Source organism: Azospirillum sp. B21, assembly GCF_008364825.1.
Classification (GTDB): domain Bacteria; phylum Pseudomonadota; class Alphaproteobacteria; order Azospirillales; family Azospirillaceae; genus Azospirillum.
In genome coordinates this window covers 339,741-565,400 of sequence record NZ_VTTO01000003.1, presented here as the reverse complement: position 1 = coordinate 565,400, position 225,660 = coordinate 339,741, and the positions used below count along the sequence as shown (strand labels likewise).

The window sequence follows — 225,660 nt, the reverse complement described above, 5'->3', positions numbered from 1 at the left end:
GGCTGCGTCCGTGCCATGGGCCTGCCGGCCCGCTATGTGTCGGGATACCTGCGCACCCTGCCCCCGCCGGGCCGGCCGCGGCTGGTGGGCGCGGACGTCAGCCATGCCTGGGCATCGGTGTGGTGCGGGGCAGCCGCCGGCTGGCTGGATATCTGCCCGACCAACGCCTGCGTCGCCAACAGAGACTTCATCACCATCGCCTGGGGCCGCGATTACGACGACGTCAGCCCGGCCCGCGGCGTTCTGGTCGGCGGCGCCGGCCACGGCCTGTCCGTCAGCGTCGACGTCGAACCGCTGGAAGACTGAGCCGCGCCGCCGGTCACCGCCGTCCTGCCTTAAGCCTCCAGCGGCAGGCCGAGCATGCGGTGCAGCGTCTCGCAGATGATGCGCGGGTTCACCGGCTTGCTGAGGATCTCCAGCGGCTTCCAGCGCTCATGCTTCAGGTCGCTGTCCTCCGTCAGATAGCCGGTCATCACCACCACCGGCAATGCAGCATCCCGGTCGCGGATTTCGCGAATCAGGGTCTGGCCGTCCATGCGCGGCATGCGCAGGTCGGTCACCAGCGCATGCACCTGCTCACGGCCGTAGCGTTCCAGCGCTTCCGCCCCGTTGGCGGCGACGGTCACGCGGAAGCCCTTGAGCGACAGGAAATCCTCCAGCGCCATTGCGGCGAGAACCTCGTCCTCCGCGATCAGGATGTGTAACGGATCAGGCATGCGACAGCTCCCTGTCGGAGGAGGAAACCGGCTGGCTGGGCAAGGTTATGGTAAAGCGGACGCCACGGCGCCCCCCCTCCAGATCGACGTTGCGGGCATCGATGCGGCCGCCCATGCCGTCGATGATGCCGTAGCCGATCGACAGGCCAAGTCCCGACCCCTTGCCGACCTCCTTGGTCGTAAAGAAGGGGTCGAAGATCTGGGGCAGAACCGACGGATCGATGCCGCCGCCGTCGTCGGTCACCTGTATGGCGACGTTCTGACCATCCCGGTCGTCGCTGACAGCCACCATGATGCGTCCCGCCTCCCGGTCCGTTGCACGAAGCGCGATGATAGCATCGCGAGCGTTCGAGAAAAGGTTGAGAATCACCTGTTCCAATTCAAGTGGACGCCCGGTTACCGGTAGTTGCGCCGACGTGGCACTCTCTATGATCTCGATATCCTCCAACGCATACTGGTGGCGCACCAGTTCCACGGCACTCTGAACGCAACGGGCGGGGGTGAAGGCCTGCATGCCGCCGCCGTCCCGACGGCCGAAGGTGCGGACATGGTCGATCAGCTTGGCCATGCGGTCGGTCTGCTCGATCACCAGAGTCAGCGACCGTTCGGCACGCTGGGGCTCCAGCAGATTGTCGCGCAGGCGGGACAGCATGTTCTCCGTCCACAACCGGATGACGTTCAGCGGCTGGCTCATCTCATGCGCCATGCCGGCGGCCAACGTGCCCAAGGTCGCCAGCTTGGATGTCTGGACCACCTCCGCCTGCAGGCGCTTGCGCTCGGTCACGTCGCGGCCGCTGCCAAGGATCTGAACGACGCGGCCGGCGGCATCCTTCACCGGAACCAGCATGGTATGGAAGACCCGCTGACCCACCGGCAGGTCCAGAGTCTCTTCGTAATCGATGCTCTCGCCGCCGTCCCGGCAGGCCACATAGCGGGAGATGACAGAAGCCGCGGCCTCCGGCGCCAGCGCGTCGCGGACGCGGCGGTCGCGCAGCCGTTCCGGATCCAGGCCGGTGGCCCGTGCCAGCGCCGGGTTGATCGCCTCATAGGCGAAGTCGCCGTCGGGCAGGACCTGGACGATGAACAATGCCTCGGCCAGATTGTTGAAAAAGCTGGAATATCGCATCTCCATCTGGCGACGGATGGTGATCTCCTGCTCCAGCGCCCGGTTGGTCGCCTCCAGCTGCTTGGGGCTCGGCAGAGCCAGAAGGCGCGGCATCAGCCACCATAGCGCCGCCGCGGTCCCCAGCGACGCCAGGGCGGTGACCGCCTTGACCAGCCCCTCCAGCACGTAATCGGGGCTCCAAAGGGTCCATACCATCAGGAAATGGGTGCTCCCGCAGGCGATGATGAACAGGGCGAACAGAAGCGCCATCCACCCGAATTCGACGTCGCGCCGGCGCATGACGAAATAGGTCAGCGCCACCGGGATGGAGAAATAGGACAGGCCGATCAGCATGTCCGAAGCGACATGCAGCGCCAGAATGTCGGGCCGCCACAGCAGGCAGACGCCATGCGGAACAAAGCCGCTGGTGTCCAGAAGTTCGTCTAATCCCAACGCCATGACCGCCTCATTTCCGACCCTGTCCGTCCGACGGAGGCCATTGATTACGTGTCGAAACTGTTAAGCGCACCCGCACACGTTCCGACACCGGACCGACGCCGTCAAGCGGTCCGTCCAGCTGGGAAGTCCGGTACGTATTTCAGTGGGTAAAAGGGAGCCCGCCCCAGGGTTCAACCAAGGGCGGGCGACAGGAAAAGCGTGCTGTCCGTCAGGCCGCGGTATGGACCTTGCGGTTCTGTTCGCGCGTCTTCAGGAACCGCAGGGCCGGGAAATCCTCCTGCGCGCGGTTCAGGTGCCAGGCATTGCGGGCCAGGAACACCAGGGCGCCGTCATGGTCCTCCGCCAGCGCCGAGCGGTTCAGCTCGATGAATTTTTCCAGCTGGACCTTGTCGTCGGTCTCGACCCAGCGGGCGGCGTCAAGCCCGGCGCCCTCGAAACGGGCGGCGATGCCGTATTCCGCCTCGATGCGCGAGGCCAGCACCTCGAACTGCAGCTGGCCGACGACGCCGACGACCCAGTCGGCGCCGGTCAGCGGCTTGAACACCTGGGAGGCACCCTCCTCGGCGAAATGCTCCAGCGCCTTTCGCAGGTGCTTCACCCGCATCGGATCGTCCGGACGGACGCGCTGCAGCAGTTCGGGCGCGAAGCTGGGCACGCCGGTGAAGCGCAGATCCTCGCCCTCCGTCAGCGTGTCGCCGATGCGAAGGCTGCCGTGGTTGGGAATGCCCATGATGTCGCCCGGCCATGCCTCTTCCGCCACCTCGCGGTCGCGGGCCAGGAACAGCACGGCGTTGTTCACCGCCATCAGCTTGCCCGACCGGATGTGCTTCAGCTTGGCTCCACGCTTGTAGCGGCCGGAGCAGAGGCGGACGAAGGCGATGCGGTCGCGGTGGTTCGGGTCCATGTTCGCCTGGACCTTGAACACGAAGCCGGTGACCTTCTCCTCGTCCGGCTGGACAGTGCGCGGATCGGCCGGCTGCGGACGCGGCGGCGGAGCGTTCTCCGCCAGACCGGACAGCAGCTCGCGCACGCCGAAATTGTTGATGGCGGAGCCGAAATAGATCGGCGTCAGATGGCCGGCGCGATAGGCCTCCAGGTCGAAGGCCGGCATCAGGCCGCGCGCCATCTCCACCTCTTCGCGCAGCTTGGCGACGGCGTGGGCCGGCAGCAGCTCGTCCAGGCGGGGATCGTCGAGGCCGTTGCACTCGATGCCCTCGTCGATCTCGTCGCCCTTGCTGCGGTCCATCAGGATCAGCCGGTCACGGATCAGGTCGTAGCAGCCGAGGAAGTCGCGGCCCATGCCGATCGGCCAGCTGGCCGGCGTGACTTCCAGCGCCAGTGCGCTCTCGATCTCCGAGATCAGGTCGAAGGGATCGCGTGCCTCGCGGTCCATCTTGTTGCAGAAGGTCATGATCGGCACGTCGCGCAGACGGCAGACCTCGAACAGCTTCAGCGTCTGCGCCTCGATGCCCTTGGCGCCGTCGATCACCATCACCGCACTGTCGACCGCGGTCAGCGTGCGGTAGGTGTCCTCCGAAAAGTCCTCGTGGCCCGGCGTGTCGAGCAGGTTGAAGGTGCGCCCGTCGAAATCGAAGGTCATGACGGAGGCGGTCACCGAGATGCCGCGCTCGCGCTCCACCTTCATCCAGTCCGACTTGGCGCGCCGCTGCTCGCCGCGCGCCTTGACGGCGCCGGCCATCTGGATGGCGCCGCCGAACAGCAGCAGCTTTTCCGTGAGCGTGGTCTTACCGGCGTCGGGGTGCGCGATGATGGCGAAGGTCCGACGGCGGGAGACGGCGTCCTGAAGTTCGGACATGCGCAAAGTCCCGTGACAAGAGAAGGTGATCTTACGAACGGCCCGAGGGCCGACAGGCGAACGGAGAAAGGGCCGACAGGCGAAACACGCCCATCGGCCCCCGTCGCATTACATAGCAGTGCCGGCCCTGGGATTCCAGAGCCTTGGGTTTCTGCTTACAAAGCCAGCTCCGCGATCTGCACGGCGTTCAGGGCGGCGCCCTTCAGCAGCTGGTCGCCGCAGACGAACAGGTCGAGGCCATGGTCGCCGAACACCAGGTTGCTGCGGATGCGGCCGACCTCGACGTCATACTGGCCGGTGGCGTTCAGCGGCATCGGATAGGCGCCGTTGGCCGGATCGTCCACCACCTTCACGCCGGCGGCATCGGCCAGCACGGCGCGGGCGGCGTCGGGCGTGACCGGCTGGATGGTCTCCAGCGTGATGGCCTCGGAGTGGGCGCGGTAGGTCGGGATGCGGACGGCGGTGCAGCTGACCAGCAGGTCCGGGACCTCCATGATCTTCCGCGTCTCCCACGTCACCTTCATCTCCTCCTTCGTGTAGCCGTTCTCCTGGAAGGCGTCGATCTGGGGGATCAGGTTGAAGGGGATCGGGTGGCGGAACACGCTGTTGGTGACCGGCTTGCCCTCCAGCTGGTTGCGCGTCTGCTCCTCCAGCTCGGCCATGCCTTCGGCGCCGGCGCCGCTGGTGGCCTGATAGGTGGAGACGATGGCGCGCTTGATGCCGAAGGCCTTGTGCAGCGGACCCAGCGCCACGACGGCGATGGCCGTGGTGCAGTTCGGGTTGGCGATCAGGCGGGAACCGTTGGCGTACGCCTCGCGGAAGACGTGGGCGTTGATTTCCGGAACGATCAGCGGGATGTCGGCGTCGTAGCGGAAGGCCGAGCTGTTGTCGATCACCAGCGCACCGGCCGAGGCCAGATCCTTGGCGTGCGCCTTGGCGAAGTCGCCCGACACCGCCAGCAGGACGACGTCATAGCCCTTCACCACCGCGGCGTCGAAGGCCTTCAGGGTCAGGGCACCGTAGGGGGTCTCCTGCACCTTGCCGGCGGAGCGCTCGGAGGCGAACAGGCCGAGTTCGGCGACCGGGAAATTGCGGTCGTGCAGGACCTTGACCATCTCGCGGCCGACGGCGCCGGTGGCGCCGACCACGGCGACGCGGAGGGACTTGGAAGAGGCGGAGGCGATGTTGCTGCTCATGTCGGGGTTCCGTCCTGTCTGTCGCACTGTTGATCGGACCGGCCTATCGGTCGTTCGGACAGCGGACCCCGGATACGACGAGGCCCCGTCCGTTGTCCGGCGGGGCCTGCCTCGTGGAAGAAACGCTGGTCGATCCGATCAGCACGCACCACGACGCTGCCCGCCGAAGCGAGTCGCTTTTTTAGTCGTAGTGGTGGTGATGGCCGTGCGGTTCATGCTGGTTGTCATAGCCCAATGGAGGGGGCTTGTAAAGCGCCGGCTGTGCGGTTGCGTGGGTGGCTACGAATTGCCCCCACCCTGACCCTCCCCCGCTGGGCGGGGGAGGGGACAAGCGCTTGTTCGAAAAAGCTGCGGCAGTCCCTCCCCCGCCCGGCGGGGGAGGATAGGTGGGGGTCTAACTTCGCACCCTTACCGGAACCCCTCGCCGTCATGGTTGGGATGCACCGGGTGTACGTCCCAGATCTCCCCGGCATACTCGTTGACCGTACGGTCGGACGAGAACCAGCCCATGTTGGCGGTGTTCAGGATGGCCTTGCGGGTCCATTCCTCCGGATCGCGGTACAGCTCCATCGCCGCATCCTGGGCTTGGCAGTAGTCGGCGAAGTCCGCCGTCACCAGGAAATGGTCGCCGCCGTCGGTCAGCGCCTGGACGATGGGGTGGTAGCGGTTGCGGTCGTCCGGCGAGAAGGCGCCAGTGGAGATCATGTCGAGCGCCCGCTTGAGGCTGGGGTTCGACGCGATCACCTCGCGCGGGTTGAAGCCGCCGCTGGCGCGCAGGTCGTTCACCTCGTCGGCGGTCATGCCGAAGATGAAGATGTTGTCCGCCCCCACATGCTCGCGGATCTCGACATTGGCACCGTCCAGCGTGCCGATGGTGAGCGCGCCGTTCAGCGCCAGCTTCATGTTGCCTGTGCCAGACGCCTCCATGCCGGCGGTGGAAATCTGCTCCGACAGGTCGGCGGCCGGGATGATGATCTCGGCGGCGGTGACGTTGTAGTTCGGCAGCAGCACGACCTTCAGGTTGTCATGCACCGACGGGTCGTGGTTCACCACCTTGGCCACGTCGTTGATCAGTTTGATGATCAGCTTGGCCATATGGTAGGACGGCGCCGCCTTGCCGGCGAACACCTTGGTCACCGGGACCCAGCTGACCGTCGGGTTGTCGCGCATCTCGTTGTACAGCGCGATGGTGTGGAGCACGTTCAGCAGCTGGCGCTTGTACTCGTGCATGCGCTTGACCTGCACGTCGAAGATGCTGTCGACCAACACCTCCTCGCCGGTCTGGCGGGCGATGTAGGCGGCGAGGCGCTTCTTGTTCTTGCGCTTGGCCCGGCGGAACTCCTCACGGAACACCACGTCGTCGGCCTTCTCGCGCAGGGCCGAGATCTGCGACAGGTCGGAGATCCAGCCCTCGCCGATGCGGGTGGTGATGAGTTCGGACAGGGCCGGGTTGGCCTGCTTCAGCCAGCGGCGCGGGGTGATGCCGTTGGTCTTGTTGTTGATGCGGTCCGGGAATTCCTCGTGGAAGTCGGCGAACACCGTCTGCTTCATCAGTTCGGTGTGCAGGGCCGACACGCCGTTGACCTTGTGCGAGCCGAGGAAGGCCAGGTTGCCCATGCGCACGCGGCGCTCGCCGCGCTCGTCGATCAGCGACAGGCGCGACAGCTTGGCATTGTCGCCGTCCGCCCGCGCCTTGGTGCGGTTCAGGAACTTGGCGTTGATCTCGTAGATGATCTGCATGTGGCGCGGCAGCACCCGCTCGATCATCCGCACCGGCCAGGCTTCCAGCGCCTCGGGCAGCAGGGTGTGGTTGGTGTAGGCGAAGGTGGCGCGCGTGATGTCCCACGCATCGTCCCAGCGCAGGGCGTGCTGGTCGACTAGCAGGCGCATCAACTCGGCGATGCCGATCGCCGGATGGGTGTCGTTCAGCTGGATCGCCGCCTTGTTGGGCAGGTTCTCGAAGCTGGAATGATGCTGCAGATAGCGGCGCAGGATGTCCTGCAGCGAGGCGGAGGTGAAGAAATACTCCTGCTTCAGCCGCAGTTCCTTACCGGTCTCCGTCGCGTCGTTGGGGTAGAGAACGCGGCTGAGATTCTCCGACAGGATCTTCTGCTCGACCGCCTTCATATAGGCGCCGTCGTTGAAGTGGCCGAAGTTGAAGTCGCGGGTGGCGCGGGCCGACCACAGGCGCAGCGTGTTGATCGTCTCGCCGCCGAAGCCGACGACGGGCGTGTCATAGGCCATCGCCAGCACGCGGTCGGCATCGACCCAGCGATAGGCGCGCTCGCCCACGCTGTCGCGGAACTCCTCGACGCGGCCATAGAACTGGACCGGGTACAGCACCTCCGGCCGGGCGAATTCCCACGGGTTGCCGAACTGCAGCCACTGTTCCGGATACTCGACCTGCCAGCCGTTCTCGAAGCGCTGCTCGAACAGGCCGAACTCATAGCGGATGCCATAGCCGTAGCCGGGCAGCGCCTGCGAGGCCATGCTGTCCAGGAAGCAGGCGGCCAGACGGCCGAGGCCGCCGTTGCCGAGCGCCGCGTCCGGCTCCGCATCGACCACGTCCTCCATCGACAGGCCGAGGCGGTCGAGAGCCTGACGGCATTCGTCCATGATGCCCAGATTCGACAGGCTGTTGGTCAGCAGACGCCCGATCAGGAACTCCAGGGACAGGTAATAAACGCGCTTGGCGTCTTCCTGGTAGTAGCTGCGCGTCGTGTCCATCCAGCGGTCGACGACGCGGTCGCGCACGGCCAGCGCCACGGTGTGGAACCAGTCGCGGCGGGTGGCGGCGCGGGCATCCTTGCCGACCGAATAGACAAGCCATTCCAGGAACGACCGTTTCAGGCCGTCGACATCCAGGCTGCGGCGTTCGATGTCGCGAGATTTAAACCGAGCGTCCATGTCCTGACTTTCTGCTTGAAAGGCCAATAGGAGCGGGCGGCTGGAAGGACAGCGCTCCAACAGGGGGCCAACATGGGGAGGAGTGTCGGCGCTGTTGGTTAAACAAAGCTTTCCCCACGCGGACCATACCGTCGTTTCACTGTGGTAAAAGGGAGTAGAGTGGCATCCCATCCCCTTTTTCCCGTTAACGATGCGTCACGAAATCGATCCTGTCCACTGCGATGCAACATGCATCGTCATCCGCCGTGCCACAGCGGCCGACATACCCGCGCTGCTGGCGATCGAGGAGCGGAGCTTCGCGACCGACCGGATGACGCAGCGCAACTTCCGCTACGCGATCCTGAAAGCAAAAGGTGTGGTCCTTGTGGCCGACTGCCAAGTGGGTCGCCGGTCGGACGACCGGTTGGGCGACTGGCCGTCCGACATAGGGAGCTGGCCGGTCGCCTACGGTGTCCTGGGCTTCCACGCGGGAACACCCCTCGCCCGCCTCACGTCTTTCGCCGTGGAACCGGGCTGCCGGGGCCGGGGCATCGCCCGCCGCCTGCTGTCGGCGCTGGAGGATGCCGCGGCGGCGCATGGCTGTAGCGGACTGCGGCTGGAAGTGCGGGCGGACAACATTGCGGCGATTGCGCTCTACACCGCCGCCGGCTACTGCCGCTTCGCTGTCTATCCCTCCTATTACGAGGACGATATGGCGGCGCTACGCCTGGAAAAGCCGCTCGCGGCGCGCTCCCCGGCCACCTCCTGACTGTTGCGTTCCGGCACCGCAAGGCGCGTTCGGTGGTGGTAAGCCCGGCAAGCGGAACCGCGACCGGAATCTCCGCGATCTGCCACCGAAGTCACTCTTTCCGAATCCGGCGGTGGAACATCCGCGGCGGACGGCGCGTTTAGCTCCCGACACGATCAACGACGGGCAACAACGGGACCGCCTCAATGACGCCACCGCCGACCGGATCGTTCCGCGATATCCCGCCGGGATCGCCCGAGGGATTGTCCAAGAGATTGCCGGCCAAAGTCCGATGACAGGCTGGCAGATGGCATCCCACCGGGCCGCCTGACGCCGCAAGACTTTAAACAGCTTCGATCCTCAGCCTTTCGAACCGGCAGCGCCCCGCTCGCGCGCCGGAACACCAAACGCCGTCCCTGCTTTGCGCCCCGCCGGAAGGGTGCCGCCGCTCAACCGGCCGGCCGGGGCGAACAGACCGTGGAGGAAGGAAAGACCATGGCGTACTCGTTCGAAAACGAACTGATCCGCTGCATGCCGAACCTGCAGCGCTATGCCTGCAAACTGACCCGCGACGCCAATGCCGCAGAGGACCTGCTGCAGGACTGCCTGGCCCGAGCCCTGTCTCGCCAGCATCGTTTCGAACCCGGCACGAATATGCAGGCGTGGTTGACCACCATGCTGAAGAACCTGCATTTCAACAACCTGCAGCGCGACCGCCATGTGACGAAGGTGGAACTGTGGGACGGCGCCATGTCCGTCGATGCGGCGCAGATGTCGCGTCTGGTCTTCCGCGATGTCGATCGCGCCTTCTCCTCCCTCACCCCCAGCCAGCGCAAGGTGGTCAAGCTGGTCGCCATTGAAGGCCGCCCCTATCAGGAGGCGGCGGAAACGCTGAATGTCTCCATCGGCACCATCCGGTCCCGCCTGTGTCGCGCGCGGGAACGGCTGAACAACCTGATGACCGCCTGATCCCATTTTCCTCTGCGGTCGGTCCCGTCCGGCAGCGCCATGCACCCTCCGCAACCTGTTGCGGGGGGTGCATGCATTCGGGCATAGCGTCACACGTTCAGGCGAGAAATGGCTGCCATGCATTTACGCAATAGTTGATACAGATCACTGCCCCTTACCCAACAAAATAATATTTTCGTAAAACTGGAGAACTTTTTTAGCTACCTAAGAAGCCGAGATAATATTCCCGAAAATCGCCTAATTGCTGCGGCGTTAACCCATTGTTCATATGACGTTGACCTATGCTTACGCTGAATGCGAGTCGATCGGTGCTTGCATCGATCGTATCCAGAACACCAGTTCGCTTAAGTGTGGGTGAAAATCATGAATCCGTTGTCGCGAATCGGGATCGGCCCGAAAATCTATTTTGTCGTATTTCTTCTCAGCGTGGTGGCAGCCGGCTTGGCCACCTTCATGGCCAACACCCTGAATCGCGTGGATGGGAACTATTCCAATCTGATCATGATCGACATCGAATTCGCCCAGAAACTTGAACGGATGCGTGGTGACGTCGCGAATCTGGGCCGCGAGATGAACAACGTCCTGCTTCTTCAGGATCCGGCCGGACTTCCCACGCTGGCCAAGTCGCTGAACGAAATCCAGGCTGCGATCGCGGCGTCCAATACAGTCGTCACCCGTCTCGCCAAGCCGGAAACGACGGCGACCGTCGGCCGGATGACCGACATGCTGGCCTCGATCAAGCGCGCCTTGCCCGAGGTGATGGCGCTGAAGGAGAAAGGTGACCAAGCCGGTGCCGCCGCCCTTTACGCCAAGGAATGCCGCCCGCTGGTGGTGGAGACCTTCAGCATCGCCGCAAAGCTGGCGGACGAAGTGAATGCCAGCGTGCAGCGGTCCTCCGCCCAACTGAGCGACGAGACCGACGCCGTCATCGCCTGGGCCATCGGCGGAATGATCGCCGCGATCTTCCTTGCCGCCGCCACCTCGGTCGTCATCGCCGTCTTCGGCATCCGCCGCCCGATCACGGTGCTGAACGACGTGATGGAGCAACTGGCCAAGGGCGACGCGGCGGTGACGGTCACCGGCGCCGATCGTGGGGATGAAGTCGGGTCGATGGCCCGCACGGTGGAGGTCTTCAAGCAGAACCTCCTCAACAATCGTCGCATGGAGCAGGAGGCCAAGGACGCCGAAGCCCGCGCCGCGGCGGAAAAGACCCGGACGATGAACGCTCTGGCCGACAGCTTCGAGGCGAGCGTCCAGAGCGTGGTCGGTGCGGTGTCGTCCGCAGCCACCCAACTGCAGAGCAATGCGGAAAGCATGTCCTCCACTGCGGAGGAGACCACCCGTCAGGCCGCCTCCGTCGCCGCGGCCAGCGACCAGACGCTCAGCAATGTACAGACGGTGGCTTCCGCCGCCGAAGAGCTGGCGAGCTCCATCAGCGAAATCGCCCGGCAGCTGGAATCCGCCACCCGCATGAGCCGGTCCGCGGTGGACGAGGCGCAGCGGACCAACGACACCGTGGAAAGCCTGGCCCAGGCGGCGGAACGGATCGGCAGCGTCGTGCAGTTGATCCAGGAGATCGCCAGCCAGACCAACCTGTTGGCTCTGAACGCCACCATCGAAGCGGCGCGCGCCGGTGAGGCCGGCAAGGGCTTCGCCGTCGTCGCCAGCGAGGTGAAGAGCCTCGCCAACCAGACCGCACGGGCAACCGAGGAAATCTCCGGCCAGATCCAGGCGATCCAGAAGGAGACCCATGGGGCCGTCGGCGCCATCCGCGGCATCGCCGACACGGTCCAGCAGGTCAACCAGATCGCCACCTCCATTGCCTCCGCTGTGGAAGAGCAGACCGCCGCCACCGGCGAGATCTCCCGCAATGTCCAGCAGGCGGCCCAGGGCACGGCGGAGGTGTCGCGCAGCATCATGGGCGTCAACGACGCCTCGCAGGAGGCCGGCCGCTCGGCGGCCGAAGTGCTGCAAGCCGCCGGCAGCCTCGGCAACCAGGCGCAGAGCCTGCGCGAGTCGGTCGACGCCTTCGTCGCCCGCATCCGCAAGGCCTGACGACATCGCTCCGAAAAAGCCCCGCTGCGCCGGGATCGATGCAGCGGGGCCTTTGCGTCCGGCCGGTGCGCGTCAGCCGTTGACCACCGTTCCGCCGTTCGGGTGCAGGACCTGACCAGACATATAAGAAGAATCGTCCGACGCCAGGAAGACGAAGGACGGCGCAACCTCGTCCGGCTGGCCGGCGCGCTTCATCGGCACGTTGCCGCCGAAATTCTCCACCTTCTCCTCGTCGAAGGTCGAAGGGATCAGCGGGGTCCAGATCGGCCCCGGAGCGACCGCGTTGACGCGAATCCCGCGGTCGGCCAGCGCCATCGACAGCGACCGGGTGAAGGCGACGATGGCGCCCTTGGTCGCCGAATAGTCCAGCAATTCCGGACTGCCCTTGTAGGCGGTGACCGAGGTGGTGTTGATGATGCAGGCGCCCTCGTGCATGTGCGGCAGGGCGGCCTTCACCATGAAGAACTGGCCGAAGATGTTGGTGCGGAAGGTCCGCTCCAGCTGTTCGGCGGTGATGTCCTCGATCGACTTCTGCGGGTGCTGTTCGGCCGCGTTGTTGATCAGGATGTCGATGCGCCCATGCTCGCCGATCATGCTTTCCACCGCCTTGCGGCAGGTTTCCTCCTGACCGACATCTCCGCTCAGGATCTTGCAGGGCTGGCCCTCCGCCTCGACCAGCCGGCGGGTCTCGCGGGCGTCCTCATCCTCGTTCAGGTACAGGATGCCGACCTTTGCGCCCTCGCGGGCATACAGCACGGCGATGGCGCGGCCGATGCCGCTGTCGCCGCCGGTGATCAGCGCCACCTTGTCGCGCAGCTTGCCGCTGCCGCGGTAGCCGGGCCGGGTTTCCGAGGGCTGGGGATCCATCGGCGCCTGATGGCCGGGCCGGCTGTCCTGGTGCTGGGGCGGCTGCCTGCTCTCCTGCTGAGCCACGGCCATTTCTCCTTTCACTGTACCCCTGACGGGGCGCGGATGGGATGCGTTGCACGATCACAACAGCCCCGATTGCGTCGCGTTCCGCCCCGTCACCGGCTGGAACAATCAGCAACATCGTCCTGTTACTTGGCCGGGCGACGCGAAAGAGGATGGCGGTGCCGGATTGCTCGCCTCGAAAGGGAGCAGTGATCGCGCCGTTTGTCGGACTGGTATGGCCGAGGATCATGCCCATAAGATTGGGTAGGCGTCCTTTCGGCCGATCTTTCCGGAAACGGCGGAGCCACCGGACGTGTCACGGTTGATCGTGTCCCAGGGGAAAAACCCCGGCGACCCTTCCGGGAACGACAGAGATGAAGCGTGTGACGATGACCGATATCAACGCCTATCTGGACGGCGCCCTCGACGAACGGGAGCGCGCGGCATTCGAAAGCGTGGTCGAGAGCGATCCCGACGCAAAGGCGCTGCTCGCCCAGCATCGCCAGCATGTGGAGGAACTTCATCGCCTGTATGACCCGGTCCTGAACGAACAGGTCCCGCCCCGCATGCTGGAGTTGCTGCGCAAGCGGAAAGGCTGAGCCCTCGCGATTTTCCTCTCCGTTCCGCGGCGCCATGCGCTATGGGATGCGGTGATGCCCCTTTTTTTGGGGCGCGGGTTCGGACGGATGAGGCATGGCGCGCAGACGAGCGGAGCCGAGCATCCTGCTCGGCCCCATCCTGTATTTCCGCGGTGAACAGCGCGACCGATGGTGGCTGTCGGCGCTGTTCGTTTTGGACGGGGAGGTCGAACCCGACGACCTGCGGGTGGACGGCGTCACCCTGCCGGTTCCCCCACGCCACCTGACGGTCTGGCGCCGCCGCCACGTCTGGCGCTTCGACTTCGCTGTTCCCCGCGGCATGCGCGACACCAATGTCGCCTATGGCTTCCCCGATGGACCCCGCTGGATGGTGGTCGTTCCGGGTCGTCAATCACTCCCACGCATGGCTATTCTGTACGGAAGCGGAACGACCGACGCGACGAACGGCGCGGAGCCTCCGGATGGTGGTGCGCCGCCGTCGTCCCCGGCACTATGGCGCGATCTTCTCGCCGCGCATTCCGCCGACCGCTATCACCTGCTGATCCAGGCCGGCGGACAGGTCGATGGCGATGCCGTGCTGGCCGCCGCCCCGCAGGCAGCCTCTCTGCTGGGCGACGCCTCCCGCCGGCTCGGTCCGCCTCTGCCCGGCGTGGCGGAGGAACTGATGTCCGCCGGCTTCGACCGGATGCTGCGAGGGTGGAGCGGAGCCGCGGCGGCGGCCGTGCTGGCCTCGATTCCATCGGTGATGATGTGGGATGGCTCCGACCTCGGCCGGCTGCTGGCCGGCGCCTGGGGCGGCCGGGAGGACGGCGATGCCGCTTCGCGCAGCCTGCGCCCGCTGCTGGTGGCGACGCGCCGGCAGGCACAGCTGTTTCAAACCGGCTCCGTCGCCGATTCTCCGCCGGATTGCCTGTGGGGGGCTGCCTGCGGAACCCTGGCACAGGGCTTCGTCATGGGAGAGGCCGGGTTGCTGGCGCTCGACCTGTGGACCGACCGCAATGCCCGCCGCATCCTGTCGGAGCGTGACTGGAGCCTGTTGCCGGACTGGCTCGATCGCTTCGCCGCTTGCCGGCACCTGATCCTGGTGAGTGGCGCTCCGCTGCTGGTTCCCGCCGCCGCCGCGCTCGACCGCCTGGGTGCGGTGCTGCCGGCTCCCCTGCAGCGCCGGTTGGCGCGTGGGCTGGGCGATCATTGGACCGCGCCGGGTCGCCATGCCGAGTGGGAACGGATGCTCCGCACGCTCGGCGATTTCTCCCGGCGGACCGGCTGCCGCATCACCGTCGCGTCGCGTGGCCTGTCGGGTGCCGCCGGCCGGGGGGTGCTGCGCGGCGGCGGGCTGGAGATGTGGCAGCTTTATGCCCCCCGTTTCGCCGCCTCTCCCTCTGCTGCCCGGCCGGGCTGGCGCACCCGGCTGGCGGAGCCGCTCGCCACCCGGCCGGATCACCCCCTGCCCGCCCACAGGTTCGAGTTGCCGCCATTCACCGACGGTGGCCGACGGCTGCTGCACGGTTCCGGATGGATCGCCTGCAGCTTCGACGGCAAGGGGCAGCTCCATGCCCGCTGGTGCCTGCCGGCCGACGCCGGCCGTTACGCACAGGCCATTTAGCGCGACATCGCAACCAATCGGCCCTGCTTTCCGCCCCTTCTCCGCGCCTGACGTGCATATCCGGTTGAAAATCCTGGTTCTGCGCGTCTAGGCTGCCGCTCCCACCCTTTGCCGCAGGCCACCATGACCCGCCGTTTCGCCCTGACCTGGCCGCTGTCCGAGATCCATGGATGGGGGTTGGTCGGTGTCCATACCGCTCTGTACCTGGCTGCACAGGGCATGCGCCCGCTTCTGCTCGACGCCCCCATGATGGACAGCCTGCGGCCGGAAAACAGGGCGGCGCTGCAGCCCCTGGAGGACGAGCATCGCCGCTACATGGAGGCCGCCGCCCCTTACGGCGACAGCACCATCGTCATCCCGGATGCCGACGTCCTGCATGCGCTGGGCAACGGGTTCGTGACCGGGGAGCCTTCCCGCCGCTTCCGCGGGCATCGCAACATCGGCGTCATCGCCTTCGAGGATACGAACTTCAATGCCGAGGTGCTGGCACGCGCCCGCGCCTTCGACCGCATCGTGGTGCATTCCACCTACAACCGCGACCTTCTGCTGGAGCAGGGCTTCGACACTGTCGGCCTCGCCTTCCAGGGCGTCGACCCGACGGAGATCCGTCCTCTGCCGCCGTCCGGGCGCTTCGGCGACCGGTTCGTGGTGTTTTCAGGTGGGAAGCTGGAATACCGCAAGGGGCAGGACATCGTGCTGATGGCCTTCCGCGCCTTCCAGCAGCGCCATCCGGAGGCCCTGCTCGTCACCGCCTGGCAAAGCCCCTGGCCGGAGGTCGCCTTCACCATCGCCGACTCGCAGTTGACCCGCACCCCGCCGGACATCGGGCCGGACGGGCGGCTGCAGGTGGTGGAATGGGCTGCGCGCTACGGCCTGCCCGCCGGATCGGTGGTCGACCTCGGTCTCGTCGGCCGCGCCGACATCGCCGCCGTGATGGCCGATTGCCACGCTGCGGTCTTCCCCAACCGGTGCGAAGGAGCGACCAACCTCGTCGCCATGGAGGCGATGGGCTGCGGCGTGCCGGTGGTGCTGTCGGCCAACACGGGTCATCTCGACCTGATCGGTCCGGCCGACGAACCGCGCTGCTGGCCGCTGACGAAGCAGACCCAGCTGTTCCACAAGGGCGACCGCAAGGGGTGGAAGGAGTCCTCGGTCAACGAACTCGTCGCCCATCTGGAGGCGATCCACGCCGACCGGGAGGAGGCGAAGCGCCGTGCCGACCGCGCCCTCGCCTTCATCCAGGGCGAACGGACCTGGACGCACTTCGCCAAGTCCTTCGTCGAGGCCTGCGGCGCCTGACGGCGCCAGCCTGTCACCGGGCGGCGCGTTCCACCACGAACAGCAGCCCGGCGACCGGCACGCCCTTCTCGCGACGCGGCGCGCAGGGCTCCATCAGGCGCACGGCGAAGCCGGCCTCCTCCGCACTGCGGCGGACATATGCTTCGGCGTGGGCGTAGCGGCGGGTTGCGCCGAGGGCGAACTCCTGCGCCGACTCGGCCGGCAGGCTCTCCACCGTGGCGGCGAAATGGCCACCCGGCGGCAGGGCGCAGGCCGCCGCCACAAAGACCGGAGCAAGCTCGCCGATATAGACCAGCACGTCGGCCGCGACCAGCAGGTCCCAGCCGCTTGGGGAGCGCTCCATCGCCTCCACCACGTCACCAACGCTGAGTTCGTCGTAAAGTTCGCGCTGCCGCGCCTTTTCCACCATCCGCGGCGACAGGTCGACGCCGGCCAGATGCGCCGCCAGCGGCTTGAAGGTGACGCCCGCCAGCCCGGTGCCGCAGCCGAGATCCAGGATCCGCAGGCCCGCCGCCGCCGGAACCACGCGGTCCACCGCCGCCCGCAGCAGGTCGGGCGCCGCATAGCCGAGCTTGCCGACGAGATCCTGGTCGAATCGGTCGGCATAGCGGTCGAACAGGGCGCGGACATAGGCGGCCGACAGGTCGGCGCCCTCCCCGGCCTCCAGCGCCGCGATCAGCCGTTCCATCGGCGCGGCCTCGTCCCCCTCGGCGACATCGCGCGCATGGCGGAGCGCGGACAGCGCCTTCGCCGGTTCGCGCAACGCAAGCCAGCAGCGACCCAGCGCATGGTGGACCGCCGCATCATCCTCATACCGCCGGCCGAGCGGCTGCAGCAGTTCCACCGCCGCCAGTGCGTCACCCGCCATGCCCAGCGCCTCGGCCAGCGCCAGCACGGCGGCGCGGTCGTTCGGGCGCAGGGCCACGGCCTCACGGAACTCCTCCAGCGCCTCTTCATGCCGGACCAGCGCGGACAAGCAATGGGCGAGCCCGAGTCGCACTGGGGCCGAATCGCTCCGTTCGCCTGCCAGCACCCCATATAGAGCATGCGCAGCAGCGATTTCGCCGCACTGCCGCAGGGCGTCGGCCAGCATCAGCCGCCATGTCCAGTTAGCGGGATCCAGCATCACGGAGCGCCGGTAGCAGGCCGCCGTCCGCTCCGTCAGCCCCGCCCCGCCACAGGCGTCGGCCAGAGCCGCCCACGCCTCACCATTCGCGGGATCGACGGCGGCGGCCATCCGGAATCCACGGACTGCTTCGGTAAAATCCCCGGCATAGAGCCGGTCGTAACCGAAGCGGAACAGTTGATCGAGATCGGGAGCGGGCGACGCTCCGCCGAAGGACGGGTCCGCGGACAAGGGGCTGGGATCCTCTGAGGTCGGGTCTGCACGACCGGGATGCCCCGGCCCGTGAGGCTCGGCATCCGCCTGCCGCGATCCAGTGGCGATCAGCCCATGGCGGCACCCTCGAACCCGACCCGCCCGAGTCCAGGGAAACAAGGCGGCGGAGTTTACTGCCCCAACATGCTGCGCCGCGCAAGGGGGTCGCGAAAATCATCTGGAAGTGTGATTCCGGCGACACGCGGTCGCAGTAGCCCCTTTTTCATCCCCTGTACGGAAGGCAGACTCCGCCTATCGGGACACCCCTTTCGATTTCGCCGGCAAATGTGGCGCTTCAAAGGCTTATGCCTGCATCCGAAGGGTCTAGGCCGTCAGCCCGGCGCCTCTGCGTGACATCTGACGGACGAAAGCTGTGGTATTACCAGGGAGCAAGGCGGTTGACGATGGATCAAATTTTTGGAAGTGTGGCCGCGGCGCCCGATTGGGAGGCGTCGAACATCTGGGTAGGAGGCGGTCGCCGTAAGCGACTCGGTGACCGGAACAACGGCCCCGCGCGGGGGGTCAAACAGCCGCCGTAGAACACGGGGCGACATCAGAAGGAGGTTTGGGATGCGGGGACGAAATCAGCGCGTATGCGCCACAGCGGGTGGACGCTTCGCACTGGCTGCGGGACTGCTGACGGCCCCCCTGGTGGCGCTGATGATGGCAACTCCCGCCCAGGCCCAGACCGCGACCCCGTCGCTTGCCAAGGAAAGCTGCGTCACCCACGCGGTGGAAGCCGAACAGAAGCTTGGCATTCCCTCGGGCATGCTGGTGGCGATCGCGCTGGTTGAAAGCGGCCAGGACGGTGCGCCGCATCCCTTCGCGATGAGCGTGCAGGGCCGTCCCTACTACGCCCGCAACGTCAACGATGCCGCCCGGCACCTGCGCGACCATCGCGGGCAGCTTCGCTCCAACACCTATGTCGGCTGCATGCAACTGTCCGTCGCCTCGCACCGCGGCGAGTTCCAGCCGCTGGAAAAGATCGTGGAGCCGCGCGACAACGTGTTCTACGCCGGCCAGCTTCTGGTCCGCTTCCATGGCGAGGAAGGCAACTGGAAGACCGCGCTGGCCCGCTACAACGGCGGTTCGGGACGCCGTGCCCAGGCCTATGTCTGCAAGATCTGGCAGAGCCTGTCCGAACTGGATACGCAGAGCGCGAAGCTGCTCGCCTCCTCCCGTTGTGAAGACACCGATCCGGTCAGCGTTGCCCCCGGCACCCGCCGCAGCTTCCGCAATGCCCAGCAGGTCGCCGCGATCAACTGATCTCCGGCCCGAATCGCGCGTTCAAATCCCGCATCCACACCCGCATCGACGATGGCGCCGGCATGACCGCTGGCGCGAAGCCTCATGATCGGGTAAACCCCGGCGCATGAACTATCGCCACATCTTCCACGCCGGCAACCCGGCCGACGTGATGAAGCACGCCGTCCTGGCGCTGATCCTGGATCATCTGCGCGCCAAACCGGCGCCTTTCTGCGTGCTCGACACCCATGCCGGGATCGGGCGCTACGACCTGACCTCCGAACCGGCCCGCAAGACCGCGGAAAGCGACGACGGCATCGGCCGCCTGTGGGGAAAGCCGGCACCCCATCCGGGGCTGGCGCCCTATCTGGACACCGTACAGGCCTTGAACCCGGACGGCTCGTTGCGCTGGTATCCCGGTTCTCCCCGTATTGCTCGTGCCGCCTTGCGCCCGCAGGACCGCATGGTCCTGGTGGAACTGCATCCCGACGATGCCCACAGCCTCAAGGCGGAGTTCGCAGGCGACCGCGCCGTCTCCGTCCACCAATCGGACGCCTACACCGCGCTGAAGGCCCATCTGCCGCCCAAGGAGAAGCGCGGACTCGTCCTGATTGATCCGCCGTTCGAACAGCCGGACGAGTTCGCCCGCATGGCCGAAGGGCTGGCCTTGGCTCACCGCCGCTGGTCCACCGGCATTTTCGCCCTGTGGTATCCCATCAAGGAACGGGCGGCGGTCTGGCGGTTCCAGGACGCGGTGGAGAAGACCGGCATCCCCAAGGTGCTGATCGCCGAACTGACGTGGCATCCCGAAGACACCCACCTGCGCCTGAACGGCTCCGGCCTGCTGATCGTCAACCCGCCCTGGAAGCTGGACGAGACGCTGCGCGATATGCTGCCGGCCCTGCACGACGCCCTGCCCACCACCGGCGGCGGCGCGTCGGTGAATTGGCTGACGCCGGAGGCGCCGTAATCAGGGCATCCAGTGCAGAAAAAACCCCGGTCCTTGCGGGCCGGGGTTCAGGTCAGGATGGAGACCGTTCCTTTTCGGATTGGTGGATGCCTAGAAGCGGCGTTCCGTCTGCTGGGCCGCCCCTTCGAGGCGGGCGTTCAGCTTGCCGATGGCGGTGCTGGCGGTGTTCGCCGACAGCTCGGAAATCTTGACACTGCGGCTCAGCATCAGCTGCATGTTGTCCTTCAGCATCCGGCTCTGCGTCGCGTAGAAATCCGGGACCGTGCGGCTGCGCATCAGCGCGTTCATGCCTTCGGCATTGCGGCTTGCGACTTCCTGGGCCAGGCCCATCCATTCGCGCCAGGCATTCTGCCAGCCGTCAGCCAGCACGCTTCCGCACTGAACCATGACGTCCATGGTCTCGCGCGTCTGGCTGGCGACCTCGCCCTGGGCTTCCTTGGACAGGCCGAGAGCGCGCTGCAACTGCTCCGACGTGCGGCCCGCGACATCGCTGGCCGTCCCCATGACCGTGCGGGCGGTGTCGGCAGTGCGGCGGGTCATGTCGGCACCGGCGCCCATGGCCTTCTGGCCGGCTTCCGCGCCGGCATCGGCGGCATGACGACCGGTTTCGGCCGCCTCTTCGCCCATCGACCGGGCGGCGTCGGCGGCGCGTCGGGTGGTCGCTTCTCCGGCGCGGGTCATGTCTTCCACCGTACCCTTCGCACGGTTGGCCGTGTCACGCGTGGTGGTCGTGGTGTCTTTGTCCATGGCCATGCGAGATGCTCCTCGAAAACGTTCGTCCGGGCGGACGCCTCTTCCCAAAACTCGCGTCGGTCATTTTGCTGCACCGCCGCACGCGTTGAGTCGTATAACACCCGACAAGCAAAACGTTCCATGGCGCAAAATAATAATCCTGCACCCATTATTTCGAGGTATGAGGTATCTTGAAACCGTAGCGTCTTTCTTTCGAAACATTCCTTACTTCACCTACCACTCTCGCCCAACATATTTTCAGATTCAGTGCTTCTTCCCCAGCCTCGCCTGGATTTCTCCGGCTATGCCTCGACGGAAGACCAGAACGCAGACGACGAAGATGCAGCCGATCACCACCGGCACCGGCAGGCTGGTCGCCGCCAGATAGTTTTCCAACGTCACCACCAGCGCTGCACCGATCACCGGGCCGGACAGCGTTCCCATGCCGCCCAGCAGCGTCATCAGCACCACCTCGCCCGACATCTGCCATGTCACGTCGGTCAGGCTGGCGAGTTGGAAGACAATGGCCTTGGTCCCGCCAGCCAGACCCGCCAGCGTCGCCGACAGCACGAAGGCAACCAGTTTGTAGCGGTCGGTGCGGTAGCCGAGAGACACGGCGCGCGGCTCGTTCTCGCGGATCGCCTTCAGCACCTGTCCGAAGGGCGAATGGACCGCTCGCCAGATGATGGCGAAGCCGATCAGGAACACGGCCAGCACGGTGTAATACATCTCCATCGGATTGTTCAGGTCGAACATCCCGAACAGCACGCCGCGCGGCACGCCCTGGATGCCGTCCTCGCCATGGGTGAAGGGAAGCTGCAGCGCCAGGAAAAACACCATCTGCGACAGCGCAAGCGTGATCATGGCGAAATAGATGCCCTGCCGCCGGATGGCGATGCCGCCGAACACCAGCCCCAAAAAGGCCGAGGCCGCAGTGCCCAGCAAAATGCCGAGTTCCGGCGGCAGCCCCCAGACCTTCACTGCATGGGCGGTGACATAGGCGGCACTGCCGAAGAAGGCTGCGTGGCCGAAGCTGAGCAGGCCGCCGAAGCCGATCAGCAGGTTGAAGGCGCAGGCGAACAGCGCAAAGCACAGCACCTTCATCAAAAAGACGGGATAGAGCAGGAAGGGTGCCGCCAGCAGGCCGGCGAGCACCACCAGTGCGCCGATCCTCGCCGGCGTCAGGCCCTTGTCGGGGACGGACACCCGTGCGGCGGTACGGGGAGCCTTGGCGGACGCCCGGCCGCCGCTTTGCGAATGAAGGCTCATGCGCTCACCTTTCCCGTCCGAACAGGCCGGCGGGCTTGATCATCAGCACCACCGCCATGATGACGAAGACCACGATGTTCGAGGCCTCCGGATAGAAGACCTTGGTCAGACCTTCCAACAGGCCCAGACCATAGCCGGTCAACACCGCCCCCAGAATCGACCCCATGCCGCCGATCACCACCACCGCGAACACTACGATGATCAGGTTCGATCCCATCAGCGGCGATACCTGGTAGATAGGTGCCGCCAGCACACCGGCCAGCCCGGCCAGCGCGACGCCGAAGGCATAGGTCAGCGTCACCATGCGCGGCACATTGATGCCGAAGGCCTGGACCAGCACCGGGTTCTCCGTCGCCGCGCGCAGGTATGCTCCCAGCTTCGTCTTTTCGATGGCGATCCAGGTGCTGAGGCAGACGACCAGCGATGCCACCACGACCCAGCCGCGATAGTTGGGCAGGAACATGAAGCCCAGATTCTGGCCGCCCTTCAGCGCGTCGGGAATGGGATAGGGCTGGCCCGACACGCCGTACTGGTGGCGGAAGGCCCCCTCCACGATCAGCGCGAGGCCGAAGGTCAGCAGCAGTCCATAGAGGTGGTCCAGCTTGTACAGCCGCGACAGCAGCGTCTTTTCCAGCACCACCCCGAACAGCCCGACGATCAGCGGCGCCAGCAGCAGCGCCCACCAATAGCCGATGCCGAGCTTGGTCAGCAGCAGCCAGGACACGAAAGCGCCCATCATGTACAGCGCGCCGTGGGCGAAGTTGATGACGTTCAGCATGCCGAAGATCACCGCCAGCCCAAGGCTGAGCAGCGCGTAAAAAGACCCGTTGATCAGCCCCAGCAGAAGCTGTCCGAACAGCGCCTGGGGCGGAATGCCGAAAATCGTCCCCATCATGAGCGTCGCTCTCCCCTGCCGCCTCCGCCGCTGCGCCGGCCTACGACCGATGCGGCGGCGGGGGTGCCATTCCGTCACGTCACGCTTTTGCTCACGTCACGCTTTTACTTGGGCAGCTTGCAGCCGCTCTCTTCGAAGGTGGCGAAAGCCTCCTTGCCGGGGATGGTGCGCAGGATTTCGTAATAGTCCCACGGCCCCTTTGATTCCGACGGCTTCTTCACCCGCGCCAGATACATGTCGTGGACCATGCGTCCGTTGGGCAGGATGCTGCCGTTCTGGGCGAACATGTCGTTGACCGGCATTTCCTTCATCTTGGCGGCGACGGTCGGCCCGTCGTCCGTGCCGGCGGCCTCGATGGCCTTCAGGTAATGCCGGACGGCGGAATAGCTGCCGGCCTGCACCATGGTCGGCATCTTGCCGTGGCGATCGAAGAACTTCTTGGACCAGGCCCGGGTCTCGTCGTTGCGATCCCAATAGAAGCCGGTGGTCAGCACCAGATCCTGGGCGACCTGCAGCCCCAGCGCATGCACGTCGGACAGGAAGATCAGCAGGCCGGCCAGCTTCTGCTGCCCGCTCTGCGTCAGGCCGAATTCCGACGCCTGCTTGATCGAGGTGATGGTGTCGCCGCCGGCATTGGCGAGCCCGACGATCTTGGCGCCAGACGCCTGTGCCTGCAGCAGGAAGGAGGAGAAGTCGGCGGTGTTCAGCGGCGCCTTGACCGAGCCAACCACCTTTCCGCCGGCCTTCTTCACCTGGGCCGAGGTGTCCGCCTCCAACTGGTGTCCGAAGGCATAGTCGGCGGTAATGAAGAACCAGCTGTCGCCGCCCTCCTTCACGATGGCCTGACCGGTGCCGACCGCCAGCGCGCGGGTGTCGTAGGGCCAATGAAAGCCGGTGGGGGAGCAGGCGTCGCCGGTCAGGCGCGACGTCGCCGGGCCTTCCATCAGGAAGATCGTCTTCTTTTCCCTCGTCACTTCCTGGACAGCCAGGGCGACGCCGGAGTTCGGCACGTCGACGATCACGTCGACCCCGTCCTGGTCGATCCACTGGCGGGCGAGATTGGAACCGATGTCGGGCTTGTTCTGGTGGTCGGCGGTGATGATCTGGATCGGCTTGCCCAAAATCTTGTTGCCGAACTCCTCCGCAGCCATGCGCGCGGCGACCGCCGATCCCTCGCCGCCGAGATCGGCATAGAGGCCGGAGCGGTCGTTCAGCACACCGACTTTGACCATGTCGCCGGACAGCTTGCCCTGCTGGGCATTGGCCGGTCCCGTGGCACCGATCGTCAGGGCGGCCAGGGCGGCACCGGCCAAAAGACGTGCGATCATGCGTGAATTCCTCCCCCTCAGCGTTGCGTTGCGCGTGGTTTCTGGAGACTTGCCGGACCGGTTCGTCAGGCGGCCTCCCCGCGCGGTCGCGCCGGCCGATCCGCCCGGTTTTCCGGAACCGTCCTGCCATCCGCGCCGCCGCTTCCCAACCACTATGCAGGGGCATCACGTTGTAAGCGAAGCGGAATTTCAGCCTCACAAACAATTTTCATCAAGGGTCGGGCGAAACACCCGCTTTTTCCATTCGGGGGTGTATGGCGGCGACCGGGGGCGGCTCCAGGCCCTGCCGGCGCCGGTCGATCCGCCGCATGATCGGCGTCACCGTCGTGCCGTGGACGAGAATCGAGAGAAGCACGATCAGCCCGGTCACCGCCCACAATGCGTTCGGGACGTCGAACTCTGCGGTGTTCAAGGCGTAGGCGACGTAATAGATGCTGCCCATGCCGCGGATGCCGAAGAAGCCGATGGCCAGCTTCTCCCCCAACGGCATCGGCACGCCGGCCAGCCCGGCCATCCCCGCCACCGGTCGCACCAGGAACAGGATCACCACGGCCGCACCGACCGCGCTCCAGGACAGCGCGTCGATCAGCCCATGGGCGAGCGTGCCGCCGAACAGCACGAGCATCAGCATCATCATCAGCCGCTCGGTCTGCTCGACGAAGTCATGCAGCCGCTCGTGATACTCGCTGTCCCGCTCGGCATCGCGCAGAGCCACCGCTGCGACGAACACGGCGACGAAGCCATAGCCGCTGGCCAGTTCGGTCACCCCATAGGCGATCAGCGTGATGCCGAGCGATACGAAGCCGTCGCCGGTCCGCGACAGGTTGGCGCGATTCGGCACCCTGAAGGTGACATAGCCGAGGAACCGCCCGACCAGCCAGCCGACGCCGACTCCGGCGGCCAGCCGCCAAAGGACGTCAAGCAATGCCCAATGCGTCAGCATGTCCCAGGGCGGGTTGTTGTTGAGCAGGGCGACGCCGATGGCGAGATAGACGAAGGGAAAGGCCAGCCCGTCATTCAGCCCGGCTTCCGACGTGAGGCTGAAGCGGATCTCGTCCTCCTCCCCCGATTGGGGCGGGCCGACCTGGATGTCGGAGGCGAGAACCGGATCGGTGGGGGCCAGCGCCGCCCCCAGCAGGATGGACGCCGCTAGCGGGAAATCCAGCCAGTACCAGCCGATCAAGGAGATCATCAGGATCGACAGCGGCATGGTGATGCCCAGCAGCCGCCATGTGATGATCCAGCGCCGCCAGCCGATGCGGCGGTCCAGCTTCAGCCCTGCGCCCATCAGCGAGATGATGACGATCAGTTCCGTCAGCCTCTCCGTCGCCTCCGGGAAGGCCAGCGGCTCCGGATTGTCCAGCCGCAGAAGACTGAAGACCGCAAATCCCAGCGCCACGCAGATGATCGGCAGCGACAGCGGCAGTTCCTTCAGCACCATCGGCAGCCAGGCCACCAAGAGGATCAGGAAACCGAGCCCAACCATGAGGACGATGTAGGACATGCGCCGCCTGTTCCAGTAAATGCCCCCGACACGGTCTGCTGTCGGGACATCGTCCGGGCGTGCAGGAACCGAATCCCGTCAACGCGAAAAGACGTTGAAGGGTTCAGCGACAAAAATGGAACACTGCGGAAAGATTGCGAAGATGCCGGCTCGTTCGGCTTTGCTTCCCTGACTTCGTCCTGTCGGTTTTCTACCGAGAGCGCCCTAATCCACGCAGGAGCGCACAGGAATGGGAAGCGTGCCTGGATGCCGCCCGCGGGAGCCGGAACCGCGGGGGCCGTCGCAAATCCGGGCTTTTCTCAGGCCGCAGACGTCATCGGAAAGCCGCTGTAGTCGAGCGAGGCCGACCAGAAGCGTTCCAGCTTGCGCAGCGTCTCGTTCGCCTTGGTCAGTTCCTCGTCGCTGAAACCGGCCTTTTCCAGGGCGGCCAGATGACGTTCGAACATGACGCTGATCTTCTCGCGCAGGTCCAGGCCCTTTTCCGACAGGCGGACGCGGACGGACCGGCGGTCGTGCGGAGAGCGTTCCTGTCCGAGATAGCCATTCTCGACCATCTTCTTGACGTTGTAGGAGACGTTGGAACCCAGGTAATAGCCGCGCGCGGTCAGTTCGCCGACCGTCATCTCGTCTTCACCGATATTGTAGAGGATCAGGCTCTGGACGTTGTTGATGTCCTGGATTCCAAGCCGGTCGAGTTCGGTCTTGAGCACTTCGAGAAAGTGGCGGTGAAGCCGCTCGATCAACAGAATGCTCTCGTAATAGGGTTTGCGCACCGCGGTCTCCTTTGGCTCTAACCGGCCGTTCCCCGCGCAAGGACGATACCGGGACCTTAAAGCGAGATTAACCGATCATTCGTCGGCAATCATCCTAATAATTCCGGAAAAAGTCTGGCACAACCAGTCTGTACAGGCCCCTTTCGCCGGGTGCCCTCATCCGAATGTTTTCGACCGGGTGGAGGCTCCGGCATAACCGGAACGGAGTGGCCCCGAAGTCCGCGCCGGGGCCGCTCCCACAGCCATTGCGTCAGTCGCGGAACACGAGATCGCCGCCCGCGGGTTCGGCGAAATGACGCTCCACGTCGGACGGTCCGACATCGACCAGATCGGCCGGTTTCCATTTCGGATTCTTGTCCTTGTCGACCAGGACCGCGCGGATGCCTTCGTAGAAGTCGTCCCCGGCAAGGCAGGCGAGGCTGAGGCGGAGTTCCTGCACCATGCAGGCTTCGAAATCCAGCTTGGCTCCGCGGCGCAGGGCGGCCAGCGTGACCTTCAGGCTGGTCGGAGACACCCGGCGCAACGTGGCGACCTGCCCGGCCGCCCATTCGGTCCCCTCGGCCTCCAGGGCCTTGATGATCGCCTCGACACTGTCGAAGCCGTAGCAGCGGTCGACCGCGGCGCGAATCGCGGCAACGGACGCCTCTCCGGCCTCGCCGCGACGGGCGGCGACCGCCTCGTCCGCCGGGACGCCGGCCGCCAGATCGTCGACCAGCGCGTCGATCTGGCCGCTCGGCACGAAGGCGTCGGCGGCGCCGATCGCCAGCATGTCGGCGGCCTTCAGCCGGTCGCCGGTCAGGCCCAGCCAAATGCCGACCTGCCCCGGCAGCCGCGGCAGGAAATAGGTGCCGCCGACATCGGGATAGAGGCCGATGCCCGTCTCGGGCATGGCGAACAGGGTGCGCTCGCTGACGATGCGGTGGCTGCCATGCACCGACAGGCCGACGCCACCGCCCATGGAGATGCCGTCGATCAGCGCGACATAGGGCTTGGACAGCCGCTTGATCAGCCGGTTCAGCACATATTCCTCGCTGAAGAAGGCGCGGACCGGTGCCGTGTCGCCGCGTCCCTCCTTCGCGGCCTTGCCGGCCTCGTACAGGCTGACGACGTCGCCACCGGCGCAGAAGGCCTTCTCTCCCGCGCCGCGGATCACGACGGCCTTGACCTCCGGGTCGGCATTCCAGGCCCGCAACTGCGGATCGAACAGCCTGATCATGCCCAGCGTCAGGGCGTTCAGGGCCTTCGGCCGGTTGAGCGTGACGAGGCCGATCGCGCCCCGGCGTTCGAACAGAATCTCAGCAGCGTCGCTCATCGTCTTGTATTTTCTCGATTATCGTTGGAAATCGGGCGGTGGCGGGCCACCTGCTCCGTCACCCCCTGATGCATCGGGCGAAGCTTGCGGCCGCCGCAGATGATACGGGAGCCTGCGCCCCTGTCAAATCGGCCATACGGTGCCGGATGTTCATAGGCGCCGCCGCGCAACCGAATAAGGAACTTCGCCCCCCTTGGACCGTTGCGCTCACGCTCTCATCTGTTCTGCACCGCCCCGAGACGCAGATCCACAGAAGGTTCGACGCTATGCCGCTTCACAATCCGGCCGGTCAGCCATGAAGGTCGGTATCATCCTGAACCAGCAGGCCGGCTCGCTGGTCGACCGCCCCTTGGACGGTGCCAAGCAGGCGATCCGCGCCGCTTTCGAACGGCGTGGCGCCGAGGTGGACCTGCACAGCGTCGACGGCGCCCAATGCACGGAGACGATCCAGCGTGTGCTGGACTCGGACGCCGAGATTGTTGTGGTCGGCGGCGGCGACGGTACGCTGCACAGCGCGGTGAAGCTGGCGCTGCCCACTGGCAAAACGCTCGGGGTAATTCCACTGGGCACTCTCAATCTCTTGGCACGCGATCTTCACATGCCGCTTGAACTGGAAGCGGCGGCCGAGGCACTGGCCGCCGGCCGGGTTCGCGTCATCGACATCGCCGAGGTGAATGGCGAGCCCTACACAAACAGCTCCATTCTGGGCTTTTATCCCCAGGTGGTGCAGGAGCGGGAACGCCAGCGCAAGCAGCACCGGCTGCTGAAATGGCCGGGTGCCGCGCTGGCCCTGGCAAAGACGCTGTACAAGCTGCCGCTGCTGGACGTACGCCTGGATTGGGGCGAAGGGCCGAAGCGGATGCGCACGCCGATCCTGGTCGTCTCCAACAATGTCTACGATGACGGCTTCGGTCTGGTCCTGACGCGCCAATCGCTGGATGCCGGAAAACTCGGGGTCTACGTCGCCCGCGAACGGAACGCCTTCGCGATGCTTCGGTTGATGGGACGGCTGGTCGCCGGATCCTGGAAGCAGGACGAGGCGCTCGACACCTATGCGGTCACCAGCCTGACGGTCCACAGCCGCCGCCATCGCCTGAAGATGGTCAACGACGGCGAGATCCGGAAGCTGCGCGCACCGCTTCACTACCGGATTCGCCCAGGAGCCCTGAAGGTTCTGGCCCCCGGCTGAGAGAAAGGATGAAGCTGGCGTGAAACGGCTCGCTCACATTTCCGACCTGCATTTCGGGCGAATCGACCCCCGTGTGGTCGACGGCCTGCTGGCCGATCTGACGGCCCAGGCACCCGACCTCATCGTCATCTCCGGCGATTTCGTGCAGCGGGCGAAAGCACGCCACTTCGAGGAGGCACGAGCCTTCCTGCAGAAATTGCCCTTTCCCTACATGGCCGTACCGGGGAACCATGACATCCCGGTCTATAATGTGTTCAAGCGCTTCACCGACCCGTTCGGCCATTACCGGCGCTACATCACCAGCGATTTCAGCCCGCTGCATATCGATAACGAGATAGCCGTTCTGGGCATCAACACCGCCCGTCCGGTCATCATGGATTTCTCCGAAGGGCGGATGAACCGCCACCAGATCGCCCGCGTGCGCGAGGTGTTCTGCGGCATGCCCGATACCGTGTTCAAGGTGCTGTTCACCCACCACCCCTTCCTGCCGCCGCCGGACCTGCCGAAGACCCAACTGGTCGGACGGCACAAGCTGGCCCTGCCGGCGCTGGAGAGCTGTGGCGTCGACCTGCTGCTGGCAGGCCATCTGCACAAAGCCTATTCCGGCGACATCATGAGCTTCCACACCCAGATCGCCCGCTCGATCCTGGTGGCCCAGGCCTCCACCGCGACCTCCACCCGGCTGCGGAACGAGACCAACGCCTACAACCTGATCACCGTCGAACAGCCGACCGTGACCTTCGAAGTGCGGTCGTGGGAGGGCGCGGCCTTCACCGGCGGATTGGTGTCCACCTACCGCAAGCAGGGACACCGCTGGACTCTGCAGGCACAGGACACCGGATTCCGTCCCGTGACCGGCGACCCGGTCGCCGCAGCCTGGGAGACGGCCGACCGCCTTTCAAGAGGACACGAACGGGACAGGGCATGAGGCCTGCGCAAGGCTGCCGGCCCATCCCAAAGGACCGCGGGCGCCCCCACGGCTTGAGTTCACTATGCGGGAAGGCGTAGGATCGCCGCACTCGTTCTAAGTGCATGGTCTTCCCGATGCCGATCTCCCTCCCCGCCGCCTTCCCGCGCACCCGTCTGCGCCGCAACCGCGCCGACGCCTGGACCCGCCGTCTGGTCGCCGAGAACACGCTGACCGTCGACGACCTGATCTGGCCGGTCTTCGTGATCGAGGGCGAGAATCGTCGGGAGCCCGTCGCCTCCATGCCGGGCGTGGAGCGCCTGACGATCGACCTGCTGTGCGAAGCGGTGGCGTCCGCCGGCTCGCTCGGCATTCCCTGCATCGCCCTGTTCCCGGTCGTCGGCTCGGATGGCAAGTCGGAGGACGCGGCGGAGGCCTACAACCCGGACAACCTGATGAACCGCGCCATCCGCGCGGTCAAGGCGGCGGCGCCGGAAGTCGGCATCCTGGGCGACGTGGCGCTGGACCCCTACACCAGCCACGGCCATGACGGCCTCCTGCGCGACGGCTACATCCAGAATGACGAGACCGTCGACGTCCTGATCCGCCAAGCCCTGTCGCAGGCGGAGGCCGGCGTCGACATCGTCGCCCCGTCCGACATGATGGACGGCCGCATCGGCGCCATCCGCGATGCGCTCGACCGGGACGGCTACCATCTGACCCGCGTCTGCTCCTATGCGGCGAAATATGCCTCGGCCTTCTACGGCCCCTTCCGCGACGCGGTGAACTCCGGCGGCTTCCTGAAGGGCGACAAGACCACCTATCAGATGAACCCCGCCAACACCGACGAGGCCCTGCGCGAGGTCGCCTGCGACCTGCAGGAAGGGGCGGACATGGTGATGGTGAAGCCGGGCCTGCCCTATCTCGACATCATCCGCCGGGTGAAGGACCAGTTCGCGGTTCCGACCTTCGCCTATCACGTGTCGGGCGAATACGCGATGCTGCGCGCCGCATCGGCCAACGGCTGGCTGAACTACGACAAGGCCCTGCTGGAGACGCTGATGGGCTTCAAGCGCGCCGGCTGCGACGCGATCCTGACCTATGGCGCGGTGGACGCCGCGAAGCTGCTCAAGCAAGGCTGAGCAGTTCGGGGCCATCTTTGAGCCGACCGGGGCCGCGGGGCGATCCGCGGCCCTTTATCGTCGGGGGCATCGCACCCAGCGGAGATGCCCCGATGACCCCGACCGCCTTCTTCCGTCCGGCCATGCTGGCCGCCCTGCTGCTGACCGCCGCGCCGGTCGCCGCCTTCGAGTTGCAAAGCCCCGACTTCACCGACGCGTCGCCGATCCCGGAGCGCAACGTCTTCGCCGGATTCGGCTGCAGCGGCGGCAACCGGTCACCGGCCTTGAGCTGGAGCGAACCGCCGGCCGGCACCCGGAGCCTCGCCGTCACCATCTATGATCCCGACGCCCCGACAGGCAGCGGCTGGTGGCACTGGGTGCTGTTCAACCTGCCGGCCGCCACCCGCAGCCTGCCCGCCGGCGCCGGCGATCCGGCCAAGCCGATGCTGCCTGCCGGCGCGGTACAGAGCCGCACGGACTTCGGCACCACGGGCTATGGCGGACCCTGCCCGCCGCAGGGCGACACGCCCCATCGCTATGTCGTCACCGTTCATGCGCTGAAGGTGGACAGCCTGCCCCTGCCGGCCGATGCATCGGGCGCCATGGTCGGCTTCAACCTGAACGCCGCCACGCTGACGAAGGCGACGCTGACCGCCCGCTACGGCCGTTGATCGACTGCCGGCCGCCGCCATAGGATGGTGCCATGGGTCCAGACCTCCTCGCCCGCCTGTCCCGCTTCGTCGCCCGTGACCAACGTCCCGGAGCGGGCGACCGTCCGCACCGGCCGGAGCTGTGGGCCTTCGTCGCCCATGACTGCGAGAGGCTGGCGGAGGTGCGGATCGAGCGCACCGCCTTGATCGCCGTGCTGGAGGGCGTCAAGGAACTGACGGATGCCTCCGGCACGACCCGCAACTTTCCCGCCGGCACGGCCATGCTGCTGCCGCCGGGCTGGTGCGGGTCGGTGGTGAACGATCCCGGCACCGCCGGCCGCTACCGCGCCCTGGTGCTGGAGTTCCCGGCGGAGATGGTCCGGCGCCTGCTGCGCGCCCATGGCACGGAGGGGCTGACCCAGCGCGCCCGGCCGGGCGACTGGCATGTCACCCTGACGCCGGCCCTGACCGACGCCATCCACCACGCCGCCGCCGGCCTGACCGCCGACCCTCCGCTGCCGCCGAAGCTGGCCGAGCATCGCTGCATGGAGGTGCTTCTGGCGCTGCTGGAAGATGGCGTCTGGTGGCTGGGTCCGGTCGCACCGACCGGCACCACCGATGCGGTCCGCCAACTGCTGCGCACCCGGCCGGATACCGCCTGGACGGCGGACAGCGTCGCCGGAGCGCTCAACCTAAGCACCGGCACGCTGCGCCGCCGGCTGTCGGAGGAGGGCTGCTCGGTCCGCAGCATCCTGGTCGAGGAACGCGTCGCCCATGCCCGCGATCTTCTGGAACGCGAGGGGCTGAGCGTGCAGGAGGCGGCGGAGGCCTGCGGCTATTCCAACCGGTCGCACTTCGCCCGGCGCATCCGCACCGCTGTCGGCCTCAACCCGTCGGACCTTCGCGACCGCTGACCGGCGCCGTGCCGTAGGCCCGCACCAGCGCCGCCACCGACTCGGCGATCACCCGCTCCGGATCAGCGGTGACCGGCAGTCCCAGCATGGTCGGCCAGAACAGCACCTCCTTCAGCCCGCCCATCAACTGGGTCGCCGCCACATGCGGATCGGGGGCGTTCAGCCGCCCGCGCGCATGCTGGGCGGCGATATAGTCGTCGAGCAGCGCATAGGCCTGCCCCTTCCCACCCTCTAGGTAAATCTGCGACAGCTCGGGAAAGCGCTGATGCTCGGCGATGACGAGGCGCAGCAGCCCGCGCACCACCGGGCGGCCCATATGCACCAGCAGCGACCGGAGGAAGGCGGGAAGCGCCTGCTCCGGCGGCTGGTCGTGGCGAAGGGTCTGGTCGCCGTCACTGTGGAACCCCTCATACAGGCCGGAGACGACGGCCTGGAACAGCTCGCGCTTGCCTGGGAAATGATTGTAGACGGTGCGCTTGGACACGTTGGCGTCGGCGGCGATTGCGTCCATCGAAGACGCCTCGTACCCATGGGTCAGGAAGGCACGGGTCGCCGCCTCCACCACCGCATCCCGCTTCGCCGAACCGCGCACAGCATCCCCTCCCGAGACATTGACATTCACCGGTCACCAAGTACACTGCACCGTGTAGTGTATTTGCTGCCGCAGGCTCCCAGGGTAATCCGCCCGGCCGCGGCACGGGAGGGGTAAAGCGATGAAACAGCGCAACATCGGCAGCATTCTCTCGGTTTCCGAAATCGGCCTGGGCTGCATGGGCATGTCGGAGTTCTACGGACCGACCGACGACGCCCAGTCGCTCGCCACGCTGGAGCGGGCGTTCGAGCTTGGCGTCACCCATTACGACACCGCCGACATGTACGGCGGCGGCCACAACGAGTCGCTTCTGGCCCGCTTCCTGGCCGGCAAGCGCGACCGGGTGGTGATTGCCACGAAGTTCGGCATCGTCCGCCAACCCGGCGAATACGCCCGCCGCATCGACACCAGCCCGGCCTATGTGGCGCAGGCCTGCGACGCTTCGCTGAAGCGGCTGGGGGTTGAGGCCATCGACCTCTATTACGCCCACCGCCTGAACCCGGACATCCCGGTGGAGGAGACGGTCGGCGCCATGGCCGATCTCGTGAAGGCCGGCAAGGTCCGCGCGCTCGGCCTGTCGGAGGTGTCGGCCGCCACCCTGCGCCGTGCTCATACCGTCCACCCGATCGCCGCCGTACAGAGCGAGTACTCGCTGTGGACCCGCGACATGGAGGATGCGGTTCTGCCGGCCTGCCGGGAGTTGGGCATCTCGCTGGTCGCCTATGCCCCGCTGGGCCGCGGCATGCTGACCGGTGCCGTCAGCAGCCCCGATCAGTTCGCCGAAAACGACTTCCGCCGAATCGCACCGCGGTTCGCCGGGGATAACTTCGACCGCAATCTGGCCCTGGTCGAGCAGGTGAAGGCCCTGGCGGCGCAGAAGGGCTGCACGCCGGGGCAAGTGGCGCTGGCGTGGCTGCTGGCACAGGGACCGGAGATCCTGCCGATCCCGGGGACCAAGCGGATCAAGTATCTGGAGGAGAATGTCGGCGCCGCCGCGGTGACGTTGACCGATGCGGAGGTGAAGGCGCTGAGTGATGCTCTGCCGCCGGGCGTGGCGGCAGGCGACCGCTATACGGCGGAGGGGATGCGGGGGGTGAATGTGTAGCACACGTCTAACGCGGAGTTAGACCCCCCACCTTAATCCTCTCCGCCAGTCGGGGGAGGAGACTGCCGCCATACGCCGACAAAGCTTCAATCCCTCCCCTGCGATCGGACCGGCCTTTGGCCGGCCGAGGGCTTGGGTGGGATGGGGGTCTAACGCCTTCCTTACGCCCTCTCCGCCACCGCCAGTAGCCCGTCCACATCCACCACGCTCTCCAGCCGATCCGCGACCGCGTCGAGTGCCCGCTCCACGGCCACCCCATAGGCCAGCTCCGACCCGCCGCCCATCGCCTGCAGATACGCCGCGCGAAAGCCGTCGCCGCCGAAAAGCCCGTGCAGGTAGCAGCCGGCGACGCGCCCGTCGGCCGACTCCGCGCCGTCCGTCACGCCGCCCGCAAGCTCCAGCATCGGCCGTGCCCGGTCCGGTCCTTCGGTCCGGCCCATGTGCATCTCGTAGCCCGCCACCGCCGCGCCGGTGCGGCGCTCACGCCCGCGGGCTTCCTCCAGCACCTTCGGGCCTTTCAGCACCGTCTCGACATCCAGCAGGCCAAGCCCCGCGGCCTCGCCCGGCGGGCCTTCGATGCCGTCCGGATCGGCGATCCGCCGCCCCAGCATCTGATAGCCGCCGCAGATCCCCAGCACGCGGCCGCCGCGCCGCCAATGGGCCAGAAGGTCGATGTCCCAGCCCTGCGCCCGCAGGAAGGCAAGATCGGCGATGGTCGCCTTGGTGCCGGGCAGGATCACCAGATCGGCATCGCCCGGCAGCGGCTGGCCCGGGCGTACCATGGCCAGGGCGACGCCGGGCTCCTGCGCCAGCGGATCGAAATCGTCGAAGTTGGCGATCCGCGACAGCATCGGCACGGCCACGCGCAACGCTCCATCACCCGCAGCCCGCGGCCGGTCGAGCGCAACGGCATCCTCCGCCGGCAGGGTCGCCGCCTCCTTCAGCCAGGGCACCACGCCGAACCCGCGCCAGCCCGTGTGGCTTTCGATGATCCGCAGCCCTTCATCGAACAGGCGAACATCGCCGCGGAACTTGTTGATGAGAAAGCCCTTGATCCGCTCCTGCTCAGATTTCGGTAGAAGTGCGTGGGTGCCCACCAGACTGGCGATCACCCCACCGCGGTCTATGTCGCCGACCAGCAGAACCGGCACGTCGGCGGCGGTGGCGAAGCCCATGTTGGCGATGTCGCCAGCCCGAAGATTGACCTCTGCCGGGCTGCCGGCGCCCTCCACCACCACGATGTCGGCCTCGGCGCGGAGCCGCTCGAAGCTGTCCAGGACGGTGCCCAGCAGTTCGCGCTTGCGCGCCTGATAGTCGGCGGCGCGTGCGGTGCCCACCACCACGCCGCGCACCACCACCTGGGAGCCGATGTCCGACTGCGGCTTCAGCAGCACCGGGTTCATGTGGACGCTGGGCGCCACGCCGCAGGCCCGCGCCTGCAGCGCCTGCGCCCGTCCGATTTCGCCGCCGTCGGCCGTCACCGCGGCGTTGTTGGACATGTTCTGCGGCTTGAACGGCCGGACGGTCAGCCCGCGCCGCACCAGCGCCCGGCACAGTCCCGCCACCAGCAGCGACTTGCCGACGTCGGAGCCGGTGCCCTGCAGCATGATCGCGCGCGATGGCATGGCTTTAGAACTCGATGCCGGCCTGGGCCTTCACCCCGGCCTCGAACGGGTGCTTGACCAGCGTCATCTCGGTGACGAGGTCGGCGGCGGCGATCAGTTCCGGCTTGGCGTTGCGGCCGGTGATGCAGACATGCAGATCCGGCCGCCGGGCGGCCAGGGTCGCCAGCACCTCCTCCAGCGGCAGATAATCCATGCGCAGCACGATGTTCAGCTCGTCCAGCACGATCAGGCGATAGCGCGGGTCGGCCATCAGTTCCTTCGCCTTGGCCCAGGCGGCCTCGGCGGCGGCGATGTCGCGGGCGCGGTCCTGGGTGTCCCAGGTGAAGCCCTCGCCCATCGTGTGGAAATCGACCAGATCCTCGAAACGTTCAAGCGCCACCGTCTCGCCGGTGGACCAGGCGCCCTTGACGAACTGCACCATGCCCACGCGCATGCCGTGGCCGACGGCGCGCATCATCAGGCCGAAGGCGGCGGTCGACTTGCCCTTGCCCTTGCCGGTGTGGACCATCAGCAGTCCCTTCTCCACCGTCTTGGAGGCGAGCGCCCGCTCCTGCAGCGCCTTGCGCCGCTTCATCTTTTCGGCATGGCGGCGGTTCAGGTCATCGGTATCGACAGTGTTGTCGGTCATGCGGGGGTTCCCTTCACGAACATCGGCAGACCGGCGACGGTCAGCACGACGCGCGGCGCCACGGCCGCGATTGATTGGTGCAGGCGGCCGGCATGGTCGCGGAAGCGGCGCGCCAGCGCGTTGTCAGGCACGATGCCGAGCCCGACCTCGTTGGAGACCAGGACCACCCGGCCCGGCAGAGCTGGCAGCATGTCCACCAGCGCCGCGGACTCCGCCCCGATGTCGGCCTCCGCCATCATCAGGTTGGTCAGCCACAGGGTCAGGCAATCGACCAGCACGCCGGTGCCGTCGGCAGCGTGGCGGCGGAGCGCACCGGTCAGGTCCCGCGGCTCCTCCACCGTCGTCCAGTCCGGGCCGCGGTCGTCGCGATGCTTGGCCACCCGCTCCTCCATCTCCTCGTCCCAGATTTGCGAGGTGGCGATGTAGACGCGCGGACCGCCCAGCGCGGTCACCAGCCCCTCGGCATAGCGGCTCTTGCCGGAGCGGGCGCCGCCAAGCACGAGGGTCAGGTCCAAACTCAGGCCGGCGGCCGTCATTCCCAAGGCGTCCCGTCGCGGTGGTGATAGGCGCCGTCGCGCCAGACCATGTCCTCGTCGGAATAGTCGATCTCATCGCCGCCGCTGCGGTCGCCGACTTCCAGGTAGCTTGCCGGCCGGCTGCTGCGGTTGATCAGGCGATGCCCATCGGCGACGCCATGCGGGAAACCGGCGCACATGCCGGCGGTCAACACGGTCTCGCCCGCGCCGGTGACCAGGGTCAGCTCGCCCTCCACCACATAGACGAACTCGTCCTGACGGCTGTGCCAGTGGCGCAGAGCCGACGACGCGCCGGGTTCCAGCCGGGTCAGGTTGACGCCGAAATTGGTGAGCCCCAGCGGATCGCCAAGCGCAACCCGGTGCCGCCCGGCCACCTGCGCCCGGAAGGGCTGCGGGTAGTCGGTAGCGCCGGTTTCGGCGGTCAGAGTGGCTGGATCGATGACCGGCGGATTCGGCACGGGCGGTCTCCGGATTGGCTTTGCGGGTCCGGACTGTCGCAAACCGAACCGGCGCCGTCAAACTGTGCAAGTCCCCTGACGGATCAGGGGTGCGGATCAGGGTTGAAGGGGCCGCGGCTGGACAGGCGCCCCCTCGCCCACCATGCTTATCGCACTGCGAAATCACAACCTGCGATCCGATGCCCAGCCTGGAAATCATCAGCCGCCGTCCCACCGGAACGCCTAAGGCGCCGCCGCTCCTGTTCGTCCATGGTGCCTTCAGCGGCGCCTGGATCTGGGATGCCAAGTTCCTGCCCTGGTTCGCCGCGCGCGGGTGGGAGGCGCATGCCGTCTCCCTGCGCGGCCATGGCAACAGCGAGGGGCGCGACCGTCTGCATGAGTTCGGCATCGCCGATTATGTGGACGACGTGCTGCAGGCGGCGGACGGCCTGTCGTCGCCGCCGGTGCTGATCGGCCATTCCATGGGCGGCATGGTGGTGCAGCGCGCGTTGGCCAAGCGCCGCTTTGCCGGCGGCGTGCTGATGGCTTCCGCCCCGCCCTATGGCCTGTGGTCCTCGACCATGGGGCTGGCTTGGCGGTCGCCTTATGTGTTCCAGCAGATGGCGATGCTGACCACCTTCGGCGAGAAGGCCATCGATCCGGACGCAATCCGCCGGGCCATGTTCTCCGACAAGATGCCGCGCGACGAGGCCGCCAAGTACGAGGCGTTCCTGCAGGAGGAATCGCGCCGGGTCCTGCTGGACATCGGCGGCTGGATCCCCTTCCCCGTGCTGCCGCCGCGCGAAACGCCGGTGATGGTGATGGGTGCGGAGGAGGATCTGCTGTTCCCGCGCGCGGAGGTGATCGCCACCGCCATGGCGCTATGCACCCAGCCGGTCTTCATGCCGGGAATGGGGCACGCGATGATGCTGGAACAGGACTGGCAGTCGGTCGCCGAGCGGGTCGAGCAATGGGTCTCGGCGACGGTGACGGCGGAGGTGGATTGAGGGGGCAAGTGCGCCCCCTCACGTCCTTCACGCCGCCCTTCAAGCCGTTGTCGGGTTCGGCATGCCTGGCATCGGCTCGTCGGCCGGCGGCGGGATTTCCGGCAGCACGTCGGGGTTGTCGGGCACCGGATAGGGATCGGGTGTGGTCGGCCGGTCCGGCTGCGGCGGGTTCGGGTTGGAGGGCGGCGGAATTTCGCCGGGGGTGGACGGCTTCTGCTGATCGCTCATACGAAAACTCCTGGGTCGGGGATGGCTCTGGGGACGGCCGTGGGATAACGCCTCAATCGACCGTCCGTTCAATCGCCCGGCCTCCGGCCTGCACATCCTGCCCGGCGCCTTCCACCGTGTTGCAGCCGGTCAGCATTGCCGCCAGCACCATCAGGAAGGTCAGGATCACCAGTTCACGCGCGGGGAACGGGATGGCGCGGGCGGTGGCGCGCTGCCGGCGGTTCTTGGCGTGGTGCATGGCGTCTCTCCGGTGTGAAGGGGGGATGAGTGGTTGTCCGGGCGTCGTTCGTCTCTGTTTCTGACAACGGGGCTACGGCGGCTTGGTTCCGCGGAAGCCCCTCCGGCCATGCAGGGAATGCAACGGTCCTTTCGAGGCGCCCGAAAGTCTTGACGCGGTACGCCCACCGGGCAAGATGACCGGCTTTTGCGCAGCCTGCCCGCTTTCCGGCCAGCCACTACGGTCCGGCGGCGCGGCCATGGCCGTATCCCTCAATGCCCGACACAGGTCCCGTCATGAGCACCGCCACCCTGCCCACGCCCGAGCCGTTGCGCGCGCGCCTCGCCGCCCACATCGGCGAGCTGCTGCGGCTGGCGGCACCGGTCATCGTCTCCCGCGCCGGGCTGATGGTGATGATGGCGGTCGACACCGCCATCGTCGGCCGCTATTCGGCGCAGGAGTTGGCCTATTACGGGCTGGCGCATCTGCCGGGCAACATCATGGTCGGCACCGGCGTCGGCCTGCTGATGGGCACGGTGATGATCACCGCCCACGCCTTCGGCGCCGGCAACGATGCGGAGTGCGGGCGGGCATGGCGCCGGTCCGTTCCCTACGCGCTGCTTCTGGGCGTGCTGTTCGCGCTGGTCTCCCTGCTGGGCGATCCGCTGTTTCGGGCGGGTGGCCAAACGCGGGACATGGCGGCGGGCGGCGCACATGTTCTGGCGGTGCTCGGCCTCGGGGCACCCGGCATGATGCTGTACATCACCACCGGCTTCTTCCTGGAGGGCGTCAAGCGGCCGCTGCCTGGCATGGTCGCCATGGTGATCGGCAACATCGTCAACGCCGCGCTGGCCTGGGCGCTCGTTTGGGGGCATGTCGGGCTGGAGCCCTTGGGCGCCGTCGGCTCCGCCTGGGCCACCACCATCGTGCGCTGGGGCATGGGGCTCGGGCTGGTCGCCTATGTCTGGTGGATGCGCGACCATGACCGCTGGCAGGTCCGCCTGCCGGTGTCCGACTGGTGGAGCGGCGCGGCGCGCCAGCGCCATCTCGGCTATGCCGCCGGGCTCAGCATCGGGGTTGAAAGCGGCGCCTTCGCGGCGCTCGGCCTGTTCGCCGGCATGATCTCCCCCCTGGCGCTGGCCGCCTACACGGTGGGTCTGAACCTGACCGCCCTGCCCTTCATGGCAGCGGTCGGGCTGGCGTCGGCGACGGCGGTGCGGGTGGGCGTGGCCTATGGCCGCGGCGACCGCAGCGACATGGTGCTGGCGGGCTGGACCGGCCTCGGCGTCACCAGCGCCATCCTGGCCTGCGTCGGCATCCTCTACCGCAGCCTGCCCGAGGCGCTGGGGGCCATCTACACCAACGACCCCGAACTGCTGGAGGCGGTGGTGCCGCTGATCGCCTTCGCCGCCTGGATCCTGATCGCCGACGGCGGGCAGACGGTGATGGCGAACGCGCTGCGCGGCCGGCATGACGCCTGGGTCCCGACCGCGCTGCATTTCTTCTCCTACGCGGTGGTGATGATTCCGGTGTCGGCCTTCCTCGTTTTCGGTCTCGGCCACGGCGCCCATGGGCTTTTCGAGGGAATCCTGATCGCCAGCCTGGTATCGGTGACGATCCTGTCGCTGCGATTCGCGCGTTTGAGCCGGCGTTGAGCCGGCTTTTCGGCCCCGAATCGTTGTGTGCAATTGCGAGAGTTGCTATATTTCCAGGGCAAAACCTTCGGCCCGCAAGGCCAGTGACTGCCGCGGATTCCTAAAGCGGCGGCGCATTCGAAGAATGAGTGTCCTGCTTGAGCAATACGCCCCTTCCTCCCGCCTCCGACATCGCGCCGATCAACATCGAAGACGAGATGCGGAAATCGTATCTCGACTACGCGATGAGCGTGATCGTGAGCCGTGCCCTGCCCGACGTCCGCGACGGGCTGAAGCCGGTGCACCGGCGCATCCTCTACGCGATGAAGGAGGGCGGGTACGACTCGACCAAGCCCTATAAGAAGTCGGCGCGCATCGTCGGCGACGTGATGGGTAAATACCACCCGCACGGCGACAGCGCGATCTACGATGCCATGGTCCGCATGGCGCAGGATTTCTCCATGCGCCTGCCGCTGATCGACGGTCAGGGCAATTTCGGTTCGATGGACGGCGACCCGCCCGCGGCCATGCGCTACACCGAGGCGCGGCTTGCCAAGGCGGCGGAAGCGCTGCTGGACGACATCGACAAGGACACCATCGACTTCCAGGCCAGCTACGACGATTCGGGCCGCGAGCCCACCGTCGTGCCGGCCCGCTTCCCGAACCTTCTGGTGAACGGCGCCGGCGGCATCGCCGTCGGCATGGCGACCAACATCCCGACCCACAATCTGGGCGAGGTGATCGATGCCTGCTGCGCCTACATCGACAATCCCGACATTACGCTCGACGAACTGATGGAGCATGTGCCCGGCCCCGATTTCCCGACGGGCGGCCTGATCCTCGGCCGGTCGGGCAGCCGGGCGGCGCTGCAGACCGGGCGCGGCTCGGTCATCCTGCGCGCCAAGACCCATTTCGAGGAGGTGCGCAAGGACCGCACCGCCATCGTCGCGACCGAGATCCCCTATCAGGTCAACAAGGCCAAGCTGATGGAACGCATCGGCGAGGTCGTGAATGACAAGATCATCGAGGGCATCTCCGACCTGCGCGACGAATCGGACCGCGACGGCGTGCGCGTGGTGATCGAGCTGAAGCGCGACGCGGTGCCGGACGTGGTGCTGGCGCAGCTGTTCCGCCACACCCAGCTCCAGACCTCCTTCGGCGTCAACATGCTGGCGCTGAATGGCGGTCGTCCGGAGCTGATGAATCTGCTTCAGATCATCGCCGCCTTCATCCGCTTCCGCGAGCAGGTCATCACCCGCCGGACCGAGTTCCTGCTGGGCAAGGCGCGCGAGCGGGCGCACACCTTGGTCGGCTTGGCGGTCGCCGTCGCCAACCTCGACGCGATGATCCAGCTGATCCGCAGCGCCCCCGATCCGGTCTGGGCGCGCGAGGAGATCATGAACCGCGAATGGCCGGTTCATGACGTCGGTCCGCTGATCGAACTGATCGACGAGCCGGGCCGCGGCGTCAGCGAACAGGGTACCTACCGCCTGTCGGAGGTCCAGGCCCGCGCCATCCTCGACCTGCGTCTGCACCGCCTGACCGGGCTGGAGCGCGACAAGATCGGCGCCGAGCTGACCGATGTCACCGACCAGATCGCCGATTTCCTCGCCACGCTCGCCAACCGGCCGAAGCTGATGGGGATCCTGCGCGAAGAGCTGGTCGAGATGAAGGAACGGTTCGGCAATCCACGCCGCACCGAAATCCAGGATCTGGAGTTCGAGGCCGACATCGAGGACCTGATCCAGCGCGAGGACATGGTCGTCACCGTCAGCCAGTCCGGCTATGTGAAGCGGGTGCCGCTGTCGACCTACCGGGCGCAGAAGCGCGGCGGCAAGGGCCGCGCCGGCATGTCGATGAAGGCGGAGGACGCGGTCAGCGACCTGTTCGTCGCCAACACCCACACGCCGCTGCTGCTCTTCTCGAACCGCGGCATGGTCTACAAGCTGAAGGTCTACCGCCTGCCGCTGGGCAACCCGCAGGCGCGCGGCAAGGCCTTCGTCAACCTGCTGCCGCTGATCGACGGGGAGACCATCACCACCGTCCTGCCGTTGCCGGAGGACGAGGCCGCCTGGGCCGATCTGCACGTCGTCTTCGCCACGTCGAAGGGCAATGTGCGCCGCAACCGCATGTCGGACTTCGCCAACATCCGCTCCAACGGCCTGATCGCCATGAAGCTGGAGGAGGAAGGCGAGCGGCTGATCGGCGTTCACACCTGCTCCGAGGCCGAACACGACGTCCTGCTGGCGACGCGCGGCGGCAAGTGCATCCGCTTCCCCGTGGACGACGTGCGCGTCTTCGCCGGCCGCACCTCCACCGGCGTTCGCGGCATCAAGCTGGCCGACGGGGACGAGGTGGTTTCGCTGTCGATCCTGACCCATGTCGACGCCACGCCCGAGGAGCGCGCCGCCTTTTTCAAGATGAAGCGCGACGAAGGGCTGGAGATGGAGGGCGAGGCGGCGCCGGAAGCCGATGAGGTCCCGGCGGACAGCGTCACCCTGACGCAGGAGCGGTACGAGGAACTGAAACAGAAGGAGCAGTATATTCTGACCGTCTCCGACCGCGGCTATGGCAAGCGCAGCTCGTCCTACGAGTATCGCACCGCCGGTCGCGGGGGCCAGGGCATCTGGAACATGGAGATGGGCGAGCGCAACGGGTCCATCGTCGCCGCCTTCCCGGTCGAATCAAACCATCAGGTGATGATGGTGACCAACGGCGGCCAGGTGATCCGCATGCCCCTGCACGACGTGCGGGTGGCGGGCCGGAAGACGCTGGGCGTCACGCTGTTCCGCGTGGGGGCGGAAGAGCGCGTGGTCTCCGTCGCCACCATCGCCGAGGAAGACGGCGAGAATGGTGTGGGCGAGAACGGCGCCGGGGAGACTGGTGTCGACACGGGCGTTGAGACCGGCGGTGACGCCAACGGTTCGGACGGTTCAGTCGGCGATGCCGGCAGCGCCGCCGCGCCGAACGAATAACGGACGGGCCTAAAGGGGAACCCATGGCGACCAGCCAGACCGAGACCAGCCAGGGTCGTCGAATCGGTGTCTATCCCGGCACCTTCGATCCGATCACCAACGGTCACATGGACATCATCCAGCGCGCCGCCCGTCAGGTCGACCACCTGATCATCGGTGTCGCCCGGAATGCCGGCAAAGGGCCGCTCTACTCCACGGACGAGCGGGTCGCCATGGTTCGCGAGGACGTGGCCGCGCTGAACGCCGGCGGGGCCAGCATCGAGGTGCGGGCGTTCGACAATCTGCTGATGCATTTCGCCATCGAGATGAACGCCAGAGTCATCATCCGCGGCCTGCGCGCCGTCTCGGACTTCGAATACGAATTCCAGATGGCGGGCATGAACGCGCGGCTGAACCCGAAGGTCGAGACGATCTTCCTGATGTCGTCGGAGAAGCACCAGTTCATCTCCTCCCGCTTCGTGAAGGAGATCGGGCGTCTGGGCGGCGACATCCGCCACTTCGTCTCGCCCCGCGTCGCCGAACGGCTGGCCGAACGTTTCGCGCTGGAGGCCGGCAACGGCACCCCCCCGACGACCAACCAGACCTGATCCTGAAACCATGGACTTGATGGGCGGGCTTGATGGCAAAATCCTGCATTCGCCATCAAGCCCATGGTTGACCTTTCGGGCGCGTCTTTCTATGGTGCGCCCACTTCCGGCGGGGGCCAGTTTCCCACCGCCGCGCTGGATGATCCGGTAGCTCAGTCGGTAGAGCACGTGACTTTTAATCATGTGGCCGTGGGTTCGAATCCCACCCGGATCACCACCCTTTTCAAAACCTTGCCAAGCGAAATCCACTGCGGCACATAGATCGCAGCAGACGACAGATCGGAGTCGGTAAGGGGCAGCCCCTATTTAATCTTCCATCAATCCTATTAAGAGTCCGAACCAGTGAAAACTGGGGGTGACTATGGATTGGTTGAGGAACGCATCTGTTCGTACGAAGGTGATTGCGACTTTTTCCGTGCTCGTAATCGGAATTGCACTGCTGGGCCTGTTTGCGATTAATCGTTTGTCGTCCGTCAATGACGAAGCGGCGGAGATCCGCGACAACTGGCTTCCTTCGGTCACCGCCGTTTCCGACCTGTATGCGACCTTCTACTTCTACCGCTCCGTCGAAGGTGCCTTGATCGCAGTTCAGGACGAGGGCCGAATCCGCGCGGAGGAAGAAAGCCTCGACCAAACCATGCGTTCCCTCGAGGAGAAACGCGCGGTCTATGAACCGCTGCTGACCGCAGGTTGGGAGACGGAGACCTACCGGAAACTCGTCGACTCGCTCAACCGGTACATGGCAATCAGTCGGGACAAGATTCGTCCGCTCGCCCGCAAGAACGAAACCTCGGCACTCTCCGAGCTGTTCGTTGGTGAGTCGCGTCAGGAATTCCGCAACGCGAAAGCGCTGCTGGAAGAGCTGGTGCAGTACAATCGGTCCGAGGGTGTCAAGGCCGCCAACCGCGGAGCCGAGATCTATATTTCATCCCGCAACTGGATCATCGGCTCCATCCTGGTGGCGATGATGGTGGGCGTCGGCGCGGCACTGCTGATCCTCGGGGCCGTGGTCCGGCCCATGCACGGTCTGACCGGTATCATGGCGCGGCTGGCCAACCGGGAACTGACGATTGCGGTGGACGGCACGGAGCGCAAGGACGAGCTGGGCGCCATGGCGCGTGCCGTTCAGGTGTTCAAGGACGGGCTGATCGAGGCCAACCGCCTCGCCGCCGCCGAGGCCGCCGAGCAGCAGGCAAAGGCACGCCGGGCGCAAGCCATCGATCGGCTGCTCGGCGGATTCGAGAGTTCGTCCAGCACGGCCCTGCGCACCGTCGCCGCCGCGGCGTCGGAACTGGATACCACCGCCCACAGCATGTCGGCGATGGCCCAGCAGACCAGCACCCAGGCGACCATCGTCGCGTCGGCCGCCGAGCAGACCAGCGCCAACGTCCAGACCGTCGCCACCGCGACCGAGGAGATGGCCAGTTCCATCCGCGAGATCGGGTCTCAGATCTCCCGCTCCGCCGATGTCGCGGGCAAGGCGGTGAATGAGGCGACCCAGACCAGCGAAGCGGTCCGCAGCCTTGCCGATGCCGCGCAGAAGATCGGCGAGGTGGTCGGCCTGATCACCGACATCGCCAGTCAAACCAACCTCCTGGCCCTGAACGCCACCATCGAGGCGGCGCGTGCCGGTGAGGCCGGCAAGGGATTCGCCGTCGTCGCCAGCGAGGTAAAGAGCTTGGCCGGACAGACTGCCAAGGCGACGGAGGAGATTGCCAGCCAGATCGGTGCCATTCAGCAGACGACGCAGGGCGTGGTGACGGCAATCACCGGCATCGGCGGCACCATCGGCAGCATCAACGACATCACCACCGCCATCGCCGCCGCCATTGAAGAGCAGAGTGCCGCGACAAACGAGATCTCCCGCAACGTCCAGCAGGCTGCCGCCGGCACGCAGGAGGTCACGGGCAGCATCTTCCAGGTTACCCAGGCCGCAGGCGAAGCCGGCAACGCCGCCGGGCAGGTTCTGACCGCCGCCGGTGAACTGTCCCGTCAAGCCGAACTGATGCGCAAGGACGTCGAAACCTTCCTGAGCGACATCAAGGCGGCCTGACCGGCTGGGGGCGGACGAAGCCCCCAACCCTCGCAAGACGCATGCAAAGAAAAAGCCCCGCCGAAGCGGGGCTTTTTCTTAGAAACGTCACATACCGAGATGGCGACCCCAGCTGGATTCGAACCAGCGACCTGCCGCTTAGAAGGCGGCTGCTCTATCCAACTGAGCTATGGGGCCTTATCCCGGCTTCGCCGACCGCGGTCAGAAGCGCGGACGGTCGGTGCGGAAATTGTCGGCGTAGTTGCGCGGACGGATGCGGCGGACCGGGGCTTCCTGCACGGTGTAGTTCCAGCCCTCCCGCTCCGCGAACGCAATGGCCTCTTCCTTCGTCTCGAAGGACAGGCGCACCTGGTTCAGCGTGTCGCCGGAGCTGGTCCAGCCCATCAGCGGCTCCGGACGGCGCGGCGTCTCGATCTCGTAATCCAGCATCCAGCGGTGAGTCTTGGCCCGGCCGGACTGCATGGCCGTCTTGCTCGGCTGATAGATCCGGACGTTCATGGCTCGCTCGTCTCCCCAAATGCTGCGGTTGCGTCCTGGCGCTTACAGCTTGGACGCGGTTTTGTCCCTCGGCGATGGTCGGGGCGCCCGGATTCGAACCGGGGGCCTCCAGTACCCAAAACTGGCGCGCTGACCAGACTGCGCTACGCCCCGTCGCCGCGATGTGAGATACACGAACGCCACGCCTACGGCAAGCGAAGGGCGCACCGCTTTCGCGGTCTTTCTCCATCCTGCCTGCCGCGCCGGGCATCCGGTGCGGCGTTCGGTCGCTGAACTCCATTCCTTCAACAAATTTCCGGGTCCATTCGTTGCCGTCGCTCACCCCTGCCCCGCTCGTCATCGCCCTCTTCCTGCCCGACCTGCGCGACCGGCCGGACCGGCAGGCGGCGGTCGAACTCGCCCATCGCCTGCTGCGCGCCGGTGCAGCGGTGGATGTCGTGGCACCAATGGGCGGCGGTCCCTTGCGCGCTGCCCTCGATCCCGCCATCGGCCAGATCGACCTCGCCAAGCGGCACGCCGCAACCTCCGTCCTGGCGCTGGCTCGAATGGTGGCGGAACGACGGCCGGGACTGCTCGCCGCACCGCGGGAGGCCGCTTGGATCGCACGCGCGGCGCTGTGGCTGGCGCGCAGCGATGCACGGATGGTAGCCTTGGCTGGCGACGCGGCGGCCGACTTCGCGGCTATTCGTGCCGCAGCGCCTCGATGGGATTGAGAAGCGCCGCCCGCCGGGCCGGGTAGAGTCCGAAGAAGACGCCGATCAATCCGCTGACCATCACGGCCAGCACGACGGAGTCGATCCGGATCAAGGTCGGCCAGCCGGCAAGGGCGGCCACCCCCATCGCGGTCGCGATCCCCAGCGCCACCCCCACCGCAGCGCCGATCAGCGACAGGGTGGTCGATTCGATCAGGAACTGCACCAGAATGTCGCGCCGCCGCGCCCCGATGGCGAGCCGTAGCCCTATCTCCCGCGTGCGCTCTGTCACCGACACCAGCATGATGTTCATGATGCCGATCCCTCCGACCAGAAGCGACACGGCGGCCACTGCGGCCAGCAGGAAGGACAGGGCCCGCGAGGAGGCATCGCGGGTCGCCGACACCTCCGACAGGTCGCGCATCCAGAAATCGTCGTCCTGGCCGGGGATCAGCCGGTGGCGCTGGCGTAGCAGGTCGCGGATCTGGGCCTGCGCCTCCGTCATGTCGGCGCCGTCCCGCATCTTCACCACCATGGTGTGGATGAAGCGCGGATTGCTCTTCGCCATGCCCGGAATGTTGCGCTTGGCGGTCGACAGCGGAACGAAGATGACGTCGTCCTGATCCTGCCCCTGGGTGTTCTGGCCCTTCTCCGCCAGCACGCCGACGACGGTCAGGGGCGTGGAGAAGACGCGGACCGGCTCGCCGATGGGATCGCCGCCGCCGAACAGGTTGCGCACGACCGTCTGGCCCAGCACGACCACCTTGTTGGCCTGGGCCACATCCTCGTCCGACAAACCCCGGCCGGTCGCCACGGTCCAGTCGCGGGCGTCCATGTAGTCGGGCGTGATGCCGAACAGCACTGTGCCCCAATTCTGGTTGCCGGCGACGATCTGCAACCCCCAGCGCACCGATGGTGCCGTCACCACCACGCCGGGAATCTCGGTCAGAACCGCAAGCGCATCATCCTCCGTCAGTGTCGATGCGGTGCCGGCGCCCAGCTTCACCCCGCTGCGGACGATGCTGCCCTGCCCAACCATGATCAGGTTGGTGCCGAGGCTGGCGATCTGGCGCAGCACTTGGTCCCGCGCACCGGCTCCGACCGCGACCATGGCGATCACCGCGGCGACACCGATGACGATGCCCAGCATGGTCAGTGCGCTGCGCAGAGGATTGGCCCTCAGCGAATCGAGCGCCGCGCGCAGGGCGTCCCACGCCGTCATGCCGCCACCTCTGCATCCTGACGCAGGTCGTCGATCAGCCGGCCGTCGCGGAACTGCAGGACACGGGCGGCGAAGCGCGCCACCTCCGGTTCGTGGGTCACCAGCACCACGGTGATGCCGCGGCGGTTCAGCCGCTGGAACAGGGCGATGATCTCCAGGCTGGTGGCGGTGTCGAGCGCGCCCGTCGGCTCGTCGGCCAGAAGCAGGAGCGGGTCGTTGACCAGGGCGCGGGCGATGGCGACCCGCTGCTGCTGACCGCCGGAAAGCTGGGTCGGCCGATGCCCTGCCCGCTCCCGCAAACCCACCGCGTCGAGTGCGGCCAGTGCCCGCTCCACCCGCTCGGCATGACCAATTCCGGCATAGACCATCGGCAGCATGACATTGGCGAGCGCCGTCTGGCGCGGCAGCAGGTTGAAGGACTGGAAGACGAAGCCGATGCTGCGGTTCCGCACCGCCGCCAGCGCATCGGAGGAGAGGCCGGCGACTTCCCGCCCGTCCAGGCGGTAACGGCCCGCATCGGGACGGTCCAGACAGCCCAGCAGGTTCATGAAAGTGGATTTGCCGGATCCGGAGGGTCCCATAACGGCTACGAACTCGCCGCGGTTGATGGTGACGGTGACGTCGTCCAGCGCATGGACGGTCTGCGGTCCCATCCGGTAATGGCGTGAGAGATTCTCGACGGCGATCAGCGGCGGCGGAAGATCAGAAGCCAAGGCGCGGTCCCCGGCGGGTATCGCGGTCGGGGGACAGGATGCCGGTGATGACCTCCTGCCCGGCGCGCAGATCGCCGGATACCACCTCCGTAAAGCTGCCATCGCCGATGCCGAGCCGGACCGGCACGCCGACAGGACTGCCGTTGCCGGCGCCGGGAACCCAGACCGTACGCGTGGCCTCCGCCGACCGGCCGGGCTCCACCAGCGCATCGAAGCGGTCGCGCTGGGCAGGCTCCAGCAGAGCGGCCATCCTTTCCAGGGTCGCTGTGCGGATGCTGTTTGCCTCGATCCGGCGGCGTTCGGGATCGCCGCCTTCGGCGTCCAGCGCGGTGAAGCGCTCGCGCGCCTCGGCGACCAGAGCGGCGATATCGCGGCGCTTGCCCTCGTCCAGCTTCAGCCCGTCCACCACCCGCTTGGCTGCGGCCTCCAGCGCCGCAGCACCGCGGCCTCCGTTCGGACCGCCGGTGGTGGGGGCCGGCGCATCGCCCGCCATCTCCACGCCCGGCGGGCGGAAGCGCAGGGCGGCATTGGGCAGCTTCACCGCCGACGGGCGTTCGTCCACCGTGATGCGCAGATTGGCGGTCATGCCCGGCAGCAGCCGCAGTTCCGGATTCTCAACCGTGATGACGACGATGTAGGTGACGACGGTCAGATCCTCCTTCGGCGCCAGCCGCACCTGAGCCACCCGGCCGGTGAAGCTGTCGCCCGGGAAGGCGTTCACGGTGAAGCGCACCGGCATGCCTTCGCGCACCCGGCCGATGTCGGCCTCGTCGATGTTGGCCAGTACCTCCATCTGCCGCAGATCCTGGGCGATGGTGAACAGGGTGGGAGCGGACAGGCTGGCCGCAACCGTCTGGCCGGTGCTGACCGCGCGGTTCACCACCACCCCGTCGATGGGAGAGCGGATGACGGAACGGTTCAGGTCGACCCGGACCAACTGCAGGGCGGCCTCGCGCTGGGCCACCTGGGCGCGGGCGACCTCCACCTGGGCGGCGGCGACGGCCAGCGAGGCTTGCGCGGAGGATTCCGCCGCCTCCGCCTGCCGCTTCTGGGCGCGGCCGGCGACCAGCTGCGCCTGGGCGCTGTGAGCGGCGGTCTCCGCCTTTTCGAGGTCTGCGGCGGCCACCACCCCGCGGCCCTGCAGGTCGCGCCGGCGTCGCAGGTCGCGCTCGGCATCGCGCAGGGTAAGGTCGGCGCGCAGAATCTGGGCATCGGCATTGGCGACGCTGGCCTTGGCACTGGCAAGATCTGCCCGCGCCTTGTCCTGCAGGGCCTGTTGCTGGATCAGGGTCGCCTTGGCGGAATCGACGTCGGCGCCGGCTTGCGCCAGTCTTGCGGCCAACTGGTCTCCGTTCAGCCGGGCGAGGATCTGGCCGCTGGTGACGCGGCTGTTGAAGTCGGCAAAGAGCTCCGCGATCTGGCCGGAAAGCTGGGAACTGACCTCCACCGTCACCAGGGCGCTCATGGTTCCGGTGGCGGTGATCGCGCTGACCAGGGGACCTTGCTCGACCTTCGCCAGCCGGTAGGATGGCCCAGGCTCGGCGCGCGCCAGCACGACATAGGCGGACAGGCCGGCCGCGGCGCTGAGCGCCACCCCGATCATGATCGCCGCCCGCCTGCCTGCGCCCCTCGCCATGCCTGCCCTCCGCGCCGCACCCCGCGCGATCAATCTGGGGGAGTTTAAGCGAAAGTCATGGGCGGGGGATCGTCTTTCCGCTTACGGCTTCGTGATGTCGGGCGACACCACGCGGTCGCCGGGGCGGATGCCCAGCCGTGACGCCATGCCGCCGTTCAATTCCAGGATGGCCTTCACCGGGCCGTCGGAACTGACGGAATCCAGCGATTCCGGCACCGCGCGCTCGTGGATGTTCACGATGCGGCCGTCGGCGGCGATGAACAGCATGTCCAGCGGGATCAGGGTGTTCTTCATCCAGAAGCTGGCCGGCTGCACCTGGTCGTAGACGAACAGCATTCCGGCATCGGCCGGCATCGACTGGCGGTACATCAGGCCCTGCGCCTGCTGGCCGGGAGTCAACGCCAGCTCGACATTGAAGCGGAACTTGCCGCCGCCCGCCGTCTCCACGGTCAGCTTGGACTTCTGAAAGCTCTCCAGCGCCGCCGCCGGGAAGGCGACCACCAGCAGGAGGAGCGCCATCACGGCACCCCGAAAACCCCGACCGAACATCATGCTCGCCCCCGAACGGCTGAAGCGGAAGAGGCGCCAGTCAAGCACGGCGCCACTTGCCTGCCAAATTAAGCGTTTTTAGGACTTGGCCAGACGGTCGAAGGCCTGCAGCTTCGCCAGCAGGGCCGGCATGTCCGTCAGCGGGACCATGTTGGGGCCGTCGCTGGGGGCGCAATCCGGGTTCTCATGCGTTTCCATGAAGACGGCGGCGACGCCGACTGCGATGGCCGCACGGGCCAGCACCGGTACGAATTCCCGCTGCCCGCCCGAGGTCGTGCCCTGCCCGCCCGGCTGCTGGACGGAGTGGGTGGCGTCGAACACCACCGGGAACCCGGTCTCCGCCATGATCGGCAGAGACCGCATGTCCGACACCAGCGTGTTGTAGCCGAAGCTGGCGCCGCGCTCACACAGCAGCACGCGCTCGTTGCCCGAGGCGACCAGCTTGGCGGCGACGTTCTTCATGTCCCACGGCGCCAGGAACTGGCCCTTCTTGACGTTCACGGCCCGACCGGTCTGGGCGGCGGCGATCAGCAGGTCGGTCTGGCGGCAGAGGAAGGCCGGGATCTGCAGCACGTCCACCGCCTCGGCGACCGGCGCGCACTGGCTGGACTCATGCACATCGGTGATGACCGGGCAGCCGAAGCGTTCGCGGATTTCCGCGAAAATCGGCAGCGCCTTGTCCATGCCCAGCCCGCGCGCGGTGGTGATGGAGGTTCGGTTGGCCTTGTCGAAGCTGGACTTGTAGATCAGCCCCATGCCCAGCGCCTTGGTCATCTCCACCAGCGCGGACGCGGTCTCCAGCGCATGGTCGCGGCTTTCCATTTGACAGGGGCCGGCGATCAGGACGAAGGGACGGTCGTTGGCAATGGTCAGGTCGCCGATCTGAACGGCGCGCGGCGTGGTCATCGGAGTGCTCCAAAACGAAAACGGGCGAGAGGGCGCCCGTGGACCTTTGCATCCCATTAAATGGGGGGGATGGTCAATCGCAGTCATCGCCCTCTCTCCCCCGGGGAGAGGGAGGGGACCCGCGCCGCAGGCGTGGGGAGGGTGAGGGGGATGCACCGCGTGCCTTTGCGGCAATCCTCGCCACGCATCCCCCTTCACCCTGACCCTCTCCCCGGGGGGGAGAGGGGATGGAGGCTCACCCCAGATGCGTCCGGAAGAACTCCACCGTCAGCCGGTTCGCCTCGTCGGCGGCATCCCGGTCGTAATGCTCGCCGCCCGGCCGGGCGAAGGCGTGGTCCATGCCGGGATAGACCTTGGCGGTCACCCACTTGTTGCCCTTCACCCCGGCCAGCAGGGCGTCGCGCTTATCAGGGCTGGAGAACTTGTCGTTCTCCGCGATGTGCAGCAGCAGCGGCTTGGCGATCTTGCCGGCCTCGCCCAGCAGCCCTTCCAGTCCGACGCCGTAATAGCCGACATTGGCGTCCGCATCCGACCGCGTCGCCATCATGAAGGCCAGCCGGCCGCCCAGACAGTAGCCGACGCTGCCGGCCTTGCCGGTGCAGCCCTCCTGCCCCCGGACCCAGGCGAGGGCGGCCTTCAGGTCCTCCACCGCCTTGTCCTGGTCCATGCCGTTCATCAGGGCGAAGGCCTGGTTCCACTCCGCCTCGGTCTTGTCGGTCAGCTGCACGCCCGGCTGCTGGCGCCAGAACAGGTCGGGGCACACCGCGAGAAAGCCTTGCGAGGCGTACCAGTCGCACAGCTCGCGCATCACCGCGTTAACTCCGAAGATCTCCTGGATCACCACCAGACCGCCGGCCAGCCTGCCGGCCGAAGTCACCGTGGGTTCGGCGACATAAGCCGAAAAACGGCCGCCGTCGGCTGCATCGATCATCACCTCTGACATGGCGTTCTTATCCTCCCGTTGGCAAATCCGCCCCTGATATGGAGCGGACTTGGCCCCGGTCACCCCGCCTTTGGTCAGAACCCAACGTTGAGCCCGATGAAGCCGCCGTAGTCGCGGCGGTCCTCGTCACCCAACCGGGCATTCAGGCCGAGCGTGCCGGTCACCGACGCCGCCAGCCGGAAGGAAGCCCCGGCCGTCAGATCGACGTAGCTACGATCCGGCTTCGCCACAGCCACCTCGTAGGCCAGCGTGGAGATGCTGCGGCTTTCCACCGTGATGCTGCGCTGGTCGTCCTTGAACTCGCGGTTCAGCGTCACCTTGGCATAGGGCAGGACGCTGCCGAAATCATAGGCCGCCTGATACCCGACGCTGCCGACCAGCGAGTTGCGGGTCTGCGACCGGTAGGTGAAGCCGAACAGGCTGCTGTCCTCGCCGAAGCCCTCCACCTCCACATGCTGGTAGCGCAGGCCAAGCACCGGACCGTGGGTCAGGCCGCCCATGGTGAAGTCGTAGCCGCCCTCGACACCGATGGAGGCGTTGATGCCCTCAGTGTTGCCGCCGGTCGAATGATCGGTGCCGTTGATGGTGACACCGCGGCGCAGGTCGTAATCGGTGAAGCCAAAGGACCCGACGCCGTTCACAAAGGCGCCGCCCATGCGGTAGACGCCGTAGCCGCTCAGCACATAGTCGCGCTGCTTGTAATCGCCGCCTGTGGAAAAGCTGCCGCGATAATGGGACAGCGTGCCGGCCACGCCCAGCAGCAGATTTTCTCCGAAGCGCTTGTCGATGCCCACGCTGACCGACAGCGGCGTGCCGCGCACCTCCGCCTGACCGCCGGCACCGGGATCGCCGGTGTGGTCGCTGGTCAAGCGCCCTGCCCCGCCGCTGATCCAGGCGCCCGTCTCGCCGGGCTTGCGGCTCCACAGACTGGTCGCCGCCTGGGCGAGGATCGTCGCGGTCACCCGGTCGCGCGTGCGCAGCGGCGATTCGGCGAGCTGGGCGACGTTGCCGGGCGCCGTAAGTGCATTCAGCACGAAGTCGGACACGGCGCGATGTCCGGCGGTCGTCGGATGGACACCATCGGCGAACAGATAGCTCTCCGCCGCGTTCGGCGCCACGAGGGTAGCGGAGGTGCAGAGCAGCGAACTGCTGGTGGTGCAGGCGGTTCCCGTCACGTTGGTGAAGCCGAAGGATGCCGGATTCGCCACTGCGGCCCGCAGCAGGGAATAGGTGTCGATCGGGATGACCGAGACGCCGGCATTCGCCAGCCCCAACGTGACCAGCTGGTTATAGCCGCCGACCAATTGCGAGATCTGCCCGGCCGCGGCGGCGCCCTGCGCCTGTCCGAACGGTGTCGAGCCGATGTCCGGCACGGTGGGAACCAGGATGGTGCGCGCACCGGCGGCGCGCAGCCGTGCGACCTGCGTCACCAGATCGGACGCCGCCTGGGTCACCGTCGCTTGGGCGGTGGCCGGGTTGCTCAGCGAGGCAAGGATGTCGTTGGCGCCGCCCCAGACGGTGTAGAGCGCATTCGGATCGGCCCGCCCGCCGGTGGAGGCGAGATAGCCGGAGATCTGCGTCGCCACGCTGGGCGCCAGAGCCGTCGGACCGGTCGCCGGCACGCCGACCGAGGTGTTCACCCGCGCCCCGCCGACCGCATAGTCGGTGCCGCCCCGAACCGCCGTGACCGCGGTGGTGCCGAGCGCGCCGGCGAGGCTCTCCGCCCACACTGGGCCGGGATTGGTGGTGAACTTGCCGCCGAACGGCAGCAGCGGCTGGAACGCTCCGCTGTCGGTCAGGCTGTCGCCGAAGAAGATGGTGGAGGAGTAGTCCGCCGCCGAGATCGGGACTGCGGCGAGTGCGGTCAGGCAGGTGGCGAGTGCGGCGATCCTGGCGCGGTTCATGGTCCTTCCCCCCGATCCGATTGTTCGCTTACGCGATTTTCAGAGGATCGTCGCACAGGGGAGTCGGGGGTGCAAGGAAGGTGACGTATAGGGAAGGTGGCGGGCACGAAAAAGCCCCGCTTTTGGGGGCGGAGCTTTTTCATGTCTAGGTGACTCCTGGGGTCTAACGTCGCTCCCCCCAGCCCTCAAACCAACCGGCTCTGATCGATCGCCGCCTTGATGAAGGCGGTGAACAGCGGGTGCGGCTCGAACGGCTTGGACTTCAGTTCCGGGTGGAACTGCACGCCGATGAACCAGGGATGATCGGGGATCTCGACGATCTCCGGCAGTTCCCCGTCCGGCGACAGGCCGCTGAACTTCATGCCGCAGCGCTCCAGACGCTCCTTGTAGTACACGTTCACCTCATAGCGGTGACGGTGCCGTTCGGAGATGTCGGTGGTGCCGTAGATCTCGGCGACCTTGCTGCCCTCCAGCAGCTTGGCCGGATAGGCGCCCAGCCGCATGGTGCCGCCCAGGTCGCCGACCTCGGCCCGGCGCTCCAACGTGTTGCCGCGCATCCACTCCGTCATCAGGCCGACGACCGGGTTGCCCGGCTTGCCCAGCTCGGTGGAGCCGGCATCCTCGATCTTCGCCATGTTGCGGGCGGCTTCGATCACCGCCATCTGCATGCCGAAGCAGATGCCGAAATAGGGCACCTTGCGCTCGCGGGCGAATTTGGCCGCGCGGATCTTGCCTTCCGTCCCGCGGGAGCCGAAACCGCCCGGCACCAGGATGCCGTGAACGTTCTCCAGCCGCTTCACCGCCGCGTCGTCATCCTCGAAGATCTCCGAATCGATCCAGTCGAGGTTGACCTTGACGTTGTTGGCGATGCCGCCGTGGGTCAGCGCCTCGGCCAGCGACTTGTAGCTGTCGAGCAGGCTGATGTACTTGCCGACCACCGCGATGGTGACTTCGCCCTGCGGCTTGCGCACCCGCTCCATGATGCGGGTCCAGCGCGACAGGTCCGGCTCCTTGTCGACCGGCAGGCCGAAATAGCTCAGGACCTGGGTGTCGAAGCCTTCCTCGTGGTAGCTGATCGGCACCTGATAGATCGAATCGACGTCCAGCGCCGCGATCACCCGCTCCGGACGGATGTTGCAGAACAGCGCGATCTTCTTGCGCTCGTTCTCCGGAATCGGGCGGTCGGCGCGGCACAGCAGGATGTTGGCCTGGATGCCGACGCTCAGCAGCTCCTTCACCGAATGCTGGGTCGGCTTGGTCTTCAGCTCGCCGGCGGTCGGGATGTAGGGCAGCAGGGTCAGGTGGATGTAGAGGACATTCTCCTGCCCGACCTCGTTGCCGAACTGGCGAATCGCCTCCAGGAAGGGCAGCGACTCGATGTCGCCCACCGTGCCGCCGATCTCGATCAGGACGAAGTCCTCGTCGGTGGCATCGGCGCGGATGAATTCCTTGATCTCGTCGGTGATGTGCGGAATGACCTGGACGGTGCCGCCCAGGTAATCGCCGCGACGTTCCTTCGCGATCACGGTGGAATAGATGCGGCCGGTGGTGATGTTGTCGCCCTTGCGGGCCGACACGCCGGTGAACCGCTCGTAATGGCCGAGGTCAAGGTCCGTCTCAGCCCCGTCGTCGGTCACGAAGACCTCGCCGTGCTGGTAGGGGCTCATCGTTCCGGGGTCGACGTTCAGGTACGGGTCCAGCTTGCGCAGACGCACCTTGTAGCCGCGCGCCTGGAGAAGCGCCCCAAGCGCCGCCGACGCCAGACCTTTGCCCAGCGAAGAAACGACGCCACCGGTGATGAAGATGTAGCGAGTCATGTCCGTCCGAAGAGCTTGAGAGCTGTTCCATGTCCCCGTGGGGGGACGGATGGCTGATGTCCCCATAGGGGACGGAGTTGTCCTTCTCCCCAGAGGGGATGGATCGTCCTTCTCCCGGGAGGGGAGAGATGTTCAACGTCCCCCGAAGGGTCGCCGCCGAGACATGGCGTCGCGAACGTCGGCCCTCAAAAGAAAGAGGCGGCTTCGGGGAGGCCGCCTCGCTGTTCGCTCGTACCCGTGCGCTGCTGGGGTGATCCCTTTACTGGGCCACCGGCGGCGCGGGTTGGGCCGGAGCGGCAGGCTGCGCCGGGGCCGCCGGAGCGGTCGACTGCGAAGGCGCCGCCGGCAGGCTGTCGATGATCGACGCCGGGCGGGAATGCCCGCCGGCAAGGATCGCCAGCACGATGCTGGTGGCGAAGAAGCAGGCCGCCAGGATGCCGGTGGTCCGCGTCAGCAGATTGGCCGTTCCGCGGGTGCTCATCATGCCGCCCATGGTGCCGCCGCCGATGCCGAGCCCGCCGCCTTCCGACCGCTGGATCAGGATCACGCCGACCAGCCCAACGGCGATCAGCAGGTGAATAACCAGAATCACCGATTCCATGCGATGCTCACCCCACACCCATCCCAAAAATCGAATAGCGCGCCACAGGCCGTCTTAAGGGCCCGTGGCGCGCGCCCATTGTTTGTACCGCGGAGCCGCGCGATATGCCAGCGCCAAAATACCTATGCCGTATCCGTTGGCGGCATGGCTGGCACCGCACTTCGGTATCAGCGGCAGGCGGTGGCGATGCCCCAGAAGTCTTCGGCCTTCAGCGACGCACCGCCGACCAGCGCGCCGTCCACATTGTCCACCGCCATCAGCTCCGCCGCGTTGCCCGGCTTGACCGAGCCGCCGTAGAGGATGCGCACCTTGTCCGGATCGGCGATCTTGCCGGCCAGTTCGGCGCGGATATGGGCGTGCATCGCCTTCACGTCGTCCGGAGTCGCGGTCTTGCCGGTGCCGATCGCCCAGACCGGCTCATAGGCGATGACGGTGTTCTCCGGATTCGCACCGGCGGGAATCGAGCCGGCAAGCTGGCCCGACACCACGGCGTTCGCCTGACCGGCATCGCGCTGCGCCTCGGTCTCACCGACGCAGATGATGGCGACCAGACCCTCCTTATGGGCGGCGACGGCCTTGGCATTGACCGCGGCGTCGCTCTCGCCATGGTCGGCGCGGCGCTCCGAATGGCCGAGGATGACGAAGCGGCAGCCGGCGTCCCTCAGCATGGTCGGGGCCACGTCGCCGGTATGGGCGCCGGAGGTCTTGGGCGCGCAATCCTGGCCGCCCAGCGCCAGCGGGCTGTCGGCGATCGCCTCCCCCACCGGGAACAGCAGCGGGAAGGGCGGGCAGACCAGCATGTCGAAAGCGACCGGTCCGGCGCCCTTCAGCCGCCCGGCGAGGTCGGAGGCGAGATCCAGCCCGTCGGCCTTCAACCCGTTCATCTTCCAGTTTCCGGCGATCAGCTTCCGGCGTGCGGTCATGGTCGTTTCCTTCTTGTCTCGGCTTTATATGGGAACTTGCGGAACGTTCTTTGCCTCTCGTGACCACAGCCCATACCAAGCCCGACGCCGAATTTCCACTCACCCGACCGGCGCATCCGCACGTGCTGGCCTTAAGGGACATCGTGTAGCACCCCGCCTATGCCGTCGCCGGCACGGGGCGGCCATATCGGCCGAACCGCCAAGTTGAAGATGTCCATATTCGGAATAGGTTCATTCACGACGCACCATTCACATGCGGTGAAGGCCTGACCCCATGAAGAACTTCTCGGAGCTGACCGAAAAGGAGCTGTTGGCGCTCGCCATCGCGCTGGAGGAGGAAGACAGCCGCATCTATGACGAGTTCGCCCACGGTCTGACCGAAAACTATCCGGACACGGCCCGCATGTTCAGCGCCATGGCCGCGGAGGAGAACGGTCACCGGCACCGGCTGCTGGACCTCTTCCGCACGCGATTCGGCGACCACATCCCGCTGATCCGCCGCCAGGACGTGAAGGGCTTCGTGGAGCGCAAGCCGGTCTGGCTGACGCGCCCGTTGGGACTCGACACCGTTCGCCGGCAGGCGGAACTGATGGAGGCCGAGACCAAGCGATTTTATACCCGCGCAGCCCAGCGGTCCCAGGACGCAGCCATTCGCCAGCTGCTGGGCGATCTGGCCGAGGAGGAGCGGCGGCACGAGGCGAAGGCCGAACGGCTGGAGGCGAAATACGTCTCTCCCAAAGTGCGGGAGCAGGAACACGAATCGGAGCGCCGGCTGTTCGTGCTGCAGATCATCCAGCCGGGGCTGGCCGGGCTGATGGACGGATCGGTGTCGACGCTGGCGCCGCTGTTCGCCGCCGCCTTCGCCACGCAGGACAGCCACGAGACCTTCCTGGTCGGTCTGGCCGCTTCCATCGGCGCCGGCATCTCCATGGGCTTTGCCGAGGCGCTGTCCGACAACGGGTCGCTGACCGGACGCGGCAGCCCTTGGCTGCGCGGGCTGGTGTGCGGCGCGATGACCACGCTGGGCGGGTTGGGCCACGCCCTGCCCTATCTGATCCCGCATTTCTGGACGGCGACCGCCATCGCCATCGCCGTGGTGGTGGTCGAACTGGCCATCATCGCCTGGATCCGCAACCGCTACATGGACACGCCGCTGCTGTCGGCCGCCTTCCAGGTGGTGGTCGGCGGACTGCTGGTCTTCGCCACGGGAATCCTGATCGGCAGCGCCTGAGCGGCGGAGGAAAAGCCGCCTCATTGAACGAGCTTGTTCTTGTAACCGGACGCACGATTGTTTATGTCTGAGCCGCTGTCCTAATTAGAATAAATCGAACCAACCGCGTCGCCATGGCTGACCTGAAAGCGGGCGTGAACCAGCTCTTCCTCCGCGAGGAGGAACTCCGGACCGGAATGGAGCTGCTTTTCTACGCCTATCGCGAATTCACCGCCGAACCGGACGAAATTCTGGCGGAGATCGGCTTCGGCCGCGCGCACCACCGCGTGATCTATTTCGTCGGCCGCTATCCCAAGATCACCGTTTCGGAACTGCTGGCGATCCTGAAGATCACCAAGCAGAGTCTGTCGCGCGTGCTGGGCGAACTGGTGCGCCAGGGTTTCATCGACCAGCAGACGGGCGCCCGCGACCGGCGGCAGCGTCTGCTGGAACTGACGGAAAAGGGCGTTGAGCTGGAGCGCCAGCTGTCCGAGACTCAGCGCCAGCGCATCGCCCGCGCCTACCGCATGGCCGGTGCGGAGGCGGTGGAGGGATTCCGCAAGGTGATGATGGGCATGCTGGACGAGGGGGACCGCGCGAAATTCGCACCGCCCGTTCCCCCTGCCCGTCTTGCCGCGAAACGCTGAAAACGAAACGCTGCAACCGCCTCAGCCGGTGCTAGGCTCCGTCTTCGTCTCCGGCGCCGCCGGCCCGGCATCCTTGGAGCCGGCCTCTGCCGTGTTGGTGTCCGCCGGCTTGTCGGCCGCGGCCTTCGTGTCGTTGGGGGTGCGGCGGCGGAAGCCGCCCTTGCGGTACACCACGTTTTCCGAAGCGCCCGGCGGACATTGAACGATGTTGCCGCCCTTCGCCAGGAAGTTGCGGGTCATTTCGGCGAGGTCTTGGGCGTCCAGGTCCCGGGGGTCGTTGGACCTGTGGTCGTAGGCCATCGTGATCGCTCCTGTGTCTCTCGGCCCTCTGAGGAGGGCATATGGAGGGTAACACGGAACGAGGGCGAAACGGCCAACCGCTTACACGACTGCCCGCCATGCGCACCCATGATGCGTCGCGCATGGTGCCACTATGTCGATTGCGGGGACACGCGTTATAGTCGCGCCATGACCGAAGATCAGCCTCATATCCTGGTCGTCGACGACGACACCCGCCTGCGTGAGCTTCTGCGCAAGTACCTCGCCGGCAACGGCTTTCTGGTCAGCACCGCGCGTGACGCCGCGGATGCCCGCGCGCAGCTGAGCGGGCTGGCCTTCGACCTGCTGGTGCTCGACATCATGATGCCGGGCGAATCCGGGCTGTCGCTGACCGAGTCGCTGCGGCGCGAGCGCGACTTGCCGATCCTGCTGCTGACCGCCCGCGACGAGCCGGACGACCGCATCGCCGGGCTGGAGGCCGGGGCTGACGACTATCTCGCCAAGCCCTTCAACCCGCGCGAGCTTCTGCTGCGTATCAACTCCATCCTGCGCCGGCAGGCCGCGCGTCCACCGGAACCGGCGGCTCCGCCTGCGGTGCCCGTGCGGCTCGGCCCCCTGACCTATCTGCCCGACCGGGACGAACTGCGCCATGGCGACGAGGTGATCCGCCTGACCACGGCGGAGGCGAGCCTGCTGCGCATCCTCGCCGCGTCCCCCGGCGTCACCTTCACGCGCGAGGAGTTGACGGAGCGCAGCAAGGTCGCCGGAAACGCCCGCACCGTGGATGTGCAGGTCACCCGCCTGCGCCGCAAGATCGAGGCCGACCCGCGCGAGCCGCGCTACCTCCACACCGTCCGCGGCGAGGGGTATGTGCTGAGGCCCGATCCTTGACGGCGGCATCGGACCGCAGCGTCGCGGCCCGGCGGGCCGAACGGCGGCGGCGCACGCCGTTCCTCAAGCGGTTCCTGCCGCGCACCCTGTTCGGCCGGACGCTGCTGATCATCGTCACGCCGGTGATCCTGGCGCAGGCGGTGGCGACCTGGATCTTCTACGACCGGCACTGGGACACGGTGACCAACCGGCTGGCCTATGCCGTGGCCGGCGACATCGCCACCGTGATCGCCATGATCGAACACGATCCCTCGCAGGAGGGGCGCGACTGGACGCTGGCCACCGTCGCCCGCACCACCGACCTGATCGTCACGCTGGAGCCGGGGCAGACCCTGCCGGATCAGCGCCGCCGGCTGAGCGGCCTGCTGGAGCGCACGCTCGGCAAGGCGCTGGACGAACGGATCGGGCGGCCCTTCGCCATCAACACCCGCGTCGCGCGGGAATGGTACGAGATTCGGGTGCAGATGGCCGACGGTGTGCTGTCGGTGATGTCGCCGGAGCGGCGCCTGTTCACGCCGACCAGCTACATCTTCATCCTGTGGATGGTCGGGTCGGCCGTGGTGCTGTTCGCCGTGGCGATCCTGTTCATGCGCAACCAGATCCGCCCGATCAAGCGGCTGGCCATCGCCGCCGACGCGCTGGGCAAGGGCCGCGACGTCTCCAACTTCAAGATGGAGGGGGCGACGGAGGTGCGGCAGGCGGCCTCCGCCTTCCTGCTGATGCGCGAGCGCATCCAGCGCCAGATGAACCAGCGGACGGAGATGCTGGCCGGCGTCAGCCACGACCTGCGCACCCCGCTGACCCGGATGAAGCTGGCGCTGGACATGATCGAGCATCCCGACCTCGACCCCGAGGTGGAGGAGCTGAAGGCCGACGTCGCCGAAATGGAGCAGATGATCGAAGGCTATCTCGCCTTCGCCCGCGGCGAAGGGACGGAAGCGGTGCAGCCGACCGACCTGACCCGGCTTCTGAACGAGGTCGCCTCCGGTGCGCGGCGCGACGGGACGGAGGTGACGCTGACGGCGCCCGAGGGGCTGGTCCTGCCGCTGCGTCCCAACGCGGTCCGCCGCTGCATCGCCAACCTGCTGGTCAATGCCGGCCGCCATGCCGGCACCGCCTGGGTTAAGGCCGAACCGAAGGAGGGCGTGATCGAGATCACCGTCGACGACGACGGCCCCGGCATCCCCGCCTATTTGCGCGAGGACGTGTTCAAGCCCTTCTTCCGCGTCGACAGCAGCCGCAATCTGGACACCGGCGGCTCGGGCCTGGGGTTGACCATCGCCCGCGACGTGGCGCGCAGCCATGGCGGCGATATCACGCTGGACGACAGCCCCTATGGCGGCCTGCGCGCGGTGATCCGACTGCCGGTGTAACGGCGTGCAGCCGGGGGAGCGGGCGGCGGCGCGCTCTCCCGGCGGACACGATCTTCAAGCGGCCTCCTCCCTCTCCGGCAGCCTGCCGCCGCGCGTCGCCAGCGTCGCCATCACCGTGTCGATCAGCGCCAGCCCATGGCCACCGTCGAGCGTCAGGATCGATTCCGGGTGGAACTGCACGGCGGCCAGCGGCAGCGACCGGTGCTCGATCGCCATCACCGTTCCGTCCTCCGTCTCCGCCGTCACCCGCAGTTCCGGCGGCAGGCTGTCGCGCCTTGCAACCAGCGAATGGTAGCGGCCGACGCGCATCCCCTGGGGCAGCCCCTCGAACAGCCCGCAGCCCTGGTGGATCAGGGGAGATGCCTTGCCATGCATCGGCTCCGGCAACCGGTCGAGCGTCGCGCCGAAGCTCTCGGCCATCCCCTGCAGCCCCAGACAGACGCCGAACACCGGCACGCCGAGTTCCAGCGCCGCCTGCACGCTGCCGCCGACGTCGAAGTCCTCAGGACGTCCGGGCCCAGGCGACAGCACCAGCAGGTCGGGCGGCTCGTCGCGCAGCGCCGCCCGCGCATGGATGTGGCGCAGCGTCGTCACCGTCGCGCCGGTCCGGCGGAAATAGTCGGCCAGCGTGTGGACGAAGCTGTCGTCATGATCGACCAGCAGCACCCGCCGCCCCTCCCCGCTCCGCCGGGCGGCGGACGATGCCTCGGTGGCAACCAGCGCCAGCCGCGGCGACGCTCCCTCCCCCCGTACCGCGTCGAGGAAGGCGGAGGCCTTCAGGCGGCATTCGGCATCTTCCGCCTCCGGGTCGCTGTCGGACAGCAGGGTCGCGCCGGCACGGACGAAGGCGACCCCGTCCTTCATGCGGATGGTGCGCAGGGTCAGGCCGGTATCCATCCCGCCATCGAAGCCGATTCGTCCGAAGGCTCCGCCATACCAGCGGCGCGGCGACCGTTCGGTGTCCTCCAGGAACTGCATGGCCCAGCGCTTCGGCGCGCCAGTCACCGTGACCGCCCAGCTGTGGGTGAGGAAAGCGTCCAGTGCGTCGAAGCCGTCGCGCAGCCGCCCCTCCACATGGTCCACCGTGTGGATCAGGCGGGAGTACAGCTCGATCATCCGCCGACCGACGACGCGGACCGAACCGGGCTCGCACACCCGCGCCTTGTCGTTGCGGTCGACGTCGGTGCACATGGTCAGCTCCGCCGCGTCCTTGGCGGAGTTCAGCAGCGTCAGGATCTGCGCGGCATCGCCCAGCGCATCGATGCCACGCGCCACCGTGCCGGAGATCGGGCAGGTTTCCACCCGCGCCGCCGTTGGGCCGGTGCCGACGCGGACATACATCTCGGGGCTGGCGGCGACCAGGAACTCGCCGTCACCCAGGTTTATCAACGCCTCGTAGGGGGCCGGATTGGCGGCGCGCAGGCGGCGGAAGATGGTGGAGGGGCTGTCGGTGCAGGGCTCGGCAAAGGTCTGGCCGGGCACCACCTCGAACAGGTCGCCACGGCGGAAAGCTTCCTTCGCCGCCCGCACCACCTGCTGGTACTCGCCGGGCGCATGGTCGCACTCCGCGGCGGCATTGGTGTCCGGGCGGTAGGCCTGAATCCGGCCACCTCCGGCGACTCCCTCGGTGGAAGCGCCATTCACGACGAACTCGTAGGCGAAACGGCGGGCCACCCCGGCGCCATGGTCGACCACCAGCAGCCGGTCGGGCAGATACAGCACGAGGTCGCGCTGATCGTCCGGCCGCTCCAGCCGGCGCCGGATCGGCTCGAACTGGAAGGCGAGGTCGTAGCCGAAGGCGCCGTAAAGGCCGAGGAACGGCTCGTCCGGGCAGGCGAACAGCGCCATCAGCACCCGCAGCACGCTGAAGACCGACGGCTGGCGGCTGCGCTCCTCCTCCGCGAAGACGCCGGTCGGGCGGCGGACCAGCGCGGTAACGCGGCCGGCCGTCACCTCCAGCCCGACCAGCGCCTCATGCCCGTCGAGTGCGCCGGCAATGGCGGGAAGCAGAAGGCGGCCGCGCGGATTCAGCGCGTCGATGCGCACCGTCCGGCCGCGTGCCGTCACACACAGGGGCGGATCGACGAAGCCCATGGCTTGGCGACGGTAACGGCCGGGTGCCTCCACACCGCCCGCCAGCAGCAGGCCGCGCCGCTCGTCCAGCGCGACGGCGAGCGTGTCGAGCGCTTCGGCGACCCCCACCGGCTCGGCGGTGCGGCGCAGCCCAAGCCCACCGCCGGTGATGGCGGAGAACGGGTCGAGCAATGCGGGATCGGCCAGGAAGATGTGGGAGGGATACAGATGGGAGGGCGTCATGGCGGCGGGGCTCCGGTTCGGGCGTCTTGTCGGTGACGCCGCACGGTGCTTCCGCCTGTCCGTCTTTCCCTTGGGTGACCCGCTGACAGGTCAGGAAAAAGGCCGCTCCGGATGCACCGGGCGGCCTTTTGTCGTCAATCCACGTTCACACGCGTCGCCAGGCCGGCCCGTTGGAGACGGGCCACCACCAATGCTGCGACAGGAGGGGCGAGGACATGTTCATGCCGACAACGGCACCACATGCCACCGCCGGCTGTCAAGCCCCGGCGTTCACGCACCCTCGCGCGGCGGAGCGACGGCGTAGCTGCTGAGGTCCTCCTTGCGGCGCTCGTCCGACGGCAGGCGGCCCTTGACCAGGAAGCTGATGTTCTCCGCGACGTTGGTGGCGTGGTCGCCGATGCGCTCGATCGACTTGGCGGCGAACAGCAGATGGGTGCAGCCGGTGATCTGGGCCGGCGTTTCCATCATGTAGGTCAAAAATTCGCGGAACAGCGCGGTATAGGCCGCATCGACCTCGCCGTCGCAGTCGCGGACCGAAGCGGCCAGATCGGCGTCCTGTTCGGTGTAGGCGCGGCGCATGTCACCGATCATCGCCTGCACCATGCGGCCCATCCGGACCAGCGAGGCGACCGGCGGCGCGACCGGCAGGGTGGCCAGCGTGACCGCCCGCTTGGCGACGGAGCCGGCGAAATCGCCCATCCGCTCCAGGTTGGAGGCGATCTTCAGCGCCGCGACGATCTCCCGCAGGTCCTTGGCCATCGGCTGGCGCAGAGCCAGCAGGCGGACGGTCATCGCCTCCACCTCCATCTCCAGCCGGTCGATCTCTGCGTCGCCCTTCAGCACCTCGCCCGCGATATCGGCGTCCGGACCGGCCAGCGAATCGAGCGCGAGCCCGACCTGCCGTTCCACCAGCTCGCCCATGCGGTCGATGGCAGTGCGCAGCGCCGCCAGTTCGGTGTCGAACGCCGCAAGCGTGTGTCCACCCGACATGATCCCCAACTCCTTGCTGTGACAGGCGGTCCGGTGCCCGACGCCCCGGAGATGGGGGGCGGACACCACCGCGCCAAGCCGCCGATGCACTGGAAGCGGCCTTAACCTTTGGCATAGATTATTTCGGGACACTGGTCTATCGATGGACCACGCAACCAGACAGACCGGACAGGACCGATGACACCGCACGAGTTGGTTGCCGTGCTGGAAAAGCACGAGCGCTGGCTGAAGAACAAGTCGGGCGGTTCGCGCGCCAACCTGACCATGGCGAACATGGAAGGCTCGAACCTGTCCGGGGTGAATCTGGCGCAGGGCAAGCTGTCCGGCGCCAACCTGTCCCATTGCGACCTGTCCAACGCCAATCTCAGCACCGCGGACCTGTTCGCCGCCCACCTGACCAAGGCCGACCTGTCCGGCTGCAACCTGTATCGCGCCGACCTGCGCGGCGCCCACATGCGCGGCGCCAAGATGAAGCGCGCCATCCTGAAGGAGGCCGACCTGCGCGGCGGCGCCCTGCTCTATGGCGGGCAGGGCGGCGGCAAGGGGGGCAAGGGGCTGGATTTCGTCCGTTCCGATCTGGCCGGCAGCGATTTCGACGATGCGTCGCTGACCAACGCCAATCTGTCGGGTGCCGATCTGACCGACGTGTCGATGAACGGCGCCGATTGCGAGGGCGCGCTGCTGACCGGCGCCACGCTGATGCGCGCCAGCATGAAGAGCTGCAATCTCGCCCGCGCCGACCTGCGCGGCAGCAACCTGTCGGGCGTGAATCTGCAGGGAGCCGTGCTGCGCGACGCCAACCTGACCGGCGCGATGCTGGCCGGCGCCAACCTGCGCAATGCCGACCTGCAGGGTGCCAAGCTGGAAGGTGCCGATCTGGCCGGTGCCGACACCACCGGCGCCAATCTGGCCCGGTCGGCCGACAATTTCTCGGTCCAGATCCAGCAGGCCCTGCACAGCCATTACACCTGGATCAACACCAACGGCTCGATGGGCGCGCGGGCCGACCTGACCGGCGCCGACCTCAGCCACATCGACCTGTCCGGCGTGAACCTGTCCGGCGCCAATCTGAAGCGCGCCAACCTCAGCGGCGCCAAGCTGCGCGAGGCGCTGCTGATCATGTGCGACATCTCCGAAGCGGTGCTGGCCGGCGCCGACCTCGGCGGGGCGATCCTGGATGGCGCCACCTTGCGCGGCGCCAACATGGACGGGGTGCGGCTGGACGGGGCCGGCATCGGCTGGGTCGACATCAAGGGGCCGGACGGCCAGCCGACCGGCCGGCTGTGGGCGGCGAACTTGACCGGCGCGCGGCTGACCAACGCGTCCTGCATCCGCACCAATCTGCGCGGAGCCAACCTGTCGGGCTGCGATTTCGCCAACGCCAACTTGACCGGTGCGATCCTGAGCGATGCGAATATCCGCGACGCCAAATTCACCGGAGCAAACCTGACCGGCGCCAGCCTGCCGCCGCCGCCCGACCCGGATGACGATTGAGGTTGCCTGAGGTTCGGGGAGATTGACGTCCGGGAAGATGGGCGGCGGGAGACCGCCCGGTTCACTCCTCCTCGCCGTCGCGGGCGGACGCCGCGGCGGCATTGAGGTTGGCACCGACGCGGCGCAGCACGTCCAGCGTCAGGTCCAGTTCGTCCGGCGTGATGCCCTGAATGGCGAGTTGGGCGATTTCCGACGCGCTGGGCATCATCGAATCGCGGAGCGCCCGGCCCTTGTCGGTCAGGAAGATGTTCATCTTGCGGCGGTCGTGGCTGTTGCGCACCCGCTGGACCAGCCCCTGCGCCTCCATCACATTGACGGCGGTCACGGTGGTCGGCTCCATCATGCCGACGCGGTGGCTGAGTTCGCGTTGGGTCAGACCGTCTTCCTCCCATAGGGCGCGCAGGAAGAACCATTGCCCCATGCTGACGCCCGACCGCGCGATGCGCGTCTGCAGAGCGCGGGCGAAGGCGCGGTTCACGTCACGGACGACGAACGATAACGCACCGTCGGCCGAACCAGCCGCATCCTCTGAACCGTCGGGGCGCTCCGGCTCCCACCCCTTGACAGACGCCTCCATACCGACAATCTCTCTGCCGTCGTTACCGATCCAACAACCATTCCCGCCCACCGGGTGCAAGCGCCGGGCGGTTGCCCTTTAGGGTACCTGGCGACATAGCGTCGGTCGGATCCATGTCTTCCTGGTGATACCACCTTGACACGAATGGTCCTGGCTGCGTCATCCAATCATAACGTGCTGTGTGCAAAGCGCAAATCAATTGCGCAGCCGTCGATCGCGGGCATGCAATGATATGTCGGTCAAAGGATCGGCAAATTTCGTCCAACTTAAGCAGAACGGCGGCTCGGATACGGTGCATGGCCGCTTGGTGTGCAATCGATCTTTTCAGATCAGGCGTGGGTTGCCATATCCCCATATGATGAAGGACGCGAAGATTATCTTTTGGATCGGTTTTATTTGGCAGATCGTGTCGCCGGATCGGTGAAATGTGAACATTTCGCTAAAATCCCGCAGAGTCCCGTACTGCCGCTTGTATCCGACGCGACCTTTGGTCACACAGACGTCAATCGCCACAGTCACTCGCCGCAACAGGAGCCAGCGACCGCAATGACCGCTTCGCCGACCGTCCACTCGTCCCGTACCGTCACCGTCGCCGCCACCCAGATGGCCTGCAGTTGGGACCGTGCCGCCAACGTCGACGGCGTCGAATCGCTGATTCGCGAGGCGGCTGCAAAGGGCGCGCAAATTATCCTGCCGCAGGAACTGTTCGAGACCCCCTATTTCTGCAAGGACCAGAAGCAGTCGCTGTTCGAACTCGCCGCCCCGGCCGAAGGCCATCCGGTGATCGAGCGCATGCGGTCTCTGGCGCGCGAGCTGTCGGTGGTGATCCCCGTCAGCTTCTTCGAAAAGGCGCGCAACGCCTATTACAACTCCATGGCCATGGTCGATGCGGACGGCAGCCTGCTGGGCATCTACCGCAAATCCCACATTCCCGACGGACCGGGCTATCAGGAGAAGTTCTATTTCAGCCCCGGCGACACCGGCATCCCGGTGTTCAAGACCCGCTACGCCACCGTCGGCTGCGCCATCTGCTGGGACCAGTGGTTCCCGGAAACCGCCCGCGTCATGGCGTTGAAGGGGGCGGAAATCCTTCTCTACCCGACCGCCATCGGGTCGGAGCCGCAGGACTCCTCCATCGACAGCCAGGGCCATTGGACCCGGGTGATGCAGGGTCATGCCGGCGCCAACCTAATGCCGCTCGTCGCGTCCAACCGCGTCGGGGTCGAGCCGGGGGAAAGCTGCGCGCTGACCTTCTACGGCTCGTCCTTCATCGCCGGGCCGCAGGGCGAGATCGTGGCACAGGCCGACCGCGAAAGCCGCACGGTGCTGACCGCGAGCTTCGATCTCGACCGAATCGCCGCCCAGCGCGCCTCCTGGGGGGTCTTCCGCGACCGCCGTCCGGAACTGTACGGCGCCTTGCTGACGCTGGATGGAGAGACCACGCCGAGGCGCTGAGCATCACGGGCGGAGCGTCGCGGCGGCCTCATTGGCGCACCGGTTCAGACCGTCAGCCCCTTTCCTGCCTGGCCATAACCCAGGGACTGCGCCGCCCCATAGGCCGCGGCGGCGCGTCCGGCCGCAGCGTCCCCGCCCTGCCGGCGCTGCTCAGCCTGCGCCTGCAGCTTCGCCGCATCGGCTTGGGCGGCGACGCGCATGTCCTGCGGCGACGGATCGGCGGGAGCGAGGGCGGCGGCCTTCACCTGCTCCATCTTTGCGACGGTGTCGGCCGGATCCGATTCGGCGCTGACGTCGATCGGCACCTCGCCGGCGGTGGCGTAATTCTTACCGTCCGGCCCGCGCGTGTAGGTAAAGGACGCGCCGCCGGCATGGCTGCCGCCGGCTGCCTGATGCGCCGCCTCATGCTGGCGGACGTTCGCATCGGCCTGCTTGAGCTTCTGGACTTGCTGCTGCGCCGCGTCGGACAGAGTGACCGTATCGGTGGACCCGGCCGACCCGCTGTCCCTGGCGCTGGACGCACCCCTCCCTTCCCCCCGCATAGGCTGGTTGCGCAGGGTGGCGTGGGTCCCGATGGACAGGCTGGAGATGGAAAGGTCGGCGGCCACCGTCCACATCCTCAAGAAGGGTCCGGTTCTCCGTTCAATTTAGGACGAATCGGCCGCACCGGCAACGGCAAGGCCGGTTCGTCCCCGCCGGTTCCGCTCAACCCTGCTCGAAGCCGATCAGTACATTGGCGACGTTCACGCCCAGATCGTCGACGGCATAGCCGCCCTCCATCACGAACAGCGTCGGCAGGCCGATCCCGGCGATAGCGGACCCCATGCACAGGAAATCCTCCGACAACAACCGGAAACGGGAGATCGGGTCGCCGCCATAGGTGTCCGCACCCAGCGACAGGACGAGGGCGTCCGCCCCGAACTCCCGGATTCGCGCCGCGGCGGCCGCCAGCGCCCGGGCGTATCCGGTCCAGTCGGTGCCCCAGGGCAGTGTGATGTTCAGGTTCGCCCCCTCGCCCGCCCCGGCGCCGGTCTCGTCGGCATGACCGCAGAAATACGGGAACTCGTCGATCGGATCGGCATGGATCGACACGAACAGCACATCGCCACGTTCCCAGAAGATCTCCTGCGTGCCGTTGCCGTGATGGTAATCGACGTCCAGCACCGCCACCCGCGCGGCCCCGCCGTCGCGCAAGCACTGCGCCGCGATGGCCGCATTGTTCAGGAAGCAGTAGCCGCCGTAGAAGGCATGTCCGGCATGGTGGCCCGGCGGCCGGCAGAGGGCGAATGCGCTGCGGTCGCCGGCCCGCAGCCGGTCGGCGCCGGTAAGCGCGCTGTCGGCCGCTGCGGTCGCCGCCCTCCAGGTGCCGGCGGTGATCGGCGTCCCGGCATCGAAGGAATAGAAGCCGAGTCGCCCGTCGATGGACCGCGGCACCCGCCGCCGCGACATGCCCGGCGCCACCCAGTTGAGCGGCAGCGCGTCGATGTCGGCGCCATGCTCCTTCACCCACTCGTCCCAGGCGGTTTGGAGGAAGCCGAGGTAGTCGGCGTCATGCACCCGCTCCAACGGGGCGAGGCCGTGACGGGTGGGTTCGACGATGGGCCCGAGCCCCACCACTTCGATCCGCGCCCGCACGATGTCGGCACGCGCCGGTTTCTCGTAGCAGGGGACGAGTTGGCCGTCGTTGAGTTCGGACCGGCCGGCCTGAAGCCGGTGCTCTTCGCTGTGGATGACGATCACGCCACTGGCATCCTTGTGTTTTCCGGCAATCTGCCGGTGCTTTGCCGCTCCACGGTTTCGCCGCGGCAGCGCGACTGACGGACGGCTCATCATATCCCCACCCGCAAGCGCGCGGATGCCGCCCTTTTGCATGGCGCCCTGGATGCAGGGCATTGCCTTCCGGTTGATTACATCCAATAGTGTTCGGCGGTTTTTGCTCGCTTGGTGCGGGTGAATAACGGGATATTTGACATCGATGCTGGCTGCTGCGTGCAGGATATTCTCCCGGTTGGCACCGGGGGCGGTGCCTTTGCTGTGGGCGTGCGCCGTGTTGGCCGCCGGGCCGACGCGAAGCGATGCTCTTTTGCCGCCTTCCGCCTCACCTCTGGAAGCCGCCTTTTCCGCCCGCGCCGCCGAACCGCTGCGTCAGTTCGGCTACGACCTGTTCGCTCCGGCACGAGAGTCGGCAGCGACCGGCGAGAGCGCACCCGGTGCCGTTCAGGGCGACTATGTACTGAACACCGGCGATGCAGTGACGGTGACACTCCGCGGACAGAAGTCTTTCACCAAGCGATTCGCCATCGATCGCAACGGTCAGCTCGTGGTGGACGACCTGCGTCCGGTCACCGCCGCAGGCCTGTCGCTGGATGCCCTCCGGCGGGAGCTTGCCGCTGCGGTCGCCGCGACCTGGCCCAACACTGAGGCCTTCGCCACCCTGGCGGAGGTGCGGCGGATCGGCGTGGTGGTCACCGGTGCCGTGCAGCGTCCCGGACGGCAGGAGGTCAGCGCTTTCGCCACCGCTCTCGACGCCTTGTCGGCGGCCGGCGGTGTGGAGCGGAGCGGCAGCTTGCGTGCCATCCGCCTCATGCGCGCAGGCGGCAGCATCGCCATTGACCTGTATGCCCTGCAGCTGGCCGGGAACGCGGGCAATGCCGATCAGCCGCTGCGCGACGGTGATCGCCTGTTCGTTCCGCCGCTGGGCGCCACGGTCGGTGTCGCCGGACCGGTCAAGCGGCCCGGCATCTATGAGTTGCCGCCCGGCAGCGGTCCGTTGTCGGCAGCCGAATTACGCGATCTGGCCGGCGGCGCGTTGCGACCCGGCCGTGCCCGGCTGCTGCGATTCGGCATCGGCCCGTCGGGCGAGGAGACGACCGAGGAGATCGCGGACGCCAATGCGCGCCGGTTCGACGACGGCGACCTGCTGCTGCTCGCCCCGCTACGCGAGGACCGCCGGGATGACGTGCGGCTGGAGGGACATGTCCTGCGCCCCGGACCGCGCGCGCTTCCGCAGGGCGGGACCATCGGCGGACTGCTCTCCCGCAGCGATCTGCGGCCTACCCCCTATCTGCCTTTCGCGGGACTTGAAACCAGCGATTCCGCCACGGGATCGCGAATCCTCCACCCGATCGATCTCTCCGCCGTCCTGAACGGGCGAGACCGCCGCCGGGTGGCGGAGGGCGACATCCTTTATGTGCTGGGGTCGGGCGACATCGATTTCCTGACAGCGGAGCCGGTGCTGGCCCTGCTTCGCGGGGAGCGGCAGCCGCCGGAGGGCGCCTGCCCCGGTCTTGTCGCGCTGGCCCGCAACCTTGCCGCAGAACCCGATGGGCCGCTCGCCACGGGTCCTCAGGCGCGCGCCGCCGCCGGGCTGGCCGGCTCACGCACATCTTGCCCGCCGCTGTTTACCGCGGTGCCCGACCTGCTTCCCCTGGCGCTCCGCCATGCCGTGCTTCGGCTATCCGGCGTCTCTCGCCCCGGCTTCTATCCGGTCGTGGGCGCCACCAGCGAGGCAAGCACCGGTGCCCGCGAGACCATCGTCGAATCGGACGCACCGCAATATGAGCTGATCGGCCATGTCCGCCGCCCGGGCACTCGCCGTCTGACCGCCGGGATCACGCTGCGGAGTGCATTGGCGGAGGGGAAAGCCCTGAAACGCGACGTTTATCCGTTGCTGGGGATCGTGGAACGCTATGACCGGCGCAGCCTGACCCGGGCCTATCTGCCCTTCTCCCCGCAGGAGGTGGCCGCCGGGCGTGCCGACCGTGGACTTGTCGACGGCGACCGCATCCACCTGTTCGCCACCGACGACATCCGCAGTCTAGTGAAGCCCACCGACGCCGGCACAAATGCCAAATCCGCCGACCCGGCCGGGGGAGAGGCGGCGGACGAACCGCCGATGCTTGCCGCATTGCTCGATCCCGCCATCGTCGCGCTGATCGGCGAGCGGTCGGTGCAGGTGCGCGGCGCCGTCCGCGATCCCGGCGGCTATCCAATCGCCGACCGCACGCCGCTGTCCGCACTGGTCGCTGTCGCGGGTGGGCTGTCGGCCGACGCCGACCCGGCTGCGGCGGAGTTGACGGCAACGACCGGCAGCCGCAGCATCGTCGATCTCGGCCGCGACGGAGCGCGCATGGCAGGTCCCGGCGATGCGTTGCGGATCAACCCGCGGCCGCAGGCGCTGGAGTCGCGCGCCGTTGCCATCGATGGGGCGGTGCGCCGTCCCGGCCGGTACGATATCGGCCGCAATGAGACGCTGTCCTCCCTGATCGCAAGGGCCGGCGGCCTGCAGGAGGATGCCTATCCGGCCGGAGCCGTCCTGACCCGCGAGAGCGAGCGCCGCCGTGAAAAGGATCAGTTCCAGCGTCAGGCGCGGGAACTGGAACGCACGCTGGCGCTGGAGGTGGAGAAGGGCGAGCCGGTAAAGGCGGAGAATGTCGCGCTGGCCCGGCAGCTCGCCGCCCAGCTTCGCGGTGCGGAACCGCTCGGCCGTGTGGTGGTGGAAGCGGATCCCGCGGTCCTGCGCACACGGCCCGAGTTGGATCCGCTGTTGGAGCCCGACGACCGCATCGTGATCCCCAAGCGGCCGCTGACCGTCGCTGTCGCAGGCGAGGTCCTGCACCCCACCGCCGCACAATTTGTCAGCGGCAAGAGCGCGGAGGATTACCTGAGCGAGGCCGGAGGACCGACCCGTGATGCCGATACAGGCCGCAGCTTCCTGGTTCTGCCCGACGGCCGGGCGCGTCCGCTGGCCTTGTCCTCCTGGAACCATCGGGTCGAGACCATTCCGCCCGGCTCCATTCTGGTGGTGCCGCGCGACCCGCGGCCCTTCGATGGGCTCGACGTCGCCAAGACCTTCGGCAACATCCTGAGCCAGCTTGCCATCACCGCCGCTTCCGTGTCGGTGATCGCGCGATGACCACGGCTCCCCCTCTCCGCCTCGCGATTCTGACGGTGGTCCGCAACGACCGCGCCGGCTTGATCGACACCCATGACAGCCTGCAGGGGCAGTTGGGACCGCAGGTCGCCTGGCTGGTCGCCGACGGCGGGTCCGCCGACGGCACCGCGGAATGGCTGGCGGACCACGCCGATCTGCCGGTCTGGTGGCGGTCCGCCCCGGATCGGGGGCTCTATGAGGCGATGAACGATGGGCTCGATGCCGCCCGACGGCTCGGCTTCAGCCATGTGCTGTTCCTGAACGCCGGCGACCGGCTGGCCGCTGCGGACACCTCCATCCGGTTGCTGCAGGCCGCCGGCCGTCATCCTGGTGCCGTTCTTTTTTATGGCGATGCGCTGGAGCGGCAGAGTGACGGACGTATCCTGTTGAAGCGCGCGCGGTCCCACCGCTGGGCGCCCTTCGGCATGTTCACGCACCATCAGGCTATGATCTACAGCGTTCCGGCGCTCTCGGGTGTTCGTTTCGATCCCGCTTTCAGGATCGCGGCCGACTATGCCTTCACGCTTGCCGCCTTGGGTCGCGGACCGGCGGTCCGGCTGCGGTGGCCCGTATGCCTGTTCGCCCCCGGCGGCCTGTCGCAGCGCGATGCCGCCACGGGCCGGTCTGAGCAGGAGGCGATTCGACGCATGCAGCTGGGGCAGAGTCCGGTGCGCGCGACGGCAGTTTCCGCACTGCAGCGAGTCGCGCTGGCAGTGCGTCATCATTTTCCCACGGCTTACGCGAAATTACGTTTCCGATGCCCGGAAACTTAATGTCTTTCGTGCATGACTTCCCGCTTCCACCCAAACGGACCGTTGATGCGCACAAATGGTTGCATAGAATTTACTTTCTGAACTAAGCATTCTCGCGGCGCCTTCCCTCCGGCTTTCCCTTCGAGGTACGACTTATGAGCGCGACCAAGACCAAACTCGCCCCCGCCCACACCCTGTCGCGCCGCGGCGAAGGTCCCAACCCCATCGACATTCATGTCGGTGCCCGCCTGCGGCTTCGCCGCACCCTGCTCGGCCTGAGCCAGGAGAAGCTGGGCGAGGCGGTCGGGATCACCTTCCAGCAGCTGCAGAAATACGAGCGCGGGTCGAACCGCATCAGCGCGAGCCGCCTTTACAACCTCTCCCAGGTTCTGGGCGTGCCGGTCAGCTACTTCTTCGACGACATGCCGTCTCCCGACCAGATCGCCGCCGAGGCGCCGGCCGAAAGCGCGAGCGAGACCGACGAATTCGAATCGATGGCCCGCCGTGAAACGCTGGAGCTGGTCCGTGCCTATTACCGGATCGAGGATCCGGGCGTGCGCAAGCGCACCTTCGATCTGCTGAAGGCGCTGGGCGGCGACCGCATCGCGCTGGTCGAGGAATAAGGGTTCGACGAAGGGGAGCAGCCAGACGGAAGGCGCGCGGCGGAAGCCTGCGCCTGCACGGCAGCCCGCATCTTGAGCCCGATCTGCCAGTAGTAGAACGCGCGTCCCAACGCGTGGTCGAGCCCCGCTGTGCCGTCGAGGACGCCCAGGCGCAGCACATAGGCATGCAGGAAGGCCCAAAGCGGACGGCCGGGCAGGCGCTGAAACAATCGCTTCAGCGTCCGCCGGCACAGGACTCCGCCATCGCCCGGCTCACCGTCGATCAACCGGTCCATCCGGCCGTCGGCACGCAAGGCCGCCTCCCAGTCGGAATAGCGGTTGTGCCGGTCGAACCAGGCGGACGGCGGCTTGGCGTCGCAATGGTCCATCGGGTGCCGCAGCCGTCCTGTCGTGCCGGCGACCAGCGGCTGGTAGTGCCCCTCCACCTCCCACATTGCGGCGACATCCAGGTCCGGCTGATCGGGAAACCGAACATGGCGGCGGTCGAGCAGGGCCAGCTTGCGGTTCCAGCAGCCAAAGCGCAGCGCGCGACCGCACAGGACCGGGCGGCCATCGACCCAATAGGCGGAATGGCGCGGACCGCCCGCCATCAGACCGGCGATCTCATCCACCAGCGCCGCGGTCGGCCTTTCGTCCGCATCGACGAACAGCACCCAGTCATGGGCCAGCGGCAGACTGTCCAGGCACCACTGCTTCTTCTTGGGATAGCGGCCGTTCCAGCTGAAGGCCACCACCCGTGCGCCGAGGCATCGGGCGACCTCCGGCGTGCCGTCATCGCTGCCGCTGTCGACGACCAAGCATTCGGCAAAGCGGGTCAGCGCCGCAAGGCAGGGAACGATGTTCGCAACCTCGTTGCGGGTCATCACAACGACGGAGACGGGGATCGGAGTCATCGCGCCGCCTCCCCCGCCCGCCCATCCCGGAGGGCGTGGCTGGCGGAGAGGCAGAAGCAGGCTGCGATCAATCCGGCCACCCCCGCCAGCGGCACCACCACCGCCGGGTTCGGCCAGTCCGGCAGGGCCGCGGCAGTGGGCGGCTGGATCATGTCGGAGGCAAAGGGCAGATCGACCCCGATCATCATCGCCACGCGCTCCTGATCCAGCAGCAGGTCGCTCAGAGCCTGCCGGTGCTCGGCCACGGTGACGGCACCCAGCCGATCCTTGATGTGGGCGATCTGGGCGGCGCTACGCCGTGCCGCCTCCGCCCGCAAATGGGCGTCTGTGGCCGCAGCGACTCGGCCCAGCAGGTCGAGCGCCGTCGCACGGTCGGAATGGCGCAACGTGATCCGCCGCATCGGACCCGACCGCAGCATGTCGATCACCAGCCGGTCGCGCAGGGCTCGCGCCACCCGTTCCCCGTCCGGTTCCACCCAATCCTGCCGGCCGACCAGCGCCAGCAGCGCACGCTTCACCGCCGGAACCATTCCGGAGGGCGGGCGCCAGCGCTGCGTCTCCGCATCCCAGCGGTCCGGGAACAGGGCCTGCAGCAGCCTGGAATCGCGCGCCAGCTGTTCCGCCACCGGGCCGGAACCGAACAGCTCCAGATAGCGGGCGAAGTCCGACAGCGATTCGTCGCCCGCCCCAGGTTCGGCCATCGCGGCGGAATCGCGTCCGCTGAGCATGGGCACGCGCGCGCCCATGGCGGCCGAACCGACCCGGGCCGTCGGCCCGATCACCATCGCCGCCGTATAGGCCGGAGTAACCAGCCACAGGGCGCAGACCGCAAGCGCGATGCCACCGAACCCACCGGCCAGGAGCCAGCGCCAGCCCTGCCGCAGCAGGCGAACAAAGCGGCGGAGATCGCCCTCCCCACCCGTCGCGGGGAGCCGTAGCGTCATGGCATCGGGTTGGGCCAGCGCGCCGTCAGGCATGGGGCAGCGGCCTTGCCATCGTTGGCCCGGAGATCACTGGCCCGGAGCTCAATGGTCGGGAGCTCCGCCGCGCCGGCAGAAGGCCTTCGGCGACCGAGGCGAAAGTGGTGGCGGCTCGATCGGCCGTCCAGACCGCGGATTGGCTGGCGGCGTGTGCGCCTTCCACCGCGCAACGCACCGGATCGGCGGCATAGGACCGGACCGTCTCGGCGATGGCGGCACCGTCGAACGGATCGATGACCAGTCCGCAGCCGGCAACCCGCGCGGCGGCCTCGCTGCCCCGCGGACCGAGGAACAGGCAGGGGCGGCCTGCCGCCTGGACGCCGGCCAGCTTGCTCGGCACCAGCATCCCTTCCGCCGCCGGGTGCATCGTGACGAGATGCAGATCGGCGGCCGACAGGCTCTCGGCCAGCCGGTCGGCCGGCTGCCAGGGCAGGCGCCGCAGGTTGCGCAGGCCACGGCGCCGCGCCTTCTCCTCCACCGCCCCAAATCCCCGCCCTTCCCCGGTCAGCAGGAACAGAACACCAGGGTCGCTGTCCTGCAGCCGCGTCGCCGCCTCCAGCACCCCGTCCATCGGATGGGCAAGGCCGAGCGTGCCGGAATAGGCGACCAGAAAGCGGCTTTCCCCTTCCTCCACCCCCAGCGAACTGCGGAACCCGTTCCCCTCCTTGGGCAGAGGGCGAATGGCGGGATCGGGCCAGTTGGGCAGAAGGCATAACCGCTCCCCCTTCACGCCCATGGCTGCGATCCGGTCGCGCATGCAGCGTCCGATCGCGATCACACCGTCGTGACGGCGGAGGGACCGGGCCATGCCCCATTCGGCAAGGCGGCAGAGCATCGACGGCATCCGCACCCCCAGCACCGGCAGCAGATCCGGATAGAGATCCTGGCACCAATGCAGCGATGCCGCACCATGGCGTGCCGCCAGCATCGGCCCGGCAAGCGCCAGCATCGGCGGGTCGGTCATCGTCACCACCACGTCGTGGCGCGGCAGGCACAGGGCGAGTCCGGTCAGACGGCACAGCGACTCGATATACGCACGGGCGTCCGGCCGCTCCCCCTCCGGGACACTGCCGCCGGTCCGGTGGAGCGCGATGCCGGCCGGCGCATCGGCCCGCGACTCCGGGCCGTCCGCGACCACCGTGACCCGCCAGCCAGCATCCGCCATGCGGGTTGCCAGATCACGGAGACAACGCCCGGTCGCCCCGCGGTCCGGCGGGAACACCCGGTTGATGAACAGGATGGAAGGTCTGTCGAGCTTCACAGCGCACCAAAGCCTAAATTACACGCGAAAGTATGCTTGTGCTCTAGAGCTCGGACAACCCTTTCCTGAGTTCGGATGCCAAAAGCGTGAGCGAGAGGATGACGCCGGTGTCGAGATACTTGAAACTGGTATGGAGGCAGAGCGCCATGAGCAGCGGCGGCACCACCGCCATGGCCAGCGGCGGATCCTCCGCCAGCAGGCGGCGCCAGGGACGAAACAGGGCGCACAGATAGGCTCCAAGCGCCATCATGCCCAGAAGCCCGGTCTTCAACAGGCTGTAGCTGACCAGCGTGTGGGTGTAGCTGACCCGCCATCCGCCGACGGCCGGATTCGCGATCCGCGCTCCCCACCCATCGCCGAACAGCAGGGCCCAGGGCGACGAGACGGCATGGTCGATCACCGCCGCCGCTTCCTCCCAGCGTGTGTTGGCCCCGGTCAGCCGGGTCTTTTCCGCCACCTGTTGCCAGGCGCCGACCAGCGCATCCCCGGCAGGCAGGACGACAAAGCCGGCCGCCAGCAGCAGCGGCACCGCCAGCCAGGGACGGCGGCGCACCCACCACAGGGCCACCATCGTCAGAGACAGCGCCGCCAATCCCAGGGCGGTGCGGTGGACCGCTCCCGCCAGTGCGCCCAGGCAGAGCGCTCCCCCGGCGGCGCAGGCGAACGCCGCGATCCAGCGCCTGAACGATCCCCCGACCGCTACAAGCGAAAGCGCCAACGCCGGCAACGCCACCGCGGCGAACAGAACCGATGGGGCATTCAGCAGATAGGCGCCGCCGTCCGCCATCGCCCGCGTGCCGACCGCACCGAAGCCCCAGTCCGCCTGCTTCCACCAGCGCAAGGCCAGCAGAATCCCGGCAAGCGCCAGCCCGCCGGCCAGAAGGCGCACACCCCTGGCTCCGGCGCGCCGCAATGCGGGAACCAGCAGCACGGGCAGGAACAGATAGAGCAGCGGCACCACGTCACGCAGGATGTCCGCCGCTTCCCAGCCCAGTGTCGCCCCGCGCAGCAGCGGCACCCACAGCAGCCAGCCCAGCGCCGCGACGGCAACCGCCATCCAGGCCGCATCACCCGAGTCGCGCAGGGCGTGCCCGGTCGCCACCATCAAGGGCCGCCTCCAGCCGATGGACAGGAGGATCAGCAGGCCGATCGTGGCCTCGCCCCAGCGCAGGGACGGCGGCGCCGGAACGCTGACGCCGCCATACAGCAGCAGCGCCGCCGCCATGGTCGACGCCGAAGCCAAGCGCATCCCGGTCGCGGCGGTCACCGCCGCACCGGCGATGACGCGTCGATGCCGGTCAGGCCCAGCGCTGTTCGGCGCGATCCAACCGGTAGAAAAGCCCTTCCTGCGGACGCAGGCGCAGGGTTCCGGTGAGAGTTACCGGCTCCCGCGTGGCGGACAGCGCGATGGAGGAGTGGACATGCATCATGCCGGCCGGCCCGGGGCTTTCGCAGGCGGGACAGCCCATGGGGTTGGCGGACAGGATGAAGCGGTTGTGGGTGGTGCCACCGGTCAACGGAACCATGAAGCCGCGGACGGTGACGGTACGGCCGTCCAGGGCAGACACCTTGACCGGAAACTGCGGATCGCCGGCAAGCCCCCCCAACCGGACCGCGCCGAGGTCGCGCCACAACGCCGTGGTTTCGTCCAGCGGCAGGTGGAAGGGACCGGCGGGGTGGCTGGGCGCATCGGCCGTGCCGGCGGCCCATACCGCCCAGCCGGCGACGGGTGCCAACGCAAGCGGCAACAAGATTTGGCGCCGGCCGGGCATGGCCGCGCCAAGACGGGTGGCGGTGTTCATGGTCGCTTCTCCCCTGCTGCGTTGCTTCGTCACCGGGGCTGCGAAATCGGGGCGCCGTGTGTTTTGGAAGTCTTCGGTCCGGTCGCCGGGGGACAGCTTGATCCGGTGCTGGGCGCCGCCTTCTGCCGGGCGGTCGCCGATTGCGCGGGAGTGTCCGGCAAGTCGGGCCTCCGGTCAACGGCCAATTCGGTGTGCCGTTGTAGGGAATGCGGTCCGGAAGGACAGGGTGTCCTTGTGCGGATTCCATAGGTGCGGCATCACTCTGTGCGGCATCACTGCAAGTTTCAAAAAAACGCAATGTGTTTGACGGAATACGGCAGTGGGCTCCATAGTCCACCGGCTGTCCCTGCCGCACTGCACACAGCCCTGAGCCAGCCGTTCCCGTAACGAGACGAGCCATGGAAACCTTCCGATTCCAGCCAGGCGAAACGCCGGTCCTGCTCAGCATTCCGCATGTCGGGACCATGATTCCGCCGGACATCGCCGCGACGATGACGGAACACGGCTTGGCACAGCCCGACGTCGACCGGCACCTTGACCGGTTGTATCATTTCGCCCCGGCACTCGGAATCGGTTTTCTTACGGCGCTCTGTTCGCGCTACGTGGTGGATCTGAACCGCGATCCCGACGGTCTCGTCGCCCAGCCCGGGCTCGACCCAACGGAGATCTGTCCGCTCACCACCTTCGATTACGCACCCATCTACCAAGCCGGGCAGGAGCCCGACCGGGCGGAGATCGGCCGGCGGGTCGGCGCCTACTGGCGCCCCTATCACGACCAGCTGCACAGCGAACTGCGGGCTCTGCGCGACCGCTTTGGGGTCGCGGTGCTGTTCGACGCCCATTCCGTGCGCAGCCGGCTTCCGCGCTTCTTCGACGGCACCCTGCCCGACTTCAACCTCGGCACCGGCGACGGCAGCAGTGCCGCCCAGCCACTGGTCGCGCGTCTGATGAATGTCCTTTCGGCGTCGGAACGTTACTCCGCCGCATTGAACGGCCGCATGCGCGGCGGCTTCATCATCCGCAGCTACGGCAAGCCGGAGGAGAACATCCACGCCATCCAGTTGGAGCTGACCCAGTCCACCTATATGGACGAGGACGCTCCCTACCGCTTCCGCCCCGATCTGGCGGCCGAGGTGAAGCCCGGGCTGGAGCGGCTGATGAGCGCGGTCGTCGAATGGTCGTGGCAGAAGGCCACAGGCCAACGCCGCGCCGCGTATCTGTAACGGGGCTCCCCTGATAAAGAGTGGCCCTCCCCCGTCGCCGGGGAAGGGCCGAAGGACGGCCTGATCGGGGATGGATCAGATCTGGCCGCGCTCGCTCGCCTGACGCATCAGGACGTACTGGCGCATCATCTGATTGCGGAAGCGGTAGCGTTCCAGGCCCGGCTCCACCACCGGGGCCAGCACGCCGCCATGGTCCTCGCGGGTCAGGCGTTTCAGCAGGTCCAGCGTCGCGGCACTCGGCAACTGGCCGCTGTCGCCCGCCAGATCGTTGGGGTCGAACACGCCATAGGCATCGGCCGGGCACAGTGCGGCGGCCAGCAGCGCGTCCTCCAGCTCCACACGGCGGTCCGCAGCCAATGCGCGGGCATAGCTCTCGACGATGCCGCGTTCGGCCTCCTGCAGGCAGCGAGCGACGGCATAGGCCAGATCCGGCCGCTCCACCAGCTTGCTGCCGCGGCTGACGGCACTGCGCGCCGCGTGCAGGCCGAGAAGCTGTGCATAGTAGGGAAGCCCGCGCACGAATTCGGCGATCCGCCGCACCACATCCGGCGCGAACTCGATCGCGGCATTCTGGGCACCGGCCTGGATCAGCCGGCCGATCTCCTGGTCGGTCATCAGCGGCAGATGCACCGGCACCAGCGACCGCTGGATCGACGGATGCTTGCCCAGCAGCTGGTCCAGATTCTCGGCGACGCCGACCACCAGCAGCGTGACGGGGATCGAGCTGTCGGTGAGGTTCTTGAACAGCTCCGCCAGCTTGTTGCGGAAATCCTCGTCGAGGACGCGGTCGTACTCGTCCAGGATCAGCAGCACATGGGTGGCGTGGATGCCCGACAGCACCTCGTTCAGTTCGGTGACGCTGAAGGTGCCGTCCGGCAGCAGCTCGTTCAGGCTGGCGAAGTTGCGCCGGGCGGCGAACGGGTTGTCGAGTGCGGAGCGGTAATAGGTGGAGGGGATCTTCTTCAGGAAGTGCCTGAAGATGTCCTCGAAGCTCAGTTCGCCGCTGCAGGTCAGCTTCAGCGACAGATAGCCGGCCTGCCCGGCGATCTTCTCGATCGCATTGGCGACGGAGGTCTTGCCGCGGCCGCGATCGCCGTAAAGGATGACGTGTGCCCGCTCCTCCTCGATCGCCGAGATGATGCGGCGCAAGGTATCGTTGCGGCCGATGAACAGGCCGTTCAGCTGCTGCTTCGGCCGCGTCGGGGTGAAGGCTTCGCGCAGCAGGCCGTTCAGCTCGGGCGTCAGGCCCTTCAGCATGGCCGGCGCGTTGGCGCCCATGCCCCCGCGATAGCCGCCGTTGACCGACATGGTGAAGCGCGGCAGGTCGTGCTCGCTCTCCGCCTCGCGCCCGCCGGGCTGCGGGAACATGTGGCCGCGGCGGTCGCCGGTGGCGTCGTTGTCGATGATGTCGGGCTGACGCGGTGCTGCGGGACCGCGCATTGCCTCGAACCCGCTCCGACCTTGCCCCCCATCGACCGGACGCAGGAGCGTCCCACCGGGCCGGGAGAATCCGGGTGCATTGGGGAAGTTGCCGGCGGCAGATCCCGGGCCTGAGATCCCCGGCCCCGACATACCCGGTCCGGTCATGCCCATTCCATTGCCCGTGAGGCCATTGCCAGCAAGGCCGCCACCGGTCAGGCCGCCGCCAAGTCCGCTGCCGCCGAGACCCGCACCGCCAGCCGCCGGCATCCGTTCGGCCGCCACAGCGGCCGAACGACGCTTCCGAAAGAAATTCCGCATCCGTCCCAATCCCCACGCGTTGTCGGCGTTCGCGGAACCGTCCCTCTTTCGGCTTCTCTGTCGGGCCAGGAACGGTTCCGCGTGTTCACGATGTAAGCGCTGTGCCGGCCGGGGTGGGCTGGGATTTCGGATATAATACCGACGCGGCATCCCTCGTTCGGGGACCTCTTCCGAAGGGGCCGACACCCCGACGCCATAGGCCCGCTCAGCCGATCAGAATCGGCCCGACCGTAGCCCAGCCATAGAGAACGGCGAGGAACAGGGCGAGGGTCATGCATTCACGCAGGAAAGCCAGAACCGACATGGCAACCTCCATTGTTCGTGTCTTGTTCCGGTATAGCTACCAGAACGGACACGGAACAGCAACCGCACAGTTCTCCCTACGTTCCTGTTATGGGCGCGGGTGTTCCCTCCCGGACACAGATCGAACGGGTAGGTGGGTATAAGATTACGTGTCGGACGTTCGAAAATTTCGGGCCGAAACTCAGGCTGAATCGGCGTCGTCGTAGCGGATCAGGTCGGTCCAGGCGCGCTCCAGCCGCCGTAGCGTGCGGTAGGTGGTTTCGAAATCGGCGCCGTCGCTGTCGCTGCGCAGCAGGCTGTCGGCCCGTGCCGTTTCCAACCTCTTCAGCGCTTCGCAGGTCGCCAGCCCCTGTTCGGACAGCTTGAGCCGCGCGGCCCGCCGGTCGCGCAGGGACGGGCTGCGGTCGACATAGCCGGCTTCCACCAGGTGCTTCAGATTGTAGGAGGCGTTGGAGCCAAGGTAATAGCCACGCTCCAGCAGATCGCGGACCGACAGTTCCTCGGTGCCGATGTGCAGCAGCATCAAGGCCTGGGTCGGGCTGAGGTCGGTCACGCCGATCCGGGCCAGTTCCATCCGAAGCACGTCGAGGAAGCGCCGGGTGATGCTTTCCATGACGCGGCCAAGGTCGGTGTAGACCGCGGGGGCCGCCACGCTCTGCTGCATGCTCATCGTTCCTGTGCCAGTGGCTTTTCAGCCGTTGTCCGGTCGCCGCGACACCGCCGCGCTTGCGAACCGGCGGACCGGGGAAGCGGTGCCGAAGCCCCCTTCCCGCGGTCGTTTCTTAATGGCCTGTGACGATGGGCGGATTTTGATGCGAATTGGAGGGACAAACTTGAGACGTGGGGGCTTTCCCGCCCCTCGACGGCCCCACTACATGGTGCCCGGGTAGGCTCCGCCGTCCAGAAGGATGTTCTGGCCGGTCATGAAACCGGAACTCGCAGCGCAGAGGAAGGCGCAGGCGGCCCCGAATTCATCAGGATCCCCGAATCGGCCAGCGGGGTTTCCCTTGCGGCGGAGTTCCATCTCTTCGTCGATGCTGCGACCGGCGGCCTTGGCTCCGCCTTCCATGGTCTTGCGCAGGCGGTCGGTCTCGAACGGGCCGGGCAGCAGATTGTTGATGGTGACGTTGTGTTTCACCGTCTGGCGCGACAGTCCGGCGACGAATCCGGTCAGGCCGCTGCGCGCACCGTTCGACAGACCAAGAATCGGGATCGGTGCCCGCACCGCGGCCGAGGTGATGTTGACGATCCGGCCGAACCGGCGGTCGATCATCCCGTCGACCGTCGCCTTGATGAGGAAGATGGGCGCCAGCATGTTGGCGTCCAGCGCGCGGATCCAATCCTCGCGGTCCCAGTCGTGGAAATCGCCGGGGGGCGGCCCGCCGGCATTGTTGATCAGGATGTCCGGCTCCGGACAGGCGGCGAGTGCCGCGGCCCGTCCCTCTTCCGTCGTGATGTCGCCGGGGGCGGTGGCGACGGTGGCGCCGGTCGCCCTGCGGATCTCCTCCGCCGTCGCCTCCAGCGCGTCGGCGCTGCGGGCAGTCAGGGTGACATGCACGCCCTCGCGGGCCAGCGCGAAGGCGCAGGCACGGCCCAGACCCTTGCTGGCGGCGCAGACGATGGCGCGGCGGCCGGCGATACCCAAATCCATGCTCGTCCCTTCCTTATGTTCTCAGCGGGTGGTTTTGGAACCGGATCGTTGCGGTTCCGTCCGTTGCAGTTCCGAAAGGACCTCGCGCGCCAGCGGCACGGTCACCCCGCGATGGGCGGCGAGCGATGCGTGGTCCAGTGCCGCCACCAGCCGGCGGGCGAAGTCGAGTGACCGCTCCATCCGTGCCAGCAGATAGGTGATGACCTCCAGCCCCGGCCGCAATTGCCGGTCGGCGAACAGCTTCACCAGCACGGCGGCCAGCAGCGCGTCGTCGGGCGGGCGAACCTCGACCGCCGGCGCCCCCTTGATGCGGGACCGCAGATCGGCCAACCGCGTGCGCCAGCGTGACGGCGCTTTGCGCGACAGCAGCAGAAGATGGCCTTGCTGCTCGCGGGCGAGATTGTAGAGGTGGAACAGCGCCTCTTCCCGCTCGGGCCTGCCGGACACCGCATCGGCATCCTCGACCACCACCGCGTTGGCTGGCGCCAGCAGCGCCGGCACCACGCCCGAGTCGAGCATATCGCCCCTGGTGACGACGGCATGGCTGCGGGCACGCCAGACCTGAGACAGGTGGGTCTTGCCGCAGCCGGCCGGTCCGAACACGGTCAGCGCCGGAGCCGGCCAGGACGGCCAGCGGTCGAGCCACGCCACCGCGTCGGCATTGCTGGACGCCACGAGGAAGTCCTCGCAGCCCATCGCCGTCCGATGCCCAAGGTCGAGCGGTATCTGCGCCGGCAAGCTCATGCGGACACACCCATCAGCGTTCCGCGTCGGTGCCGCGGTAGTACGGGCTTGAGAGATACTGTCGCAATGCGAAGCGGGTCAACACGCCGATCACCGCAGCCACCGGAACCGCCAGCAGCACGCCGACGAATCCGAACAGGCTGCCGCCGGCCAACAAGGCGAACATCACCCAGACCGCATGCAGCCCGACCTTGTCGCCGACCAGCTTCGGCGTCAGGACATTGCCTTCCACCGCCTGTCCGAACAGGAAGATGCCGACAACGACGGCGACCCGCCAGAGCTCGTCGAACTGCAGCAGGGCAAGGCCGGTGCTGGCGACGAAGCCGAACAGGCTGCCGACATAGGGGATGAAGGACAGAATCCCGGCCATCAGCCCGATCACCAGCCCGAAATCCAGCCCGGCCGCCGACAGGGCCAGCGCATAGAAGACGCCCAGCACGAGGCAGACCATTGCCTGCCCGCGCACGAAGCCGGACAGGGTCACATTCACCTCGCGCGCCTGCTCGCGCACGGTATCGGCATGCTGGCGCGGCAGCCACGAATCGACCTTCCCCACCATCACGTCCCAGTCGCGCATCAGATAGAAGGCGACGATGGGCGTGATGAACATCAGGGTCACGATGTCGAACAGCGCGAGGCCGCCTGACAGGATCCGGCTGACGAGGCGGCCAACGATCCCAGCCACCTCCCCGGCATAATTGCCGGCGGCGGCGCGCAGCCGCTCCACATCGTCAGCCGGAAGCCGGTGGATGAAGCGGTCGAGCGCCGGGATCAGCCGCTCCTTCACCAGGGTGGCATAGGTCGGCAACACCTCAAGCAGGTGGGAGATCTGCCCCTGCACCAACGGCACGAGAAGCAGCGACATCAGCACCAGGACCAGCAGGAATCCCAGCAGCACCAGCGTGGTGCCGAGCCAGCGCGGCAGCCGCGCCCGCTCCAGCCGGTCGACCAGCGGATCGAGCAGATAGGCGATGGCCAGCCCGACCACGAAGGGCAGTAGCATGTCGGCCAGCAGCCACAGCGCAAGGACGAACAGTCCGAGCCCGATCAGCCAGAAGCGGAGCTGCTTGGCCGACGTCACGGAACGCCGCCGAGCCGGTTGAACAGCAGGGCACCGCGCCGCGCGTACAGCAGGCCGGACAGCACGGTGGTCACCGTGCAGGCGTACACCAGCACATCGACCAGCTCCCACCCGTACAGATGGATTTCCGGCAGGCCCAGTGCCGGTGGGGCCAGCACCGCGGCGGCAAGCGCGATCTGCACCACCGTGTTCACCTTGCTGATGTAGAGCGGCTGCATCGCCAGCGTCTCCTTCAGCGTGAACAGCAGGATGACGCCGCCGATGATCATGATGTCGCGGAAGATCACCATCATCGCCAGCCAGAGCGGGATCGACCCGACCCAGGCCAGCGCCACGTACACGCCGACGATCAGCGCCTTGTCGGCAAGCGGATCGAGGTAGCCGCCCAGCACCGTACGCGCCCTGAACATGCGGGCGATGGCGCCGTCCAGCGCATCGGACAGGCCGGCGGCGACGAAGAGGGCAAAGGCCCACTCCATCTTGCCGGTCAGGATCATGTACATCGCGGCCGGAACCGCCACGATGCGCAGGAAGGTGATGATGTTCGGAACGCTCACGGCGCGCTCTTGGCCGGCAGCGTTCCCAGATTGCGCGGCGGAGCGCCCAGCGTGCCGCCGGCATCGAGCGGCGCCGATGGTGCCAGCGACATCGGCGAGGCCTGGATCGGGGAAGCTGCCGGCGAAGCGGAGGACGGAACGGCCCCGGCCGACGCGGCGCCCGACCCGCGCGGCAGCAGCGTCAGCTGCCAGTCGGCGGAGGGAACCGGCAGCGGCGCACCGGGATAGGCGGCGGGAGCGGCCGCGGCCGTGCGTGCAAGGCCCAGATCCTGGCGGGCAAGCGCCTGGGTCAGCTGGTCCGGATCGCCGCGATGGGTCAGGGTGATCAGCGCCTCGCTGCGGCTGATCGACATGAGGTTGGTCCGCGTCACCGCATTGACGGAGGAAAGGCGCTTGCGCGTCTCCACCCAGTCGTTCACCGCCGACAGCGGAATGCGGACCAGAGTGTTATGCTCCGGACCGGTCGCCGTGGTGTGCTCGCGCCGCCAGGACTCGTCCAGCTGGGTGCCGACCGCGGCGACCGCGCGGTTCAGCACGTCGTCGGCGCTGCTGCCGCCCTTCACCTGCACGACCTGATTGTCGCGCGTGCCGTCCAGCCCATAGCGCGTGAGATCGACCGTCATGCCGCGCGCCGGATCCGGGCCGTTGGCCGGCAGATCGGTGCGGGCGACCACGACTCCGCCGGCCTTGTAGGCCTGGGCGATGCGGGCGAGCGCCTCGGCATTGCCGGCGACGGCGTCCTCGCCGCTGATCGCCTGGGCGTCGGTCAACTCACCGTCCGGCACCACCAGCGGCACCAGGGATGCGGCGGGTTGCCGCGCCTCCCACGCCGCACGCCAGGGGGTGCGGTCCTGCCACAGGATGGTGCGCCCTTCGGTCTGGGTCACCGGCAGGATGACGAAGGGACGCGACGGCGGCTCGACATACTGGGTGGCGCCGCCGCTCTGGCCGAGTGCGTCGCGCACCGCATTGGGGCGGAACCGCACGGTGATGGCGCCGACATAGCGGCTGGCCGACACCTTTTCCTCATCGATCTCGAAGCCCTGAACCATCCTGGCGATCTCATTGTCCGACAGGCGCGGCGGGGTGCCGCCGGGGACGAGGCGGCGGTACAGCTCCGCCCAGGCCTTGGCCTGCGCCTCGCGGATCGCCTGGTCGCGGACCGTGGTCGGGTTGCTGCCGTTGATGTCGACCCGGACGCCCGACACCGCGAAGGGATCCGCGGCGGACGGCATGGCGGCAGAAGTGGCGGCGGCCGGCGGCGGGGAGCCGGTCTGCGCACCCGCCGGCCCGGTCATGGTCAGGACCAGAGCGGTGGACATGGCAGCAAGACCGGCGAGGAGCGGCGCGCGGCGGCGGTGGAGCATTGCAAAGCCTTCCGATTCGAGTATGTTCGGCCCGAGCCCAAGGCCCGGTATATAGCTCAGCCCAAGCGAGGATACCATCAGCACCCAGTCCTATAACATGTCCGACGCCTACAAGCAGGCCGGTGTGGACATCGATGCGGGCAACGCGCTTGTCGAAGCGATCAAGCCCCTTGCCCGCTCCACCGCGCGTTCCGGCTCCGACGCGGGCCTGGGCGGCTTCGGCGCCCTGTTCGACCTGCGCGCCGCCGGCTACCAGGATCCGCTCCTGGTCGCGACGACCGACGGCGTCGGCACCAAGCTGAAGGTGGCGATTCTCGCCAACCGTCACGACACCGTCGGTATCGATCTCGTCGCCATGTGCGTCAACGATCTGGTGGTCCAGGGCGCCGAGCCGCTTCTGTTCCTGGATTACTACGCCACCGGCAAGCTCGACGTGGCCGCCGGCCGCGACATCGTCGCCGGCATTGCGGAAGGCTGCCGTCAGGCCGGCTGCGCGCTGGTCGGCGGCGAGACCGCCGAGATGCCGGGCATGTATTCCGAAGGTGATTACGACCTCGCAGGATTCTCCGTCGGTGCTGTTGAACGCCAGCACGCCCTGACCGGTTCCGCCGTCCAGGCGGGCGACGTTGTTCTCGGTCTCGCGTCCACCGGTGTGCATTCCAACGGCTATTCGCTGGTGCGCAAGCTGGTGGAGAAATCCGGGCTCGGCTATGATGCCGCCTGCCCGTGGGACGAGTCGAAGTCGCTCGGCGAGGCCCTGCTGACGCCGACCCGCATCTATGTAAAGAGCACGTTGAAGGCGGTGCGCGCCGGCACGGTCCGTGCCATGGCCCACATCACCGGCGGCGGCCTGATCGAGAACATTCCGCGCGTCCTCCCCGACGGACTGGGTGTCGTGCTCGACGCCTCGACCTGGACCCTGCCCCCCGTCTTCTCCTGGCTGATGAAGACCGGCGGCATCGCTCCGTACGAGATGGCGCGCACCTTCAACGTCGGCCTCGGCATGGTCGTCGTGGTTCCCGCCGACAAGGCGAACGAGGCCATCGACATCCTGCGCGAGGGCGGCGAGACGGTCTACACCGTCGGCACCGTCACCGCCCTGAAGGACGGCGACGCCCGCGTGACCGTCAACGGCATGGACGCGGCCTGGACCGCGTAAGGAACGCCCCCGGGAATCGTTCCCAAGGATAGTTCGATGAGCAAGTTGAAGCTCGGCGTCCTGATCTCGGGGCGCGGCAGCAATCTGCAGGCGTTGATCGACGCCTGCGCCGCGCCGGATTTCCCGGCCGAGATCGCGCTGGTGCTGTCCAACAAGGCCGATGCCTTCGGCCTGGAACGGGCCTCCGCGGCTGGGATCGCCACCGCGGTGGTCAGCCACCGCGACTATCCCGGCGACAAGCCGGCCTTCGAGGCGGCAATGGATGCCCGGCTGCGGGAGGCCGGCGTCGAGCTGGTCTGTCTCGCCGGCTTCATGCGGCTGCTGTCGCCCTGGTTCGTCGGGCGCTGGCAGGATGCGCTCATCAACATCCACCCGTCCCTTCTGCCCTCCTTCAAGGGGCTGGACACCCATGAACGGGCGCTGGCCACCGGCGTCCGTTTCCATGGCTGCACCGTCCATCATGTCCGCCCTGCGATGGACGATGGTCCGATCATCGCGCAGGCCGCCGTTCCGGTTCTGCCCGGCGATGATGCCCAGCGTCTGGCCGATCGGGTGCTGGAGGCGGAGCACAAGCTTTATCCCCATGCCGTCCGCCTGATCGCTGAGGGTCGCGCCCGCGTCGACGGCGATCTGGTGCGGATCGACGGTCCGGTGCCTGAACTGCCGACGATTCTCAACCCGCCGCTTTAGGCGGGTTCTCCCTTCCGGCTCCTACCCTTCCGGCATAGTTGACGGTTCCACTCGGAATCTGTTGCGTTTCCGTACGCCTGCGTCAGAATTGCGGGCAAAAGAAACTGTTGGAGGGTTGATCGATATGGCGGCCGTAAGTCCCAATCCGGTCAGTGAAGAGACCGTACGTACCCATCAGGCGACCTGGATCGCCTTCACCAAATTCATGAAGTACAGCATCGCGGGCGTGATCGCGGTGCTGGTTCTGCTGGCGATCTTCACCCTGTAAAGGCGGCAGGTCGGAACGCGCCTTCATTTCCATCCGCCCTTCCCCGCCCGGCGTCTGCCGGCCACGGGGAAGGATCGGGAGGAAGGTCCTGGGACGCCAAGTAGGGGCCGGTTACTGCGCCAGAACCAGTTCGCCGTGCTTCGTGCAGGCGGCTTCGGCCAGTTCCACGAATCGCTCGGTCACCTGTTCCGGCTGGGTGATCTTCTTCGGATCCTCGCCGGGGAAGGCCTGGGTGCGCAGCTTGGTCGCGACCACGCCCGGATCGATCAGGTTGACGCGCACGCTGGAGCCGGCGACTTCCATCGCATAGGTCTTCACGATCATCTCCAGCGCCGCCTTGCTGGCGCCGTAGGGCATCCAATAATGTTGCGGGGCCTTGGCGGCGGCCGAGGTGACGAAGATGGCGCGCCCCGTACCGGATGCGCGCAGCAGCGGATCCATCGAGCGGATCAGGCGATAGTTCGCCGTCACGTTCAGGTCCATCACCCGCGACCACAGCTTCGGGTCGTACTGTGCGACGGGGCCGAGAGCCTCCAGCGCGCCGGCATTGCCGACGACCACGTCCAGCTTGCCGAATCGCTCATACAGCGCGTGGCCAAGCTGGTCGATCTTGTCGTAGTCGCGCAGGTCCATCGGCACCAGGGTCGCCGACTGGCCGGAGATCTTCTGGATGGCGTCGTCGGTCTCCTCCAGCCCGCCGACGGTGCGGGCGACCAGGACCAGATGGGCGCCTTCGGCGGCAAAGCGCTTGGCGACGGCGGCGCCGATGCCGCGCGATGCGCCGGTGACGAGGGCGATGCGGCCGGAAAGACGGGACATGGTGGAGACTCGTTTCCTGGGTTTATTGTTCGTTCACATACGAAAAACCCTCCCCCGTTGCGGGAGGAGGGTTTTGGGATCAGGCGCGGACGGCGACGTTCGCCTCGACGGGCGGATTTTCCAGCGCGTCGGTCAGCGGGATCGGGTAATCGCCGGTGAAGCAGGCATCGCAGTAGCCGAGGTTGGCCGGATCGCGCTTCTCCTCGCCCATCGCCCGATAGAGGCCGTCGAGCGAGATGAAAGCGAGGCTGTCGGCCTGGATGAAGTCGCGCATCTGCTCCACCGTCATGCGGTGGGCCAGCAGCTTTCCCTGTTCCGGCGTGTCGATGCCGTAGAAGCATGGGTGCGAGGTCGGCGGGCTGGAGATGCGCATGTGCACCTCGGCGGCACCGGCGGCACGCACCATCTCGACGATCTTCTTCGACGTGGTGCCGCGGACGATCGAGTCGTCCACCAGCACGACGCGCTTGCCTTCGATCATCGCGCGGTTGGCGTTGTGCTTCAGCTTCACGCCCAGATGGCGGATCTGGTCGGTCGGCTCGATGAAGGTGCGGCCAACATAATGGTTGCGGATGATGCCGAGATCGAATGGCACGCCGGCTTCCTGGGCATAGCCCAGCGCCGCGGGCACGCCGCTGTCGGGCACCGGCACGATCACGTCGGCGGGAACGCCGGCCTCGCGGGCCAGCTCACGGCCGATGCGCTGGCGCGCCTCGTAGACGGAGGTGCCTTCCATCACACTGTCGGGACGGGCGAAGTAGATGTATTCGAAGATGCACAGGCGGCGCTGCTGCGGCTGGAACGGGCGCAGGCTGTGCACGCCACCGGCGTCGATGACGATCATCTCGCCCGGCTCGACGTCGCGGACATATTCGGCACCGACGATGTCGAAGGCGCAGGTCTCGCTCGCCAGGATGTGGGTGTCGCCCAGCCGGCCCAGCACCAGCGGACGAACGCCGAGAGCGTCACGCACGCCGATCACCTCCTTGGAGGTCAGCGCCACCAGGGAGAAGGCGCCTTCGACCTGCCGGACCGCCTCGATCAGGCGATCCACCGGCGAGCCGCCGCGGGCGGTCGCCATCAGGTGGACGATCACCTCGGTGTCGGTGGAGGACTGGAACAGGCAGCCGCGGCGGACCAGCTGGCGGCGCAGGGTCTGCGCGTTGGTCAGGTTGCCGTTGTGGGCCAGCGCAAAGCCGCCGAACTCGAAATCGGCATAGAGCGGCTGGACGTTGCGGATCGAGGTGTCGCCGGTGGTGGCGTAGCGCACATGGCCGATGGCGCTGGCGCCCTTCAGCTTGGCGATGATCGCCTCGGAGCTGAAATGGTCGCCGACCAGGCCCAGCGTGTGCTGCAGGTGGAAGCGGCCGCCGTCGAAGCTGACGATGCCCGCCGCCTCCTGCCCGCGGTGCTGCAGGGCATGCAGGCCCAGCGCCGTGATGGCGCCCGCCTGCGGGTTGCCGTAGATGCCGAACACGCCGCACTCTTCGCGCAGCTTGTCGTCGTCGAACGGATGCGTCGTCAGCATCACCAGAAGTCCTTCGTCCAAGAGGCGCCGTCGGCGCGCGTCAGCACATGCAACGAGAAAACGGTCCACAAACGTCGAAAGCGCCGAAACCGAGCGGTCAAGCTCAGCGGGCGTTGTTCTGCATCAGCCTTTCAAGGTCGGCGCGGTCGCGGTCCTTATAACCGGTATCGGGTGCCGGTGCACCCCCGGTCTTCGCGGGGCTGGGTACCGGCGTCGACAGGCGGTCGAGCGCCTGCTTGGCCTCCATCGCCTGACGTGCGCGGTCGCGCGCCATGTCCATCTGGCCGAGCCCTTCCTTTCGCAGATTCTCCGGAACGAAGCCGTAGAGCGTCTCCGCCCCCATCGTCAGGAACGGGCGGGTCTTCGCCTCCTGCAGCCAGGCCGGCTGTTCCGCCGGATTGGGCACCAGCCACAGGAAGAACAGGTAGGCGATCGACACCAGTACCCCGCCCTTCACCAGGCCGAAGACGAAGCCCAGCGTGCGGTCCAGCGCCGACAGGGCCGAAGCCTGCACCCCGCGCGACAGGCTGCGGCCCAGCAGGGACAGCACGATCAGCGCGATGATGAACACCCCGACCGCGGAAGCGGCGTAGGCCAGCATCTCGAACCGGATATAGATCTGTGCATAGGGAAGGACATGGGGCAGCGCGTAGAGCGTGATCACCGCAGCGCCGGCCCAGGCGGCGACCGACACCACTTCGGCCACCATGCCGCGGCTGAAGGCGAGCAGCGCCGACAGAAGCAGGACGGCGATGACGACGATGTCCACCGGATTGACGGGAAGGTTGTCCATTGCCCTGTGCCGATAATGAGAGTGCGGTCAGATGAATTCGTCGTCGCGCCAGCGGCGCGTGTCGTTGTCGTCGTGTGGTCGGCGGGAGGGCGGCCTGCCGGAGGAGCCCTGCGCCTGGAACAGCGGCATCAACTCGCCCAACTGCTGGAGTTCGACCGTCTTGAGGCCGTTGTCGCCGCGGCTGCCCTTCTTGCCGGTCCGTCGCGCCGGGAAGATGGCGGAGGAGAAGCCGAGCTTCGCCGCCTCCTTCAGACGCGTGTCGCTCTGGCCGACGGCGCGGACCTCGCCGGACAGGCCGATCTCCCCGAACACCACCGCGTCGGCCGGAACCGGCTCCCCGGTCAGCGACGAGACGAGTGCGGCGGCAACCGCGAGGTCGGCGGCCGGTTCGGTGATGCGAAGTCCGCCGGCCACATTCAGATAAACGTCGTTGGCGCCGATCTGCACGCCGCAACGCGCCTCCAGCACCGCCAGCACCATGGCGAGCCGCGCCGAGTCCCAGCCGACCACCGCGCGGCGCGGCGTGCCGAGCGGCGACGGGGCGACCAGCGCCTGGACCTCGACCAGGACGGGGCGCGTGCCCTCCATCCCGGCGAAGACCGCGGCGCCCGACACGTCGCCGCGCCGTTCGGCCAGGAACAGGGCGGACGGGTTGGCGACCTCACCGAGACCGCCGTCGCCCATCTCGAACACGCCGATCTCGTCGGTCGGGCCGAAGCGGTTCTTCACCGCGCGCAGGATGCGGAACTGGTGACCGCGCTCGCCTTCGAAATAGAGCACCGTGTCCACCATGTGCTCCAGCACGCGGGGACCGGCGATCATGCCTTCCTTGGTCACATGGCCGACCAGCAGAAGGACGACGCCGCGCCGCTTGGCGACGCGGATCAGCTCCTGCGCGCTGGCGCGGACCTGGGCGACGGTGCCGGGGGCGCTGTCCAGATTGTCCATATACATGGTCTGGATCGAATCGATGACGATCACCTCCGGACCCTTGGCGTCGTCCAGCGAGGCGACGATGTCGCGCACGCTGGTGGCAGATGCCAGATCCACCGGAGCCGACGCGCAACCCAGACGCTGGGCGCGCAGCCGCACTTGGTCCACCGCCTCCTCGCCGGAGACATAGGCGCAGCGGTGGTCCTGCGACAGCCGGGCCATGGCCTGGAGCAGAAGGGTCGATTTGCCGATGCCGGGATCGCCGCCGATCAGAATGGCCGAGCCGGGAACCAGCCCGCCGCCGCACACGCGGTCGAACTCGGCAATGCCGGTCATGCGCCGCGGCGGTGCCTCGCTGCTGCCCTGAAGGCCGACGAAGTCGATGCGGCGACCGCGGGCCGATCCCAGCCCCTTGGGCGCGCTGTCGGGCGCCGCCTCTTCGACGAGGCTGTTCCATTCGCCGCAAGCGTCGCACTTGCCCGCCCATTTGGGGAAGGAGGCGCCGCAAGCCTGGCAGACAAATCGGGTGGTGGGCTTCGCCAAAGGTCTGGTAGTCCGATGGGGATAAGGCCCGCCACATATAGCAAGCCGTTCCGCTGAATCCTACGTTTGCAGGGGTGGAATGCAGGGGCTTTTTTCAGACCGGGGGCATGATAGCTTGTTGCGCGGTTTTGAGCAGGTCCATCTCCCAGGGCGGGAGAGGGGTTTCGAAGAGGAAAAGAGGATTTAAGTGACGGATGACGGTCTGATGGACAAGGAAGGCAAGCGAATCGTCCTGCATGGCCCGGAAGGCTTTGCGGCGCTGCGAAAGGCCGGACGGCTGGCTGCGGAGACGCTGGATTACATCACGCCCTTCGTGGTGCCGGGCGTCAGCACCGGCCGGCTCGACAAGCTGATCGAGGAGTTCCAGCGCGACCGGGGCGGCATTCCGGCGACGCTCGGCTATCATGGCTATCCGGCATGCAGCTGCATCTCGCCCAACCATGTCGTCAACCATGGCATCCCCAGCGACGACAAAAAGCTGGTCGAAGGCGACATCGTCAACATCGACGTCACCGTGATCCTGGACGGCTGGTACGGCGACAGCAGCCGCATGTATTTCGTCGGCGAGAAGATCGGCGTCAAGGCGCGCAAACTGGTCGACCTGACCTGGCGCTGCATGATGGCCGGCATCGCCCAGGCCAAGCCCGGCAACCATCTGGGCGACATCGGCCATGCCATCCAGACCATGGCGGAGGCCGCGCGCTGTTCCGTCGTCCGCGACTTCGGCGGGCACGGCATCGGGCAGGTCTTCCACGACGCGCCGCATGTGGACCATTTCGGCAAGCCCGGCACCGGCGTGGAACTGCGGCCCGGCATGGTCTTCACGGTTGAGCCGATGATCAACGCCGGCCGGCACGAGGTGAAGATCCTGTCCGACGGCTGGACCACGGTCACCCGCGACCGCTCGCTGTCGGCCCAGTTCGAGCACCAGATCGGCATCACCGAGGACGGCTGCGAGATCTTCACCCTCTCCCCCGCCGGCTTCACCCAGCCGCCCTACGGAAATGCCGCATGAGCGACGAGCTTGAGCCCTGGACGGTGCTGGACAGCCGCGACCTGCTCGACGCCAGCCCCTATCTGAAGGTGCGGGCGGAGACGGTGCAGTTGCCGGATGGGCGGACGGTGGAGAATTTCTACCAGCTGGACCAGCCCGATTTCGCGCTGATGTATGTCGAGACCAAGGACGGCAAGGTCGTGATGCTGCGCACCTACAAGCATGGGGCGCGGCGCGTCAGCCTGACCTTCCCGGCCGGCGCCATCGATCCCGGTGAAGACCCGCTGGCCGCCGCCAAGCGCGAGCTTCTGGAGGAGACCGGCTATGCCGCCGACGACTGGACGGCGCTGGGCGGTTTCGTGGTCGGCGCCAATTCGAAGGGCAGCACCTGCCACATGTTCCACGCCAAGGGCGCCCGCAAGGTGGCGGAACCCGACCATGGCGATTTGGAGGACATGCGGATCGAACTGCACAGCACCCGCGACCTGATCGACGCGGCGGCCCGCGGCGACTATGCGGTGCTGCCGGTGATCGCCATGCTGGGAGCGATGCTGATGCCGGAACTGCGCGAGGGGTTGGGCATGGCGGCACGGAGCGTCCGATGACCGGCCGCGCGTTGACGGCAGAGCGGCTGATCGACCTGCTGGGGCTGCAGCCGCATCCGGAGGGGGGCTATTACATCGAGACCTACCGGGCGCCGTCGGATGGCGAACGTGGGGCGGTTACGGCGATCTACTTTCTGCTGCGGGCGGGCGAGCGGTCGCACTGGCACAGGGTGGATGCCGTGGAAATCTGGCTCTGGCATGGCGGGGCGCCACTGGAGCTGTCGATTTTTGAAGAAGGCGGTGCGGTCGAGCGCTGCCGGCTGGGGATGGACATAGAAGGCGGCGAGCGGCCGCAGGCGGTGGTGCCGGTCGGCGCGTGGCAGGCGGCGCGGAGCTTGGCGGAGGGGCCGGAAGGCTGGTCGCTGGTGAGTTGCACCGTGGCGCCGGCCTTCGAGTTCTCCGGCTTCAGGATGGCGCCGGAGGGGTGGGAGCCGGAGGCGGGGTGAGGCCTTTGCGAGGTTTCGCCCCCTCGCGGACTTTTGCCCCCTCCCTAACCCTCCCCCGCTCTCGGCCGGCCTAAGGCCGGTCCGATCGCGGGAGAGGGGACTGTCGCCGCCGCATTTCTAATCTACCCTCTCCCGCGAAGCGGGGGAGGGAGGGACCCACGCGCGAGCGTGGGAGGGAGGGGGCACGACGCCCCCCTCAATCCTCCGCGTACGGGTTCTTGCCCTTGCGCAGCAGCAGCCGCACCGGCACGCCGGGCATGTCGAAGCTCTCGCGCAGGTGGGTTGTCAGATAGCGCTGGTAGCTTTCCGGCAAGTCCAACGGCTTGTTGACGAACAGGGCGAAGGTCGGCGGGCGGGTCTTCACCTGGGTAACATAGCGGATCTTGACCCGGCGGCCTTCCACCAGGGGTGGCGGATGGTGTTCCAGGACGCCCTCGATCCAGCGATTCAGCTGCGCGGTCGGGATTCGGCGGTTCCAGACGGTGTAGGTTTCCAGCACCCCGTCCAGCAACGTGTCGAGCTTGTGGCCTTTCAGCGCCGAAATGGTGACGACCTTCACGCCCTTGATGTAGCCGAGCGAGGCCTGGAGCTTGTCCTCGACCTGACGCAGCGCCATGGCGCGGTCATCCACCGTGTCCCATTTGTTGACGGCAATCACCAGGGCGCGGCCCTCGGAAATGACCAGTCGGGCGATGGTCAGGTCCTGCTTGTCCAGGATGGCGCCGGCATCGACCACCAGCACCACGACATTCGCCATGCGGATGACGCGGAGGCTGTCCGCAACCGCCAGCTTTTCGACCTTCTCGTCGACGCGGGCGCGGCGGCGCATGCCGGCGGTGTCGACCAGCTTGAAGCGGCGGTCGCGCCATTCCCAATCGACGGCGATGGCGTCGCGGGTCATGCCGGCCTCCGGGCCGGTCAGCACGCGTTCTTCACCGAGCAGGCTGTTCAGCAGCGTCGACTTGCCGACGTTCGGACGGCCAACGATGGCGATCTGGATCGGCTTGCTGCGATCCTCCTCCGGCTCCGGCTGGTCGCCGATGGGGATGCTGGGATCGAAGCCATCGTCGGTCTCCTCCGCCTCTCCCCCGTCGTCGGGCGGGGCGTAGGGAAGCAGCGCCTCGACCAGGTCGGCCATGCCCTCGCCATGCTCCGCGGAGAGCGGAATCGGATCGCCCAGGCCAAGTTCGTAGGACTCGAACATGCCGGGCTGGCTGGCCTTGCCCTCGGTCTTGTTGGCGACCAGCAGCACCGGGGTCTTGCCCCGGCGCAGCAGGTTCGCGAAATGGCGGTCCAGCGGCGTGATGCCCGCGCGGGCGTCGATGATGAACAGCGCGACATCGGCGCGGGCAAGCGCCTGCTCGGTCTGGCGGCGCATCCGCGCCTCCAGGCTGTCGTCGGTCACATCTTCCAAGCCGGCGGTATCGACCACCGTGAAGGACAAGCCGCCGACATGGGCCGGGGCCGAGCGCCAGTCACGGGTGACGCCCGGCGTATCGTCCACCAGGGCCAGCTTCTTGCCGGCCAGACGGTTGAAGAGAGTCGACTTGCCGACATTCGGCCGACCGACGAGGACCACGGTGAACGACATGGGGCCAAAGGCCTTTCACAACAGACGGAGGAAATCCGCGATCAGCGGAACGCGACGAGCGTTCCGTTGTCGCACAGCACATAAAGAGTGTTGTTGGCAACGATCGGAGACAAGTAGGAACCGGTGGGCAGCGACCGCGTCACCTCCACCTTGCCATCCGAAGGCGACAGGCCCAGCAGCTGGCCGTTCGAGCCGGCGACCCACAGGCGGCTGCCCGCCATCACCGGGCCGGACCAGACGATCGGGCCGGTCTTGTCCTCGGGATCCTTGAAGCGGGCGAGCGGCGCCACCCAGCGGACCTTGCCGTTCTGGCGCGCCACCGCGACGACCTCCTGGTCGTTGGTGACGGTGTACAGGTAATCGCCGGCCAGCCACGGAGTGTTGACGCCGCCGATCTCCGTTTCCCAGATGCGGGCGCCGATGCGCTCGTCGATGGCGACCATGCGGCCGGAATGTCCGATGGCATAGACGGCGCCGCGGTCGACCACCGGCAGGCCGCGGATGTCGGCCAGATTGCTGAGCGCGCCGGTGCGGCGGATGGCGGCCAGGCTGTCCTGCCAGGCGACGCGGCCGTTTTCCGGGCGCAGCCCGAACAGCTCGCCCGAGGAATAGGGGGCGACGACCAGTGTGCCGGTGATGGCCGGGCTGGCGGCGCCGAGCAGGCCGGCGGTCTCCAGGATGCCCTGGTGCGACCATTGGACCGAACCGTCGTCGGTGGACAGCGCGATGGTCTGGTTGTCGAGCGTGATGACCATCACCCGGCCGCCGGCGACGGTCGGGGCCCCGCGAACCGGGCCGGCAATGCGCTTGCGCCACAGAACCTTGCCGCTGCCGGCATCGAGCGACAGCACTTCCGCAAAGCCGGTGGCGGCATAGACGCGGCCATCGGCATAGGCGACGCCGCCGCCGGTGGCACCGCCGCGCTCGTTCTCCGGCCGGGTGTCGACGCGCCACAGCGACTGGCCGCTGCGCTCGTTCAGGGCGGAGACATGCGAATCGGCATCCATGGCGAAGATTCGCCCATCACCGATCACCGGCGTGCCAAGCAGCGCGCGCGAGCTGCTGGAGCCCGAACCGATGTCGGCGCGCCAGGCGTCGGACGGGTTGGCCGACAAGGCGAGGTTGCCGACGACATGATCCGGCGTGCCGCCCGGCTGCGCCCAGGCGGCATTGGCGACTGCCGGCGGCACAGTGACGGCGACGGCGGCCAGCTGGGCGTCCGGCTCCACCTTGCGCTCGCGCTGCAGGACGGCGACGCGCTTGCCGGGCAGCGGCGGATCCGGCGTCTTGCCCATCCAGCTGTCCAGCGTGTCGCACCCGCCGAGGAACACGGCGAGCAGCGACGCGGACAGCAGCGCTGTGTGGCGAATGTTGCGGGACTTGGTGCCCGCCGTCTTGCGGAGAATCGCCTGTTGGGTCGTCATGGCCTTGGGTCAGCCCTTGCCGTAGAGGGTGGCGAGATCGGCGGCGCGGCTGCGCACGCCCGACGGCGCCTGTTGGTCGTCCGCCAGCTGCTTGAAGAGCGTGCGGGCCTTTTCCGTGTCGCCGGCGCGCACCGCCAGCACCGCCGTCAGTTCGCGCGCCGTGAAGCGCCACGGGCTGCCGTCGGCGGTCAGCGGCTGCAGCTTCGCGGTCAGCTGCGCCGGGTCGCCGCCGTCCGTGCGCTGCATCACCGCCAGCAGGGTGGCGAGGTCGCGGTATTCGGCGGGGACCGAGCCGTTGCCGGCGATGCCGTCATAGACGGTCGCGGCCTCCGCCGGCTTGCCCTGGCGGATCATCAAGGCGGCGGCATTGAACTGGGCGATGGCGGCGAGGCTGGGGTTGGCCGATCCGGCGAAGGCGGCCAGCGCCTCCACCCCCTTCTCCGGCCCCTGCGCGCTCTGCGCGATGGCGGTGACCAGGGCCGCGGTCTGCTCTTCCTTCTTCTGCGCCTGCCAGTGGCGCCAGAAGCTGTAGCCGCCGGTGCCAGCGACGATCAGGACGACGGCGGCGATCATGGCGCCGCCATACTTCTTGAAAAGGTGCTCCGCGCGGTCCCGGCGCAGATCCTCGTCGACTTCGCGGAAAATATCGCTCATGGCGCTGCGGTGGCGTCCTTGCGGTGGCGGCTTCGCGCACGGCCCGGATGGCGGCGCGGGTCGAGCGGAGCCTTGCCGGCCGGTTACCCGGACGGATGGCTCCGCAAGATCAAGAGGGGCGGATAGCATCGGGCAACCCGTCGGGTCAAGAGCCTCCCTCTCCCGCAAGGGGGAGAAGACTTGAACGCCGAAAGAAATACGGGCCGCGGAGGCGATCCCCCGCGGCCCGGTTCCGCAACCCGTATTGTTCTCCGGATCGGCAGAAGCCGTCCGATTCCTTAAGCCGACCTTGCTCTTACGCCGACATGGCGGCAGCGGCGATGACCGCCTGGGTCCGATTCTTGACGCCCAGCGACTTGAAGATCGCGGTGACGTGAATCTTCACGGTGCCTTCCGACAGACCCAGTTCATAAGCGATCTGCTTGTTCGACTTGCCGAGGCGCAGGCATTCCAGCACTTCGCGCTGACGCTGGGTCAGGCCGTAGCCGGCGCTGCGGTCGGCGACCTCCACCGTGCGGCGGCGCGGTGCGGCGTCCATGCTGGCGGTAAGCGCGCCCGGCGGCAAATAGATGCCACCCGAGAACACGAGGTTCAGGGCGCCCATCATGACCTTCACGCTGCTCGACTTCGGGATGTAGCCGGTCGCGCCGTGGTCGAGCGCGCCGCGGATGTCACCCAGCGCTTCCGATGCGGAAATCACCACCACCGGTACGCCCGGCTGCAGAGCCTGGATTTCGCGCAGTCCGTCGAAACCCGGCCAGTTCGGCATGTGCAGGTCCATCAGGATGATGTCGAAGGTGCTGCCCGCGCGGCACTGGTCCAACACCTCGTCGAAGGTCCCGGCCTCGACGAAGCTGGCATCGCCCTGCAACTGCTCGAGCAACCGCCGCAGGCCTTCACGGAACAGCAGATGGTCATCCCCGATCAGAATCTTCATGGTCCCCGTCATCCTCGCTCGCCGGCCCCAGCCCGGCCGGTGACGGCCGGCTCACGCCTGGGCTGTTGTCGATTTTGTCCGATGCGCCCCCGCGGCACCCGGATCACCCCATTCACATCACGTCGCCGACTTGGTGGTCGATCGTGCTCGCGGTCTCTTACCGGTATCGACCGGAAGGCCGTCTGCCGTTGTTGGCTTGTTTTCGCTTTGTTGGGTATCTGATACCACGATCGGAAGAGCCCCTGTATCCGGACAAGGGCCATAGGTCATTCGAGGCTGCCACCCCCGTTCGAGGGGCCATAGGTCATGCCCGACCAAAACAACGCTTCCGACGAAGGTCATAGTGTCTGCTACGGCTGCGAATGTCGTTATCGCGCAGGCTCATCCGCATCACTTGTCCCTATTGGCACTACTCGGAATGAGATCTGTTATCTCCATTAGCGACGGGAATTTTTCTGGAACCTTGCCATCTTTGCGGCGTTCGTGTGTCAGGCGGTCGGTTAACACCGATTCGGCTGCGCAAGAGAGGAAGGAAAACCGCAGCCAAACCGAACGGGTAGTCCTTAAGGATGCCTGTACCAACGCGCATTCCCGTGTGACCCGGCCAGCACACATCATTCCATAGGTGTTACCGTTTCGAAACCTGAGCCGACCAACAAGGAGACGAAAAGCGATCTTGGCTGATCATCCATCGCCTGATTTACGCGGAGCTCAGTTCATTTCTAAATCACGCGGTGCGATCAGGATTTCCCTCGCGGGAATGACCGACGGATTGCGGGCAACGCAGAAATACTTGGCAGGGAAATTTCCCATAACCGCTTTGATCTTGACCGAAGACGTGCCTGGGCCAACCGGCCGGACTCCGTTTCAACCCTTAGACGCAGGCGGCGACGCCCCGAGCCGGGCCGGCCGTGGATGCCTCCTCCAGACAGAGCTGACCCATGCACACACACCATGAGTACGCCCATGAGAAAGCATCTCACCAGACCCGCAACGCGGTGACTCCCATGCATGTCTGCCTGATCCTCGACAACAACGCGCTGACCGAGACCGTGGTGCAGCAGCTCGACCGCGGCGGACGCCACCGCGTGACGGTTCTGCACGACATCGGGGAACTGACCCAGAGCGCGCTGACGCCGGATGCGATCCTGATCGGCCTGCAGCAGTTCACCGCGCTTCGCGAAAACGAACCGATGGTCTATCTCCGGCTGTCCCGCCGGTCGCGGATCGTCGTGGTGCTGTCCTCGCGCGAGTTGCTGGACGCCGCCCATATCCTGGCCTTCGCCGATGCCTGGGTGTTCGAGGATCTGAACGTCGACCGCATCAACGAATTGCTGGACCTCGGTCTGGAAGGGCATTGCCTGATGCCCAAGCAGTTCCTGTCGCGGTTGGGCGTGGACGAAATCCGCCTGACGCTGCTGCCGCGACTCTCCGACCCGGAATTCGAGACCCTACGCCTGCTGGGCGAAGGCATGAACAACCGGACCATCGCCAACGCGCTGGACCTGTCGGAGGCGGTGATCAAGTCGATGGTGCGCAGCGTGCTGTCGAAGCTCCACTTCCGCAACCGGACGGAAGCCGGCGTCTTCGCCGCACGGCAGCAGGGCGCCCTGGAGCAGGCACGGTCCGGTATGACCCCGCCGCACATGCACGCCGCGGCAACCCGGCGCGCCGGGGCCTGAGCCCCGGCCTCACCGTTGGGGCCGCCCCCGGTAGTGACCTCCTCGGCGGCCCATGCACCACCGCTCAGCCAGCCGGACGTCAGGCAGCCAGACGCCGCCCAGCCATCGCTTCCTCGAAGCGGTCGAAGCGGGTGTCGAAGGACTGCCGGTCGATCTCGGCAAGCCGGAAGCGGACACGCACCACCCCCTCCTCGCGGATAAAGGCTTCGAAGGGCAGCGCCACGCCCAGGCTGTCGAACAGCAGCGTGCCGCGGCTGCCGACCGCGTCGGCGTCGGCCAACGCGGCGCCGTGGCGGGAGATGTCGAGCAACCGCACGGTCAGCCGGCCTTCCGGCGCCTCGACCGTGCAGGGGGCATCGACCCGGTAACGCGGCAGGCTGCGGCGGTCGACATCCTCCGTCGCCGTGCGCACCGCCCGAACCAGCACATGCATCAACTCGTCGATGCTGTGGGTGACCTCCGATGCGCCGGCCCGCAGCAGGTCGGCGCGCTCCTCCGTCACTTTTGCCTCGCGCGACACCTCGTCGATGCGTATCGACACGTCTGTGGCTGCGCTGGCGGTCTGCCCGACATTGCGCGAGATTTCCTGGGTCGCGGCCGCCTGCTGTTCGACCGCCGCGGCAACCGTACCGGAGATGGCGTCGATCTCGCCGATTGTGCGGCTGATGTTACGCACCTCCTCCACGCTGCGGGCGGTAACGGACTGAATCTCCGTGATCAGGCGCGAGATCTCCTCGGTGGAACGCGAGGTTTGGTTGGCCAGATTCTTCACCTCGTTGGCGACGACGGCGAAACCCTTGCCCGCTTCCCCTGCCCGCGCCGCCTCGATGGTCGCGTTCAGCGCCAGCAGATTCGTCTGCGCCGCGATCCCCTGGATCAGTTCCGCCACGTCGCCGATGCGGCCAACGGCGGAGGACAGTGATTCGATGGTGCTCTCGGTCTGGTCGCTGGCGGCGACGGCGGCACGGGTGACGCTGGCGGCATGGCCGACCTGATTCCCGATCTCCTCGATCGAGACCGTCAGCTGCGCCGCGGCCGATGCGACCGCCTGGGCGTTGCTGAGGGCCTGGGCCGCGGCGGCGGCGACGTTCTGGGCGTTGGAGCCGACCAACCCGGCCGAATTCGCCATGGCGCCGGCGTTGCGGTCCATCTCCTGGGTGCGGCCGGCGACCCGCTCGACCGCGCCGCGGCTTTCCTGCTCCACCGTATCCGCCATCGACTGCAGGGCCTTGCGCTTCTGCGCCTCTCCCTGGATCCGCTGATGCTCCTGCTCGGCGCGCAGGCGCTCCGCCTCGGCCATGCCATCGCGGAAGACCAGGACGGAGCGCGACATCGCACCGATCTCGTCTAGCCGCTTCGCACCCGCCACCTCGGCGGTCAAGTCCCCGGAGGACAGCGCCGTCATCACTTGGCTGAGCTGGCCCAGCGGACGCAGCAGCCGACGCGACACCAGATAGCCCGGCACGGCCAGCACGACGGCACACAGCACGACCAGCATCGTCGCGAAGCGCATGCTGTCGTCAAAGGTCTTGAACACCTCGGCCTTCTTAATGCCGACATAGAGGATGCCGACCGGCTTGCCGGCCTTGTCCTTGATCGGGTCATAGGCGGCGTAATAGGGCTCGCCGAGAATATCGACCATGCCGCGGAAGGGAGCGCCCTGGCGCAGCACCGATTCGTAGGCGGGACCCTGGGCCAGCGTGGTGCCGACGGCGCGGCTGCCGTCGGCGTTCATCACGTTGGTGGCGATTCGGCGGTCACCCAGGAACAGGGTCGCGGTCCCCCCGGTGATGCGCTTGATCTTGTCGACCACGACGTTGTTGTCGTTCATGACGACACCATCGAGCAGCAGCTTGCCATCGGCGACGGCGAAGTTGCCGCCACGCTCGTTCAGCGACGACCAGGCGATGTCCATGCTGAGGCGCTGCATCTCGATCGCCTGCCGTTCCAGGTCGCGGACGATCACCTGCCCGATCGCGAACAGGATCGCCGTGCTGAGGATCAACATTCCGAAGAGGTTCAACACCGTGACTTTCGTGGAAATCGAAAGCCGGCCGACAAAGGCGCGCAGGGCGTCCATGAGTGCCATCCACCAGGAAACAGTTTGCAAGTGCGAGTTCACAGTCGCGCGCACTATGCCATCCTGGTTTAGACTGCATTCATTTAAAATACATACGAGCCCTGCGACCACTTGTCGCGATAATCACCAATAACTCTTGCAACCCCGAAGGGTTTCTTTTGGACCTCCAGGGTTTTTGAATCTGTCGCCGTCAGAACAGGCGGGCACCATCCGGCACCGCACGGTCAGGACCCACCAGCACCACCGCACCCTCGGCATCGGGCAGACCAAGGCACAGCACCTCGCTGGTGAAGGGGCCGATACTTTTGGGCGGGAAATTCACCACCGCCAACACTTGGCGGCCAACCAGCGCATCGGCAGCGTAATGGCTGGTGATCTGCGCGGAACTGCGCTTGGTCCCGATGTCGCCACCGAAATCGACGGTCAGCTTGTAGGCGGACTTGCGCGCCTCCGGGAAGGGATCGACCGCAAGGATGGTGCCGACGCGGATGTCGACCTTGGCGAAATCGTCGTAGGTGATGGTCATGACTGTACCGATCCTGTGGAGTAGCGACGCCAAGGTAGCGCGCCCGCTCCAATCACGGAACCGGGAAGCAGGAACCAGCAAGCCTGGGGCCGAAAATGGAAAAGGGGCCGCCGATGGCGACCCCTCTTCGCAGAACCCGGCTCCTCGCAGAGCCCAGCGGACCGGAGGCTGGATCAGCCCTTCGTCTTGGCGATGGCGGCCTTGACCTCGTCCAGGCTGTCCGACACGCGCTTGGTCAGGATCTCGGCGGCCTCGGTGTTCGACTTGGCGATCATCTCGCTCAGCTCGCGGATGTTGGCCAGCGACTTCTCGAAGGCGACCTTGACCAGATCGGCCTGCTTGGCAGCCTTCTCCTCCGGCGTGCCGGCGGCGGTCAGCTCACCGACGGCGCGGTTCACGTCCTCGGTCACGGTGCGCAGCACTTCGGCCTGACGGCGGACGATGGCCTGGAAGCCTTCATAGGCCAGCTGGTTGGCGGCGGTCACCGCCTCGATGTTCTTGCGCTGGCTGGCGATGATGGTCTCGATATCGACGCCCGGAACCTTAAGGTCGCCGATCAGCTTGGACGGATCGAATTCGAGGAAGGGGTTACCGCTCATCTTGGCCATGTTTCTCATCCCAGCATCAGTGTTTGCTGCCCGCATCGGAATACGGGCATGTTGCGACGCAACATTGATAGGCCGACTATGCAGAGTGCCGAAAAGTTAGTCAATGCGGATTTTGCGGCGCAGCATAACCTTGGCGGGTAAAAATACCATACCGCCCTACCCTCCGCATGACCAACATAGTCTAAACCGTTGATGCCATGGAATCCGGCCCGGCTCCCCGGCCAAGCGGCCCCCTGCGGCCGGTCCAGCGGCAGAACGTCGCGCCCCAGCGCTCCGCCCCGCGCAACGCATTGTCCAAGGCCGCCATGGTGCGCGACAGGTCGGCAGTGTCGTCGTTCAGGAAGACCCGCATCACCCGCGCATGCACGGTGCCGAGTCCGGCGACGAGGGCCGCCCCGCCACGCTGGTCGGGATCGATCCCGGCGGCGCGCAGCATCCAGGCCATGGAGCGGCCGAAGGCGCAGGAAAAAGCCAGCGCGGTCGCCGGATCGGCCGGCAGGTCGCGCACCACGGCGCGCAAGCCGTCCCGGAAGGGGCGCAGCGCGTCGAACCGGCGCATCATCACGTCGAACAGCTGGTCGCGCGCCGGCTCGGTCGGATCGGCGGCGACATCCCCGGCCAGCACCGTGGCGTCTGCAACGCGCGACACCGCCGCCAGCACGTCGGCGCGCCCGCGATAGCGGTGATGGAACCGGGACAGCGGGATGCCGGCGGCATGCGCAACCTCCAGCAGCCCTACGCGGCGCCACCCCTTCTCGGCAGCCAGCCTCATCGCCGCCGCGGCTACGGAACGATCGAGGGAGTCCGGGTCGGTGGGATCGGAGCGGAAGCTGTTGTCTTCAGGCTTGTCGGACGACATGTCGGACATGGCACCACCTCCAGGCGACAGGGATCGCATCATAAGGTGGTGCGCGGACGGCCAAACGTCACCCGTCCCCCGAAATCGTCACGCCTTGCGCACCGTCTCCACCCGTCCGCCGGTCATGCTGACCAGATCGGCGGGGGTCAGTCGGAAGACGGCGTTGGGCGTTCCGGCGGCGGCCCAGATAGTCTCCAGCCGCAACAGGTCGTCGTCGATCAGCACCAGAGGCGGCACCGCATGGCCGATGGGCGGAACGCCGCCGATGGCGAAGCCGGTCGACTCGCGGACGAATTCCGGATCGGCGCGCTCGATCTTCTCGCCGATCAGCCGGCCGACCGCCTTCTCGTCCACCCGGTTGGCGCCGCTGGCGACCACCAGGACCGGGCGCCCGGTCTCCTTGGTGCGGAAGATCAGCGACTTGGCGATCTGCGCCACCTCGCAGCCGACGGAGTTGGCGGCGTCTTCAGAGGTGCGAGTGCTGCCTTCATGCTCAATCACGCGATGGTCGAGGCCGATGCTGTCCAACAGGGCCTGGACGCGGGCGGCGGAGGGGCTGAGCGCTGTCTCCATGTCCGTCCCCGTCAGCCGGCCAGTTCGCGCGACCGCCGGGCGGCGGCATCGATGGCGGCGGTCATCACCGGCTGCATTCCGTCCTGCGCCATCAGCACCTCCAGCGCAGCCTGGGTGGTGCCGTTGGGGCTGGTCACCGCCTTGCGCAGGTCAGCGGCCTCCTGCGGCGACGCATCGAGCAGGGCGCCGGCGCCCGACACGGTGGCGCGGGCAAGCCGCATCGCCAGATCGGCCGGCAGCCCGGCGGCCTCGCCGGCCCTGGCCATCGCCTCTACCATGAAGAAGACATAGGCCGGGCCGCTGCCGGACACGGCAGTGACCGGATCCAGCAGCCCTTCGTCCTCGACCCATGCGACATCGCCGACAGCGCGGAGCAGCCGGTCGGACAGGTCGCGCTGGGCGGCACTGACAAGGGCATTGGGAACGGCCACGGTCATGCCGCGGCCGATGGCGGCCGGCGTGTTGGGCATGGAGCGGACGACGACGGCCCCCTCGCCCAGCAGCCGTTCGAAATAGGCGATGGTCTTTCCGGCGGCAATCGACAGGAAGACGGTACCGGGACGGACCAGCGCGCGGTAGGCAGGCAGCGCCTCTTCCATCACCTGCGGCTTGACCGCCAGCACCACGACGTCGGGAACGAACCCGTCCGGCAGACTGTCCGCGCCGGACGCCGGCGAGACGCGTGCGTCACCAGCAAGCCGCTCCGGCAGACCGGCACGGTCGACCACCACGACGCGCGACGCGGTTCCGGCGGCAAGCCAGCCGTCCAGCATCGCCCCGCCCATCTTCCCGCAACCGACCAGCAGCAGCGACGCACCCGTTTCCGCCGTCATGACCCCGTCGTCCCCCTGTTCGTGCCGATGCTCGGGCTTACGCTTCGCCCATGGTGTCGAGAATGGCGGCGGACACCGCCTCCGGCGCGGACTTGCCGCCCCAAATCACGAACTGGAAGGCCGGGTAGAAGCGCTCGCATTCCGACAGGGCGATTTCCACCAGATCCTCCAGCTGTTCCACCGCGGCACCGCGCGATCCGCGCAGCAGCATGGTCTGGCGGAACATCGGAGTATGCTCCTCCGAGCAGACGTCGAAATGACCCAGCCACATGCGGCCGTTCACCTCGGCCAGCAGTTCGGCGACGGCGGTGCGGCGGGCGGCCTGGACCTTCATGTCGAATTGGCAGGAGAACTGCATCGCGCTGACATCGGGCTGCCAGACGAAATAGAGCCGGTAGTCGCACCAGCGGCCGCCGATCTCGACGACGAGTTCATCCTCGGTGGCGCGATCGAAGGGCCACTCGTTGGCGGTTACGATCTCCTCGACCACGTCGAGCGGGTTATGGGCGGGAGTGGTGGTTTCGACGGCTACTGCCGACATGTCAGCGTCCTCCTGTGAAGGCGCAATGGGCGGTACCGTTCACCCGGACCAGAAGACGCGCCTGTCGAATTGCGCGGGTCCGGGCCAATACCCCGAAGGTGATGAAAAGTTGAGCATCGGCACGCAGCGTCCGCCCACATCGGCGCCTGGTCAGCGTTCGGACCGGTCGACGTTCGGGTCGTCAACCGGCCAATACCCGGCCAAGCCGCCGATGGCGACACAATCCGGAACGATGACGTGAGGGGCGCCGGGTGGTGCGGATGCTCAGGACGCCGTGGGCCCTGTGCCGGTGGCATCCGCGGCGGGTTTGGGCGCCACCGGGGACGCTGCCGCGGCCGGCGCAGGCGTCACCGGATCGGTGTCGACCACCGCCGGAACGCCGGCCGGCTCGACCACGACCGGCAGCGGGGCATGCCCGGCGGTCAGCGTCGCGACGGTGGCCTCCAGCGCGGCAAGCCGCTCGGCCATCGCCTCCTGCTCCTCGCGGGCCTTGGCGGCCATGGCGCGCACGGCCTCGTATTCCTCGCGGCTGACCACGTCCATCCGCGACAGAACACGTTCGAGCTGAGCGCGCAGCTGACCTTCGGCCTCTTCGCGCAAGGACGAGAAGGCGCCGAGAGCGCCACCCGCCACACGGGCGAGATCGTCCAAAATCCTATTGTCCACCTGCATCGGCTCTGACTTCCGGTTACCGTTCGTTCATTATGGACGCCGCGCGCCGCGACTTCAACGCCCTTGGCCCATCACACGCACACCACGGCGCGCAGCCGTGGCATGCGGCGGATCTCACGGCCGGACCGCGGGGTCGGCCGGGGACGCCGCGTTGAAGCGGTCACGCAGAGCCTTCAGGTCCAGTGTCTGGGTCGGCGCGTCCCAGGGGCCGGCGATGCGCAGGGTCAGCGGCGGCAGGTCGCCGTCGGCCTTCACCTTAAGGGTCAACCCCAAATCCACCCGCCCGTCGGGCAGCGAGACCGTACCGGCCAGCGTGCCGTCGGCGGGAGCGGTGGTCAGGCGGGCGTCGTCGGCGCGAATCACCCCCTGCTCGATGTCGAAGCGGACGTCCAGCCTTTCCAGTTTGGTCTCCCCACCCTGCAGGGCACCGGCGACGGCACCGAGCACCTCCTGCGTACGCTCGACCCCGGCCAACCGGCTGCGCAGCGCGGCGAGATCGACCCCGCGCAGCACACCGCCCGACGCCACCGCCCGGCCGCGGCCGGCCAGGCTGCGCAGAAGCGCGTCGCTACGGCCGCTGCCGGAAAGGGTCATGTCCAGATCCATGGCCCCGCCGCCGAGCCCCAGCCCGCCGAATCCGGACAGCGCGGTCCCGAGGTCGGCCTTGATGACGGTGATGTCGGCGTCGAGCTTCGGCTCCTGCCCCGGAACGGCGGCGACACGGCCGCTGACGCCGATCTGGCCGCCCTGCCACTCGCCGTCCAGCTGCTCCAGGGTCGCGGTCCCGCCGGAGAGCGTCGCCCTCAGCGCCGGCTGCACGATGCGCTGTCCGCCCAGCGTCAGCGAGGTGGAGGTCAGGGCAAGGCGGCCGTCCGTCGATTGCATCCAGTCGAGATCCGCCAGCGGATCGGCAGGCGGAACGGCAGCCGCATCGCCGGCGGATGCCCCCGCATTGCGGCCGGCACCATCGCCCACCAGCGGCGCGTTGCGCAGGCGGTCGAGGTCGAGGTCACCGGTCTGCAGGTCGGCCTGGAAACCGGTCCGCGCCGTCTTGCGGTCGAGGACCAGTTTGCCGCGCACCGGGACGCCGGCGACCAGCCCCTGCATGTTGTTCAGAACCGGAGAGGTCGCGTTCCCCGTCAGTTCGCCGTAGAGGTCAAGCGGGCCGAGAGCGCGGGCCAGTCCACGGTCGGCGAACAGCGCCGCGATGCGCCCCATTTCCGGATGGGTCACGCGCAGCTTCAGGTCGGCGCTGGGCGTGCGGTCGAGCCCCAGGACGGCACCGCCGGCTTCCAGCGTGCCGCCCAGCATGCCGGCGGACGCCTCGACCGCCAGCCGCTCCCCGTCGCCGGCCAGCCGGGCCTTCGCGCTGACGGCGCCCAGCCGTTCCGGTGCCGGCAAACCGGGCGGCCAAGCGACGGCGCTGGGCAGTCCGCCGAGCGATTTGGCCTCCGCCGCGAGGGCGAGGTTCACGCCGCGCAACGGCATCAGGCTGGCGACTTGCCCGTCCACCCGCGCCGTCAGGCCGGCGATGTTGTCCACCTTGGCTTCGCGCACCGTCAGCGCGCCGGAAGCGACCGTCGCATCCAGATGAAGCCCCTGGACCGGCAAGCCGCCCATGGTCAACTGCCCGATCCGCAGGTCGAGGTTGGCGTCGGCGAGTCCGAGAATCCGCTGAGGCGTCGGCGCCGAGCCGGTGGAGCCGGCCCGCGGTCCGAGTGCGCGCGGCGCTGCCGGCTGGGCCGAGTTCGGAGCGGCCGGCTGGGGTTCGGCCGGCAGATAGCCGTCCAGGTAAAGGCGGTCGAGTTCGAGGCGGGCGCCGAAGGCCGGGCGGCCACGGTCGACATAGGCGACCGCACCGCTCAGCCGGCTGCTGTCGAAGCGGAAATCGATGCCCGACATCTCGAAGCGGTCGGCATGGCCCTGCAGCCGGGCGGCCAGGGAAGCGCGGCGCAACCGGTCGGCAGGAACGGACCGGACATCCAGCTTCGCCCACTCCAGCAGGGCGCGCAGGTTGTCGGCATTCGCCTCCATCCGCATGTCGAGCGTCGGCAGGCCACCCGGCGTGGTCACCTCTCCCGCCGCGACGAAATCCGACCCGCCGGGCAGCAGGGCGCTGACCCGGTCGATGTTCAGCCGGCCGTCGGTCAGGCTCGCCTCGACCCGGCCCTGTCGCACCACCCCGCCATTGTAGCTCATCGCATCGACGGCCACGTCCAGCTTGGCCTCCACCCCGATCGGCAGGGCGAAGGACAGGCCCGACTGCTTGGCGCCGCCGGCCGCGGAGTTCGTCGGAGCAGTGGTGGCGGATCCGCCCGCCGTGCCGCCCTGCCCGCCTCGCGCCAGCCAGGAATCCAGGTCAAGCCGATTAACGGCGAGCGTGAGTTCGGTGCGCGGCGCCTCGCGCTTGGCAGGGTCGCCGGCCCGCAGGGTGGCATTTCCGGTGGCGCGGGTATCGCCGAGCTGGGCTTCCAGGCTGGAGAAGGTCGCGAGGCTGGTCCCCGCCTCCACCGTCGCGCGCAGGTTGAAGGGTTGGGCGAGCGCCGCAGGCCGGCGCGCGTCCACCAGCTTGGCGAAGTCGCTGCCCTCCGCGCGGAGGTCGCCCTGCACCTTCGATCCGCCGCCGCCGGTCAGGATGCCGGCGAAGCGGAGGGTCGCATCGGTATGGGGCATCGACAGGGTCGCCCGCACCGGCACCGCCGCCCCTTCGGTAAAGCGGCCGGCGGTCGCCTCGCCATGAAGGGGCAGGCCGCGGAAACGGAAATCGCCCTGGATCTGGAAGGGACCGTTCAGACTGCCGGCGGCGATGCGGGCGCTCAACCCATCCACCCGCTCGGTCCGGCCATTGCGGTCGTCGCGGTAGATCACGGTGCCGTTGTCGATCAGCACCTGATCGAAGCTGACGGCCGACACCAGCCCTTCGGCGGCGCCCAGCCCGTCGCCGGGCCTGCTGCCGGTGGTGGACAGATCCCAGTTGATCCGGCCGTCCATCAGGACTTCCACCACGAAGGTCGGCTCGACCAACGTGATGCTCTCCACCTGGATGCGGCCGCTCAGCAGGGGGCCGAGCGCGACGCGGGCATCCAGCTTCTTCAGCCGCACCATGTCGGGTTCGGCGGCACCGGATGCGTTGGCGAGCCGGGCGTCGCGCACCGTCAGCGCCGGCGACGGCAGCAGGGTGAAGCCGACGTCGCCCCGCAATTCCACCCGGCGCCCGGTTGCCTGCGACACACGCTCTGCGATGGTGCCCTTGTAGGCGTTCCAATCGATCAGGCTCGGCGCTGCCAACAGGATGCCGGCCAGAACCACCAGTCCGGCCAGTGCAGCGATCAGGATCTTCTTCACCGGGTGTCCGCCTTCCCTGCGCCGGCCTTATCCTCGGCCGTGCCCCTTTGCCACGTCATTGTTACCACGTCGCCGCCATCGACCGGCACCAGCCCGTCCCCGCATTGGGATACGAACCGACGCGTGCTTGCCTTCGCTGTCCCTCACCCTCCGCGCCGGTCGGGACCCGATGGCGGCTTCCGATGAGGACAGTCCTTCGGTAAGCTAGCGCCCGCAGAAGAAACAAGCAATTTGGGCAATCCCACGGCCAAGTTGGGGCCTGTCCGATTTTTTCCCCAGGAATTCTCCGCGCGCCGCCGGCCCGTCCGGCCGCGCCGGACCCGAAACCCCAGATTCAGCCACCGGAGACCGTGCCATGGGCGACGTGGTCAACCTCAACCGCTTCCGCAAAACCCGCGAACGGGCCGAACGCGCGAAGGAAGCCGAAGCGAATCGGACCCGATTCGGACGCACCAAGGCCGAGAAGGAGCGCGACCGCAAGGACGCCGAGCGACGTACTCAGACTTTGGACGGACATAGGATTGAAGAGGAAACCTGACCTCCACGTCCATAAGTACGGTAAAGACCAAGCTTTTCAGTAGGAATAACCCCAGCGCTTCTGTTACTATTGGATATACCGATAGTTCCCTATTGCGACTATCAGGCCGATCATGTGACAGTGCCTGCCAAGGGCGCCGACGGGCGCGCTCCTTGGCTGTTGGGGAGGGCCGTCATCATGGTCGACATGACGTCGTTTCGCGGATCCGTTCAAACGCCTCAAACCCACAACCCGACCCCCAATTCGGCTTGGCTGCCGCCGATCCGGTCGGTGGACATCGACCGCCCCTGGGTCTGGCTGGCGTCGGCCTGGCAGGACATGATGGCGGCCCCCGCCATCAGCTTCGCCTATGGCGCGCTGGCGGTGATCTCCAGCTTCGTCCTCGTGGTCGGATTGGCCCTGCTGGACATGGAATACCTGCTGTTGCCGCTGGGGGCCGGTTTCATGCTGGTCGGCCCGCTCCTGGCGGTCGGGCTGTACGAGACCAGCCGGCTGCTGGAGCTTGGCGAACGGCCGACCTTCGGCAAGGTTGCCGCCGTCTATCGCCGCAACGGGGTGCAGATCGCCGGGATCGGGCTGGTCCTGATGCTGGCCATGCTGGCCTGGATTCGCATCGCCTTCCTGATCTTCGCCCTGTTCTTCTCGGGCGAGCCGCCGGCGCTGGACCAGCTGGTCGACCGCATCTTCTTCTCGGCCGACACCATTCCTTTCCTGTTGACCGGCACGCTGTTCGGAGGGGTCATCGCAACCGCGGTCTTCTCCGTCGCCGTGGTGTCGATCCCGATGCTGCTGGATCGCGACACCGACGTCTTCACCGCCATGGCAACCAGCATTGCCGTGGTGCGGGCGAACATTCGGCCGATGATCGCCTGGGGTTTCCTGATCGCCCTGTTCATGAGCGCCGGAATGGTCACCGCCTTCCTCGGTCTGGCGATCGCGCTACCGGTGATCGGTCATGCCTCCTGGCACTGCTACCGCGATCTTGTCGGCCCGGGGCGGTGAAGCGCCGACATTTCTAAAAAAAGCCCTCTCCCGCCCGCGGGGGAGGGCTTTTTCCGTCAGCCCTTCTTGAAGAATGCCTCGGCCGCCGATTTCTGCGCCTGCTTCGCCGCGATGGCGGCGCGGGCACGCTCGACCTCCGCCTGCAGCGTGGCGATGTAGGCCTCGAGTTCGGCCACGCCCATCACGGTCAGGTCCTTTGGCGTCGGCTTGGCCTTTCGCGGTTCCAGATCCTCGAAACGGTCGTCGATGGCCATGGCTTGGTTCCCTTCCCTGCCGCGTGTTTCGCCTTCGCCTTGTCAGGCCGGTCGGTCAAATCTACCTTTCGAGCCGGACAATTCCAATGCACCGGTGCCGGCAAACGCCTGCCCGACCACGGAAATGAAGGGAAGAACGCCATGGGCCTCGCTTTGCCCGACAGCATGCGCTGCGTCGAGATCACCGAGCCCGGAGGGCCGGAGGTGCTGCGCCCCACCCGCCGCCCCGCCCCGGTGCCGGGCCCCGGCGAGATCCTGGTGGAGGTCGCCGCCGCCGGCGTGAACCGTCCCGACACCCTGCAGCGCCAGGGCCGCTACGACCCGCCGCCGGGCGCCTCCGACCTGCCGGGGCTGGAGCTGTCCGGTACGGTCATCGCCATCGGCGAGGGTGTGGAGACCTGGGCCAGCGGCGACCGCGTCTGCGCGCTGGTGGCCGGCGGCGGCTATGCCGAGTATTGCGTGGTGCCGGCGGTGCAGGCGCTGCCGGTGCCCGGACCGCTGTCGATGGTCGAAGCGGCGGCGGTGCCGGAGACCTTCTTCACCGTCTGGACCAACGTGTTCGAGCGCGGCGCCCTGAAGCGCGGCGAGACGCTGCTGATCCATGGCGGGTCCAGCGGCATCGGCACCACGGCGATCCAGCTGGCGAAGGCCTTCGGCGCCACCGTCTTCACCACCGCCGGCAGCGACGACAAGTGCCGCGCCTGCGAGCAGCTCGGCGCCGACCGGGCAATCAACTACAAGACCGAGGATTTCGTCGCCGTGATCCGCGAGACGACCGGCGGGCGCGGCGTCGACGTGGTGCTGGACATGGTCGGCGGCGACTACATCGCCCGTGACATCGACATCATGGCGGTCGACGGCCGCCACGTCTCCATCGCCTTCCTGCAAGGGGCCAAGGTGTCGCTGAACATGGCGCCGGTGATGACGAAGCGGCTGACGCTGACCGGGTCGACGCTGCGCGCCCGCCCGGTGCCGGAGAAGGGCCGCATCGCCGCCGCCCTGCGTGAGCACGTCTGGCCGCTGCTCGAGTCCGGCAGCATCAAGCCGCAGATCCATTGCACCTTCCCGCTGGAGGAGGCGGCCGAGGCCCATCGCCTGATGGAAAGCAGCACCCATATCGGCAAGATCGTGCTGACGGTCGGGCCGGACGCCGCCTGAGCGGCCGGCCGGAGCAGCCGGCCGGGGCGGTCCGGGACGAAAAACTGACCGCATTTTGCGCTTTCTTCGTCGACGCGGCGCCGTCGGGCTTGCCTTGGGCTGCCAAGACGGGTTAGCAGAAGCGAGCGGGCGGCCGGGATTTCCCGGTGCGCCTGCGCAAGCATGCTTACGCGGACCGGTATTCGCCCTATATCGTGGTGACGAGAATGGGGCAACCGCCCCCGGGTCGCGGAACCGCTCCGGCGCCGCATAACGAATTCGAACGGCCGGCCGCACCACACGCCAGCGGGTGCGGCCGGTGAAGAGTTGTCAGGAGGGATGATGGCACTGCCCTTGATGCCGAAAGCGACGGCCGTTTGGCTGGTCGAGAACACGTCCTTGTCCTTCGAGCAGATCGCCGCCTTCTGCGGCATGCATTCGCTGGAAGTCCAGGCCATCGCCGACGGCGAGGTCGCGGTCGGGATGGTGGGGCTCGACCCCATCGCCAACGGCCAACTGACCAAGCAGGAGATCGAGCGCTGCGAGAAGAACCAGGATCTGCGCCTGAAGCTGCTGGTCGCCGACCTGCCGCAGGTCGCCTCCCGGTCCAAGGGTCCGCGCTATACCCCGATCACCAAGCGCGGCGACAAGCCCGACGCCATCGCCTGGCTGCTGAAGCATCATCCGGAGCTGTCGGACGCCCAGGTCTGCCGCCTGATCGGCACCACCAAGCCGACCATCGCCGCGGTCCGCGACCGCACCCACTGGAACGTCGCCAACATCAAGCCGCGCAGCCCGGTCATGCTGGGCCTCTGCTCCGGCCGTGAGTTGGAAGAGGCGCTGGCGCTGGCCATCCGCCGCGGCGGCGTGCCCCGCGCGCCGGAGGATGCCGCCGAGGACTTCTACGGCGAAGGCCGCGACGACGACCGTTATTCCGAACAGGAAGACGCCCACTGATGTCATCCCTCTCCCCCGTGCGCGGGAGAGGGCATGAAAGCCTGCGATGACCGACCGCAACACACCTCCGCCCCGGCTCGTCGTCGGCATCAGCGGCGCGTCGGGGGTGATCTACGGTATCCGCATGCTGCAGACGCTGCGGCGGATCAACGTCGAATCGCATCTGGTCGTCAGCCGGTCTGCCGAAGTGACGCTGGCGCATGAGTCCAGCATGAAGGTCGCGGAGCTGCGGGCGCTGGCCGACGTCAGCTATTCCGCTGCCGATATCGGGGCGGCGATCTCCAGCGGCAGCTTCCGCACGCTGGGCATGGTGGTCGCCCCCTGTTCGGTCCGCACGATGAGCGAGATCGCCAGCGGGGTCACCTCCACCCTGCTGACCCGCGCGGCGGACGTGGTGCTGAAGGAGCGGCGGCGGCTGGTTCTGATGGTGCGGGAAACGCCGCTGCATCTCGGCCATCTGCGCACCATGACCGCGCTGGCCGAGATGGGCGCGGTGATTGCGCCGCCGGTGCCCGCCTTCTACGCCCGGCCGGAGGGCATCGACGATCTGGTGGACCATTCGGTGGGACGGGTGCTGGACCTGTTCGGGCTGGACGCCGGCAATCTGCGCCGGTGGGGTGAGCGTCCGGCGGAGGGCTGACCCGCGCTGCGATGCCGCAACAGGCGGCTTGGACCACGGGCGCAATGCCGTTATACCGCTGTCAATGCGAAATGATGCGGAGCCGGCGCCGCCGCCGGCCGACAGTAACGGGGACAAGCCGATCATGCCCTTCAGCAGTCAACCGAGCGAGCCCATCCGCCAGCTTTTGGCCGGCATCAGAGCGTTCCGCGCCCGCTATTACGAACGCCGACCCGACAGCATGCGCCAGCTGGCGACCGAAGGTCAGCATCCGGAAGTTCTGCTGATCGGCTGTTCCGACAGCCGGGTCGACCCCGCCCTGCTGACGATGGCCGAGCCCGGCGAGCTGTTCGTCGTGCGCAACGTCGCCAACCTCGTCCCGCCCTATCAGCCCGACGGCGCCTATCACGGCACTTCGGCCGCCATCGAATATGCGGTCAAGTCGCTGAAGGTGTCGGAGATCATCGTGCTGGGCCACGCCCAGTGCGGCGGCATCCAGGGCCTGATCCGGCTCCGCGCCGGCCAGAAGTCGGAGGATGATTTCGTGTCCCCCTGGGTGTCGATCGCCGGTTCCGCGCTCGACCCCTATGTCGGGCCGGAAGGCTCCGAACAGGCACGGGCCGATGCGGAGAAGCTGCAGAACACCCCGGCAATCATTGAACGGGCGGCGGTTCGCGCGTCGGTCGACAATCTGATGACCTTCCCCTTCGTGCGTGAACGGGTGGAAGCCGGGACGCTGAACATCCATGGCTGGTGGTTCGACATCCAGTCGGGCGAGATGTGGGCGATCAACCCCGCCACCCGCCTGTTCCAGCCGGTGGATTAAGAAAGCCGCGCAAACGCCGTACCCAACTGCGGGCACGGGAATTTCCGGGCGCCCTACCCTGTTGTGAGCGAAGGAAAGAGGTTTTCTTCACTCCGACAAGAGGTAGGGAACGCCATGAAGACTGCACTTCCACTTGTGATCCTGGTCGCGGCTCCCCTTGCGCTGGCCGCCTGCAACCAGACGGGCAACAGCGGCAGCAGCGGCGGCGGGCTGTTCGGCGGCAGCGGCGGCGGCCTGTTCGGGTCGGGCAGCTCCGACTCGCGCTATGCGCGCAACGGCCGCTGCGACGACCCGCGCTACAACACCTCCAACGGAGGGCAGGCGGAGGCCGGGACCGACGATTACGACTGCTCGCGCTATGGCGACGGCTTGAAGCGCTGAACCAGCGCCGCAAGTTCGGCGGCCATACGCCCGGCGACTGAACGCCAGTCGCCGGGCGTCGGCTGCCGGAACAGGCGGGCGGTCGGATACCATGGGCTGTCGTCGCGGTCCGCCATCCAGCGCCAGTCCGCGGAAAAGGGCAGCGCCAGCCAAAGCGGCACGCCGAGCGCGCCGGCCAGATGCGCCGGTCCGGTGCAGGACGAAACCACCAAATCCAGATTCGCCATGATCGCCGCCGTATCGGCGAAATCGGCGATCTCCGGCGCCAGATCGCTGAAGCCGTCCGGCAAAGCCGCTTGCGTGAGATCGGCGCGCCCCGGTCCCATCTGTAACCCATGGAAACGGCAGCCCGGCACATCAAGGAGCCCGCGCAAGCCGGCCAGCCGCGGAGAGCGCTGGTCGTCGCCGGGAAAACGCGGGTTGCCCGCCCAGACGAGGCCGACCCGCAGCCCCTCTCCTGCCGCAAGGCGCTCGCGCCAGACTGCGACGCGCGCCGGATCGGCCCGCAGATAGGGAACGGTCGCCGGCACGTCGTCCACCACCGTGCCGAAGGCGCGCGGCAAGCTCATCAGCGGGCATTCCAGATCGAAGGAAGGCAGCGGATCACCGCGCGCGATCACCTGCGCCGGCCCGACCACCCCGGCCATCAGCGGCAGCAGGGACGGCTGAACCTCCAGAACCACACGGCCGCCGCGGGCTGCCACCAGCGGGACATAGCGCAGGAACTGCAGCGTGTCGCCTAAACCTTGTTCCGCATAGAGCAGGATGGTCCGGCCCTCCAACGCCTCCCCCCGCCATGTCGGTTGGGAGAAGCGACGCCAGGGCGGTTCGGCACGGTCGTCGTGGCGGCGCCAGTCGAACTCCGGCCAGCCGCCGGCATAATCACCGGCCATCAGCCGGGCGAACCCGAGGTTCCAGTGCAGCCCGGCATCCTGCGGCCGGTCGGTCAGCGCGCGCTCGAAATCGGCGGCGGCCTCATCCGGTCGGGCCATGGCGATCAGCGCGGTGCCGCGGGCCGCCCACAACGATGGGCCGGGCCGCAGCCGCGCAGCGTTGGCGAAGGCGTCCAGAGATTCGGGGAAGTGCCCGAGCTTCGCCAGCACCGCGCCCAACACCTCCCATGCCTCGCCGAGGTTGCGGTCGGCCGCCAGCGAGTCGCGGGCAGCAGCCTCGGCCTCGCCCCAGCGGCGTTGCGCGGCGAGAGCGGCGGCCAGGGTTGCGTGAGCCACGGCTGACCGTCCGTTCAGGCGCAACGACCGGCGGGCGCAAAGTTCGGCCGCCAGGGACTCGCCGTGCGACAGAAGCGCTGCCGCCCGGTTGGCAAGCGCGTCGGCATGATCCGGCACCAGACACAACGCCTGACCGGCAGCCGCCAGCGCCGCATCGTGCCGGCCAAGCCTGCGCAAAGCCGCGGACCGGCTGGCATGGGCATCGGCCAACTCCGGCATCAGGCGCAGCGCCCGGCCATAAAGACGTACGGCCCGCGCCACGGCGCCCGCCGACTGCTCGGCCCCGGCAAGATTGGACCAGCCGCCGGCGGAGTCGGGGCGCAACGCCACCGCAAGGCGAAGCCGCCGCACCGCCGCTTCCATTTGCCCTGTCTGTGCAGCCAGGACGCCCAGAAGCTGCATGGCATCGGCATATTCCGGGTCGGCGCCAAGGATGCGGCGGTAGATATCCTCCGCCTCCGCCACCCGGCCTGCCTGATGGTGGTCGAGTGCGATCAGCAGGGCCTGCGACAAAGTGACCATCGGAACTCTTGCGGGTTGGCGGGGGTCGGCGGTGTTTCGGATCATGCGCCGCGGCGCCAGCGACAGTCCAGTCGGGCACCGTCGCCATTCGTCGCAAACGGTCACAGAATCGGGATTTTCCCTGGATTGTCATGAGACTGACGCATCGCTATTGTCCGCGCCGTTTTCCAAAGGAGCGGATCATGACCTCGCGCCCAGCCCGGGCCTTTTCCAGACACGGCGCCTGCCGGACAGGCATTCTTGCCGCCGCGGTCCTCATGCTCCCGCTGTCCGTGGGAACGGCACCTGCAATCGCCAGCGAAGGCGCGAAGCCGAACGGCTGCCCGTGGGCGCAGGACATCACGCTGGAAATCAACGGCAAGACCCTGACCCTGAAGCAGGAGGCCTTCACCGCCGTGACCTCCGAGCCGATCGAGATCGATCAGTTCAAGGTCTTTCCGCTGATCGACCAGCTTAAACTGCGCATCATCGGCCCCAAGGGCCGCGAGTGGGAGGCGGCATTGACCCGCCTGGTCAGCGGCAAACGCTGCAGCGCCTTCTACGCCGGCAAACCCGCTCTGGTGTCGGACACGGTGCGCGATCCGAACGAGCTGATCCTGAACCGGTAGGACGCCGGGGCAGCCGCTCAGCGGCCGGCCAGCACCCCCGCCAGCTCGTCCAGTGCCGGATCGCCGCCCGGCACCAGCAGCGCCATGTTCCGGGCGGCCAGCTCCGCACTGCCACCCGGCCTCGTCATGAACCCGGCGGCGGCGAACAGCCGGTCCTGCTGGACACGCTCGGCTTCCAGTTCCGCGGCCTTCATGCGGCGGTAGAATGCGTCGTCCTCATCCTTGGCGCGGCGCCGCAAGGCGCGCAAGGGGCGAACGACCTCCTCCCGCCAGCCGGAAACTGCCGAATCGACGCGGGCAAGCTCGGCCTCGGACAGCCGGACGCCGCACTCCAGCCCCGCCCAGGCGGCGAACAGCAGCACATTGACGTCCACCCCACGCCGGTCCTGCAACGACAGGCAAAGGGCCGGAACCCCCGGCCGCCCGTAGACGGCCAGGGAGAAGTCCCAGAACGGGTTCACCGTCCCACTCAATCGCCGAAGCTGATGTTCAGGCCGCGGGCGGTCTTGACCAACGCCCCGTCCAATTCGACGCAGGAGTAATGCTCGATCGCCTCGGTGATCGGCACGTCGATGACGCTGCGGTTCGACCAGGCGACCATGCGGTTAAACTTGCCCTCCGCGATCAGGTCGACGGCGTGGACGCCGAAGGCGGACGCGATCAGCCGGTCGCGCGGACTCGGCATGCTGCCTCGCTGGACATGGCCCAGAACGGTAACGCGGGTCTCGGCCCCGGTGGCGTCGGCGATCTTCTCGCCGATATAGTCGCCGATGCCGCCATAGCGCTTCTCGCCGCCCTGCAGCACCTTTTTGACGCCGGTGCCCTCCAGCGTCTTCACCGCCTCCGACACCACGACCAGGGCGAAGTTCCGGCCGGTATTGCGGACATCCTGGATCTTGGCCGCGATGCTCTCGATGGAATAGGCGATTTCCGGGATCAGGATCACGTCGGCCCCGCCGGCGATGCCGGCCGCCAGCGCGATATGGCCGGCGTCGCGGCCCATCACCTCCAGCACCATGACGCGGTGGTGGCTGGCCGCCGTGGGCTGCAGGCGGTCGAGCGCCTCCACCGCCACGGCGACGGCGGTGTCGTAGCCGACCGACACCTCGGTCTTGCCCAGGTCGTTGTCGATGGTCTTGGGCACGCCCACCATCGGGAAGCCGCCCTTCTGCGCCAGCTTGTGCAGGATGGCGAAGCTGCCGTCGCCGCCGATGCCGATCAGGGCATCCAGGCCGAGTTCGCGGTAGCCGCCGATGATCTCGTCCGACCGGTCCTTCAGCGTGCCGTCGGGCATCGGATAGGCGAAGGGGTCGCCGCGGTTGGTCGTGCCCAGGATGGTGCCGCCCTGACGCATCATGTGCCCGTCGACGGAGCCGAGGTCGAGCGTCTGGTACTGCACCGGCCGCTGCAGCAGGCCCTGGGTGCCTTCCTTGATGCCCAGCACCTGCCAGCCATAGCCGGTGGCGCGGTGGACCACCGCACGGATGACGGCGTTCAGCCCGGCGCAGTCGCCGCCGCTGGTCAGGATGCCGATGCGCTTGCCGGCTTTCTTTGGGGCAGTCATTGAGGGGTTCCCGTCCCGTTCGCCTGTTTGTTGAAATGAACCACCATGTTACCGGAACAGGCATTTCCCGCAATCGTTGCCCGCATCCGCAAAGGTGGAATGCCGACGCCGGAGGATCGCCGCGCTCCTCATGGCCAGAGGACGAAACCGGTGGTTTGACGGTGCCGTCCCGCCGGATATCTGGTATAGTGCGGCCCGCCCAGCCAAAGGGCCACCCGCAAGAGCACCCCCGAACCATCCGGGGCAACGGCCACTTCCTACGGGCGCGATGAACGAGCAAGAGATTTTGAAGGAAAAGCTGGCGAGCTTGCGCAGCGAGCACCGCGACCTGGACGACGTCATCGCCCGGCTCGCCGAACGCGCGCCCTATGATCAGTTGCAGATGCAGCGATTGAAAAAGCGCAAGCTGATGCTGAAGGACCAGATCATGGTCCTGGAAAGCCGGCTCCTGCCGGATATCATTGCATAGGCATGCCCTCTCCAACCGCGGAAGAGGGCATCGACGCCGTGGTCAGCCCTTCTTCGGCACCGTGAAGAACTGGATGCCCATCTGGAAGCTGCGGGCGATGTTTTCCGCCTTGCCGATCAGGAAGGCGGCGCCGTCGGGTGGGAAGAGTTCGTGGGCGGTCTCGCGGAACAAGCCCAGCCAGCGCTCGAAATGCTGCGGCTCCAGCCCCAGCGAGATGTGGACCGGCATCGGGCGCCCGTCATAGCGCTGGGTCAGCAGGGCGATGGACGACCAGAAATCCATCATCTTGCGCAGATGCGGCTCCCAATCGGTGATGGCCCGGCCGAAGATGGGGCCAAGCACGTCATCCTCCATGATCTTGCCGTAGAAGGTGCGGACGAGCCTTTCGATCGACGACTCGTCGATGCCGACGGTGGCCATCCGTTCTTCCGCCATGGCGGTGCGGATGTCGCGGCGCTCGTTGCGCTGGTCGTCGCTGGGAACGGTGTCGGTCATGCGATGGGTCCGGTCCGGAATTGCCTAGGGTCTATCCTGTTCATATAGGACGGCACCATAAGTGGAACCATGTTCCACCGGAAGGGCCGGGATGTCGCAGTGGAGGGGACGGATTCGCCCGGCGGCGGCCCGCAGGCCGGCGCCGGCTCTGGACAGCGGCCCGACTCCACCTATAATGCGCCGCTTTCCGGACCTTGAGGAAAGCGCCAAGCCGTGTCCGCCGAACACTCCCCGAACAGCGCCGTTCCGGCCAACGACATCGCGGCCGAAGGCGTTCAGCCGCTGGTCGGCATCATCATGGGCAGCCAGTCGGACTGGACCACCATGAAGCACGCCGCCGATACCCTCGCCGCGCTGGGCATCCCGCACGAGGTCCGCATCGTTTCCGCCCATCGCACGCCTCATCGGCTGGTGGAGTACGCCACCACCGCCAAGGCGCGCGGGTTGAAGGTGGTGATCGCCGGGGCCGGCGGCGCCGCCCACCTGCCGGGCATGGCCGCGTCCATGACGCCGCTGCCTGTCTTCGGCGTTCCCGTGGAAAGCCACGCGCTGAAGGGCATGGACAGCCTCCTCTCGATCGTCCAGATGCCGGGCGGCGTCCCGGTCGGCACGCTGGCCATCGGCAAGGCCGGCGCCATCAATGCCGCGCTGCTCGCCGGCTCGGTCATCGCGCTGATGGATCCGGCGGTGGCCGAGGCGCTGGATGGCTGGCGCGCGCGCCAGACCGCGGCGGTGGCCGAGGCGCCCGTCGACGACCCGACCTGACTGCGAGAAGGCCCTACCGCCATGACCGGCAATCAAAGGGGCGCCGCCCTGCCCCGTCTCGCCCCCGGTTCCACCATCGGCATGCTGGGTGCCGGGCAACTCGGCCGGATGACGGCGCTGGCTGCAGCCCGGCTGGGCTACAAGACCCATGTCTATGCCCCCGATGCGGCGGACAGCCCTGCGGCGCAGGTCAGCGCCGCGGCGACCGTCGCCGGTTGGGACGACCTGGACGCGCTGGAACGCTTCGCCCGCTCCGTCGACGTGGTGACTCTGGAGTGGGAAAATGTCCCCGTGGCGACGGCGGAGCATCTGCGCCGCTTCACCAACCTGCATCCCGGCCCCAACGTGCTGTCGGTTGCACAGGACCGCATCGCGGAAAAGAGCTTCGTCAACCGGCTGGGCATCGCGACGGCGCCCTGGCGCGCCGCGAACGGCGCCGACGGGGTCGCCCACGCGGTGACGGAGATCGGACCGCGCTGCGTCCTGAAATCCACCCGCCTCGGCTATGACGGCAAGGGACAGGCGCGGCTGGAGGCTGGCAGCGACCCGGCGGCGGCGTGGAGCGCCATCGGCGGCGGAAAGCCCGGCGTCGAGGGCATCGTCGAGGGCTTCGTCACCTTCGCCTGCGAGGTGTCGGTGATCGTCGCCCGCGGTGCCGATGGCGCTATGGTCGCCTATCCGGCGGTGGAGAACCGCCACAAGGACGGCATTCTCGACGTCACCATCGCCCCCGCCACTCCGGACAAGGTTTCGGCGGCGACGGCGGCGGAAGCCGACCGCATCGCCCGGCGCATCGCCGAAGCGCTGGACCTCGTCGGCGTCCTGGCGGTGGAGATGTTCGTCACCGCGGACGGCGGCGTCCTGGTCAACGAGATCGCGCCGCGCCCGCACAATTCCGGTCACTGGACCATGGACGCCTGCGCCACCTGCCAGTTCGAACAGCTGGTGCGCGCAGTCTGTGGTCTGCCGCTGGGGTCGGTGGAGCGCGTCGCCGATGCCGAGATGACCAACCTGATCGGCGACGACGTGCTGCGCTGGCCGGAGCTGCTGGCTGAACCCGGTGCCCGCCTGCACCTGTACGGCAAGGCGGAAGCCCGACCCGGCCGCAAGATGGGCCATGTCAACCGGCTGTTCCCGCGCCGCTGAGTCCCACCTCCACCGCATCAAGCTCAAGGCCCCGCGACCCCACGGTCGACGGGGCCTTTTTGTTTGCTTGTCCGCCGCCCCTTATCGACGGCGTTCATTCATTGCGCGTCCGAAATGATCGGCGGGTGTCTGAACAGGAAATAACTCTCATGTCGAAGGGAAGGGAAATGGCCGCACCGGTCGGTTGGTATTTACGGCACGGCTGTCACAAATTGTCGCGTATCCATGTGCCGAAGGTCATCCGCCACCGAGAGGCTTTTAACCTATGTCGACATTGGTTACTCTATGTCACATTCCAGTCGAAACTCTCTAAACTTTGATGCAATTTGTAGCCGCATGACGATGCCCCTGGCGCAGGACAATGCAGGACGCTCCACCTCGGTGATCGGCCCGGTCGTGACCCCGGTGGCCGGTCCGCTTGGACCGCGTCGGCCTCAGTCCGGCCGCGACCGGGACCGTTTCGTCGGCTTTGCCTTCGCCGCCGCCGATCTGCTGATCGAGACGGATGCGCAAGGCAACATCCTGTTTTCCGCCGGCGCCCGCTGCCGCCTGACCAAGGGCGAGGTTGGTGGGCTGGTGGGCACCAACCTGATGGAGGTCGTGGCCTCCGGCGACCGCAAATATGTCCATGTCCTGTTCGAGCGCATCCGGGAGAAGGCGCGGATCAAGCCGTCGCGCGTTCTGTTCCAGGCCTTCGACGGGCATCAGTTCCCGGCCCTCCTGGGCGGCTGCCGGCTCGATTCCTGTCCGGGGTCGCTGTTCCTGACCATACTGCTGACCGTGCCGCCGCGAACCGGCTCCGCCGGACCTGCGGTGCAGGGTGAACTGCTCGACCAGTCCGGCTTCGCCGGCATCCTTGAGGAGCGGCTCCTCGCAGCCCGCGAGAAGGGGATGGACCAGGGACTGACGCTGCTGCTGGTCGAAGGGCTGCAGGCGATGGTCGACGCCATGCCGGAGGGGGCGGCGGCCGAGGTGCGCGACGGAATCGACGCCTATCTGCGCGGCATCTCCGCCGATGGGGACAGCGCAGGCCAGTTGGGTGGCGACCGCTATGGCATCGTCCATGCCGCGGACATCGACGGGCACGAGGTGCAGGGCCACATCGCCCGGATCATCGAGGCGGCAGGGGGTGCCCTGCCCGGCGGCATCCGGTCCTGGACCCTGGACATGACCGACGACCGGCTGGACCCCGCCGACGCCGCCCGCGCCTTGGTTTATACCGTGCAGGCCTTCGCCTCCGCCCAGGGCGGGGAGTTCACCATCTCCAGCCTGGAGGACGGCGCCAACCGCCTGATGGCGGGCGCGGTGGAACGGATCGGACAGCTGCGCGCCACCATCGACAACCGCGATTTCATCGTCGTCTATCAGCCCATCGTCGATATCGCCACCGGCGCCGTCCACCACCTGGAGGCGCTGACCCGCGTGGAGGGAACGAGTTCTCCGGCCGACTTCATCACCTTCGCCGAGGATGTCGGGCTGATCTATGATTTTGACCTGCTGCTGACCCAGACGGTGCTCGACACGCTGAAGGAATTCCGCAAGGAACCGAAGCTGCCGGACGTGGCGATCAACCTGTCGGCCAAGACGCTGATGAGCCCGATCTTCCTCAAGCAGTTCCAGTCGGTCGTCGCCCCTTATGGCGATCTGGCCGCAAAACTGCTGATCGAGGTGACGGAAACCGTGGTCGTCACCGATATCGCCAAGCTGAACGACGTTTTGCAGAAGCTGCGCCAAGTTGGGTTCCGCATCTGCCTGGACGATGTCGGGGCGGGATCGACCAGCTTCCAATCGCTCTACGGCATCCAGGCCGACTACGCCAAGATCGACGGCAAGTTCGTCCGCGGCGCGGTCAACAGCCCGCGCGACATGGCGATGCTGCGCTCCATGGTGGACGTCTGCCGCCAATTGGGATTGGAACTGATCGGCGAGCAGGTGGAGGAACTGGTGCATGCAGACCTGCTGACCAACCTCGGCGTATCGCTCGCCCAGGGTTTTCTGTTCAGCCGGCCATCGCGCGACTTCGCCTATTTCGCCAAGGATTGGTCCAAAGTGCGCAACGGCGGAAAGGTCCTGCTGAAAGGGTGACGCCAGCAGTCGCTGACGATGACCGCTGGTGTCTTCCGCTGGCCGCGCCGGCCGGCCAAGCGGCGTCTCAGGCCGGCAGCGGAACCCGGCAGCTGTCCCGGATGTCCAAGGCGTCCATTCCCGCGATGCTGTGAACCTGTTCGAGACGGCGGCGGGCGGCGTCCAGAAGTTCCCGATTGCGGGCGAGCATATCGTTGCCGGAATAGCCCTCGCGCAGCCGCATGCGGCGCAGCAGATCCTCCGCCTGATCCAGCGATTCCATGATGCTCATTGCGGTATTGGCGTCCATCGTCGCCCTCATCTTCCTCTTCACCGCCCCGGCGTTCGCGGCGCGATCCGTCACATGGCGGTAACACTAACCACCGCAACTCGCCGTCAGGTAGAGGATATTTGGTCGCACGCCGCCAAAACAGGGTGGCTTTTTATTTGTTATTATCAATTGATTGAATCGTTTCTCTTCAACCAGTCGGTTTGAATGCGGATCACCTTCTCCGTGGCGGAAAATGCCTGACGGCGGGTAAGAACCAGAATGACGCCGCTGCTGGCCGCTATCAGGGGAATCGGCCCGATGATCCAGGCGAGCGCCGCCAGCGCGAAGTAATAGGCACGCATGCCGCCGTTCAGCGCGGTGATGGCCAGGGTCAACGCCTCGCCGATGGTCTCGGCAATGGCCTTGCGGTCCTCGGGGCGAACCGGCGGCATTGGGGCCGAGCCGATCAGGGCGCAGCAGTAATTGTACTGGCGCAGCGCCCAGGTGAACTTGAAGAATCCGAAGGTGAAGATCACCACCATCAGCAGCATCTTGATCTCGAACAGCTGGTGCGAGGTCTGGACGGTGAAGGACAGGTTCGACACCAGTTGCTGCGCCCGCTCCGCCGCACCGAAGGACCCGATCAGGCCGGCCAGCACCAGCATGTTGGTGGAGGCGAAGAAGGTGCAGCTGTGCATGGTGTGGCCGACCAGCTGCGAATCCATGATGCGGTTCTCGCGTTCCAGCATCCGCTCGATCCAGTGACGGCGTACGATCTTCAGATGCTGGTTCACCACGTTGCGACCGGACAGAAGATGATCCTGGATGACGGTGAATCCGACCCAGGAGCCGACGAACCAGACGAAGGCGATGATGTCGAGCGTGGAGGCATCGGGCGGCATGATGGCTGCATCGTGTCAGGTGGCGGAAAAGCCCGCACCGTGTACGCCCGCCGCGGACGGGTGTCCATTGGAGGATGCAGGGCATCTTGGCGCCTGCGTCATCCCTCCCCCGGCCCACGCCCCTGCACCGCTTTCAGCACATGGACGCGGATGGCGCTGGACAGGTTGCCGGTGCGCGTCTGGTCGATTTCCTCGATCAGGGCATTCACCGACAGGCCGCGCGCCTGCGCCACCGACTTCAGGGCGTCCCAGAACTCTTCTTCAAGGGAAACGCTGGTGGGATGGCCGGCAATCAGTACCGAACGCTTCTTCATGGTCACGCACGCATCGGTTTGCAGGATGGGGGTGGTCAGAGGAAGGCCGGAACGGCCGGGATGGACACCCCCACCCTAACCCCAAGCTTAGCCGGGACCAACCATCCGTTCGGGGCGAACCCATTGATCGAATTGCTCATCCGTCAGGAGTCCGAGTTCCCGCCCGGCCTCCTTTAGGCTTGTCCCTTCCTTGTGGGCCTTCTTGGCGATCCTGGCCGCGGCGTCATAGCCGATGTGCGGGTTCAGCGCGGTGACCAGCATCAGGCTCTCGGACACCAGCTTGGCGATGCGGTCGCGGTTGGCTTCGATGCCGACGACGCAGTTGTCGGTGAAGCTCATCGCCGCGTCGGTCAGCAGGCGGATCGATTGCAGGACGTTGTAGGCGATCACCGGCTTGAACACGTTCAGTTCGAAATGGCCGGTGGCGCCGGCCACGGTGACCGTGGTGTGGTTGCCCATCACCTGGGCGCAGACCATGGTCATCGCCTCCGACTGGGTCGGGTTGACCTTGCCGGGCATGATGGAGGAGCCGGGCTCGTTCTCCGGCAGCGACAACTCGCCGATGCCCGACCGCGGGCCGGAGCCAAGCAGCCGGATGTCGTTGGCGATCTTCATCAGCGATACCGCTAGCGTGTTCAGGTGGCCGTGAACGTCGACCAGCGAGTCATGGGTCGCCAGCGCCTCGAACTTGTTTTCCGCCGTGACGAAGGGAAGGCCGGTGAAGGCCGCCACCTCCTCCGCGAAGGCTTCGGCGAAGCCCGGCTTGGCGTTCAGCCCGGTACCGACCGCCGTGCCGCCCTGGGCCAGCCGGTAGAGCTGCGGCAGCGATCCCTTCACCCGGCCGATGCCGTAGGACACCTGCGCCGCATAGCCGGAGAATTCCTGCCCCAGCGTCAGCGGCGTCGCGTCCTGCAGATGGGTGCGGCCGATCTTGACGATGTCCTGGAAGGCGTCGGCCTTGGCGTCCAGCGCGGTGCGCAGATGCTCCAGCGCGGGGATCAGGCTGCGGACGATCTCGTCGGCCGCCGCGATGTGCATGGCGGTGGGGAAGCTGTCGTTCGACGACTGCCCCATGTTGACGTGATCGTTGGGGTGGATCGGCGTCTTCGACCCCATGGTGCCGCCCAACTGCTCGATGGCGCGGTTGGCGATCACCTCGTTGGCGTTCATGTTGGTCTGGGTGCCGGAGCCGGTCTGCCAGACCACCAGCGGGAAGTGATCGGCAAGCCGGCCGTCGATCACCTCGTCGGCCGCAGCCATGATGGCGGCGCCCAGCTTCGGGTCGAGAATGCCAAGTTTCATGTTGGCAGCCGCGGCGGCGCGCTTCTGGATGCCCAGCGCGCGGACCAGTGGGGCCGGCATGCGCTCACCGCCGATGCGGAAATTTTGGAGGGAACGCTGGGTCTGCGCGCCCCAGTAACGGTCGGCCGGAACTTCGATGGGGCCGAAGCTGTCGGTTTCGGTGCGGACGCCACTCATGGCTGGACCTTTCCTGATCGCCGCTTTTGGTCACGGGTGGGACGGGTTGCAATCGCCGCCGCCCCGCCTGATCTTTGAGGCGATGGCCGCGTCGGCAAGGGACGCCGAGGGCATAGCAAGCATGAGCGTGAGCGACTCGGCAGAAATCCTCGCTCTTTCCCCTAATTTGTTCTTGTTGCGTTCGTATTTCTTCCGTACGCTTTTCTGGTGAACCGAAGGGCCGGCGTAAAACTGGCCATCAAAGCGATTGGGGGACGGAATGGACGATCTTGCACCGGACCATGTCCGCGCGTTCATTGCCCGGACGCGCGTTGCGGAGATGAAGAGCCGCGGCTGGCGCGTTCTCGGTCCGGGGGAGGAAGGTTCCATCCTGATGGAAGGACCGATGCTCGCCAGCCGGACAGAGGTGCTCGACGCGCCGATCGGGGGAGTTTTCGATGATCTGATCGCTCGCGCGATGGAACGTGCCGACGCTCGCGACCGGATGGATGCCCGGCGGGCGGCCTGAGCCCGTCCGTTCAGGTCGGAATTTCTGGTTACCCATTGATCCGGCTGCGGATTTTTGGATTTCTCCGCAGTCGGAATATAGCGGATCCAAGCTGGCCTTGGCTTGTGGACCATCTCCCGATGATGCCACCGGCAGCGGAAGTTTCAGCATTTTCAGAGGGTTGTTCCTATCCTATCAGGTTGCGGGGAATGCACCCTTTGGTAGTTCCTCCCTCCAAATCCCCGAGCGCTCTGAGAAACCGGACATGGCGTTGCGTGTTGTCATGGGACACGGCACGCGCCGGGACACCGAGCAGGGATCGAAAGCCGCAGGTTCCAAGTCGTTTCCTTGAACTGTCGGAGTAACTCATTGGGATGGTCGTAGCACCATTACCAAAGATCGGAATTACCCCGGAAGATACGACCTGCCGCATAGACCTGTTAGGAAGTCCTTAACCGGCCCGATGGCCTTATAAGTCTATCGGGAACGCTCAGGCCAAGGGAGATTTACATGATCGGCGCCGTCAACTCGAAGAAGATCAACGCATCCTCTGCGGCTCACATTGCGCTTCTCGATCAGTTCATTCGGTTGACCCAAGACACCATCGTGGAACAGGACGATGCGTTCGTCCGCGATAGTCTTGTCGATCTTCTGTCCAACCTGCGCAATGAGCGCGCCGACTATGCCGAGATCATCGGCGCGTCCGCACTGAACCGCGCCGCCTGATCCCTGGTCATTCCGGACGGCCCTTCCCGTCCGGTCGGTCAGGCGTCAGCGTCCCCTTCTGCCGCCAGCGCCGACAGCGCGTCGCCGGTCAGCCGGTAGGGAAGCCATTCCTTCATCTGGCGGAAGCCCACCCGGTCGTAGAATCCACGCGCCGGGTTCCAGTCCAGGACACTCAGGTCCACACGACGGTAGCCGCGCTCCACCGCGCGTTGGGCAACCGCGGCCAACAGCTTGCGGCCGACGCCATAGCGGCGGGCATCCGGCGTGACGTAGAGGTCCTCGACATACAGGCCGGGCCGCCCTTCCCAGGTGGAGAAATTCCGGAAGGTCAGGGCGAACCCGACCGGCGCACCGTCCAGTTCGGCGATCAGCGCCTCGAACACCGGCTGCTCCCCCCAGCCGTCCCGGCGGAAATCCTCCTCCGTGGCCTTGACCGCGTCGGCCTCGCGCTCGAACTCGGCCAGTTCACGGACGAACCGCAGGATGGTGGCGCAATCGGCCTCGACGGCGGGGCGGATGGTGACGGTCGGCATCGGCGGCAGTTTCCCCGGTTGGGACAAAGAAAGGGAGAGGACCATAGCCCGCTCCCCGTCTTTCCGCATCCCCATAGCTGCTGCTCCGTGGCCGCGACTTGGCAGGTCAGTCGTCGCCGCCGCCCTTCAGGTCCAGGATGCTGCGCAGCTCCTGCACCCGCCGTTCGGCGCTGTGTTCGGCCAGCACCCGCTTGCGTGCCCGCCGGCCCAGGTCGGTCAGGTGGTTGCGCGGCAGCATCATCGCCGTGGTCACGTCGTCGGTCTGGGCGGCGACCAGGATCTCCCGGCCGGGCTCGAAGAAGCTGTCCAGCCCCTCCCACTGGTCGGCGACGATGGCGGCACCGCAGGCGGCGGCCAGGAACAGACGGTCGGACGGGCACCAGCCGATCCTGCGCTCGTCATCGCGCGCCAGCGTCAGCGCCAGACTGGCGGAAGCCAGGACATTGGCATGCTCTGCCGGATCGAGGTCCGGGAAGGTCAGGACGTTGGAGGCGCGCGGCACCCCATCCGGCAGGTCGGTGCCCACCAGCACGAAGCGCCGCCGGGTCAGCCGTTGCGCCGGATCGATGAAGAAGTTGCCCAACCCCTCGCGAATGCCGTCGGGGCCGGCGACGATGCAGCAGAGGTCGCCCAGATAGTCCCGCTTGAAGTCGCCGGGCTTGTCCGCCTCCGGCACGATCCAGGGATAGAGCGGCGCCACCGCCTCCGCACCCGCCTTGGCCCGATAGCGCTCAAGCGCCGGCCCGCCGCAGGAGGCGAGGACCATGTCGAAGCCGCCCAGCCCGTCCGCCGGCAGATGGTCCACCGTCTCCCCGGCCTCCAGCGCCGTCAGGCTGACCGGAGCCTCCGGATCGTAGAGCGCGCGGCGCACGGCCTTGGAGTTGCGGACGAGATTGGCGGCGGCGCGGGCGTCCGGCCCGTGCGCCACCACCAACGCCACGCCGGCATCGTCGGCCTGTGCCGCCGCGTCCACCGCCACTGCATCCCAATCGGCATAGGACAGCACGTCGCCGCCCGGAATCGTCCAGGGCGTCGCCGCGGCAGGGCCAGTTCGTTCGACCGCGACCACGCGATGGCCGCGGATCGCCAGCGCCTGGATCAGCGCTCGCCAGCGCACCATGTGGCCGCCGTCGTGGCGATACCCGTTGGTCAGGCCGAAGATCACGATTTTCATGGCGTCGGCACCTTTGGCGTTCCGTGGCAGAAGGCGGCCCCTTCATGGAAGCGGCAGCTAATCAACGCGGCTGATCGGGGCGGGTTCCGGCATGTGCTCCGGGTGCCGCTTCCCAAAGCGAAAGCGGTCCCAAAGGACGAAGACCCGCCGGGCGAGGGCCACGAAGCTGTGAGTACGAAAAGAGATATGGACCGCGCCGCTCCCCGTGCAAGCAGGCCCGCGGACAGGCTGCGATGCAAACCGCGGCATCGACGCTGGCGACGGTGAATTGGCGGTTGAGCGGCGGGGCCGGGCGTCCTAGGGTCACGCTCCGCCTTTCCCTTCCGATCACGGTCGAGCGCATGCGACTTCCGTTCCGTCATCCCGCCCGCCTCCTTCTCGCCACCCTGCTGATGGCCGGATGCCAGGGCACCGGCGCCACCGCCCCGGTTGCGGGCGGCCCGGCCGCCATCGGAGCCTCGGCACCGCCTGCCGTCCAGGCGCAGGCCACCGTCCAGCAGTCCGTCTCCTTCGCCGAATGGCTGGCGGCGTTGCGCGCCGAGGCGCTGTCGCAGGGCATCCGTCCACAGACCTTCGACCGCGCCTTCCAGCGTGTGAAGCTGTCCGACCGCGTCGTGGAGCTCGATTCGTCCCAGCCCGAATTCACCCGGCAAGTGTGGCAGTATTTGGACAGCGCCGTGAATGAAAAGCGCGTCCAGGACGGCCGGCGGAGGTTGCAGGAGCATGCGGCGTTGCTTTCCCGCATCACCCGCCGCACCGGCGTTCCGGGGGAAATCCTAGTCGCCTTCTGGGGCGTGGAATCCGATTTCGGCAAGTCGACCGGCAACTTCTCCGTCATCGACGCGCTGACAACGCTGGCCTTCGAAGGCCGCCGCGCCGCATATTTCCGTTCGGAACTGCTGGCGGCGTTGCGCATCCTCGATTCCGGAGACATCGCGCCGGAGCGGATGACCGGCTCCTGGGCCGGGGCCATGGGCCAGACCCAGTTCATGCCGACCGTCTTCCTGCGCAACGCGGTGGACGAGGACGGCGACGGTCACCGCGACATCTGGGGAAGCATGCCGGACGTGCTGGCCTCCACCGCCAAATTCGTTCTCGCCAACGGCTGGAAGCAGGGCGAGTCCTGGGGCCAGGAGGTGCGGCTTCCGGACGGCTTCCCCTACGACCAGGCGGAGCTGAGCATCACCAAGCCGCTGTCGGAATGGCGCCGGCTGGGCGTGGTGCCGCTGGACGGCACCGAGTTGGCGGGTGACGCTCCGGCGGCGATCCTGGTGCTGGCCGGGCATCGCGGCCCGGCCTTCCTGGTGCGCGACAATTTCCGCGCGATCATGCGCTACAACCCGTCGACCAGCTATTCGCTGGCCGTCGCCCTGCTGGCCGACCGCATGACCGGCAAGCCGGGCGTCCAGGGCGGCTGGCCGCGCGAGGAACAGGCCTTGAGCCGAGACGAGCGCATCGACCTGCAGCAGCGGCTGGCGTCGCTGGGCATGGAACCGGGCGCGGCGGACGGCATCGTGGGAGCGAACACGCGCAACGCCGTGCGCCGCTTCCAGGCGTCGATCGGGGAGATCCCGGACGGCTTCGCGACCAAGGCGCTGCTGGAGCGGTTGCGGCAGCGGTCGTGAGGTAGGGGCGCTGGGGTGGGGGTCTAACGCATCCGGACGGAACCACCCTCGCCCGCCATCCCGCCTCGCACCAGCCCCCACGCCGCCGGCAGCAGCATCGCCGCTACCCCGGCACCGACCAGCGCGTCGGGTGCCCCATCCAGCAAAAGCCAGCTCACCGCCAGCCCCACCAGCCCGGCGGCCAACGGCAGAACATCCTTACGCGAGCACAGCCAGATCGCCCGCAAGGTCAACGTGCCGCTCCGTCCGGCGAACAGCAGGGTCGCGGCCGTCACCGTCACTCCGATGGCAAACAGCAAGGCAAGGCTGGCGAGCGGAACGTCGGGCAATGACATGCCGGCGATGCTCCGCCCGGCCACCACCACCAGCGCCACCGCGGCAACGGCCAGCGCCGCTCCCTGCACGGCCGACAGCCGTGCACGCCATTCCGGGGCGTGGCCCATGCCCGCCAGCGCCACCCCATTGGACGCCGCGTGGTTCAGCACCAGCAGCCCCGCCGCCCACAGGGAAACCGCCTGCGTTGCATCGGCGGCGGCAAGCAGCAGGGCGCCGAGCAGCCCATTCACCACCATCGACATCCGCATGGTGTGCTTCAGGTCGCCCGACCCGCCTGTCGGCCGGGGGGCTCCGCCGCCGCCACAGGAACCGCCACAGCATCCGCCGTCCATCGTACCGCCCTTTCGCAAACGACCAGGAAGACGGATCATAGGAGCGGTCCGGCGGCCCGTCCATTCCCATCAGGCTATTCTGATATAAATATCGTTCGGTAGAGGCCGGCATCGAAAGAGGTGCCCGCACCGCGATGCAACCCTTTCGAAGAGCGGCAGGGATAACCCCGGCTGCCGAAGGGTGCAGGCGACGTCTCATTGGTCGGTTACCCGTCCCCCTCCATGAAAACGGGTGCGGCGAGGCGGATATGGGGAAGACACAGCCGCATCATTGGAACCGCTCCATGACGAAGCGTCCCGCCTCTCCCACCAAGATCCTGATTGTCGACGACAATCCGCTTCTCCAGCGGGCGTTGAAGGACATGCTGGGGCTTTGGGGAGTGGGCCAGATCACCGCGGTCGCCAACGGCCAGGAGGCCAAGGACGCGCTGCGCCGCGAGGTCTTCGACCTTATGGTCACGGATTGGGTCATGGAACCGGTGGGCGGCGCCCAATTGATCCAGTGGGTGCGCCAGTCCGCGAACAGCATGCGTCCCGCCATGCCGATCATCGTGCTGACCGCAAATGCCGACCTCGCCACCGTGCGCAGCGCCTGGGATGCCGGGGCGGATTCCGTTCTGGCGAAGCCGGTTCCCGCCGCGACGCTGGCCCGTCGCATCGACGCGGTGCTGAACCGCCGCGAAACCGCGCCCCGCAGCCATAGCGGCAGTTCGGGCAGTGCGGAAACTCGAAACGAAGGCCGCACCGAGGGCTCCGGCCCATCCTCTCCCCAGCCCGCCGCTTTGCGGCCGGCATCGGGGGGCGGCGCGGCGCAGCTCCCGCCGCCGGCTCCGACACCCCTTCCCCCTGCGGCAACGCCGCCGGACCAAGGCGCTGCAACGCTGCGCAACAGCGATCCCAAGCGGGTCCGGCTGATGCTGGCGATCGACAAGCTGGAGGCGGCGATCGACCGTCCCGACCCGATCGGCAGCCGGCTGCGCCATGCACTGTCCGACCTGCAGCTGGCCGCCACCGGCGATTCCGCCGCGTCGTCGATCGTCGCGTCGCTGTCCACCTGCATCACCTGGGTGGAACCGGATGTGGAGGGTTATGTCGATGCCCTGCAGGCTCACGCCGCGGCGTTGCGCTGGCTGGTGGGCTCCGACGGCGGCACGCAGGCGATGGCGGTAGCGCTGTGCCTGATCCGCACGCTGCGCGCCAGCGTCCGCACCCTGGCCGCCCGTGGGCACACCGACTTCGGCAATTGGCCGGAGGGCGGCAGCCCGACGCCTCCGGGCAAATCCCCCCTGACGGGACGCTGAGTCCGCCCCCATATCGTCTGGAGAGGGTCTGGGCGAGAGGGAGCGGAGCAGGAAATTCCACAAGGTCGGGCTTTCCATACGCTCCGTTACGGAATACCGCCGGTTGCCGCGCCGTTCCTTGCTTTTTGCTGAACGGCCGGCCACAGGCGTTGCGATATAAGACAGCCTTCATTACCTTTTTGCCCAGCGAACAAATCGACGCCCCAGCACTCCGCCATGGAGTTTGCCAGGCTGCCGACCGATGGGAGGGAATGAAGAATGGCGCTCGCAACTGTCTCACTCGAAGACAAGTACGCGCTGGAACAGGGCCGCGTGTATCTCACCGGCACCCAGGCGCTGGTGCGCCTGCCGATGATGCAGCGCCAGCGCGACCTCGCCGCCGGGCTGAACACCGGCTGCTTCATTTCGGGCTATCGCGGCTCGCCGCTGGGCGGGTTCGACCAGAATCTGTGGAACGCCCGCAAGTTCCTGGAAAAGAACCACATCCAGTTCCAGCCCGGCGTGAACGAGGAGCTGGGCGCGACGGCCGTCTGGGGTAGCCAGCAGGTCGGCATGTTCAAGGGTGCCAAGTATGACGGCGTCTTCGCCATGTGGTACGGCAAGGGTCCGGGCGTCGACCGTTCCGGCGACGTGTTCAAGCATGCCAACGCGGCCGGCACCTCCAAACACGGCGGCGTGCTGGTGCTGACCGGCGACGACCACAACTGCAAATCCTCCACTTTCCCGCACCAGTCCGAACACGCCTACATGCACTCCATGATCCCGGTGCTGAACCCGTCGGGGGTGCAGGAGATCCTGGATTACGGCCTGATCGGCTGGCAGATGAGCCGCTTTTCCGGCTGCTGGATCGCCATGAAGACCATCGCGGAGACGGTTGACACCTCGGCGTCGGTCTACATCGATCCGCACCGCGTCTCCCCCGTCATCCCCACCGACTTCGCGCTTCCGCCGGGCGGCCTGAACATCCGCTGGCCCGACCCGCCGCTGGAGCAGGAATACCGGCTGATGAAGCACAAGCTGTACGCCGCCCTGGCGTTCGCGCGTGCCAACAAGCTGGACCGCGTGGTGATGGAAAGCCCGCGTCCGCGCTTCGGCATCGTCACCACCGGCAAGAGCTATCTCGACGTCCGTCAGGCCTTCGACGAGCTTGGCATCACCGAGGAGATGGCGGCCGACTGGGGCATCACCGTCTACAAGGTCGGCATGCCCTGGCCACTGGAGCGTGACGGCGTCCGCCACTTCGCCGAGGGTCTGGAAGAGATCATCGTGGTGGAGGAGAAACGCGCGGTCATCGAGAACCAGCTGAAGGAACAGCTCTACAACTGGAACCCCGACGTCCGCCCGAAGGTGGTCGGCAAGTTCGACGAAGAGGGCGAGTGGATCCTGCCGAGCGCAGGCGAGCTGACCCCCGCCCAGATCGCCGTGGTGATCGGCCGCCGCCTGCAGCGCTTCATCGACAACGAGACCCTCGTCCGCCGCATCGCCTTCCTCGATGCGCAGGAGAAGCAGAAGGCCCATGTCGCCCGCGTGGTGCGCAAGCCGACCTTCTGCTCCGGCTGCCCGCACAACACCTCCACCGTCGTGCCGGAGGGTAGCCGCGCGCTGGGCGGCATCGGCTGTCACTATATGGCGACGTGGCTGGACCGCTCGACCGACACCTTCACCCAGATGGGTGGCGAAGGCGTGCCATGGGTTGGTCAGGCCGCCTTCACCGAGGAAAAGCACATCTTCGCCAATCTGGGCGACGGCACCTATTTCCATTCCGGCATCCTGGCGATCCGTCAGGCCATCGCCGCCAAGGTGAACATCACCTACAAGATCCTGTTCAACGACGCGGTCGCCATGACCGGCGGCCAGCCCTTCGACGGCACGCTGACCGTCCAGTCCATCGCCAACGTCCTGCGGGCGGAAGGCGTGCAGCGCATCACCGTCGTCTCCGACGAGCCGGAAAAATACGGCATCAACAACGGCCTGCCGCAATACAGCAACGTCGAGCACCGCGACGACCTCGACCGCGTGCAGAAGGAGATGCGCGAGGTTCCCGGCGTCAGCGTCCTGATCTATGACCAGACCTGTGCCACCGAGAAGCGCCGCCGCCGCAAGCGCGGCAAGATGGTGGACCCGGCCAAGCGCGTGGTCATCAACGAGCTGGTGTGCGAGGGCTGCGGCGATTGCTCCGCCAAGTCGTCCTGCGTGTCTGTGATCCCGCAGGAGACCGAGTTCGGCCGCAAACGCCAGATCGACCAGTCCAGCTGCAACAAGGACTATTCCTGCACCAAGGGCTTCTGCCCCAGCTTCGTGACGGTTGAGGGCGGAAGCTTGCGCAAGCCGAAGCCGGCCGCCGCGAAGTCGGCCGACGCCACCGCCCTGCCCGCCCCCGCGCTCCCCAGCTTCGACAAGACGTGGGGCCTCTACGTCACCGGTGTCGGCGGCACCGGCGTCGTCACCATCGGCGCGCTGCTGGGCATGGCCGCCCATATCGAGGGCAAGGGCGTCGGCGTGCTCGACATGACCGGCCTTGCCCAAAAGGGCGGCGCGGTCACCAGCCACATCCGCATCGCCAACACGCCGGAGGACATCCACTCCGTCCGCATCGCCGCCGGCGGGGCCGACGCGGTGCTGGGCTGCGACCTGATCGTCGCGGCGGCGGGCGACGGCCTGTCGAAGATGACCGCCGGCCGCACCCGCGCCGTCATCAACACCCATGACAGCATCACCGCCGACTTCATCAAGAAGCCGGACATGGTGATCCCGGTGCGCGATCTGGTCGGCGACATCAAGAAGGCTTGCGGCGAGGGCAATGTCGATGCCTTCGATGCGACGAAGCTCGCCACCGCTCTGCTGGGCGACAGCATCTACGCCAACCCCTTCCTGATGGGCTATGCGTGGCAGAAGGGCCTGATCCCGCTGAGCGAGGAGTCGATCCTGAAGGCTATCGAGCTGAACGGCGTCTCGGTGAAGCTGAACCTGGACGCCTTCCAGTGGGGCCGCCGCGCCGCCGTCGATCTGGCCGCCGTTGAAGCCGCCGCGAAGCCGCAGGAGCCGGTGCAGGCCGCACCGTCGCTGCTGCTAGACCAGCGCCGCCAGTCGGGAAGCCTGGAGGAGGTGATCGACCGCCGCCACCGCTTCCTGGTCGATTACCAGGACGCCGCCTATGCCGCCCGTTTCCATGCGCTGGTCGACTGGACCCGCCGGATCGAGCAGCAGAAGGTCCCCGGTTCCACCGTGCTGACCGAGGCGGTCGCCCGGTCCCACTTCAAGCTGATGGCCTACAAGGACGAGTATGAGGTGGCGCGCCTCTACACCGACAGCGGCTTCGTCGAGAATGTGGCGCGCATGTTCGAAGGCGACTGGAAGCTGACCTTCCACATGGCCCCGCCGGTGATGGGCGAGACCGAGGCGGACGGGTCTGAGCCGAAGAAGAAGACTTTCGGACCGTGGATGCTTCACGCCCTGCGCCTGCTGGCCAAGGGCAAGCGCCTGCGCGGCACCCGGTTCGACCCGTTCGGCCGCACCGCCGAGCGTCGCCAGGAGCGCCAGCTGATCGCCGAGTACGAGGCGGTGATGGGCGAGGTCCTGCACGGCCTGACCCGCGAGAAGCTGGATCTGGCGGTGGAGATCGCCAAGCTTCCGATGGAAATGCGCGGCTACGGCCCGGTGAAGGCTCGCAACGTGTCGGTGGCGAAGGCGAAGGAAGCCCAGCTTCTGGAGGCCTACCGCGCTCCGCTCGCCGCGCCGCAGCCGCTGGCGGCGGAGTGAGGCCTATCGGGTTCGGAATGAGATGAGGTGAAGGCGCCCTCCCCGCTCTGCGTGGGAGGGCTCTTCATTTTCAGCAAGGGACCAGCGGCTTCCTACACCATCGCCACGCCCATCCCGCCGTAGGGCAGCGTGTAGGCGCCGGCGAGCCGCGTCACCTCCCCGCTGGCGACGTCGAGACGAAACATGGCGTCGGCCTGGAACTCGTCCTTGGCGCTGAAATACAGATCACCGCCCACAGCGCTGAGGTCGGTGACGGAGGACCATCTGTCGTCGCCGCCGGCATCGACGACCTTGCGGGTGTCCCAGATATGACCGCCGCTCTGCCACAGGGTCGTGGTGGTGCCGTCATCTGCAGCGAAGTACATCATATCGCCGACGGCCGTCAGTTCCCGAGGCATGCTGCTGTTCGGCCCGGGGTTGAGGTCCCCGAGGAAGGTCCCGCTCGTACCGCTGTCGTCCGTCGCCATCAGTTCATTGCCGGAATGGCGGTCGTAATTGACGTAATACAGCGTGTCGCCGGCAGCGGTAAAACTCCGGGGCCTGGCGTAGGTGTCTGGGTAATTGTGCCGGACTTCCCGGGTTCCTTCCACCGTGCCGTCGCTGGTCCAGAGATGGACGGAGTCGTTGAAGTAAAGCTGCGTCCCGACAGCCCCGATATCGAGGTCGAGGCCGAACTGCGGCAGATCGGTCAGGTCGCCGCGCAGCTTGGTCGTTCCCGCCTCCGTCCCATCCGTCACCCACAGCTGGGTGAAGCCGTCAGTGCCGTCCCAGGCGGTCAGGTACAGACGGTCGTCCGCCGCGGTCAGGTGCGACGGTTGGATGATCACCATCACCGGCGGGTCCTGATTCCCGGGCAGGAAGTCCTTGACCATCACCGTGCCGGCCGTCGTCCCGTCGGTCTTCCACAGCGCTGCGCCATGCTCCGCATCGCGGGCGGAGAAATAGACGCTGTTCCCCACCTGTGTGAAGTCACCGGGACGGGAGGATGCGGCGCCTGGATCAATGTCCTTCAGCAGATGGGTGCCGGCTGCCGTGCCGTCGCTCACCCATAGTTCGATGCCGTTCACGCCGTCGTCCGCCTGGAACAGCACGCGGTCGCCGAAGGCGGACATCGCCAGCGGATTCGATCCACCGCTGCCCGGCAGGATGTCGGACACCATGCGCGTGCCGGCCGTCGTGCCGTCGGTCATCCACAACTCGCGGCCATGGACGCCGTCATCGGCGGAGAAGAAGACCCTCCCGCCCGCACTCACCGGCCGGATGATCTCGGAATTCGTGGCGCCGGCCGCGATGTCCCGCAACAGGAAGGCTTTGGTCCCATCGCTCCCCCACAGCTCCTCGCCATGCTCCGCGTCGCTGGCGACGAACACCGCAATTGCCCGCGAGGGCGCGTCGCTGCCGAGCAGGACATTGTCGGCGGTCAGCATGTCGGCGGTCACGCCCATCAGCTTGACACTGTCGGTCGCCGCGAAGGTCAGCACCAGCCCATCGGCATCCTGATGGGATCCGGCCAGCAATTCCGCGAACCCGCCGATGCCTTGCCAGCCGCGCAGGTCCAGCACGTCACCGCCCGTGCCAGACTGAAAGTCGCCGATGCAGTCCCAGCCATCGCCGGGATTGAAGACGAAGCGGTCGCGGCCTGCTCCGCCCTCCATATAGTCGTTGCCGCCATTGCCGGTGACGGTGTCGTCGCCTGCCCCGCCGAACAGCAGGTCGCGCGCCGAACCGCCCGAGATTTGCTTACCGGCCGAACCGGCGAACAACACATTGTCGGCGGTCAGCATGTCGGCGGTCATGCCCATCAGCTTGACCGAGTCTCTGGTGCTGAACTCAAGGACCAGACCGTCGGCGTCCTGGCGGGACATGGCGAGCAGATCGGAAAGACCGCCGATTTCCTTCCAGTTGCTTGCGTCCAGCACGTCACCGCCCGTGCCAGACTGGAAATCGCCGATGCAGTCCCAACCATCGCCGGGATTGAAGACGAAGCGGTCGCGGCCCGCTCCGCCCTCCATATAGTCGTTGCCGCCATTGCCGGTGACGGTGTCGTCGCCCGCCCCGCCGAACAGCAGGTCGCGCCCGGTTCCTCCTGTCAGGTTCCGCCCGGACGGGAAGAAACCATCTTCTCCTTTCGATACCCCTCCCATGACCATGCCTTCCTTGTCGGTTGCCGAAGCATGGCCAATGTCTGCCGACCGAAGGACCGGAGGTAGTGCGCGTCCGGCAATCGCCAATTGCACCGGCAACCGCATCCGGCCGATTTCCACGCAACATAACAGCGCAACCTGCAGCGCGGCCGGCTACACCGATAGAAAGGATGCGCTCACGCGCTGAGTACCACTCGCCTCATTCGAGCCTGCCCCCTGCAGAGCCGATTGGGTCAGGGCCGATTGGAACCGGCCGTCATCTTCCAGATCGCGACGAAGTACAGCGCGGTGCCGAGCAGTGCCGCATAGAGGATGATGGTAGGATGGAAGATGAACCCGATGGGCAGGATCAGCAGCATTACCGCCGCGGCGAGCAGCCCGATCGCGAAAATGCCGGGGTTGAACTGCTCATAGATGGGGGTGTTCAGGTCGGTGTGGGTCGCCATGGCGTGTGCTCCGTTCCGGTGCCGCATGTGCGGCGGTGGCATTGAGTATGAGCACAGGCTAATCAACGGATGGACGGAGCGCATTGCGAATTCGCAAGGAATTTGCAGGATCCTGATGCCTCGCCATGCCATCTCTGCGGTAGTTCCGAATACCGCTGCCACTGAGAGCGGAGGTGATCGAGTGTGGGAGGCATGCCCGCTCCCCCGCCCAACCGTTCCTCGCTTACCCCACCGGAAACCGCAGCACGAACCGCGTCCCCGTCCCCCCGCCATCCTCCAGCGCGATGCTGCCGCGCATCGTGCCGGTCATGATGTTGGCGCAAATGCTCAGGCCCAGGCCACTCGCACCCATGCCGCGTTTTGTCGTGAAGAAGGGTTCGAAGATGCGCGACCGGATGTCGGCGGGGATGCCCTTGCCGTCATCGGCATAGTGCATCTCGATCCAACCGGCTGGCTGCTCGCGGGCGGACAGCAGGATGCGGCCCGCCTCGCCCTCGTCATAGGCATGGACCAGAGCGTTGATGATCAGGTTCGACAGCACCTGCGCGAAGGCGCCGGGATAGCCGTCGACGATCAGGCCGGCGGGAATGTCCAGTTCCACGGTCACCGGCGTGCGGCGCAGGCGGGGGCGTAGGCTCAGCAGCACCTCGTCGACATAGGCGGCGAGGTCGAAGGGGCGGCGCTCGCCGCTCGCCTGATCGGAGGCCACCTGCTTGAAGCTCTGGATCAGGCCGGTGGCGCGCTCCACGTTCGACAGGATCATCCGCGTCGATTCCCATGCAACGTCCAGGAATTCCTGGAAATCGCTGCGGCGGATGCGGTTCTCCTCGAACAGGGTGCGGATGCGGCCGACCTCCTCGCCGAGGTGGGAGATGGCGGTCAGGGTGACGCCGATGGGCGTATTCACCTCATGCGCCACGCCGGCGACCAGCTGAGCCAGGGAGGCCAGCTTTTCCGCCTGGATCAGGCTGGCCTGGGCGTCGCGCAGTTCGGACTCGGCGCGCTTGCGGGCGGTGATGTCCAGCGCCACGGTGACGATGTGGGTCACCTCGCCATCCTCGTCGGTCAGCGGCATCTTGGTGGTCAGCCAGTCGCGCATGGCGCCATCGCCGTCGGGCGCACGGTCCTCGTGAAAGGGCACGCCCTGGCCGCTCTCCACCACCAGCCGGTCCAGCGCGGCAGCGCGGTCGGCAGGCGGACCGGGAGGCGGGACTTCGGCCGGACCATAGGTCTCGCGATAGAAGCGGTTGGTCAGCCGGACGGTGCCGTCGCGGTCCTTCACATCGATCAGCGCGGGAATGGCGTCGATGACGCCGGTCAGGATCTCCCGGCTTTGGCGCACGGCCTCGTCGGCGATGACCCGGCCGGTGATGTCGGTGAAGGTGCGAACCTGTCCGCCATCGGGAAGCGGCACCACCCGCACCTCGATGAAGCGGCCATCGCCCTGGGGCCGGGCATAGACGAACTCGCGCGCCGGTTGGCCGATCCGCTCCATGAGATAGGCTGTCTTGGCCTCCAGATCGTCGCCGAAATCCGGAGAGCCGGCCGGCATTTCCACCAGCCGACTGGCGATCTGGTGGCGCATCACGTCCTGCAGACGCGGCCTGCCGCGCATCACGTCCTCCGGAACGCCCAATATGTCGAGCGCAAGGCCGTTCCAGGCGATGTAGCGCAGGTCGCGGTCCAGCAGGACGATGCCCTGCCCCACATTCTCCAGCGTCAGGCGAAGCAGGTGGCGTTGCTTCGCAAGATCGTCTTCGGCGCGGCGCCGTTCGGTGACGTCGGTATAGGTGCGGACGAAACCTCCGCCGGCGGTGCGCCGCGTCCGAACCTCCAGAACCCGGCCGTCAGGCCGGCGATGCTCGTATGACGGCGGATCGGTCCGCAGTGCCCGCTCCAGTTGGCAGGCGGCAAGGGCTTCGGGATCACCCGGACCATATTCGCCGTTGCGCGCCAGGAATTGGACCATCTGGGCGTAGTCGGCCCCCGGCATGAAACCCCGCGGCAGGCCGAACAGCTCATAGAGTGGGCCGTTGATCACCTTCACGGTCAGGTCGGCATCGACCAAGATCACGCCCTGGTCCATCTGCTCCAGCGCTAGCGCCGACAGATCGTCGCCGACGGACGGGTCCGGTCGGATGGTTCGGGCCGTGACGGAGAGGTTCGTCGGAAGATCGGGGATCTGGGCTGGCAAGGTCGGCGCGCCATCCGTCGTTACGCGGGTCCGAAATCGAACGAACCACTGTAACAGCCGGATCCGATCATGCCGAGCTTTCGTCGATGCCAGGGTGTCGCAACCTTAGAACATTTAATGGACACTTTAAGCATTTCGGAACATTTGTCCCACTACCCTGTTTCGAATCCCGTGTGGTTTGTGCAAGATCGAAACGGCCCTATGGCCGCCGTGACCATGTCGCCACCCGCCTTCCCGCCCCCCCTGAGGTTTCCACCCCTTGTCCGGACTGGCCGCCCTCCCCGCACCGACCAGCGCGATGCCCACCGCGGGCATCGCGAAGCTGCGTCAGATGCTGGCGAGCGATGCCGCGGCCGTTCAGCCGATCCGCCGGATTCCCGGCGAGGACGAGCGCAAGCGGAACAAGGAAGGGACCGAGGCGACAGGCGATGCGCTGCAGGGAAGCGGCCGTGCCGATGCCGACTCGACGGCTTCCCGCAGCCGCGGCACCGGCGGGTCGGCGAGCGGCTTCGCGATCGGTTCCACCGCCGACGACTCCAGCCCGGTCAGCGGCGGTCCCGTTCCGCTGACCGCTCTTCCCAACGCCGGCTATGTCGCCCAAAGCATCCACCAGGAAGCGATGGGCAGCGGACTGACCATCGAACCCTGGTCCGATGCCATCGAAGCCTATCGCCGCGCTGACGCCGGTGTGAACACGCCGCTGGTTACGCAGATCGCGATCTAGGGGGCAGGAGTCCGGACCGGCCCCTCGTCGCCAAGGGACCGGCCGCGGTTACAGAATCAGAGATACCGCTGCTCCAGATGCCGTTTGAACACCGACGCGTCGAGCGGCCGACCGGTCGCCGCCGTCAACAGTTCGTCGCCCGAGGCATGGAAGCAGCCGGTCTCGTGCACATTCACCCGCAACCAGGCGACCAGCGGCGCGAACTCGCCGCGTGACAGGGCGGGCACGATCTCCGGATCGGCGTTGCGTGCGGCATCGAACAGCTGGGCCGCGGTCATGGCGCCCAGCGTGTAGCTCGGGAAATAGCCCCAGCCGCCGCCCGGCCAGTGGATGTCCTGCAGACAGCCCAGCCGGTCGTTCGGCGGGACGACGCCCACCAGCTCCGCCATGCCGTCGTTCCAGGCGCCCGGCAGGTCCGGCAAGGTCAGGTCGCCGGCGATCAGCGCCTTTTCCAGGCGGTAGCGCAGGATGATGTGAGCCGGATAGGTGACCTCGTCGGCATTGACGCGGATGAAGCCGCGCTCGACCCGGCTGTAGAGCCGGCGCAGGTTGTCGGCCTCCCACGCCGGTCCCTCCCCGCCGAAGGTCTCGCGCACCACGGGCGCCAGCCAAGTGATGAACTCCGGCGAACGGCAGGCCTGCATCTCCATCAGCAAAGACTGGCTCTCATGCACCGCCATGCCGCGCGACTGGCCCACCGGCTGCCCGAGCCACGCCCCCGGGCGGTTCTGCTCGTACAGGGCATGGCCGGTCTCGTGCAGGATGCCCATCAGCGCGTCGGTGAAGTTCGCCTCGTCATAGCGGGTGGTGATGCGGACATCGCCGGTCGCCCCGCCGCAGAAGGGATGGAGCGACACGTCGAGCCGGCCGCGGCTGAAATCGAAGCCCAGCCGCTCCATCATCCGCACGCCCAACTCGCGCTGCTTCTCCACCGGGAACGGCCCCTGCGGATCGACCGCGGCCGGCGCGGCGGCCTGCCGGTCGAGCACCCGGCCGATCAGATCGGGCAGAAAGGTGGACAGGTCGGCGAACAGCGCGTCGATCCGCTCCGCCCGCGCGCCCGGATCGTGGCTGTCGAGCAGCGCGTCATAGGCGCTGATGCCCATGACGGAGCCCATCGCGTCGGCCCCTTCGCGCACGCGGGCCAGCACCTCGGTCAGCGAGGGCAGCAGCTTGGCGAAGTCGCTTTCCGCCCGCGCGGCGCGCCAAGTCATCTCGCAGACAGACACGGCCTTGCTGGTCGCCTCCACCAGATCGGCGGGGATGGCGGTGGACTGGATGTGGTGGCGGCGCATCTCGCGCAGGTTGGCGCGCTGCCAGGCATCGAGGTTGGTATCGGCCTCCGCCTCGGCCAGCAGGTCGGCCATGCGGGGATCGGTCGCCAGCTCGTGCGCGATCACCGACAGGGTGGCGGTCTGCTCCGCCCGGCCGTCGTTGGCGCCCTCCGGCATGATCGTCTGGGTGTCCCAGCCGAGAATGCCCAGCGCGTCGCCGATGGCGGCGATGCGGGCATGGCGGCGTTCAAGCTCCTTATATGCGGTCATCGGATCGTCCGTCGGTTCCGGTGTCGGCGCGCTTGCGCTGCGACAGCACGTAGATTCCGGCGAGCGTTACCGCAAGCCCGTACCAGGTCAAGGCATACTGCAGATGGTTGTTCGGCAGGTCCACCCGCGGTTCGATCCCAGCCAGGGTGCCGGCCAAGATGCTGGATGGCGCCCCGGTCAAGCCGGCGTTCGCGGGTCCGAAGGTTTGGCCGGGCAGCATCTCCACCACCACGGGTGCCACGCGGTCCAGCGACAGCGCCGCCGCCATGGCGGGCGGATCGGGCCGCATCCAGGCGGCGCCCGGCTGTGGCGTGCCGTTGCCGGGCTGGAACAGGCCGGGCTGCTGCGGCAGGCGGACGATGCCCTTGACGCTGACCTCCCCCTTCACCTGACCGGCAGGGCGGGAGGCGGGATCGCGCAGGTCCATGGGTATGAAGCCGCGATTGACCAGCACGATGCCGGCCCCGTCCGACCGCTGGAACGGGACAAGAAGCTCGTAACCGACCCGCCCCTGGTGCGGACGGGCGATCAGCAGAAATTCCCTGTCGTTGAGGAAATGGCCGGAAAGGGTGACGGGCCGGAATTCCCAGGCTGCGGGATCGTCGATGCGGGCCGGCAGTGGAACCGGCGGCTCGGCAATTTGGCTGGCTATCCGGGCAACCAGATCGGTCTTCCACTGCAGCCGCTCCATCTGCCATGTGCCGAGGCCGATAGCGACCGCAAGCCCGAGGACCGTGACCAGGGTGGCGCCCAGTGACGGACGGAATCGGCGGCGCTCCCTCGATCCGGCGCCATCTCCCGCCGCCCCTGTTCCGGTGGTTGCTGCCTTCATGATCCCTTCTCGACTTCGCTGCGGCGATAGCGGTACTGAAGGGCGATGACATAGGCCTTGGCCGGCCTCAGCATGCCGAGCGTCAGGGCCAGCACCACGATGCTCCAGACGATGGCGTGCAGCCACAGCGGCCATTCGACGGTCATCGACACCCACAGCGCCACCGGCACCACAAGGAATCCCAGGATGAAGATCAGGAAGACGGCAGGACCGTCGCCGCTGTCCACCTGGGATAAGTCGAGGCCGCAGACGTTGCAGCGCTCCGCCACCGTCAGGTAGCCGGCGAACAGCCGCCCCTGCCCGCACCGCGGACAGATGCAGCGCATGCCGGCCGACATTGGGGGAACTCTGGGGTAATGGTCGCTCACGCTGAAACCTCCCGTTCGGGCCGCTCCGGCAAAGGGTGAAGGTTGCCGGAACGGCTCGGCGCCGGTGGCGTCAGTGGCTGGCGATCACGCCGCCATAGCCACCCCACCAGTAGACCGATACGAACAGGAACAACCAGACGACGTCGACGAAGTGCCAATACCAAGCCGCCGCCTCGAAGCCGAAATGGCTTTCGGGGGTGAAATGACCCTTCACCGTGCGATACCAGCAGACCGCCAGGAAGATCGTGCCGACCAGCACATGGAAGCCATGGAAGCCCGTCGCCATGTAGAAGGTCGACGGAAAGATGCCGTCGGTGAACTTGAAGGCGGCGTGGACATATTCATAGGCCTGGAAGAAGGAGAACAACACGCCGAGCAGAACGGTCAGGCCCAGCGCCTTCGCCGCCTCGCGGTTGCGTCCCTCAACGATCGCGTGGTGGGCCCAGGTGACGGTGACGCCGGACAGCAGCAGGGTGATCGTCATCATCAGCGGCATGTCGAACGGGTCGATGACATGCACGTTGGGCGGAGGCCAGATGGCGTCAGGGTTGATCGGCGACGCCTTCGGATCCAGAGCGGCGTGGAAGAAGGCCCAGAAGAAGGCGGAGAAGAACATCACCTCCGACGCGATGAACAGCGCCATGCCGTAACGCAGGCCGATCTTCACCACCGGGGTGTGGGCATGCTCCACCACCGATTCCCGGATCACGGAGCGCCACCAGCCGAACATCGTGACCAGGATGGCCAGCACCCCCAGGATCATCAGGAAGGAGCCGCCGTCATGCATGTAGACGACCAGCCCGGTCGCCAGCAGCCCGCCGGAGAAGGCGCCGATCAGCGGCCAGGGGCTGGGCTTCAGCAGATGGTAGGGATGCGGGATGCCGGCGCCCGGTTCATGGGCTGACGGTTCGGCGTGCGGCATTTGCCCGTGGGTGATGTCGGCCATCGTCTCACTACCCCATATTGTTCAGTTTGTGGCGGTCGCCCCCGGCTCCGCCTTTTGTTTGCTTGCCTCCGCGCCGCCGGACGGGGCGGAGGTCGCGGCATGCTGGGCAAGCCGGGCCTCGCTGTCCTTGGCGCGGAAGAAGGTGTAGGACAGCGTGATTGTGGTCACGTCGTCCATGTTCGGGTCGTCGGCCATCGCCGGGTCGACGAAGAAGGTCACCGGCATGTCCACGGCCTGGCCGGGCTCCAGGATCTGCTCGGTGAAGCAGAAGCACTGCATCTTGTTGAAATAGGCGCCCGCCTTGTCCGGCGAGACATTGTAGACCGCGGTGCCGACGGTGGGCTTGATCCCGCGGTTCTCCGCCCGGTAGGCGGCGAACCCGGTCTCTCCCAGCTTCAGCGCCAGTTCCTTCTGCTCCGGCTTGAAGGACCAAGGCAGCGCGTTGTTGGTGTCGGCGTTGAAGCGGATGGTCACCTTGCGGTCGACGACTCGGTTCGCGGCCTGTTCGGCCCGCTGGGTCGTGCCGCCGAAACCGGTGACGGCGCAGAACAGGTTGTAGAGCGGGACCGACGCATAGGTCAGCCCGATCATCCCCGCCACCAGCCCGAACAGGGAGCCCAGGACGAACCGGTTGCGGCGGCGCAGCCTGTCGTCGCGCTTGGTCATCTCGCCGCTCTCGGCCATCAGTGCGCCCCGCCCATCCGCACGACGGTGATGGCATAGAACAGGACGACAAGGGTCAGCAGCGCCGCCAGAACGGCCAGATTGCGGCCGCGCAGCTTACGGGCGCGCAAGGCGGCCTCCTGCCGCTTCTGCTCCTCCACCGAGGCGCGGGTATCGATCGGGGTATCGTGTTCCATCACCGTCATGCCCACCCTCCAAGGATCAGCCGCTCCGCCATCATCACGGCGAACAGCAGGAACAGGTACAGGATCGAGAAACCGAACATCTTCTTGGCCGGCTTGTCGTCGGTCGCGCGCAGAACGCGCACGGCATGGCCGACGAACATCAGGCCGAGGATGGCCGACACCGCCAGATAGGCCGGCCCGGCGATCCCGACGAAGAACGGCGCCGCGGCCACCGGCAGCAGGATCAGCGTATAGGCCAGCATCTGGCGCTTGGTCGACGCCTCGCCCGCCACCACCGGCATCATCGGCACGCCGGCGCGGGTGTAGTCGCCGTTGCGGAACAGGGCCAGCGCCCAGAAATGCGGCGGCGTCCACAGGAAGATCAGCAGGAACAGCAGGATCGACGGCAGATCAATGCTGCCCGTCACCGCGGCCCAGCCGATCATCGGCGGGAAGGCACCGGCGGCCCCGCCGATCACGATGTTCTGCGGGGTCCGGCGCTTCAGCCACATGGTGTAGACGAAGACATAGAAGCCGATGGTCAGCGCCAGCAGCGAGGCCGCCGCCCAGTTCACCGCCAGCCCCATCACCACGACGGACAGCATCGACAGGGTGACGCCGAAGCCCAACGCCTCCGACGGCTCGACGCGGCCCGACGGGATCGGGCGCTTGATCGTGCGCGCCATCACCGCGTCGATGTCGCGGTCGTACCACATGTTGATGGCGCCCGACGCCCCGGCGCCGACGGCGATGCACAGCACGGCGACGACGGCCAGGAAGGGATGGATGTGGCCGGGGGCCAGAACGATGCCGGCCAGCCCGGTGAAGACCACAAGCGACATGACCCGCGGTTTCAGCAACTCGATGAAGTCACCCGCCGACGCTCCTCCGGTCTGATTGAGCGTCAGTTCGTTCGTCACGTCCGTCATATCATGTCCTTGTCGTCTTCTAACCCCGGGTCCGTCGCCCCGGCGCCCGTCCTGCCGGTGCCCATTGTTTGGGCTTTCCGGCTTCGTCCGTTCCAGATGGGTCGGGCGCTGCAGTGCGGCAACGCCCGCCGGTTAGCATGCTTACTTCACCTGGGGCAACGTCTCGAACGCGTGGAACGGAGGCGGCGAACTGACCGACCATTCCAGCGTGCCGGCCTGCGGGCCCCAATAGGCGCCCGGCACCCGTTCGCCGCTGCGCAGGGTCTTCCAGGCGATCCACACGAACAGCAGCGTGGAGGCGAAGGACAGATAGGCACCCAGCGACGACACCATGTTCCAGCCCCAGAAGGCATCCGGATAGTCGGGGATGCGGCGCGGCATGCCCGACAGGCCCAGGAAGTGCTGCGGGAAGAACACCAGGTTGACGCCGATGAAGGTGGTGTAGAAATGGACCTTGCCCCAGAACTCCGGATACTGGCGTCCCGACATCTTGCCGATCCAGTAATACCAGCCGGCGAAGATCGAGAACACCGCACCCAGCGACAGCACATAGTGGAAGTGCGCCACGACGTAGTAGGTATCGTGCATGTAGTTGTCGAGGCCGCCGTTCGCCAGCACCACGCCGGTCACGCCGCCGACGGTGAACAGGAAGATGAAGCCCAGCGCCCACAGCATCGGCACCCGGAACTCGATCGACCCACCCCACATGGTGGCGATCCAGGAGAAGATCTTCACGCCGGTGGGAACCGCGATGATCATGGTCGCGGCGGTGAAGTAGGCCTTGGTGTCGACGTCGAGGCCGACCGTGTACATGTGGTGCGCCCACACGACGAAGCCGACCACGCCGATGGCGACCATGGCGTAGGCCATGCCGAGATAGCCGAACACCGGCTTCTTGGAGAAGGTCGACACGATGTGGCTGATGATGCCGAAGGCCGGCAGGATCATGATGTAGACTTCGGGGTGGCCGAAGAACCAGAACAGATGCTGGAACAGGATCGGGTCGCCGCCGCCTTCCGGATTGAAGAAGGTGGTGCCGAAATTGCGGTCGGTCAGCAGCATGGTGATGGCGCCGCCCAGCACCGGCACGGCCAGCAGCAGCAGGAAGGCCGTCACCAGCATCGCCCAGACGAACAGCGGCATCTTGTGCAGCGTCATGCCCGGCGCGCGCATGTTGAAGATGGTGGTGATGAAGTTCACCGCCCCCAGGATGGAGCTGGCGCCGGCCAGATGCAGGGCGAAGATCGCCATGTCCACCGACGGCCCGCTGTGGCCCAACTGCGCCGACAGCGGCGGATAGATGGTCCATCCGGTGCCGGCGCCGGTGCCGACGAAGGCGGAGCCCAGCAGCAGCAGGAAGGCCGGCACGATCAGCCAGAAGCTGATGTTGTTCATGCGCGGGAAGGCCATGTCGGGCGCCCCGATCATGAGCGGCACGAACCAGTTGCCGAAGCCGCCGATCAGCGCCGGCATCACCACGAAGAACACCATGATCAGGCCGTGCGCCGTGATCAGCACGTTCCACATCTGGCCATCGGAGACGAACTGCAGACCCGGCGACTGAAGCTCCGCACGCATGATGACGGAGAACAGGCCGCCGATCAGCCCGGCGATGACCGAGAAGATCAGATAGAGCGTGCCGATGTCCTTGTGGTTGGTCGAATAGAACCAGCGCTGCACGAAGCCGGGCATGTGGTGATCGTCATGCCCATGCCCGTGGTCATGCCCGGCGGCGTGATCCTGTCCCGGTGTGGCGTTTGCCATGTCTCTACCCTTCGTCGCTGTCCCTGGCCGCCGCGCCGTCCGTTTCTCTACGGACCGGCGGCGGCTGGGTATGTTCTTCTTATCGTGTCGTTCCTGTGCCGGGCTGTGCGAAGTCCGCGGGGCCGGCCGGCATCCTCATTCGACCAGCGTTCCGGTCGGACGCTCCGCCACGTCGCGGGCCGGGTCCTTGGGCGCGGAGGCCGACTTGGTCTTGGCGACCCAGGCGTCGAACGCCTCGCGGGACACCACCTCGACCGCGATCGGCATGTAGCCGTGGTTGGTGCCGCAGATTTCGGAGCACTGGCCGTAATAGACGCCTTCGCGTTCTGCCTTGAACCAGGTCTCGTTGATGCGGCCGGGAACGCCATCCTTCTTGACCCCGAAGGCCGGCATCGCCCAGGAATGGATCACGTCGCCCGCGGTCACCATCAGCCGGACGGTGGTGTTGACCGGCACGACGACCCGGTTGTCGACCTCCAGCAAACGGCGCTGGCCGGGCTTGATCTCCGATTCAGGGATCATGTAGCTGGAGAAGGCGATGTTGCCGTGGTCGGGATACTCATAGTCCCAGTACCACTGGCGGCCGGTGACCTTGACGGTCATCTCGGCCTCGGGAATGCGTTCCGCGGCATAGAGCAGCTTGAAGGACGGCACGGCGATCACGATCAGGATGATCACCGGCAGAACGGTCCAGGCGACCTCAAGCAGCGTATGATGCGAGGTCTTGGACGGAACCGGGTTCTTCTTCGCATCGAAGCGGACGATGCAATAGGCCATCAGCCCCGCGACGAAGATGACGATCAGCGTGATGATGATGGTCAGCAGGTCGTTGAACGAGGTCATCAGGTGCTTGACCGGGGAGGCGGAGGGCTGCATGCCCATCTCCCACGGCTTCGGCTCGTTCGCCAGGGCGGCACCCCACCCCATCATCGCCGGCCCGACCATCGACAGGACCGCCGCCAGGCCGGCGGTGTACAGGCTTTGCCTTCTCATCCCCAACCCCTTCTTAGCCGCGACGCTCGTCATGGCACGCGGTCGTCTCTTCCCGCCGACGCTCCCTCCGCCCTCTTGTCCGGTGGACCGCCATCCGTTCGTTCGGTCCATAGTTGGGCTTATCAGCGAACGCCAGTTTATGCAGGGATCACGCCATCTTAGCGCGACATATACCCGCATCCGGAGCTTATCCCCACGCCGCGCTGGGTTACAAGCCTTTCCTCTCTCCTACGGATTGCATAGACTTTTCCTCACATTCAGCTGCGCCATGGGTACAAAGGTTGAGCGCGCACAGGGGTCAAACCATGCGACATTCCGTCGCAGTCCGTTGGGATAGCGGATGTTTGTGGGAATGGGTGCAGGAAAGGATGTGAGGAGTCACGCGGATAGGCGCGCAGGATTGTTGCGGCGCCTGGGTGCGACTCAGGAACTAAGGATGGGTCAGCTGTGGGCTTCGGGCCAGATGCGCGAAGGTGATAGGCGCCAGCCCCCACCTATCCTCCCCCGCTGGGCGGGGGAGGGACTGCCGCTGAACGCCGACTAAGCTCCAATCCCTCCCCCGCCCAGCGGGGGAGGATAGGTGGGGGTCTAACTTGCCCCTTCAAAAACGAACCAATACCGCCAAAACGCCCCTCAATGCTCGCCGACCAGCACCTTGCGGATTCGCCGTACCCCCGACCAGACGAAGGCGATGACGATGGGGATCATCAACCCCACCAGCAGGTCCGGATCGACCTTCAGCCCGAAGCCCTTCAGCCCCTTCGCCGCATAGCCAACGATGCCGACGAGGTAATAGCTGATCGCCACCACCGACAGCCCTTCCACCGTCTCCTGCAGGCGCAGCTGCAGCTGGGCGCGGCGGTCCATCGACTGGAGAAGCTCGGCATTCTGCCCTTCCACCGCGATCTCCACGCGGGTGCGCAGCAATGTGCTGGCCCGCGCGACCCGCTGCGACAGCGACTCGAGCCGCTGCTCCACCGCCTCGCAGGTGCGGATGGCGGGGGTCAGGCGGCGATCCATGAACTCCTGGACGGTCTGCAGCCCCTCGATCCGGATCTCGCGCAGTTCCTCGATTCGCCGCTCCACCAACTCGTAATAGGCGCGGGCGGCGCCGAATCGGTAGGCGGTCTCGGCAGAGATCTGCTCGGTCTGTGCCGCCAGCAGGGTCAACCGGTCGAGCAGGTCACGCTCGTCCTGCAGGCCGCGCAGGCCGGCGATCCGGTTGGTGACCTCGGCCACGCCGGCTTCGATCGGACCGATGCGGGGCAGCACGCCGCGCGCCATCGGCAGCGCCAGCAAGGCCAGCACCCTGTAGGTCTCGATCTCGAGCAGGCGCTGCAACACCCGCCCGGTCTGGCGCGGCGTCATGGAATGGTCGGCGACCAGCATGCGGGAGAAGCCATCGCCATGGATGCGGAAATCGGTCCAGGCCGTGGCCGAGCGGCCGGCGATGCGCGAGCCGACATAGCTCTCCGATCCGAACATCGCAGCCATCATGGACGGCGACGGCTCCGGCGTGTCGGCGTCGAGCACGGCGACATGGATGCCGACCAGCAGTTCGCCCGGCAGACCCGCCAGCCAGTCGCGCGGCAGGGCGTGCAGCGCCGGCTCCAGGAAGGGGTCGACCAAGGCGCCCGCCGGCATGGCACTGGGGCGGAAGACGGTCCAGGTCGAGAATTCGGTATGCCGCTCCCATTTCAGATGAAAGCTGCCGAAGGACGCGCTGTGGTGGGTGGCGCCCTGCGGCGGCCGGACGACGCCGGCCCAGTCGCACAGCGCCTCCAGATGGCGGCGGTCGGCCTCGGTAGCCCCCTCCCCCGACAGCATCGCCAGCATCGTCGCGCGCACCGGCGCCGCCACGGATTCCGGCGGACGGGCATGAACCTCGTTGGTCAGGACCTGACGCAGCGGGTGGTCGCGCAAGGGGCGCGGGCCGACCATGGCGCCGGCCGCGCCATCGCGATTGAGCGTGTCCATGGTCGCCCGCACCGCGTTCTCGGTCATGAAGCCCCCCTCTCCTGTCCGGCACCCGGCACGGCATCGCCAAACCTTGCCGGATGGCCCGCGCGTCGCCACACTATAGTCTGTCCGTTAGAACACATCGTAGGGCGCGGCGCGACAACGCCCGCTATGACACTGTGTCCTACCATGGAACAAGGCCGGCGGAACGAGGCCGGCACAAGCCATCAGGCCGGGCAGACCGGGTTCCGCCCCATCACAGGTTCGGAGTTTTCATGAGCGCGCTTGCCGTCACCGACGATCTCTTCTTCAACCGCGCCGGCATGGACCGCGCCCGCGTGGAAGGCGTCGTGCAGGACGCCCTGCACAGTGCCGACGATGGGGAGCTTTACCTCGAATACGCCCAGAGCGAATCGCTGGGCTGGGACGACGGGAAGCTGAAGTCCGCCAGCTTCGACACGACCCAGGGCTTCGGCCTGCGCTCCATCGCCGGCGAGGCGACCGGCTATGCCCATGCCAGCAACCTGTCGGAAGAGGCGATCCGCCGCGCAGCCGCCACCGTGCGCGCCGTGCAGGCCGGCCACACCGGCACGCTGGCGGAGCCGCCGGCCGGCACCAACCGCGCGCTCTACATCCCCGACAATCCTCTTCACCTCGTCCCCTTCGAGGAAAAGGTGAAGCTGCTGGCGGACATCGACGCCTATGCCCGTGCCAAGGACGAACGGGTGCGGCAGGTCAGCTGCTCGATCAGCGGCGAATGGCAGGCGGTGCAGATCATGCGCGCCGACGGCGTGCGCGTCGCCGACCTGCGCCCGCTGGTGCGCCTGAACGTCTCCGTCGTGGTGGCCGAGGGCGATCGGATGGAGACCGGCGGTTACGGCGGCGGCGGCCGCGTCACCTACGAACACTACATCCAGCCGGAAACCTGGCGCGGCTTCGTCGACGAGGCCCTGCGGCAGGCGCTGGTCAACCTCTCCTCCGTCCCCGCCCCGGCCGGCGAGATGACCGTCGTGCTCGGCAGCGGCTGGCCCGGCATCCTGCTGCACGAGGCCATCGGCCACGGGCTGGAGGGCGACTTCAACCGCAAGAAGACCTCCGCCTTCTCCGGGCTGCTGGGCCAGCGCATCGCCGCCCCCGGCGTCACCATCGTCGATGACGGCACCATCGAGAACTCGCGCGGTTCCATCAGCGTCGACGACGAGGGCACGCCCGGCCAGTGCACCACGCTGATCGAGGACGGCATCCTGGTCGGCTTCATGCAGGACCGCATGAACGCCCGCCTGATGGGCATGCGCCCGACCGGCAACGGCAGGCGCCAGAGCTTCGCCTACAACCCGATGCCGCGCATGACCAACACGGTGATGCGCAACGGCAACCACACGCCGGACGAGATCATCGCCTCGGTCAAGAAGGGCATCTACGCCAAGAACTTCGGCGGCGGTCAGGTGGACATCACCAACGGCAAGTTCGTCTTCTCGGCCAGCGAGGCCTACCTGATCGAGGATGGCAAGCTGGGGCCCGCCGTAAAGGGCGCCACCCTGATCGGCAACGGCCCGGACAGCCTGACCAAGGTGTCGATGATCGGCAACGACAGCCGCCTCGACCCCGGCGTCGGCACCTGCGGCAAGGACGGCCAGGGCGTGCCGGTCGGCGTCGGCCAGCCGACGCTGAAGCTGGAAGGGCTGACGGTCGGCGGCACCGCCGCCTGACGGCGCACCACGTTACACGGTATGCAATGAGGGAGCCGGACCATGCCATGGTCCGGCCCCTTTCGCATTCGGGGCTTGGACCGGTCGATTGCATGGGTACCGTTGTTCCGGAGTTTTTCAATTATCCGGATTGGACGGCAACCGATGCGCTCTTTTTCCAACATTGCCCGGCAGGCGACACTCGCGATTTCCCTGACCGTGGGCTTGACCTTGGCTGCCGCGCTCCCGGGGCAGGCCCAGACCGCCCCGACGGCGGAGCAGGTGGCCACCGCCAAGGCCACGGGGTCCAGCGCCGACCAGCTGAATGCCCGTGTGGTGGTGGCGAGCTATTTCTACGCATCGACCGATCTCACCTCGGCCCGCTATGCCGACGACTCCAAGGGGATCGATTTTTCCAAGCCGCTGCAGGTGATCGACATCCCGGCCGGCATCACCTGGTTCCAGTATGTCCGCACCGGGTACGACACCGTCCGATTCGGGAACTTCTTCTCTCCCGTCGTCACCGCAACGCCCGATTGCCTGGGCATTTCCGGCACCGGACGGGCGGAGTACAAGGCGGTGCTGCCGTCCGGCCAAGGCTTGCAATCGGTCGCGGCCCCGATCGCCGACTGCTGGACCACCCCCGGCATCTGCGTGCAGACCAAGGGCGGCTGCGCTCAGGTGGTGGTGCCGAACAGCGTCAAGGCCGGCGTGACCAGCGGCGGCCTCGCCCAGTAGCACCGCGACGTTCCCCTCCGATTCCCTGTTCTCCGGCTGGCGGCGGGCGATCAGACTGGCCGCCGTCGCCGTCCACAGGAGAGCCCGCCATGACCGACATCACCACCACCGACGAGCTGCGCCGTCGCATCGCACGCGCCTCCGCCGGAGTTGCGGCACTGGTTGGACGGGAGCCGGACAACAGTTGGCTGGCCAGCATCCAGCGCCAGCTCGACTATGTGGACGGCGCGGCACGGGATGGCGCCAAGCGGCTGGAGCGTGCCGACGACCTGAATTTCGGCCTGCTCGCCTCCCACTATGTCGACGACGTAGACCCGGCGCTGGCGGCGGAGCTTCACGCCATCAGCGCCGCCACCCGCCGCCTGTTCGGCAGCTGAACGCGATTTTGTGCTGGCGTTCCCGGCACCCCGCTTCGATGATCGCGCATCCGGACGGCACGGCCGAACCCGTGCCCGCGAAGAAAACCGACACGGGAGATGTGCGATGGCGACGGAATCGACTGCCGGACTTGCCTTGGTTTCCACCTTCTGCCCCGACCGGGTCGGGCTGGTTTCCGGCATCACCAGCCACCTGTTCGAACAGGGCATCAACCTGCGCGACGCCACCTTCGCCTCGCTCGGCACCGGTGCCGAGTTCTCCGCCGTCTGCGAGCTGCCCGCCGGTTTGACGGTGGCGGAGGTTCAGGCCAGCCTGTCGTCCCTGCCCGTCCTGTCCGGCGCCGAAGTGAAGGTCACGCCCTTCGCCTTCGATCCCCAGCCGGGGCCACAGGCCATGGTCACCCACCGCGTCGAAGTGTCGGGCGGCGACCAGCCGGGCCTCGTGGCGCGCCTGTCGGAGATCTTCACCCAGTTCGACGCCAACATCGTGCGGCTGGACGCGCAGACCCTGCCCGACCGCGCGGGCGAGCGCTATGTCCTGCGCTTCTCGGTCTCGATTCCGGCGGAGCGGGCGGAGGTCTGCCTGTCGGCGGTGGCGAATACCGCGGAGACGCTTGGGCTGAATTGCCGGACGGAGGGGGTTTGAGGGGGATTTGGTCCAAGTACCCCCTCCCCATCCCTCCCCCGCTACGCGGGAGAGGGGGTAGGACGCTTGTTAAGGTAGTTTATAATCGCAGAGCGGCGGAGTTCCCTCTCCCGCGTGAGCGGGAGAGGGTTAGGGTGGGGCCACCGGCGACCACTCACCCATGCAGAACCTTCAGCCCGACGATCCCGCCGACGATCGCCGCGATGCACAGCAGCCGCAACGCCCCGGCGGGTTCGCCGAACAGCATCATGCCCAGCACCGCGGTGCCGACCGTGCCGATCCCCGTCCAGACCGCATAAGCCGTGCCCAACGGCAGCGTCTTCAACGCAGCCCCCAGCAGCAGAATGCTTGCCAGCATCGCCGCGGCGGTCAGCACGCTCGGCACAAGACGGGTGAAGCCTTCGGTGTATTTCAGGCCGACGGCCCAACCGATTTCGAACAAGCCGGCGAAGAAAAGCGTGACCCACGCCATGACGGTACCTCCGTCTTGGAATGGCGGGGTCGTCCCCACCCGGTAACCCTCATTCATTGGCGAGGTCGTCCCCGCGGGCCAGTGGGCAGATAGGACATCCGCCTCCCTTGGTCAAGATGGAGGCGGTCAAGATGGCGGCGGTCAAGGCAGGCGGCCGAGGTTGCATCGCGGCGTCCGCCCGTGCAGGATGGGGTTCCTGAATGGTTCCCCCTTCGCCGCTGGTGGTGCTGGGGGTTTTCGACGTTGGACAGCAATGACCGAGAACGGCACCCCCCCGGCTTCCCAGACGCCGGCTCCCGAGAAGGCCGAATCGCTTGAGAACCGGCGCAAGCGGCTGCGCTTCCGCTCCTGGCATCGCGGCACGCGCGAGATGGATCTGCTGATGGGCAGCTTCGCCGACGCCCATGTCGGCGACTTCGACCATGCCATGCTCGACCGATTCGAAGCGCTGCTGGAGCTTGGCGATCCCGACCTCTACGACTGGATGTCGGGACGGGAGCCGGTGCCGGCCGAACATGACAGCGACGTGATGCGCCTGTTGACGGCGTTCCGTTACACACCACGTCAAGGCTCCTGACGGAGCCGGTCAAGGCTCCTGACGGAACCGGTCAAGGCTCTCTCGAAAGCACTTCCCTTCTCCGAGGCATCCTCCTTTGGTCAGTTACGATCTCCAGCCCGGCCGCGCCGGCCGTCTCCTGATCGGCGGCGCGCCCGAGGGTCATGACGCCCGCATCCTGGCGGAGCTTGCGCAGAAGGCCGGGGCCTACGGCCTGCTGCATGTGGCGCTGGACGACACGCGCTGCGCATTGCTGGCGGAGGCACTGGCCTTCTTCGCGCCGAAGCTGGAGGTGCTGACCTTCCCGGCCTGGGACTGCCTGCCCTACGACCGCGTATCGCCGAACGGCGGCATCGTCGCCCGCCGCATCGACACGCTGACCCGGCTGATCGCACGGCGCGAGGCGGCGGCCAACCGCGACGGGCTGGCCCCGTTGATCGTGCTGACCACCGTCAATGCCGTGGTGCAGAAGGTGCCGCCGCGCAGCGCCTTCAAGAACGCGGTGTTCTCGGCCAAGCTTCGCGACCGGATCGACCTGGAGAAGCTTCAGCGCTACCTTGCCGGCAACGGCTACACCCGCGCCCAGACCGTGCGGGAGCCCGGCGAGTTCGCGGTGCGCGGCGGCATCGTCGACCTGTTCCCGCCCGGCACGGAGGAGCCGCTGCGCCTCGACCTGTTCGGCGACGAGCTGGAGGGGGTGCGCGCCTTCGATCCCATGACCCAGCGCACCACCGACAAGCGCGACAGCGTTGAGCTGAAGCCGATGTCGGAGGTTTTCCTGGACGAGGCCGGGATCGCCCGTTTCCGCTCCGGCTACCGCGAGTTGTTCGGCGCGGTGACCGACGACGATCCGCTCTATGAGGCGATCTCAGCCGGGCGGTCCTATGGCGGGATGGAGCACTGGCTGCCGCTGTTCCACGAGAGCATGGACACGGTGCTGGATTACCTGCCGCGTGGCATCGTCAGCCTGGACCACCAGGCGAACGAGTCGCGCGACGCCCGCATCGCGCAGGTGGTCGATTTCCACGCCTCGCGCGATTCGATGATGACCATCGAGAAGCGGACAGGGTCGCCGGTCTACAAGCCGGTGCCGGTCGCCTCGATGTTCATCGACGCCACCGGCTGGGACGCGCTGATGGCCGAGCGCGCGGTGGCGCAGCTGCAGATCTTTTCCACGCCCCCCGGCATCAAGGGGACGGTTGATGCCGGCGGCAAGCGCGGCCACGACTTCGCGGAGGAGCGCAACCGCCCCGACGTGAACGTCTTCGACGCGGTGAAGGACCATATCCGGGCGCTCCGCGCCGACGGGCGCCGGGTGCTGATCGCCGGCTATTCCGCCGGGTCGCGCGACCGCCTGTCCAACGTGCTGGCCGACCACGGCATTCCGGGGCTGGAGCCGGCGGAGAGCATCGAGGATGTCCGCCGTTTCGACCGCGGCATCATCGGCACCATCGTGCTGGGGATGGAGCATGGCTTCACCTCCGCCGACCTCGCCGTCATCACCGAACAGGACATACTGGGCGACCGTCTGGTCCGCCCGGCCAAGAAGAAGCGCAAGGCCGCCAACTTCATCGCCGAGCATTCGGCCCTGCATGAAGGCGACATCGTCGTCCATATGGACCACGGTATCGGCCGCTACGACGGGCTGGAGACGCTGGAGATCACCGGCGCCCCGCACGACTGCCTGCGCCTGATCTATGAGGGCGGCGACAAGCTCTACGTCCCGGTCGAGAACATCGAGGTGCTGTCCCGCTACGGCTCGGAGGACGCAAATGTCCAGCTCGACAAGCTGGGTGGCGCCGGCTGGCAGGGCCGCAAGGCGCGGGTCAAGAAGCGCCTGAAGGACATGGCGGAAGCCCTGCTGAAGATCGCGGCCGAGCGGATGCTGAAGAAGGCCGATCCGGTACTGACGCCGGAAGGCGTCTATCAGGAATTCGCCGCCCGCTTCCCCTATCCCGAGACCGACGACCAGTTGAAGGCGATCGAGGACATCTTCACCGACCTCGGCAGCGGCCGTCCGATGGACCGCCTGGTCTGCGGCGACGTCGGCTTCGGCAAGACCGAGGTGGCCCTGCGCGCCGCCTTCATGGTGGCGATGAGCGGCAAGCAGGTCGCCGTCGTCGTGCCCACCACCCTGCTGGCCCGCCAGCATTTCAAGACCTTCTCCACCCGGTTCAATGGACTGCCGGTGCGTGTCGTCCAGCTGTCGCGCATGGTCACCGCCCGCGAACAGACGCTGGTGAAGAAGGAGTTGGCGGAGGGCACCGCCGACATCGTCGTCGGCACCCATGCCCTGCTGGCGAAGGGCTTGGACTTCAAGCGTCTCGGCATGGTCATCGTCGACGAGGAGCAGCATTTCGGCGTGAAGCAGAAGGAGCGGCTGAAGGAGCTGCGCGCCGACATCCACGTCCTGACGCTGACCGCCACGCCGATCCCGCGCACCCTGCAAATGGCGCTGTCCGGCGTGCGCGAGCTGTCGCTGATCGCCACCCCGCCGGTGGACCGTCTGGCGGTGCGCACCTTCGTGCTGCCCTACGACCCGGTGGTGATCCGCGAGGCGATCCTGCGCGAGCATTACCGCGGCGGCCAGAGCTTCTACGTCTGCCCGCGCGTGGAGGATCTGGCGAAGGTCGCCGAGCGGGTGCGCGAACTGGTGCCGGAGGTCAAGATCGTCACCGCCCATGGCCAGATGGCGGCCAGTGAGTTGGAAGACGTGATGACCGCCTTCGACGAGGGCAAGTTCGAGGTTCTGCTCGCCACCAACATCATCGAGAGCGGCCTGGACATCCCCAACGCCAACACGCTGATCGTCCACCGCGCCGACCTGTTCGGGCTGGCCCAGCTCTACCAGATCCGCGGCCGCGTCGGCCGGTCGAAGAAGCGCGGCTACGCCTATCTGACCTATGCCCCCAACAAGCCGCTGAGCAGCACCGCCCAGCAGCGCCTGCACGTCATCGAGACGCTGGACAGCCTGGGTGCCGGCTTCCAACTTGCCAGCCACGACATGGACATCCGCGGCGCCGGCAATCTGCTGGGCGAGGAGCAGTCGGGTCAGGTGCGCGAGGTCGGTGTCGAGCTTTACCAACAGATGCTGGAGGAGGCCGTCGCCAACGCCCGCGCCGCGATGCAGGAGGGGGCGGTCGCCGCCGCCGCGGCGCAGGAATGGGTGCCGCAGATCAACCTCGGCACGCCGGTGCTGATCCCGGAAAGCTACGTCCCCGACCTGACGGTGCGCCTGTCGCTCTACCGCCGCATCGCCGATCTGGTCGACCGGGCGGAGGTGGACGGCTTCGCCGCCGAACTGATCGACCGCTTCGGCAAGCTGCCGGAGGAGGTGGAGAATCTGTTGGACGTCGTCACCATCAAGCGCTGGTGCAAACAGGCCAACATCGACCGGGTCGATGCCGGGCCGAAGGGGCTGGTCCTCGCCTTCCACGACAATTTCTATGCCGAGCCGGCCAAGCTTCTGACCTACATTGCCCAGCATCTGACGCTGATGAAGCTGCGGCCGGACCATAAGCTGGTCTACAGCCGCGAATGGGCCGATCCGCAGGCCCGCGTGCGCAGCGTTCAAAAGCTGGTGAAGGATCTGGCGGAAATGGCGTCGGGCGGCGGCGTGCCGCGCGGCGAAACTCCGCCGCCGCCCCCTCCCCCGCCGCCGCCGAAGCCGACCGGCGCCAAGGTAGCGTCGCGCTTCGGCACGCCGTCCCGCTTCGGCCGTCCGACCGGGCGGCGCTGAGATGGACGATCTGAGCCGCAATGCGTCGCTCGCCCGCCGGCTGGCGCGCGGCGATCGGCGGACGGTGGGCGACGCCCCCTCCGTCGCCGACGAGGTTTCGGCCGACCGCGGCAAGCTGGCGGAACTGGTCGGCTGCCTGTTCGATCAGGATGCGAGCGTGCGTATGCGCGCCGCCGACGCGCTGGAGCGGGTGTCGCGCGGCAACCCCGGCTGGCTCGATCCATATGTCGACCATCTGCTGACCGACGCCGTCGCCATTGAGCAGGCGGAGGTGCGCTGGCACATCGCCCAGATCGTGCCGCGCCTGACCATGGACGACGAACAGCGCCACCGCGCCGCCGTCCTGCTGGCGGACTGGTTCGAGAACAGCCCGAGCCGCATCGTCCAGACCAGCGCGCTGCAGGCCGTGGTCGATCTGGCCGAATCGGATCCTGACCTGCGCGCCACCTCCGCCGAGATGCTCGGCCGCGCGATGCGCTCCGGCGTGCCGTCGCTGGCCGCCCGCGCCCGGCGCATCCTGAAGCCTTTCGAGGTGGACGAGGCGACGCTGACAGCGGCCTTGGTGCGGGAGCAGTCCGGCCTGACCCTGTCCGTGCTGCCCGATCGTCTGGCGGTGGCGCAGTTGCCGCCCGGCAGCGGCCTGCCCGACTGGCTGGACTGGACCGACCCGCTGGTCGGCGCCACCCGCACCGGCGAGGAACTGTCAATCCTCTGCCGGGAGGAGCGCGTTCCCGAGGGGGTGAAGGCCGAACGCGGCTGGCGCGCCTTCCGGGTGGAGGGGGTGGTGGATTTCTCCCTGTTCGGCATCCTGGCCCGCATCGCGGTTCCGCTGGCCCAGGCCCATGTGCCGATCTTCGCGATTTCCACCTACAACACCGATTACGTGCTGGTCCGCGCCGACGACCTCGACAAGGCGGCGGACGTGCTGGCGCTGAGCTGCACGGTGAAGCGGTAGCGCGTCGACGCAGCTTGCCCCCTCCCCATCCCTCCCCCACCTTCAGTGGGAGAGGGGGCCGGACGCTTGCAGGAGAAATGCGAAGGAATGGCGGCAGTCCCCTCTCCCGCGAAGCGGGGGAGGGTTAGGGAGGGGGCAAGAGTTAGACCCCGCCGCCTTCCCGCTGGCTCTGTTCGATGATCTCTTCGCGCTCGCCCATCTCCTCCCATTTCTTCTGAACGGGCTTGTCGGGATCGCCCGACGCCTTGCCGGTCTTGTCGACCAGCTTGTCCTCGATTCGCTGGGCGGCGTCCGAAGGTGCGTCGGAGGTCACGGATTTGGAGCGGTCTTGGTCGGTCATGGCGGCAGTCTCCCAAGAAATTGGCTGACCACACAAACACTCCAGCCCCGGCAAAGTTCACGCGCCCGCGCGCAGGGCTTCCGCCAGCCGCTCCACCAGCGCTTCCGCCTCCGTTGGCTCGTAGGGCCGGGCATGGCCGGAACCCCAGACCGGACCCGGCCAGGCAGGGTCGCCGCGCTCGCGGCCGATCACATGGACGTGCAGCTGCGGCACCATGTTGCCCAGCGCCCCGACATTCATCTTGTCCGGCGCGAACAGCCGCTCCACCACGCGCGACGCGAGCGCGATCTCGCGCATCAGGGCCGTCTGGTCCGCCTCGTCAAGCCGGTGGATCTCGACCGCGTTCTCGCGCATCGGCACCAGGACCAGCCACGGCCACAGGGCGTTGTTCATCAGCAACACCCGGCAAAGCCCAAGATCGGTCACATGACGGGTGTCGGCCTGTAGCCGTTCGTTAAGGGAAAACATGCTTCACTCCTTCCTGGCGTTCGGCAGAGGCATCGCCCGGGAATAAACCGGACGCTGCTCTGTTATAGCCGGCAGTGGCGGGGCAACCGCGAAGCTTGTATAGAAGGCCGTGCGCGCCGGCCATATGGCGCTGCGGCATTCGTTGGACGATGTTTTGAGTTCGGTCCGGGTCATGGTCGGGGCGGCAACAGTCGCCTTGCGCCATTTTCCGGGCCGTATCCATGTTTTCTGGTGCGGCGAGCGGGAACGACCCACATGCGCAAATCAGCCTTCGCGGTTCTGCTTCTGGTGATCCTCGGCAACGTCGCCCTCTGGGCGCTGTGGAACCGCCCGGTGGACGAACGGTCCTGGGCCGGCGCCATCACCGGCGTCGCCTATACCCCGTTCCACGCCGACAAGAGCCCGTCGAAGGGCGACAAGGCGACCGCAGAGGACATCGAAAAGGACATGGCCGCGCTGCAAGGCGCCGTGAAGGCCGTCCGCACCTATTCCACCACCGACGGTTCCGAAATGGTGGCGGCCATCGCCGCCAAGCATGGGCTGCCGGTCACCGCCGGCGCCTGGACCGCCGGCAAGCCCGAGATCGACGAGCCCGAACTGGCCGGCCTGATCAAGCTGGCCCGCGCCAACAGCAACGTGCGCCGCGTGCTGGTCGGCAACGAGGCGATCCTGCGCGCCGATCTGACCGTTCCGCAGGCCATCGAGTACGTCAAGCGCGTGAAGAAGAAGGTCAACGTTCCGGTTTCCATCGCCGAGCCGTGGCATGTCTGGCTGAAGAACCCGGAACTGGCCGAAGCGGTGGACTTCCTCGCCGTCCACCTGCTGCCCTATTGGGAGGGCGTTCCGGTCGACCAGTCGGTCGATTACGCCATGTTCCGCTACAACGAGTTGAAGCAGAAGTTTCCCAACAAGCACATCCTGATCGGTGAGATCGGCTGGCCGGCCGACGGCCCGTGGCGCCGGGGCGCCGAAGCCAGCCAGGTCAATCAGGCCAAGTTCATCCGCAACTTCCTGAACGTCGCCGCGCAGAACAAGCTCGACTACTTCATCATGGAGGCCTTCGACCAGCCCTGGAAACGGGAGATCGAGGGCACGGCGGGCACCAGCTGGGGCCTTTGGGACTACCAGCGCAACCCGAAATTCCCGATGATCGGCGGAGTGCAGGAGATCCGCAACTGGGAGGTCAAATGCGCCACCGCGGTCGCGCTGGGCTTCCTGCCGCTGGTGTTCTTCCTGTGGCGCCGCAGCGACCTGAAGATCGGCGGACAGATCTTCTACGGCGCGCTGATCCAGGCGGTGGCTTCCGTCCTGGTCTTCACCGTCAGCGCCGCGTCGGCCGCCGGCCTCGCGCTCACCACCGAAATCGCCTGGGGCCTATTGATCTTCTGCCAGTTGGTGCTGTTCGCGGTCATGCTGATCGACGGCATGGAGCTGACGGAGGTCGTCTGGCAGCACAAGTTCAAGCGCAAATTCGTCCCCTGCTCGGCCGCTCCGCTGCCCAACGCGGCGAAGGTGTCGATCCATGTGCCCTGCTACAACGAACCGCCGCACATGGTCATGGAGACGCTGGACGCGCTGGCCCGGCTGGACTACCCGAACTACGAAGTCCTGCTGCTCGACAACAACACCAAGGATCCGGCGGTCTGGCGCCCGATCGAGGAATATTGCAAGAAGCTGGGGCCGAAGTTCCGCTTCTTCCACCTCGACAACTGGCCGGGCTTCAAGGCCGGCGCGCTGAATTTCGGTCTGGCGCAGACGGCGCCCGATGCCGAGCATATCGCCGTCATCGACAGCGACTATCAGGTCCATCCCGACTGGCTGAAGGCGACCATCCCGCACTTCAACCGTCCGGAAGTCGGCTTCGTCCAGTCGCCGCAGGACTATCGCGAGTGGGAACACGACCTGTTCCAGCGCATGACCAACTGGGAATATGCCGGCTTCTTCCACATCGGCATGATCCAGCGGAACGAGCGCAACGCGATCATCCAGCATGGCACCATGACCATCATCCGCAAGTCGGCCCTGGAAAAGGTCGGCCGCTGGGGCGAGTGGTGCATCACCGAGGACGCCGACCTCGGCTTGCGCCTCTTCGAGCATGGCTATGAGGCCGTCTACATGCCGGAGAGCTACGGCAAGGGCCTGGTTCCCGACAGCTTCTCCGCCTACAAGACGCAGCGTTTCCGCTGGGCCTATGGCGCCGTGCAGATCCTGAAGCACCATTGGCGGCAGCTGTCGCCGGGCGCCAAGGAGCTGACCGCCGGCCAGAAATACCACTTCATCACCGGCTGGCTGCCCTGGTTCGCCGATGCCGCCCACATGATCTTCGGCATCGCCGGCATCCTGTGGTCGATCGGCCTGATGGCCTTCCCGAAATATTTCGAGTTCCCGCCCAACGTCTTCATGATCCCGACCCTCAGCGTCTTCGCCTTCAAGGTTGGAGCCTCGCTCTGGCTCTACGAGGCGCGGGTGAAGTGCGGCTTCTGGGACAAGGTCGGCGCGGCGGTGGCCGGCATGGCCCTGACCCATACGGTCGGCCGCGCCATGTGGCTGGGCATCTTCACCTCCGGCCGTCCCTTCGTCCGCACGCCCAAGTGCGAGAACCAGCCGGCACTGATGCAGGCCTTCCTGATGGCGCGTGAGGAACTGGTGCTGCTGGTGTCCTTGTGGGGTGCGGCATTGGCCATCGTCATGGTCTTCGGCCACGAGAACCGCGACGCCTTCATGTGGTCGGGCCTGCTGGTGGTGCAGTCGCTGCCCTATCTGGCGGCCTTCATCACCGCGCTGATCAACGTCTTCCCCACCATCGGCTTCGGCAAAAGCAAGCCGGGCGCCGCCGACGACGCGGTCGGCGCCGGGGTGGGCGATTGACGCAAAAATGCCGGCGCTTTCACGTTGACGAAAGCGCCGGCTCTGCCAGACTCGATCGCCAGGGGATCCATGTCCCGGGAGGCGGCTCATGTCCGGCAATCTCACATCCGGCCGCGGCATCGGTCCGCCGGAGTTCAGCGTCCGCACCACCGCGGGCGTCGAGCGGAGCGGCAGCGCCACCGACCGCAACAGCCGCCGCAACTCCCGCCAGGAACGGCACGACCGCGAGCAGGAACGGCGTGACCATAACCCGCCCAATCCGCAACGGCGGCGCCTGTACGACCTTCTGTTCGATGAGGTCGATCAGTTCGACGGGCTGGACGAGCGTCAGCGGGCGCGGCTGAAAGACAATCTGCGCAGTCATCTGTCCCGGCGCGCCCCGCCGGCGCCGGCGACACCGCCGCCAGTCCATCATGATGAAGAGGCGCTGGCCGAAGCGTTGCTGAAGGACCCGGCCGCCCCGCTTCCCGTCGATCCCGAGCATATCGTCGAAGCCGTCACCACCGCCGCACCGGAACTGGACGCGGAAACCGCCCGGCTGGCCGAACAACTGCGCGACTGCCTGTCCCGCAACACCGATCGTGCGCGAAAGGTGGCCGTTTACCTGCACCTGCTGCTGACGCTGGAGGGGGCGTTCCGACCGCATATGGTGGTGGATGTGTGAGGGCTTGCTTTGGGGGAATGTCGGCTTCGATGCCCCGACCCAACCTCCCCGCTCTCAGCGTGCCTGCAATGTTGGGGAGGGGTCATTGCACTCCCACCCTTACCCCTTCGGTCGTTCCGCCCGCGCGTAGTTGCTGAAGTGTCCTTCCTTCGCCGCCATCCGGCGGGCCGACTGGACGATGGCGCCGGACTTTCCCTCCGGCGCCACGTTCGACAGCTGGCGGCTCAGGTCGGCGCTGCCGCAGGACGGACAGGCCGGCGTTTCTCCGGAGCGCACCAGGGTCTCGAAGCCATGGTCGCAGGCTTTGCAGCGGTAGGAATAGAGGGGCATCGGGACCTCCCGGCACGAATCGCGTCGGCCCGAGTATCCCGCAATATCCACAATCTGAAAACGGTTTTGTTGCGCCGCACCAGACAGGGCGCACTAGACAGGGCGCACCCGATATGGGCGCCGGGTCGGCGTCAGGCCGCGGCACCGCCGAAATCGAAGCCCGCGGCTTCCACCGCCTGCCGCACCACCTCCGCCGGGATGCCGCCGTCCACCATCACGGTGCCGGTCGCGAGATCGACGGTCACGGCGGCATCGGGCGCCGCCTTGGTGATCGCGTTGGACACGGAGCGGGCGCAGCCGCCGCAGGTCATCCCATCCACCTTGTATGCATCGGCCATCGTCACGGGGCTCCCCTTACGGTCGGGTCAGCCGCCGGCATGGTGCGTCCGCACCACCGCGCTGACCGGGACAAGAACGAAGCCACGCTTTTGCACCTCCGGCAACCAGGACGCCAGAGCGTCGATTGTCGCATCATGCGGGTGGCCGATGGCGACGGCATAACCCTGCCGCTTCGCCACCTGTTCCGTCTTAGCCAGTTGGGCCTTCACCGCCGCCACCGTTTCCTCGTTGTCGAGGAAGATGTCGCGGCCGACCCAGGGCATCTTCATCTCCCTCGCCAGCCCGATGCCTGCGCTGTTGGGCGTGGTCCGGCTGTCCAGCCACAGCAGGCCGCGGCGATGCAGTTCATCCAGCACAGGCGCCAACGCGGCCCGGTCGGCGGTGAACCGGCTTCCCATATGATTGTTGACCCCGACATAGCCATCGAAGCTGTCCAGTGCCGCACGCGCCCGCTTCACGATCTCCCCCCGGTCGAGCGAGACCAGCAGGGCATTCGGTCCCGGATCGGCTTTCACGCTGGGTTCCATCGGCATGTGCAACATCAGTTCGTGCCCGTTGGCCCGCGCCGCCCTGGCCTGGACCTGCAGGTCGCGGGCATAGGGCAGCCAGGACAAGGTCAGCGGTCCGCGCAGCCCCGCCATCCGGGTCGAGCGCTTCCGGTCCAGCCCCATGTCGTCGATGACGATGGCGATGATCGGCTTTCCCTGGGGCACCTCCGCCGGCAGGGCGTTCTTGCGCCACAGCGCGGCGTTGCCCGATGGGGCCTGCACCGGCGGCTGGGCGGGCGGAGCGGGCGGCGGCAGCATCGCCACCGTCGTGGCCGGGGGTCGGGACTCGGCCTGCGCCGGCTTCTCCACCGCCGCTTGGCCCGTGCCTTCCGTGCTCGCCTGCGCGGTTGGCTGCGAGGTTGCGGCAGGCGGCTCCAATTTTGCCGGCGGCACGGGCGGCGGCTGCACCGCCTGCTGCCCGCCGGCCTGCGGTCCACCCTGCTGCTGCGCAGCCTGCTGGACCGGCGCCGGCTTGCCGGCCTCGCCGCCGGACCCTCCACCCGTCAGTGTCGCCACTCCCATCGCCAAGGCGAACACCGCGGCGACGGCCGCCAGCGCCAGGACGAAGGGATTGGACAGGAAGGGGGGAAGCGGAGATTTGCGGGCTTTCGAAGGCGCCTTGCGGGCCATGGTGACGACGTCCATCCTGCGACCGGGGCGCCGCACAGTGGCACCCTGCCGCCGTGACCGCAATCGCCCAATCGGTGCAACTCGCCACTGTCACGCCTCCGTCCCGTCCGGCAGAGCCCATCCGCAAGAATCCGCCCGAAGAGTCCGCCAGATGCGTCCCATCTTTGTCATCGCCGCCCTGCTTCCGACCGCCGCCGCGATACCGGCTATGGCCGCCGACGGGCTGCAATGCCCGGCCAGTCTGACGGTCCAGGCCCAGCCCGACGCCCCCGGCGGCTGGTCGCCATACCCCGGCCGCGACAGCCACAGCTTCGCCGGCATCTCCATCATTGAGGGCGACCGCGCCAGTCAGATGACCTCGGCCGCCCCCGCCACGCTCGCCCCCGACCGCGAGCAGCGGCGCGGGCGCAGCATCGTCCAGGTCTGGGAATTCTCCGGCTCGCGCCGCGAGACCGTTTTCCTGGTCTGCCGCTACCGCAACACCCAGGCGACGCTCGCCGCCGACCTGCCGCGCCAGATCCGCCGCTGCACCCTGACACTGGAAACCGACATCCGCGGAACCGTGCTGGACGATCCGAAGACCCTGCCGCTACTCGACTGCCGCTGATGCCGCAGAGTACTGCGCGGAGGCTGGAAATCCGCCCCCTCAGCGGCTAGGGTGTCCGTCGTTGGAACAGGGGCGGAACGGCCCCGACGATCCGGGCGAAGGTGGAAGGCGCATGCTGCTGCTCATCGACAACTACGACAGCTTTACCTACAACCTCGTCCATTATCTGGGCGAGCTTGGCGCCGACGTGCAGGTCCGCCGCAACGACGCCCTGACGGTGGACGAGGCGATTGGTCTGCGCCCCGACGGCATCGTGCTGTCCCCCGGCCCCTGCGATCCCGACCGCGCCGGCATCTGCCTTCCGCTGATCGACGCCGCCGCCAAGGCCCGCCTGCCGCTGATGGGCGTCTGCCTGGGCCACCAGTCCATCGGTCAGGCTTTCGGCGGACGGGTGATCCGCGCGCCGGTTCCCATGCACGGCAAGGTGGACAACATCCTGCACGAGGGCCGCGGCGTGCTCGCCGGCCTGCCCAGCCCGTTCCGCGCCACCCGCTACCACTCGCTGATCGTCGAGCGCGACACGCTGCCCGCCTGCCTGGAGGTGACCGGCGAGACCGCCGATGGCCTCATCATGGCACTGGCCCACCGCGAGCTTCCGATCCACGGCGTGCAGTTCCACCCCGAAAGCATTGAGAGCGAGCACGGCCACAAGATCCTGCAGAACTTCCTGGACCTGACCCGTCCCCGCCCGGAAACCGCTGCCCTGGAGAGCGCGGCATGAGCGGCGACCTGTCCGATATGAAGGCCATCCTGGGCAAGGTCGCCACCGGCGCCGCCCTGACCGAGGCCGAGGCCGGCTTCGCCTTCGACATCATCATGTCCGGCAATGCCACCCCGTCGCAGATGGGCGGCTTCCTGATGGCGCTGCGCGTGCGCGGCGAGACGGTGGACGAGATCACCGGCGCCGCCCGCGTCATGCGCGCCAAGGCGATCCCGGTCGATGCGCCTCCCGGCACCATCGACACCTGCGGCACTGGCGGCGACGGGGCCGGCACATACAACATCTCCACCGCCGCGGCGCTGGTGGTGTCGTCCTGCGGCGTGCCGGTGGCCAAGCACGGAAACCGCGCCATCTCGTCGAAATCCGGTGCCGCCGACGTGCTGGGCTCGCTCGGCGTCAACCTCGATTGCGACTTCGCGCTGGTGCGCAAGGCGCTGTGGGATGCCGGCATCGCCTTCCTGATGGCGCCGCGCCACCACCTTGCCATGCGCAACGTCGGCCCGACCCGCGTCGAGCTCGGCACCCGCACCGTCTTCAACCTGCTGGGTCCGCTCGCCAACCCGGCGACCGCCCGGCGGCAGGTGCTGGGCGTCTTCTCCAGACAGTGGGTGGAGCCGCTGGCCCATGTGCTGAAGCGGCTCGGCTCGGAAACGGCCTGGGTCGTCCACGGCTCCGACGGGCTCGACGAGATCACCACCACCGGCCCCACCACCGTCGCTCAGTTGAAGGACGGCGAGGTGACGGTGTTCGAGGTGACGCCGGAAGATGCCGGCCTGCCGCGCGCCCGGATCGAGGACCTGAAGGGCGGCGACGCCCAGGTCAACGCCGACGCCATCCACGCCCTGTTCGACGGGGTGCGCAGCCCCTACCGCGACATCGTGCTGCTGAACGCCGCCGCCGCCCTGTTGGTGGCCGGCAAGGCCGCGACGCTGAAAGAAGGTGTGGCGACGGCCGCCGACGCCATCGACAGCGGCGGCGCCCGCGACCGCCTGCGCCGGCTGGTCGCCATCACCAACGAGACGGTGGCCTGATGAGCGACGTTCTGACCCGCATCAACGACGACAAGCGCGCGCTGGTCGCCTCCCGCAAGGCCGTCCGCCCCTTGTCGGAGGTGGAGGCCGCCGCCAAGGCCGCCAACGAGACCAATCCGCCGCGCGGCTTCATCCGGGCTCTCAGCGCCGCGGTGGAGGCCGGGCGCTACGGCCTGATCGCCGAGATCAAGAAGGCCAGCCCGTCCAAGGGCCTGATCCGCGCCGATTTCGATCCGCCAGCCCTTGCCCGCGCCTACCGCGACGGCGGTGCGAGCTGCCTGTCGGTCCTGACCGACGAGCCCTATTTCCAAGGCAAGGACGAGTATCTCGTCGCCGCCCGCGCCGCTGTCGATTTGCCGGTGCTGCGCAAGGACTTCATGGTCGATCCCTATCAGATCGTGGAGGCCCGCGCGCTGGGCGCCGACTGCATCCTCATCATCATGGCCTCGCTGTCCGACGCCCAGGCGGCGGAGATCGAGGACGCCGCCCTTGCCCAGGGGCTGGACGTGCTGGTCGAGGTGCATGACCGCGCCGAACTGGACCGCGCGCTGCTGCTGCGGACGCCGCTGCTGGGCATCAACAACCGCAACCTCAAGACGTTGGCTGTGGACATCGCGACGACCGAGGAACTTGCGGCCAACGTGCCGGCCGACCGCATGCTGGTCGCGGAGAGCGGGCTCTACAGCCCGGCCGATCTGGCCCGCATGGCGAAGGTCGGGGCGCGCTGCTTCCTGGTCGGCGAATCGCTGATGCGGCAGGCGGACGTGACCGCCGCCACCCGCGCACTGCTGGCTCCGGTCTAGCCCATGCCGGACATCGTCATCGCCGCGGAAAGCCCGCGCCAGGATCAGGTGGTCGCGCTGGTTGCCGCACTTGACCGCTATCTGCTGGATCTTTATCCGGCCGACACCTGTCACCTGCTCGACATCGCGGAGTTGGAGGCGCCGGACCTGCGCTTCTTCGTCGCCCGCAAGGACGGCGTTCCGGTCGGCTGTGCCGCGCTGCGCGTCGATCCCTCGGGCTATGGCGAGGTCAAGCGGATGTTCGTCGATCCCGCCGCCCGCGGCCACCGCATCGGCGAACGGCTGCTGGCCCGGCTGGAGGAGCAGGCGCGGGCGGAGGGGCTGACCGCCTTGCTGTTGGAATCCGGCATCCATCAGCCCGAGGCGCTGGGGCTCTACCGCAAGGCCGGCTTCACCGACCGCGGTCCCTACGCCTGCTATAAAGAGAACGGCGTCAGCATCTTCATGGAAAAACCCCTGCGGGAGACCGTCGCATGAGCGGCTTCACCCATTTCGACGCCGAGGGCAAGGCGGTGATGGTCGACGTCTCCGACAAAGCGGATACCGAACGAACCGCCACCGCCGCCGCCACCGTGCTGATGCAGCCTGAAACCCTGGCGCTCATCACGCAGGGCGGGGTCAAGAAGGGCGACGTGCTGTCGGTCGCCCGGCTGGCCGGCATCATGGGGGCCAAGCGCACGCCGGACCTGATCCCGCTGTGCCACCCGCTGATGCTGACCTCGGTCAAGGTCGACCTGTCCTGCGACCCGGTGCGCAACGCGGTGGACGTCACCGCCACCTGCAAGCTGAAGGGTCAGACGGGCGTGGAGATGGAGGCGCTGACCGCCGTAACCATCGCGGCCCTGACCGTCTACGACATGTGCAAGGCGGTGGACCGCGGAATGACCGTCACCGACGTCCGCCTGCTGCACAAGGCCGGCGGCAAGAGCGGCGAATGGGGCGCTGCCGCCACCGCTCCCACAGCCGGAACCTGACGCCATGATCTCCGTCGCAGAGGCGCGCGCCCGCATCCTGTCGGCCTTCGCCCCTCTGCCGGCGGAGGTGGTGGCTCTGCCCGACGCGCTCGGCCGCGTGCTGGCCGAACCTGTGATCGCCCGGCTGACCCAGCCGCCCTTCCACGCCGCAGCCATGGATGGCTGGGCGGTCCGCTCCGCCGACATAGCCGCCGCCACCGCCGACTCTCCTGTCTCCCTGCGCCGCATCGGCGAATCCTCCGCCGGCCATGCCTTTACCGGCAGCGTCGGTCCCGTCGAAGCGGTGCGCATCTTCACCGGCGCGCCGCTGCCCGACGGCGCCGACGCCGTGGTGATGCAGGAGGATTGCAGCGCCGACGATGCGACGGTCCACATCGGCCGGGCCGTCGCCGCCGGGCGTTTCGTCCGTCAGGCCGGCTTCGACTTCGCCCATGGGGAAGAGCTTCTGCCGAAGGGCCGGCGCCTGACCGCGCGCGACATCGCGCTGGCTGCAGGCGGCAATGTGCCCTGGCTGTCGGTCCATCGCCGGCCGCGCATCGCCATCCTCGCCACCGGCGACGAGATCGCCCTGCCCGGCGATCCGCTGGGGCCGAGCCAGATCGTCAGCACCAATGCTCTCGGCCTCTGTGCACTCGTCACCGCCCAGGGCGGGCTCGCCCACAATCTCGGCGTGGCAAAGGACACGCCCGACAGCGTCGCCGCCATGGCGAAGGGGGCCGCCGGCTGCGACCTGCTGGTCACCACCGGCGGCGCCGCCCATGGCGATTACGACCTGGTGCGCGACGTGCTGGCCGACCGCGGCGTGGCGCTGGAAGTGCAGACGGTGGCGATGCGGCCGGGCAAGGCACTGATGTTCGGCCGGGCCGGCGGGGTGCCGCTGCTGGGACTGCCCGGCAACCCGGTATCCACCGGCGTCACCGCCGTTCTGTTCCTGCGCCCGGTTCTGCGCCTGCTGCAGGGATTGCCGCCCGAAGACGACCGCCTGCCCCTGCGCGCCCGTTTGACCGTCGCACTGAGGGCCAACGACCGGCGCGAGGAGTATCTGCGTGCGACGCTGGCATCCGGCCCCGACGGTGTCCTGACCGTCACGCCCTTCGCCCGGCAGGACAGCGCCATCACCACGCTCTATGCCCAGGCCGACTGCCTGATCCCGCGCCCACCCAACGCCGACCCGGAACCGGCCGGCGCCATGGTGACCGTACTTCCTTTGACCGACGGAGCGCTCAGCATCTAGACTTGAACACGGCGCTTGGACGACGGATTGAACAGTTGAACATCACCTGGGAAACTGTTTCACGGTGTTCCGAATGTTCCGCTCAAGTTCTAAAAGAAGCGGATGGGGGGCTTGACGGACGGCAGGAACCAAACTAGAACATGGGGCAACGTTTAGTTTTTGTTCCATCTTCAGTCTGGCGACGGCCGGGAGGCATCCATGCTCACGCGCAAGCAGCACGAATTGCTGCTGTTCATCCACGAACGGCTCGGCCAGGGCGGAGTCTCGCCGTCGTTCGACGAGATGAAGGACGCCCTGGGGCTGAAGTCCAAGTCGGGTATCCACCGCCTCATCACCGGTCTTGAGGAACGCGGCTTCATCCGCCGCCTGCCCCACCGCGCCCGCGCGCTGGAGGTTCTCCGCCTGCCCGAAGGCCTGGACGCCGCCCGCTCCCGCACCGCGCCCAAGCCGAAGTTCCAGCCCAACGTCATCAAGGGCGATTTCGCCTTCGCCGGCCGCGACGCCGCTCCGCCCGCGCCCACCCCGGCCGCCGCGAACGAGACGGTGCAGCTCCCGCTCTATGGCCGCATCGCTGCCGGCACTCCGATCGAAGCGTTGCGCGACAACAGCGCCTTCGTCGACATCCCGGCCTCGATGCTGACTGGCGGCGACCATTACGCGCTGGAGGTCTCCGGCGATTCGATGATCGAGGCAGGCATCCTCGACCATGACACCATCATCATCCAGCGCTGCGACGCGGCGGAGAACGGCACCATCGTCGTGGCCTTGGTCGACGAGGGCGAGGTGACGCTGAAGCGCCTGCGCCGCAAGGGCAACACCATCGCCCTGGAGCCCGCCAACGCCGCCTATGAAACCCGCATCTTCGGCGCCGACCGCGTCCGCGTGCAGGGCAAGCTGGTCGGTCTGGTCCGCAAGTACTGAGTCCCTGTCGCCCCTCCCCGACCCTCCCCCGCCCTCGGCCGGCCAATGGCCGGTCCGATCCGCGGGAGAGGGATTGAGCGGCAGAGCGGCGGAGTTCCCTCTCCCGCCCAGCGGGGGAGGGTTAGGGAGGGGGTGTAGCTTCCCTCATCCTCCCCCCGGTCCAAGGCCGCTCTCCCCGTCCCCCCCGCACCGTCTCCACCTCTATTCCCGCCGCCGTCACCCACAGTGCATGCGCCCCCTCGTGCCGCAGCGCCCAGCGGTCGATCACGACCCCGGCCCGGCATCCCCGCGCCACTGCCGCCGTCACCACCGCATCGGCCGCCCCGCAATCCTCGTCCAACGCATCCGGCAGTCGCGGGAGGGCGACAGTCCTCCCCTTGATCCGGTACAGACACCCCAGCGCATCGCAGTTCAGCGACCGCTCCCCCTCGCTCCATCCCCCTGCAGCAGGCCAGGGATCCGCCGCCGATCGCTCGCCATCGCGCTCCCGCCATGTCTCGATCACTCGGCCCCCAGTCTTGCCCGAAGCGCTGAGGCGACCATCCGGCATCCGCACCGCCATCACAGTCCCATCCCCCGCGACAAGCACGTCCGGCCGCGTGACCAGCGCCGGCGAAGCCAGCCCTGCCATAATCGGCAGCAGCCCCAGCCAACGCCACCGCCGGGTCCAGACGCACAGCCAGATGCCGCCCAGCACCAGCGCTGCGAACCCTTCCACCGGCATCGCCGGCATGGTCAGGGAGGCCCCGGGAAGACGGCCGAAGAACTCCGCAGTCCAGATCACCGCCCGGTCGCCCCAGTTCATCGCGATCAGCGCCGGCGCCTCCAGCCCGAAGGGCATCAGGGCGTAGGCGATCAAGCTCCACGGCATTACCCAGAAGGATGTGATCGGAATGGCGATCAGGTTGGACAGCACGCCATAGAAGGCGATCTGCTGGAAGTGGAAGAGTGCGAACGGCAGTGTCGCCAGCGTCGCCACCACACTGGTCAGCAGGATGCCGCCGACATAGAGCAGGCCGCGCAGAAACCACCCCGCCTCGCTGCGCCATTCCGCCAGTCGCGGACTGCCGCGCTCGAAGGCGGCGATCAGCGCCACCACCGCCGCGAAGGACATCTGGAAACTGGGGCCTAGCATCCCCTCCGGGTCCATGGCGATGGTGACCAACCCGGCGAAGGCGACCAACCGCATGCTCAGCGGGTGGCGGTCCAGCATGATCGCGCCCATCACCATGCCGGTCATCAACACCGACCGTACCGTCGGCAGCGGCGCCCCGACCAGCAGCGTATAGGCCAAGGCCGACAGGATACCGAACAGCGCCGCGATCTTTTTAATCGGCCAACGCAAGGCGATGGCGGGCACCAGCGCCAGCAAAGCCCTGACCACATAGAACAGAATGCCGGCGGCAATGCCCACATGCAGGCCGGAGATCGACAGCAGGTGCGCCAGACCGCTGTTGCGGAAATCCTCCAGTGTCTCGTCCGGGATGCCGAACTGCTCCCCATTCAGCAGTGCGGTGGTGACCCTCGCCTCCACCGGATCGCCGATGGTCGCAGCCACCCGCTCGGCGATCACACCGCGCGCCCGCTCGAACGCCACCGTCACCACCTGCCAGCCCGTGACCGGCTGGGCCTCGACCAATTCCACCGCACCAGTGGCGAAACCGGTCCCGCCCAGCCCCATGAACCAAGCCCGCCGCTGAAAGTCGAAGGCGCCCGGTTCGGCCGGGGCCTGGGGCGGCAGCAGCGTGGCACGCAGCCGCACCACCGATCCCGGATCGGGCGCCGCATGGCGGTCCGGCAGGCGGACACGCAACGCGGCCGGCGTCTGCTCAGGCGTCAGCCGGCTGACCGTCGGCTCCCGCAGTGTGACGCGGGTGGCACCCGGCCGCCGTTCCACCGCCATTACGCGGCCGGTGATCGTCGCACCCGTGACGACGCGGGTCAGCACCGGCGCCGCCACCCGAGCGCTGTGCCACTGCGCCACCAGGAACCCCGCAGCCACCATCAGCAGCGCCATTGCCGCGCCGAACAGCGCGAACCAGCGCCGCAGGGCCAGAAGCAGCACGGCACACACCCCGCAGGCCGCAGGCCCGATCCACCACTCCGGCTCCCGCATCAGGCCGAAATACAGCGACACACCGGCCCCGAAGGCGACGGGAAGCCACAGGACCCAGCGGTCCCCCTCCGCCTCCGCCAGGGACACGAGTCGCCTCCCGATGTGGAACCACAGGCGCCGACAACGCCCACCGGCCCCAACTGGACCCTCCGACTCCTCCTCAGGCCAGCCGGCAACCGTCACCGGTGACGGCTTTCCGGCGCAGGGATGCCGCCCGCATGCTCCTCAACGACCGTCCATGCGTGCATCGCATTGCCTCCCAACCCGGTGGCTGTGTTAAACCTCGGTGTCGAACCACCGGCGCATCATACCAGCGCCGAACCGGAAATTGAGAGACCGATGACTGTCGTCACCCGCTTCGCTCCGTCGCCGACCGGCTTTCTGCACATCGGCGGTGGCCGCACCGCCCTGTTCAACTGGCTGTACGCCCGAAACACCGGCGGCAAGTTCCTGCTGCGGATCGAAGACACCGACCGGCAACGCTCGACCCAGGCGGCGGTCGACGCCATCCTGGACGGGCTGCAGTGGCTGGGCCTGGATTGGGATGGCGACGCGGTCAGCCAGTTCGAGCGCAAGGACCGCCATGCCGAGGTGGCGCACCAGATGCTGGCCGCCGGCAAGGCCTATCGCTGCTACTGCAGCCCGGAAGAGCTGGAGGAAATGCGCGCCGCCCAGAAGGCCGCCGGACAGCCGATGCGCTACGACGGCCGCTGGCGCGACCGCCCCGAATCCGACGCGCCTCCCGGCGTCGCCCCGGTGATCCGCCTGAAGGCGCCGCAGGAAGGCCAGACGGTCCTGAACGACCTCGTCCAGGGCGAGGTGACGGTGCAGAACGCCCAGTTGGACGACCTGATCCTGCTGCGCGCCGACGGCACGCCGACCTATCTGCTTGCGGTGGTGGTGGACGACCACGACATGGACGTCACCCACGTCATCCGCGGCGACGACCATCTGACCAACACCTTCCGGCAGATCCAGATTTTCAACGCGATGGGCTGGGACCTGCCGCGCTTCGGCCATATCCCGCTGATCCACGGGCCGGACGGCGCCAAGCTGTCCAAGCGCCACGGCGCGCTGGGCGTCGATGCCTACCGCGACATGGGCTATCTGCCGGAGGCGGTGCGCAACTACCTGCTGCGGCTCGGCTGGTCGCATGGCGACGACGAGATCATCTCGACCGAACAGGCGATCGAGTGGTTCAACCTGGAGAGCATCGGCCGCTCGCCGTCGCGCTTCGATTTTGCCAAGCTGGAGAATCTCAACGCCCACTATATGCGTCTGGCCAACGATACCCGGCTTCTCGGGCTGATCGCCCCGCGGCTGGAGGCCGACCTCGGCCGCAGCCTGACCGACGCGGATCGCGACCTTCTGACGCGGGCGATGAACGGCCTGAAGCAGCGGGCCCGTACGGTCGTCGATCTGGCGCAGAGCGCCCGCTTCTATGTCGCAGCGCAGCCGCTCAGCTATGACGAAAAAGCATCCGCGCTGCTGGACGAAAAGGGCCGCGGGCTGTTGAAGGAACTGGCCGAAGCCTTTGCCGGCGAACCGGATTTCACCGCCGCGGCGCTGGAGGCGCAGGTCCGTGCCTTCGCCGAGGCACGGGGTGAAAAGCTGGGCAAGGTGGCACAGCCGCTGCGTGCCGCGCTGACTGGTTCGACGGTGTCGCCGCCGATCTTCGAGGTGGCCGAACTGCTGGGTCGGGAAGCGACCCTTTCTCGCATCCGCGACGCAGCGGGTGCAGCATAAAGGTCATTTCCGTGCGTTGCCATCAGGCTGCCATGGAACTATGCTGCGCCGACGAAAAAAGGGCGTTAAGCCCGACCCTCAACGATAAGGACGTGCCGAGATGACCCAGACCGAGGACGGCAAGGACACCGTTACCCTCATCGACAATAAGACGGGCAAGCAGGTCACGATGCCGATCCTGCACGGCAGCGTCGGGCCGAGCGTGATCGACATCCGCAAGCTCTACGCCGCGACCGGCTATTTCACCTACGATCCGGGCTTCACCTCCACGGGCAGCTGCGAGTCGGGCATCACCTACATCGACGGCGACGAGGGTGTCCTGCTGCACCGCGGCTACGCCATCGATGAGCTGGCCGAGAACTCCACCTTCCCGGAAGTCTGCTTCCTCCTGCTCAACAACCATCTGCCGACCGCGGCAGAGCGCACCGATTTCGAGAACATCCTGCGCCGCCACTCGATGGTGCACGAGCAGCTGACCAAGTTCTACAGCGGCTTCCGCCGTGACGCCCACCCGATGGCGATCATGTGCGGTGTCGTCGGTGCGCTGTCGGCCTTCTACCACGACTCGCTGGACATCAACGATCCGCAGGAGCGCAAGATCGCCGCGCACCGCCTGATCGCCAAGATGCCGACGATCGCGGCGATGGCCTACAAGTATTCGACCGGCCAGCCCTTCATGTATCCGCGCAACGACCTGTCGTATGCGGAGAACTTCCTCTACATGACCTTCGGCACGCCCTGCGAGCCGTTCAAGGTCAACCCGATCCTGTCCAAGGCGATGGACAAGATCTTCATCCTCCATGCCGACCACGAGCAGAACGCTTCGACCTCGACCGTCCGTCTGGCCGGTTCGTCGGGCGCCAACCCGTTCGCCTGCATCGCCGCCGGCATCGCCTCGCTGTGGGGTCCGGCCCATGGTGGTGCGAACGAAGCCGTGCTGAAGATGCTGGAGGAGATCGGCTCTGTCGACCGCATTCCCGAGTTCGTCCGCCGCGCCAAGGACAAGAACGACAACTTCCGCCTGATGGGCTTCGGTCACCGGGTCTACAAGAACTACGACCCGCGCGCCCAGGTCATGCGCCAGACATGCCACGAGGTCCTCGGCGAACTCGGCATCAAGGACGAGCCGCTGCTGGACATCGCGATGGAGCTGGAGAAGATCGCCCTGTCGGACGAGTACTTCATCGAGAAGAAGCTCTATCCGAACGTCGATTTCTATTCGGGCATCATCCTGAAGGCGATGGGCTTCCCGACCAGCATGTTCACCGTGCTGTTCGCGCTGGCCCGCACCGTCGGCTGGATCAGCCAGTGGAAGGAGATGATCGAGGACCCGGTGCAGAAGATCGGCCGTCCGCGTCAGCTCTACACCGGCGACACCAAGCGGCCGTTCGTGCCGCTGGCTGAGCGTGGCTAACCGGCCAACAGCACATGTGGGAATGGGCGGCTCCAACGGAGCCGCCCAGGACCCTACTGCGTACATCGTTCCGGCCCGGCGCGTGCGCCTGCGCTCGCCGGCCAACGACAACCGGGCTCCGCTTGGCTGGCGGGTCCGTCGATTTATCGTCTATCTGCTGATCCTGGCCCTGGTCGCCGGTATCGTCTTCATCTGAAGCAATTCCTCAGTTCCCGCTTTCCAGCGCGAAGCCCTCGTCGATCCAGCCCGTCACGCCGCCAATCATCAGCTTGACCGGCCGCCCGATCCTCGCCAGCCGCAAGGCCGCGCGATCTGCACCATTGCAGTGCGGGCCGGCACAATAGACGACGAACAGCGTTCCCTCCTCCCATTCCTCCATCCGCCGTTCCGTGATCTTGCCATGCGGCAGGTTCAGCGCCCCCGGCACATGCCCGCGGGCGAAGGCCGCCGGACCGCGCACGTCGAGCAAGACGAAGTCGGGCGTACCGGATTTCAGCGATTCATGCACATCCCAGCAGTCGGTCTCCAGCGACAGCTTGCGGGCGAAATGGCTGGCGGCATCCGCAGGGGTCGCGGCTGGGATTTCGGTGACGAGGCTGGTCATCGGGCTCTCCTGGGCGGGTTTCATCCGCATCATCCCAACCGGCACTTCCGCTGGAAAGTGGCGCAACTGACAGCTATCGTTCAGATCATGCCAAATGCCACGCCACCGCTTGCCGTAGCCCTCGCCTATGATGGCCTGTGCACCTTCGAGTTCGGGGTCGCCATCGAAGTGTTCGGGCTGCCGCGACCGGAACTCGGACCCGACTGGTATCGCTTCGCCGTCGCTGCACTCGATCCTGGCCCATTGCGGGCGATGGGCGGAATCCGCATCGAGGCCGATGGCGGGCTCGATCTGCTCGACCAAGCTGACATCATCGTCATTCCCGGCTGGCGCGGCGCTCGCGAACCAGTGCCTGTCCAACTAATTGAGGCGCTGCGCCGGGCCGATGGCCGGGGATCGCGCATCCTCTCGATCTGCTCCGGTGCCTTCGTGCTGGCCGCCGCCGACTTGCTGAAGGGCCGCCGCGCGACGACCCACTGGCGCTATGCCGCAACCCTTGGGGAGCTTTATCCCGACATACGCGTGGTGCCTGACGTTCTCTATGTGGATGAGGGCAACATCCTGACCTCTGCCGGCAGCGCCGCCGGCATAGACCTTTGCCTGCATCTGGTGCGCCGCGATTTCGGACCCGAGGCCGCCAACAGCGTCGCCCGCCGTCTGGTGGTCCAGCCCCACCGCGAGGGCGGACAGGCGCAGTTCATCGAGGCGCCGGTACCCACCGCCCGCGAAGGCGCCCGTCTCGGCCCGCTGCTCGACCATCTGCGGGAAACGCTGGCGGAGGACCACAGCCTGTCCAGCATGGCGTCGCGTGCCGGCATGAGCCTGCGCACCTTCCTGCGCCGGTTTCAGGCGCTTACCGGCTCCACCCCCGGCGAATGGCTGGCGACAGAGCGGCTGAACCGCGCCCGTGATCTGCTGGAACGCGGAAGCCTGCCGGTCGAAGAGGTCGCGACCCTCGCCGGCTTCGGCTCCGCCGCCACCTTGCGGCATCATTTCCGTCAGCGCCTGGGCATCAGCCCGGCCAGCTACCGCGCCCGCTTCCGCCGCGATCCGGCGCCGTCCACATACCACAAGGGCGCGGCCGTTGCCGACCGCGCCCCCGTCCGAAGCCGATGACCGGCGGAACGATCACTTCCTCTCGATCAGCTCGACCTTGTAGCCGTCGGGATCCTCGATGAAGGCGATCACGGTGGTGCCGTGCTTCATCGGACCCGGCGGGCGCGGAATCTTGACGCCTTCCGCGGCGAGCTTCTCGCAGGTGCCGTAGATGTCGGGAACGCCGAGCGCGATGTGACCATAGGCGGTGCCGATCTCGTACGGCTCCTTCTGGTCCCAGTTATGGGTCAGTTCCAGAACGGCGGTATCGGACTCCTCGCCATAGCCGACGAAGGCCAGGGTGAAACGGCCACCCTCATAGTCATTGCGGCGCAGCAGCTTCATGCCGAGCAGACGGGTGTAGAAGTCCAAAGACTTCTCCAGATCCAGCACGCGCAGCATCGTATGCAGCAGACGGAATTCGCTCATGGTCTCTATTCTCCCGCTTGGCGATTAACTGAGCGGTTGCTCAACTGTCTTGGGGCGGCGTTCTTGAACGACGTCCAGGATGGTGCGGGCAGCACGTTCGCTGGGCGGAATATCCCCCTGCCCCAGCCAGCGGGCCACCTCGGCGACACCGTCGACCTGCGCCTGACGCGCCGCCGGATCGTCGAGCAAACGCCCCAACTCGGCCGCCAGTCTATCCGGCCGGCAGTCCCGCTGCAGCAGTTCCGGAACCAGCATCCGATCGAGCATCAGGTTGACGAGATTGACGTACTTCACCCGTATCAGCCGGCGATAGAGCGCAACGGTGATCGGATTCAGCCGGTAGGCGATAACAGTCGGCAGTCGCGCGAGCGCCAGTTCCAGCGCCACGGTCCCCGACGCGGCGAGCGCCGCCTCCGCCGCCGCGAAGGCGTCATACTTCTCGGCATCCCCTTCCACCAGCAGGGTGCGGACCGGCCAATCGGCGATGGAGGAGGCGACACGGTCGCGCACCGTCGCCACGGTCGGCACAACCGCAACAAGATTGGGATGGGTTGGGCGCAACAGGTCCAGCGTCGCGCGAAAGTCGGGCAGCAGACGCGATACCTCTCCCTTGCGGCTGCCTGGGAGCACCATGACGATCCGCTCGTCCGCCGCGATGCCACGCCGCTCGCGGAATGCCGCACCATCGCCTTTCCCCGCACCACCCTCGACGACCGAATGGCCGACGAAGGTGCAGGCCAGCCCCTCCTTCTCGAAATACGGAGGCTCGAAAGGCAGAACGGCGAGGAGATGGTCATAGATGGCAGCATATTTGGCCGCCCGCTTGGGCTTCCAGGCCCACACCGTGGGCGCCACATAGTGAATCAGCGGAATGGCGGGCTCGGCGGCGCGCACCTTCTTCGCCACCCGCACGGTGAAGCCCGGCGAATCGATGCCCACGACGACGTCCGGCCGCAGCCGGACGATCTCCGCGACGGTCTGGTCGATCCGGCGGATCAGGTTCGGCAGATGCGGCAGCAGCTCGAAGATGCCGAACAGGCTCAACTCACCCATGGGGAAAAGGCTGACCAGCCCTTCCCCCGTCATCTTCTCGCCGCCGATGCCGACGAAACGCACCTTGCCGCCGGTCAGCCGCTTTGCTGCGGCCATCAGCCGCGCGCCCAGCGCATCGCCCGACGGTTCGCCGGCGATCAGGAACAGGGTCGGGCCATCATCGGCCGCCACATCGGTCGCCGGGTTGATGATCATTGCAAAATCTCGATGCCGGTGACGAACAAACCGAGCCGGTCGGCCGTCGCCGCCACTGCTGCGCGATCTACCAGCAGGCTACCGCCGGCTTCCACCGCGATCCCGCGCAGCCCGGCGGCGGCGGCCCTCTCGACCGTCGTGACGCCCATGGTCGGCAGGTCGATGCGACGGTCCTGCTTCGGCTTCTTCACCTTGACCAGCACCCCACCGGGTCCGGGCCGTGACAGACCGGCACAGCGGTCGAGCATGGCATCTGTGCCCTCGATGGCCTCGACAGCAAGCACGATGCCTTGCTGGACCACCGCACCCTGCCCGACATCGAGCGCACCCAACGCACGGGCGACCTCCACCGCGCGGGCGATGTCGCGCTCCGCCTCGGCATCCGGGGCCAGACGACCGACCGGGCCGGGCGTGGTCAGCAGATCCTTCAACAGGTCATGCAGGCCGACGACGCGGAAGCCATCCTCCTCCACCTCGCGGACCACGGCGCGCAGCAGCCCATCGTCACCGAGCGCCCTAGTTCCGACGCGGGCGAGGAAGCGAGCGGTGCGCCAGTCCGGCATCAGCTCCGTGAAGGACGGTCGCTTCACCGGCCCTGCAAGGACGACCTCGCCGACGCCCTCCTCATGGAGGCGGCGCAGGATGCTGCCCGCGGCGCCGAAGCGGCTCCACACATGCGGAAGCCCGACGACCGTTTCGGGATCGGTATGGCCGTCGAAGGCGACGACGAAGACCTCACGCCCCTGCCCGCGCACCGCGCTGGCGATGCGCGCCGGCAGCGTGCCGCCGCCGGCCAGGATCGCAAGCTTGGCACCGGCAGCCTGATGGATATCGGCCATCGGCCGGCGGCCTCAGCTCTCGCGCGGCTGGCAGAGGGAGCGCGCTTCCTTGGCACGGATGAAGGACAGCACGTCCGAAATCAGCGCACGCTCGCCGAAATCGCGACCGACCTCCTCCACCCGCTCGGCGAAGGTTCCCTCCGGACCGAACAGCATGCGGTAGGCCGCACGCAGTGCGTGGATGTCATCCTTCTTGAAGCCGCGCCGCTCCAGCCCGACGAGGTTCAGGCCGGCAAGGCGGGCGCGGTCGCCCATCACCAGACCGAAGGGAATCACGTCGTTCTCGACGCCGGACATGCCGCCGATCATGGCGTGCGAACCGATGCGCACGAACTGGCGCACAGCCGAAAGCCCGCCGATGATGACGTAGTCGCCCAGCGTCACATGGCCGCCCAGCGTGGCGTTGTTCGCCATGATCACATGGTCGCCGACGATGCAGTCATGCGCCACATGCGAGCCCATCATGAAAAGCCCGTCGTCGCCGACGCGCGTGATCATGCCGCCACCCTCGGTGCCGGGATTCATCGTCACATGCTCGCGGATCTGGTTGCGGGCACCGATGACGAGTTCGGACGGTTCACCATGGAACTTCAGGTCCTGCGGGCGGTGGCCGATGGACGCGAAGGGATAGATGACGGTTTCGGCGCCGATGCTGGTGCGCCCATCGACAGCCACATGCGAAACCAGCCGAACGCCGTCGCCCAGCGTGACGTCGGGGCCGACGACGCAGAAGGGGCCGATGTCGACCCCCTCGCCCAGCCTGGCCGCGGGATCTACGATGGCGGACGGATGGATGGTGACGGTCATTTTTCGTCCAGGATCATGGCGGAATAGATGGCTTCAGCGACGAGGACGCCGTTGACCTTGGCCTCGCCCTTGAACTTCCACACGTTGGCGCGCTGGCGCTGCTTCGTCACATGGATGTGGATGGTGTCACCGGGGGTGACCGGGCGGCGGAAACGCGCCTCGTCCACGGTCATGAAATAGACCAGCTTGCCTTCGGCATCCGGCCCGAGCGTGGCGACCACTAGCACGGCGGAGGTCTGCGCCATCGCCTCGATGATCAGCACGCCGGGCATCACCGGACGCGACGGGAAATGGCCCTGGAAGAAGGGCTCGTTGATCGTGACGTTCTTCACGCCGGTGGCGCCTTCGCCCAGCGTCACATCGATCACCCGGTCGATCATCAGGATCGGGTAGCGATGCGGGATCATCTTCATGATCCGCGTGATGTCGATGTCGTCGATCTTGTTGCTCTGCGCGTTGTTGTCCGCCGTCACGTCCATTGTCCGGCCGCCCGCCTTTCCACCAACCGATAGGGTTCACCATTCCCCGTTCCCGGAGAACGGGCGCCGCCGCCCCAACAGGCAACGCCGGCGCCTTTTTGTTTGCTCCGCCTTCTTGCCCCATTTCCGCGGCGACCGCAACCGCCGAACCCGGAAACGCAACAGGGCCGCCACCTTCCCCGGTCGGGACGGCGACGGCCCTGCTCAGAAGGGCATTACTGCTTGGGAACGTTCAGCGCAACCTGCGGAAGCTTCTTGTTCACCCGCTCCATCACCGTGTCGGTGACGTCGAGCTGGGTGTCGACCAGGACGAACTGCTGACGGGCCAGAACGAGGTTGGCGCCGCGCTCGCGGGAGATCTCGGCGACCACATCGACCATCGTCTTGTGAACGACGGCCATCGCTTCGTTCAGGCTGGTCTCCAGTGCCCGTTTGCGGTTCTGGACCGTCTTCTGGACGTCGGCGACCTGCTTCTCGAAGTCGCGGCGCTTGGTGGCGAGCGCTTCCGGCGACAGGACGGTCTGCTGCTTGCGCAGTTCGTCCTCGGTCTTGCGGAGCTTGTCCTCCAGCGCGGAGATTTCCTTCTGGTAGGAATCGCGCAGCGATTCGAAGGACTTGGTGATGCCCTTCGACGCGGTGGATTCCTGCATGATCTTCTGGACGTCGATCACTGCGATGACCGGCGCCTTCAGCTCCGCACCGGGAGCCGGGGGCGTGGCCGCAGCCGTGGCCGCCTTCGGAGCCTCGGCCTTCGGCTGGGTTTGGGCCTGTGCCGACGTGGCGGCGAACAGGAGGCCGGCGACCGTGACGGCCGACAGGACGGCGACGCGGAACGGCGCCTTCGACTGGGTGAATTGCATCTTAGAACCTGGTTCCGAAGCTGAAGCGGATGAGCTCTTTCTTGTCGTAGCCTTCCTTGCGGATCGGCAGTGCGACATCGAGCCGGATGGGCCCGAACGGCGACTTCCACGACACGCCGGTGCCGATGGAGACGCGGATGGTCTCGTCATCCTTCACGTTCGGATCACTGATGTCGACCTTGCCGAGCGTACCGACATCGGTGAAGGCGTGGCCGAGCAGGCCGAACTCCTCCGGCAGGCCGAAGGGGAAGCTCATTTCCACCGACGCGCGGGCATAGCGGGTGCCACCCAGCGCATCGCCGGTGGAGACGTCGCGCGGACCGATGCCCGCGGTGTTGAAGCCGCGCAGCGTGTCGCCGCCGATGAAGAAGCGGTCGCCCAGCTGCACCTTCTGGCCGAGACCGTGGATGTAGCCGATCTCGCCCGTGGTGCTCAGCACCCACTGGTCCTCGCCGAGAGGGATGTAATAGCCGGCGGCAAGCTTGTTCCGCAGGAAGCGCACCGAACCGCCGAGGCCAGCGATGTCGTTGGTCAGGCGGATGAAGTAACCCTCGGTCGGCGTCAGCTTGCTGTTGCGGACGTCGTAGGTCAGCTCCTGGCCGATCAAAGAGGTCAGGCGTTGGCCGCGCTGCTCCTGGATGTACTTCGACGCGGTGGTCGGGACCTCTTCGATCTGCGTGTCCTGCAACTGGTAATAGACGCGCTGGCGCATGCGCTCGGTCAGCGGATAGCCCAGGCGCAGGGCGAAGCCGGTGTTCTTCTCGTTGAACGAGCTTTCGTCCTGGTAGTTGTAGCGCGTGCGGAAGATGTCGACGCCGGCCGACAGGTCCCGATCCATGAAGTACGGCTCCGTGAAGGAGATGTCGTACAACTGGCGACGGCCCGACAGCGTGGCGCCCAGGCGCAGGTCCTGACCGCGGCCGAGCAGGTTGCGCTCGCGGATCGAGAAGTCGCCCAATGGACCGTCGGACGTCGAGAAACCGGCACCGATGGAGATTTCACCGGTCGACTGCTCGGCCACATCGACATTCACGACCGTACGGTCGGGCGCGCTGCTCTCGGCGGTGGTGATGTTCACACGCTCGAAGAAGCCCAGATCCTTGATGCGCTGCTCGGACCGCTTCAGCTTGGACGCGTTGAACGGGTCGCCTTCGGACAGCAGCATCTCGCGGCGCACCACCTTGTCCAGCGTGCGGACGTTGCCGGTGATGTCGATGCGGTCGACGAAGGTGCGCGGCCCCTCGTTGATCTCATAGATGATGTCGATGGTGCGGTTCTCGCGGTTGCGCGAAATCCGCGGCCGGACATCCACGAAGGCATATTGCAGGTCGCCGACGGCATTCGTCAGCTTCGTGATGGTGTCTTCCACCTTCTGGGCGTTGTACCAATCGCCCTCCGTGGTGGTGACGCTGTTCTGCAGGACTGCCGGGTCGAGCTGCTTCAGCGATGTGTTGATGTCCACCTTGCCGAACTTGTAGCGCTCGCCTTCCTCGATCGTGAAGGTGATGAAGAAGTCCGACTTGTCGGGCGTCAGCTCCGCTACGGCCGAAACCACGCGGAAGTCGGCGTAGCCTTCCTTCAGGTAGAAGCGGCGCAGCAGGTCGCGGTCGTAGTTCAGACGGTCCGGATCATAGTTGTCATCGGACGACAGGAAGCGCCACCAGGCGGATTCCTTGGTCTGAACGGCCTCGCGAAGAGTCCCGTCGGAAAAATGCTCGTTCCCGATGAAGGTGATGCCGCGCACGCCGGTGCGCACGCCTTCATTGATCTCATAGACCAGATCGACGCGGTTCTGGTCGAGCTGGATGATCTTCGGCTCCACCGTTGCGGCGAATCGGCCCTGGCGGCGGTAGATTTCCTGGATGCGCTGAACATCGGTCTGAACGCGGGTGCGCGTGTAGACGACGCGGGGACGCAGCTGGATTTCCTTCTCCAGCGTCTCCTTGTCGATGCGCCGGTTCCCCTCGAACGCGATGCGGTTGATGATGGGGTTCTCCGCCACCGTCACCACCAGCGCATCGCCCTCGCGCTTCAGCACCACGTCGGCGAACAGGCCGGTGTTGAACAGCGCCTTCAGCGATTGGTCGATCCGATCGGGATCGAACTGGTCGCCGGGCTGAATCGTCAGGTAGGAGCGGACCGTGGACGGTTCGATTCGCTGGGTGCCTTCGACCCGGATATCGCGCACCGTACCGCCGCTGAACACCTGGGCGACCATTGACCCGGAACCCGCAGGCGCCCGTCCGGGCGAGGCAGCGGTTTGGGCGTGGGCGACAGACACCGTCGTCATGGCGCAGCCGGCCAGCAGGCCCGCCACCAGAACTTTGCTCGACACCGGCAAATCACGCTCCCTGGCAAGGGGCTGGCTTTAGGAGACCAGTCCCCGGAAGAAATCGACCACGCGCAGTTGAACCAGGTCGTTCCACGTGGCGAAGACCATGAGCGTTAATACCAAGGCCAATCCAATTCGGAAACCGTATTCTTGCGCTCTCGCTCCAAGCGGCCGCCCGCGCAGCTTTTCGAAGGCGTAGAACAGCAGGTGGCCGCCGTCCAGCATCGGCACCGGGAAGAGGTTGATCAGCCCCAGGTTCACCGACAGGAAGGTCATGAACCAGATCAGCGGATACCAGCCGGATTGCGCCACCTCGCCCGACATCTGGGCGATGCGCAGCGGCCCCCCCAGCTCTTCCGTCCCCCGCGATCCCTGGACCATCTGGCCCAGCGCGGTGAAGGTGCCGGTGATCATGCCTGCGACTTCTCGTCCCGCCTGCCAGACCGCGGTCAGCGGGTCGTGGCGCATCATTCCGACGCTGCCGCGGCTGATGCCGAGCAGGCCGATCTGATGGCTGTTGCCGAGTCGGTCGGTGACGGACTGCGAATCCGGCGTCGCGGTGACCGTCATCAGCCGGTCGTCGCGCTTCAGTTCGATCGCGAGCGGCTGACCCGGCCGGATGGAAACGATCTGCCGGATTTCCTCGAACCGCTGAACACTCGTCCCATCGACCGACAGGATCAGGTCGCCCGGCTGGATGCCGGCGCGCTCGGCGGCGCTGCCGGGCTGGATGCCGCCGACGTCGGGCGGAGTAAAGGATTGCCCCGCCGTCATGAACAGCACCGCCAGCACGACGATGGAGAACAGGAAGTTGGCGATCGGCCCGGCGGCGACGATGGCGGCGCGCTGCCCCACCCGCTTGTGGTGGAAGGAGACAGCCCGCTCCTCCTCCGTCATTCCCGACAGGTGGGCGCCGGGCGTGCTGGCGGGGTCGGCGTCGCCGAACATCTTGACGTAGCCGCCGAGCGGCAGCGCGCTGAACTTCCAGCGCGTGCCGGCGCGGTCGGTGAAGCCAAACAGCTCCGGCCCAAAGCCGATGGAGAAGGTCTCGATCCGCACGCCGTTGCGCCGCGCGACCAGATAGTGACCAAGCTCGTGCACGAAGACGAGCACGGTGAGCACCAGCAGGAAAGCCAGCACCGAGGTCCAGAAACCGCCGATTACGTCCATTTCAACCCTTGCGCCTTCCAGCGCCTCGAATGCGGATCATCGGCTGCCAACCGCCGTCGCACCTGTGGCCTGAATGCGGCCGGCGGCAATCCGCCTGGCGTCCGCGTCGGCCTCCCGCACGGCGGCGAGATCGCGCAGCGGGCGGTGGGGCAACGCCGTCAACGTCTCCTCGACGATCCGTTCGATGTCGAGGAAGCCGATCCGGCGGTCGAGAAACGCCTGAACAGCCACCTCATTGGCGGCACTGAGTATAGTAGGAGCGCCCCCACCGCTTTGCAAGGCGGCCCGGGCCAGCCGAAGTGCCGGGAAACGTACGGGATCCGGCGCCTCGAAGGTCAGGGTCGCGGCCTTGACCAGATCCAGCCGTTCCGCCGGAGTGGCGATGCGGGCGGGCCAGCCCAGCGCATAGGCGATGGGCGTGCGCATGTCCGGCGTGCCGAGCTGCGCCAGCACCGAGCCGTCGACATACTCGACCAACGAATGGATGACCGACTGCGGATGGACCAGGACGTCGATCCGCTCCTCCGGGATGCCGAACAGGAAATGAGCCTCGATCAGCTCCAGCCCCTTGTTCATCATCGTGGCGCTGTCGACCGAGATCTTGGCGCCCATATCCCAGGTCGGATGGGCCACCGCCTGCTCCCGCGTCGCCGCCGCCATGAAGGTACGGTCCTTGGTGCGGAATGGACCGCCGGACGCGGTAAGAATGAGGCGGGCGATGCTGTCGGTCCTCTCGAAATCGAAGACCTGATAGATGGCGGAATGCTCGCTGTCGACCGGCAGCAGCGTGGCGCCATGCGCCTTTACCTCCTCCATCATCAGTGAGCCGGCGCAGACCAGCGTCTCCTTGTTGGCGAAGGCGACGATGGCGCCCCGGCGCACGGCGGCGAGCGTCGGCTCCAGCCCCGCCGCGCCCACGATCGCAGACATCACCCAGTCGGCCGGCCGCTCGGCGGCGTGGGCCACCGCCGCGGCACCGGCGGCGACCTCGATGCCGGTACCGGACAGCAGATCCTTCAACTCGGCATAGGCTGAGGGGTCCGCGACGACGGCAAGACGGGCATTAAGATCACGAGCCTGCTTGGCCAGCAGGGTGGCGTTGCGGTTGGCGGTCAGCGCCTCGACCGGGAAGCGCTCCGGATCGCGGGAGACGAGGTCCACGGTCTGCGTGCCGACCGAACCGGTGGAACCGAGGATCGTCACGATGCGCGGCGCACCCGGCGCCGCCTCCGCCTTCACCACCATGAGAGAACCGTTCCAACGGCCGCGTGGAACAAGGCCAGCACCGGGGCCGCGGCCAGAAGCCCGTCGATGCGGTCGAGGATGCCGCCATGCCCGGGAATGAGCTGGCCGCTGTCCTTCACGTTGTAACGCCGCTTGACCGCCGATTCGAACAGGTCGCCCGCCTGCCCCACCACCGCAACCGCGGCACCCACCAGAATGGCGATGTCCGGACGCGCGGTGCCGAAGGCAAGAGCCACCAGCCAGCCGAACAGGGCGGAAGACAGCATGCCACCGATCAGTCCGGCCCAGGTCTTCTTCGGGCTGATGCGGGGAGCCAGTTTCGGACCGCCGATGCTACGGCCGGCGGCATAGGCGCCGATGTCGGTCGCCCAGATGGCGAACAGGACGAAGAGGAACAGCGACAGCCCAACATCCGGCAGATCACGCAGCCAGATGAGCCCCGCCATGCCGGCGGCGACGTAGAAGACGCCGAACCCCAGCAGGTTGCGGTCGCTGCCACCCCCGACGATGGCCGTCAGAACGGAGAAGGCCGCAGCGACGCCCAGCCCGGCGGCAGGTCCCGCGGCGATCTGGGCCATCAGTGCGACGGCGATGCCGATCGCGGCCATCAGCCGGGCTGGCAGGCGGCGGGCGCTGGGGACGATGTTGGTCCATTCGGAAACGGCCACCACCGATCCGAAGGCAATGAGCGCATGGAACACCCAGCCGCCGAGCCAGACGGCGCCCAGCACGACTGGCGCCATGACAAGCGCCGAGAGGGCGCGGACCTTCAGGTCCCCCGCCCTGGAAGGCTTCACCGGCGGAGTGGCCGAAGCCGCAGCCTGGGCGTCAGCGGGACCCGGCGGTGGTGGCGCCGAAGCGGCGTTCCCGTCGGTGGAACTCTTCAATCGCCGCCTCCAGATCGCGCTTGGTGAAATCGGGCCAGAGTGTGTCCACGAAGACCAGCTCGGCATAGGCCGCCTGCCATAGCAGGAAATTGCTGATCCGCTTCTCGCCGCTGGTGCGGATGATCAGGTCGGGGTCGGGAATGTCGGCGGTATAGAGCCGGGCCGACAACGTGTTCTCGTCGATGGCGTCGGGCGACAGGCGCCCCGCCGCCACCTCTTCCGCCAGCCGGCGCGCCGCATGGACGATCTCCAGCCGCGAGCCATAGCTGAGGGCGACGACCAGCGTCATCACCCGGTTGTCGCGCGTCATCTCTTCCGCGTTGGCGATCAAGCGGTTGATGTCGTCCGACAGCCGCTTGCGGTCGCCGATCACCCGCAGGCGGATGCCCGCCCGGTGCAGTTCGGCGACCTCGCTGCGCAGGTAGAAGCGCAGCAGACCCATCAGGTCGCTGATCTCCTCTTCCGGCCGGCGCCAGTTCTCCGAGGAGAAGCTGAAGATCGTCAGAGTGCCGATGCCAAGTTCGCGCGCCGCTTCCACGGTGCGGCGGACGGCGTCCACGCCCTTCTTGTGACCGGCGGTGCGCGGCAAGCCGCGCGCCTTGGCCCAACGCCCGTTGCCATCCATGATGATGGCGACGTGCCCAGGGGCCGTGTAGGACCGGTTGTCGTCCGCTTCGCGCATTCCGGATCAGACCTGCATGATTTCCTTTTCTTTTTGCGCAAGCGAATCGTCGACCATCTTGATGTGCTGGTCAGTCAGAACCTGCACCTTGTCCGATTGGACCTTGTGCTCGTCCTGGGTGATTTCGCTGGCCTTCTCGGCCTTCTTCAAGCCGTCCATGCCGTCGCGACGGATGTTGCGGATAGCGACACGGCACTGCTCGGCGTATTTGTGGGCGACCTTCGCCAGTTCGGCGCGGCGCTCCTGCGTCAGGTCGGGCAGCGGCACGCGGATGACCTGACCCTCGGCCTGCGGGTTCAGGCCCAGGCCGCTGTCGCGGATGGCCTTCTCGACCGCCTTGGTCATGCCGCGGTCCCACACCTGCACGGAGATCAGGCGCGGCTCCGGAACGGAGACGGTCGCCACCTCGCGCAGGTGCATGCGGCTGCCATAGGCCTCCACCATCACCGGTTCCAGCAGGTTGGACGAGGCGCGGCCGGTGCGCAGACCGCCCAATTCCTTGCGAAACGATTCGAGCGCGCCTTCCATGCGGCGCTTCAGATCCGATAGGTCGGGCGCAGCCACGGGCCTACTCCCTTTCTTCCGTTATGATGGTGTGCTTGCCACGGCCCTGCATCACTTCGGCGAAGGCGCCGGGCGTGTGGATCGAGAAAACGAGAATGGGAATGTGGTTCTCGCGCGACAGCGCGATCGCCGAAGCGTCCATCACCTGCAGTTCCTTGGTCAGGACATCCATGTAGGTGAGGCGTTCGTAATGTTGGGCTGACGGATCCTTTTTCGGATCGGCGGTGTAGACCCCGTCGACCTGCGTGCCCTTCAGCAGACCGTCGCAGCCCATTTCCGAGGCGCGCAGCGCCGCGGCGGTGTCGGTCGTGAAGAATGGGTTGCCGGTCCCGGCGGCGAAGATCACCACCCGGCCCTTCTCCATGTGACGGACCGCGCGGCGCCGGATATAGGGCTCGCACACCGTCGACATGGGAATGGCCGACTGCACGCGGGTGCTGACGCCCATCCGTTCGAGCGCGCTCTGCATCGAGAGCGCGTTCATCACGGTGGCGAGCATGCCGATGTAGTCGGCCGAGGCACGCTCCATGCCGCTTGCCGCACCCTTGACACCCCGGAAGATGTTCCCCCCGCCGATGACCAGACTGACCTGGACGCCAAGTGCGATGACCGCCTTCACCTCGCTGGCGATGCGGTTCACCATCTCCGGGTCCAGACCATAGTCGCGCTGACCCATCAGCGCCTCGCCCGACACCTTGAGAAGGACGCGCTTGTAGCGGACGCCCTCTGTCGGTGCGGTGGTCCCGGTGGTTTCGACCATGGGGGGAACGCTCCCTTGCTGTTTCGGAATGCGGCTTACGGACCTAAGCGTTCGACCTTACCGGTCTCAGCCCTGACCGCCGGCAGCGGCGGCGACTTCGGCGGCGAAGTCCGACTGGGCCTTCTCGATGCCCTCGCCCAGCGCGAAGCGGGTGAAGGCCGTGACCTTGACCGGAGCACCGATGTCCTTGGCGGCGTTCTCCACCACCTTGCGGACCTTGGTCTCGCCATCGATCACGTAGGTCTGCTCCAGCAGGCAGACTTCCTCGTAGTACTTGCGGACGCGGCCCTCCACCATCTTCTCGATGATGGCTTCCGGCTTGCCCGAAGCGCGGGCCTGCTCGGCCAGGACGTTGCGCTCACGCTCCAGCGACGAGCTGTCGACATCGGCGATGTCCAGCGCGTCCGGACGGGCGGCGGCGATGTGCATGGCGATCTGCTTGCCGAGGTCCGCCAGCTTGGCGGCATCGCCGGTCGACTCCAGGGCGACCAGAACGCCGATCTTGCCCAGGCCCGGCGCGATGGCCGAGTGGACATAGCTGACGACGACACCGGCCGAAACCGACAGGGTGACGGAGCGGCGCAGGTTCATGTTCTCGCCGACGGTGGCGATCAGGCTGGTCAGCTCGTCCTGGGCGGTGTGCGAGGTGCCCGGATAGGCGGCGGCCTTCAGGGCCTCGACGTCGCCGCCGGTGGCCAGGGCCAGCTCGGCGGACTTGGCGGCGAAAGCCTGGAACTTGTCGTTGCGGGCGACGAAATCGGTCTCGGCGTTCACCTCGACGACGGCACCCTTGGTGCCGGCGGTGGCGACGGCGACCAGACCCTCGGCGGCGACGCGGCCCGACTTCTTGGCGGCGGCGGCGAGGCCCTTCTTGCGCAGCCAGTCGACGGCGCCCTCGAGGTCGCCCTGCGTCTCGTTCAGCGCCTTCTTGCAGTCCATCATGCCCGCGCCGGTCTTCTCGCGCAGTTCCTTGACGAGCGAGGCGGTAATCTCGGCCATGTTGCGCCCTCTTCCTTCCAAGCGATCCGGCAGGCGGATCGGATTGAGTCACAAAGTCAAAACGGGTGGCAACCCATAAAAAAGCCAGCCCATAAAAAAGGCAGCCGGGCCATAGGTCATAAGGCCCGGCTGCCCTTGAACCGTCAGGGTCAGGCCTGGGCGGTCTCGGCGGCGCTCTCGTCCTCCGGCAGCTGCTCGGCCGGGGCGTCCTCGGCGGCGCCGACGTCGATGCCGGCGGCGCTCATCTCGGCCTGCAGGCCGTCAAGCACGGCGCCGACCGTCAGGTCGCAGTACATCTCGATGGCGCGCAGCGCGTCGTCGTTGCCGGGGATCGGGAAGGCCACGCCGTCGGGATCGGAGTTGCTGTCGAGAACCGCGATGACCGGGATGCCCAGCTTGTTGGCTTCCTTGACCGCGATCGACTCCTTGTTGGTGTCGATGATGAAGATGACGTCCGGCAGGCCGCCCATCTCCTTGATGCCGCCCAGCGCACGCTCCAGCTTGTCGCGCTCGCGGGTCAGCTCCAGAACTTCGCGCTTGGTCAGGCCCGAGGTGTCGCCGGAGAGGCGCTCTTCCATCTCGCGCAGGCGCTTGATCGACTGGGAGATGGTCTTCCAGTTGGTCAGCATGCCGCCGAGCCAGCGGTGGTTGACGTAGTACTGGCCGCACTTGGCGGCAGCCTCGGCGATACGCTCCTGCGCCTGGCGCTTGGTGCCGACGAACAGGACGCGGCCACCGCCGGCAACGACGTCACGCACGGCCTGCAGGGCGCGGTGCAGCATCGGGACGGTCTGCTCGAGATCGATGATGTGCACGCCATTGCGGACGCCGAAGATGTACTGGTTCATCTTCGGGTTCCAGCGACGGGTGTGGTGGCCGAAGTGGACACCGGCTTCCAGCAGCTGGCGCATGGTGAAGGTGGGCATGGTCATGTGGAAAAAATCCCTTTTTCCGGTTGCTCCGCCGCGGGCATTGTCGAGAGCGCATGGAGTCCATGGCCCAAGACACCGGATCGGGCCATCGGGGTAAAACCGAGGGTCCGCCAGCCCGCGTGAGGTTTTGACGACGGCGCTTACATAGCCCCGCGCGCGTATGTTGACAAGGAAAAAGGCCACCCGAACCAGCGTCCGAATGGCCTTTTCACCAAACCGCCAAAGACTGGCGGAAGTTCCTTTACGCCTGCGGCGCCGACGGGGCCGCGACCTTCGGCTTGGGCAGGTCGAGCTTCAGGTGCAGTTCCCGCAGGCGGGCGGTATCGACCGGCGCCGGGGCCTGCATCAGGAGGTCTTCGGCCCGCTGGTTCAGCGGGAAGGCGATGACTTCACGGATGTTCGGCTCGTCGGCCAACAGCATGACGATGCGGTCGATGCCCGGAGCCGAGCCGCCGTGCGGCGGGGCGCCCAGCTTGAACGCGCTCAGCATGCCGCCGAATCGGGCTTCCAGTTCCTCCGGCGGATAGCCGGCGATCTCGAAGGCCTTGTACATGACTTCCGGCAGATGGTTGCGGATGGCGCCGGACGACAGCTCCACGCCATTGCAGACGATGTCGTACTGGTAGGCCTTGATGTCGAGCGGGTTCATCGTCTCCAGCGCCTTCAGGCCGCCCTGGGGCATGGAGAACGGGTTGTGGCTGAAGATGACCTTGTTGGTCTCCTCGTCCAGCTCGTACATCGGGAAGTCGACGATCCAGCAGAAGCGGAAGGCGTTCTTCTCGATCAGGTCCAGTTCCTCGCCGATGCGGGTGCGGGCGAAGCCGGCCAGCTTGGCCGCCGGGCCCGGCTGGTCACAGACGAAGAAGATCGCATCGCCGTCTTCCAGGCCGGCCAGTTCACGCAGCTGGGCCTGCGCCGCCTCCGGCACGAACTTGGCGATCGGACCCTTGCCGCCGCCGGCCTCCATGACGATGTAGCCGAGGCCGGGAGCGCCCAGACCGCGCGCCCAGTCGTTCAGCTTGTCGAAGAAGCTGCGCGGACGGTCGGAAACCTTCGGCGCGCGGATGGCGCGGACGACGCCGCCCTTCTCAAGAGTCTGCTTGAAGGCGCGGAATTCCACGTCGTCGCGCTTGAACACCTCGGTCACGTCGGTGATGACCAGCGGGTTGCGCAGGTCCGGCTTGTCGTTGCCGTATTTCAGCATCGACTCGGCGAAGGAGATGCGGCGGAAAGGCAGACCGTCGATCGCCGGCTTCGAGTCGCGGCGGAAGCTGCCGAACTCGTCGAAGATGCCGTGCAGAACCGGCTCGATGGCGGCGAAGACGTCTTCCTGGGTGACGAAGGACATCTCGAAATCGAGCTGGTAGAACTCGCCCGGGCTGCGGTCGGCGCGGGCATCCTCGTCGCGGAAGCAGGGGGCGATCTGGAAATAGCGGTCGAAACCCGCCACCATCAGCAGCTGCTTGAACTGCTGCGGAGCCTGCGGCAGGGCGTAGAACTTGCCGGGATGGTTGCGGCTGGGCACCAGATAGTCGCGCGCACCCTCAGGCGAAGACGCGGTGAGGATCGGCGTCTGGAATTCGGTGAAGCCCTGATCGATCATGCGGCGGCGCGCCGAGGCGATCACGCGCGAACGCAGCATGATGTTCTCGTGGATGCGTTCGCGGCGCAGGTCAAGGAAACGGTAGCGCAGGCGCACGTCCTCGCCGGCATCCGTATCCTGGTTGACCTGCAGCGGGATCTGCTCCGCCTCGCCTTCGACGGCGAGTTCGGCGATCTGCAGCTCGATGCGGCCGGTCGGCAGCTTGTCGTTGATGGTCTCGGCCGTGCGCTTCACCACCTTGCCGGTGACGGTGATGACCGATTCCAGCTTCAGCCGGTTCGCGACCTCGAAGGCCGGGTTGGAGGTATCGACCACGCACTGCGTCAGGCCGTAATGGTCGCGCAGGTCGATGAACAGCAGCTGTCCATGGTCGCGCTTCCGGTTCATCCAGCCCGACAGGCGGACGGTCTCACCGGCATTCTCTTCACGAAGCTGGCCGCAGGTGTGCGTGCGGTAGGGGTGCATGGGTCGAAACACCTTGAAAAGGGCGGATTCCGGCGGAAAAAGCGGTCCGACACACCACACCGGACGCGCGCGAAAGTCAAGCCGCGATAGGGTGGAGCGTGCGTCCGCGGCGGTCGAAATGGAACGTTTGAAACGCCGTGAACCGCTTTCCGATGCCCTGTTCACCTGTTCAACTTCCCCCTCCCGGCCGCCACACCGTCCAATCGGCCACAGTTTAGCACCGCCGCCGCACGGCCATAAGCGCGAGTGGAAAATCCGCCCGCAACGTCCCCTGCCCTGCCGCCCGCGCGTCCCATTTTAAGCGCGTGGCGGCCCGGCGCTTCGGCGGACTTTCAAGCACCCGTTCGGTCGTGTATGAAGCAACCATGACGCTCATCACGACAACCGACGCCCTCCAGGCCTTCTGTCAGTCGCTGGCCGGGGCCGAGTACATCACGGTCGACACCGAGTTCCTGCGGGAAAAGACCTATTGGCCGCAATTGTGCCTCGTGCAGGTCGGCGGACCCGACGGCGCGGTCGCCATCGACCCGCTGGCTGAGGGCATCGATCTTGCGCCGCTGTTCGCGCTGATGAGCGACCCGTCGGTGCTGAAGGTGTTCCACGCCGCCCGCCAGGACGTGGAGATCTTCTGGCACCTGTCCGGCCAGATCCCGCACCCTCTGTTCGACACGCAGGTCGCGGCGATGGTCTGCGGCTTCGGCGAAAGCGTCGGCTACGAGACGCTGGTGACCAAGCTGGCCGGCGCCCGCATCGACAAGTCCAGCCGCTTCACCGACTGGTCCCACCGCCCGTTGACCGAGCGGCAGCTGACCTATGCCCTGTCCGACGTGATCCACCTGCGCCCGGCCTATGAGAAGCTGAAGCGCCGCCTCGCCCGCTCCGGCCGCTCGCATTGGCTGGAGGAGGAGATGGCGATCCTCACCGACCCGGCGACCTATCAGGTCGACCCGGAAAGCTCGTACATGCGGCTGAAGGTGCGGACCAACAAGCCGCGCTTCATGGCGATCCTCAAGGAACTGGCGGCGTGGCGCGAGCGCGAGGCCCAGCGCCGCGACCAGCCGCGCTCCCGCGTACTGCGCGACGAAGCGCTTCTGGAAATCGCCGCCCACGCCCCCACCACCGTCGACGACCTCGCCCGCACGCGCGGGCTGGGCCGCGGCTTTGCGGAGGGTCGCCAGGGGACGGACGTGCTGGCCGCCGTGCAGGCGGGGCTGGACCTGCCGGACAGCGCCCTGCCGCGGGTCGAACCGCGCGAGGAACCGCCGCCCGGCCTGCAACCGATCGTCGAGCTTCTGCGCGTGCTGCTGAAGATGAAGTGCGACGAGAACAATGTCGCGGCGAAGCTGGTGGCCTCCTCTTCCGAGTTGGAGGCTCTGGCCGCCGATGACGCCGCGGACATTCCGGCGATGCACGGATGGCGGCGCGAGTTGTTCGGCAATGATGCGCTTGCCCTGAAGCACGGAAAGATCGGACTTGCGGTCATAGACCGTCGCGTCCGCATCGTTCCTGCCGGAGAACCGCGCCCGTCGGCCGTGCCGGTCGATTCGGAAACTTGACCTTTCCGGATGGCATCGCTTCGATGATTGCCGCGCCTTCAGGGTGCCTATGGGGCTCTTTGCCTCGATCCGGACCCACACACGTCCGGACCGAGGCCTTAAGGGCTTTTTAAAGAAAGTTACCGTTAAAATCCGTTCGGCTACGCAGGATTCGCCGGGTTCCCGGCGCTTGCGTGGCCGTGGTTCCGGCCGGGCACAAGGCGCCGGACTGCACAAGAAGGCTGCCGAACAACGAGCGGCCGTTGATACGGGTGGTTGGCAGGCGTCACGCTTGTTGTGGGAGTGAGCATCGTATGAGCAGGTTTGGCGGCAGACCACCGGTTGGACGGGACCGTGTCCGGCTTTCCACAACGGAAAAACAGGCCGCCGTCGCCGCCGCCAAGGACCAGAAGCCGGATTTCGACAACGACAAGCTCCTGAACCTGCTGCGGTCGGCGAAGAACGAACTGCAGGGCATGCGGCTGATCCACATGCATCTGTCGCTGCTGAAGGACCGCGATCCGACCAGCCAGATGATGGTGCGCTCGATCATCCAGGAATTGGCGACCAAGGCGTCCTACCTGCAATCCTTCAACATCTCCAACGGCGACGTCATCATCCTCTACAAGGGGCTGAAGCTGACCGGCGTCACCGACGTCTGCCAGACGGTCGAACAGGTCTTCCTGTCGAAGACAACGCTGACCGGCCCGAATCCCTACAAGGAATATTCACTCTACTCGATCATGGAACTGGCGTTGAACTTCATCAACGTCATCCGCTTCATCGAGGAGCTTCAGGCGAACGAGACCGGCAGCCACGTCACCGAAACCAAGCCGCCGATCACGCTGGAAGAACTGGGCAAGCTCGAACGCTCGATGCAGATGTTCGATTTGTCGCCCTTCCTGTTCAACCAGGGCATCGCCAACATCGGCGGCGGCGAAGCGGAGATGGAGTATTACGAGCTCTACATCTCCATCAAACTTCTTCAGGAACGGCTCTGCCCCGATTACGACATCACCGCCAACAAGTGGCTGTTCAACTACTTCACCGCCAATCTCGACCAGTCGGTGCTGCGGGCGCTGAACCATGGGCTCAGCTTCATGCGGGGGCGGCGGATCGGCATCAACATCAACCTGTCCACCGTCATCTCCACCGGCTTCGTGAAGTTCGACGAACGTCTTCCGATCGATTTCCGCGGGCAGGTGGTGCTGGAGGTATCGAAGGGCGACCTGATCGAAAACCTGCCGCTGTTCAACGAGGTGGTGGAGTTCGCCCAGGACCGCCGTTACCAGATCGCGGTGGATGGGCTGAATCCGTTCTGGGTGACGAATTTCGATCTCGAATACCTGAACGCGGACTACGCCAAGATCTTCTGGTCGAACGACATGCTGGAGATGGACCCGTCGTTCGAGAAGTTCTTCCGCGAGCGCATCGCCGAACAGGACCGCTGCAAGTTCATCCTGGCCCGTTGCGACAGCGTGTCCAGCCTGGTCTATGCCCACAAGATGGGGATCAATCTGGTCCAGGGCCGGGCCGTGGACAACATCATGCGCAAGGGCGTCAGCGTCCGCGAGGCGATCGCCCACGCCAAGGTGGATTGAGAACCAAGCTCACGGCTTGCGCGGCGCCTGCCGCAACAGCCCGTCTGTCCAGGACGGCGGCAGCAGCGCCAGCAGCCAGACCGCGGCCATCATCGGCCAGGGGAAGGCAATGCGTGCCGCGTTGCGCTCCAGCCCACGGCGAATGACGTGGGCGGCGGCATCGGTCTCCATCAGGAAGGGCATGGGGAATCGGTTCACCGCCGTCATGCGGCTTTTGACGAATCCGGGACAGATGACCGAGACGCCGATCCCCTCCCCGGCCAAATCGCCGCGCAGCGCCTCGCCATAGACCCGCACCATCGCCTTGCTGGCGCAATAGGCCGGCGCGCCGGGAAGGCCGCGGAAGCCGGCCAGCGACGCCATCACGGCGATTTGCCCGCGCCGCCGCGCCCGCATCGCCGGAAGCAGCGGATGGATGCTGTTCAGCACGCCGTCGATGTTGACCGCCAGGATGCGCCGGGCCTGTTCCTCCGTCTCGCCGCCATCGCCGGTGCCGGCCGACATCCCGGCATTGGCGATCAGCAGATCGACCGGTTCGGCGGCATCGACCCGCGCAAGCCACTCCGCCATCGCCGCCCGGTCCGCCACGTCGATCACCGCCGTGTCCACGCGGGCTCCGGCGGTACGGCAGCGTTGCGCCACCGCCTCCAGCCTCACGGAGTCGCGGCCGGTCAGGGCGAGAGCCACGCCAGGGGCGGCATAGAGGATCGCCAGGGCCTCGCCGATGCCGCTGGACGCGCCGGTGATGACGATCGAATGGGGGGTGGAACGCGGCTGCTTCATGAAATCTCCGCCCTGCTCGTCGGTCCAAATCCGGCGCCGGAGCTTGTTGTGGGGTGGCGTCGAGTTTATAAGCACGACACCAATCGACACCGCTTTACAAGTGAGGCCGCCTTGCCCGCCCATCGCCCCGTCATTGCCAGCATGACCGGTTTCGCACGCGTCGACGGGCACGGCGACGGCTATTCCTGGACCTTCGAGGCCAAGAGCGTCAATGGCCGCAGCCTGGACCTGCGTTGCCGCCTGCCGTCGGGATTCGACAGCATCGAGGCGGTGGCCCGTGCCGAGCTGCCGAAGCGGCTCGCACGCGGCAACGTCAACCTGACGCTGACCGTCAACCGCGCCCAGGCGGTGTCGCAGCTGCGCATCAACCGGGAGCTTCTCGCCCAGGTGCTGGAACTCGCCCGCGAGATCGAGGGGGCCGGCGCCGCTCCGCCGCGGCTCGATTCGCTGCTGGCTGTCCGCGGCATCATCGAACCGGTGGAGGAGGATGAGACCGAATCGCGCGAGCGCGTCGAATCGGCGCTGAAGGCCGACCTCGCCAAGCTGATCGACCAGCTGGTGGTCAACCGCCTCGCCGAGGGTGCCCGCATCGCCGAGGTGCTGAACGGCCATCTGGACGAGATCGCCCGTCTGGTCGACGCCGCCTCGGCCTGCGCCTCCACCCAGCCGGAGGCCCTGCGCGAGAAGCTGCGCGCCCAGGTAGCCGCCATCCTCGGCTCCTTCCCCACCTTGTCGGAGGACCGGCTGGCCCAGGAGGCCGCCATCCTGATCGGCAAGGCCGACGTTCGCGAGGAACTGGACCGCCTGCGCGCCCACATCCAGGCGGCGCGCGACCTGATGGCGGAGGGCGGGGCCATCGGCCGCCGGTACGACTTCCTGTGCCAGGAGTTCAACCGGGAAGCCAACACCCTGTGCTCCAAGTCGGCGGACGTCGAACTGACCCGCATCGGCCTGTCGCTGAAAGCCTCGATCGAGCAGCTTCGCGAGCAGGTCCAGAACATCGAATGAAGACTGCACCTGAATGACCGGCAACATCGAGTGAGCGCCATGGCTGCGACCAACACCCCCCTGATCCACCGGCGCGGCCTGATGCTGGTGCTGTCCTCCCCCTCGGGCGCCGGCAAGACCACCATTGCCCGCGGCCTGCTGGAGCGCGATGCCGGCATCACCATGTCGGTGTCGGTGACCACGCGGGCGATGCGCCCCGGCGAGGCCGAAGGAACGGACTATTATTTCATCGACCAGCAGCGCTTCGACCGCATGGCGGAGACCGGCGATCTGCTGGAGCATGCCCGCGTCTTCGGCAACTGCTATGGCACGCCGCGCGTGGCGGTGGAGGATGCGCTGGGCGCCGGCCGGGATGTGCTGTTCGCCATCGACTGGCAGGGCGCGCAGCAGCTGGCGCAGAACGCGCGCGACGATCTGGTCAGCGTCTTCGTGCTCCCGCCGACGGTCAGCGAGCTGGAGCGCCGCCTGCGCGGCCGCGGTCAGGATTCGGAGGAGGTCATCGCCAACCGCATGGCCAAGGCGTCCAACGAGATCAGCCACTGGCCGGAATACGACTACGTCATCGTCAACCACGACGTGGACGAGAGCATCGCCGCGGTGGAGTCGATCCTGCGCGCCGAACGGCTGCGCCGCCGCCGTCAGGTCGGCCTGCCGGAATTCGTGCGCAGCATCCAGGACACGCTGTAGTCATTTGATAGGAAACGGCTTCGCCCGCACCTTGATCTCATGGTCGGGCGGGCCGTCGCCGCCGTCCGGCTTCTTGCCGCGGTAATAGCCCTTCTGCCAGCGCTCCTGCGCCGCGGTGCTTCCGGGGGTCTGCAGGTCAGCGTTGAACTGGCTGCGCGAGGCTGCCCAGGCACGGTATTGCGCCGCCGTTTCGGGATCGCTGTCGAGATCGCGGATCTCCGGTTCCAGGCTTTCCACCAACCCCCGCTGGATCGGCATCAGATGGGCGAAGGGTTCGCCCTTTTCCCAGGTCACCGGCACGCCGGGCGCGGTGAATTTCCAGTTCATGGTGAAGGGATAGGGCGACCAGTCGGTCTCGATGATGCCGGACAGGCCGATGATGCCGTGCTTCGGATGATTCAGCGGCCCGGTGACCATCAGGTTGACGCCCGGCGGCGTCCGGAACAGGGCTGCGACATGGAAGGTCAGCACGCCGCTGCCGAAATGGCTGGCCGGCAGCAGCGGGTGCGGTTCATCGGCCGTGACGGCGATGGCATCCAGCCCGGTGCCGCCATCCCAGACCGCCGTCACCCGCACCGGGCAACAGACCTCCCACCCATGCATGCTGGCGATGTTCAGTGGCAGGCAGCGGTAGCCGTACTGCTCCGGCAGGGCGTCGATCCAGTCGCGCGTCGGGCGCGCCGGGCGGATGTCGGGCATGGCCCCCGACAGCGGATAGGCGATCAGTGTCATAGTGCCGCATCCTGCCAGATTTCCCGTGCGGCGTAACCCGCCGGCGCGATCAGCCCACGCGATCCGCCGGATCGTGACGATCACATCCGGTTACGCATCCATCCGGATTATCCCTACCCCACCGTTAGGGATTGCATCAACGCCCGATACTCCAGTATGAGTGGCGCATTCCATTAGGGACTGATCATTTAAGCGGGCTGCGATGCGCCGGTGCGTTCCGGCAGCGGAGTCGCGCGTTTGGGGTGGAACGAGACGATGATCGACAAACTTCACAGCATCAAGGCGAAGCTCCTGATTCTCCTGGGACTGTTCCTCGTCACCATCCTGGTGGCCGGTATCTGGTCCGCGACGTCCAAGCGCGAGACCATGGAGGAGGGATACCGCAACTCGATCCAGGCGGTGGTGCAGACCTCGTTGTCGATCATCAAGTCCTACGACGCCCGCGCCGCCAAGGGCGAGTTCAGCCGGGAAGAGGCGCAGACGCAGGCCAAGGCCGCCCTGCGGTCGCTGCGCTTCTTCGGCAGCGAATACATGTTCGGTTACGAGTTCGACGGAACCAACGTCTTCCACGGCGTGCGCGCCGATCTGGAAGGCACCCGCAAGCTGGCCGACTTCAAGGACAGCAACGGTGTCCTGGTGATCCGCGGGCTGATCGAATCGGCGAAGTCCAGCGACGGTTTCCTGATCTACAACTTCCCCAAGGCCAGTGGCGGCGATCCCGTGCCGAAGCTGGCCTTCGCCGCGATCTACGAGCCCTGGGGCTGGATGATCGGCACCGGCGTCTACATCGACGACGTCGATGCCGCCTTCCGCCGTACGCTGCTGGAAACACTGGTGGTCACGCTGGTCGCGTCCGTCCTGCTCGGACTTTTCGGCTTCCGTCTGGTGTCGCGCATCTCCAAGGGGCTGAACGGCATCAGCACCGCGACCGGCCGCATCGCCAAGGGCGATCTCGCCACCCAGGTCGGCGGGACGGAGCGCCGCGACGAGGTGGGCGCGCTCGCCCGCTCGGTCGAGACGCTGCGGCTCAGCGCCGTCGAGGCGGAGGAGTTGCGCCGCCGCCATGCCGCCCTGGAGCAGGAGGCCGAGCAGGCCCGTCGCGCCACCATGCTCCGTTTCGCCGACGAGTTCGAAAACACGGTCGGCGGGCTGGTCCGTTCGGTTGCCGAATCGGCCGGCCAGCTGACCCACACCTCCGGCGCGATGAGCAGCGGAGCGGAGCAGACCACCCGGCTGATGGACGGCGCCGCCCGCGCGGCGGAAACCACGTCGGGCAACGTCCAGGCGGTGGCCGGCGCCACGGAAGAGCTGGCCGCCTCGATCCGCGAGATCGCCCAGCAGATCGCCGAATCGACCACCGGCTCCGCCCGCGCAGTAGAGGATGTCCGCCGGACCTACGCGCTGATCGAACAGCTGGACGGCGTCGCCCGCCGCACGGTGGAGGTGGTCGACCTGATCCGCTCCATCGCCGAGCAGACCAACCTGCTGGCGCTGAACGCGACCATCGAGGCGGCGCGTGCCGGCGAGGCCGGCAAGGGCTTTGCCGTGGTCGCCAGCGAGGTGAAGAATCTCGCCAACCAGACGGCCAAGGCAACCGACGACGTGCAGGCGCAGATCGCCGCGATGACCGACGCCACCTCGTCGGTGGTGGAGGCGATGCGCGGGGTCGGCGGCGCCATCGAAACGGTGAACAATGTCGCTTCCAGCATCTCCGCCGCCATCGAGGAGCAGGGTGCCGCCACCCGCGACATCAGCCAGAACGTTAACGAGGCGGCACAGGGCGTCAGCTCGGTGTCTGACAGCCTGAACCTCGTCTGCAGCCACGCCACCGCCACCGGCCAGGCCTCCACCGAGGTGGCTGCCGCGGCCCGCGCGGTGGGCGAGCGCGCCGACCGCATGCTGAACGAGGTCTCGGCCTTCGTCGCCCGCATCCGCCAGGGCTGAACGACCGCAAGGCGCGCGTGCAGGGGAGGCGCGCGCCGGATGCAATCCGCGACAATCCGCGCTATGGATTGAGTCCTGCGAATCGCTGTCACACGGGACCTCATGACCTCCCCCACCCCCGCCGCCGCCCACTCAACCGCCGCCCGGCGCGGCTGGCTCGATGAGGCGCTGCGGCGCATCGAGGCGGACGTGAACCGGTCCGCCGACACCCATCTGCTGCGCCTGCCGATCCCGTCGGCGCCTGGGATCACGCTGTATCTGAAGGACGAGTCGACCCACCCGACGGGCAGCCTGAAGCACCGGCTGGCTCGGTCGCTGTTCCTCTATGCGATCTGCAACGGATGGGTGCACGAGGGCACCACGGTGATCGAGGCGTCGTCGGGCTCCACCGCCGTGTCGGAGGCCTATTTCGCCCAACTGCTGGACCTGCCCTTCGTCGCGGTGGTGCCGCGCAACACCTCCCCGGCCAAGATCGCGCAGATCGAGTTCTATGGCGGTCGCTGCCATATGGTGGAACGCGCGTCGGAGGTCTGTGCCGAGGCGCAGCGGCTGGCCCAGGCCTGCAACGGCCATTTCATGGACCAGTTCACCTATGCCGAGCGCGCGACCGACTGGCGCGGCAACAACAACATCGCCCAGTCGATCTTCGAACAACTGGCGCAGGAGCCGCATCCGGTGCCGGACTGGATCGTCTGCGGTGCCGGCACCGGCGGCACCTCGGCAACCATGGGGCGCTTTGTCCGCTACCGCCGGCTGCCGACCCGCATCTGCGTCGCCGATCCCGAACATTCGGCCTTCTTCGAGGGCTTCCGCGACGACAACCCGAAGGCCGACGTCGGCCGCGGGTCCGGCATCGAAGGCATCGGGCGGCCGACGGTGGAGCCCTCCTTCCAGCCGACGGTGATCGACCGCATGATCCGCGTGCCCGACGCCGCCAGCATCGCCGCGGTCTGGGTGCTGCGCGACCGGCTGGGCCGCGCCTGCGGCGGCTCCACCGGCACCAATCTGGTGGGCTCCATCCAGCTGATCGCGGAGATGATGCGGGATGGACGGCGGGGCAGCGTCGCCACACTGATCTGCGACCCCGGCGACCGCTATATGGGCACCTACTTCAACCGCGACTGGCTGACCTCGGCCGGGCTGGACATCGGCCCGTGGTGCGAGCGCATCGACGGCTTCTTCCGCACCGGCGCCTGGAGCGGCGACGGGATCGAGACCGCCGAGCGGTGACGGGAGGAACCCGGCGATGACGCGCATGCGGATCCGCATCGACTTCGACAGCGGCGGCTCCATCGGTCCCGGCAAGATCGCGCTGCTGGAGCGGATCCGCGAGACCGGCTCCATCTCCGCCGCCGGGCGGGCGCTGGGCATGTCCTACCGCCGGGCCTGGCTGCTGGTGGACGACCTCAACCGCATCTTCCGCGAACCAGTGGTCAGCGCGGCGGTGGGCGGAAAGCATGGGGGCGGCACCGTGCTGACCGCGTTTGGCGCGGAGGTCATCGACCATTACCGCGCCGTCGAACGCGAAGCCCGCGTGGCGACCGCCCATCGGCTGGCGGCGCTGGCGGCCGGGACCAACCCGGATTACGGAGCTGACAAGCAAGCTGACGACGGCAGCTTCGTCAACGATCCGGCGCTGAAGCCGGGATGCGGGTCGGAGTGAGGGCCGCCCGCTCTCTCAATAATCCTTCTCATAGACCAGCCCGAACTGCGTGTCGGAATTGCCACCGACAGAGGCGGTACCCTTCAGGTTCTTGGTGATGTCCACCTCGACCTTCGCGCGGCTCTGGTTGGCGCCGATGCCCTGTTCGACGCCGACATAGACGCGGTCGCTGACATAGCGGCCGGCCTGCACGGCACCACCCTTGCCGTTCGCGCCCTGGGTGAAGTCCAGCCGGTCCACGCCGATGCTTCGGCGCACGCGGTCCAGGATACCGCCGCCCCCGCCGCCAACGCCGGCCAGCGCCGCCGCCGATTGGGCGAGCTGCACCGCCTCCGCCGCGCTCAGGTCGCCCACCGACTTGCCGAACAGCACGCCGGCCAGCACCTCGTCCTGCGGCAGTCCCTGGGGCGAGGTCAGCTCGATCTTCGGCTGGCGGGCGGTGCCGCTGACCACCACCTGCGCGGTGATGCCGTTGGCCGTCGCCTCCGCCAGCAGGTCGAGCCGGGGATCGAGTCCGCCGTCGAAGTCGAAGATGCCGCGCTTGAACTCGAAATTGCGGGCCAGCAGGTTCAGGCTGCCCTTCAGGATGGTGAAGCGGCCGGTCAGTTCGGGCGCTGCGGCAGTGCCGCCGACGCGCAGGTTGCCGCCAAGCTCCGCATCCAATCCACGGCCGCGCACGAAGATCTGGTTGGGCGCATTGACCGTCATGTCCAGCGCCAGCACGAAAGGCGTTGCGGCCGGCGCCGCCTCCTCCGGCTGCGGAATGCGGCGGGTGCCGCCGGCCGTGGAGACCTGGGTGGTGCCGCGGGCGCGGCCCTTGCCGACCTCCGTCACCTTCAGGTCGACGACGCTGGCGGGCATGCGGTCGGGGATCTGGATCTCGGCACGGCGGATATCGACCGGCCCGGCCAGCCGCGCATTGGCGAAGCCGCCGGTCAGCGTCAGGTTGGCCCCGATCTCCGCCGTCGCGATGTCGAGTTCCACCAAACGGGCATTGTCGGCCTTCAGCGCGATGTCCAGCTGCCGGTCGGCAGGGGCCGCCGGGCGGATGACGCCGCTGGCGCTGATGGCGCCGCCGTTGCGGGTGCGGCCCTGGAAGCTCTGGATGGTGAAGACGTCGCCGTCGCCGACCAGACGCGCCTGGATGTTGGTGATGACGGCGCCCGACGCCCGGTTCTCGTAGCGCCCGTTCGCCAGAACGACCGAGCCGCCGAGTGACGGCTTCTCCACCGTGCCGCCGGCCCGCACGTCAAGTTGCAGCGACCCGCGCGCCCGGTCGCCCGAGGATGCCAGAATGTCGTTCGCCAGCGACAGGTCGAGCGTGCCGTTGACCGCCGCCTCCAGCGCGCCGTTCGGCGGCAGGCTGACGGCATAGCTGTCAGGGTCCATCACCAGCGGCACGGCGGCGTTGGCGGTCAGGGTGCCGGCATTCTTCGGCATGGCGATGCGGCCGGTCATCGACAGCCGGCGGTCGCGCCACTGCGCGTCCAGATTGGCGTCGATGCCCGGCAGGCCGGCCTGCGTCGTCTGCTGCGCCTTCAGCCCGCTGACCCGCAGGGTGGCGTCGGCCCGAGGATTGCGCAGAGTGCCACCCAGCGAGGCGCGCGCGTTGGCGACGCCATCCAGCCGCAGGGTCGGGCTGGCGAGCTTGGCGAGCGCGAGCGGCAGCCGGTCGACGCTCAGCTCGCCGCTCAGCCGGTCGCCGTTCAGGCCGAGGTCGGCGGCCAGCCGGGCATTGCCCGACGACAACCGAAGTTCCTTCACCTCGTAGCGGCGCTCGGCCAGCAGGATGGTGGCGGGGGCGGTCATCCGCAGATCCTCCCCGGCATAGCGCGCCTGCAGCCGGTCGAGCCGGATGCGCGTCGCCTCCCCCTCCCGGGTCAGATTACCGGCAAGGTCGAGGGCGACCGGCTGGGTGCCGGCACCGGCGGCATTGGCCTGGAAGGAGGCCTTCGCAAGGGAACCGTCAACGGAGGCTGTGACGCTGCGCAGGTCGTTGCCGGCGGCATTGCCGTCGGTCATCTCTACCCGCGCCTTGCCGCTGGGGGTGCCGAGCGCGTCGGCGACATCGGCCCTTGCCGTCAAGCGGCGGGCGGTCAGCAGCGGACCGCCTTCCCCGTCCACCCGCAGGTTGGTGGCATCCGCGGTGAGGTTGGCCGCCTGCTTGCCGCCCTTGCCGTCGAGCGCCAGCGCGAAGGTCGCTCCGCCGCCGAGCGGCATGCCGGCCAGTTCCGACAGGCCGTTCAGGTTGGGCAGCGCGCCCTCCAGCCGCCCGGTGGCGAGCAGGGTATCAAGCGCCACCTGGGCCTGACCGGTGATCCGGTTCGACCCGTTGGCGATGGTAAGCCCGTCCAGCCGCAGGCTCTGCTCGCGCAATGCATAGCGTCCGTCGAGCGACAGCGGCGTCTTGTCCAGGTTGGTGCGGGCCGACACCGTGCCGTTCGGCGTCGCCGGCAGGCCGGCAGCGGTGGCCTGCAGTTCCGTAGCGCCCAGACGGCGGCCCTGGACCACGAGATCGCGTGCATTCAGCTTCGCCTGCGCCTCGATGGCGTCGAGCGGGCCGCGGGCGGTGGCCTCCAGCGTCGCCGAACCCTCCATCGGGGTGCCGAGCGCGCCGCCCAGCGGCTCCAGCTTCGCCACCGTCAGGGTGGTACGGGCATCGACCTGATTGTTCGCCAGAGCGGCGTTGCCGGTCAGCTTGCCGTTGCGGCCATCCACCGTCAGGTCGGTCAGCCGCATGGCGCCGTCCGGCTCCATCCGCGCCGCCAGCGCCAGCGTCGCCTTGTCGCCCAGGACCGCGTCGGCCGGCGTGCCGGTGGCGAGACGGTCGAGGCTGCCGGTCAACTCCGTGGTCAGCACGCCGTCGGCACCGCGCCGCACCGGACCGGAGAGCGCCACCGCTCCAGCCAGGGGCCGGCCGGCGAGATCCGACAGCGGGGCGAGGTCGTCGGCACTGGCGGACAGTGTCAGGTCGGCGGTCTGGCCCCAGCCGCCGATGGTCCCCTTTGCCTCCGCCCGCGCGGCGGCGGCATTCAGCGCCAGCGTTTCCAAGCCGACCTGTCCGTTGCCGACGTCGATCCGGGCGCGGGCGGCCAGCACCGTCTCCGGCCCGGTCAGGCGGGACAGCGCCGGGTCGTCGGCGGCGAGATCGCGCAGCGTGGCGTTCACCGCGACGTTCAGCGCATTCAGCGCGCCTTCGGCCGAGCCCTCCACCACGCCCTCGCGCCAGGACAGCGGGACCAGCGGATGCAGGGTGGAGTCCGGGCCGGCCTGCAGGGTCCAGCGCAGGTTGAGGCTGTTGTAGTCGGCGGCGATGTCGCCGTTCACCGTCGCGGTCGCGGCGGCGACGGTCAGCGCCAGCGGACGGACGGTGATGGCGCCGGTCGGCGCCCGCAGCACGGTAGCGTTCAGCGTCGGGTTCGGGCCGATCAGCGGCGTCACCGTCTCACCCGCCAGCCCGGCGATCAGCGGGGCGAAGTTGCCGCCGGCCGCCAGTGTCAGGGCATGCCCCTCCGGCCCCTTCTTGATGGTGGCATCGGCGTTCAGGGTGCCGGCGGGTGCTGCGGCCTCGCCAGCCAAGGCGGTCAGCTTGCCGGCCCAATCGTCCAGCGTGCCGTCGCCCTTCAGCGACACCTGCACCGGCGGCAGGCCGGGAATGGACAGAGCGCGCGCCATGACGCCGCCGGCCGGCTCCGAGGCATCGACCGACAGGGTCAGGGTGTTCTCGTCCGGCTTGTAGGCGGCGGCGATATCGGCCTTGCCGGGCTTGTCGTCGATGCGCGCCACCGACAGGGTGGTGTCCAGCGCCCCGCCGCTGTGTGCCAGTTCGGCCGCCCCGGTGATGCGCAGCACCGCCGGCTCCCCGAGCAGCGACGGTCCCAGCTCCAGCCGCTCCACCACCAGCTTGTCCAGGTCGATATCCACCGGCAGGCTGGGCAGCAGCGGGGCATTCGGGTCGGAGGGTGCGGCCGGCTGGGTGCTGATGGGCGCGCGGGTGACGACGACCGAAGCCGCTTCCAGGGCGTCGATCTTGGCGCTGCGCAGGAACAGGGCGGAGGGCGACAGGACCACGCGCAGCCGGTCGATGGTCAGCCATACGCCCTGGCTGTCGGACAGCGTGACGGTGGCTATGGTGAAATCGGTGGGAAAGCCGCCCTCGATGGCGCCGAGCTTCAGATGCATGTCCGGCGATTCGACAGCGCCCTCGATCTTCTCGGTCAGCCACTCACGGGTGGAATCGCCGAACAGCGAGAAGGCCCTTGCGGGCTGCGGGCCGGCCAGCAGGCCGGCCAGGATCGTCAGACCGACCAGAAAAATGCGAACCGCCGTCACACCACGCCCTTTCACCAGCACGACCACCCCAACCGGGCCAACTTTGTCTCAACCGCAATAGACGGTCATCGTCTCGAACGATTGGGACGATTTTGGGCCGTCCGCTTCAAGCCCTCTCCCGCCCCGGGAGAGGGACGTTTAAAATGCCTGCCCCAGGCTGAGATACAGCTGCCAGCGCGCGTCGCCGCTCGCCGGGTTGAGGGGTATGCCGACGTCCACGCGCAGGGGACCGAAGTCGGTGTAGTAGCGCAGGCCGAGGCCGGCGCCGACGCGCAGCGGCTCGCTGAAATCGGGATAGGCCGAATCATAGACCGTGCCGGCATCGACGAAGGGAACGACGCCGATGCTCTCCGTCACCTTGATGCGCAGTTCCGCCCCGATTTCGAACAGCGACCGGCCGCCGACAGGGTCGTCGTAGCGGTCGCGCGGCCCCGCCTTCTGGAAGCCGTAGCCGCGCACCGACCCGCCGCCGCCGGCATAGAACCGATGGTCGGGCGGGATGTCGGTCAGCGAGGTGCCCAGGATGCTGCCCAACCCGATCCGCGCCGCGGCGACATAGCGCCCATCGTTGCCGAGATCGTAATAGGTGGAGCCGTTCAGCAGGATCGAGGTGAAAGGCGACTTGGTGTCCCCGCCGATCGGGAACCACGGCGTCACCTGCAGCGAGGCCCGCTGGCCGGAGGTGGGGTTCAGCAGATTGTCGGTGCCGTTCCAGGCGGCGCCCAGCGGCACGCCGATGAAGGCGGTCTGGTAGGTGGTGTCCTCGGTCTTCACCCGGCCGCGCTCGCCGGTCACGCCGTAGCTGACGGTCAACTGGTCGGTCAGCGGCCGTTCGAGCTTGACCGTCAGTTCCGAGGCGACGCGGCTGTAGGCCGGCGGCTGGTCGTTGACCACGGCGAAATTGACCACCAGCGACTGTTTGACCGCCAGGAAGTCGGGCTTGCGGAAATTCACGCTGAAACGCAGGTCCGGCAGGTCGTTGCCGGTGCTTGAACTGCCGCCGGAGGATCCGGCGACTCGCCCGACATCGACGCCGAGGCGCAGTTGCTCCGCCCCGCCGAACAGGTTGCGGTGGCCCCAATAAGCATTGGTGCCAAGCCCGTCCTCGGTGGAGAAGGTGACGCCACCGCCGATGAAGCGGCGCTTGCGCTCGCCCACCGTGACGATCACCGGCGTCACGCCGTCCGGCCCCGGCTCGTCCGCCATCCGCACACGGACGGTGTCGAAGACCTGCAATGCCGCGATGTCCTGCCGCGCCCGGTCGGTGGCGCCGGGGTCGTAGACCTGCCCCTCCGTCCAGGCCAGCCGCCCGCGCACCAGATCCTCTTCGACCTTCTCCAGCCCTTCGATGCGGGTGGCGCCGTAGCGGGTCAGCGGGCCGGGATCGACGGTGTAGGCGACGTCCATCGTCCGGTCGGAATGATCGACCACCACCTCGCGGTCGGCAGCCTTGGCGAAGGCGTAGCCACGTTTGGCGAGCCGGCCGACCAGTTCCGATTCGGCATCCAGCACCCGCTGCGCCACCGCCGGCGACCCGGCGGCGAGGCCGAGGTCGTCGGTCGCGACCTCCCCCGGCAGTGTCCCCCCGTTGGCGCCGCGCACCGTCACCGTCTTGAAGTGGTAGAGCGGACCCGGCGTCACCGCGACCGTGACCTTGACCGGCGGAGCTTCCCCACCCGCAGGCAAGGTGCCGGTGGCCGCCGGATCCTCGATGCGGATGTCCAGCCGGGCGTCGTAATAGCCGGCGGAGCGCAGCGCCGTCTGCAACCGGTCGCGGTCGCTGTCCGCCCGCCGCTCCAGCCCGATCAGCGAAGGCGGTGTATCCCCCTTCAACTCCACCAGCGTCGAGGCGTCGTTGAGCGTGCCGCGCAGCCCGTCATCCTCGACGCCGGTGATCTCGACCTCGTAGCGGATGCCGGCCGGCCGCACCTCCTCCTCCGCTGGAGCGTCGGGGGCGGGCTGGGCGCCGGGAATGCCGTCGGCCGGCGAATCCTGGGCGCGGCCGGTGCCGGACGGCCCCAGCAGCAGCAGGGCGGCGACCAGAGGAACGGCGACGGGGGCCTTGAAGGGCGCGGCTGCAATCCGGGTTGCGGCGGCCATCCTGCGGCGGGAAGCGGAAGCGAAGCGGATCATCGCCCACAATGTAGGCTGCGACCACGCATGGCTCCATCCCGGAAATTCGCGTTAGACCAAAGGGCACGGGACTTGCGTTTTGGCCGCAGTCCCATATATTGCGCCGCAACAGTTTCCCCGACAGCGCCCACGGATTAATCTTCGTCGGGCCTTTTTGTTGTTTGTGGCATGACGCTGCTGCGTGTCGGGGGTGCCATTGCGAGACCGAAGGCTCCATGAATCTCCGTAACGTCGCCATCATCGCACACGTCGACCACGGCAAGACCACGCTGGTCGATCAACTTCTCAAGCAAGCCGGCTCGTTCCGCGAGAACCAGCAGGTGGCCGAACGCGCCATGGACTCCAACGACCTGGAGCGCGAGCGCGGCATCACTATTCTGGCCAAGTGCACGTCGGTCCTGTGGAACGACCTGCGCATCAACATCGTCGACACCCCGGGCCACGCCGATTTCGGTGGCGAGGTGGAGCGCATCCTCTCCATGGTCGACGGCGTCGTCCTGCTCTGCGACGCGGCCGAAGGCCCGCTGCCGCAGACCAAGTTCGTGCTGGGCAAGGCGCTGAAGCTGGGCCTGCGCCCGATCGTCGTCATCAACAAGGTGGACCGTCCCGACGGCCGTCCGCACGAGGTGCATGACGAGGTCTTCGACCTGTTCGCCTCGCTCGACGCCTCGAACGAGCAGCTGGACTTCCCGACCCTGTTCGCCTCGGGCCGCAACGGCTGGGCGACCACGGACCTGGAGAACGGCGCCCGCGAGACGCTGACCCCGCTGTTCGAGCTGATCCGCGACCATGTCCCCGCCCCGAAGGTCGAGGAAGACCTGCCCTTCAGCATGCTGGCGACCACGCTGGAGGCGAACCCGTATCTGGGCCGTATCCTGACCGGCCGCATCCTGACCGGTTCGGTCAAGGTCAACATGGCCGTCAAGTCGCTGAGCCGCGACGGCAAGCTGGTCGAGAATGCCCGCATCAGCAAGGTGCTGGCCTTCCGCGGCCTGGAGCGCGTTCCGGTGGACGAGGCGCATGCCGGCGATATCGTCGCGCTGGCCGGCATGACCAACACCACCGTGGCCGACACCATCTGCGCGCCGGAAGTCGCCGAGCCGCTGGCCGCGCAGCCGATCGACCCGCCGACCCTGGCGATGACCTTCTCGGTCAACGACAGCCCGCTGGCCGGCCGCGAGGGCGACAAGGTCACCAGCCGCATGATCCGCGACCGCCTGTTCCGCGAAGCGGAAGGCAACGTGGCGCTGCGCATCTCCGACACCGAGGGCGGCGATGCCTTCGAGGTGGCCGGCCGTGGCGAACTGCAGCTGGGCATCCTGATCGAGACCATGCGCCGCGAGGGCTACGAGCTGGCGATCAGCCGTCCGCGCGTGCTGTTCAAGACCGACCCGCTGAACGGCCAGCGCCTGGAGCCGATCGAGGAAGTCGTCGTCGACGTCGACGAGGAGTTCTCGGGCACCGTCGTCCAGAAGATGTCGGAGCGCAAGGCCGACCTCATCGAGATGCGTCCCAGCGGCGGCAACAAGACCCGCATCGTCTTCCACGCCCCGTCGCGCGGCCTGATCGGCTATCAGGGCGAGTTCCTGACCGACACCCGCGGCACCGGCATCATGAACCGCCTGTTCCACGGCTACGCCCCGTTCAAGGGCGCCATCGCGGCCCGCCGCACCGGCGTCCTGATCTCCAACAGCGACGGCACCGCGGTGGCGTACGCGCTGTGGAACCTTGAGGATCGCGGCCCGATGCTGATCGATCCGGGCGTTCCGGTCTATCAGGGCATGATCATCGGCGAGCACACCCGCGGTAACGACCTCGAGGTCAATGTCATCAAGGGCAAGCAGCTGACGAACATCCGCACCACCAGCAAGGACGAGGCGGTCCGCCTGACTCCGCCGATCCAGATGACCCTGGAAAAGGCGCTGTCCTACATCTCCGACGACGAGCTGGTGGAAGTCACGCCCAAGTCCATCCGCCTGCGCAAGCGCTACCTCGATCCGAACGAGCGCAAGCGTCACCAGCGCGCCGCCGAAGCCAGCTGATAACGGTTCGCATATAGGCTAGAGTACCGGCGGCGTTTGCCCCCCTACCAGGGAGCAAGCGCCGCCTTCTTTTTGAACACTGCGAGGATGTTTCCGCATGGCGATGGCGACCGACGCGAAGTCCCCCGGCTCCCCGTCCTTATCCCCTCGCCGATTGTGGTCGCGGGTCGGTCCGACCGGGCTGTTCTCCCTGGTCCTCGCATTGCTGATCGCCTTGCCGATCCTCGCCGTCTTCGTCCAGGCGGGCGGCGTCTCCACCGATCTGTGGGGACACATGGCGCGGACGGTGCTTCCCGGCTACATCCTCAACACCCTGATCCTGCTGGGAATCGTCGGCGTCGTCACGCTGGTGACCGGCGTGGCATGCGCCTGGACCGTCACCATGCATGACTTCCGCGGACGCGGGGTGCTGCAATGGCTGCTTCTGTTGCCGTTGGCCATGCCGGCCTATGTGCTGGCCTACACCTACACCGACTTCCTGCAATTCGCCGGGCCGCTGCAGTCCTTCCTGCGCGCCACCTTCGGCTGGCGCCGCGGCGACTATTGGTTCCCGGAGATCCACACCGCCTGGGGCGCCGGGCTGGTGCTGTCGTCGGTGCTGTACCCTTATGTCTATGTGCTGACCCGCGCCGCTTTCCTCGAGCAGTCTGTCTGCGTGCTGGAGGCCAGCCGGACGCTGGGCTGCACCCAGTTCGGCGCCTTCCGCCGCGTGGCGCTGCCGCTGGCGCGGCCGGCGCTGGTGGCCGGCGTCGGCTATGCGCTGATGGAGACGCTGGCCGATTTCGGCGCGGTGCGCTACTTCGGCATCGACACCTTCACCGTCGGCATCTACCGCACCTGGTTTGCGCTCGGCGACCCGGCCGCAGCGGCGCAGTTGGCCGCCGTGCTTCTGCTGGTTGTGCTGGCTCTGGTCGGGCTGGAGCGGCTGTCGCGCGGGAAGATGCGCTTCCACCAGACCACCGGCCGCTACCGCGCCCTGCCCGCCCCGCGCCTGTCGGCCCGCGGCACGGTGGTGGCCTGGATCGTCTGCCTGACACCGGTGCTGTTCGGCTTCCTGCTGCCGGGCGCGGTGCTGATCCGCATGATCCTGCGCGGCGGCACGGAGTTGACGCTCGCCCGCTTCACCGACCTGACGGTCAACACCTTCATCCTCGGCGCCAGCGGTGCCGCGCTGGTCGTCGTCGTGGCGCTGATGGTGATCCATGGCGTGCGCCACGACCGCAGCGGGCTTGCCACCGGCGCCGCGCGCCTCGCCTCGCTCGGCTATGCCACACCGGGCACGGTGATCGCGGTGGGCATCCTGATCACCGTCGGGCTGACCCGCGACTGGACCGGCTGGCCGGTCGGCGCCATCCTCGGCGCCACCATCGCCGGCATCCTCTACGGCTATCTGATCCGCTTCTTCGTGGTGGCCTATGGGCCGCTCGAATCCGGCTTCGCCAAGATCGGCCCAAATCTGGAGGGGGCGGCCCGCTCGCTCGGCCATACGCCGCTGCAGGTGCTGCGCCGGGTCCATCTGCCGCTGCTGCGCCCCAGCCTTCTCAGCGCCGCCATGCTGGTGTTCGTCGACATCACCAAGGAGCTGCCGGCGACGATGATCCTGCGGCCCTTCAACTTCGACACGCTGGCGATCGAAGCCTTCCGCATGGCCTCCACCGAGCGGCTGGACGACGCCGCCCTGCCCGCCCTGGTGATCGTTCTCGTCGGCCTCGCCCCCGTCATCTATCTGAGCCGCACCATCGCCTCGTCGCGCCCAGGCCATCGCGGGTAGCCGCCCTCACGCCTCGTTGCGGCTTTCCACCCGGTCCTCCCGCGGTTGCTCCGCCACAGGCGGAGGTGCTGGCAGGCGCCGGGCCCGCAGCCTCTCGCGCTCCTTCCAGCGGCGGAAGGCGTGCTCGTTCCACCAGCCGCGCAACCGCCCATGGATGTCGGCGAAGCGCTGGTAGAGCGGCCGGCGCCGGCTGGTGACGCGGACGGGCTCCAGCGCCAGCCCGACCGAGGTGATGGTGTTCTCGTCCATGTCGCGAACGATCAGCTCGACGCCGCCCATGCGCACCCGGTCGCCCAACTCGCAGGATCCGCCGAACTCGTTGCGCAGCAGGTCGCTCAGCGTCAGCCGGGCGTTGGGCAGCGACAGCGGCAGGCCATACATCTCGGCGATCTGCTCCACCGTCGCATCGGGGCTCAGCACCAGATCGCCGTAGAACTCGCGGTCGGACTGGTCGAGCGCGCGGCTGCCGCCATAGAGCTTGTCGATCAGCGGCAGGCGATGCTGCGGCGTGAACAGATAGACATGGTCACCGGGCTGCAGCGGCTTGGCCTTGTGCAGCGGCACCACCGCGCCGGCGCGGATGACCAGCGACGGCTTGGCCCAGCGCGGCATGCGCTGCCCACGCGCCGCCGGGCTTTTGCCATGGACGGTGTAGGCGACAAGCTCCTGGTCGGCATTGCCGGGAAGCTCCAGCTCCACGCGCTCCACCGGGCCGCGGCGGGGCGGGACGATCAGTTCCAGCAGGCGGGCCATGCTGCCGATGGTCCAGCCCTGCACCAGCAGCGAGACGACCACGACGACGAAGGCCGTGTTGAAGATCAGCTGCCCGTTCTCCAACCCGCCCAGCACCGGAACCAGCGCCAGCAGGAGCGACACCGCGCCGCGCAGGCCGACCCAGGCGATGAAGCTGGTCTCCCGCACCGAGAAGCGGAAGGGCAGCAGGCACATCCACACCGCCAGCGGCCGGGCGACGACGATCAGCACCAGCGCCACCCCCAGGGCAGGCAGCAGCATGCCCGCGAACTCCCGCGGGGTGGCGAGCAGGCCCAGCATGACGAACATGACGATCTGGCTGAGCCAGGTCAGGCCGGAATGGAAGCGCCGCAGTTCCAGCGCGCCGCGCAGCTTGACGTTCCCGGCATAGAGCCCGGCGGCATAGACGGCCAGATAGCCGCTGCCGCCCAGCACGTTGGTGGCGGCGAAGATGAACAGGGCGAAGGTGAGCGTCACCACCGGGTTCAGCCCGGTCTCGAAATTCGCCTTGTTGATGAAGGCCACCAGCAGCCAGCCGCCGGCCAGCCCCATCACCCCGCCCAGCGCGAAGGCCAGCACCAATTCGCCGACGATGGCGGCGGGCGATGCCAGACCATGGGTCGCCGCCTCCACCAGCAGGATGGTCAGCATGATGGCGACCGGGTCGTTGCTGCCCGATTCGATCTCCAGCGTCGAACGCACGCGGTCGCGCAAAGTGATGCCACCGACCCGCAGCAGGAAGAAGACCGCCGCCGCGTCGGTGGAGCTGCAGGCGGCGCCGACCAGCAGCGCCTCCCACCACCCCAAATTCATCAGGTAATGGGCGGCCAGCCCGACGACGCCGGTGGTCACGGCGACGCCGACGGTCGCCAGCGTCATGGCCGGCCAGGCGGCGGCGCGATAGCTGGCGAGCTTGGTGTCGAATCCGCTTTCGAACAGGATCACGGCCAGCGCCATCGACCCGATCAGGAAGGCGGAGCCGGCATCGTTGAAGGCGATGTGGCCGATGCCGTCCTCCCCCGCCAGCAGGCCGATGCCGAGGAAGATCAGAAGCAGGGGAGCGCCGATGCGCAAGGCGAGGTAGCTGGTCAGCACGCTGACGATCAGCAGCGTGGACCCGATGAGAATGATGTAGCTGACCGCCTCCATATGCCCCACACGCCGTTGGCATCAGGCCGCCCCCTGGCGGAACTCCTTGATTTTGACGGCAACCCTGCACATCCGCAAGGCGTAGAAGCCGGAGGCGGTCGTTCGGAAAGGCTGTACGCTTACGACACCAGCTTCCAGCTTCCGTCAGCCTGCCGGCAGGCGGTGCCGCGCGCGACCTCGGTCTTGCCATCGATCACCACGGTGTGGTTGTAGTCGCGGCAGGTCTGGCCGCTGCTGCCCTGATAGGTGCGCACCGGTTGGATGGTGCCG

209 protein-coding genes and 3 tRNA genes (2 of these 212 running past the window's edge) are annotated in these 225,660 nt (G+C 67.3%); 88 read left to right on the top strand and 124 right to left on the bottom strand.

What is annotated here, in order from left to right:
- On the top strand, nt 1-306 hold the end of the coding sequence (locus FZ983_RS10850) for a transglutaminase family protein (RefSeq protein WP_149223556.1). The gene continues 621 nt to the left of window position 1, outside the view; the window shows 306 of its 927 coding nt (coding positions 622-927); its start codon lies off the left edge, out of view; its stop codon occupies nt 304-306.
- A gap of 29 nt (nt 307-335) precedes the next feature.
- On the opposite strand, the gene FZ983_RS10845 is transcribed toward FZ983_RS10850, so the two are convergent.
- From FZ983_RS10845 to FZ983_RS10825, 5 genes are all read right to left on the bottom strand, one after another.
- Complete coding sequence (locus tag FZ983_RS10845; RefSeq protein WP_149223555.1) at nt 336-716, bottom strand: response regulator; 381 nt, start codon at nt 714-716, stop codon at nt 336-338.
- Nucleotides 709-2,280, bottom strand: coding sequence for an ATP-binding protein (locus tag FZ983_RS10840; RefSeq protein ID WP_149223554.1), 1,572 nt, complete (start codon nt 2,278-2,280; stop codon nt 709-711). Before FZ983_RS10840 ends, FZ983_RS10845 begins: the two co-directional genes overlap by 8 nt.
- Nucleotides 2,281-2,488: 208 nt before the next feature.
- Entirely contained in the window at nt 2,489-4,096 is a 1,608-nt protein-coding gene (locus tag FZ983_RS10835) for a peptide chain release factor 3 (protein WP_085089362.1), read from the bottom strand.
- A 155-nt stretch (nt 4,097-4,251) separates the two neighbouring features.
- Nucleotides 4,252-5,292 (bottom strand): aspartate-semialdehyde dehydrogenase, encoded by a 1,041-nt coding sequence (locus tag FZ983_RS10830; protein ID WP_149223553.1) that lies wholly within the window; start codon nt 5,290-5,292, stop codon nt 4,252-4,254.
- A gap of 408 nt (nt 5,293-5,700) precedes the next feature.
- Nucleotides 5,701-8,199, bottom strand: a complete 2,499-nt coding sequence (locus tag FZ983_RS10825; protein WP_149223552.1) for a glycogen/starch/alpha-glucan phosphorylase — start codon at nt 8,197-8,199, stop codon at nt 5,701-5,703.
- Nucleotides 8,200-8,389: 190 nt separating this feature from the next.
- Between FZ983_RS10825 and FZ983_RS10820 the strand changes: the two genes are divergently transcribed.
- From FZ983_RS10820 to FZ983_RS10810, 3 genes are all read left to right on the top strand, one after another.
- Nucleotides 8,390-8,947 carry an N-acetyltransferase gene (locus FZ983_RS10820; protein ID WP_149223551.1) on the top strand — a complete coding sequence of 186 codons (558 nt, stop codon included), beginning with the start codon at nt 8,390-8,392 and terminating at the stop codon, nt 8,945-8,947.
- A gap of 474 nt (nt 8,948-9,421) precedes the next feature.
- Nucleotides 9,422-9,895 (top strand): sigma-70 family RNA polymerase sigma factor, encoded by a 474-nt coding sequence (locus FZ983_RS10815; RefSeq protein ID WP_085089358.1) that lies wholly within the window; start codon nt 9,422-9,424, stop codon nt 9,893-9,895.
- A gap of 441 nt (nt 9,896-10,336) precedes the next feature.
- A complete protein-coding gene (locus FZ983_RS10810) occupies nt 10,337-11,950 on the top strand; it encodes a HAMP domain-containing methyl-accepting chemotaxis protein (RefSeq protein WP_247883707.1) in 1,614 nt (537 codons plus the stop codon).
- A gap of 72 nt (nt 11,951-12,022) precedes the next feature.
- Here FZ983_RS10810 and FZ983_RS10805 read toward each other — a convergent pair whose 3' ends face one another.
- The gene (locus FZ983_RS10805; protein WP_211102887.1) at nt 12,023-12,889 is read right to left on the bottom strand and encodes an SDR family oxidoreductase; all 867 of its coding nucleotides are present in this window, start codon (nt 12,887-12,889) and stop codon (nt 12,023-12,025) included.
- A 347-nt stretch (nt 12,890-13,236) separates the two neighbouring features.
- Here FZ983_RS10805 and FZ983_RS10800 point away from each other — a divergent pair, with 347 nt between their 5' ends.
- The 3 genes from FZ983_RS10800 to FZ983_RS10790 all read left to right on the top strand — a co-directional run bounded on the left by FZ983_RS10800 (nt 13,237) and on the right by FZ983_RS10790 (nt 16,366).
- Nucleotides 13,237-13,461: a hypothetical protein gene (locus tag FZ983_RS10800; protein WP_149223549.1), complete on the top strand. Its 225-nt coding sequence runs from the start codon at nt 13,237-13,239 to the stop codon at nt 13,459-13,461.
- A 94-nt stretch (nt 13,462-13,555) separates the two neighbouring features.
- Nucleotides 13,556-15,067 (top strand): hypothetical protein, encoded by a 1,512-nt coding sequence (locus tag FZ983_RS10795; RefSeq protein ID WP_149223548.1) that lies wholly within the window; start codon nt 13,556-13,558, stop codon nt 15,065-15,067.
- Nucleotides 15,068-15,190: 123 nt separating this feature from the next.
- A complete protein-coding gene (locus FZ983_RS10790) occupies nt 15,191-16,366 on the top strand; it encodes a glycosyltransferase family 4 protein (RefSeq protein ID WP_149223547.1) in 1,176 nt (391 codons plus the stop codon).
- 13 nt (nt 16,367-16,379) lie between these two features.
- Here the strand turns inward: FZ983_RS10790 and FZ983_RS10785 are convergent, their stop codons facing one another.
- Nucleotides 16,380-17,723: a tetratricopeptide repeat protein gene (locus FZ983_RS10785; RefSeq protein WP_149223546.1), complete on the bottom strand. Its 1,344-nt coding sequence runs from the start codon at nt 17,721-17,723 to the stop codon at nt 16,380-16,382.
- A 591-nt stretch (nt 17,724-18,314) separates the two neighbouring features.
- Here FZ983_RS10785 and FZ983_RS10780 point away from each other — a divergent pair.
- Both FZ983_RS10780 and rlmJ read left to right on the top strand, forming a co-directional pair.
- On the top strand, nt 18,315-19,010 hold the full coding sequence (locus FZ983_RS10780; RefSeq protein ID WP_149223545.1) for a transglycosylase SLT domain-containing protein: 696 nt from the start codon (nt 18,315-18,317) through the stop codon (nt 19,008-19,010).
- A 106-nt stretch (nt 19,011-19,116) separates the two neighbouring features.
- Nucleotides 19,117-19,959, top strand: a complete 843-nt coding sequence (rlmJ, locus tag FZ983_RS10775; protein WP_149223544.1) for a 23S rRNA (adenine(2030)-N(6))-methyltransferase RlmJ — start codon at nt 19,117-19,119, stop codon at nt 19,957-19,959.
- A gap of 90 nt (nt 19,960-20,049) precedes the next feature.
- Here the strand turns inward: rlmJ and FZ983_RS10770 are convergent, their stop codons facing one another.
- From FZ983_RS10770 to FZ983_RS10740, 7 genes are all read right to left on the bottom strand, one after another.
- Nucleotides 20,050-20,712 carry a phasin family protein gene (locus tag FZ983_RS10770; RefSeq protein ID WP_149223543.1) on the bottom strand — a complete coding sequence of 221 codons (663 nt, stop codon included), beginning with the start codon at nt 20,710-20,712 and terminating at the stop codon, nt 20,050-20,052.
- A 243-nt stretch (nt 20,713-20,955) separates the two neighbouring features.
- On the bottom strand, nt 20,956-21,960 hold the full coding sequence (locus FZ983_RS10765; RefSeq protein ID WP_149223542.1) for a branched-chain amino acid ABC transporter permease: 1,005 nt from the start codon (nt 21,958-21,960) through the stop codon (nt 20,956-20,958).
- A gap of 4 nt (nt 21,961-21,964) precedes the next feature.
- Nucleotides 21,965-22,852 carry a branched-chain amino acid ABC transporter permease gene (locus tag FZ983_RS10760; RefSeq protein WP_149223622.1) on the bottom strand — a complete coding sequence of 296 codons (888 nt, stop codon included), beginning with the start codon at nt 22,850-22,852 and terminating at the stop codon, nt 21,965-21,967.
- Between the two features lie 107 nt (nt 22,853-22,959).
- Nucleotides 22,960-24,183 (bottom strand): ABC transporter substrate-binding protein, encoded by a 1,224-nt coding sequence (locus FZ983_RS10755; RefSeq protein ID WP_149223541.1) that lies wholly within the window; start codon nt 24,181-24,183, stop codon nt 22,960-22,962.
- A 211-nt stretch (nt 24,184-24,394) separates the two neighbouring features.
- The gene (locus tag FZ983_RS10750; RefSeq protein WP_149223540.1) at nt 24,395-25,687 is read right to left on the bottom strand and encodes a cation:proton antiporter; all 1,293 of its coding nucleotides are present in this window, start codon (nt 25,685-25,687) and stop codon (nt 24,395-24,397) included.
- A gap of 299 nt (nt 25,688-25,986) precedes the next feature.
- Nucleotides 25,987-26,460: a MarR family winged helix-turn-helix transcriptional regulator gene (locus tag FZ983_RS10745; RefSeq protein WP_012974024.1), complete on the bottom strand. Its 474-nt coding sequence runs from the start codon at nt 26,458-26,460 to the stop codon at nt 25,987-25,989.
- Between the two features lie 250 nt (nt 26,461-26,710).
- A complete protein-coding gene (locus FZ983_RS10740; RefSeq protein WP_149223539.1) occupies nt 26,711-27,772 on the bottom strand; it encodes an enoyl-CoA hydratase/isomerase family protein in 1,062 nt (353 codons plus the stop codon).
- Nucleotides 27,773-28,067: 295 nt separating this feature from the next.
- Here FZ983_RS10740 and FZ983_RS10735 point away from each other — a divergent pair, with 295 nt between their 5' ends.
- From FZ983_RS10735 to FZ983_RS10715, 5 genes are all read left to right on the top strand, one after another.
- Nucleotides 28,068-28,961, top strand: coding sequence for a diacylglycerol kinase family protein (locus FZ983_RS10735; protein ID WP_149223538.1), 894 nt, complete (start codon nt 28,068-28,070; stop codon nt 28,959-28,961).
- Nucleotides 28,962-28,980: 19 nt separating this feature from the next.
- Entirely contained in the window at nt 28,981-29,889 is a 909-nt protein-coding gene (locus tag FZ983_RS10730) for a metallophosphoesterase (protein WP_149223537.1), read from the top strand.
- A 116-nt stretch (nt 29,890-30,005) separates the two neighbouring features.
- The gene (hemB, locus tag FZ983_RS10725; protein ID WP_247883706.1) at nt 30,006-31,010 is read left to right on the top strand and encodes a porphobilinogen synthase; all 1,005 of its coding nucleotides are present in this window, start codon (nt 30,006-30,008) and stop codon (nt 31,008-31,010) included.
- A 92-nt stretch (nt 31,011-31,102) separates the two neighbouring features.
- Nucleotides 31,103-31,660, top strand: a complete 558-nt coding sequence (locus FZ983_RS10720; protein WP_149223535.1) for a YbhB/YbcL family Raf kinase inhibitor-like protein — start codon at nt 31,103-31,105, stop codon at nt 31,658-31,660.
- 32 nt (nt 31,661-31,692) lie between these two features.
- Nucleotides 31,693-32,553 (top strand): helix-turn-helix transcriptional regulator, encoded by an 861-nt coding sequence (locus FZ983_RS10715; RefSeq protein WP_149223534.1) that lies wholly within the window; start codon nt 31,693-31,695, stop codon nt 32,551-32,553.
- On the opposite strand, the gene FZ983_RS10710 is transcribed toward FZ983_RS10715, so the two are convergent.
- A complete protein-coding gene (locus FZ983_RS10710) occupies nt 32,525-33,145 on the bottom strand; it encodes a TetR/AcrR family transcriptional regulator (protein WP_247883705.1) in 621 nt (206 codons plus the stop codon). The genes FZ983_RS10715 and FZ983_RS10710 overlap by 29 nt on opposite strands.
- Before the next feature lie 121 nt (nt 33,146-33,266).
- Here FZ983_RS10710 and FZ983_RS10705 point away from each other — a divergent pair, with 121 nt between their 5' ends.
- Nucleotides 33,267-34,250, top strand: a complete 984-nt coding sequence (locus FZ983_RS10705) for an aldo/keto reductase (protein WP_149223532.1) — start codon at nt 33,267-33,269, stop codon at nt 34,248-34,250.
- Nucleotides 34,251-34,411: 161 nt separating this feature from the next.
- On the opposite strand, the gene FZ983_RS10700 is transcribed toward FZ983_RS10705, so the two are convergent.
- The 4 genes from FZ983_RS10700 to FZ983_RS10685 are packed head-to-tail and all read right to left on the bottom strand — an operon-like array spanning nt 34,412 to nt 37,497.
- The gene (locus FZ983_RS10700; protein WP_149223531.1) at nt 34,412-35,875 is read right to left on the bottom strand and encodes a cobyric acid synthase; all 1,464 of its coding nucleotides are present in this window, start codon (nt 35,873-35,875) and stop codon (nt 34,412-34,414) included.
- Between the two features lie 4 nt (nt 35,876-35,879).
- A complete protein-coding gene (gene cobO / locus FZ983_RS10695; protein ID WP_149223530.1) occupies nt 35,880-36,503 on the bottom strand; it encodes a cob(I)yrinic acid a,c-diamide adenosyltransferase in 624 nt (207 codons plus the stop codon).
- The gene (cobU, locus tag FZ983_RS10690) at nt 36,500-37,039 is read right to left on the bottom strand and encodes a bifunctional adenosylcobinamide kinase/adenosylcobinamide-phosphate guanylyltransferase (protein ID WP_149223529.1); all 540 of its coding nucleotides are present in this window, start codon (nt 37,037-37,039) and stop codon (nt 36,500-36,502) included. Before cobU ends, cobO begins: the two co-directional genes overlap by 4 nt.
- Nucleotides 37,036-37,497, bottom strand: a complete 462-nt coding sequence (locus tag FZ983_RS10685) for a cupin domain-containing protein (RefSeq protein ID WP_149223528.1) — start codon at nt 37,495-37,497, stop codon at nt 37,036-37,038. The genes cobU and FZ983_RS10685 overlap by 4 nt, the downstream gene beginning before the upstream one ends.
- Nucleotides 37,498-37,676: 179 nt before the next feature.
- On the opposite strand from FZ983_RS10685, the gene FZ983_RS10680 reads away from it, so the two are divergent.
- A complete protein-coding gene (locus FZ983_RS10680) occupies nt 37,677-38,483 on the top strand; it encodes an alpha/beta hydrolase (RefSeq protein WP_149223527.1) in 807 nt (268 codons plus the stop codon).
- 39 nt (nt 38,484-38,522) lie between these two features.
- Here FZ983_RS10680 and FZ983_RS10675 read toward each other — a convergent pair whose 3' ends face one another.
- Complete coding sequence (locus FZ983_RS10675) at nt 38,523-38,711, bottom strand: hypothetical protein (protein ID WP_149223526.1); 189 nt, start codon at nt 38,709-38,711, stop codon at nt 38,523-38,525.
- Between the two features lie 52 nt (nt 38,712-38,763).
- The gene (locus tag FZ983_RS10670) at nt 38,764-38,949 is read right to left on the bottom strand and encodes an entericidin A/B family lipoprotein (RefSeq protein ID WP_149223525.1); all 186 of its coding nucleotides are present in this window, start codon (nt 38,947-38,949) and stop codon (nt 38,764-38,766) included.
- Between the two features lie 275 nt (nt 38,950-39,224).
- On the opposite strand from FZ983_RS10670, the gene FZ983_RS10665 reads away from it, so the two are divergent.
- The 5 genes from FZ983_RS10665 (at nt 39,225) to FZ983_RS10645 (ending at nt 46,177) form a co-directional block, all read left to right on the top strand.
- Nucleotides 39,225-40,583, top strand: coding sequence for an MATE family efflux transporter (locus tag FZ983_RS10665; protein ID WP_149223524.1), 1,359 nt, complete (start codon nt 39,225-39,227; stop codon nt 40,581-40,583).
- 137 nt (nt 40,584-40,720) lie between these two features.
- A complete protein-coding gene (gene gyrA, locus FZ983_RS10660) occupies nt 40,721-43,537 on the top strand; it encodes a DNA gyrase subunit A (RefSeq protein ID WP_149223523.1) in 2,817 nt (938 codons plus the stop codon).
- A 23-nt stretch (nt 43,538-43,560) separates the two neighbouring features.
- Nucleotides 43,561-44,124, top strand: a complete 564-nt coding sequence (gene coaD / locus FZ983_RS10655; RefSeq protein ID WP_149223522.1) for a pantetheine-phosphate adenylyltransferase — start codon at nt 43,561-43,563, stop codon at nt 44,122-44,124.
- 141 nt (nt 44,125-44,265) lie between these two features.
- A tRNA-Lys gene (locus FZ983_RS10650) sits at nt 44,266-44,341 on the top strand.
- Nucleotides 44,342-44,485: 144 nt separating this feature from the next.
- The gene (locus FZ983_RS10645; RefSeq protein WP_149223621.1) at nt 44,486-46,177 is read left to right on the top strand and encodes a methyl-accepting chemotaxis protein; all 1,692 of its coding nucleotides are present in this window, start codon (nt 44,486-44,488) and stop codon (nt 46,175-46,177) included.
- 100 nt (nt 46,178-46,277) lie between these two features.
- Here the strand turns inward: FZ983_RS10645 and FZ983_RS10640 are convergent.
- From FZ983_RS10640 to FZ983_RS10630, 3 genes are all read right to left on the bottom strand, one after another.
- Nucleotides 46,278-46,354: transfer RNA gene (locus FZ983_RS10640), tRNA-Arg, on the bottom strand.
- 24 nt (nt 46,355-46,378) lie between these two features.
- The gene (locus tag FZ983_RS10635) at nt 46,379-46,675 is read right to left on the bottom strand and encodes an ETC complex I subunit (protein ID WP_085089328.1); all 297 of its coding nucleotides are present in this window, start codon (nt 46,673-46,675) and stop codon (nt 46,379-46,381) included.
- A gap of 75 nt (nt 46,676-46,750) precedes the next feature.
- Nucleotides 46,751-46,828: transfer RNA gene (locus FZ983_RS10630), tRNA-Pro, on the bottom strand.
- A gap of 155 nt (nt 46,829-46,983) precedes the next feature.
- On the opposite strand from FZ983_RS10630, the gene FZ983_RS10625 reads away from it, so the two are divergent.
- A complete protein-coding gene (locus tag FZ983_RS10625; RefSeq protein ID WP_149223521.1) occupies nt 46,984-47,388 on the top strand; it encodes a hypothetical protein in 405 nt (134 codons plus the stop codon).
- Here the strand turns inward: FZ983_RS10625 and FZ983_RS10620 are convergent.
- From FZ983_RS10620 to tpiA, 10 genes are all read right to left on the bottom strand, one after another.
- On the bottom strand, nt 47,357-48,589 hold the full coding sequence (locus FZ983_RS10620) for an ABC transporter permease (protein WP_149223520.1): 1,233 nt from the start codon (nt 48,587-48,589) through the stop codon (nt 47,357-47,359). The two genes, FZ983_RS10625 and FZ983_RS10620, sit on opposite strands and share 32 nt — an antisense overlap.
- Nucleotides 48,586-49,302: an ABC transporter ATP-binding protein gene (locus FZ983_RS10615; protein WP_282186994.1), complete on the bottom strand. Its 717-nt coding sequence runs from the start codon at nt 49,300-49,302 to the stop codon at nt 48,586-48,588. The genes FZ983_RS10620 and FZ983_RS10615 overlap by 4 nt, the downstream gene beginning before the upstream one ends.
- Nucleotides 49,292-50,938 carry an efflux RND transporter periplasmic adaptor subunit gene (locus FZ983_RS10610; RefSeq protein WP_149223519.1) on the bottom strand — a complete coding sequence of 549 codons (1,647 nt, stop codon included), beginning with the start codon at nt 50,936-50,938 and terminating at the stop codon, nt 49,292-49,294. The genes FZ983_RS10615 and FZ983_RS10610 overlap by 11 nt, the downstream gene beginning before the upstream one ends.
- A gap of 81 nt (nt 50,939-51,019) precedes the next feature.
- Entirely contained in the window at nt 51,020-51,457 is a 438-nt protein-coding gene (locus FZ983_RS10605; protein ID WP_348771046.1) for a DUF192 domain-containing protein, read from the bottom strand.
- Nucleotides 51,458-51,565: 108 nt separating this feature from the next.
- On the bottom strand, nt 51,566-52,393 hold the full coding sequence (gene kdsA, locus FZ983_RS10600; RefSeq protein ID WP_149223518.1) for a 3-deoxy-8-phosphooctulonate synthase: 828 nt from the start codon (nt 52,391-52,393) through the stop codon (nt 51,566-51,568).
- Between the two features lie 235 nt (nt 52,394-52,628).
- Nucleotides 52,629-53,336: a dienelactone hydrolase family protein gene (locus tag FZ983_RS10595; protein ID WP_149223517.1), complete on the bottom strand. Its 708-nt coding sequence runs from the start codon at nt 53,334-53,336 to the stop codon at nt 52,629-52,631.
- A gap of 74 nt (nt 53,337-53,410) precedes the next feature.
- On the bottom strand, nt 53,411-55,240 hold the full coding sequence (locus FZ983_RS10590) for an autotransporter domain-containing protein (protein ID WP_149223516.1): 1,830 nt from the start codon (nt 55,238-55,240) through the stop codon (nt 53,411-53,413).
- Between the two features lie 185 nt (nt 55,241-55,425).
- Entirely contained in the window at nt 55,426-57,057 is a 1,632-nt protein-coding gene (locus tag FZ983_RS10585; protein ID WP_149223515.1) for a CTP synthase, read from the bottom strand.
- Between the two features lie 259 nt (nt 57,058-57,316).
- Nucleotides 57,317-57,658 (bottom strand): preprotein translocase subunit SecG, encoded by a 342-nt coding sequence (gene secG / locus FZ983_RS10580; RefSeq protein ID WP_149223514.1) that lies wholly within the window; start codon nt 57,656-57,658, stop codon nt 57,317-57,319.
- Between the two features lie 167 nt (nt 57,659-57,825).
- Nucleotides 57,826-58,581 carry a triose-phosphate isomerase gene (gene tpiA / locus FZ983_RS10575; protein WP_149223513.1) on the bottom strand — a complete coding sequence of 252 codons (756 nt, stop codon included), beginning with the start codon at nt 58,579-58,581 and terminating at the stop codon, nt 57,826-57,828.
- A gap of 274 nt (nt 58,582-58,855) precedes the next feature.
- Between tpiA and mbfA the strand changes: the two genes are divergently transcribed.
- Together mbfA and FZ983_RS10565 are read left to right on the top strand one after the other, a co-directional pair.
- Nucleotides 58,856-59,812, top strand: a complete 957-nt coding sequence (gene mbfA, locus FZ983_RS10570) for an iron exporter MbfA (RefSeq protein WP_149223512.1) — start codon at nt 58,856-58,858, stop codon at nt 59,810-59,812.
- 113 nt (nt 59,813-59,925) lie between these two features.
- Nucleotides 59,926-60,438, top strand: coding sequence for a MarR family transcriptional regulator (locus FZ983_RS10565; protein WP_149223511.1), 513 nt, complete (start codon nt 59,926-59,928; stop codon nt 60,436-60,438).
- A gap of 21 nt (nt 60,439-60,459) precedes the next feature.
- Here FZ983_RS10565 and FZ983_RS10560 read toward each other — a convergent pair whose 3' ends face one another.
- Entirely contained in the window at nt 60,460-60,738 is a 279-nt protein-coding gene (locus tag FZ983_RS10560; RefSeq protein WP_149223510.1) for a hypothetical protein, read from the bottom strand.
- Between the two features lie 168 nt (nt 60,739-60,906).
- Between FZ983_RS10560 and FZ983_RS10555 the strand changes: the two genes are divergently transcribed.
- Together FZ983_RS10555 and FZ983_RS10550 are read left to right on the top strand one after the other, a co-directional pair.
- Nucleotides 60,907-61,608: a response regulator gene (locus tag FZ983_RS10555; RefSeq protein ID WP_149223509.1), complete on the top strand. Its 702-nt coding sequence runs from the start codon at nt 60,907-60,909 to the stop codon at nt 61,606-61,608.
- Nucleotides 61,605-62,981, top strand: a complete 1,377-nt coding sequence (locus tag FZ983_RS10550; RefSeq protein ID WP_149223508.1) for an ATP-binding protein — start codon at nt 61,605-61,607, stop codon at nt 62,979-62,981. Before FZ983_RS10555 ends, FZ983_RS10550 begins: the two co-directional genes overlap by 4 nt.
- 54 nt (nt 62,982-63,035) lie before the next feature.
- Here the strand turns inward: FZ983_RS10550 and FZ983_RS10545 are convergent, their stop codons facing one another.
- Nucleotides 63,036-65,297, bottom strand: a complete 2,262-nt coding sequence (locus FZ983_RS10545) for an anthranilate synthase (protein ID WP_149223507.1) — start codon at nt 65,295-65,297, stop codon at nt 63,036-63,038.
- Between the two features lie 270 nt (nt 65,298-65,567).
- Entirely contained in the window at nt 65,568-66,287 is a 720-nt protein-coding gene (phoU, locus tag FZ983_RS10540) for a phosphate signaling complex protein PhoU (RefSeq protein ID WP_149223506.1), read from the bottom strand.
- A 177-nt stretch (nt 66,288-66,464) separates the two neighbouring features.
- On the opposite strand from phoU, the gene FZ983_RS10535 reads away from it, so the two are divergent.
- Nucleotides 66,465-67,781 carry a pentapeptide repeat-containing protein gene (locus tag FZ983_RS10535; protein ID WP_149223505.1) on the top strand — a complete coding sequence of 439 codons (1,317 nt, stop codon included), beginning with the start codon at nt 66,465-66,467 and terminating at the stop codon, nt 67,779-67,781.
- 61 nt (nt 67,782-67,842) lie between these two features.
- Here the strand turns inward: FZ983_RS10535 and FZ983_RS10530 are convergent, their stop codons facing one another.
- Nucleotides 67,843-68,358, bottom strand: coding sequence for a MarR family winged helix-turn-helix transcriptional regulator (locus FZ983_RS10530; RefSeq protein ID WP_149223504.1), 516 nt, complete (start codon nt 68,356-68,358; stop codon nt 67,843-67,845).
- 546 nt (nt 68,359-68,904) lie between these two features.
- Between FZ983_RS10530 and aguB the strand changes: the two genes are divergently transcribed.
- Nucleotides 68,905-69,813, top strand: coding sequence for an N-carbamoylputrescine amidase (gene aguB, locus FZ983_RS10525; protein ID WP_149223503.1), 909 nt, complete (start codon nt 68,905-68,907; stop codon nt 69,811-69,813).
- Between the two features lie 44 nt (nt 69,814-69,857).
- Here the strand turns inward: aguB and FZ983_RS10520 are convergent, their stop codons facing one another.
- Both FZ983_RS10520 and FZ983_RS10515 read right to left on the bottom strand, forming a co-directional pair.
- Nucleotides 69,858-70,430, bottom strand: coding sequence for a putative metalloprotease CJM1_0395 family protein (locus FZ983_RS10520; RefSeq protein ID WP_149223618.1), 573 nt, complete (start codon nt 70,428-70,430; stop codon nt 69,858-69,860).
- A gap of 88 nt (nt 70,431-70,518) precedes the next feature.
- On the bottom strand, nt 70,519-71,553 hold the full coding sequence (locus FZ983_RS10515) for a histone deacetylase family protein (protein ID WP_149223502.1): 1,035 nt from the start codon (nt 71,551-71,553) through the stop codon (nt 70,519-70,521).
- 343 nt (nt 71,554-71,896) lie between these two features.
- Here FZ983_RS10515 and FZ983_RS10510 point away from each other — a divergent pair, with 343 nt between their 5' ends.
- The 3 genes from FZ983_RS10510 (at nt 71,897) to FZ983_RS10500 (ending at nt 76,121) form a co-directional block, all read left to right on the top strand.
- A complete protein-coding gene (locus FZ983_RS10510) occupies nt 71,897-74,728 on the top strand; it encodes an SLBB domain-containing protein (RefSeq protein ID WP_247883704.1) in 2,832 nt (943 codons plus the stop codon).
- A 35-nt stretch (nt 74,729-74,763) separates the two neighbouring features.
- A complete protein-coding gene (locus FZ983_RS10505; RefSeq protein ID WP_247883703.1) occupies nt 74,764-75,519 on the top strand; it encodes a colanic acid biosynthesis glycosyl transferase in 756 nt (251 codons plus the stop codon).
- Nucleotides 75,520-75,653: 134 nt separating this feature from the next.
- Nucleotides 75,654-76,121, top strand: a complete 468-nt coding sequence (locus FZ983_RS10500) for a helix-turn-helix transcriptional regulator (protein ID WP_149223499.1) — start codon at nt 75,654-75,656, stop codon at nt 76,119-76,121.
- Here FZ983_RS10500 and FZ983_RS10495 read toward each other — a convergent pair.
- The 5 genes from FZ983_RS10495 to FZ983_RS10475 are packed head-to-tail and all read right to left on the bottom strand — an operon-like array spanning nt 76,031 to nt 81,057.
- On the bottom strand, nt 76,031-77,014 hold the full coding sequence (locus FZ983_RS10495) for a glycosyltransferase family 2 protein (RefSeq protein WP_149223498.1): 984 nt from the start codon (nt 77,012-77,014) through the stop codon (nt 76,031-76,033). The genes FZ983_RS10500 and FZ983_RS10495 overlap by 91 nt on opposite strands.
- Nucleotides 77,011-77,991, bottom strand: coding sequence for a hypothetical protein (locus FZ983_RS10490; RefSeq protein WP_149223497.1), 981 nt, complete (start codon nt 77,989-77,991; stop codon nt 77,011-77,013). Before FZ983_RS10490 ends, FZ983_RS10495 begins: the two co-directional genes overlap by 4 nt.
- Nucleotides 77,984-79,255, bottom strand: a complete 1,272-nt coding sequence (locus FZ983_RS10485) for a glycosyltransferase family 4 protein (protein ID WP_149223496.1) — start codon at nt 79,253-79,255, stop codon at nt 77,984-77,986. Before FZ983_RS10485 ends, FZ983_RS10490 begins: the two co-directional genes overlap by 8 nt.
- Before the next feature lie 43 nt (nt 79,256-79,298).
- The gene (locus tag FZ983_RS10480) at nt 79,299-80,522 is read right to left on the bottom strand and encodes a hypothetical protein (protein ID WP_149223495.1); all 1,224 of its coding nucleotides are present in this window, start codon (nt 80,520-80,522) and stop codon (nt 79,299-79,301) included.
- Nucleotides 80,523-80,553: 31 nt separating this feature from the next.
- Nucleotides 80,554-81,057: a hypothetical protein gene (locus FZ983_RS10475; RefSeq protein ID WP_149223494.1), complete on the bottom strand. Its 504-nt coding sequence runs from the start codon at nt 81,055-81,057 to the stop codon at nt 80,554-80,556.
- A gap of 398 nt (nt 81,058-81,455) precedes the next feature.
- Here FZ983_RS10475 and hutG point away from each other — a divergent pair, with 398 nt between their 5' ends.
- Nucleotides 81,456-82,280: an N-formylglutamate deformylase gene (gene hutG, locus FZ983_RS10470; protein WP_149223493.1), complete on the top strand. Its 825-nt coding sequence runs from the start codon at nt 81,456-81,458 to the stop codon at nt 82,278-82,280.
- Nucleotides 82,281-82,355: 75 nt separating this feature from the next.
- On the opposite strand, the gene FZ983_RS10465 is transcribed toward hutG, so the two are convergent.
- The 7 genes from FZ983_RS10465 to FZ983_RS10430 all read right to left on the bottom strand — a co-directional run bounded on the left by FZ983_RS10465 (nt 82,356) and on the right by FZ983_RS10430 (nt 89,723).
- Entirely contained in the window at nt 82,356-83,720 is a 1,365-nt protein-coding gene (locus tag FZ983_RS10465) for an ATP-binding protein (protein ID WP_149223492.1), read from the bottom strand.
- Nucleotides 83,721-84,504: 784 nt separating this feature from the next.
- Complete coding sequence (locus tag FZ983_RS10455) at nt 84,505-84,987, bottom strand: MarR family transcriptional regulator (RefSeq protein WP_247883701.1); 483 nt, start codon at nt 84,985-84,987, stop codon at nt 84,505-84,507.
- A gap of 207 nt (nt 84,988-85,194) precedes the next feature.
- Nucleotides 85,195-85,974, bottom strand: coding sequence for an SDR family oxidoreductase (locus FZ983_RS10450; protein ID WP_149223490.1), 780 nt, complete (start codon nt 85,972-85,974; stop codon nt 85,195-85,197).
- Nucleotides 85,975-85,995: 21 nt separating this feature from the next.
- The gene (locus FZ983_RS10445; protein WP_149223489.1) at nt 85,996-86,718 is read right to left on the bottom strand and encodes a DnaA/Hda family protein; all 723 of its coding nucleotides are present in this window, start codon (nt 86,716-86,718) and stop codon (nt 85,996-85,998) included.
- Nucleotides 86,719-86,731: 13 nt separating this feature from the next.
- Complete coding sequence (locus FZ983_RS10440; RefSeq protein WP_149223488.1) at nt 86,732-87,799, bottom strand: AI-2E family transporter; 1,068 nt, start codon at nt 87,797-87,799, stop codon at nt 86,732-86,734.
- On the bottom strand, nt 87,796-88,356 hold the full coding sequence (locus FZ983_RS10435) for a CDP-alcohol phosphatidyltransferase family protein (RefSeq protein WP_149223487.1): 561 nt from the start codon (nt 88,354-88,356) through the stop codon (nt 87,796-87,798). Before FZ983_RS10435 ends, FZ983_RS10440 begins: the two co-directional genes overlap by 4 nt.
- Entirely contained in the window at nt 88,353-89,723 is a 1,371-nt protein-coding gene (locus tag FZ983_RS10430) for a DUF2066 domain-containing protein (RefSeq protein WP_149223486.1), read from the bottom strand. The genes FZ983_RS10435 and FZ983_RS10430 overlap by 4 nt, the downstream gene beginning before the upstream one ends.
- A gap of 97 nt (nt 89,724-89,820) precedes the next feature.
- On the opposite strand from FZ983_RS10430, the gene purM reads away from it, so the two are divergent.
- The 3 genes from purM (at nt 89,821) to FZ983_RS10415 (ending at nt 91,840) form a co-directional block, all read left to right on the top strand.
- Entirely contained in the window at nt 89,821-90,882 is a 1,062-nt protein-coding gene (gene purM, locus FZ983_RS10425; RefSeq protein WP_149223485.1) for a phosphoribosylformylglycinamidine cyclo-ligase, read from the top strand.
- Nucleotides 90,883-90,918: 36 nt separating this feature from the next.
- Nucleotides 90,919-91,572, top strand: coding sequence for a phosphoribosylglycinamide formyltransferase (purN, locus tag FZ983_RS10420; protein ID WP_149223484.1), 654 nt, complete (start codon nt 90,919-90,921; stop codon nt 91,570-91,572).
- A 124-nt stretch (nt 91,573-91,696) separates the two neighbouring features.
- Nucleotides 91,697-91,840, top strand: coding sequence for an aa3-type cytochrome c oxidase subunit IV (locus tag FZ983_RS10415; protein ID WP_014247532.1), 144 nt, complete (start codon nt 91,697-91,699; stop codon nt 91,838-91,840).
- 111 nt (nt 91,841-91,951) lie between these two features.
- On the opposite strand, the gene FZ983_RS10410 is transcribed toward FZ983_RS10415, so the two are convergent.
- The 4 genes from FZ983_RS10410 to radA form a co-directional block, all read right to left on the bottom strand.
- The gene (locus FZ983_RS10410) at nt 91,952-92,659 is read right to left on the bottom strand and encodes an SDR family NAD(P)-dependent oxidoreductase (protein WP_149223483.1); all 708 of its coding nucleotides are present in this window, start codon (nt 92,657-92,659) and stop codon (nt 91,952-91,954) included.
- A gap of 79 nt (nt 92,660-92,738) precedes the next feature.
- Nucleotides 92,739-94,187 (bottom strand): amidophosphoribosyltransferase, encoded by a 1,449-nt coding sequence (gene purF / locus FZ983_RS10405; protein WP_188092286.1) that lies wholly within the window; start codon nt 94,185-94,187, stop codon nt 92,739-92,741.
- Nucleotides 94,188-94,290: 103 nt separating this feature from the next.
- On the bottom strand, nt 94,291-94,980 hold the full coding sequence (locus FZ983_RS10400) for a CvpA family protein (RefSeq protein ID WP_149223481.1): 690 nt from the start codon (nt 94,978-94,980) through the stop codon (nt 94,291-94,293).
- 27 nt (nt 94,981-95,007) lie between these two features.
- The gene (gene radA / locus FZ983_RS10395) at nt 95,008-96,456 is read right to left on the bottom strand and encodes a DNA repair protein RadA (RefSeq protein ID WP_149223480.1); all 1,449 of its coding nucleotides are present in this window, start codon (nt 96,454-96,456) and stop codon (nt 95,008-95,010) included.
- 205 nt (nt 96,457-96,661) lie between these two features.
- Here radA and map point away from each other — a divergent pair, with 205 nt between their 5' ends.
- Genes map through FZ983_RS10380 form a run of 3 tightly spaced genes read left to right on the top strand, consistent with a single transcriptional unit; the run spans nt 96,662 to nt 98,501 of the window.
- The gene (gene map, locus FZ983_RS10390) at nt 96,662-97,471 is read left to right on the top strand and encodes a type I methionyl aminopeptidase (protein ID WP_149223617.1); all 810 of its coding nucleotides are present in this window, start codon (nt 96,662-96,664) and stop codon (nt 97,469-97,471) included.
- Nucleotides 97,468-98,055 (top strand): NUDIX hydrolase, encoded by a 588-nt coding sequence (locus FZ983_RS10385; protein WP_149223479.1) that lies wholly within the window; start codon nt 97,468-97,470, stop codon nt 98,053-98,055. Before map ends, FZ983_RS10385 begins: the two co-directional genes overlap by 4 nt.
- A complete protein-coding gene (locus tag FZ983_RS10380; RefSeq protein ID WP_149223478.1) occupies nt 98,052-98,501 on the top strand; it encodes a cupin domain-containing protein in 450 nt (149 codons plus the stop codon). Before FZ983_RS10385 ends, FZ983_RS10380 begins: the two co-directional genes overlap by 4 nt.
- Nucleotides 98,502-98,697: 196 nt before the next feature.
- Here FZ983_RS10380 and der read toward each other — a convergent pair whose 3' ends face one another.
- From der to FZ983_RS10360, 4 genes are all read right to left on the bottom strand, one after another.
- Nucleotides 98,698-100,092, bottom strand: a complete 1,395-nt coding sequence (gene der, locus FZ983_RS10375) for a ribosome biogenesis GTPase Der (protein WP_149223477.1) — start codon at nt 100,090-100,092, stop codon at nt 98,698-98,700.
- Nucleotides 100,093-100,133: 41 nt separating this feature from the next.
- The gene (locus FZ983_RS10370) at nt 100,134-101,516 is read right to left on the bottom strand and encodes a PQQ-like beta-propeller repeat protein (protein WP_149223476.1); all 1,383 of its coding nucleotides are present in this window, start codon (nt 101,514-101,516) and stop codon (nt 100,134-100,136) included.
- A gap of 9 nt (nt 101,517-101,525) precedes the next feature.
- On the bottom strand, nt 101,526-102,170 hold the full coding sequence (locus FZ983_RS10365; RefSeq protein ID WP_149223475.1) for a tetratricopeptide repeat protein: 645 nt from the start codon (nt 102,168-102,170) through the stop codon (nt 101,526-101,528).
- 295 nt (nt 102,171-102,465) lie between these two features.
- Nucleotides 102,466-103,107, bottom strand: a complete 642-nt coding sequence (locus FZ983_RS10360) for a response regulator transcription factor (protein WP_149223474.1) — start codon at nt 103,105-103,107, stop codon at nt 102,466-102,468.
- Nucleotides 103,108-104,048: 941 nt separating this feature from the next.
- Here FZ983_RS10360 and FZ983_RS10355 point away from each other — a divergent pair.
- On the top strand, nt 104,049-104,789 hold the full coding sequence (locus FZ983_RS10355) for a LuxR C-terminal-related transcriptional regulator (protein ID WP_244442536.1): 741 nt from the start codon (nt 104,049-104,051) through the stop codon (nt 104,787-104,789).
- 79 nt (nt 104,790-104,868) lie between these two features.
- On the opposite strand, the gene FZ983_RS10350 is transcribed toward FZ983_RS10355, so the two are convergent.
- From FZ983_RS10350 to FZ983_RS10310, 9 genes are all read right to left on the bottom strand, one after another.
- Nucleotides 104,869-106,869: a cache domain-containing protein gene (locus FZ983_RS10350; RefSeq protein WP_149223473.1), complete on the bottom strand. Its 2,001-nt coding sequence runs from the start codon at nt 106,867-106,869 to the stop codon at nt 104,869-104,871.
- 190 nt (nt 106,870-107,059) lie between these two features.
- Nucleotides 107,060-107,395, bottom strand: a complete 336-nt coding sequence (locus FZ983_RS10345) for a tRNA-binding protein (RefSeq protein ID WP_149223472.1) — start codon at nt 107,393-107,395, stop codon at nt 107,060-107,062.
- A gap of 173 nt (nt 107,396-107,568) precedes the next feature.
- Nucleotides 107,569-108,003, bottom strand: a complete 435-nt coding sequence (locus FZ983_RS10340) for a phasin family protein (protein ID WP_149223471.1) — start codon at nt 108,001-108,003, stop codon at nt 107,569-107,571.
- A gap of 181 nt (nt 108,004-108,184) precedes the next feature.
- Complete coding sequence (locus tag FZ983_RS10335; RefSeq protein WP_149223470.1) at nt 108,185-108,871, bottom strand: TetR family transcriptional regulator; 687 nt, start codon at nt 108,869-108,871, stop codon at nt 108,185-108,187.
- A gap of 78 nt (nt 108,872-108,949) precedes the next feature.
- Entirely contained in the window at nt 108,950-109,435 is a 486-nt protein-coding gene (locus tag FZ983_RS10330; protein ID WP_149223469.1) for a YbaK/EbsC family protein, read from the bottom strand.
- 11 nt (nt 109,436-109,446) lie between these two features.
- Nucleotides 109,447-110,268, bottom strand: a complete 822-nt coding sequence (gene proC, locus FZ983_RS10325; protein ID WP_149223468.1) for a pyrroline-5-carboxylate reductase — start codon at nt 110,266-110,268, stop codon at nt 109,447-109,449.
- Nucleotides 110,269-110,305: 37 nt separating this feature from the next.
- Nucleotides 110,306-110,809: a YbjN domain-containing protein gene (locus tag FZ983_RS10320; protein ID WP_149223467.1), complete on the bottom strand. Its 504-nt coding sequence runs from the start codon at nt 110,807-110,809 to the stop codon at nt 110,306-110,308.
- Between the two features lie 264 nt (nt 110,810-111,073).
- Nucleotides 111,074-111,481, bottom strand: coding sequence for an accessory factor UbiK family protein (locus FZ983_RS10315; protein ID WP_149223466.1), 408 nt, complete (start codon nt 111,479-111,481; stop codon nt 111,074-111,076).
- A gap of 114 nt (nt 111,482-111,595) precedes the next feature.
- Nucleotides 111,596-114,826: an AsmA family protein gene (locus FZ983_RS10310; RefSeq protein ID WP_149223465.1), complete on the bottom strand. Its 3,231-nt coding sequence runs from the start codon at nt 114,824-114,826 to the stop codon at nt 111,596-111,598.
- Between the two features lie 355 nt (nt 114,827-115,181).
- On the opposite strand from FZ983_RS10310, the gene FZ983_RS10305 reads away from it, so the two are divergent.
- Together FZ983_RS10305 and FZ983_RS10300 are read left to right on the top strand one after the other, a co-directional pair.
- Complete coding sequence (locus tag FZ983_RS10305) at nt 115,182-115,364, top strand: DUF4169 family protein (protein ID WP_149223464.1); 183 nt, start codon at nt 115,182-115,184, stop codon at nt 115,362-115,364.
- A 177-nt stretch (nt 115,365-115,541) separates the two neighbouring features.
- Nucleotides 115,542-116,366 carry a DUF2189 domain-containing protein gene (locus FZ983_RS10300; RefSeq protein WP_149223463.1) on the top strand — a complete coding sequence of 275 codons (825 nt, stop codon included), beginning with the start codon at nt 115,542-115,544 and terminating at the stop codon, nt 116,364-116,366.
- Nucleotides 116,367-116,422: 56 nt separating this feature from the next.
- Here the strand turns inward: FZ983_RS10300 and FZ983_RS10295 are convergent, their stop codons facing one another.
- Complete coding sequence (locus tag FZ983_RS10295) at nt 116,423-116,620, bottom strand: DUF1192 family protein (RefSeq protein WP_149223462.1); 198 nt, start codon at nt 116,618-116,620, stop codon at nt 116,423-116,425.
- 141 nt (nt 116,621-116,761) lie between these two features.
- On the opposite strand from FZ983_RS10295, the gene FZ983_RS10290 reads away from it, so the two are divergent.
- From FZ983_RS10290 to FZ983_RS10270, 5 genes are all read left to right on the top strand, one after another.
- Nucleotides 116,762-117,778, top strand: coding sequence for an NAD(P)H-quinone oxidoreductase (locus FZ983_RS10290; RefSeq protein WP_149223461.1), 1,017 nt, complete (start codon nt 116,762-116,764; stop codon nt 117,776-117,778).
- Nucleotides 117,779-118,099: 321 nt separating this feature from the next.
- Entirely contained in the window at nt 118,100-118,714 is a 615-nt protein-coding gene (locus FZ983_RS10285) for a DUF1013 domain-containing protein (RefSeq protein ID WP_149223460.1), read from the top strand.
- Nucleotides 118,715-118,760: 46 nt separating this feature from the next.
- The gene (locus FZ983_RS10280; RefSeq protein WP_149223459.1) at nt 118,761-119,354 is read left to right on the top strand and encodes a UbiX family flavin prenyltransferase; all 594 of its coding nucleotides are present in this window, start codon (nt 118,761-118,763) and stop codon (nt 119,352-119,354) included.
- A 124-nt stretch (nt 119,355-119,478) separates the two neighbouring features.
- Nucleotides 119,479-120,159, top strand: a complete 681-nt coding sequence (locus FZ983_RS10275; protein ID WP_149223458.1) for a carbonic anhydrase — start codon at nt 119,479-119,481, stop codon at nt 120,157-120,159.
- A 114-nt stretch (nt 120,160-120,273) separates the two neighbouring features.
- Complete coding sequence (locus tag FZ983_RS10270; RefSeq protein WP_149223457.1) at nt 120,274-120,540, top strand: hypothetical protein; 267 nt, start codon at nt 120,274-120,276, stop codon at nt 120,538-120,540.
- On the opposite strand, the gene FZ983_RS10265 is transcribed toward FZ983_RS10270, so the two are convergent.
- On the bottom strand, nt 120,516-122,291 hold the full coding sequence (locus FZ983_RS10265) for a tetratricopeptide repeat protein (RefSeq protein ID WP_149223456.1): 1,776 nt from the start codon (nt 122,289-122,291) through the stop codon (nt 120,516-120,518). The two genes, FZ983_RS10270 and FZ983_RS10265, sit on opposite strands and share 25 nt — an antisense overlap.
- A gap of 182 nt (nt 122,292-122,473) precedes the next feature.
- On the opposite strand from FZ983_RS10265, the gene FZ983_RS10260 reads away from it, so the two are divergent.
- The gene (locus FZ983_RS10260; RefSeq protein WP_149223455.1) at nt 122,474-122,899 is read left to right on the top strand and encodes a hypothetical protein; all 426 of its coding nucleotides are present in this window, start codon (nt 122,474-122,476) and stop codon (nt 122,897-122,899) included.
- Nucleotides 122,900-122,916: 17 nt separating this feature from the next.
- Here the strand turns inward: FZ983_RS10260 and FZ983_RS10255 are convergent, their stop codons facing one another.
- On the bottom strand, nt 122,917-123,360 hold the full coding sequence (locus FZ983_RS10255; RefSeq protein WP_247883700.1) for a TIGR02444 family protein: 444 nt from the start codon (nt 123,358-123,360) through the stop codon (nt 122,917-122,919).
- An 8-nt stretch (nt 123,361-123,368) separates the two neighbouring features.
- Entirely contained in the window at nt 123,369-124,463 is a 1,095-nt protein-coding gene (locus FZ983_RS10250; protein WP_149223453.1) for an ATP-dependent 6-phosphofructokinase, read from the bottom strand.
- 268 nt (nt 124,464-124,731) lie between these two features.
- On the opposite strand from FZ983_RS10250, the gene FZ983_RS10245 reads away from it, so the two are divergent.
- Complete coding sequence (locus tag FZ983_RS10245; protein WP_012974357.1) at nt 124,732-124,932, top strand: YdcH family protein; 201 nt, start codon at nt 124,732-124,734, stop codon at nt 124,930-124,932.
- A 42-nt stretch (nt 124,933-124,974) separates the two neighbouring features.
- Here FZ983_RS10245 and FZ983_RS10240 read toward each other — a convergent pair whose 3' ends face one another.
- A complete protein-coding gene (locus FZ983_RS10240) occupies nt 124,975-125,427 on the bottom strand; it encodes a group III truncated hemoglobin (RefSeq protein ID WP_247883699.1) in 453 nt (150 codons plus the stop codon).
- Between the two features lie 213 nt (nt 125,428-125,640).
- Between FZ983_RS10240 and purE the strand changes: the two genes are divergently transcribed.
- The 3 genes from purE to FZ983_RS10225 all read left to right on the top strand — a co-directional run bounded on the left by purE (nt 125,641) and on the right by FZ983_RS10225 (nt 129,423).
- Nucleotides 125,641-126,192, top strand: coding sequence for a 5-(carboxyamino)imidazole ribonucleotide mutase (purE, locus tag FZ983_RS10235; protein WP_149223452.1), 552 nt, complete (start codon nt 125,641-125,643; stop codon nt 126,190-126,192).
- Nucleotides 126,193-126,213: 21 nt separating this feature from the next.
- Nucleotides 126,214-127,338, top strand: a complete 1,125-nt coding sequence (locus FZ983_RS10230) for a 5-(carboxyamino)imidazole ribonucleotide synthase (protein ID WP_149223451.1) — start codon at nt 126,214-126,216, stop codon at nt 127,336-127,338.
- 336 nt (nt 127,339-127,674) lie between these two features.
- Nucleotides 127,675-129,423, top strand: coding sequence for an EAL domain-containing protein (locus FZ983_RS10225; protein WP_149223450.1), 1,749 nt, complete (start codon nt 127,675-127,677; stop codon nt 129,421-129,423).
- A 67-nt stretch (nt 129,424-129,490) separates the two neighbouring features.
- On the opposite strand, the gene FZ983_RS10220 is transcribed toward FZ983_RS10225, so the two are convergent.
- The 4 genes from FZ983_RS10220 to fumC form a co-directional block, all read right to left on the bottom strand.
- Nucleotides 129,491-129,712 carry a hypothetical protein gene (locus tag FZ983_RS10220; RefSeq protein WP_149223449.1) on the bottom strand — a complete coding sequence of 74 codons (222 nt, stop codon included), beginning with the start codon at nt 129,710-129,712 and terminating at the stop codon, nt 129,491-129,493.
- Nucleotides 129,713-129,858: 146 nt separating this feature from the next.
- Nucleotides 129,859-130,575 carry a DUF599 domain-containing protein gene (locus FZ983_RS10215; protein ID WP_149223448.1) on the bottom strand — a complete coding sequence of 239 codons (717 nt, stop codon included), beginning with the start codon at nt 130,573-130,575 and terminating at the stop codon, nt 129,859-129,861.
- A gap of 98 nt (nt 130,576-130,673) precedes the next feature.
- Nucleotides 130,674-130,889 carry a ribbon-helix-helix domain-containing protein gene (locus tag FZ983_RS10210; protein ID WP_149223447.1) on the bottom strand — a complete coding sequence of 72 codons (216 nt, stop codon included), beginning with the start codon at nt 130,887-130,889 and terminating at the stop codon, nt 130,674-130,676.
- Nucleotides 130,890-130,976: 87 nt separating this feature from the next.
- Entirely contained in the window at nt 130,977-132,368 is a 1,392-nt protein-coding gene (fumC, locus tag FZ983_RS10205) for a class II fumarate hydratase (protein ID WP_149223446.1), read from the bottom strand.
- Here fumC and FZ983_RS10200 point away from each other — a divergent pair.
- From FZ983_RS10200 to FZ983_RS10190, 3 genes are all read left to right on the top strand, one after another.
- Complete coding sequence (locus FZ983_RS10200) at nt 132,367-132,579, top strand: hypothetical protein (protein ID WP_149223445.1); 213 nt, start codon at nt 132,367-132,369, stop codon at nt 132,577-132,579. The genes fumC and FZ983_RS10200 overlap by 2 nt on opposite strands.
- 48 nt (nt 132,580-132,627) lie before the next feature.
- Complete coding sequence (locus FZ983_RS10195; protein WP_149223444.1) at nt 132,628-132,876, top strand: hypothetical protein; 249 nt, start codon at nt 132,628-132,630, stop codon at nt 132,874-132,876.
- A 489-nt stretch (nt 132,877-133,365) separates the two neighbouring features.
- Nucleotides 133,366-133,581, top strand: a complete 216-nt coding sequence (locus tag FZ983_RS10190) for a hypothetical protein (RefSeq protein WP_149223443.1) — start codon at nt 133,366-133,368, stop codon at nt 133,579-133,581.
- Between the two features lie 38 nt (nt 133,582-133,619).
- Here FZ983_RS10190 and FZ983_RS10185 read toward each other — a convergent pair whose 3' ends face one another.
- A complete protein-coding gene (locus tag FZ983_RS10185) occupies nt 133,620-134,114 on the bottom strand; it encodes a GNAT family N-acetyltransferase (protein ID WP_149223442.1) in 495 nt (164 codons plus the stop codon).
- A gap of 106 nt (nt 134,115-134,220) precedes the next feature.
- Nucleotides 134,221-135,288: a glycosyltransferase gene (locus FZ983_RS10180; RefSeq protein WP_149223441.1), complete on the bottom strand. Its 1,068-nt coding sequence runs from the start codon at nt 135,286-135,288 to the stop codon at nt 134,221-134,223.
- Between the two features lie 341 nt (nt 135,289-135,629).
- Between FZ983_RS10180 and FZ983_RS10175 the strand changes: the two genes are divergently transcribed.
- Nucleotides 135,630-136,913, top strand: coding sequence for a lytic murein transglycosylase (locus tag FZ983_RS10175; RefSeq protein WP_149223440.1), 1,284 nt, complete (start codon nt 135,630-135,632; stop codon nt 136,911-136,913).
- A gap of 23 nt (nt 136,914-136,936) precedes the next feature.
- Here the strand turns inward: FZ983_RS10175 and FZ983_RS10170 are convergent, their stop codons facing one another.
- Nucleotides 136,937-137,497 carry a hypothetical protein gene (locus FZ983_RS10170; RefSeq protein ID WP_247883698.1) on the bottom strand — a complete coding sequence of 187 codons (561 nt, stop codon included), beginning with the start codon at nt 137,495-137,497 and terminating at the stop codon, nt 136,937-136,939.
- 368 nt (nt 137,498-137,865) lie between these two features.
- Between FZ983_RS10170 and FZ983_RS10165 the strand changes: the two genes are divergently transcribed.
- Complete coding sequence (locus tag FZ983_RS10165) at nt 137,866-138,882, top strand: response regulator (RefSeq protein WP_149223438.1); 1,017 nt, start codon at nt 137,866-137,868, stop codon at nt 138,880-138,882.
- Between the two features lie 258 nt (nt 138,883-139,140).
- Complete coding sequence (locus FZ983_RS10160; RefSeq protein ID WP_149223437.1) at nt 139,141-142,641, top strand: indolepyruvate ferredoxin oxidoreductase family protein; 3,501 nt, start codon at nt 139,141-139,143, stop codon at nt 142,639-142,641.
- 92 nt (nt 142,642-142,733) lie between these two features.
- On the opposite strand, the gene FZ983_RS10155 is transcribed toward FZ983_RS10160, so the two are convergent.
- The 3 genes from FZ983_RS10155 to FZ983_RS10145 form a co-directional block, all read right to left on the bottom strand.
- On the bottom strand, nt 142,734-144,785 hold the full coding sequence (locus FZ983_RS10155) for an ELWxxDGT repeat protein (protein WP_188092285.1): 2,052 nt from the start codon (nt 144,783-144,785) through the stop codon (nt 142,734-142,736).
- A gap of 233 nt (nt 144,786-145,018) precedes the next feature.
- Nucleotides 145,019-145,231, bottom strand: coding sequence for a hypothetical protein (locus tag FZ983_RS10150; RefSeq protein WP_149223435.1), 213 nt, complete (start codon nt 145,229-145,231; stop codon nt 145,019-145,021).
- 223 nt (nt 145,232-145,454) lie between these two features.
- Complete coding sequence (locus FZ983_RS10145; RefSeq protein WP_149223434.1) at nt 145,455-147,425, bottom strand: PAS-domain containing protein; 1,971 nt, start codon at nt 147,423-147,425, stop codon at nt 145,455-145,457.
- A 298-nt stretch (nt 147,426-147,723) separates the two neighbouring features.
- Here FZ983_RS10145 and FZ983_RS10140 point away from each other — a divergent pair, with 298 nt between their 5' ends.
- On the top strand, nt 147,724-148,149 hold the full coding sequence (locus FZ983_RS10140) for a hypothetical protein (protein WP_188092284.1): 426 nt from the start codon (nt 147,724-147,726) through the stop codon (nt 148,147-148,149).
- A gap of 56 nt (nt 148,150-148,205) precedes the next feature.
- Here FZ983_RS10140 and FZ983_RS10135 read toward each other — a convergent pair whose 3' ends face one another.
- The 10 genes from FZ983_RS10135 to FZ983_RS10090 form a co-directional block, all read right to left on the bottom strand.
- The gene (locus FZ983_RS10135; protein WP_149223432.1) at nt 148,206-149,693 is read right to left on the bottom strand and encodes a carboxypeptidase M32; all 1,488 of its coding nucleotides are present in this window, start codon (nt 149,691-149,693) and stop codon (nt 148,206-148,208) included.
- Entirely contained in the window at nt 149,680-150,525 is an 846-nt protein-coding gene (locus FZ983_RS10130) for an SURF1 family protein (RefSeq protein WP_149223431.1), read from the bottom strand. The genes FZ983_RS10135 and FZ983_RS10130 overlap by 14 nt, the downstream gene beginning before the upstream one ends.
- Complete coding sequence (locus FZ983_RS10125) at nt 150,522-150,863, bottom strand: DUF983 domain-containing protein (RefSeq protein WP_149223615.1); 342 nt, start codon at nt 150,861-150,863, stop codon at nt 150,522-150,524. Before FZ983_RS10125 ends, FZ983_RS10130 begins: the two co-directional genes overlap by 4 nt.
- Before the next feature lie 100 nt (nt 150,864-150,963).
- Nucleotides 150,964-151,839, bottom strand: a complete 876-nt coding sequence (locus tag FZ983_RS10120; RefSeq protein WP_211102886.1) for a cytochrome c oxidase subunit 3 — start codon at nt 151,837-151,839, stop codon at nt 150,964-150,966.
- A 21-nt stretch (nt 151,840-151,860) separates the two neighbouring features.
- A complete protein-coding gene (locus FZ983_RS10115; protein ID WP_149223430.1) occupies nt 151,861-152,523 on the bottom strand; it encodes a cytochrome c oxidase assembly protein in 663 nt (220 codons plus the stop codon).
- Nucleotides 152,523-152,708 (bottom strand): hypothetical protein, encoded by a 186-nt coding sequence (locus tag FZ983_RS10110; protein ID WP_149223429.1) that lies wholly within the window; start codon nt 152,706-152,708, stop codon nt 152,523-152,525. Before FZ983_RS10110 ends, FZ983_RS10115 begins: the two co-directional genes overlap by 1 nt.
- A complete protein-coding gene (gene cyoE, locus FZ983_RS10105) occupies nt 152,705-153,616 on the bottom strand; it encodes a heme o synthase (protein ID WP_149223428.1) in 912 nt (303 codons plus the stop codon). The genes FZ983_RS10110 and cyoE overlap by 4 nt, the downstream gene beginning before the upstream one ends.
- Before the next feature lie 141 nt (nt 153,617-153,757).
- The gene (ctaD, locus tag FZ983_RS10100; protein ID WP_149223427.1) at nt 153,758-155,380 is read right to left on the bottom strand and encodes a cytochrome c oxidase subunit I; all 1,623 of its coding nucleotides are present in this window, start codon (nt 155,378-155,380) and stop codon (nt 153,758-153,760) included.
- A gap of 135 nt (nt 155,381-155,515) precedes the next feature.
- A complete protein-coding gene (gene coxB, locus FZ983_RS10095; protein ID WP_149223426.1) occupies nt 155,516-156,373 on the bottom strand; it encodes a cytochrome c oxidase subunit II in 858 nt (285 codons plus the stop codon).
- Between the two features lie 633 nt (nt 156,374-157,006).
- Nucleotides 157,007-158,377 carry a DUF3422 domain-containing protein gene (locus FZ983_RS10090; protein ID WP_247883697.1) on the bottom strand — a complete coding sequence of 457 codons (1,371 nt, stop codon included), beginning with the start codon at nt 158,375-158,377 and terminating at the stop codon, nt 157,007-157,009.
- Between the two features lie 230 nt (nt 158,378-158,607).
- Between FZ983_RS10090 and tldD the strand changes: the two genes are divergently transcribed.
- The 4 genes from tldD (at nt 158,608) to FZ983_RS10070 (ending at nt 161,781) form a co-directional block, all read left to right on the top strand.
- Nucleotides 158,608-160,041 carry a metalloprotease TldD gene (tldD, locus tag FZ983_RS10085; protein ID WP_149223425.1) on the top strand — a complete coding sequence of 478 codons (1,434 nt, stop codon included), beginning with the start codon at nt 158,608-158,610 and terminating at the stop codon, nt 160,039-160,041.
- A gap of 210 nt (nt 160,042-160,251) precedes the next feature.
- Complete coding sequence (locus tag FZ983_RS10080; RefSeq protein ID WP_247883696.1) at nt 160,252-160,758, top strand: polymorphic toxin type 46 domain-containing protein; 507 nt, start codon at nt 160,252-160,254, stop codon at nt 160,756-160,758.
- A gap of 89 nt (nt 160,759-160,847) precedes the next feature.
- Nucleotides 160,848-161,135, top strand: coding sequence for an immunity protein Tsi6 family protein (locus tag FZ983_RS10075; RefSeq protein ID WP_149223423.1), 288 nt, complete (start codon nt 160,848-160,850; stop codon nt 161,133-161,135).
- A gap of 106 nt (nt 161,136-161,241) precedes the next feature.
- Nucleotides 161,242-161,781, top strand: a complete 540-nt coding sequence (locus FZ983_RS10070; protein WP_149223422.1) for an ACT domain-containing protein — start codon at nt 161,242-161,244, stop codon at nt 161,779-161,781.
- 154 nt (nt 161,782-161,935) lie between these two features.
- Here FZ983_RS10070 and sugE read toward each other — a convergent pair whose 3' ends face one another.
- A complete protein-coding gene (gene sugE / locus FZ983_RS10065; RefSeq protein WP_149223421.1) occupies nt 161,936-162,253 on the bottom strand; it encodes a quaternary ammonium compound efflux SMR transporter SugE in 318 nt (105 codons plus the stop codon).
- Between the two features lie 253 nt (nt 162,254-162,506).
- On the opposite strand from sugE, the gene FZ983_RS10060 reads away from it, so the two are divergent.
- From FZ983_RS10060 to FZ983_RS10050, 3 genes are all read left to right on the top strand, one after another.
- A complete protein-coding gene (locus tag FZ983_RS10060; protein WP_149223420.1) occupies nt 162,507-162,830 on the top strand; it encodes a succinate dehydrogenase assembly factor 2 in 324 nt (107 codons plus the stop codon).
- 76 nt (nt 162,831-162,906) lie between these two features.
- Nucleotides 162,907-166,548 (top strand): transcription-repair coupling factor, encoded by a 3,642-nt coding sequence (gene mfd, locus FZ983_RS10055; RefSeq protein WP_149223419.1) that lies wholly within the window; start codon nt 162,907-162,909, stop codon nt 166,546-166,548.
- Between the two features lies 1 nt (nt 166,549).
- Complete coding sequence (locus FZ983_RS10050; RefSeq protein ID WP_149223418.1) at nt 166,550-167,503, top strand: ACT domain-containing protein; 954 nt, start codon at nt 166,550-166,552, stop codon at nt 167,501-167,503.
- A 142-nt stretch (nt 167,504-167,645) separates the two neighbouring features.
- Here the strand turns inward: FZ983_RS10050 and FZ983_RS10045 are convergent, their stop codons facing one another.
- Both FZ983_RS10045 and FZ983_RS10040 read right to left on the bottom strand, forming a co-directional pair.
- The gene (locus FZ983_RS10045) at nt 167,646-167,843 is read right to left on the bottom strand and encodes a hypothetical protein (protein ID WP_149223417.1); all 198 of its coding nucleotides are present in this window, start codon (nt 167,841-167,843) and stop codon (nt 167,646-167,648) included.
- A 57-nt stretch (nt 167,844-167,900) separates the two neighbouring features.
- Nucleotides 167,901-168,311 carry an HIT family protein gene (locus tag FZ983_RS10040; protein ID WP_149223416.1) on the bottom strand — a complete coding sequence of 137 codons (411 nt, stop codon included), beginning with the start codon at nt 168,309-168,311 and terminating at the stop codon, nt 167,901-167,903.
- Nucleotides 168,312-168,566: 255 nt separating this feature from the next.
- On the opposite strand from FZ983_RS10040, the gene FZ983_RS10035 reads away from it, so the two are divergent.
- Nucleotides 168,567-171,179 (top strand): glycosyltransferase, encoded by a 2,613-nt coding sequence (locus tag FZ983_RS10035; protein ID WP_149223415.1) that lies wholly within the window; start codon nt 168,567-168,569, stop codon nt 171,177-171,179.
- 88 nt (nt 171,180-171,267) lie between these two features.
- On the top strand, nt 171,268-171,843 hold the full coding sequence (locus FZ983_RS10030; protein WP_149223414.1) for a hypothetical protein: 576 nt from the start codon (nt 171,268-171,270) through the stop codon (nt 171,841-171,843).
- Between the two features lie 99 nt (nt 171,844-171,942).
- Here the strand turns inward: FZ983_RS10030 and FZ983_RS10025 are convergent, their stop codons facing one another.
- From FZ983_RS10025 to FZ983_RS10015, 3 genes are all read right to left on the bottom strand, one after another.
- Entirely contained in the window at nt 171,943-172,173 is a 231-nt protein-coding gene (locus FZ983_RS10025) for a zinc ribbon domain-containing protein (RefSeq protein WP_149223413.1), read from the bottom strand.
- A 131-nt stretch (nt 172,174-172,304) separates the two neighbouring features.
- Nucleotides 172,305-172,511, bottom strand: a complete 207-nt coding sequence (locus FZ983_RS10020) for a heavy-metal-associated domain-containing protein (protein ID WP_149223412.1) — start codon at nt 172,509-172,511, stop codon at nt 172,305-172,307.
- 27 nt (nt 172,512-172,538) lie between these two features.
- The gene (locus FZ983_RS10015; RefSeq protein ID WP_247883695.1) at nt 172,539-173,705 is read right to left on the bottom strand and encodes a divergent polysaccharide deacetylase family protein; all 1,167 of its coding nucleotides are present in this window, start codon (nt 173,703-173,705) and stop codon (nt 172,539-172,541) included.
- 136 nt (nt 173,706-173,841) lie between these two features.
- Between FZ983_RS10015 and FZ983_RS10010 the strand changes: the two genes are divergently transcribed.
- The 8 genes from FZ983_RS10010 to lexA all read left to right on the top strand — a co-directional run bounded on the left by FZ983_RS10010 (nt 173,842) and on the right by lexA (nt 179,981).
- Complete coding sequence (locus FZ983_RS10010) at nt 173,842-174,297, top strand: STY0301 family protein (protein WP_149223411.1); 456 nt, start codon at nt 173,842-173,844, stop codon at nt 174,295-174,297.
- A gap of 112 nt (nt 174,298-174,409) precedes the next feature.
- Nucleotides 174,410-175,018, top strand: coding sequence for an aminodeoxychorismate/anthranilate synthase component II (locus tag FZ983_RS10005; RefSeq protein ID WP_149223410.1), 609 nt, complete (start codon nt 174,410-174,412; stop codon nt 175,016-175,018).
- Nucleotides 175,015-176,049 (top strand): anthranilate phosphoribosyltransferase, encoded by a 1,035-nt coding sequence (gene trpD / locus FZ983_RS10000; RefSeq protein WP_149223409.1) that lies wholly within the window; start codon nt 175,015-175,017, stop codon nt 176,047-176,049. The genes FZ983_RS10005 and trpD overlap by 4 nt, the downstream gene beginning before the upstream one ends.
- On the top strand, nt 176,049-176,852 hold the full coding sequence (trpC, locus tag FZ983_RS09995; protein WP_149223408.1) for an indole-3-glycerol phosphate synthase TrpC: 804 nt from the start codon (nt 176,049-176,051) through the stop codon (nt 176,850-176,852). The genes trpD and trpC overlap by 1 nt, the downstream gene beginning before the upstream one ends.
- Nucleotides 176,853-176,855: 3 nt before the next feature.
- Nucleotides 176,856-177,329 (top strand): GNAT family N-acetyltransferase, encoded by a 474-nt coding sequence (locus FZ983_RS09990; protein ID WP_149223407.1) that lies wholly within the window; start codon nt 176,856-176,858, stop codon nt 177,327-177,329.
- Nucleotides 177,326-177,826 (top strand): cyclic pyranopterin monophosphate synthase MoaC, encoded by a 501-nt coding sequence (moaC, locus tag FZ983_RS09985; RefSeq protein ID WP_149223406.1) that lies wholly within the window; start codon nt 177,326-177,328, stop codon nt 177,824-177,826. Before FZ983_RS09990 ends, moaC begins: the two co-directional genes overlap by 4 nt.
- A 4-nt stretch (nt 177,827-177,830) precedes the next feature.
- A complete protein-coding gene (gene glp / locus FZ983_RS09980) occupies nt 177,831-179,060 on the top strand; it encodes a gephyrin-like molybdotransferase Glp (protein WP_149223405.1) in 1,230 nt (409 codons plus the stop codon).
- Between the two features lie 198 nt (nt 179,061-179,258).
- Nucleotides 179,259-179,981, top strand: coding sequence for a transcriptional repressor LexA (gene lexA, locus FZ983_RS09975; RefSeq protein ID WP_149223404.1), 723 nt, complete (start codon nt 179,259-179,261; stop codon nt 179,979-179,981).
- A 121-nt stretch (nt 179,982-180,102) separates the two neighbouring features.
- Here lexA and FZ983_RS09970 read toward each other — a convergent pair whose 3' ends face one another.
- A complete protein-coding gene (locus FZ983_RS09970; protein WP_247883694.1) occupies nt 180,103-182,184 on the bottom strand; it encodes a ComEC/Rec2 family competence protein in 2,082 nt (693 codons plus the stop codon).
- Nucleotides 182,185-182,436: 252 nt separating this feature from the next.
- Here FZ983_RS09970 and gltX point away from each other — a divergent pair, with 252 nt between their 5' ends.
- From gltX to FZ983_RS34015, 3 genes are all read left to right on the top strand, one after another.
- A complete protein-coding gene (gene gltX, locus FZ983_RS09965; protein WP_149223402.1) occupies nt 182,437-183,843 on the top strand; it encodes a glutamate--tRNA ligase in 1,407 nt (468 codons plus the stop codon).
- Between the two features lie 100 nt (nt 183,844-183,943).
- Nucleotides 183,944-185,257 (top strand): citrate synthase, encoded by a 1,314-nt coding sequence (gltA, locus tag FZ983_RS09960; RefSeq protein ID WP_149223401.1) that lies wholly within the window; start codon nt 183,944-183,946, stop codon nt 185,255-185,257.
- 22 nt (nt 185,258-185,279) lie between these two features.
- On the top strand, nt 185,280-185,453 hold the full coding sequence (locus tag FZ983_RS34015) for a hypothetical protein (protein WP_188092283.1): 174 nt from the start codon (nt 185,280-185,282) through the stop codon (nt 185,451-185,453).
- A 9-nt stretch (nt 185,454-185,462) separates the two neighbouring features.
- Here the strand turns inward: FZ983_RS34015 and FZ983_RS09955 are convergent, their stop codons facing one another.
- Nucleotides 185,463-185,861 carry a rhodanese-like domain-containing protein gene (locus FZ983_RS09955; protein WP_149223400.1) on the bottom strand — a complete coding sequence of 133 codons (399 nt, stop codon included), beginning with the start codon at nt 185,859-185,861 and terminating at the stop codon, nt 185,463-185,465.
- Between the two features lie 87 nt (nt 185,862-185,948).
- On the opposite strand from FZ983_RS09955, the gene ftrA reads away from it, so the two are divergent.
- Nucleotides 185,949-186,977, top strand: coding sequence for a transcriptional regulator FtrA (ftrA, locus tag FZ983_RS09950; protein WP_149223399.1), 1,029 nt, complete (start codon nt 185,949-185,951; stop codon nt 186,975-186,977).
- A gap of 12 nt (nt 186,978-186,989) precedes the next feature.
- On the opposite strand, the gene gloA is transcribed toward ftrA, so the two are convergent.
- The 16 genes from gloA to aspS form a co-directional block, all read right to left on the bottom strand.
- Nucleotides 186,990-187,385, bottom strand: a complete 396-nt coding sequence (gene gloA / locus FZ983_RS09945; RefSeq protein ID WP_149223398.1) for a lactoylglutathione lyase — start codon at nt 187,383-187,385, stop codon at nt 186,990-186,992.
- A 24-nt stretch (nt 187,386-187,409) separates the two neighbouring features.
- Nucleotides 187,410-188,633, bottom strand: coding sequence for a lipid-A-disaccharide synthase (gene lpxB, locus FZ983_RS09940; RefSeq protein WP_149223397.1), 1,224 nt, complete (start codon nt 188,631-188,633; stop codon nt 187,410-187,412).
- Nucleotides 188,630-189,472, bottom strand: a complete 843-nt coding sequence (gene lpxI, locus FZ983_RS09935) for a UDP-2,3-diacylglucosamine diphosphatase LpxI (protein WP_149223396.1) — start codon at nt 189,470-189,472, stop codon at nt 188,630-188,632. The genes lpxB and lpxI overlap by 4 nt, the downstream gene beginning before the upstream one ends.
- A 12-nt stretch (nt 189,473-189,484) precedes the next feature.
- The gene (lpxA, locus tag FZ983_RS09930) at nt 189,485-190,279 is read right to left on the bottom strand and encodes an acyl-ACP--UDP-N-acetylglucosamine O-acyltransferase (RefSeq protein ID WP_149223395.1); all 795 of its coding nucleotides are present in this window, start codon (nt 190,277-190,279) and stop codon (nt 189,485-189,487) included.
- A complete protein-coding gene (gene fabZ / locus FZ983_RS09925) occupies nt 190,276-190,758 on the bottom strand; it encodes a 3-hydroxyacyl-ACP dehydratase FabZ (protein WP_149223394.1) in 483 nt (160 codons plus the stop codon). Before fabZ ends, lpxA begins: the two co-directional genes overlap by 4 nt.
- 215 nt (nt 190,759-190,973) lie before the next feature.
- The gene (locus FZ983_RS09920) at nt 190,974-191,618 is read right to left on the bottom strand and encodes an OmpH family outer membrane protein (protein WP_149223393.1); all 645 of its coding nucleotides are present in this window, start codon (nt 191,616-191,618) and stop codon (nt 190,974-190,976) included.
- A gap of 1 nt (nt 191,619) precedes the next feature.
- Nucleotides 191,620-193,959, bottom strand: coding sequence for an outer membrane protein assembly factor BamA (bamA, locus tag FZ983_RS09915; protein WP_149223392.1), 2,340 nt, complete (start codon nt 193,957-193,959; stop codon nt 191,620-191,622).
- A 27-nt stretch (nt 193,960-193,986) separates the two neighbouring features.
- Nucleotides 193,987-195,120, bottom strand: coding sequence for an RIP metalloprotease RseP (gene rseP / locus FZ983_RS09910; protein ID WP_149223391.1), 1,134 nt, complete (start codon nt 195,118-195,120; stop codon nt 193,987-193,989).
- A gap of 36 nt (nt 195,121-195,156) precedes the next feature.
- Complete coding sequence (locus FZ983_RS09905; RefSeq protein WP_149223390.1) at nt 195,157-196,365, bottom strand: 1-deoxy-D-xylulose-5-phosphate reductoisomerase; 1,209 nt, start codon at nt 196,363-196,365, stop codon at nt 195,157-195,159.
- Nucleotides 196,356-197,162, bottom strand: coding sequence for a phosphatidate cytidylyltransferase (locus FZ983_RS09900; RefSeq protein WP_348771047.1), 807 nt, complete (start codon nt 197,160-197,162; stop codon nt 196,356-196,358). The genes FZ983_RS09905 and FZ983_RS09900 overlap by 10 nt, the downstream gene beginning before the upstream one ends.
- 31 nt (nt 197,163-197,193) lie before the next feature.
- Nucleotides 197,194-197,934 carry an isoprenyl transferase gene (locus FZ983_RS09895; protein WP_149223388.1) on the bottom strand — a complete coding sequence of 247 codons (741 nt, stop codon included), beginning with the start codon at nt 197,932-197,934 and terminating at the stop codon, nt 197,194-197,196.
- Between the two features lie 6 nt (nt 197,935-197,940).
- Entirely contained in the window at nt 197,941-198,498 is a 558-nt protein-coding gene (gene frr, locus FZ983_RS09890; protein ID WP_081505908.1) for a ribosome recycling factor, read from the bottom strand.
- 4 nt (nt 198,499-198,502) lie between these two features.
- Nucleotides 198,503-199,258 (bottom strand): UMP kinase, encoded by a 756-nt coding sequence (pyrH, locus tag FZ983_RS09885; RefSeq protein WP_149223387.1) that lies wholly within the window; start codon nt 199,256-199,258, stop codon nt 198,503-198,505.
- Between the two features lie 66 nt (nt 199,259-199,324).
- Nucleotides 199,325-200,257: a translation elongation factor Ts gene (tsf, locus tag FZ983_RS09880; RefSeq protein ID WP_149223386.1), complete on the bottom strand. Its 933-nt coding sequence runs from the start codon at nt 200,255-200,257 to the stop codon at nt 199,325-199,327.
- A 149-nt stretch (nt 200,258-200,406) separates the two neighbouring features.
- Nucleotides 200,407-201,189 carry a 30S ribosomal protein S2 gene (gene rpsB / locus FZ983_RS09875; protein WP_149223385.1) on the bottom strand — a complete coding sequence of 261 codons (783 nt, stop codon included), beginning with the start codon at nt 201,187-201,189 and terminating at the stop codon, nt 200,407-200,409.
- Nucleotides 201,190-201,430: 241 nt separating this feature from the next.
- Nucleotides 201,431-203,257 (bottom strand): aspartate--tRNA ligase, encoded by a 1,827-nt coding sequence (aspS, locus tag FZ983_RS09870; RefSeq protein WP_149223384.1) that lies wholly within the window; start codon nt 203,255-203,257, stop codon nt 201,431-201,433.
- Nucleotides 203,258-203,622: 365 nt separating this feature from the next.
- Between aspS and rnd the strand changes: the two genes are divergently transcribed.
- Both rnd and FZ983_RS09860 read left to right on the top strand, forming a co-directional pair.
- Nucleotides 203,623-204,813 (top strand): ribonuclease D, encoded by a 1,191-nt coding sequence (rnd, locus tag FZ983_RS09865; RefSeq protein ID WP_149223383.1) that lies wholly within the window; start codon nt 203,623-203,625, stop codon nt 204,811-204,813.
- A gap of 293 nt (nt 204,814-205,106) precedes the next feature.
- The gene (locus FZ983_RS09860; RefSeq protein ID WP_149223382.1) at nt 205,107-206,393 is read left to right on the top strand and encodes an EAL domain-containing protein; all 1,287 of its coding nucleotides are present in this window, start codon (nt 205,107-205,109) and stop codon (nt 206,391-206,393) included.
- Between the two features lie 9 nt (nt 206,394-206,402).
- Here FZ983_RS09860 and FZ983_RS09855 read toward each other — a convergent pair whose 3' ends face one another.
- Nucleotides 206,403-207,176 carry an SDR family NAD(P)-dependent oxidoreductase gene (locus tag FZ983_RS09855; protein WP_149223381.1) on the bottom strand — a complete coding sequence of 258 codons (774 nt, stop codon included), beginning with the start codon at nt 207,174-207,176 and terminating at the stop codon, nt 206,403-206,405.
- Nucleotides 207,177-207,317: 141 nt separating this feature from the next.
- Here FZ983_RS09855 and FZ983_RS09850 point away from each other — a divergent pair, with 141 nt between their 5' ends.
- Nucleotides 207,318-208,184, top strand: a complete 867-nt coding sequence (locus tag FZ983_RS09850) for a YicC/YloC family endoribonuclease (RefSeq protein ID WP_149223380.1) — start codon at nt 207,318-207,320, stop codon at nt 208,182-208,184.
- A gap of 39 nt (nt 208,185-208,223) precedes the next feature.
- Nucleotides 208,224-208,871, top strand: a complete 648-nt coding sequence (gmk, locus tag FZ983_RS09845) for a guanylate kinase (RefSeq protein WP_149223379.1) — start codon at nt 208,224-208,226, stop codon at nt 208,869-208,871.
- Here gmk and FZ983_RS09840 read toward each other — a convergent pair whose 3' ends face one another.
- On the bottom strand, nt 208,872-209,603 hold the full coding sequence (locus FZ983_RS09840) for a DUF6065 family protein (RefSeq protein WP_149223378.1): 732 nt from the start codon (nt 209,601-209,603) through the stop codon (nt 208,872-208,874).
- Between the two features lie 255 nt (nt 209,604-209,858).
- Between FZ983_RS09840 and FZ983_RS09835 the strand changes: the two genes are divergently transcribed.
- The 3 genes from FZ983_RS09835 to FZ983_RS09825 all read left to right on the top strand — a co-directional run bounded on the left by FZ983_RS09835 (nt 209,859) and on the right by FZ983_RS09825 (nt 213,210).
- On the top strand, nt 209,859-211,547 hold the full coding sequence (locus FZ983_RS09835) for a cache domain-containing protein (protein WP_149223377.1): 1,689 nt from the start codon (nt 209,859-209,861) through the stop codon (nt 211,545-211,547).
- 102 nt (nt 211,548-211,649) lie between these two features.
- Nucleotides 211,650-212,777, top strand: a complete 1,128-nt coding sequence (locus tag FZ983_RS09830) for a PLP-dependent cysteine synthase family protein (protein ID WP_149223376.1) — start codon at nt 211,650-211,652, stop codon at nt 212,775-212,777.
- A gap of 16 nt (nt 212,778-212,793) precedes the next feature.
- On the top strand, nt 212,794-213,210 hold the full coding sequence (locus FZ983_RS09825) for a winged helix-turn-helix domain-containing protein (protein ID WP_149223375.1): 417 nt from the start codon (nt 212,794-212,796) through the stop codon (nt 213,208-213,210).
- Nucleotides 213,211-213,225: 15 nt separating this feature from the next.
- On the opposite strand, the gene FZ983_RS09820 is transcribed toward FZ983_RS09825, so the two are convergent.
- Nucleotides 213,226-217,557: a translocation/assembly module TamB domain-containing protein gene (locus FZ983_RS09820; protein ID WP_247883692.1), complete on the bottom strand. Its 4,332-nt coding sequence runs from the start codon at nt 217,555-217,557 to the stop codon at nt 213,226-213,228.
- Between the two features lie 123 nt (nt 217,558-217,680).
- Complete coding sequence (locus tag FZ983_RS09815) at nt 217,681-219,642, bottom strand: autotransporter assembly complex family protein (RefSeq protein ID WP_149223373.1); 1,962 nt, start codon at nt 219,640-219,642, stop codon at nt 217,681-217,683.
- 248 nt (nt 219,643-219,890) lie between these two features.
- On the opposite strand from FZ983_RS09815, the gene typA reads away from it, so the two are divergent.
- Nucleotides 219,891-221,717 (top strand): translational GTPase TypA, encoded by a 1,827-nt coding sequence (typA, locus tag FZ983_RS09810; protein ID WP_149223372.1) that lies wholly within the window; start codon nt 219,891-219,893, stop codon nt 221,715-221,717.
- Between the two features lie 97 nt (nt 221,718-221,814).
- Nucleotides 221,815-223,488, top strand: a complete 1,674-nt coding sequence (locus tag FZ983_RS09805; protein WP_149223371.1) for an iron ABC transporter permease — start codon at nt 221,815-221,817, stop codon at nt 223,486-223,488.
- 6 nt (nt 223,489-223,494) lie between these two features.
- On the opposite strand, the gene FZ983_RS09800 is transcribed toward FZ983_RS09805, so the two are convergent.
- Both FZ983_RS09800 and FZ983_RS09795 read right to left on the bottom strand, forming a co-directional pair.
- A complete protein-coding gene (locus tag FZ983_RS09800) occupies nt 223,495-225,390 on the bottom strand; it encodes a potassium/proton antiporter (RefSeq protein WP_149223370.1) in 1,896 nt (631 codons plus the stop codon).
- 119 nt (nt 225,391-225,509) lie between these two features.
- On the bottom strand, nt 225,510-225,660 hold the final stretch of the coding sequence (locus FZ983_RS09795; RefSeq protein ID WP_149223369.1) for an RT0821/Lpp0805 family surface protein. It continues 350 nt past the right edge of the window; 151 of the gene's 501 nt are visible here — the last part of the coding sequence; its start codon lies beyond the right edge, outside the window; it ends in the stop codon at nt 225,510-225,512.

Excerpts from the sequence above, each read along its gene's own strand:
- rlmJ (WP_149223544.1), top strand. The coding sequence starts at position 19,117 with ATGAACTATCGCCACATCTTCCACGCCGGCAACCCGGCCGACGTGATG.
- rnd (WP_149223383.1), top strand. The coding sequence starts at position 203,623 with ATGACGCTCATCACGACAACCGACGCCCTCCAGGCCTTCTGTCAGTCG.
- FZ983_RS10295 (WP_149223462.1), bottom strand. The coding sequence starts at position 116,620 with ATGGCCATCGACGACCGTTTCGAGGATCTGGAACCGCGAAAGGCCAAG.
- FZ983_RS10190 (WP_149223443.1), top strand. The coding sequence starts at position 133,366 with ATGATCGGCGCCGTCAACTCGAAGAAGATCAACGCATCCTCTGCGGCT.
- FZ983_RS09815 (WP_149223373.1), bottom strand. The coding sequence starts at position 219,642 with ATGGCCGCCGCAACCCGGATTGCAGCCGCGCCCTTCAAGGCCCCCGTC.
- FZ983_RS10610 (WP_149223519.1), bottom strand. The coding sequence starts at position 50,938 with ATGGCGAGGGGCGCAGGCAGGCGGGCGGCGATCATGATCGGGGTGGCG.
- proC (WP_149223468.1), bottom strand. The coding sequence starts at position 110,268 with ATGACGGCGGAAACGGGTGCGTCGCTGCTGCTGGTCGGTTGCGGGAAG.
- FZ983_RS10335 (WP_149223470.1), bottom strand. The coding sequence starts at position 108,871 with ATGTCCGACATGTCGTCCGACAAGCCTGAAGACAACAGCTTCCGCTCC.
- FZ983_RS10225 (WP_149223450.1), top strand. The coding sequence starts at position 127,675 with ATGACGATGCCCCTGGCGCAGGACAATGCAGGACGCTCCACCTCGGTG.
- FZ983_RS10845 (WP_149223555.1), bottom strand. The coding sequence starts at position 716 with ATGCCTGATCCGTTACACATCCTGATCGCGGAGGACGAGGTTCTCGCC.
- FZ983_RS10050 (WP_149223418.1), top strand. The coding sequence starts at position 166,550 with ATGGACGATCTGAGCCGCAATGCGTCGCTCGCCCGCCGGCTGGCGCGC.
- gltA (WP_149223401.1), top strand. The coding sequence starts at position 183,944 with ATGACCCAGACCGAGGACGGCAAGGACACCGTTACCCTCATCGACAAT.
- FZ983_RS10805 (WP_211102887.1), bottom strand. The coding sequence starts at position 12,889 with ATGGCCGTGGCTCAGCAGGAGAGCAGGCAGCCGCCCCAGCACCAGGAC.
- FZ983_RS10005 (WP_149223410.1), top strand. The coding sequence starts at position 174,410 with ATGCTGCTGCTCATCGACAACTACGACAGCTTTACCTACAACCTCGTC.
- rseP (WP_149223391.1), bottom strand. The coding sequence starts at position 195,120 with ATGGACGTAATCGGCGGTTTCTGGACCTCGGTGCTGGCTTTCCTGCTG.
- FZ983_RS10415 (WP_014247532.1), top strand. The coding sequence starts at position 91,697 with ATGGCGGCCGTAAGTCCCAATCCGGTCAGTGAAGAGACCGTACGTACC.
- tsf (WP_149223386.1), bottom strand. The coding sequence starts at position 200,257 with ATGGCCGAGATTACCGCCTCGCTCGTCAAGGAACTGCGCGAGAAGACC.
- FZ983_RS10280 (WP_149223459.1), top strand. The coding sequence starts at position 118,761 with ATGACCGACCGCAACACACCTCCGCCCCGGCTCGTCGTCGGCATCAGC.
- FZ983_RS09955 (WP_149223400.1), bottom strand. The coding sequence starts at position 185,861 with ATGACCAGCCTCGTCACCGAAATCCCAGCCGCGACCCCTGCGGATGCC.
- FZ983_RS10175 (WP_149223440.1), top strand. The coding sequence starts at position 135,630 with ATGCGACTTCCGTTCCGTCATCCCGCCCGCCTCCTTCTCGCCACCCTG.
- FZ983_RS10070 (WP_149223422.1), top strand. The coding sequence starts at position 161,242 with ATGGCGACGGAATCGACTGCCGGACTTGCCTTGGTTTCCACCTTCTGC.
- lpxI (WP_149223396.1), bottom strand. The coding sequence starts at position 189,472 with ATGGCCGATATCCATCAGGCTGCCGGTGCCAAGCTTGCGATCCTGGCC.
- FZ983_RS09860 (WP_149223382.1), top strand. The coding sequence starts at position 205,107 with ATGAGCAGGTTTGGCGGCAGACCACCGGTTGGACGGGACCGTGTCCGG.
- FZ983_RS10040 (WP_149223416.1), bottom strand. The coding sequence starts at position 168,311 with ATGTTTTCCCTTAACGAACGGCTACAGGCCGACACCCGTCATGTGACC.
- FZ983_RS10455 (WP_247883701.1), bottom strand. The coding sequence starts at position 84,987 with ATGCAGCAGAGCGTGGCGGCCCCCGCGGTCTACACCGACCTTGGCCGC.
- FZ983_RS10790 (WP_149223547.1), top strand. The coding sequence starts at position 15,191 with ATGACCCGCCGTTTCGCCCTGACCTGGCCGCTGTCCGAGATCCATGGA.
- FZ983_RS09990 (WP_149223407.1), top strand. The coding sequence starts at position 176,856 with ATGCCGGACATCGTCATCGCCGCGGAAAGCCCGCGCCAGGATCAGGTG.
- FZ983_RS10815 (WP_085089358.1), top strand. The coding sequence starts at position 9,422 with ATGGCGTACTCGTTCGAAAACGAACTGATCCGCTGCATGCCGAACCTG.
- FZ983_RS10820 (WP_149223551.1), top strand. The coding sequence starts at position 8,390 with ATGCGTCACGAAATCGATCCTGTCCACTGCGATGCAACATGCATCGTC.
- secG (WP_149223514.1), bottom strand. The coding sequence starts at position 57,658 with ATGGAATCGGTGATTCTGGTTATTCACCTGCTGATCGCCGTTGGGCTG.
- FZ983_RS10410 (WP_149223483.1), bottom strand. The coding sequence starts at position 92,659 with ATGTCCCGTCTTTCCGGCCGCATCGCCCTCGTCACCGGCGCATCGCGC.
- FZ983_RS09905 (WP_149223390.1), bottom strand. The coding sequence starts at position 196,365 with ATGGTGGTGAAGGCGGAGGCGGCGCCGGGTGCGCCGCGCATCGTGACG.
- FZ983_RS10170 (WP_247883698.1), bottom strand. The coding sequence starts at position 137,497 with ATGCGGATGTCGATGGTGGTGAATGGGCTGCTCGGCGCCCTGCTGCTT.
- kdsA (WP_149223518.1), bottom strand. The coding sequence starts at position 52,393 with ATGACCACGCCGCGCGCCGTTCAGATCGGCGACCTGACCATTGCCAAC.
- FZ983_RS10720 (WP_149223535.1), top strand. The coding sequence starts at position 31,103 with ATGACCCCGACCGCCTTCTTCCGTCCGGCCATGCTGGCCGCCCTGCTG.
- FZ983_RS10430 (WP_149223486.1), bottom strand. The coding sequence starts at position 89,723 with ATGCTCCACCGCCGCCGCGCGCCGCTCCTCGCCGGTCTTGCTGCCATG.
- FZ983_RS10150 (WP_149223435.1), bottom strand. The coding sequence starts at position 145,231 with ATGGCGACCCACACCGACCTGAACACCCCCATCTATGAGCAGTTCAAC.
- FZ983_RS10450 (WP_149223490.1), bottom strand. The coding sequence starts at position 85,974 with ATGGATTTGGGTATCGCCGGCCGCCGCGCCATCGTCTGCGCCGCCAGC.
- FZ983_RS10620 (WP_149223520.1), bottom strand. The coding sequence starts at position 48,589 with ATGACGGCGTGGGACGCCCTGCGCGCGGCGCTCGATTCGCTGAGGGCC.
- moaC (WP_149223406.1), top strand. The coding sequence starts at position 177,326 with ATGAGCGGCTTCACCCATTTCGACGCCGAGGGCAAGGCGGTGATGGTC.
- FZ983_RS09800 (WP_149223370.1), bottom strand. The coding sequence starts at position 225,390 with ATGGAGGCGGTCAGCTACATCATTCTCATCGGGTCCACGCTGCTGATC.
- phoU (WP_149223506.1), bottom strand. The coding sequence starts at position 66,287 with ATGTCGGGTGGACACACGCTTGCGGCGTTCGACACCGAACTGGCGGCG.
- FZ983_RS10830 (WP_149223553.1), bottom strand. The coding sequence starts at position 5,292 with ATGAGCAGCAACATCGCCTCCGCCTCTTCCAAGTCCCTCCGCGTCGCC.
- FZ983_RS10110 (WP_149223429.1), bottom strand. The coding sequence starts at position 152,708 with ATGACGGTGATGGAACACGATACCCCGATCGATACCCGCGCCTCGGTG.
- cyoE (WP_149223428.1), bottom strand. The coding sequence starts at position 153,616 with ATGACGGACGTGACGAACGAACTGACGCTCAATCAGACCGGAGGAGCG.
- FZ983_RS10680 (WP_149223527.1), top strand. The coding sequence starts at position 37,677 with ATGCCCAGCCTGGAAATCATCAGCCGCCGTCCCACCGGAACGCCTAAG.
- FZ983_RS10220 (WP_149223449.1), bottom strand. The coding sequence starts at position 129,712 with ATGGACGCCAATACCGCAATGAGCATCATGGAATCGCTGGATCAGGCG.
- FZ983_RS10035 (WP_149223415.1), top strand. The coding sequence starts at position 168,567 with ATGCGCAAATCAGCCTTCGCGGTTCTGCTTCTGGTGATCCTCGGCAAC.
- FZ983_RS10675 (WP_149223526.1), bottom strand. The coding sequence starts at position 38,711 with ATGAGCGATCAGCAGAAGCCGTCCACCCCCGGCGAAATTCCGCCGCCC.
- FZ983_RS10645 (WP_149223621.1), top strand. The coding sequence starts at position 44,486 with ATGGATTGGTTGAGGAACGCATCTGTTCGTACGAAGGTGATTGCGACT.
- FZ983_RS10735 (WP_149223538.1), top strand. The coding sequence starts at position 28,068 with ATGAAGGTCGGTATCATCCTGAACCAGCAGGCCGGCTCGCTGGTCGAC.
- FZ983_RS09920 (WP_149223393.1), bottom strand. The coding sequence starts at position 191,618 with ATGCAATTCACCCAGTCGAAGGCGCCGTTCCGCGTCGCCGTCCTGTCG.
- FZ983_RS10500 (WP_149223499.1), top strand. The coding sequence starts at position 75,654 with ATGAGCGCGACCAAGACCAAACTCGCCCCCGCCCACACCCTGTCGCGC.
- FZ983_RS10345 (WP_149223472.1), bottom strand. The coding sequence starts at position 107,395 with ATGACCATCACCTACGACGATTTCGCCAAGGTCGACATCCGCGTCGGC.
- FZ983_RS10315 (WP_149223466.1), bottom strand. The coding sequence starts at position 111,481 with ATGCAGGTGGACAATAGGATTTTGGACGATCTCGCCCGTGTGGCGGGT.
- FZ983_RS10705 (WP_149223532.1), top strand. The coding sequence starts at position 33,267 with ATGAAACAGCGCAACATCGGCAGCATTCTCTCGGTTTCCGAAATCGGC.
- FZ983_RS09825 (WP_149223375.1), top strand. The coding sequence starts at position 212,794 with ATGACGCGCATGCGGATCCGCATCGACTTCGACAGCGGCGGCTCCATC.
- FZ983_RS10595 (WP_149223517.1), bottom strand. The coding sequence starts at position 53,336 with ATGTCAGAGGTGATGATCGATGCAGCCGACGGCGGCCGTTTTTCGGCT.
- typA (WP_149223372.1), top strand. The coding sequence starts at position 219,891 with ATGAATCTCCGTAACGTCGCCATCATCGCACACGTCGACCACGGCAAG.
- cobO (WP_149223530.1), bottom strand. The coding sequence starts at position 36,503 with ATGACCGACAACACTGTCGATACCGATGACCTGAACCGCCGCCATGCC.
- purF (WP_188092286.1), bottom strand. The coding sequence starts at position 94,187 with ATGCTGACGACGCATCCGTTCGACGACGACAAGCTGCGCGAAGAGTGC.
- FZ983_RS10700 (WP_149223531.1), bottom strand. The coding sequence starts at position 35,875 with ATGCCATCGCGCGCGATCATGCTGCAGGGCACCGGCTCCGACGTCGGC.
- FZ983_RS09835 (WP_149223377.1), top strand. The coding sequence starts at position 209,859 with ATGATCGACAAACTTCACAGCATCAAGGCGAAGCTCCTGATTCTCCTG.
- FZ983_RS10765 (WP_149223542.1), bottom strand. The coding sequence starts at position 21,960 with ATGAGCCTTCATTCGCAAAGCGGCGGCCGGGCGTCCGCCAAGGCTCCC.
- FZ983_RS10290 (WP_149223461.1), top strand. The coding sequence starts at position 116,762 with ATGGGCCTCGCTTTGCCCGACAGCATGCGCTGCGTCGAGATCACCGAG.
- trpC (WP_149223408.1), top strand. The coding sequence starts at position 176,049 with ATGAGCGACGTTCTGACCCGCATCAACGACGACAAGCGCGCGCTGGTC.
- FZ983_RS10195 (WP_149223444.1), top strand. The coding sequence starts at position 132,628 with ATGGACGATCTTGCACCGGACCATGTCCGCGCGTTCATTGCCCGGACG.
- FZ983_RS10780 (WP_149223545.1), top strand. The coding sequence starts at position 18,315 with ATGCGGGGACGAAATCAGCGCGTATGCGCCACAGCGGGTGGACGCTTC.
- FZ983_RS10605 (WP_348771046.1), bottom strand. The coding sequence starts at position 51,457 with ATGGCGCTCCTCCTGCTGGTGGTCGCCTTCCCGGCGGCGGCGCTGGAG.
- FZ983_RS10270 (WP_149223457.1), top strand. The coding sequence starts at position 120,274 with ATGAAGACTGCACTTCCACTTGTGATCCTGGTCGCGGCTCCCCTTGCG.
- FZ983_RS10490 (WP_149223497.1), bottom strand. The coding sequence starts at position 77,991 with ATGCCTGACGGCGCGCTGGCCCAACCCGATGCCATGACGCTACGGCTC.
- FZ983_RS10265 (WP_149223456.1), bottom strand. The coding sequence starts at position 122,291 with ATGGTCACTTTGTCGCAGGCCCTGCTGATCGCACTCGACCACCATCAG.
- FZ983_RS10230 (WP_149223451.1), top strand. The coding sequence starts at position 126,214 with ATGACCGGCAATCAAAGGGGCGCCGCCCTGCCCCGTCTCGCCCCCGGT.
- FZ983_RS10160 (WP_149223437.1), top strand. The coding sequence starts at position 139,141 with ATGGCGCTCGCAACTGTCTCACTCGAAGACAAGTACGCGCTGGAACAG.
- FZ983_RS10555 (WP_149223509.1), top strand. The coding sequence starts at position 60,907 with ATGACCGAAGATCAGCCTCATATCCTGGTCGTCGACGACGACACCCGC.
- FZ983_RS09850 (WP_149223380.1), top strand. The coding sequence starts at position 207,318 with ATGACCGGTTTCGCACGCGTCGACGGGCACGGCGACGGCTATTCCTGG.
- FZ983_RS10365 (WP_149223475.1), bottom strand. The coding sequence starts at position 102,170 with ATGAGCGATATTTTCCGCGAAGTCGACGAGGATCTGCGCCGGGACCGC.
- FZ983_RS10760 (WP_149223622.1), bottom strand. The coding sequence starts at position 22,852 with ATGGGGACGATTTTCGGCATTCCGCCCCAGGCGCTGTTCGGACAGCTT.
- FZ983_RS10030 (WP_149223414.1), top strand. The coding sequence starts at position 171,268 with ATGTCCGGCAATCTCACATCCGGCCGCGGCATCGGTCCGCCGGAGTTC.
- FZ983_RS09830 (WP_149223376.1), top strand. The coding sequence starts at position 211,650 with ATGACCTCCCCCACCCCCGCCGCCGCCCACTCAACCGCCGCCCGGCGC.
- FZ983_RS10590 (WP_149223516.1), bottom strand. The coding sequence starts at position 55,240 with ATGAACCGCGCCAGGATCGCCGCACTCGCCACCTGCCTGACCGCACTC.
- FZ983_RS09805 (WP_149223371.1), top strand. The coding sequence starts at position 221,815 with ATGGCGATGGCGACCGACGCGAAGTCCCCCGGCTCCCCGTCCTTATCC.
- FZ983_RS10585 (WP_149223515.1), bottom strand. The coding sequence starts at position 57,057 with ATGACTCGCTACATCTTCATCACCGGTGGCGTCGTTTCTTCGCTGGGC.
- glp (WP_149223405.1), top strand. The coding sequence starts at position 177,831 with ATGATCTCCGTCGCAGAGGCGCGCGCCCGCATCCTGTCGGCCTTCGCC.
- lpxA (WP_149223395.1), bottom strand. The coding sequence starts at position 190,279 with ATGACCGTCACCATCCATCCGTCCGCCATCGTAGATCCCGCGGCCAGG.
- FZ983_RS10475 (WP_149223494.1), bottom strand. The coding sequence starts at position 81,057 with ATGAACACCGCCACCCGTCTTGGCGCGGCCATGCCCGGCCGGCGCCAA.
- FZ983_RS10200 (WP_149223445.1), top strand. The coding sequence starts at position 132,367 with ATGGCTGGACCTTTCCTGATCGCCGCTTTTGGTCACGGGTGGGACGGG.
- FZ983_RS10305 (WP_149223464.1), top strand. The coding sequence starts at position 115,182 with ATGGGCGACGTGGTCAACCTCAACCGCTTCCGCAAAACCCGCGAACGG.
- FZ983_RS10180 (WP_149223441.1), bottom strand. The coding sequence starts at position 135,288 with ATGAAAATCGTGATCTTCGGCCTGACCAACGGGTATCGCCACGACGGC.
- FZ983_RS10075 (WP_149223423.1), top strand. The coding sequence starts at position 160,848 with ATGACCGACATCACCACCACCGACGAGCTGCGCCGTCGCATCGCACGC.
- ctaD (WP_149223427.1), bottom strand. The coding sequence starts at position 155,380 with ATGGCAAACGCCACACCGGGACAGGATCACGCCGCCGGGCATGACCAC.
- FZ983_RS10355 (WP_244442536.1), top strand. The coding sequence starts at position 104,049 with ATGCACACACACCATGAGTACGCCCATGAGAAAGCATCTCACCAGACC.
- FZ983_RS09855 (WP_149223381.1), bottom strand. The coding sequence starts at position 207,176 with ATGAAGCAGCCGCGTTCCACCCCCCATTCGATCGTCATCACCGGCGCG.
- FZ983_RS10520 (WP_149223618.1), bottom strand. The coding sequence starts at position 70,430 with ATGTGGACGGTGGCCGCCGACCTTTCCATCTCCAGCCTGTCCATCGGG.
- fumC (WP_149223446.1), bottom strand. The coding sequence starts at position 132,368 with ATGAGTGGCGTCCGCACCGAAACCGACAGCTTCGGCCCCATCGAAGTT.
- FZ983_RS10340 (WP_149223471.1), bottom strand. The coding sequence starts at position 108,003 with ATGGCCAAGATGAGCGGTAACCCCTTCCTCGAATTCGATCCGTCCAAG.
- FZ983_RS10380 (WP_149223478.1), top strand. The coding sequence starts at position 98,052 with ATGACCGGCCGCGCGTTGACGGCAGAGCGGCTGATCGACCTGCTGGGG.
- sugE (WP_149223421.1), bottom strand. The coding sequence starts at position 162,253 with ATGGCGTGGGTCACGCTTTTCTTCGCCGGCTTGTTCGAAATCGGTTGG.
- FZ983_RS10210 (WP_149223447.1), bottom strand. The coding sequence starts at position 130,889 with ATGAAGAAGCGTTCGGTACTGATTGCCGGCCATCCCACCAGCGTTTCC.
- FZ983_RS10385 (WP_149223479.1), top strand. The coding sequence starts at position 97,468 with ATGAGCGACGAGCTTGAGCCCTGGACGGTGCTGGACAGCCGCGACCTG.
- FZ983_RS10260 (WP_149223455.1), top strand. The coding sequence starts at position 122,474 with ATGACCTCGCGCCCAGCCCGGGCCTTTTCCAGACACGGCGCCTGCCGG.
- FZ983_RS10155 (WP_188092285.1), bottom strand. The coding sequence starts at position 144,785 with ATGGGAGGGGTATCGAAAGGAGAAGATGGTTTCTTCCCGTCCGGGCGG.
- FZ983_RS10530 (WP_149223504.1), bottom strand. The coding sequence starts at position 68,358 with ATGGAGGCGTCTGTCAAGGGGTGGGAGCCGGAGCGCCCCGACGGTTCA.
- trpD (WP_149223409.1), top strand. The coding sequence starts at position 175,015 with ATGAGCGGCGACCTGTCCGATATGAAGGCCATCCTGGGCAAGGTCGCC.
- FZ983_RS10400 (WP_149223481.1), bottom strand. The coding sequence starts at position 94,980 with ATGGACAACCTTCCCGTCAATCCGGTGGACATCGTCGTCATCGCCGTC.
- FZ983_RS10800 (WP_149223549.1), top strand. The coding sequence starts at position 13,237 with ATGAAGCGTGTGACGATGACCGATATCAACGCCTATCTGGACGGCGCC.
- FZ983_RS10245 (WP_012974357.1), top strand. The coding sequence starts at position 124,732 with ATGAACGAGCAAGAGATTTTGAAGGAAAAGCTGGCGAGCTTGCGCAGC.
- FZ983_RS10120 (WP_211102886.1), bottom strand. The coding sequence starts at position 151,839 with ATGGCCGACATCACCCACGGGCAAATGCCGCACGCCGAACCGTCAGCC.
- lpxB (WP_149223397.1), bottom strand. The coding sequence starts at position 188,633 with ATGATCATCAACCCGGCGACCGATGTGGCGGCCGATGATGGCCCGACC.
- hutG (WP_149223493.1), top strand. The coding sequence starts at position 81,456 with ATGGAAACCTTCCGATTCCAGCCAGGCGAAACGCCGGTCCTGCTCAGC.
- FZ983_RS10020 (WP_149223412.1), bottom strand. The coding sequence starts at position 172,511 with ATGGCCGATGCATACAAGGTGGATGGGATGACCTGCGGCGGCTGCGCC.
- FZ983_RS10320 (WP_149223467.1), bottom strand. The coding sequence starts at position 110,809 with ATGTCGGCAGTAGCCGTCGAAACCACCACTCCCGCCCATAACCCGCTC.
- FZ983_RS10240 (WP_247883699.1), bottom strand. The coding sequence starts at position 125,427 with ATGACCGACACCGTTCCCAGCGACGACCAGCGCAACGAGCGCCGCGAC.
- coxB (WP_149223426.1), bottom strand. The coding sequence starts at position 156,373 with ATGAGAAGGCAAAGCCTGTACACCGCCGGCCTGGCGGCGGTCCTGTCG.
- FZ983_RS10010 (WP_149223411.1), top strand. The coding sequence starts at position 173,842 with ATGCGTCCCATCTTTGTCATCGCCGCCCTGCTTCCGACCGCCGCCGCG.
- FZ983_RS10370 (WP_149223476.1), bottom strand. The coding sequence starts at position 101,516 with ATGACGACCCAACAGGCGATTCTCCGCAAGACGGCGGGCACCAAGTCC.
- FZ983_RS10185 (WP_149223442.1), bottom strand. The coding sequence starts at position 134,114 with ATGCCGACCGTCACCATCCGCCCCGCCGTCGAGGCCGATTGCGCCACC.
- FZ983_RS10125 (WP_149223615.1), bottom strand. The coding sequence starts at position 150,863 with ATGTCGGCCGGCATGCGCTGCATCTGTCCGCGGTGCGGGCAGGGGCGG.
- gltX (WP_149223402.1), top strand. The coding sequence starts at position 182,437 with ATGACTGTCGTCACCCGCTTCGCTCCGTCGCCGACCGGCTTTCTGCAC.
- FZ983_RS10215 (WP_149223448.1), bottom strand. The coding sequence starts at position 130,575 with ATGCCGCCCGATGCCTCCACGCTCGACATCATCGCCTTCGTCTGGTTC.
- hemB (WP_247883706.1), top strand. The coding sequence starts at position 30,006 with ATGCCGATCTCCCTCCCCGCCGCCTTCCCGCGCACCCGTCTGCGCCGC.
- FZ983_RS10045 (WP_149223417.1), bottom strand. The coding sequence starts at position 167,843 with ATGACCGACCAAGACCGCTCCAAATCCGTGACCTCCGACGCACCTTCG.
- FZ983_RS10140 (WP_188092284.1), top strand. The coding sequence starts at position 147,724 with ATGCCCACCGCGGGCATCGCGAAGCTGCGTCAGATGCTGGCGAGCGAT.
- FZ983_RS10715 (WP_149223534.1), top strand. The coding sequence starts at position 31,693 with ATGGGTCCAGACCTCCTCGCCCGCCTGTCCCGCTTCGTCGCCCGTGAC.
- ftrA (WP_149223399.1), top strand. The coding sequence starts at position 185,949 with ATGCCAAATGCCACGCCACCGCTTGCCGTAGCCCTCGCCTATGATGGC.
- rpsB (WP_149223385.1), bottom strand. The coding sequence starts at position 201,189 with ATGACCATGCCCACCTTCACCATGCGCCAGCTGCTGGAAGCCGGTGTC.
- FZ983_RS10755 (WP_149223541.1), bottom strand. The coding sequence starts at position 24,183 with ATGATCGCACGTCTTTTGGCCGGTGCCGCCCTGGCCGCCCTGACGATC.
- FZ983_RS10060 (WP_149223420.1), top strand. The coding sequence starts at position 162,507 with ATGACCGAGAACGGCACCCCCCCGGCTTCCCAGACGCCGGCTCCCGAG.
- FZ983_RS10285 (WP_149223460.1), top strand. The coding sequence starts at position 118,100 with ATGGCACTGCCCTTGATGCCGAAAGCGACGGCCGTTTGGCTGGTCGAG.
- FZ983_RS10565 (WP_149223511.1), top strand. The coding sequence starts at position 59,926 with ATGGCTGACCTGAAAGCGGGCGTGAACCAGCTCTTCCTCCGCGAGGAG.
- mbfA (WP_149223512.1), top strand. The coding sequence starts at position 58,856 with ATGAAGAACTTCTCGGAGCTGACCGAAAAGGAGCTGTTGGCGCTCGCC.
- gloA (WP_149223398.1), bottom strand. The coding sequence starts at position 187,385 with ATGAGCGAATTCCGTCTGCTGCATACGATGCTGCGCGTGCTGGATCTG.
- FZ983_RS10750 (WP_149223540.1), bottom strand. The coding sequence starts at position 25,687 with ATGTCCTACATCGTCCTCATGGTTGGGCTCGGTTTCCTGATCCTCTTG.
- map (WP_149223617.1), top strand. The coding sequence starts at position 96,662 with ATGGACAAGGAAGGCAAGCGAATCGTCCTGCATGGCCCGGAAGGCTTT.
- tldD (WP_149223425.1), top strand. The coding sequence starts at position 158,608 with ATGAGCGCGCTTGCCGTCACCGACGATCTCTTCTTCAACCGCGCCGGC.
- FZ983_RS10545 (WP_149223507.1), bottom strand. The coding sequence starts at position 65,297 with ATGACGCCCTCCCATCTGTATCCCTCCCACATCTTCCTGGCCGATCCC.
- der (WP_149223477.1), bottom strand. The coding sequence starts at position 100,092 with ATGTCGTTCACCGTGGTCCTCGTCGGTCGGCCGAATGTCGGCAAGTCG.
- FZ983_RS10840 (WP_149223554.1), bottom strand. The coding sequence starts at position 2,280 with ATGGCGTTGGGATTAGACGAACTTCTGGACACCAGCGGCTTTGTTCCG.
- FZ983_RS10115 (WP_149223430.1), bottom strand. The coding sequence starts at position 152,523 with ATGGCCGAGAGCGGCGAGATGACCAAGCGCGACGACAGGCTGCGCCGC.
- fabZ (WP_149223394.1), bottom strand. The coding sequence starts at position 190,758 with ATGGACGTGACGGCGGACAACAACGCGCAGAGCAACAAGATCGACGAC.
- FZ983_RS10665 (WP_149223524.1), top strand. The coding sequence starts at position 39,225 with ATGAGCACCGCCACCCTGCCCACGCCCGAGCCGTTGCGCGCGCGCCTC.
- FZ983_RS10025 (WP_149223413.1), bottom strand. The coding sequence starts at position 172,173 with ATGCCCCTCTATTCCTACCGCTGCAAAGCCTGCGACCATGGCTTCGAG.
- FZ983_RS10535 (WP_149223505.1), top strand. The coding sequence starts at position 66,465 with ATGACACCGCACGAGTTGGTTGCCGTGCTGGAAAAGCACGAGCGCTGG.
- lexA (WP_149223404.1), top strand. The coding sequence starts at position 179,259 with ATGCTCACGCGCAAGCAGCACGAATTGCTGCTGTTCATCCACGAACGG.
- purM (WP_149223485.1), top strand. The coding sequence starts at position 89,821 with ATGTCCGACGCCTACAAGCAGGCCGGTGTGGACATCGATGCGGGCAAC.
- FZ983_RS10445 (WP_149223489.1), bottom strand. The coding sequence starts at position 86,718 with ATGAGCTTGCCGGCGCAGATACCGCTCGACCTTGGGCATCGGACGGCG.
- FZ983_RS10635 (WP_085089328.1), bottom strand. The coding sequence starts at position 46,675 with ATGAACGTCCGGATCTATCAGCCGAGCAAGACGGCCATGCAGTCCGGC.
- FZ983_RS10015 (WP_247883695.1), bottom strand. The coding sequence starts at position 173,705 with ATGGACGTCGTCACCATGGCCCGCAAGGCGCCTTCGAAAGCCCGCAAA.
- gmk (WP_149223379.1), top strand. The coding sequence starts at position 208,224 with ATGGCTGCGACCAACACCCCCCTGATCCACCGGCGCGGCCTGATGCTG.
- aguB (WP_149223503.1), top strand. The coding sequence starts at position 68,905 with ATGACCGCTTCGCCGACCGTCCACTCGTCCCGTACCGTCACCGTCGCC.
- FZ983_RS10835 (WP_085089362.1), bottom strand. The coding sequence starts at position 4,096 with ATGTCCGAACTTCAGGACGCCGTCTCCCGCCGTCGGACCTTCGCCATC.
- FZ983_RS10350 (WP_149223473.1), bottom strand. The coding sequence starts at position 106,869 with ATGGACGCCCTGCGCGCCTTTGTCGGCCGGCTTTCGATTTCCACGAAA.
- FZ983_RS10130 (WP_149223431.1), bottom strand. The coding sequence starts at position 150,525 with ATGAAGGCAGCAACCACCGGAACAGGGGCGGCGGGAGATGGCGCCGGA.
- FZ983_RS10165 (WP_149223438.1), top strand. The coding sequence starts at position 137,866 with ATGACGAAGCGTCCCGCCTCTCCCACCAAGATCCTGATTGTCGACGAC.
- FZ983_RS09895 (WP_149223388.1), bottom strand. The coding sequence starts at position 197,934 with ATGCGCGAAGCGGACGACAACCGGTCCTACACGGCCCCTGGGCACGTC.
- FZ983_RS10135 (WP_149223432.1), bottom strand. The coding sequence starts at position 149,693 with ATGACCGCATATAAGGAGCTTGAACGCCGCCATGCCCGCATCGCCGCC.
- FZ983_RS09840 (WP_149223378.1), bottom strand. The coding sequence starts at position 209,603 with ATGACACTGATCGCCTATCCGCTGTCGGGGGCCATGCCCGACATCCGC.
- FZ983_RS10360 (WP_149223474.1), bottom strand. The coding sequence starts at position 103,107 with ATGAAGATTCTGATCGGGGATGACCATCTGCTGTTCCGTGAAGGCCTG.
- FZ983_RS10495 (WP_149223498.1), bottom strand. The coding sequence starts at position 77,014 with ATGACTCCGATCCCCGTCTCCGTCGTTGTGATGACCCGCAACGAGGTT.
- FZ983_RS10275 (WP_149223458.1), top strand. The coding sequence starts at position 119,479 with ATGCCCTTCAGCAGTCAACCGAGCGAGCCCATCCGCCAGCTTTTGGCC.
- purN (WP_149223484.1), top strand. The coding sequence starts at position 90,919 with ATGAGCAAGTTGAAGCTCGGCGTCCTGATCTCGGGGCGCGGCAGCAAT.
- FZ983_RS10670 (WP_149223525.1), bottom strand. The coding sequence starts at position 38,949 with ATGCACCACGCCAAGAACCGCCGGCAGCGCGCCACCGCCCGCGCCATC.
- FZ983_RS10330 (WP_149223469.1), bottom strand. The coding sequence starts at position 109,435 with ATGGAGACAGCGCTCAGCCCCTCCGCCGCCCGCGTCCAGGCCCTGTTG.
- coaD (WP_149223522.1), top strand. The coding sequence starts at position 43,561 with ATGGCGACCAGCCAGACCGAGACCAGCCAGGGTCGTCGAATCGGTGTC.
- FZ983_RS10250 (WP_149223453.1), bottom strand. The coding sequence starts at position 124,463 with ATGACTGCCCCAAAGAAAGCCGGCAAGCGCATCGGCATCCTGACCAGC.
- FZ983_RS10560 (WP_149223510.1), bottom strand. The coding sequence starts at position 60,738 with ATGGCCTACGACCACAGGTCCAACGACCCCCGGGACCTGGACGCCCAA.
- aspS (WP_149223384.1), bottom strand. The coding sequence starts at position 203,257 with ATGCACCCCTACCGCACGCACACCTGCGGCCAGCTTCGTGAAGAGAAT.
- FZ983_RS10795 (WP_149223548.1), top strand. The coding sequence starts at position 13,556 with ATGGCGCGCAGACGAGCGGAGCCGAGCATCCTGCTCGGCCCCATCCTG.
- FZ983_RS10770 (WP_149223543.1), bottom strand. The coding sequence starts at position 20,712 with ATGGCCATGGACAAAGACACCACGACCACCACGCGTGACACGGCCAAC.
- FZ983_RS10090 (WP_247883697.1), bottom strand. The coding sequence starts at position 158,377 with ATGACCGAGAACGCGGTGCGGGCGACCATGGACACGCTCAATCGCGAT.
- FZ983_RS10825 (WP_149223552.1), bottom strand. The coding sequence starts at position 8,199 with ATGGACGCTCGGTTTAAATCTCGCGACATCGAACGCCGCAGCCTGGAT.
- FZ983_RS10465 (WP_149223492.1), bottom strand. The coding sequence starts at position 83,720 with ATGCGCGGTCCCGCAGCACCGCGTCAGCCCGACATCATCGACAACGAC.
- FZ983_RS34015 (WP_188092283.1), top strand. The coding sequence starts at position 185,280 with ATGGGCGGCTCCAACGGAGCCGCCCAGGACCCTACTGCGTACATCGTT.
- FZ983_RS10300 (WP_149223463.1), top strand. The coding sequence starts at position 115,542 with ATGGTCGACATGACGTCGTTTCGCGGATCCGTTCAAACGCCTCAAACC.
- FZ983_RS10740 (WP_149223539.1), bottom strand. The coding sequence starts at position 27,772 with ATGAGCGACGCTGCTGAGATTCTGTTCGAACGCCGGGGCGCGATCGGC.
- pyrH (WP_149223387.1), bottom strand. The coding sequence starts at position 199,258 with ATGGTCGAAACCACCGGGACCACCGCACCGACAGAGGGCGTCCGCTAC.
- cobU (WP_149223529.1), bottom strand. The coding sequence starts at position 37,039 with ATGACGGCCGCCGGCCTGAGTTTGGACCTGACCCTCGTGCTTGGCGGC.
- tpiA (WP_149223513.1), bottom strand. The coding sequence starts at position 58,581 with ATGACCGCACGCCGGAAGCTGATCGCCGGAAACTGGAAGATGAACGGG.